The organism is Enterobacter cloacae complex sp. 309I3 (assembly GCF_050031595.1).
In the GTDB taxonomy this organism is placed as follows: domain Bacteria; phylum Pseudomonadota; class Gammaproteobacteria; order Enterobacterales; family Enterobacteriaceae; genus Enterobacter; species Enterobacter cloacae.
Window position 1 is genome coordinate 3315932 of the sequence record NZ_JBLGWI010000001.1, and the last position, 226356, is coordinate 3542287.

At 54.1% G+C, this 226356-nt stretch carries 232 protein-coding genes and 8 tRNA genes (2 of these 240 only partly in view); 95 read left to right on the forward strand and 145 right to left on the reverse strand.

Annotated elements, in window-relative coordinates:
* The 8 genes from ACQG22_RS15730 to yejF form a co-directional block, all read left to right on the forward strand.
* Positions 1–91: the final stretch of a CobW family GTP-binding protein gene (locus tag ACQG22_RS15730; protein ID WP_023619754.1), read on the forward strand. It extends 896 nt beyond the left edge of the window; 91 of the gene's 987 nt are visible here — the last part of the coding sequence; the start codon falls outside the window, past its left edge; it ends in the stop codon at positions 89–91.
* Positions 92–124: 33 nt separating this feature from the next.
* Entirely contained in the window at positions 125–838 is a 714-nt protein-coding gene (locus ACQG22_RS15735) for a phosphatase PAP2 family protein (protein WP_369706641.1), read from the forward strand.
* 415 nt (positions 839–1253) lie between these two features.
* Complete coding sequence (gene mepS / locus ACQG22_RS15740) at positions 1254–1823, forward strand: bifunctional murein DD-endopeptidase/murein LD-carboxypeptidase (RefSeq protein ID WP_023619753.1); 570 nt, start codon at positions 1254–1256, stop codon at positions 1821–1823.
* Positions 1824–1951: 128 nt separating this feature from the next.
* Positions 1952–3508: a cyclic di-GMP phosphodiesterase gene (locus tag ACQG22_RS15745; protein ID WP_013097983.1), complete on the forward strand. Its 1557-nt coding sequence runs from the start codon at positions 1952–1954 to the stop codon at positions 3506–3508.
* A 74-nt stretch (positions 3509–3582) separates the two neighbouring features.
* The gene (locus ACQG22_RS15750; RefSeq protein WP_013097984.1) at positions 3583–5388 is read left to right on the forward strand and encodes an extracellular solute-binding protein; all 1806 of its coding nucleotides are present in this window, start codon (positions 3583–3585) and stop codon (positions 5386–5388) included.
* 9 nt (positions 5389–5397) lie between these two features.
* Entirely contained in the window at positions 5398–6492 is a 1095-nt protein-coding gene (locus ACQG22_RS15755) for a microcin C ABC transporter permease YejB (RefSeq protein WP_038420221.1), read from the forward strand.
* Positions 6492–7517, forward strand: a complete 1026-nt coding sequence (locus ACQG22_RS15760; RefSeq protein WP_014832713.1) for an ABC transporter permease — start codon at positions 6492–6494, stop codon at positions 7515–7517. The genes ACQG22_RS15755 and ACQG22_RS15760 overlap by 1 nt, the downstream gene beginning before the upstream one ends.
* Position 7518: 1 nt before the next feature.
* A complete protein-coding gene (gene yejF / locus ACQG22_RS15765) occupies positions 7519–9108 on the forward strand; it encodes a microcin C ABC transporter ATP-binding protein YejF (RefSeq protein ID WP_045292126.1) in 1590 nt (529 codons plus the stop codon).
* A 3-nt stretch (positions 9109–9111) separates the two neighbouring features.
* Here the strand turns inward: yejF and ACQG22_RS15770 are convergent, their stop codons facing one another.
* The 3 genes from ACQG22_RS15770 to rsuA form a co-directional block, all read right to left on the reverse strand.
* Positions 9112–9456 carry a YejG family protein gene (locus tag ACQG22_RS15770; protein WP_013097988.1) on the reverse strand — a complete coding sequence of 115 codons (345 nt, stop codon included), beginning with the start codon at positions 9454–9456 and terminating at the stop codon, positions 9112–9114.
* Positions 9457–9734: 278 nt separating this feature from the next.
* The gene (locus ACQG22_RS15775; RefSeq protein ID WP_013097989.1) at positions 9735–10931 is read right to left on the reverse strand and encodes a Bcr/CflA family multidrug efflux MFS transporter; all 1197 of its coding nucleotides are present in this window, start codon (positions 10929–10931) and stop codon (positions 9735–9737) included.
* Between the two features lie 15 nt (positions 10932–10946).
* The gene (rsuA, locus tag ACQG22_RS15780; protein WP_013097990.1) at positions 10947–11654 is read right to left on the reverse strand and encodes a 16S rRNA pseudouridine(516) synthase RsuA; all 708 of its coding nucleotides are present in this window, start codon (positions 11652–11654) and stop codon (positions 10947–10949) included.
* Positions 11655–11805: 151 nt separating this feature from the next.
* Between rsuA and ACQG22_RS15785 the strand changes: the two genes are divergently transcribed.
* The 4 genes from ACQG22_RS15785 to rplY all read left to right on the forward strand — a co-directional run bounded on the left by ACQG22_RS15785 (position 11806) and on the right by rplY (position 15556).
* On the forward strand, positions 11806–13563 hold the full coding sequence (locus ACQG22_RS15785; RefSeq protein ID WP_350362936.1) for a DEAD/DEAH box helicase: 1758 nt from the start codon (positions 11806–11808) through the stop codon (positions 13561–13563).
* 71 nt (positions 13564–13634) lie between these two features.
* Positions 13635–14228 (forward strand): TetR/AcrR family transcriptional regulator, encoded by a 594-nt coding sequence (locus ACQG22_RS15790; RefSeq protein WP_058678176.1) that lies wholly within the window; start codon positions 13635–13637, stop codon positions 14226–14228.
* A gap of 52 nt (positions 14229–14280) precedes the next feature.
* Positions 14281–15153 carry an alpha/beta fold hydrolase gene (locus ACQG22_RS15795; protein ID WP_095427698.1) on the forward strand — a complete coding sequence of 291 codons (873 nt, stop codon included), beginning with the start codon at positions 14281–14283 and terminating at the stop codon, positions 15151–15153.
* A 118-nt stretch (positions 15154–15271) separates the two neighbouring features.
* A complete protein-coding gene (gene rplY / locus ACQG22_RS15800) occupies positions 15272–15556 on the forward strand; it encodes a 50S ribosomal protein L25 (RefSeq protein WP_013097994.1) in 285 nt (94 codons plus the stop codon).
* Between the two features lie 52 nt (positions 15557–15608).
* Here rplY and yejK read toward each other — a convergent pair whose 3' ends face one another.
* On the reverse strand, positions 15609–16616 hold the full coding sequence (gene yejK, locus ACQG22_RS15805) for a nucleoid-associated protein YejK (protein ID WP_014832722.1): 1008 nt from the start codon (positions 16614–16616) through the stop codon (positions 15609–15611).
* Positions 16617–16750: 134 nt separating this feature from the next.
* Between yejK and ACQG22_RS15810 the strand changes: the two genes are divergently transcribed.
* The 3 genes from ACQG22_RS15810 (at position 16751) to ACQG22_RS15820 (ending at position 18907) form a co-directional block, all read left to right on the forward strand.
* Positions 16751–16978 (forward strand): YejL family protein, encoded by a 228-nt coding sequence (locus ACQG22_RS15810; protein WP_001135586.1) that lies wholly within the window; start codon positions 16751–16753, stop codon positions 16976–16978.
* Positions 16979–16997: 19 nt separating this feature from the next.
* Positions 16998–18758: an LPS biosynthesis-modulating metalloenzyme YejM gene (yejM, locus tag ACQG22_RS15815; protein WP_020690103.1), complete on the forward strand. Its 1761-nt coding sequence runs from the start codon at positions 16998–17000 to the stop codon at positions 18756–18758.
* Positions 18759–18830: 72 nt separating this feature from the next.
* Positions 18831–18907: transfer RNA gene (locus ACQG22_RS15820), tRNA-Pro, on the forward strand.
* A gap of 90 nt (positions 18908–18997) precedes the next feature.
* Here the strand turns inward: ACQG22_RS15820 and ACQG22_RS15825 are convergent.
* Positions 18998–19258: a DUF2534 family protein gene (locus ACQG22_RS15825; RefSeq protein ID WP_013097997.1), complete on the reverse strand. Its 261-nt coding sequence runs from the start codon at positions 19256–19258 to the stop codon at positions 18998–19000.
* Between the two features lie 202 nt (positions 19259–19460).
* On the opposite strand from ACQG22_RS15825, the gene eco reads away from it, so the two are divergent.
* Entirely contained in the window at positions 19461–19970 is a 510-nt protein-coding gene (gene eco / locus ACQG22_RS15830; RefSeq protein ID WP_029883097.1) for a serine protease inhibitor ecotin, read from the forward strand.
* A 135-nt stretch (positions 19971–20105) separates the two neighbouring features.
* Here eco and mqo read toward each other — a convergent pair whose 3' ends face one another.
* A complete protein-coding gene (gene mqo, locus ACQG22_RS15835; protein WP_095427696.1) occupies positions 20106–21755 on the reverse strand; it encodes a malate dehydrogenase (quinone) in 1650 nt (549 codons plus the stop codon).
* Between the two features lie 188 nt (positions 21756–21943).
* Between mqo and ACQG22_RS15840 the strand changes: the two genes are divergently transcribed.
* Entirely contained in the window at positions 21944–23233 is a 1290-nt protein-coding gene (locus tag ACQG22_RS15840) for a SulP family inorganic anion transporter (protein WP_020690674.1), read from the forward strand.
* On the opposite strand, the gene mgtE is transcribed toward ACQG22_RS15840, so the two are convergent.
* The 6 genes from mgtE to ACQG22_RS15870 form a co-directional block, all read right to left on the reverse strand.
* On the reverse strand, positions 23196–24632 hold the full coding sequence (gene mgtE, locus ACQG22_RS15845) for a magnesium transporter (RefSeq protein ID WP_013098001.1): 1437 nt from the start codon (positions 24630–24632) through the stop codon (positions 23196–23198). The genes ACQG22_RS15840 and mgtE overlap by 38 nt on opposite strands.
* Before the next feature lie 148 nt (positions 24633–24780).
* Complete coding sequence (locus ACQG22_RS15850) at positions 24781–26424, reverse strand: multidrug ABC transporter permease/ATP-binding protein (protein ID WP_045903367.1); 1644 nt, start codon at positions 26422–26424, stop codon at positions 24781–24783.
* A gap of 69 nt (positions 26425–26493) precedes the next feature.
* The gene (alkB, locus tag ACQG22_RS15855; RefSeq protein ID WP_045903369.1) at positions 26494–27150 is read right to left on the reverse strand and encodes a DNA oxidative demethylase AlkB; all 657 of its coding nucleotides are present in this window, start codon (positions 27148–27150) and stop codon (positions 26494–26496) included.
* A complete protein-coding gene (gene ada, locus ACQG22_RS15860; RefSeq protein WP_284954092.1) occupies positions 27150–28208 on the reverse strand; it encodes a bifunctional DNA-binding transcriptional regulator/O6-methylguanine-DNA methyltransferase Ada in 1059 nt (352 codons plus the stop codon). Before ada ends, alkB begins: the two co-directional genes overlap by 1 nt.
* A 72-nt stretch (positions 28209–28280) precedes the next feature.
* Positions 28281–29336, reverse strand: a complete 1056-nt coding sequence (gene apbE, locus ACQG22_RS15865) for an FAD:protein FMN transferase ApbE (protein WP_013098005.1) — start codon at positions 29334–29336, stop codon at positions 28281–28283.
* A 115-nt stretch (positions 29337–29451) separates the two neighbouring features.
* Positions 29452–30567 carry a porin OmpC gene (locus ACQG22_RS15870; RefSeq protein ID WP_023619744.1) on the reverse strand — a complete coding sequence of 372 codons (1116 nt, stop codon included), beginning with the start codon at positions 30565–30567 and terminating at the stop codon, positions 29452–29454.
* A 742-nt stretch (positions 30568–31309) separates the two neighbouring features.
* Here ACQG22_RS15870 and rcsD point away from each other — a divergent pair.
* Both rcsD and rcsB read left to right on the forward strand, forming a co-directional pair.
* Positions 31310–33982, forward strand: coding sequence for a phosphotransferase RcsD (gene rcsD, locus ACQG22_RS15875; RefSeq protein WP_023619743.1), 2673 nt, complete (start codon positions 31310–31312; stop codon positions 33980–33982).
* Positions 33983–33998: 16 nt separating this feature from the next.
* Entirely contained in the window at positions 33999–34649 is a 651-nt protein-coding gene (gene rcsB, locus ACQG22_RS15880) for a response regulator transcription factor RcsB (RefSeq protein WP_003859405.1), read from the forward strand.
* Positions 34650–34737: 88 nt separating this feature from the next.
* Here the strand turns inward: rcsB and rcsC are convergent, their stop codons facing one another.
* Together rcsC and gyrA are read right to left on the reverse strand one after the other, a co-directional pair.
* Positions 34738–37584, reverse strand: a complete 2847-nt coding sequence (gene rcsC, locus ACQG22_RS15885) for a two-component system sensor histidine kinase RcsC (protein WP_020690666.1) — start codon at positions 37582–37584, stop codon at positions 34738–34740.
* A 135-nt stretch (positions 37585–37719) separates the two neighbouring features.
* Positions 37720–40356 (reverse strand): DNA topoisomerase (ATP-hydrolyzing) subunit A, encoded by a 2637-nt coding sequence (gene gyrA / locus ACQG22_RS15890; protein WP_369706640.1) that lies wholly within the window; start codon positions 40354–40356, stop codon positions 37720–37722.
* 146 nt (positions 40357–40502) lie between these two features.
* Here gyrA and ubiG point away from each other — a divergent pair, with 146 nt between their 5' ends.
* From ubiG to ACQG22_RS15925, 7 genes are all read left to right on the forward strand, one after another.
* Entirely contained in the window at positions 40503–41231 is a 729-nt protein-coding gene (gene ubiG / locus ACQG22_RS15895; protein WP_020690665.1) for a bifunctional 2-polyprenyl-6-hydroxyphenol methylase/3-demethylubiquinol 3-O-methyltransferase UbiG, read from the forward strand.
* Between the two features lie 348 nt (positions 41232–41579).
* Positions 41580–43865, forward strand: a complete 2286-nt coding sequence (nrdA, locus tag ACQG22_RS15900) for a class 1a ribonucleoside-diphosphate reductase subunit alpha (protein WP_020690664.1) — start codon at positions 41580–41582, stop codon at positions 43863–43865.
* A 107-nt stretch (positions 43866–43972) separates the two neighbouring features.
* A complete protein-coding gene (gene nrdB / locus ACQG22_RS15905; protein WP_114518880.1) occupies positions 43973–45103 on the forward strand; it encodes a class Ia ribonucleoside-diphosphate reductase subunit beta in 1131 nt (376 codons plus the stop codon).
* On the forward strand, positions 45103–45357 hold the full coding sequence (gene yfaE / locus ACQG22_RS15910) for a class I ribonucleotide reductase maintenance protein YfaE (RefSeq protein ID WP_013098013.1): 255 nt from the start codon (positions 45103–45105) through the stop codon (positions 45355–45357). The genes nrdB and yfaE overlap by 1 nt, the downstream gene beginning before the upstream one ends.
* Positions 45358–45476: 119 nt before the next feature.
* Positions 45477–47168: a GMC family oxidoreductase gene (locus tag ACQG22_RS15915; protein ID WP_369706639.1), complete on the forward strand. Its 1692-nt coding sequence runs from the start codon at positions 45477–45479 to the stop codon at positions 47166–47168.
* Positions 47062–48618, forward strand: a complete 1557-nt coding sequence (locus tag ACQG22_RS15920) for a GMC family oxidoreductase (protein WP_369706638.1) — start codon at positions 47062–47064, stop codon at positions 48616–48618. The genes ACQG22_RS15915 and ACQG22_RS15920 overlap by 107 nt, the downstream gene beginning before the upstream one ends.
* Positions 48619–48649: 31 nt before the next feature.
* Complete coding sequence (locus ACQG22_RS15925; RefSeq protein WP_369706637.1) at positions 48650–49579, forward strand: LysR family transcriptional regulator; 930 nt, start codon at positions 48650–48652, stop codon at positions 49577–49579.
* Positions 49580–49603: 24 nt separating this feature from the next.
* Here the strand turns inward: ACQG22_RS15925 and glpQ are convergent, their stop codons facing one another.
* Positions 49604–50662 carry a glycerophosphodiester phosphodiesterase gene (glpQ, locus tag ACQG22_RS15930; protein WP_369706636.1) on the reverse strand — a complete coding sequence of 353 codons (1059 nt, stop codon included), beginning with the start codon at positions 50660–50662 and terminating at the stop codon, positions 49604–49606.
* An 11-nt stretch (positions 50663–50673) separates the two neighbouring features.
* Positions 50674–52026 (reverse strand): glycerol-3-phosphate transporter, encoded by a 1353-nt coding sequence (gene glpT / locus ACQG22_RS15935; protein ID WP_013098018.1) that lies wholly within the window; start codon positions 52024–52026, stop codon positions 50674–50676.
* A gap of 255 nt (positions 52027–52281) precedes the next feature.
* Here glpT and glpA point away from each other — a divergent pair, with 255 nt between their 5' ends.
* The 3 genes from glpA to glpC are packed head-to-tail and all read left to right on the forward strand — an operon-like array spanning position 52282 to position 56304.
* A complete protein-coding gene (gene glpA / locus ACQG22_RS15940) occupies positions 52282–53910 on the forward strand; it encodes an anaerobic glycerol-3-phosphate dehydrogenase subunit A (protein ID WP_369706635.1) in 1629 nt (542 codons plus the stop codon).
* A complete protein-coding gene (glpB, locus tag ACQG22_RS15945) occupies positions 53900–55117 on the forward strand; it encodes a glycerol-3-phosphate dehydrogenase subunit GlpB (protein WP_040022395.1) in 1218 nt (405 codons plus the stop codon). Before glpA ends, glpB begins: the two co-directional genes overlap by 11 nt.
* Complete coding sequence (glpC, locus tag ACQG22_RS15950) at positions 55114–56304, forward strand: anaerobic glycerol-3-phosphate dehydrogenase subunit GlpC (protein WP_248725470.1); 1191 nt, start codon at positions 55114–55116, stop codon at positions 56302–56304. Before glpB ends, glpC begins: the two co-directional genes overlap by 4 nt.
* A gap of 32 nt (positions 56305–56336) precedes the next feature.
* On the opposite strand, the gene ACQG22_RS15955 is transcribed toward glpC, so the two are convergent.
* The 5 genes from ACQG22_RS15955 to ACQG22_RS15975 form a co-directional block, all read right to left on the reverse strand.
* Complete coding sequence (locus tag ACQG22_RS15955) at positions 56337–57536, reverse strand: nicotinamide mononucleotide deamidase-related protein YfaY (protein ID WP_020690657.1); 1200 nt, start codon at positions 57534–57536, stop codon at positions 56337–56339.
* A 93-nt stretch (positions 57537–57629) separates the two neighbouring features.
* Positions 57630–58169: a YfaZ family outer membrane protein gene (locus tag ACQG22_RS15960; RefSeq protein WP_013098023.1), complete on the reverse strand. Its 540-nt coding sequence runs from the start codon at positions 58167–58169 to the stop codon at positions 57630–57632.
* A gap of 131 nt (positions 58170–58300) precedes the next feature.
* Positions 58301–59710, reverse strand: coding sequence for a sensor histidine kinase (locus tag ACQG22_RS15965; RefSeq protein ID WP_023621534.1), 1410 nt, complete (start codon positions 59708–59710; stop codon positions 58301–58303).
* Entirely contained in the window at positions 59697–60371 is a 675-nt protein-coding gene (gene tctD / locus ACQG22_RS15970; RefSeq protein ID WP_013098025.1) for a transcriptional regulator TctD, read from the reverse strand. Before tctD ends, ACQG22_RS15965 begins: the two co-directional genes overlap by 14 nt.
* A gap of 174 nt (positions 60372–60545) precedes the next feature.
* Positions 60546–60935, reverse strand: a complete 390-nt coding sequence (locus ACQG22_RS15975; protein WP_369706634.1) for a S24 family peptidase — start codon at positions 60933–60935, stop codon at positions 60546–60548.
* A 113-nt stretch (positions 60936–61048) separates the two neighbouring features.
* Here ACQG22_RS15975 and ACQG22_RS15980 point away from each other — a divergent pair, with 113 nt between their 5' ends.
* Genes ACQG22_RS15980 through ACQG22_RS15990 form a run of 3 tightly spaced genes read left to right on the forward strand, consistent with a single transcriptional unit; the run spans position 61049 to position 63685 of the window.
* Positions 61049–61411 carry a GtrA family protein gene (locus ACQG22_RS15980; protein ID WP_246932195.1) on the forward strand — a complete coding sequence of 121 codons (363 nt, stop codon included), beginning with the start codon at positions 61049–61051 and terminating at the stop codon, positions 61409–61411.
* Positions 61408–62340, forward strand: a complete 933-nt coding sequence (locus ACQG22_RS15985) for a glycosyltransferase family 2 protein (protein WP_369706633.1) — start codon at positions 61408–61410, stop codon at positions 62338–62340. Before ACQG22_RS15980 ends, ACQG22_RS15985 begins: the two co-directional genes overlap by 4 nt.
* Positions 62327–63685, forward strand: coding sequence for a hypothetical protein (locus ACQG22_RS15990; RefSeq protein WP_426711573.1), 1359 nt, complete (start codon positions 62327–62329; stop codon positions 63683–63685). Before ACQG22_RS15985 ends, ACQG22_RS15990 begins: the two co-directional genes overlap by 14 nt.
* A gap of 32 nt (positions 63686–63717) precedes the next feature.
* On the opposite strand, the gene ACQG22_RS15995 is transcribed toward ACQG22_RS15990, so the two are convergent.
* The 38 genes from ACQG22_RS15995 to ACQG22_RS16180 all read right to left on the reverse strand — a co-directional run bounded on the left by ACQG22_RS15995 (position 63718) and on the right by ACQG22_RS16180 (position 90525).
* On the reverse strand, positions 63718–65856 hold the full coding sequence (locus ACQG22_RS15995) for a phage head-binding domain-containing protein (protein ID WP_369706852.1): 2139 nt from the start codon (positions 65854–65856) through the stop codon (positions 63718–63720).
* A 155-nt stretch (positions 65857–66011) separates the two neighbouring features.
* Positions 66012–67991 (reverse strand): lytic transglycosylase domain-containing protein, encoded by a 1980-nt coding sequence (locus ACQG22_RS16000; RefSeq protein ID WP_369706853.1) that lies wholly within the window; start codon positions 67989–67991, stop codon positions 66012–66014.
* Positions 67991–69403, reverse strand: a complete 1413-nt coding sequence (locus tag ACQG22_RS16005) for a phage DNA ejection protein (RefSeq protein WP_369706854.1) — start codon at positions 69401–69403, stop codon at positions 67991–67993. The genes ACQG22_RS16000 and ACQG22_RS16005 overlap by 1 nt, the downstream gene beginning before the upstream one ends.
* Before the next feature lie 9 nt (positions 69404–69412).
* Positions 69413–70075: a DNA transfer protein gene (locus ACQG22_RS16010; protein WP_369706855.1), complete on the reverse strand. Its 663-nt coding sequence runs from the start codon at positions 70073–70075 to the stop codon at positions 69413–69415.
* Entirely contained in the window at positions 70059–70529 is a 471-nt protein-coding gene (locus tag ACQG22_RS16015) for a DUF2824 family protein (RefSeq protein WP_369706856.1), read from the reverse strand. The genes ACQG22_RS16010 and ACQG22_RS16015 overlap by 17 nt, the downstream gene beginning before the upstream one ends.
* Positions 70529–71254 (reverse strand): phage tail protein, encoded by a 726-nt coding sequence (locus ACQG22_RS16020; protein WP_369706857.1) that lies wholly within the window; start codon positions 71252–71254, stop codon positions 70529–70531. Before ACQG22_RS16020 ends, ACQG22_RS16015 begins: the two co-directional genes overlap by 1 nt.
* The gene (locus ACQG22_RS16025) at positions 71254–72675 is read right to left on the reverse strand and encodes a packaged DNA stabilization protein (RefSeq protein WP_369706858.1); all 1422 of its coding nucleotides are present in this window, start codon (positions 72673–72675) and stop codon (positions 71254–71256) included. The genes ACQG22_RS16020 and ACQG22_RS16025 overlap by 1 nt, the downstream gene beginning before the upstream one ends.
* Positions 72676–72683: 8 nt before the next feature.
* On the reverse strand, positions 72684–73166 hold the full coding sequence (locus ACQG22_RS16030; protein WP_369706859.1) for a packaged DNA stabilization gp4 family protein: 483 nt from the start codon (positions 73164–73166) through the stop codon (positions 72684–72686).
* Positions 73141–73326 (reverse strand): hypothetical protein, encoded by a 186-nt coding sequence (locus ACQG22_RS16035; RefSeq protein WP_069720295.1) that lies wholly within the window; start codon positions 73324–73326, stop codon positions 73141–73143. Before ACQG22_RS16035 ends, ACQG22_RS16030 begins: the two co-directional genes overlap by 26 nt.
* Positions 73327–73597: 271 nt before the next feature.
* Entirely contained in the window at positions 73598–74869 is a 1272-nt protein-coding gene (locus tag ACQG22_RS16040; RefSeq protein WP_369706860.1) for a P22 phage major capsid protein family protein, read from the reverse strand.
* A 12-nt stretch (positions 74870–74881) separates the two neighbouring features.
* The gene (locus tag ACQG22_RS16045; protein ID WP_369706861.1) at positions 74882–75763 is read right to left on the reverse strand and encodes a phage capsid protein; all 882 of its coding nucleotides are present in this window, start codon (positions 75761–75763) and stop codon (positions 74882–74884) included.
* 13 nt (positions 75764–75776) lie between these two features.
* The gene (locus ACQG22_RS16050; protein WP_369706862.1) at positions 75777–77903 is read right to left on the reverse strand and encodes a portal protein; all 2127 of its coding nucleotides are present in this window, start codon (positions 77901–77903) and stop codon (positions 75777–75779) included.
* A 2-nt stretch (positions 77904–77905) separates the two neighbouring features.
* On the reverse strand, positions 77906–79366 hold the full coding sequence (locus ACQG22_RS16055; protein WP_369706863.1) for a terminase large subunit domain-containing protein: 1461 nt from the start codon (positions 79364–79366) through the stop codon (positions 77906–77908).
* Positions 79317–79856 (reverse strand): helix-turn-helix domain-containing protein, encoded by a 540-nt coding sequence (locus tag ACQG22_RS16060; RefSeq protein ID WP_369706864.1) that lies wholly within the window; start codon positions 79854–79856, stop codon positions 79317–79319. Before ACQG22_RS16060 ends, ACQG22_RS16055 begins: the two co-directional genes overlap by 50 nt.
* Positions 79857–79864: 8 nt before the next feature.
* The gene (locus tag ACQG22_RS16065; RefSeq protein WP_248173898.1) at positions 79865–80197 is read right to left on the reverse strand and encodes a DUF1737 domain-containing protein; all 333 of its coding nucleotides are present in this window, start codon (positions 80195–80197) and stop codon (positions 79865–79867) included.
* A 3-nt stretch (positions 80198–80200) separates the two neighbouring features.
* A complete protein-coding gene (locus ACQG22_RS16070) occupies positions 80201–80443 on the reverse strand; it encodes a DUF2560 family protein (RefSeq protein ID WP_369706865.1) in 243 nt (80 codons plus the stop codon).
* A gap of 238 nt (positions 80444–80681) precedes the next feature.
* Complete coding sequence (locus tag ACQG22_RS16075; RefSeq protein ID WP_369706866.1) at positions 80682–81140, reverse strand: lysis protein; 459 nt, start codon at positions 81138–81140, stop codon at positions 80682–80684.
* Positions 81137–81574: a lysozyme gene (locus tag ACQG22_RS16080; protein ID WP_369706898.1), complete on the reverse strand. Its 438-nt coding sequence runs from the start codon at positions 81572–81574 to the stop codon at positions 81137–81139. The genes ACQG22_RS16075 and ACQG22_RS16080 overlap by 4 nt, the downstream gene beginning before the upstream one ends.
* The gene (locus tag ACQG22_RS16085; RefSeq protein ID WP_105583291.1) at positions 81558–81881 is read right to left on the reverse strand and encodes a phage holin, lambda family; all 324 of its coding nucleotides are present in this window, start codon (positions 81879–81881) and stop codon (positions 81558–81560) included. Before ACQG22_RS16085 ends, ACQG22_RS16080 begins: the two co-directional genes overlap by 17 nt.
* A 449-nt stretch (positions 81882–82330) precedes the next feature.
* Complete coding sequence (locus tag ACQG22_RS16090; RefSeq protein ID WP_369706867.1) at positions 82331–83095, reverse strand: antitermination protein; 765 nt, start codon at positions 83093–83095, stop codon at positions 82331–82333.
* Positions 83096–83253: 158 nt separating this feature from the next.
* Positions 83254–83436: a hypothetical protein gene (locus ACQG22_RS16095; protein ID WP_369706868.1), complete on the reverse strand. Its 183-nt coding sequence runs from the start codon at positions 83434–83436 to the stop codon at positions 83254–83256.
* Complete coding sequence (locus ACQG22_RS16100) at positions 83424–83690, reverse strand: hypothetical protein (RefSeq protein WP_063448341.1); 267 nt, start codon at positions 83688–83690, stop codon at positions 83424–83426. Before ACQG22_RS16100 ends, ACQG22_RS16095 begins: the two co-directional genes overlap by 13 nt.
* Positions 83687–83911: a protein ninY gene (locus ACQG22_RS16105; RefSeq protein ID WP_369706869.1), complete on the reverse strand. Its 225-nt coding sequence runs from the start codon at positions 83909–83911 to the stop codon at positions 83687–83689. Before ACQG22_RS16105 ends, ACQG22_RS16100 begins: the two co-directional genes overlap by 4 nt.
* Complete coding sequence (locus ACQG22_RS16110) at positions 83908–84270, reverse strand: RusA family crossover junction endodeoxyribonuclease (RefSeq protein WP_369706870.1); 363 nt, start codon at positions 84268–84270, stop codon at positions 83908–83910. Before ACQG22_RS16110 ends, ACQG22_RS16105 begins: the two co-directional genes overlap by 4 nt.
* On the reverse strand, positions 84267–84557 hold the full coding sequence (locus ACQG22_RS16115) for a DUF1364 domain-containing protein (protein ID WP_021241265.1): 291 nt from the start codon (positions 84555–84557) through the stop codon (positions 84267–84269). The genes ACQG22_RS16110 and ACQG22_RS16115 overlap by 4 nt, the downstream gene beginning before the upstream one ends.
* Positions 84550–84855, reverse strand: coding sequence for a hypothetical protein (locus ACQG22_RS16120; RefSeq protein ID WP_369706871.1), 306 nt, complete (start codon positions 84853–84855; stop codon positions 84550–84552). Before ACQG22_RS16120 ends, ACQG22_RS16115 begins: the two co-directional genes overlap by 8 nt.
* Positions 84845–85021: a protein NinF gene (locus ACQG22_RS16125; protein WP_368526246.1), complete on the reverse strand. Its 177-nt coding sequence runs from the start codon at positions 85019–85021 to the stop codon at positions 84845–84847. Before ACQG22_RS16125 ends, ACQG22_RS16120 begins: the two co-directional genes overlap by 11 nt.
* On the reverse strand, positions 85014–85346 hold the full coding sequence (locus ACQG22_RS16130; protein ID WP_369706872.1) for a hypothetical protein: 333 nt from the start codon (positions 85344–85346) through the stop codon (positions 85014–85016). The genes ACQG22_RS16125 and ACQG22_RS16130 overlap by 8 nt, the downstream gene beginning before the upstream one ends.
* A gap of 204 nt (positions 85347–85550) precedes the next feature.
* The gene (locus tag ACQG22_RS16135; RefSeq protein ID WP_369706873.1) at positions 85551–85988 is read right to left on the reverse strand and encodes a recombination protein NinB; all 438 of its coding nucleotides are present in this window, start codon (positions 85986–85988) and stop codon (positions 85551–85553) included.
* On the reverse strand, positions 85969–86208 hold the full coding sequence (locus ACQG22_RS16140) for a hypothetical protein (protein WP_369706874.1): 240 nt from the start codon (positions 86206–86208) through the stop codon (positions 85969–85971). Before ACQG22_RS16140 ends, ACQG22_RS16135 begins: the two co-directional genes overlap by 20 nt.
* 2 nt (positions 86209–86210) lie before the next feature.
* Complete coding sequence (locus ACQG22_RS16145) at positions 86211–86399, reverse strand: hypothetical protein (protein WP_369706875.1); 189 nt, start codon at positions 86397–86399, stop codon at positions 86211–86213.
* A gap of 11 nt (positions 86400–86410) precedes the next feature.
* On the reverse strand, positions 86411–86608 hold the full coding sequence (locus ACQG22_RS16150; protein ID WP_254665207.1) for a hypothetical protein: 198 nt from the start codon (positions 86606–86608) through the stop codon (positions 86411–86413).
* Between the two features lie 432 nt (positions 86609–87040).
* The gene (locus ACQG22_RS16155) at positions 87041–87496 is read right to left on the reverse strand and encodes a transcriptional regulator (protein ID WP_369706876.1); all 456 of its coding nucleotides are present in this window, start codon (positions 87494–87496) and stop codon (positions 87041–87043) included.
* Entirely contained in the window at positions 87493–88866 is a 1374-nt protein-coding gene (locus ACQG22_RS16160; protein ID WP_369706877.1) for a replicative DNA helicase, read from the reverse strand. Before ACQG22_RS16160 ends, ACQG22_RS16155 begins: the two co-directional genes overlap by 4 nt.
* Complete coding sequence (locus tag ACQG22_RS16165; protein WP_369706878.1) at positions 88863–89675, reverse strand: replication protein; 813 nt, start codon at positions 89673–89675, stop codon at positions 88863–88865. Before ACQG22_RS16165 ends, ACQG22_RS16160 begins: the two co-directional genes overlap by 4 nt.
* Complete coding sequence (locus ACQG22_RS16170; protein ID WP_045408365.1) at positions 89662–89820, reverse strand: hypothetical protein; 159 nt, start codon at positions 89818–89820, stop codon at positions 89662–89664. The genes ACQG22_RS16165 and ACQG22_RS16170 overlap by 14 nt, the downstream gene beginning before the upstream one ends.
* Before the next feature lie 43 nt (positions 89821–89863).
* The gene (locus tag ACQG22_RS16175) at positions 89864–90145 is read right to left on the reverse strand and encodes a CII family transcriptional regulator (protein ID WP_161656696.1); all 282 of its coding nucleotides are present in this window, start codon (positions 90143–90145) and stop codon (positions 89864–89866) included.
* Positions 90146–90252: 107 nt separating this feature from the next.
* Positions 90253–90525: a transcriptional regulator gene (locus tag ACQG22_RS16180; protein ID WP_369706879.1), complete on the reverse strand. Its 273-nt coding sequence runs from the start codon at positions 90523–90525 to the stop codon at positions 90253–90255.
* Positions 90526–90600: 75 nt separating this feature from the next.
* Between ACQG22_RS16180 and ACQG22_RS16185 the strand changes: the two genes are divergently transcribed.
* The 21 genes from ACQG22_RS16185 (at position 90601) to ACQG22_RS16285 (ending at position 99669) form a co-directional block, all read left to right on the forward strand.
* Entirely contained in the window at positions 90601–91362 is a 762-nt protein-coding gene (locus ACQG22_RS16185) for a S24 family peptidase (protein ID WP_369706880.1), read from the forward strand.
* Between the two features lie 380 nt (positions 91363–91742).
* Positions 91743–92108, forward strand: coding sequence for an antitermination protein (locus ACQG22_RS16190; RefSeq protein WP_369706881.1), 366 nt, complete (start codon positions 91743–91745; stop codon positions 92106–92108).
* A 2-nt stretch (positions 92109–92110) separates the two neighbouring features.
* Positions 92111–92356 carry a hypothetical protein gene (locus ACQG22_RS16195; RefSeq protein WP_369706882.1) on the forward strand — a complete coding sequence of 82 codons (246 nt, stop codon included), beginning with the start codon at positions 92111–92113 and terminating at the stop codon, positions 92354–92356.
* A gap of 48 nt (positions 92357–92404) precedes the next feature.
* Positions 92405–92539, forward strand: a complete 135-nt coding sequence (locus tag ACQG22_RS16200) for a hypothetical protein (protein WP_256124487.1) — start codon at positions 92405–92407, stop codon at positions 92537–92539.
* On the forward strand, positions 92539–92748 hold the full coding sequence (locus tag ACQG22_RS16205; protein ID WP_369706883.1) for a DUF551 domain-containing protein: 210 nt from the start codon (positions 92539–92541) through the stop codon (positions 92746–92748). Before ACQG22_RS16200 ends, ACQG22_RS16205 begins: the two co-directional genes overlap by 1 nt.
* Positions 92749–92943: 195 nt before the next feature.
* Positions 92944–93078, forward strand: a complete 135-nt coding sequence (locus ACQG22_RS16210) for a hypothetical protein (protein WP_063855077.1) — start codon at positions 92944–92946, stop codon at positions 93076–93078.
* Entirely contained in the window at positions 93063–93209 is a 147-nt protein-coding gene (locus tag ACQG22_RS16215; protein ID WP_129741367.1) for a host cell division inhibitory peptide Kil, read from the forward strand. The genes ACQG22_RS16210 and ACQG22_RS16215 overlap by 16 nt, the downstream gene beginning before the upstream one ends.
* 81 nt (positions 93210–93290) lie before the next feature.
* Positions 93291–93599: a hypothetical protein gene (locus ACQG22_RS16220; protein WP_369706884.1), complete on the forward strand. Its 309-nt coding sequence runs from the start codon at positions 93291–93293 to the stop codon at positions 93597–93599.
* Complete coding sequence (locus ACQG22_RS16225; RefSeq protein ID WP_369706885.1) at positions 93596–94486, forward strand: recombinase RecT; 891 nt, start codon at positions 93596–93598, stop codon at positions 94484–94486. Before ACQG22_RS16220 ends, ACQG22_RS16225 begins: the two co-directional genes overlap by 4 nt.
* Positions 94486–94968: a siphovirus Gp157 family protein gene (locus tag ACQG22_RS16230; RefSeq protein ID WP_369706886.1), complete on the forward strand. Its 483-nt coding sequence runs from the start codon at positions 94486–94488 to the stop codon at positions 94966–94968. Before ACQG22_RS16225 ends, ACQG22_RS16230 begins: the two co-directional genes overlap by 1 nt.
* A 307-nt stretch (positions 94969–95275) precedes the next feature.
* Complete coding sequence (locus ACQG22_RS16235; RefSeq protein WP_288725786.1) at positions 95276–95560, forward strand: DUF5405 family protein; 285 nt, start codon at positions 95276–95278, stop codon at positions 95558–95560.
* Positions 95557–95730, forward strand: coding sequence for a DUF2737 family protein (locus ACQG22_RS16240; RefSeq protein WP_369706887.1), 174 nt, complete (start codon positions 95557–95559; stop codon positions 95728–95730). The genes ACQG22_RS16235 and ACQG22_RS16240 overlap by 4 nt, the downstream gene beginning before the upstream one ends.
* 2 nt (positions 95731–95732) lie before the next feature.
* Entirely contained in the window at positions 95733–96659 is a 927-nt protein-coding gene (locus ACQG22_RS16245) for a phosphoadenosine phosphosulfate reductase family protein (RefSeq protein WP_369706888.1), read from the forward strand.
* Positions 96660–96705: 46 nt separating this feature from the next.
* Positions 96706–97167, forward strand: a complete 462-nt coding sequence (locus tag ACQG22_RS16250) for a hypothetical protein (RefSeq protein ID WP_369706889.1) — start codon at positions 96706–96708, stop codon at positions 97165–97167.
* Positions 97164–97427 carry a hypothetical protein gene (locus ACQG22_RS16255; RefSeq protein ID WP_369706890.1) on the forward strand — a complete coding sequence of 88 codons (264 nt, stop codon included), beginning with the start codon at positions 97164–97166 and terminating at the stop codon, positions 97425–97427. The genes ACQG22_RS16250 and ACQG22_RS16255 overlap by 4 nt, the downstream gene beginning before the upstream one ends.
* Positions 97424–97957, forward strand: a complete 534-nt coding sequence (locus ACQG22_RS16260; protein WP_369706891.1) for a DUF551 domain-containing protein — start codon at positions 97424–97426, stop codon at positions 97955–97957. Before ACQG22_RS16255 ends, ACQG22_RS16260 begins: the two co-directional genes overlap by 4 nt.
* Before the next feature lie 175 nt (positions 97958–98132).
* Positions 98133–98375: a hypothetical protein gene (locus ACQG22_RS16265; protein ID WP_369706892.1), complete on the forward strand. Its 243-nt coding sequence runs from the start codon at positions 98133–98135 to the stop codon at positions 98373–98375.
* A 150-nt stretch (positions 98376–98525) separates the two neighbouring features.
* The gene (locus tag ACQG22_RS16270) at positions 98526–98726 is read left to right on the forward strand and encodes a hypothetical protein (RefSeq protein ID WP_369706893.1); all 201 of its coding nucleotides are present in this window, start codon (positions 98526–98528) and stop codon (positions 98724–98726) included.
* An 8-nt stretch (positions 98727–98734) separates the two neighbouring features.
* The gene (locus ACQG22_RS16275; protein ID WP_369706894.1) at positions 98735–99157 is read left to right on the forward strand and encodes a hypothetical protein; all 423 of its coding nucleotides are present in this window, start codon (positions 98735–98737) and stop codon (positions 99155–99157) included.
* A 35-nt stretch (positions 99158–99192) separates the two neighbouring features.
* Positions 99193–99402 (forward strand): hypothetical protein, encoded by a 210-nt coding sequence (locus ACQG22_RS16280; protein ID WP_369706895.1) that lies wholly within the window; start codon positions 99193–99195, stop codon positions 99400–99402.
* A gap of 84 nt (positions 99403–99486) precedes the next feature.
* Positions 99487–99669, forward strand: a complete 183-nt coding sequence (locus ACQG22_RS16285) for a helix-turn-helix transcriptional regulator (RefSeq protein ID WP_240530683.1) — start codon at positions 99487–99489, stop codon at positions 99667–99669.
* On the opposite strand, the gene ACQG22_RS16290 is transcribed toward ACQG22_RS16285, so the two are convergent.
* On the reverse strand, positions 99638–100825 hold the full coding sequence (locus ACQG22_RS16290) for a tyrosine-type recombinase/integrase (RefSeq protein ID WP_369706896.1): 1188 nt from the start codon (positions 100823–100825) through the stop codon (positions 99638–99640). The genes ACQG22_RS16285 and ACQG22_RS16290 overlap by 32 nt on opposite strands.
* Positions 100826–101154: 329 nt before the next feature.
* On the opposite strand from ACQG22_RS16290, the gene ACQG22_RS16295 reads away from it, so the two are divergent.
* Genes ACQG22_RS16295 through ACQG22_RS16305 form a run of 3 tightly spaced genes read left to right on the forward strand, consistent with a single transcriptional unit; the run spans position 101155 to position 104101 of the window.
* A complete protein-coding gene (locus tag ACQG22_RS16295) occupies positions 101155–102135 on the forward strand; it encodes a Bug family tripartite tricarboxylate transporter substrate binding protein (RefSeq protein ID WP_029881726.1) in 981 nt (326 codons plus the stop codon).
* Between the two features lie 11 nt (positions 102136–102146).
* On the forward strand, positions 102147–102578 hold the full coding sequence (locus ACQG22_RS16300; RefSeq protein WP_013098089.1) for a tripartite tricarboxylate transporter TctB family protein: 432 nt from the start codon (positions 102147–102149) through the stop codon (positions 102576–102578).
* A gap of 11 nt (positions 102579–102589) precedes the next feature.
* Positions 102590–104101 (forward strand): tripartite tricarboxylate transporter permease, encoded by a 1512-nt coding sequence (locus tag ACQG22_RS16305; RefSeq protein WP_013098090.1) that lies wholly within the window; start codon positions 102590–102592, stop codon positions 104099–104101.
* On the opposite strand, the gene menE is transcribed toward ACQG22_RS16305, so the two are convergent.
* From menE to ACQG22_RS16345, 8 genes are all read right to left on the reverse strand, one after another.
* Positions 104102–105463, reverse strand: coding sequence for an o-succinylbenzoate--CoA ligase (menE, locus tag ACQG22_RS16310; RefSeq protein WP_102752053.1), 1362 nt, complete (start codon positions 105461–105463; stop codon positions 104102–104104).
* Entirely contained in the window at positions 105460–106425 is a 966-nt protein-coding gene (menC, locus tag ACQG22_RS16315; RefSeq protein ID WP_040022386.1) for an o-succinylbenzoate synthase, read from the reverse strand. Before menC ends, menE begins: the two co-directional genes overlap by 4 nt.
* On the reverse strand, positions 106425–107282 hold the full coding sequence (gene menB / locus ACQG22_RS16320; RefSeq protein WP_013098093.1) for a 1,4-dihydroxy-2-naphthoyl-CoA synthase: 858 nt from the start codon (positions 107280–107282) through the stop codon (positions 106425–106427). Before menB ends, menC begins: the two co-directional genes overlap by 1 nt.
* A complete protein-coding gene (gene menH / locus ACQG22_RS16325; protein WP_040022383.1) occupies positions 107279–108055 on the reverse strand; it encodes a 2-succinyl-6-hydroxy-2,4-cyclohexadiene-1-carboxylate synthase in 777 nt (258 codons plus the stop codon). The genes menB and menH overlap by 4 nt, the downstream gene beginning before the upstream one ends.
* Complete coding sequence (menD, locus tag ACQG22_RS16330) at positions 108052–109722, reverse strand: 2-succinyl-5-enolpyruvyl-6-hydroxy-3-cyclohexene-1-carboxylic-acid synthase (protein WP_369706897.1); 1671 nt, start codon at positions 109720–109722, stop codon at positions 108052–108054. The genes menH and menD overlap by 4 nt, the downstream gene beginning before the upstream one ends.
* 88 nt (positions 109723–109810) lie before the next feature.
* Complete coding sequence (menF, locus tag ACQG22_RS16335) at positions 109811–111106, reverse strand: isochorismate synthase MenF (protein WP_013098096.1); 1296 nt, start codon at positions 111104–111106, stop codon at positions 109811–109813.
* A 95-nt stretch (positions 111107–111201) separates the two neighbouring features.
* Entirely contained in the window at positions 111202–111507 is a 306-nt protein-coding gene (gene elaB, locus ACQG22_RS16340) for a stress response protein ElaB (RefSeq protein WP_028028061.1), read from the reverse strand.
* 53 nt (positions 111508–111560) lie between these two features.
* Positions 111561–112022 (reverse strand): GNAT family N-acetyltransferase, encoded by a 462-nt coding sequence (locus ACQG22_RS16345; RefSeq protein WP_038983959.1) that lies wholly within the window; start codon positions 112020–112022, stop codon positions 111561–111563.
* A gap of 70 nt (positions 112023–112092) precedes the next feature.
* Between ACQG22_RS16345 and rbn the strand changes: the two genes are divergently transcribed.
* Entirely contained in the window at positions 112093–113010 is a 918-nt protein-coding gene (gene rbn, locus ACQG22_RS16350) for a ribonuclease BN (RefSeq protein ID WP_045292167.1), read from the forward strand.
* A gap of 64 nt (positions 113011–113074) precedes the next feature.
* Positions 113075–114079 (forward strand): chemotaxis protein, encoded by a 1005-nt coding sequence (locus tag ACQG22_RS16355; RefSeq protein WP_013098100.1) that lies wholly within the window; start codon positions 113075–113077, stop codon positions 114077–114079.
* A gap of 92 nt (positions 114080–114171) precedes the next feature.
* On the opposite strand, the gene nuoN is transcribed toward ACQG22_RS16355, so the two are convergent.
* The 14 genes from nuoN to lrhA all read right to left on the reverse strand — a co-directional run bounded on the left by nuoN (position 114172) and on the right by lrhA (position 130680).
* Positions 114172–115629 (reverse strand): NADH-quinone oxidoreductase subunit NuoN, encoded by a 1458-nt coding sequence (nuoN, locus tag ACQG22_RS16360; protein WP_014832756.1) that lies wholly within the window; start codon positions 115627–115629, stop codon positions 114172–114174.
* 6 nt (positions 115630–115635) lie between these two features.
* A complete protein-coding gene (nuoM, locus tag ACQG22_RS16365) occupies positions 115636–117165 on the reverse strand; it encodes an NADH-quinone oxidoreductase subunit M (protein WP_013098102.1) in 1530 nt (509 codons plus the stop codon).
* A gap of 76 nt (positions 117166–117241) precedes the next feature.
* Positions 117242–119083: an NADH-quinone oxidoreductase subunit L gene (gene nuoL, locus ACQG22_RS16370; RefSeq protein WP_014832758.1), complete on the reverse strand. Its 1842-nt coding sequence runs from the start codon at positions 119081–119083 to the stop codon at positions 117242–117244.
* Positions 119080–119382, reverse strand: coding sequence for an NADH-quinone oxidoreductase subunit NuoK (nuoK, locus tag ACQG22_RS16375; RefSeq protein WP_003861496.1), 303 nt, complete (start codon positions 119380–119382; stop codon positions 119080–119082). Before nuoK ends, nuoL begins: the two co-directional genes overlap by 4 nt.
* Positions 119379–119933, reverse strand: coding sequence for an NADH-quinone oxidoreductase subunit J (gene nuoJ, locus ACQG22_RS16380; protein WP_008500212.1), 555 nt, complete (start codon positions 119931–119933; stop codon positions 119379–119381). The genes nuoK and nuoJ overlap by 4 nt, the downstream gene beginning before the upstream one ends.
* Positions 119934–119943: 10 nt before the next feature.
* The gene (nuoI, locus tag ACQG22_RS16385; protein ID WP_003861491.1) at positions 119944–120486 is read right to left on the reverse strand and encodes an NADH-quinone oxidoreductase subunit NuoI; all 543 of its coding nucleotides are present in this window, start codon (positions 120484–120486) and stop codon (positions 119944–119946) included.
* 13 nt (positions 120487–120499) lie between these two features.
* On the reverse strand, positions 120500–121477 hold the full coding sequence (gene nuoH, locus ACQG22_RS16390) for an NADH-quinone oxidoreductase subunit NuoH (protein WP_013098104.1): 978 nt from the start codon (positions 121475–121477) through the stop codon (positions 120500–120502).
* Entirely contained in the window at positions 121474–124197 is a 2724-nt protein-coding gene (gene nuoG, locus ACQG22_RS16395; RefSeq protein WP_146257256.1) for an NADH-quinone oxidoreductase subunit NuoG, read from the reverse strand. The genes nuoH and nuoG overlap by 4 nt, the downstream gene beginning before the upstream one ends.
* A 54-nt stretch (positions 124198–124251) precedes the next feature.
* Positions 124252–125589: an NADH-quinone oxidoreductase subunit NuoF gene (nuoF, locus tag ACQG22_RS16400; protein WP_003861487.1), complete on the reverse strand. Its 1338-nt coding sequence runs from the start codon at positions 125587–125589 to the stop codon at positions 124252–124254.
* Positions 125586–126086: an NADH-quinone oxidoreductase subunit NuoE gene (gene nuoE / locus ACQG22_RS16405; protein ID WP_003861486.1), complete on the reverse strand. Its 501-nt coding sequence runs from the start codon at positions 126084–126086 to the stop codon at positions 125586–125588. Before nuoE ends, nuoF begins: the two co-directional genes overlap by 4 nt.
* A 2-nt stretch (positions 126087–126088) precedes the next feature.
* Entirely contained in the window at positions 126089–127891 is a 1803-nt protein-coding gene (gene nuoC, locus ACQG22_RS16410; RefSeq protein WP_013098106.1) for an NADH-quinone oxidoreductase subunit C/D, read from the reverse strand.
* 89 nt (positions 127892–127980) lie between these two features.
* A complete protein-coding gene (gene nuoB, locus ACQG22_RS16415) occupies positions 127981–128655 on the reverse strand; it encodes an NADH-quinone oxidoreductase subunit NuoB (RefSeq protein WP_003861482.1) in 675 nt (224 codons plus the stop codon).
* A 15-nt stretch (positions 128656–128670) separates the two neighbouring features.
* The gene (gene nuoA, locus ACQG22_RS16420; RefSeq protein WP_014171000.1) at positions 128671–129111 is read right to left on the reverse strand and encodes an NADH-quinone oxidoreductase subunit NuoA; all 441 of its coding nucleotides are present in this window, start codon (positions 129109–129111) and stop codon (positions 128671–128673) included.
* Positions 129112–129741: 630 nt separating this feature from the next.
* Positions 129742–130680: a transcriptional regulator LrhA gene (gene lrhA, locus ACQG22_RS16425; protein WP_029881734.1), complete on the reverse strand. Its 939-nt coding sequence runs from the start codon at positions 130678–130680 to the stop codon at positions 129742–129744.
* A 946-nt stretch (positions 130681–131626) separates the two neighbouring features.
* Here lrhA and alaA point away from each other — a divergent pair.
* Complete coding sequence (gene alaA, locus ACQG22_RS16430; protein WP_013098109.1) at positions 131627–132841, forward strand: alanine transaminase AlaA; 1215 nt, start codon at positions 131627–131629, stop codon at positions 132839–132841.
* 117 nt (positions 132842–132958) lie between these two features.
* Entirely contained in the window at positions 132959–133558 is a 600-nt protein-coding gene (gene yfbR / locus ACQG22_RS16435; protein ID WP_013098110.1) for a 5'-deoxynucleotidase, read from the forward strand.
* A 53-nt stretch (positions 133559–133611) separates the two neighbouring features.
* Here yfbR and ACQG22_RS16440 read toward each other — a convergent pair whose 3' ends face one another.
* From ACQG22_RS16440 to yfbV, 4 genes are all read right to left on the reverse strand, one after another.
* Positions 133612–135444, reverse strand: a complete 1833-nt coding sequence (locus tag ACQG22_RS16440) for an SLC13 family permease (RefSeq protein ID WP_020690639.1) — start codon at positions 135442–135444, stop codon at positions 133612–133614.
* Positions 135445–135519: 75 nt separating this feature from the next.
* The gene (locus ACQG22_RS16445; protein WP_369706722.1) at positions 135520–136179 is read right to left on the reverse strand and encodes a sugar phosphatase; all 660 of its coding nucleotides are present in this window, start codon (positions 136177–136179) and stop codon (positions 135520–135522) included.
* Between the two features lie 11 nt (positions 136180–136190).
* Positions 136191–136685, reverse strand: coding sequence for a YfbU family protein (locus ACQG22_RS16450; protein WP_013098113.1), 495 nt, complete (start codon positions 136683–136685; stop codon positions 136191–136193).
* Between the two features lie 92 nt (positions 136686–136777).
* A complete protein-coding gene (gene yfbV, locus ACQG22_RS16455) occupies positions 136778–137233 on the reverse strand; it encodes a terminus macrodomain insulation protein YfbV (RefSeq protein ID WP_020690637.1) in 456 nt (151 codons plus the stop codon).
* A gap of 336 nt (positions 137234–137569) precedes the next feature.
* Between yfbV and ackA the strand changes: the two genes are divergently transcribed.
* Both ackA and pta read left to right on the forward strand, forming a co-directional pair.
* On the forward strand, positions 137570–138772 hold the full coding sequence (gene ackA / locus ACQG22_RS16460; protein ID WP_013098115.1) for an acetate kinase: 1203 nt from the start codon (positions 137570–137572) through the stop codon (positions 138770–138772).
* Between the two features lie 76 nt (positions 138773–138848).
* On the forward strand, positions 138849–140990 hold the full coding sequence (gene pta, locus ACQG22_RS16465) for a phosphate acetyltransferase (protein WP_013098116.1): 2142 nt from the start codon (positions 138849–138851) through the stop codon (positions 140988–140990).
* Positions 140991–141060: 70 nt separating this feature from the next.
* Here the strand turns inward: pta and ACQG22_RS16470 are convergent, their stop codons facing one another.
* The 5 genes from ACQG22_RS16470 to ACQG22_RS16490 all read right to left on the reverse strand — a co-directional run bounded on the left by ACQG22_RS16470 (position 141061) and on the right by ACQG22_RS16490 (position 145043).
* On the reverse strand, positions 141061–142014 hold the full coding sequence (locus tag ACQG22_RS16470; RefSeq protein ID WP_047352176.1) for a transketolase family protein: 954 nt from the start codon (positions 142012–142014) through the stop codon (positions 141061–141063).
* Positions 142007–142837 carry a transketolase gene (locus ACQG22_RS16475; protein WP_369706723.1) on the reverse strand — a complete coding sequence of 277 codons (831 nt, stop codon included), beginning with the start codon at positions 142835–142837 and terminating at the stop codon, positions 142007–142009. The genes ACQG22_RS16470 and ACQG22_RS16475 overlap by 8 nt, the downstream gene beginning before the upstream one ends.
* Complete coding sequence (locus ACQG22_RS16480; RefSeq protein WP_023622509.1) at positions 142834–144225, reverse strand: PTS ascorbate transporter subunit IIC; 1392 nt, start codon at positions 144223–144225, stop codon at positions 142834–142836. The genes ACQG22_RS16475 and ACQG22_RS16480 overlap by 4 nt, the downstream gene beginning before the upstream one ends.
* Before the next feature lie 21 nt (positions 144226–144246).
* Positions 144247–144519 (reverse strand): PTS sugar transporter subunit IIB, encoded by a 273-nt coding sequence (locus tag ACQG22_RS16485; protein WP_013098120.1) that lies wholly within the window; start codon positions 144517–144519, stop codon positions 144247–144249.
* Between the two features lie 80 nt (positions 144520–144599).
* On the reverse strand, positions 144600–145043 hold the full coding sequence (locus ACQG22_RS16490; protein WP_013098121.1) for a PTS sugar transporter subunit IIA: 444 nt from the start codon (positions 145041–145043) through the stop codon (positions 144600–144602).
* 235 nt (positions 145044–145278) lie between these two features.
* On the opposite strand from ACQG22_RS16490, the gene ACQG22_RS16495 reads away from it, so the two are divergent.
* Positions 145279–146298, forward strand: a complete 1020-nt coding sequence (locus ACQG22_RS16495) for a LacI family DNA-binding transcriptional regulator (protein WP_013098122.1) — start codon at positions 145279–145281, stop codon at positions 146296–146298.
* Between the two features lie 3 nt (positions 146299–146301).
* On the opposite strand, the gene yfcD is transcribed toward ACQG22_RS16495, so the two are convergent.
* From yfcD to yfcF, 3 genes are read right to left on the reverse strand one after another with little or no spacing between them, the layout of a single operon-like run.
* Positions 146302–146856, reverse strand: a complete 555-nt coding sequence (yfcD, locus tag ACQG22_RS16500) for an NUDIX hydrolase YfcD (RefSeq protein WP_013098123.1) — start codon at positions 146854–146856, stop codon at positions 146302–146304.
* 55 nt (positions 146857–146911) lie between these two features.
* Positions 146912–147463, reverse strand: a complete 552-nt coding sequence (gene yfcE, locus ACQG22_RS16505; RefSeq protein ID WP_013098124.1) for a phosphodiesterase — start codon at positions 147461–147463, stop codon at positions 146912–146914.
* Positions 147464–147519: 56 nt separating this feature from the next.
* Positions 147520–148164 carry a glutathione transferase gene (yfcF, locus tag ACQG22_RS16510; RefSeq protein ID WP_045903394.1) on the reverse strand — a complete coding sequence of 215 codons (645 nt, stop codon included), beginning with the start codon at positions 148162–148164 and terminating at the stop codon, positions 147520–147522.
* Positions 148165–148304: 140 nt separating this feature from the next.
* Here yfcF and yfcG point away from each other — a divergent pair, with 140 nt between their 5' ends.
* From yfcG to ACQG22_RS16530, 4 genes are all read left to right on the forward strand, one after another.
* A complete protein-coding gene (gene yfcG / locus ACQG22_RS16515; RefSeq protein ID WP_013098126.1) occupies positions 148305–148934 on the forward strand; it encodes a GSH-dependent disulfide bond oxidoreductase in 630 nt (209 codons plus the stop codon).
* A gap of 75 nt (positions 148935–149009) precedes the next feature.
* Positions 149010–149378 (forward strand): dihydroneopterin triphosphate 2'-epimerase, encoded by a 369-nt coding sequence (gene folX, locus ACQG22_RS16520; protein ID WP_013098127.1) that lies wholly within the window; start codon positions 149010–149012, stop codon positions 149376–149378.
* Between the two features lie 13 nt (positions 149379–149391).
* A complete protein-coding gene (locus tag ACQG22_RS16525; protein WP_013098128.1) occupies positions 149392–150285 on the forward strand; it encodes a TIGR01777 family oxidoreductase in 894 nt (297 codons plus the stop codon).
* A 44-nt stretch (positions 150286–150329) separates the two neighbouring features.
* Complete coding sequence (locus ACQG22_RS16530; RefSeq protein ID WP_058662057.1) at positions 150330–150839, forward strand: GNAT family N-acetyltransferase; 510 nt, start codon at positions 150330–150332, stop codon at positions 150837–150839.
* A 130-nt stretch (positions 150840–150969) separates the two neighbouring features.
* On the opposite strand, the gene hisP is transcribed toward ACQG22_RS16530, so the two are convergent.
* The 15 genes from hisP to pdxB form a co-directional block, all read right to left on the reverse strand.
* A complete protein-coding gene (gene hisP / locus ACQG22_RS16535; protein ID WP_020690627.1) occupies positions 150970–151743 on the reverse strand; it encodes a histidine ABC transporter ATP-binding protein HisP in 774 nt (257 codons plus the stop codon).
* An 8-nt stretch (positions 151744–151751) separates the two neighbouring features.
* The gene (locus ACQG22_RS16540; RefSeq protein ID WP_008502590.1) at positions 151752–152468 is read right to left on the reverse strand and encodes an ABC transporter permease; all 717 of its coding nucleotides are present in this window, start codon (positions 152466–152468) and stop codon (positions 151752–151754) included.
* Positions 152465–153151 carry a histidine ABC transporter permease HisQ gene (locus ACQG22_RS16545; RefSeq protein WP_013098131.1) on the reverse strand — a complete coding sequence of 229 codons (687 nt, stop codon included), beginning with the start codon at positions 153149–153151 and terminating at the stop codon, positions 152465–152467. Before ACQG22_RS16545 ends, ACQG22_RS16540 begins: the two co-directional genes overlap by 4 nt.
* 87 nt (positions 153152–153238) lie before the next feature.
* Positions 153239–154021: a histidine ABC transporter substrate-binding protein HisJ gene (hisJ, locus tag ACQG22_RS16550; protein WP_008502592.1), complete on the reverse strand. Its 783-nt coding sequence runs from the start codon at positions 154019–154021 to the stop codon at positions 153239–153241.
* Between the two features lie 226 nt (positions 154022–154247).
* Complete coding sequence (gene argT / locus ACQG22_RS16555) at positions 154248–155030, reverse strand: lysine/arginine/ornithine ABC transporter substrate-binding protein ArgT (protein WP_013098132.1); 783 nt, start codon at positions 155028–155030, stop codon at positions 154248–154250.
* Between the two features lie 290 nt (positions 155031–155320).
* Positions 155321–155890 carry a UbiX family flavin prenyltransferase gene (locus ACQG22_RS16560; protein WP_020690624.1) on the reverse strand — a complete coding sequence of 190 codons (570 nt, stop codon included), beginning with the start codon at positions 155888–155890 and terminating at the stop codon, positions 155321–155323.
* A gap of 90 nt (positions 155891–155980) precedes the next feature.
* Positions 155981–157498 carry an amidophosphoribosyltransferase gene (purF, locus tag ACQG22_RS16565; RefSeq protein WP_014832786.1) on the reverse strand — a complete coding sequence of 506 codons (1518 nt, stop codon included), beginning with the start codon at positions 157496–157498 and terminating at the stop codon, positions 155981–155983.
* A 36-nt stretch (positions 157499–157534) separates the two neighbouring features.
* On the reverse strand, positions 157535–158023 hold the full coding sequence (cvpA, locus tag ACQG22_RS16570) for a colicin V production protein (protein WP_000262116.1): 489 nt from the start codon (positions 158021–158023) through the stop codon (positions 157535–157537).
* 213 nt (positions 158024–158236) lie between these two features.
* Entirely contained in the window at positions 158237–158932 is a 696-nt protein-coding gene (dedD, locus tag ACQG22_RS16575) for a cell division protein DedD (RefSeq protein ID WP_014832787.1), read from the reverse strand.
* On the reverse strand, positions 158922–160190 hold the full coding sequence (folC, locus tag ACQG22_RS16580) for a bifunctional tetrahydrofolate synthase/dihydrofolate synthase (RefSeq protein WP_114518873.1): 1269 nt from the start codon (positions 160188–160190) through the stop codon (positions 158922–158924). The genes dedD and folC overlap by 11 nt, the downstream gene beginning before the upstream one ends.
* A gap of 70 nt (positions 160191–160260) precedes the next feature.
* On the reverse strand, positions 160261–161166 hold the full coding sequence (accD, locus tag ACQG22_RS16585; RefSeq protein WP_013098138.1) for an acetyl-CoA carboxylase, carboxyltransferase subunit beta: 906 nt from the start codon (positions 161164–161166) through the stop codon (positions 160261–160263).
* A gap of 154 nt (positions 161167–161320) precedes the next feature.
* Positions 161321–161980 carry a DedA family protein gene (locus tag ACQG22_RS16590; protein ID WP_013098139.1) on the reverse strand — a complete coding sequence of 220 codons (660 nt, stop codon included), beginning with the start codon at positions 161978–161980 and terminating at the stop codon, positions 161321–161323.
* A gap of 28 nt (positions 161981–162008) precedes the next feature.
* Entirely contained in the window at positions 162009–162821 is an 813-nt protein-coding gene (truA, locus tag ACQG22_RS16595) for a tRNA pseudouridine(38-40) synthase TruA (protein WP_013098140.1), read from the reverse strand.
* Positions 162821–163834 (reverse strand): aspartate-semialdehyde dehydrogenase, encoded by a 1014-nt coding sequence (locus tag ACQG22_RS16600; RefSeq protein ID WP_013098141.1) that lies wholly within the window; start codon positions 163832–163834, stop codon positions 162821–162823. The genes truA and ACQG22_RS16600 overlap by 1 nt, the downstream gene beginning before the upstream one ends.
* A 67-nt stretch (positions 163835–163901) precedes the next feature.
* On the reverse strand, positions 163902–165038 hold the full coding sequence (pdxB, locus tag ACQG22_RS16605) for a 4-phosphoerythronate dehydrogenase PdxB (RefSeq protein ID WP_038984389.1): 1137 nt from the start codon (positions 165036–165038) through the stop codon (positions 163902–163904).
* A gap of 113 nt (positions 165039–165151) precedes the next feature.
* Here pdxB and flk point away from each other — a divergent pair, with 113 nt between their 5' ends.
* Positions 165152–166156 (forward strand): flagella biosynthesis regulator Flk, encoded by a 1005-nt coding sequence (flk, locus tag ACQG22_RS16610; RefSeq protein ID WP_020690619.1) that lies wholly within the window; start codon positions 165152–165154, stop codon positions 166154–166156.
* A 90-nt stretch (positions 166157–166246) separates the two neighbouring features.
* Here the strand turns inward: flk and ACQG22_RS16615 are convergent, their stop codons facing one another.
* Together ACQG22_RS16615 and fabB are read right to left on the reverse strand one after the other, a co-directional pair.
* Positions 166247–167425, reverse strand: coding sequence for an MFS transporter (locus ACQG22_RS16615; protein WP_336339959.1), 1179 nt, complete (start codon positions 167423–167425; stop codon positions 166247–166249).
* Positions 167426–167493: 68 nt separating this feature from the next.
* The gene (gene fabB / locus ACQG22_RS16620) at positions 167494–168711 is read right to left on the reverse strand and encodes a beta-ketoacyl-ACP synthase I (RefSeq protein ID WP_013098145.1); all 1218 of its coding nucleotides are present in this window, start codon (positions 168709–168711) and stop codon (positions 167494–167496) included.
* A gap of 158 nt (positions 168712–168869) precedes the next feature.
* Here fabB and mnmC point away from each other — a divergent pair, with 158 nt between their 5' ends.
* A complete protein-coding gene (gene mnmC / locus ACQG22_RS16625) occupies positions 168870–170867 on the forward strand; it encodes a bifunctional tRNA (5-methylaminomethyl-2-thiouridine)(34)-methyltransferase MnmD/FAD-dependent 5-carboxymethylaminomethyl-2-thiouridine(34) oxidoreductase MnmC (protein ID WP_369706724.1) in 1998 nt (665 codons plus the stop codon).
* A 36-nt stretch (positions 170868–170903) separates the two neighbouring features.
* Here the strand turns inward: mnmC and ACQG22_RS16630 are convergent, their stop codons facing one another.
* The 6 genes from ACQG22_RS16630 to prmB are packed head-to-tail and all read right to left on the reverse strand — an operon-like array spanning position 170904 to position 175455.
* Complete coding sequence (locus ACQG22_RS16630; protein WP_013098147.1) at positions 170904–171182, reverse strand: YfcL family protein; 279 nt, start codon at positions 171180–171182, stop codon at positions 170904–170906.
* 13 nt (positions 171183–171195) lie between these two features.
* Complete coding sequence (locus ACQG22_RS16635) at positions 171196–171741, reverse strand: elongation factor P hydroxylase (RefSeq protein WP_161657377.1); 546 nt, start codon at positions 171739–171741, stop codon at positions 171196–171198.
* Positions 171738–172550 carry a sulfite exporter TauE/SafE family protein gene (locus ACQG22_RS16640; RefSeq protein ID WP_013098149.1) on the reverse strand — a complete coding sequence of 271 codons (813 nt, stop codon included), beginning with the start codon at positions 172548–172550 and terminating at the stop codon, positions 171738–171740. Before ACQG22_RS16640 ends, ACQG22_RS16635 begins: the two co-directional genes overlap by 4 nt.
* A complete protein-coding gene (gene mepA / locus ACQG22_RS16645; protein WP_029881746.1) occupies positions 172550–173374 on the reverse strand; it encodes a penicillin-insensitive murein endopeptidase in 825 nt (274 codons plus the stop codon). The genes ACQG22_RS16640 and mepA overlap by 1 nt, the downstream gene beginning before the upstream one ends.
* A gap of 2 nt (positions 173375–173376) precedes the next feature.
* Positions 173377–174462, reverse strand: a complete 1086-nt coding sequence (gene aroC, locus ACQG22_RS16650) for a chorismate synthase (protein ID WP_023619788.1) — start codon at positions 174460–174462, stop codon at positions 173377–173379.
* A gap of 60 nt (positions 174463–174522) precedes the next feature.
* On the reverse strand, positions 174523–175455 hold the full coding sequence (prmB, locus tag ACQG22_RS16655; RefSeq protein ID WP_013098152.1) for a 50S ribosomal protein L3 N(5)-glutamine methyltransferase: 933 nt from the start codon (positions 175453–175455) through the stop codon (positions 174523–174525).
* A gap of 145 nt (positions 175456–175600) precedes the next feature.
* Between prmB and smrB the strand changes: the two genes are divergently transcribed.
* Positions 175601–176152, forward strand: a complete 552-nt coding sequence (gene smrB / locus ACQG22_RS16660) for an endonuclease SmrB (protein ID WP_013098153.1) — start codon at positions 175601–175603, stop codon at positions 176150–176152.
* A gap of 46 nt (positions 176153–176198) precedes the next feature.
* Here smrB and sixA read toward each other — a convergent pair whose 3' ends face one another.
* From sixA to ACQG22_RS16680, 4 genes are all read right to left on the reverse strand, one after another.
* A complete protein-coding gene (sixA, locus tag ACQG22_RS16665) occupies positions 176199–176684 on the reverse strand; it encodes a phosphohistidine phosphatase SixA (RefSeq protein WP_014832802.1) in 486 nt (161 codons plus the stop codon).
* Between the two features lie 208 nt (positions 176685–176892).
* Positions 176893–179040, reverse strand: a complete 2148-nt coding sequence (fadJ, locus tag ACQG22_RS16670) for a fatty acid oxidation complex subunit alpha FadJ (protein ID WP_058651770.1) — start codon at positions 179038–179040, stop codon at positions 176893–176895.
* A complete protein-coding gene (gene fadI / locus ACQG22_RS16675; protein ID WP_020690612.1) occupies positions 179040–180350 on the reverse strand; it encodes an acetyl-CoA C-acyltransferase FadI in 1311 nt (436 codons plus the stop codon). The genes fadJ and fadI overlap by 1 nt, the downstream gene beginning before the upstream one ends.
* A 226-nt stretch (positions 180351–180576) precedes the next feature.
* Positions 180577–180861: a YfcZ/YiiS family protein gene (locus tag ACQG22_RS16680; RefSeq protein WP_014832805.1), complete on the reverse strand. Its 285-nt coding sequence runs from the start codon at positions 180859–180861 to the stop codon at positions 180577–180579.
* 372 nt (positions 180862–181233) lie between these two features.
* Here ACQG22_RS16680 and fadL point away from each other — a divergent pair, with 372 nt between their 5' ends.
* A complete protein-coding gene (gene fadL / locus ACQG22_RS16685; RefSeq protein ID WP_038420287.1) occupies positions 181234–182556 on the forward strand; it encodes a long-chain fatty acid transporter FadL in 1323 nt (440 codons plus the stop codon).
* A 45-nt stretch (positions 182557–182601) separates the two neighbouring features.
* Here the strand turns inward: fadL and mlaA are convergent, their stop codons facing one another.
* A complete protein-coding gene (mlaA, locus tag ACQG22_RS16690) occupies positions 182602–183354 on the reverse strand; it encodes a phospholipid-binding lipoprotein MlaA (protein WP_013098159.1) in 753 nt (250 codons plus the stop codon).
* Between the two features lie 315 nt (positions 183355–183669).
* Between mlaA and ACQG22_RS16695 the strand changes: the two genes are divergently transcribed.
* Together ACQG22_RS16695 and ACQG22_RS16700 are read left to right on the forward strand one after the other, a co-directional pair.
* Positions 183670–184599, forward strand: coding sequence for a formate/nitrite transporter family protein (locus ACQG22_RS16695; protein ID WP_013098160.1), 930 nt, complete (start codon positions 183670–183672; stop codon positions 184597–184599).
* Positions 184600–184674: 75 nt separating this feature from the next.
* Positions 184675–184746: transfer RNA gene (locus ACQG22_RS16700), tRNA-Arg, on the forward strand.
* Between the two features lie 15 nt (positions 184747–184761).
* On the opposite strand, the gene ACQG22_RS16705 is transcribed toward ACQG22_RS16700, so the two are convergent.
* Complete coding sequence (locus ACQG22_RS16705) at positions 184762–186141, reverse strand: diguanylate cyclase (protein ID WP_013098174.1); 1380 nt, start codon at positions 186139–186141, stop codon at positions 184762–184764.
* A gap of 310 nt (positions 186142–186451) precedes the next feature.
* On the opposite strand from ACQG22_RS16705, the gene lpxP reads away from it, so the two are divergent.
* Positions 186452–187372: a kdo(2)-lipid IV(A) palmitoleoyltransferase gene (gene lpxP / locus ACQG22_RS16710; RefSeq protein WP_167816581.1), complete on the forward strand. Its 921-nt coding sequence runs from the start codon at positions 186452–186454 to the stop codon at positions 187370–187372.
* Between the two features lie 357 nt (positions 187373–187729).
* The gene (gene ypdK, locus ACQG22_RS16715) at positions 187730–187801 is read left to right on the forward strand and encodes a membrane protein YpdK (RefSeq protein WP_099458937.1); all 72 of its coding nucleotides are present in this window, start codon (positions 187730–187732) and stop codon (positions 187799–187801) included.
* 54 nt (positions 187802–187855) lie between these two features.
* Here the strand turns inward: ypdK and alaC are convergent, their stop codons facing one another.
* A complete protein-coding gene (alaC, locus tag ACQG22_RS16720) occupies positions 187856–189091 on the reverse strand; it encodes an alanine transaminase (RefSeq protein ID WP_222168727.1) in 1236 nt (411 codons plus the stop codon).
* Between the two features lie 386 nt (positions 189092–189477).
* Here alaC and ACQG22_RS16725 point away from each other — a divergent pair, with 386 nt between their 5' ends.
* Together ACQG22_RS16725 and ACQG22_RS16730 are read left to right on the forward strand one after the other, a co-directional pair.
* Complete coding sequence (locus ACQG22_RS16725; protein ID WP_032618314.1) at positions 189478–191175, forward strand: sensor histidine kinase; 1698 nt, start codon at positions 189478–189480, stop codon at positions 191173–191175.
* Positions 191176–191188: 13 nt separating this feature from the next.
* The gene (locus tag ACQG22_RS16730; RefSeq protein WP_045903404.1) at positions 191189–191920 is read left to right on the forward strand and encodes a LytR/AlgR family response regulator transcription factor; all 732 of its coding nucleotides are present in this window, start codon (positions 191189–191191) and stop codon (positions 191918–191920) included.
* Between the two features lie 31 nt (positions 191921–191951).
* Here the strand turns inward: ACQG22_RS16730 and glk are convergent, their stop codons facing one another.
* Positions 191952–192917: a glucokinase gene (gene glk / locus ACQG22_RS16735; RefSeq protein WP_149896192.1), complete on the reverse strand. Its 966-nt coding sequence runs from the start codon at positions 192915–192917 to the stop codon at positions 191952–191954.
* A gap of 205 nt (positions 192918–193122) precedes the next feature.
* Between glk and ACQG22_RS16740 the strand changes: the two genes are divergently transcribed.
* Positions 193123–194358, forward strand: a complete 1236-nt coding sequence (locus tag ACQG22_RS16740; RefSeq protein WP_369706725.1) for an ion channel protein — start codon at positions 193123–193125, stop codon at positions 194356–194358.
* On the opposite strand, the gene ipdC is transcribed toward ACQG22_RS16740, so the two are convergent.
* Complete coding sequence (gene ipdC / locus ACQG22_RS16745) at positions 194359–196017, reverse strand: indolepyruvate decarboxylase (RefSeq protein WP_102751985.1); 1659 nt, start codon at positions 196015–196017, stop codon at positions 194359–194361.
* A 184-nt stretch (positions 196018–196201) separates the two neighbouring features.
* Between ipdC and ACQG22_RS16750 the strand changes: the two genes are divergently transcribed.
* Entirely contained in the window at positions 196202–197200 is a 999-nt protein-coding gene (locus ACQG22_RS16750) for an aldo/keto reductase (RefSeq protein WP_102751986.1), read from the forward strand.
* Between the two features lie 125 nt (positions 197201–197325).
* Positions 197326–197682 (forward strand): DUF2502 domain-containing protein, encoded by a 357-nt coding sequence (locus ACQG22_RS16755; protein ID WP_013098185.1) that lies wholly within the window; start codon positions 197326–197328, stop codon positions 197680–197682.
* Positions 197683–197715: 33 nt separating this feature from the next.
* Here ACQG22_RS16755 and ACQG22_RS16760 read toward each other — a convergent pair whose 3' ends face one another.
* Positions 197716–198954 carry an Nramp family divalent metal transporter gene (locus tag ACQG22_RS16760; protein WP_038420300.1) on the reverse strand — a complete coding sequence of 413 codons (1239 nt, stop codon included), beginning with the start codon at positions 198952–198954 and terminating at the stop codon, positions 197716–197718.
* Between the two features lie 349 nt (positions 198955–199303).
* Between ACQG22_RS16760 and ACQG22_RS16765 the strand changes: the two genes are divergently transcribed.
* A complete protein-coding gene (locus tag ACQG22_RS16765) occupies positions 199304–200491 on the forward strand; it encodes a NupC/NupG family nucleoside CNT transporter (RefSeq protein ID WP_013098187.1) in 1188 nt (395 codons plus the stop codon).
* Between the two features lie 45 nt (positions 200492–200536).
* Here ACQG22_RS16765 and ACQG22_RS16770 read toward each other — a convergent pair whose 3' ends face one another.
* The 3 genes from ACQG22_RS16770 to ACQG22_RS16780 form a co-directional block, all read right to left on the reverse strand.
* Complete coding sequence (locus ACQG22_RS16770) at positions 200537–202726, reverse strand: EAL domain-containing protein (RefSeq protein WP_038984360.1); 2190 nt, start codon at positions 202724–202726, stop codon at positions 200537–200539.
* Positions 202727–202940: 214 nt separating this feature from the next.
* Positions 202941–203016 (reverse strand) — tRNA-Ala (locus tag ACQG22_RS16775).
* 41 nt (positions 203017–203057) lie between these two features.
* Positions 203058–203133, reverse strand: a tRNA-Ala gene (locus ACQG22_RS16780).
* Positions 203134–203350: 217 nt separating this feature from the next.
* On the opposite strand from ACQG22_RS16780, the gene ACQG22_RS16785 reads away from it, so the two are divergent.
* Together ACQG22_RS16785 and ACQG22_RS16790 are read left to right on the forward strand one after the other, a co-directional pair.
* Positions 203351–203713 carry a YfeC-like transcriptional regulator gene (locus ACQG22_RS16785; protein WP_020690601.1) on the forward strand — a complete coding sequence of 121 codons (363 nt, stop codon included), beginning with the start codon at positions 203351–203353 and terminating at the stop codon, positions 203711–203713.
* Between the two features lies 1 nt (position 203714).
* The gene (locus ACQG22_RS16790) at positions 203715–204110 is read left to right on the forward strand and encodes a YfeC-like transcriptional regulator (protein ID WP_013098190.1); all 396 of its coding nucleotides are present in this window, start codon (positions 203715–203717) and stop codon (positions 204108–204110) included.
* A gap of 43 nt (positions 204111–204153) precedes the next feature.
* On the opposite strand, the gene gltX is transcribed toward ACQG22_RS16790, so the two are convergent.
* Complete coding sequence (gltX, locus tag ACQG22_RS16795) at positions 204154–205569, reverse strand: glutamate--tRNA ligase (RefSeq protein WP_038420306.1); 1416 nt, start codon at positions 205567–205569, stop codon at positions 204154–204156.
* A gap of 258 nt (positions 205570–205827) precedes the next feature.
* Here gltX and ACQG22_RS16800 point away from each other — a divergent pair.
* The 5 genes from ACQG22_RS16800 (at position 205828) to ACQG22_RS16820 (ending at position 206728) form a co-directional block, all read left to right on the forward strand.
* Positions 205828–205903 (forward strand) — tRNA-Val (locus ACQG22_RS16800).
* Positions 205904–205945: 42 nt separating this feature from the next.
* Positions 205946–206021: transfer RNA gene (locus tag ACQG22_RS16805), tRNA-Val, on the forward strand.
* 29 nt (positions 206022–206050) lie between these two features.
* Positions 206051–206126: transfer RNA gene (locus ACQG22_RS16810), tRNA-Val, on the forward strand.
* Between the two features lie 4 nt (positions 206127–206130).
* Positions 206131–206206: transfer RNA gene (locus tag ACQG22_RS16815), tRNA-Lys, on the forward strand.
* Positions 206207–206386: 180 nt separating this feature from the next.
* Positions 206387–206728, forward strand: a complete 342-nt coding sequence (locus tag ACQG22_RS16820; protein ID WP_013098192.1) for a FlxA-like family protein — start codon at positions 206387–206389, stop codon at positions 206726–206728.
* On the opposite strand, the gene ACQG22_RS16825 is transcribed toward ACQG22_RS16820, so the two are convergent.
* Positions 206725–207660 carry a LysR family transcriptional regulator gene (locus ACQG22_RS16825; RefSeq protein WP_013098193.1) on the reverse strand — a complete coding sequence of 312 codons (936 nt, stop codon included), beginning with the start codon at positions 207658–207660 and terminating at the stop codon, positions 206725–206727. The genes ACQG22_RS16820 and ACQG22_RS16825 overlap by 4 nt on opposite strands.
* A gap of 89 nt (positions 207661–207749) precedes the next feature.
* Between ACQG22_RS16825 and ACQG22_RS16830 the strand changes: the two genes are divergently transcribed.
* Positions 207750–208745 carry a bile acid:sodium symporter family protein gene (locus ACQG22_RS16830; protein WP_029883927.1) on the forward strand — a complete coding sequence of 332 codons (996 nt, stop codon included), beginning with the start codon at positions 207750–207752 and terminating at the stop codon, positions 208743–208745.
* Here ACQG22_RS16830 and ACQG22_RS16835 read toward each other — a convergent pair.
* The 3 genes from ACQG22_RS16835 to zipA form a co-directional block, all read right to left on the reverse strand.
* Positions 208742–208957: a DUF3820 family protein gene (locus ACQG22_RS16835; protein WP_003861328.1), complete on the reverse strand. Its 216-nt coding sequence runs from the start codon at positions 208955–208957 to the stop codon at positions 208742–208744. The genes ACQG22_RS16830 and ACQG22_RS16835 overlap by 4 nt on opposite strands.
* Before the next feature lies 1 nt (position 208958).
* Complete coding sequence (gene ligA, locus ACQG22_RS16840; RefSeq protein ID WP_102752242.1) at positions 208959–210974, reverse strand: NAD-dependent DNA ligase LigA; 2016 nt, start codon at positions 210972–210974, stop codon at positions 208959–208961.
* Between the two features lie 69 nt (positions 210975–211043).
* Positions 211044–212030 carry a cell division protein ZipA gene (gene zipA, locus ACQG22_RS16845; RefSeq protein WP_023622070.1) on the reverse strand — a complete coding sequence of 329 codons (987 nt, stop codon included), beginning with the start codon at positions 212028–212030 and terminating at the stop codon, positions 211044–211046.
* A gap of 230 nt (positions 212031–212260) precedes the next feature.
* Between zipA and cysZ the strand changes: the two genes are divergently transcribed.
* From cysZ to crr, 5 genes are all read left to right on the forward strand, one after another.
* On the forward strand, positions 212261–213022 hold the full coding sequence (cysZ, locus tag ACQG22_RS16850) for a sulfate transporter CysZ (RefSeq protein ID WP_013098197.1): 762 nt from the start codon (positions 212261–212263) through the stop codon (positions 213020–213022).
* 163 nt (positions 213023–213185) lie between these two features.
* On the forward strand, positions 213186–214157 hold the full coding sequence (gene cysK, locus ACQG22_RS16855) for a cysteine synthase A (protein ID WP_013098198.1): 972 nt from the start codon (positions 213186–213188) through the stop codon (positions 214155–214157).
* Between the two features lie 317 nt (positions 214158–214474).
* On the forward strand, positions 214475–214732 hold the full coding sequence (gene ptsH, locus ACQG22_RS16860; protein WP_000487600.1) for a phosphocarrier protein Hpr: 258 nt from the start codon (positions 214475–214477) through the stop codon (positions 214730–214732).
* Between the two features lie 44 nt (positions 214733–214776).
* Positions 214777–216504: a phosphoenolpyruvate-protein phosphotransferase PtsI gene (gene ptsI, locus ACQG22_RS16865; RefSeq protein ID WP_013098199.1), complete on the forward strand. Its 1728-nt coding sequence runs from the start codon at positions 214777–214779 to the stop codon at positions 216502–216504.
* Between the two features lie 40 nt (positions 216505–216544).
* Complete coding sequence (gene crr / locus ACQG22_RS16870; RefSeq protein ID WP_003861316.1) at positions 216545–217054, forward strand: PTS glucose transporter subunit IIA; 510 nt, start codon at positions 216545–216547, stop codon at positions 217052–217054.
* Between the two features lie 44 nt (positions 217055–217098).
* On the opposite strand, the gene pdxK is transcribed toward crr, so the two are convergent.
* The 10 genes from pdxK to ACQG22_RS16920 form a co-directional block, all read right to left on the reverse strand.
* Positions 217099–217935 carry a pyridoxine/pyridoxal/pyridoxamine kinase gene (pdxK, locus tag ACQG22_RS16875; protein WP_048972563.1) on the reverse strand — a complete coding sequence of 279 codons (837 nt, stop codon included), beginning with the start codon at positions 217933–217935 and terminating at the stop codon, positions 217099–217101.
* A gap of 5 nt (positions 217936–217940) precedes the next feature.
* Complete coding sequence (cysM, locus tag ACQG22_RS16880) at positions 217941–218852, reverse strand: cysteine synthase CysM (protein WP_013098201.1); 912 nt, start codon at positions 218850–218852, stop codon at positions 217941–217943.
* Between the two features lie 118 nt (positions 218853–218970).
* Entirely contained in the window at positions 218971–220065 is a 1095-nt protein-coding gene (gene cysA, locus ACQG22_RS16885; RefSeq protein WP_013098202.1) for a sulfate/thiosulfate ABC transporter ATP-binding protein CysA, read from the reverse strand.
* Complete coding sequence (gene cysW, locus ACQG22_RS16890; RefSeq protein ID WP_369706726.1) at positions 220055–220930, reverse strand: sulfate/thiosulfate ABC transporter permease CysW; 876 nt, start codon at positions 220928–220930, stop codon at positions 220055–220057. Before cysW ends, cysA begins: the two co-directional genes overlap by 11 nt.
* Positions 220930–221763, reverse strand: a complete 834-nt coding sequence (gene cysT / locus ACQG22_RS16895; RefSeq protein WP_369706727.1) for a sulfate/thiosulfate ABC transporter permease CysT — start codon at positions 221761–221763, stop codon at positions 220930–220932. Before cysT ends, cysW begins: the two co-directional genes overlap by 1 nt.
* Entirely contained in the window at positions 221763–222776 is a 1014-nt protein-coding gene (locus tag ACQG22_RS16900; RefSeq protein ID WP_369706728.1) for a sulfate ABC transporter substrate-binding protein, read from the reverse strand. Before ACQG22_RS16900 ends, cysT begins: the two co-directional genes overlap by 1 nt.
* Before the next feature lie 172 nt (positions 222777–222948).
* Positions 222949–223848: a Dyp-type peroxidase gene (locus ACQG22_RS16905; RefSeq protein WP_013098206.1), complete on the reverse strand. Its 900-nt coding sequence runs from the start codon at positions 223846–223848 to the stop codon at positions 222949–222951.
* A 92-nt stretch (positions 223849–223940) separates the two neighbouring features.
* Positions 223941–224516: an RpoE-regulated lipoprotein gene (locus tag ACQG22_RS16910; RefSeq protein ID WP_013098207.1), complete on the reverse strand. Its 576-nt coding sequence runs from the start codon at positions 224514–224516 to the stop codon at positions 223941–223943.
* Between the two features lie 63 nt (positions 224517–224579).
* On the reverse strand, positions 224580–225029 hold the full coding sequence (locus tag ACQG22_RS16915) for a DUF2919 domain-containing protein (RefSeq protein ID WP_014832841.1): 450 nt from the start codon (positions 225027–225029) through the stop codon (positions 224580–224582).
* On the reverse strand, positions 225016–225441 hold the full coding sequence (locus ACQG22_RS16920) for a GNAT family acetyltransferase (protein WP_014832842.1): 426 nt from the start codon (positions 225439–225441) through the stop codon (positions 225016–225018). The genes ACQG22_RS16915 and ACQG22_RS16920 overlap by 14 nt, the downstream gene beginning before the upstream one ends.
* A 212-nt stretch (positions 225442–225653) precedes the next feature.
* Between ACQG22_RS16920 and amiA the strand changes: the two genes are divergently transcribed.
* Positions 225654–226356 carry the 5' portion of an N-acetylmuramoyl-L-alanine amidase AmiA gene (gene amiA / locus ACQG22_RS16925; protein WP_013098210.1) on the forward strand. It continues 173 nt past the right edge of the window, so 703 of the gene's 876 nt are visible here — the first part of the coding sequence; the start codon lies at positions 225654–225656; its stop codon lies beyond the right edge, outside the window.

Genomic DNA, 226356 nt, shown 5'->3' on the forward strand with positions numbered 1-226356 from the left:
TAGCAGAATAGAGTTAATTAGTGCGGTTAACGCCGACTGGAATGCCCTGCAGTCCAGCCTGTTGAAGCTTCGTTTAAGTTCGGGCGGCTAACGTTGCCCCTGATTTCCCTGTATGCTGAATGTTATGACAACTCGAATTCCCCTGATTTTGCTGCTCAATGTCGCCGGACTGTCGCTCTTTTTCTCCTGGTATATCCCGGTGGATCACGGTTTCTGGTTTCCGCTGGATTCTGCCATCTTCCATTTCTTTAACCAGGCTCTGGTGAAGAGTGATGCCTTCCTGTGGCTGGTGGCGATTACCAACAACCGCGCGTTTGACGGCTGTTCGCTGGTGGCGATGGGCTGCCTGATGCTCTCTTTCTGGCTGAAAGAGGACAAAACCGGGCGTCGCCGCATTATGATTATTGGTCTGATGATGCTGCTGCTGGCTGTCGCCATTAACCAGCTGGCTACGGCGATTATTCCGGTCAAGCGCTCAAGCCCAACGCTGTTCTTTACCAATATTTATCGCGTCAGCGAATTGCTGCATATTCCAACGAAAGATGCCTCGAAGGCCAGTTTCCCTGGCGATCACGGCATGATGCTGCTTATTTTTTGTGCAGTTATGCTGCGCTATTTCGGCAGGAAGGCGTTCGCCATAGCCCTGATTATTTTTGTGGTTTTCGCCTTCCCTCGCGTAATGATTGGCGCACACTGGTTCACCGATATTGCCGTGGGCTCGCTCTCTGTTGCGCTGGTCGCGTTACCGTGGTGCCTGATGACACCGCTGAGCGACCGGATAATAGCCCTGTTTGATCGCTATCTGCCGGGTAAAAAGCAACAAGCATTAAACAAATAATTAACCAAAATTAACGTCCGCTATCAGGGATCATTGCGATCCCTGATAGATCTCCCGCCACGATCGTTTCGCACTGTCATCTTCCCGTCATCTCTTTCATGATAAAAATGAATCAATTGCGTGATTAAGCGCCGGATCTGACTGCATTTTAAGCAATGCCGGATTTTTACTTTCTGTATCACAATTTCTTATAAAAAAAAGGCTTTTTTTACTCGCAATAGCCCTGGCAATCGGTTAATCTCGAACTCGTTTTGCCCCATAGAGATAATTATTTCCTTGGTGAATAAATTTGTGCGCTGCGCCACAAATGTGACCAGAAAGAATTGTCTCATTGTGAACAGATAATTAGTCTCGTCACGTTTGGCATTTTTATAACGATATTTGTCGTTAAGGACTTCAAGGGAAAATAAACAAAATGGTCAAATCTCAACCGATTTTGAGATATATCTTGCGGGGGATCCCGGCGATAGCAGTTGCGGTACTGTTGTCTGCATGTAGTACATCGAACACCGCAAAGAATATGCATCCTGAGACGCGTGTTGTGGGAATGGAAGATTCCTCGTCACTGCAAGCCTCTCAGGATGAATTTGAAAATATGGTACGTAATCTGGACGTGAAGTCCCGTATTATGGACCAGTATGCTGACTGGAAAGGCGTGCGTTATCGTCTGGGCGGCAGCACCAAAAAAGGTATCGATTGTTCCAGCTTTGTACAGCGTACCTTCCGTGAGCAGTTTGGGTTAGACCTGCCGCGTTCAACTTACGAACAGCAGGAAGTGGGCAAGTCGATTTCACGTACAAAACTGCGCACCGGTGATTTAGTACTGTTCCGTGCCGGTTCAACGGGTCGACATGTCGGCATCTATATTGGTAATGACCAGTTTGTGCATGCCTCCACCAGCAGCGGTGTGACCATTTCCAGCATGAACGAGCCATACTGGAAGAAGCGCTACAACGAAGCGCGTCGCGTACTGACCCGCAGTTAATATGATGATTGTATCGTTGGTTATCCCTTGGCTGGCGATATGATGAAAAAAAGACACTGCTTCGGCGGTGTTTTTTTTTGCCCGTTACACTGAATACATCCAGCGGCAATTCAGGAATCACGACGTCTATGTTCACCCGCTACTTTTCCAGTCATCGCAAGATACTGTTCCTCAGTATTATTACAGGTCTGGTCACTGCCCTGCTTTTGGGTTCATTGCAATTTTTCTGGAGTTACCACAAGCGGGAAGTCCGGTTCGACACCCTGATTACCGATGTGAGCCTCTACATGGAGAGCTATTTCGAAGAGTTGAAAACCTCTATCGATGTTCTTCAGCCCCTCACGCTGAACAGCTGCCATGACGTCAATGCCGAGCTGACGTCGCGCGCTGCCTTCAGCCTCAATGTGCGCGCATTCTTGCTGGTCAGGGACAAAATCGCCTTCTGCTCGTCGGCCACCGGGCCGATGGATACGCCGATGGAAGCCCTTATTCCTGAGCTGCACATCAACAAGAAGATTGATATGGCATTACTGCCGGGCACGCCTATGCTGCCGAATAAACCCGCCATTGCCATCTGGTACCGAAACCCTCTGGTTAAAGACGGCGGGGTGTTTACGTCAGTTAATCTCAATCTGACCCCGTACCTGCTTTATACCGCGCGCCAGGACGACTTCGCAGGGATTGCCATCATCATCGGTGATATGGCGCTGTCCACCATGTCCAGTACCCTGGTCAGGGCGCAAGATTTACATGCCGTGCCCGAGCGTACCGCCACGCTTAAGGCCGTGCCGCTGACCATTAAGCTGTACGCTGAAAAGTGGACAAGCGACGAAATCCTCTACGCCCTCTTCTTTGGGCTGGTGTGCGGTATTGCGGCAGGATCGCTGAATTTCTATATCCTCACCATCCGCGTAAATCCCGGCAAAGAGATCCTCAGCGCCATTAAGCGCGGCCAGTTTTATGTGGTCTATCAGCCCGTGGTGGATGCAAAAGATCTGCAAATGCGGGGGGTTGAGGTCCTGATGCGCTGGAAGCACCCCACCATGGGTGAGATCCCCCCTGATGCGTTTATCAATTTTGCTGAAGCGCAGCAGCTGATTGTTCCGCTCACGCTGCATCTGTTTGACCTTATCATTCACGATGCGCCGGTATTACAGACCCAGCTGCCGCCGGGCGCAAAACTCGGTATCAACATTGCGCCGGGGCATCTGCACGCCGACAGCTTTAAAGATGATATGCGCACGTTTAAAGAGCTACTGCCGCCGGATCACTTCCAGTTGGTGCTGGAAATTACCGAGCGCGACATGCTTAACCACCGTGAAGCCAACAACCTGTTCGAATGGCTGCACAACGAAGGGTTTGAGATAGCGATCGATGATTTTGGAACCGGCCACAGTGCGCTGATCTATCTTGAACATTTCACCATGGATTACATCAAAATCGACCGGGGTTTTGTTAACGCCATCGGGACAGAAACCGTCACCTCACCGGTGCTTGATGCCGTACTGATGCTGGCAAGACGGCTGAACATGTCCACCGTCGCAGAGGGCGTGGAAACGCCGGAACAGGCGGCCTGGCTGCGCGAACATGGCGTTAACTTCCTGCAGGGATACTGGATTAGCCGTCCGATGCCGCTGGAGCAGTTCCGTGAGTGGCGGCCCGACCTGACGCACGCTGGCGAATAATTTCACATTGCCCGTGACGTCACTTATTATTCAGCTTAACTGAGCCGGTCTGTTAAAGAGGGAGCTGTCGCGAGATGTTTATGCGCTTCATACTGTTGCTGTTGGCACTGACGGCCCTGTCCAGCCAGGCGCAAACCATCAAAGAAGACGTTGCGTTTGCGGTGATTGGTGAACCGAAATACGCGGTGAATTTCACCCATTATGATTACGTCAACCCTGCCGCGCCGAAAGGCGGGAATGTGACGCTCTCCGCCACCGGCACGTTCGATAACTTCAACCGCTTTGCCCTGCGCGGTGTGGCCGCGGCGCGCACAGAATCTCTCTACGATACCCTGTTTGTCACCTCTGATGATGAGCCCGGAAGCTACTATCCGCTGATCGCCGAAAACGTGCGGTATGCGGATAATTTTGCCTGGGCGGAAATTTCGCTTAACCCGCGGGCGCGTTTTCATGACGGTTCGCCGGTCAGGGCAAGCGATGTCGCCTTTACGTTTCATAAATTTATGACTGAAGGCGTTCCCCAGTTCCGTATTGTCTACAAAGGCGCGTCGGTCAGGGCCATCGCACCGCTCACCGTGCGCATTGAGCTGAGCGAGCCGAATAAAGAGAATATGCTGAGCCTGTTCTCCCTGCCCGTAATGCCTGAATCGTTCTGGAAAGCCCATAAGCTGAGCGACCCGCTCTCCACACCGCCGCTGGCAGGCGGCCCGTACCGCATCACCGACTGGCGCATGGGGCAGTATGTGGTCTATTCCCGTGTAAAAGACTACTGGGCCGCCAACCTGCCGGTAAACCGGGGGCGCTGGAATTTCGACACCCTTCGCTATGATTACTACCTGGACGATAACGTGGCTTTTGAGGCCTTTAAGGCCGGAGCCTTCGATTTACGCCTGGAGAGCAGCGCTAAAAACTGGGCTACGCGCTATATCGGTAAAAACTTTGCCAAAGGCTACATCGTCAAGGACGAGCAAAAAAATAGCTCTGCCCAGGACACGCGCTGGCTGGCGTTTAATATTCAGCGTCCGGTATTTAACGACCGCCGGGTACGTCAGGCCATTACCCTGGCCTTTGACTTTGAGTGGATGAACAAGGCGCTGTTTTATGGCGCCTACAGCCGCGCTAACAGCTATTTTCAGAATACCGAATACGCGGCGCGCGCTTACCCCAATGCCGACGAGTTGACGCTGCTGGCCCCCTTCAAAGCACAATTGCCGCCGGAAGTGTTTACCACCGTGTTTGATCCCCCCACCTCCGATGGCAACGGCTTTGATCGTGACAATTTGCTGAAAGCCAGCAAACTGCTGGATGAGGCCGGTTGGGTCCTGAAAAATCAAAAACGGGTCAATGCCCAAACGGGAAAACCGTTGAGCTTCGAGCTACTGATCGCGTCAGGGGCAAATGATCAGTGGGTTTTGCCGTTTAAGCACAACCTGGCCCGGCTGGGGATCACAATGAACATACGCCAGGTGGATATCGCCCAGCTGACCAACCGCAAGCGCAGCCGGGATTACGATATGATGCAGAGCCTGTGGCCCGCGCAGCCCTGGCCAAGCTCCGACCTGCAGATTTCCTGGGCGTCCAGTTACATCGACTCCTCGTACAATGCGCCGGGGGTAAAAAGCCCGGTCGTTGACGCGCTAATTGCAAAGATCGTGGCAGCACAGGGCGATAAACAGAAGCTCCTGCCATTAGGACGCGCACTCGACAGAGTGTTAACCTGGAACTACTACATGCTGCCCATGTGGTATATGGGTGAAGATCGTCTTGCCCGCTGGGACAAATTTTCGCTGCCTGCCGTGCGCCCGATCTATTCGCTGGGCTTCGATACCTGGTGGTATGACGTTAACAAAGCCGCCAGACTCCCAGCTGAGCGGCGATAAGGAATCATCATGGGTGCGTATCTAATCCGCCGTCTCCTGCTGATCATCCCAACCCTGTGGGCCATCATCACCATTAACTTCTTTATTGTGCAAATCGCCCCCGGTGGGCCGGTCGATCAGGCGATTGCGGCCATTGAATTTGGCACCAGCGGCGGGATGCCCGGCGGTGGCGGAGAAGGAATGGGCGCAAGCCATGCCAAAACGGGCGTGGGGAATATCAGCGAAAGCCATTATCGCGGCGGCCGCGGGCTGGATCCGGAGGTGATTGCCGAGATCACCCATCGCTATGGTTTTGATAAACCGATTCACGAGCGCTATTTCAAAATGCTGTGGGATTACGTCCGGTTTGATTTTGGCGATAGCCTGTTCCGCAGTGCCTCGGTCTTAACCCTGATCAAACAAAGCCTGCCGGTGTCGATCACCCTGGGACTGTGGGGAACGCTGATTATCTACCTGGTTTCCATTCCGCTTGGGATCCGCAAAGCGGTCTACAACGGCAGCCGTTTTGATATCTGGAGCAGCACGTTCATTATCATCGGCTATGCCATTCCGGCGTTTCTGTTCGCTGTGCTGTTGATTGTCTTTTTTGCCGGCGGCAGCTATTTCGATCTCTTCCCGCTGCGGGGGCTGGTATCCGCCGATTTCAGCACCCTGCCGTGGTATCAGAAAATCACCGACTATCTCTGGCATATCACGCTGCCGGTGCTGGCAACGGTGATTGGCGGATTTGCCGCCCTCACCATGCTGACCAAAAACGCCTTTCTTGATGAAATCCGCAAACAGTATGTCGTCACCGCCCGCGCGAAGGGCGTGGGTGAAAAACAGATCATGTGGAAGCACGTGTTCCGCAACGCCATGCTGCTGGTGATTGCCGGATTTCCTGCCACGTTCATCAGTATGTTTTTTACCGGCTCGCTGCTTATTGAGGTGATGTTCTCGCTTAACGGTCTGGGGCTGTTGGGTTATGAAGCCACCGTGTCGCGGGATTATCCGGTGATGTTTGGCACACTCTACATTTTTACCCTGATTGGCCTGCTGCTGAATATCGTCAGTGATATCAGCTATACGCTGGTCGATCCCCGAATCGATTTTGAGGGCCGATGATGCCGCGTTTAAGCCCCGTCAATCAGGCCCGCTGGGCCCGTTTTCGCCATAACCGTCGTGGCTACTGGTCGTTATGGATTTTTGCCGTCCTGTTTGTGTTAAGCCTGTGCTCAGAGCTGATTGCCAACGATAAACCCTTGCTGGTGCATTTCAACGACCGCTGGTATGTGCCCGTGCTTAATAACTACAGTGAAAGTGACTTTGGCGGCCCGTTTGCAACACCGGCGGAGTATCAGGATCCGTGGCTGCGCCAGCAGATTGATCAACACGGCTGGGCACTGTGGGCCCCGATCCGTTTTGGCGCCAACAGTATCAATTTCGCCACCACGACCCCCTTCCCTTCTCCCCCGTCCACGCAAAACTGGCTGGGAACGGATGCCAACGGTGGCGACGTGCTGGCGCGCATCCTCTACGGTACCCGAATCTCGATCCTCTTTGGGCTGATGCTGACGCTCTTCTCCAGCGTGATGGGCGTGGTGGCAGGTGCCGTCCAGGGCTACTATGGCGGTAAAATTGACCTCTGGGGTCAGCGCGTGATTGAGGTGTGGTCAGGTATGCCAACGCTGTTTCTGATCATCCTGCTGTCGAGCGTGGTGCAGCCAAACTTCTGGTGGCTGCTGGGGATCACCGTATTGTTTGGCTGGATGGCGCTGGTGGGCGTCGTGCGCGCAGAATTTCTGCGCACCCGTAATTTTGACTATATTCGTGCCGCGCAGGCACTGGGCGTGAGCGACCGTGGGATCATCTTCCGCCATATGCTGCCGAACGCCGTGGTGGCGACACTGACCTTTCTGCCGTTTATTTTGTGCAGCTCCATCACCACCCTCACCTCGCTCGATTTCCTGGGCTTCGGGCTACCGCTCGGTTCCCCCTCGCTCGGCGAGCTGTTGCTGCAGGGCAAAAACAACCTGCAGGCACCGTGGCTGGGCATTACAGCCTTTCTTTCCGTGGCGGTACTGCTTTCGCTGCTGATTTTTATTGGCGAAGCCGTGCGCGACGCCTTCGATCCCAACAAGGCGGTGTAACATGACGCAGCCCCTTCTCAGTATCGAGAATCTGTCGATTGCCTTTTCGAAACAGGGTGAGACGCGCACCGTGGTCAGCGATCTGTCGCTGCAGATCCAGCGTGGCGAAACGCTGGCGCTGGTGGGGGAATCCGGCTCCGGCAAGAGCGTCTCGGCACTCTCCATTCTGCGCCTGCTCCCGTCTCCGCCAGTGAGCTACCCGCAAGGAGATATTCTGTTTCACGGCAGCTCTCTGCTGCACGCCGACGAACAGACCCTGCGGGGCGTCCGCGGCAATAAAATTGCGATGATTTTCCAGGAGCCGATGGTCTCACTCAACCCGCTGCATACCCTGGAAAAACAGCTTTACGAGGTGCTCTCCCTGCACCGGGGCATGCGCAAAGAGGCCGCACGCGGGGAAATCCTCGACTGCCTCGACAGAACCGGCATCCGCAACGCGGCAAAACGGCTGAGCGATTTCCCGCATCAGCTTTCCGGCGGTGAACGTCAACGTGTGATGATTGCCATGGCGCTACTGACGCGCCCGGAACTGCTGATCGCCGATGAGCCCACCACCGCGCTGGACGTCACGGTGCAGGCGCAAATTTTGCAGCTGCTGCGGGAGCTACGTAGCGAGCTGAACATGAGTCTGCTGTTTATCACCCATAACCTGAGCATTGTGAAAAAGCTGGCCGACAGCGTCGCTGTAATGCAAAACGGACGCTGTGTAGAGCAGAACACCGCCGCCGCACTGCTGAACGCGCCTCAGCACCCCTATACGCAGCGGCTGCTCGACAGTGAACCCTCAGGCGATCCTGTGCCTCTTCAGGGGGACAGCGCGCCGTTGTTGAACGTCGAGGGGCTGTCTGTCTCCTTCCCCATCCGTAAAGGTATTCTGCGCCGCGTGGTCGACCAGAACGCCGTGCTGAAGAACATCCGTTTTTCACTGCGCCCGGGCGAGTCGCTGGGACTGGTGGGCGAGTCGGGTTCAGGCAAAAGCACCACCGGCCTGGCACTACTGCGTTTAATTGCCTCGCAGGGCGAGATCCTGTTTGACGGCATGCCGCTGCACCGCTGGAACCGTCGGCAGATGCTGCCGGTACGTCCCCGCATGCAGGTGGTGTTTCAGGATCCCAACTCCTCGCTCAATCCAAGGCTGAGTATTTTGCAGATCATCGAAGAAGGATTGCGCGTCCATCAGCCTACCCTGACGGCTCTGCAACGTGAAAATGAGGTCAGGCGTGTGATGGCAGAGGTAGGGTTAGATCCCGAGACGCGGCATCGCTACCCGGCTGAATTTTCTGGCGGACAGCGCCAGCGTATCGCCATTGCCCGCGCGCTGATCCTCAAACCTGAGCTGATCATCCTGGATGAACCGACCTCCTCGCTGGACAGAACCGTGCAGGCACAGATCCTGACCCTGTTAAAAGGGTTACAGGAAAAGCACCGGCTGGCCTATATCTTTATCAGCCACGATCTACAGGTAGTGCGGGCGTTATGCCATCAGGTGATTGTGCTACGGCAGGGAGAAGTGGTCGAGCAAGGTGAGTGCCAGCGCGTATTTACTGCACCGACGCAGAGCTACACGCGCCAGCTGTTATCGGCAGACTAGCACTCAGAAGGGATACTGGCCCGAGAAAGGCTCAGCAATGGCCACGCCGAAGTTTTTCAGGCGGCAGGTTGCGGCAAATTCATCCTGACTTTTAACAAACAGGCACGGCTCGCCTTCACACTCCAGTACGGAGCTGTCCACTTCGATATCCGACAGCGCCTGGCTTAAGCGTTCCATTACCGGCCATGCATCTTCGTCGCTCGGGCTAAGCAGTTTGAGCGCGACCAGACAATTCTCGCAACCTGCAACGTTTTGCGGAATCGGTTCAACTTTCGAACCTGCAAAACCCGCCGACCAGCGATAGCTCTGGGGCAAGCGATGGACTATGGAGAGTTGTAATGTATTCACGTTCGATCCCCGGAAGCAAATTTACTTCACAATTTATTTACATTTATAGTAACACATCATCGCCAACCTGCACTATTCAGCGCTTTTTTATAGGTATCCAGGCTCGCGTCGGCGCTATATGTACCCGTTTCTGCGATCTAACTCAACCTTTTTAAATACAATGATGTGACTTTTTACACAAATAGATTTTACATAAAAGAAACAAACACAGGGTAAACGAACGCAAGTTTGGTTGATATGGGTCAACAAAAAGGCCCGTATCGGGCCTGATGTGCAGATTAATGAGCGGCTTTTCGCGGTCGGCTGGCATAAAGACAGAAGAGAATGGAGCTGGTGGCACAGAACGCCATCGCCCACAGCATTGGCCAGGCCGTGTTAAAGGTCGCCATTGAGAGTAACGCCCCCACCACGGCACCAATCCCGAAGCGGAACGTCCCCGCCAGCGATGACGCGGTGCCAGCCATATGCGGGAACTCGTCGAGAATGACCGCCATCGCATTGGATGAGATCATCGAGACGCAGCCAACAAAAGCGGCAACCCCCACCACCAGCGCCCAGAAGCCCACGCCGAAAAACGCGCTGACCACCAGCCAGATAGCCATCACAAACTGGATCCACAGCCCGGCACGGAACATGTTCAGTGCTCCAATCCGGCGAACAAAGCGGCTGTTGATGATGGTCATGATGAACAGGAACACAATGTTCAGCGCAAAGTAATACCCAAAGTGCTGAGGGGAAACGTGGTTCAGCTCAATATAGACAAATGGCCCGGCGCTCAGGAAGGAGAACATGCCGGCAAAGCTGAAGCCGCTTGCCAGCATGTAGCTCAGCACGCGCTTGTGGCGGAACAGCGAGGCAAAATTCCCCATTGTGGTACGGATGTGGAATTTCTGGCGGCGCTCGACGGCTAACGTTTCATCAATAAAGAAGAAAATCATCGCCGAGGCCAGCAGTGCGGCAAGCGCCAGGATCCAGAAAATGGCATGCCAGCTGAACCATACCAGCACCGCGCCACCGGCCATCGGCGCCACCAGCGGCGCAATGGTGGTCACCAGCATGACAAATGACATCATGCGGGAGAACTCTTCTTTCGGGTAGATATCACGCATCAGGGCGTTAATCACCACGCTTGCCGCCGCCGCCGCGAGGCCGTGGAATAAACGCATCACGATCAGCTGATCGATACTCTGTGCCAGCGCACAGGCCACGGCTGCGGCTGCAAAGATCAGCGTTCCGCCCAGAATAACCGGCTTACGTCCGAGGCTGTCGGCCATCGGGCCATAAAACAGCTGGCCAAGGGCAAAACCGAGAATATAGGTACTGAGCGTCATCTGTGCGCTGCCAGCCGGTACGCCAAACTGCGCCGAAATCACCGGCAGCGCAGGCAGATACATATCAATCGACAGCGGCATCAACATGGCCAGCAGGCCAAGAATGAACACGATTTTGAAAGACGAGTGTGGCCTGGTGGTCACAGGGTTCTCCTGAAATTAATGCGAGGGCAGACCGACGCTGGCGATCTCTTCTTCTGTCAGCGGGCGATATTCGCCAGGCGCCAGATCGGGATCGAGTTCAATTGCCCCAATACGTTCACGATGCAGACCCACAACGTGGTTACCCACCGCGGCGAACATACGTTTCACCTGATGATAACGCCCTTCGCTGATGGTCAGACGGACTTCGGTCGGGGTAATGACTTCCAGCACCGCCGGTTTGGTGAGGTCTTTTTCATTATGCAGCTGAACGCCTTTGGCAAATTGTTCTGCCGTGTCATCAGCCACCGGCGATTCCAGCGTCACCAGATAGGTTTTTTCACAGTGATGACGCGGAGAGGTAATGCGGTGGGACCACTGACCGTCATCGGTCATCAGCACCAGCCCCGTGGTGTCGATATCGAGGCGGCCAGCCGCATGCAGCTTGTGCGCAACCGGTTCGTCGAGGAAATAGAGCACCGTCGGGTGATCCGGATCGTCCGTAGAACAGACGTAGCCTTCCGGCTTATTGAGCATGAAATAGCGCGGGCCGTGCTGCTGGGTGAGCGGGTTGCCGTCATACTCCACCTGATGGTCAGGTTGCAGTTTGAACGCGCTGTCTCTCACAATGTCGCCATCCACGGTAACGCGGCTGGCGCGGATCTCGCGCCCGGCAATAGCACGGCTTACGCCGAGTTGCTGAGCGATAAACTTATCAAGTCGCATGAAATCTTTTTAGCCTTAATGGTGCTGGAAGTCGGACAATGCGTCCGAAAAAGAAGCAGTCAGGAACGGTTCAGTATAATGGTCTGGTAGCGCCACTCAAGGGAAAAAGTTTCGTGGCATACTATATGCGGAATAACGATACAGAGACCCCATGACTTTTACACTTCGCCCCTATCAGCAGGAAGCCGTTGACGCCACCCTGGCCTGGTTTCGCAAACACCGTGAGCCCGCGGCCATTGTGCTCCCCACTGGCGCAGGCAAAAGCCTGGTGATCGCCGAACTTGCCCGCCTGGCGCGCGGCCGCGTGCTGGTGCTGGCGCACGTCAAAGAGCTGGTTGCGCAAAACCATGCCAAGTATTGCGCGCTTGGTCTGGAGGCCGATATCTTCGCCGCCGGGCTAAAGCGGAAAGAGAGCCACGGCAAAGTGGTGTTCGGCAGCGTTCAGTCTGTTGCCCGCAACCTTGACCTGTTTCGCAGCGAATTTTCGCTGCTGATTGTCGACGAGTGCCATCGCATCAGTGATGACGACGATAGCCAGTATCAGCAAATCCTCACTCACCTGAAAGAGGTGAACCCTCACTTACGCCTGCTGGGCCTGACGGCAACCCCGTTTCGCCTGGGTAAAGGCTGGATTTACCGCTTTCATTATCACGGTATGGTGCGAGGGGATGAGAAGGCGCTGTTCAGCGACTGTATCTATGAACTTCCGCTGCGCTATATGATTAAACACGGCTACCTGACCCCGCCTGAACGGCTGGATATGCCGGTCGTCCAGTACGATTTCAGCCGCTTACAGGCGCAGAGCAACGGTTTATTTAGCGAAGCGGATTTGAACCAGGAGCTGAAAAAGCAAAAGCGCATCACTCCGCACATTATCAGCCAGATTGAAGAGTTCGCTGAAACGCGCAAAGGGGTAATGATTTTTGCCGCCACCGTTGAGCATGCGCGCGAAATCACCGGCATACTGCCCTCTGGCGACGCGGCGCTGATCACCGGCGAGACGCCCGGCCCGGAGCGCGACAGCCTGATTGAGGCGTTTAAAGCACAGCAGTTTCGCTATCTGGTAAACGTCTCGGTACTCACCACCGGGTTTGATGCCCCCCACGTCGACCTGATTGCTATTCTGCGTCCGACCGAATCGGTCAGCCTGTATCAGCAAATCGTTGGCCGCGGTCTGCGTCTGGCCCCCGGTAAAACCGACTGCCTGATCCTGGATTACGCCGGTAACCCGCACGATCTCTACTCGCCTGAAGTGGGTACGCCGAAAGGAAAAAGTGACAACGTGCCGGTACAGGTCTTCTGTCCTGCCTGTGGCTTTGCCAACACCTTTTGGGGCAAGACGACGGCTGACGGTACGCTGATCGAACATTTTGGCCGCCGCTGTCAGGGCTGGTTTGAAGATGATGAAGGGCATCGCGAGCAGTGCGATTTCCGTTTCCGCTTTAAAAACTGCCCCCAGTGCAACGCTGAAAATGATATTGCCGCCCGCCGCTGCCGCGAATGTGACACGGTTCTGGTCGACCCTGATGACATGCTGAAGGCCGCGCTGAAGTTAAAGGATGCCCTGGTGCTGCGCTGCTCTGGCATGGCGCTGCAACCGGGAGCGGATGAAAAAGGCGAATGGCTGAAAATCACCTATTACGATGAGGACGGTGCCGACGTCAGCGAGCGCTTCCGGGTGCACACTCCGGCTCAGCGCACGGCTTTCGAACAGCTCTTTATCCGCCCGCATACCCGCACGCCGGGCGTACCGCTGCGCTGGATAACCGTAGCGGATATCGTGCATCAGCAGGTGCTGCTGCGCCATCCGGATTTTGTTGTCGCCCGCAAGAAAGGCCAGTACTGGCAAGTCCGTGAAAAGGTTTTTGACTATGAAGGCCGTTTTCGTCGGGCCAACGAACTGCGTTAATGGCAGGCAGGCCTTGAATAGGAAACGATTGTTTCCTATTATGTATTATCGCGTTACAACAGGACTCACTCATGTCACGTCTTCCCGGTCGCCCGCGTGAATTTGACACCGACGCTGCCATCGACAGCGCCCTGCTCGTTTTCCGCGAGCGCGGCTACCATGCTACCTCAATCAAAGAGCTGAGTGACGCGACGGGCCTTACGGCGGGAAGCCTGTATAAAGCCTTTGGCAGCAAGAATGGCCTGTTTCTCGCGGCGTTCGATCGTTACACCCGGACGCGCAGCGCCGCCCTGCGCCAGCGTACCGAGGCGGCACGCAGCGGGCGAGATAAAATCGCGGCGGTGTTACGTTTCTACGCCGAGAGCAGCCACGGTTCTGAGGGCATACGCGGCTGTCTGGTGGTCGCCAGCGCGACCGAGCTGGCGGTTTTTGATGAGGCAACCGCGCAGTACATCAAAGCCGCCATGCAGCGTACCGAGCAGCTGTTGCTCGAACTGGTTCAGGAGGGCCAGCGGGACGGTAGCCTTTCTCGCGCGCTGCCCACGGAGCAAACGGCACGTAATCTTTTCGCGCTGCTGCAGGGTTACCGCGTGATCGGCAAAAAAGGCCTGTCTGAGGACGAAATCAATAGCGCCGTTAACGCGGCACTCAGCCTGCTCGGCTGAGTTTTTTTAATCAATTAGGAAACGATTATTTCCTATTATTCCGGAGATCGTTATGACCATACCCGTCGCCCCGCAGCACCACTTCACGCTCATCAATGGTATCCGCACGCACTACGTCACCGCCGGAGAACAGCACGCGCACACGGTTGTCCTGCTGGCAGGTTTCCCCGAAAGCTGGTACGCCTGGCGCCATGTTATCCCTTTGCTGGCCGAGCGTTATCATGTGATCGCCCCGGACTTACCCGGACAGGGTGATACCGATTGTCCGTCAGAGGGGTATGACACCCACACCCTCGCCAGCCATGTTCATGAACTGCTGACCCAGCTTGGCGTGCATCGCTACTATCTGGCCGGTCACGACGTGGGAGCCTGGGTTGCCTGGCCTTATGCGGCGATGTACAGCGATGAGGTGATAAAGCTGGCGCTGCTGGACGCCGGCATTCCGGGTATTACCTTACCCGATGCCCTCCCCGTCACCGCGGACCGCGCCTGGCGCACCTGGCATTTTGCCTTTCACGTAATTGCAGACCTGCCTGAATTCCTCATCAGAGGCAAAGAACGTGGCTATCTGGAGTGGTTTCTGCGTCGCAAAGCGGCGAATCCCCTCACCTTCAGCGAGGCGGATCTTGACGAGTATCTGCGCATTTTTACGCGCGAAGGTGGCTTACGCGCAGGGCTGGCTTACTATCGCGCTGCCGCCCTCTCCGCTGCGCAAAACCGGGCGCTTAGCGAACGGGGTAAACTCTCTGTTCCTGTTCTGGCACTCAGTGCCGATCAGGGTTCGATTCCTGATATGGCCTCGCCGCTGAGGGCGTTTGCAGAACGCGTTGACGGGCGCGTGATCCCTCGTTGCGGCCATTTTCAGCCAGAAGAGCAGCCTCAGGCCGTCGCCGACGCCCTAAGCGGTTTCTTTAGTGGGGATTAATTCATTGCCCTGAGGTGGATTGGGGGCTATAATGCCGCCCGCTTTTGCATCCGCAAAGCAGAACACTCACCTGCTGCTGGGTCGCCTGTAGTAGGGTTTTAAATACAGAGAGAAATCAATGTTCACTATCGAAGCAGAAGTACGTAACGTGCAGGGTAAGGGTGCGAGCCGCCGCCTGCGTACCGCTAACAAGTTCCCGGCTATCGTTTACGGTGGCGAAGCTGCTCCAGTTTCTATCGAACTGGATCACGACAAAGTATGGAACATGCAGACCAAAGCTGAATTCTACAGCGAAGTTCTGACCATCGTTGTTGGCGGTAAAGAAGAAAAAGTGAAAGTTCAGGCTGTTCAGCGTCACGCGTTCAAGCCAAAACTGACTCACATCGACTTCGTTCGCGCGTAATCGCAAACATGTCGAAAAAAAGCCCCGCTTCGGCGGGGTTTTTTTATGGCGGTTATTTACCGCCAGTAGTACGACGCTGCAGCTGATCGCGCAGGTTGGGTGGCGTACCTTTAATGGTCAGCGTATCGGTGGCCGGATCCCAGAAGATACGTTCCCCCAGCAGCATGGCATCAAAGTTGATGGTTAACCCGCCGCCGCTTCCGGCAAATTTTGTTAACTGACGCAGCGTACTGCGATCCGCCGGGAAGCTCTCTTCCAGCTCATACCCTTTCTCAGCAGTAAATTCCTGGAAACTGACTTCACTGACGCCGGCCAGCTCTTTTGACAGCGACTCCAGCTCAATCTCTTCCCCCGCCTGCAGCTGTTCGTTGCAGTAGCTGTAAACCTGCTGACGCACGTTCTGGCGCTCAGATTTATCGAGCTGCGCTTCCGCCGTGAAGTCATCCACCGCCTGCAGCAGCCCTTTGTTCTGCGCTTTGGCGTTGAGACCTTCGCTGGCACCGAGGAAGTCCATAAAGAAATCGGCCACTTTACGGCCAACACGCCCTTTGAGGAAGGTCAGGTAGCGCGTCGACTCCGGATTGGTTTCCCACTCGGTCAAATCAATACGCGCAACGATATCCGCATGGTTGATATCCAGATAATGGGTGGAGCTGATATCCAGCTGCTCATTCACGCGCATACTGCTTAAATTGTTCAGCACGGTGACCAGCAGATACTCGACCGCCAGGTAGCGATAGTGGCAGAACAGAACGATACCGCCGTCGGCAAACGGGTATTTTGCCAGTTCGTCGCGCAGACGTCCGGTTGCTGCGCGGCTAAACGCCAGGAAATCTTCTTCACCCTGACGTTGCAGGCGCAGGCTATCAGCCAGTTCACTCTCGTCGCTGAACAGACCATAGGCTTTATTTTTTGCACTGTAGACGCGGTGCAGTTCCGCCATCATTTCCACAACGGTTGCCGTGGGTTCCAGTAACGAATCGCGCAGCACCACTTCAAGGGTTTGCTCATCACGCTTGATAAGCTGGTGCAAGGCAATCTGGTTGATTTCCAGACTCATGATAAACTCTCCTTTTAGACCGGGCGGTATTCAACCACCACCAGGACATGTGTGCAACAACTGATAAAAAAGGGGAAAAAAAGCTGTTGCTACGGTAATATGTTGCCCTTTCATCAACAAACTGATTTTGATTTATGCCACAACATTCCCGCTACAGTGATGAACACGTTGAACAATTGCTCAGTGAGCTGGTCAACGTACTGGAAAAACATAAAACACCGACCGATCTCTCCCTGATGGTTTTGGGAAATATGGTCACCAACCTTATCAATACCAGCGTTGCTCCGGCTCAGCGTCAGGCGATCGCCAAATCTTTCGCCCAGGCTTTACAGTCTTCCGTTAGCGACGACCAGGCCCATTAAGGGAAACGAACAACAGTTTATGGTGACGAATCGTCAGCGCTACCGTGAAAAAGTCTCCCAGATGGTCAGCTGGGGGCACTGGTTTGCCCTGTTCAACATTCTGCTGGCGACGCTTATCGGCTGTCGTTATCTGTTTGTCGCAGACTGGCCGACGACGCTAACCGGGCGTATTTACTCCTGGATAAGCGTTGTAGGGCACTTTAGCTTTTTGGTTTTCGCCACCTATCTGCTGATCCTCTTCCCACTGACGTTTATCGTCATGTCGCAGCGTCTGATGCGATTTTTATCCGCCATCCTTGCAACGGCAGGGATGACGCTGCTGCTTATCGACAGTGAAGTGTTCACCCGCTTCCACCTGCATCTCAATCCCATCGTCTGGGAGCTGGTGATTAACCCCGATCAGAACGAAACGGCCCGTGACTGGCAGCTGATGTTTATCAGCGTCCCGGTGATCCTTCTGATAGAGATGCTGTTTGCCACCTGGAGCTGGCAAAAACTGCGCAGCCTGACCCGCCGACGCCATTACGCGAAACCGGTGGCCGCGATCTTTTTCGTCTCCTTTATCAGTTCGCACATCATGTATATCTGGGCGGATGCGAACTTCTATCGCCCAATCACCATGCAGCGGGCGAACCTGCCGCTCTCTTATCCAATGACGGCGCGTCGTTTCCTTGAGAAGCACGGTCTGCTGGACGCGCAGGAGTACCAGCGTCGTCTGATTGAGCAAGGGAATCCGGAAGCGGTTAGCGTGCAGTATCCGCTGAGCGATCTGCGCTATCGCGATATGGGACGCGGGCAGAACGTCCTGCTGATCACCGTCGATGGTCTGAACTACTCCCGTTACGAGAAGCAGATGCCCGCGCTGGCCGAGTTCGCCAGCAAGAACGTGACGTTCACCCAGCATATGAGCTCCGGCAACACCGCCGATGCGGGCATTTTTGGCCTGTTCTATGGCATTTCTGCCGCCTACATGGACGGCGTGCTTTCTGCGCGCATTCCTGCAGCGCTGATCACCGGGCTCAATCAGCAGGGATATCAGTTAGGGTTGTTCTCCTCAGATGGCTTTAACAGCGCGCTGTACCGCCAGGCGCTGCTGTCTGATTTCTCCCTGCCAGCCGCGGAAAGCCAGTCGGACGAGCAGACCGCCAGTCAGTGGATTAACTGGCTGCAGCGTTATGCGCAGGAAGATAACCGCTGGTTCTCCTGGGTTGCCTTTAATGGCACCACGCTCGATGACAGCAATCAGAAAGGCTTTGCGCGCCGCTACAGCCGTGCAGCAGGCAATGTTGATGACCAGATTAGCCGCGTGCTTGATGCCTTACGCGAATCCGGCAAGCTCGAAAACACCGTGGTGATCGTGACGGCAGCCCACGGCGTACCGCTGGGCGACGAAGCGAAGAGTATGAGCTGGTCGCGGCCGAATCTGCATGTTCCGCTGGTGATCCACTGGCCGGGCACCCCCGCTCAGCGCATTAACATGCTCACCGAACATAAAGATGTGATGACCACGCTGATGCAACGACTGCTGCACGTCAGTACACCGGCAAATGAGTATTCACAGGGGCAGGATCTCTTCAGCGCCACGCGTCGCCACAACTGGGTCACGGCAGCGGGCAATGATACGCTGGCGGTCACCACGCCAATGCTGACGCTGGTATTGAACAATAACGGAAACTACCAGACGTATAATCTGCAGGGTGAACGGCTGAAAGACCAGAAACCGCAGTTGAATCTGCTGCTACAGGTTCTGACGGATGAGAAACGGTTTATCGCTAACTGATTAATTATAAACCAGTTAGCCGCAGATTCCCTTGCATTCAAAACGGAATCGAGTAGTATTCATTTCATGCGTCGGCACGTAGCGCAGCCTGGTAGCGCACCGTCATGGGGTGTCGGGGGTCGGAGGTTCAAATCCTCTCGTGCCGACCAAAACTATTTAAAAACCAGCCATATGGCTGGTTTTTTTGTGCACAAAAAAAGCCAACCCGCAGGCTGGCTTTTGAGATCGCAAGTGAACGCTTAGTGCTTGTCGCGCCCGCCAAGGAAGAAAATACCCAGCGGAATGGCAAGCAGGACGGTGAACACCAGGCTGTAAACGAAGATCATCGCCGACTGCAGGACATACATGCTGGTCGTCCACGCAGAGAGTGGAATGTTGTACTGTTCGATGACGCCGACAATGGTTGCCCGGCCCACGCACGCGGCCGCAATCATAAACACAACCAGCAGCGCCAGGAGGAACTTACGGCCTTCAGGTGTTTTCAGTTTTGCACGAATCATCTCTCTTCCCTTTACAGATGAATAACATTATGTATGCCTTAAAATAACACGATCTGCCGCCAGACTCCACCGAAGTACAAACCACCACAAAAATGGCACTGCATTAGCTCATTACACTGCTTTTATTGAAAATGTAAGTAAATCACGCTAATCATTCATGGGCATTATGCTAATCTCATCAGGATGGTTTTGACATAAAGGAATGACTGTGAAAAACGCACCTAAATTTGCCCTTGCCCTGATCGCCGCCGCGTGCGTCAGCACCAGCGCCTTCGCAACTGAAAGCCAGAAGGTACAACCTCTGGAAAAAATTGCGCCTTATCCGCAAGCGGAAAAAGGCATGAAGCGTCAGGTGATCCAGTTACCGGCTCAGCAAAATGAAGCGAATTTCAAAGTGGAACTGTTGATCGGCCAGACGCTGGAAGTGGATTGCAACCAGCATCGTCTCGGCGGACAGCTGGAAAGCAAAACGCTGGAAGGCTGGGGCTACGACTACTTTATCTTTGATAAAGTGACGTCACCGGTTTCCACCATGATGGCCTGCCCGGATGGCAAGAAAGAGAAGAAATTCGTGACCGCGTATCTGGGTGATAACAGCCTGTTACGCTACAACAGCAAGCTGCCAATCGTGGTGTATACGCCGGAAAACGTGGAAGTGAAATATCGCGTGTGGAAGGCGGATGAAAATATCGGACAAGCGGTAGTACGTTAAGAATAAGTCGGGTGGCGGCTTCGCCTTACCCGACCCGGAATGGGTGTGCTCTGGTGCCCTCATTCCAACCCTCTCCCACCGGGAGAGGGAGAAAACACTAAAAACGGTAACGGATGTTACCGTTTTGCTTTTACCTTACAGCGCGATATCCGCCACCGGTTTGTTTTCTGCCTGCGGCTTCAGCTCCGCTTTTGGTGCAGCATCAGCAGCCTGCGGCTTAACGTATTGCAGTTGCAGTACGCGGCTGGTGTATTCCAGCTCCTGCTCCGTCGCGTCCACGTTACCGTTCAGCTTCGTACCGTAGGATGGAATAATCGTTTTCAGCTTCGCCTGCCATTCCGGCGTGGCGACTTTACCTTTAAACACTTTTTCCATCAGGTGCAGCATGATAGGTGCAGCGGTAGAGGCACCAGGGGAAGCCCCCAGCAGCGCGGCAATAGTGCCGTCTTTATCGCTTACCACTTCGGTACCCAGACGCAGCACACCGCCCTCTTTCGGATCGCGTTTGATGATCTGTACGCGCTGACCCGCCTGCCACAGACGCCAGTCTTCTTTCTTCGCCTGCGGATAGTACTCTTTCAGCGCCTCGAAGCGTTCTTCATCAGAAAGCATCACCTGGCTAATCAGGTATTTCACCAGATCGAAGTTATCCAGACCGACATCCATCATTGGCTTCACGTTTGAGGTGGTGGTTGCGCTCAGCAGATCCCACAACGAGCCGTTTTTCAGGAACTTAGTGGAGAAGGTTGCAAACGGCCCGAACAGCACCACACGCTTACCATCAAGCATACGGGTATCGATGTGTGGAACGGACATTGGCGGCGCCCCCACGGAGGCCTGACCATACACTTTTGCCAGATGACGGTTCACCACTTCCGGGTTTTCCGACACCAGGAACTGACCGCCCACCGGGAAGCCCGCGTAGTCGTCCGCTTCCGGAATACCGGACTCCTGCAGCAGTTTCAGCGCCGCACCGCCCGCACCAATAAAGACAAACTTTGCCTTGATAACGTGCTCGGCTTCGTTGTTTTTCAGATCGGCAACGGTCACGCTCCAGCTGTTGTCAGCGTTGCGCTTAAAGCCACGCACTTCGGTGCTGAGCTGCAGATTGAAGTTCTCTTTTTTCTTCAGAGAGGCCACCAGCTGACGGGTGATTTCGCCATAGTTGACGTCAGTACCAATCTCAGTACGGGTTGCCGCCACCTTCTGGTTCGGGTCACGACCTTCCATCACCAGCGGTGCCCACTCTTTGATCTGCGCGTGATCTTCAGAATATTTCATGCCGCGGAACAGCGTGCTCTGCTGCAGCGCCGCGTAGCGCGCGCGCAGGAAGTTCACGTTCTGCTCGCCCCACACAAAGCTCATGTGCGGCACGGTGTTGATGAAGGAGTGCGGATCGTGCAACACGCCGCTGTTCACCTGGTGAGACCAGAACTGGCGAGAAATCTGGAATGCTTCGTTGATCTCTACCGCCTTCTCGATACTAATGGAACCGTCCTTTTTCTGCGGCGTATAGTTCAGTTCCATGAGTGCCGAATGTCCGGTACCGGCGTTATTCCAGCCGTTTGAGCTTTCCTGCGCCACGCCATCGAGGCGCTCGACCATGGTCATTGACCAGTCCGGCTGAAGCTCTTGCAGATAGGTTCCCAGCGTGGCGCTCATGATGCCGCCGCCAATTAAAAGGACGTCCGTTTCCTGCTCTTTTGGTGCGTCAGCTTTCGCCGCCATGGAGACGGTGTTCAGCCCCACGGCCAGAGAAAAGAGCATGGCAGTCATTTTTTTCATAATTTTGCCTTAGTTGAGTAGTGCTTGAAGCATGGAAATTGCAGGTGAAAAAAGCTGCGGGGGGAACGGTAGCAACTTTTAAATATTGTTTAAAGGTTACGAAATTATTGTAATTGTGAAATTTAATGATGGATTGTTTGTGTGGGATTGCCGGATGAAACTGGCAAGGCGCGTTATTTCTGGTTACTATGCTGCACTTTGTGATCGCGCGCACGGAAGCCCGCCCTAATCTGCGAATTGTTATGTCATTACCCCATGCTTCTCTTTCCCGTGAAGACCAGGTCGCCACGGTGCTGCGTTCCCCTCAACTGCTGCTACGCGAAACGCTGGCAGGCGTAATTACCGCTCTGGCCCTCATTCCTGAGGTGATCTCCTTTTCCGTGGTCGCAGGCGTTGACCCAAAGGTCAGCCTGATTGCCTCTGTGGTGCTGTGTCTGACCCTTTCAGCGTTCGGCGGTCGTCGTGCGATGGTCACAGCAGCTGCGGGCTCCGTCGCGCTGGTGATTGGCCCGATGGTGCATCAGCACGGGGTGCAGTACATCCTGCCGGCGGTCCTGATGGCGGGGATAATCCAGATTCTGTTCGGCGTGTTCGGAATGGCGCGCCTGATGCGCTTTATTCCCCAGTCGGTGATGACCGGTTTCGTAAATGCGCTGGGATTGTTAATTTTCTTCGCACAGGTTCCCCACTTCTGGAGCCGCAGCCCGCTGATTGTGGGCCTGTTCGTGCTGACGCTGCTGATTGTGCTGTGGGTGCCGCGCTTTGTTAAAAGCATCCCGTCACCGCTTATTGCGATTGTATTGCTCACCCTGTTCACCGTGACCAGCGGACAGGTTCTCCCGACGGTGGGGGATGAAGGTTCTATGAGCAGTGGTTTGCCAGGGCTGACACAGCTGCTCGTTCCGCTGAACATGGAAACGCTCAGCATCATCTGGCCATGCGCGCTGAGTATCGCTTTTGTCGGCCTGCTGGAATCACTGCTGACGGCAAAACTGGTGGATGAACTGACCGCGACGACGTCCAGCAAACGCCGTGAAAGTATTGGTCTGGGCGCAGGGAATATTCTTGCCGGGTTGTACGGCGGGATCGCGGGCTGTGCCATGATCGGACAAACCATCGTCAACGTGGAGATGGGCAAAGGTCGCAGTCGCGTCTCAACTTTTGCAGCGGGCATGGTGCTGCTGGTGCTGGTCACCGCCCTCAGTGAGGTGATGGCAAAAATCCCGATGGCCGTTCTGGCCGGGATCATGGCGATTGTTGCCATCAAAACGTTTAACTGGCACAGCCTTCAGCCTGCCACGTTAAAAAGCGCGCCCATTGCCGAAACGGTTGTGATGCTGATTACCGTTGCAGCAACGGTTTCAACCGGTAACCTGGCCATTGGCGTGCTGGGCGGGATTATTGTGATGGCATTGCTTCCCGCCCGGCTCAAGCGTCGGCTTAAAGAAGAAAAATCGTTGCAAGCCCAAGAAAAATAAAGAAACCGCCGGTATCGGTGATGGCGGTAATCATCACGCTCGACCCCACCGCGGGGTCGCGCCCCAGTTTGGTCATCGTCAGGGGGATAATGACCCCCATCATGGAGGCCACCAGCAGATTCAGCACCATCGCCAGCATCATCACCCCGCCTAACGCCATATCATCGTACAGCCACCAGGTAATGCCGCCCATAATGCCGCCCCACACCAGGCCGTTAATCAGCGCCACCCCCATCTCCCTGAAGATCAGGAAGGCGAAGTTACCCGGCTGAATGTTCTCCAGCGCCAGTGCACGGACGATCATGGTAATGGTCTGGTTGCCGGTGTTGCCGCCAATGCCGGCCACAATCGGCATCAGCGAGGCCAGCGCGACCAGTTGTGAAATGGTGTGTTCAAAGCCGTCGATCACCCGTGAGGCGATAAATGCCGTGCAGAGGTTAATGGCGAGCCATGCCCAGCGGGTTTTCACCGCCTTGCCGACGGAGGCGTGGACGTCATCTTCGGCGCTGATCCCGCCGAGCGCACGTAAATCGTTATCGGTCTCTTCGTAAACCACGTCAACGATCTCATCGATGGTCAGACGCCCCATCAGTTTACCCACAGAATCAACGACCGCCGCGCTCACAAGGTCGTCACGTTCGAAGGTACGGGCCGCTTTTTCCGCGTCGTCTTCCGGGGAGAAGACCATCGGCTCGGTTTCCATCACCTCACTCACCCGCCGCTGGGTGCTGTTGAGCAGGATCGTTTTAAGCTCCAGCTCGCCAAGCAGGGTTTTATCCCGGGAGGTGACGAACAGTTTATCGGTGTTGTCCGGCATGCTGCCCAGGCGACGCAGATAGCGCTGCACCGTACCGAGAGTTACATCCGGGCGCACCATGATGACGCCAAACTCCATAATGGCGCCCACGCTGTGTTTGTCATAGTGCATCACCTGACGCACGCGTGCCCGCTCTTCCGCAGGCAGCGAAGCCAGCAGTCGCCCGGTCAGGTTTCGCGGCAGGTGCTGAACGAGGTAAATCTGCTCGTCAATGTCCAGCGTCTGCAGGGCATCGAGGATATCCCGGTCGCTCATCTCATCAATGAGATCGTCCCAGACGTTTTCAGAGGCTTCCAGCAACACCTGCCCGCGCTCGTGATCCTGCACCAGACGCCACAGGGCGTGACGCTCTTCCGAGGGGAGGGCTTCCAGGGTATCCGCCAGATCCGGCGGAGGTAAATGAGCAACCAGCGCACCTACCTCAGCAATATCGTCGGCCAGCGTGCCGACATCATATTGCTCAGCCAGGGTCAGTTTGCCCAGTAACGCAGAGGTGACCGCTTTATCCGTCGTGAGGAGCCAGATGAGACGCGCACGTTCCTGGTCGCGCTGCCTGGCACTGTTTTTCTTTAAAACCGACATTAATCATAAATCCATGAAATAAGTTGGCTTTAAGCATAGCGCGGAGATATGTAAATAAGAATAAACAACGGGGCGGGATGGAGAAAAAATCAGCATAACATGCACGATTTATCCCCTCTCCCCGTGGGAGAGGGTTAGAGTGAAGGCTTCAGGCCGTGCGCGCCACCGCATCGCGAGACGCCGCATCGCGCTCCTCACCGGTCAGCTCGCTCAGCTTGCCGTCACGCATCTCCAGCAGCCGGTCGGCGTGAATGAAGTAGTGATCGTCATGGCTGATGGCAAAGATGGTTTTGCCCATCGCCTGCATCAGCGGCAGCAGCACCTGGTAGAACTCGCGGCGGAAATGCGGGTCCTGATCCGCCGCCCACTCGTCCAGCAGAATGATGTCGCGCTCTTCCGCCAGGGCCAGCAGCAGCGCCACGCGTTTTTTCTGGCCTTTCGAGAGCTTCAGGTTGAGGATCTTGCCGTCCTGCAGCTCAAGCTTGTGCGACATCTGCAGATGCGCCAGCCACTTCTCCACCAGCGCCGGGTTAGCCTGTTGCCCTTCCGGCCCCAGTAGCTGATCGAAGAGCCAGACATCGGTGAATACCGCCGAGAACAGCTTGCGATAATCCTCAGGCTTCTCTGCGCTGAGCGCGCGGCCATCCAGCAGAATGTCACCCGATTGCGGCTGATATAACCCCGTCAGCAACATCGCCAGCGTCGATTTCCCGCTGCCGTTACCGCCAATGAGAAACAGCAGTTCGCCGCGATGAATCGTCAGATTGACCGGCCCCACGGAAAAGGCGTTGTCCTGGTAGCGGAATGTGACGTTACGCAGTTCCAGCGTTTGCCAGTTCGGGAAGGCCTGAGGGCGCGGGAACTCGGCTTTGAACGGCGCAAGGTCGAACTTTTTGAGCTTATTAAACGCCACCTGCGCACTCAGCAAGGTGGGCAATGCACCGACGGCAGAGAGCAGCGGTGTGCGCAAAAACAGCAGCGTCAGGGAGTAAGTTGCCGCTACATTGGTATCGGCCCAGCCCAGGCTGTTGGCCATCCAGAAGACCAGGCCAATCGCGCCCAGCATCATAATGTTCGACCAGTTAACCGCGCTCAGGTGGAAGGTATCGGCACGGATAATATGGTGCCGGTATTCACGCGCGTCCGGGATGTAGAGGTTGTTGAAGATATGCTCGGCACGCTCGCGGTTAAGGGTCAGCTCTTTACGCCCTTCCAGTACCGTCTGGTAATCGTTATAGAGTTTGTCCTCGGTTTCACGCAGTACCGCCATGTGTTTGTAGACGCGGGAAACCAGCAGAAAACCACCCCAGATGGTGATAGTAATCCACAGTGCCGTAACGGCCAGCATCTTGCTGGAGAGCCAGGCGAGATAGGCCGCCGAGCCAACGGTCAGGATAATGCCCTGCACCAGTTCCGGCAGACGGACAAACGCAATGGTGATGGCGCGCACGTCGCTGGTCAGTCCCGCCAGCAAAGAGGCACTGCCGAGCTGCTCGACGCGCTCCACCTGGGTGTCCAGGATCCGCTTGATAAACTCGCTGCGCAGGCGGAAGACGAAATGATGTCCGAGGGCCGTCAGCGCCAGCTGGGAACCCAGCGTGATTGCCATCAGCAGCAATAATAACCCCAGAAATTCCGGCAGAACGGACAGCGAGGTGTCGACCATTTCGATCAAGCGCACGTTGATGAAGGCGATAAGACCAATACCTAATGCGGCGCTGGCAAGGCTTAGCGCCATTACCGCAATAAAGGGCCAGCGATACTGACGCCAGACAAGAAGAAGTAGTTGCATGCAGGCAATCCGGACAATAAAAATCATCCAGCAGTGTAAACTGCCCTGCGTTTACATCAAGAATAATTCTTATTTTTGTTTGCCTGGTGCGGTCTGGCGGAAGGTCAGATTAAAGCGGAACTCGCCCGTCTGCGGATGGACACCAGGCTTCAGTGGCTGAATGCCGTGGTAATAGAGCCGCGACTCCCTGCCCCACACCACCACATCCCCATGCTCCAGCATCAGACGCTGGAGAGGATCGTTGCGGCGTAATCCGCCGAACTGGAATATGGCGGGTAGACCCAGGGATACCGAGACGATCGGCGCACGCAGATCGGGTTCATCTTTATCCTGATGCAGCGAGAGTTTCGCCCCAACGCCATAGCGGTTGATAAGACAGGCATCCGGTTGAAAATCGGGATAGGTGGCCTCGACGGCGGCATCATGGCAGAGCGCCTGAAAAACCGCAGGCATGGGCGGCCAGGGCTTGCCGGTGACGGGATCGTCCGGGGCATAGAGATAGCCCCGTTCGTTGGTTGCCCATCCTGCCGTACCGCAGTTGGTCATCGCCACCGACATGGTGTAGCCGCCAGGCGTTACCATATGTCGGAATGGCGAAACGGCCGCGACGTCATGGATCCCGGCCAGCAGCGCCGAGGCCCGGGAGAGTGCAAACCGACGCAGGATCACCGCGCCAGGCGCTAGCGGCTCCTGCCAGGGTTCTGCATCCGCAAAGAGATCGAGCATTATCCCTCCTGATTCCTGGACTCACGTTTCAATAATAGCGCCTTTCGTTCCGTCCCCCAGCGATAGCCCGAAAGCGCTCCGTCCTGGCGTACGACACGATGACAAGGGATGACGATCGCCAGTTTATTTGCGGCACACGCTGCGGCCACCGCACGTACCGCGCCAGGTTTGCCAATCGCCTGCGCCACCTGCTGGTAGCTGGCTGTTTTACCGCAGGGAATATTGCGCAGGGCCTGCCAGACCTGCTGCTGGAAAGCGGTTCCGCGAATATCCAGCGGCAGAGCCAGCGGCACGCCACGGTTATCGATAGTATGAATAACCTGAGCAATACGTCGGGCAAATTCGCCTTCCAGCGGCGCGCGTTCAGCGTCCGGAAACAGCGACAAAATCTCCTGGGTGACTTTGGCATCATCATCGCCCAGCAATATTGCGCAGATCCCCCGCTCGCTTTCGCCCACCAGACAGCGGCCTAAGGCACACTCGCTGATGGCATAGCGCACTGCGACATCCCCTTTACGGTACTGCTTTGCCGTCATGCCCAGCGCGTCGTTGGCTTTACGATAGTAGCTGCTGCTGTCCGGGAACCCTGCCGCCAGCACGGCATCGGTTATTTTATCCCCGTGGGCGAGCGCATTGCGCAGGCGCTGTCCCCGCGCTGCCTGCTGCCAAGCTTTTGGCGTCATCCCGGTTACGGATTTAAACAGGCGGTGAAAATGGAAAGGACTCATGGCAATCTGCTGCGCCAGCATTTCCAGCGTTAACGCGGGATCCTGCTCCAGCAGGCGGCAGGCGCGCTCCACTTTTTCCAGCTTCTCTTCCTGCGGGTCGCGTTTGTCCGGTCGGCAGCGCTTGCACGGCCGAAACCCTGCCTGAACAGCATGGTGCACATCGGGGTAAAAGTGGACATTTTTACGCAGCGCGTGTCGGGCGCGACAGGACGGACGACATACGATCCCTGTCGTCTGGACGGCAAAGACAAATTGTTCGTCAGCACGCGGATCGCGGGCCAGCACAGCCTGCCAGCGATCCTCATCGGTCATATAAGTCGGTTTTTTCATCATCGGCTCCTCTTACAAGCATACCTACAGCTTGCCTGAGCGCCAGCAATCAAAAACCCGCAACCTTGCTTTTTAATTCTTTTCGCTCACCAGGAAGCTGTCGAACTGCGGTGAACTCCAGGTCTTAAAGCCGTCGGCCTCTTTGGTGATCATATACACCGCCAGCCCTTGCTGGCGAACCACCTCTTTGGCTTTCTCAGTACCGAGCACCATTAACCCGGTATCCCAGGCATCGGCTTCCAGCGCCGTCGGGGCAATCACCGTAACCGAGACCAGATTATGCGTAATAGGTCGCCCGGTCTGGGGGTCAATAACATGCGAGATCCGCTTCCCGTCGAGCTCGTAATAGTTACGGTAGCTGCCGGAGGTGCTGATGCCATGGCCGTTAATATCGACAATCGCCTGCACCGCATTTTGCTGGTCGGTTGGTTTTTGAATCGCCACACGCCACGGTTTGCCGCTGGCGTTCATCCCCCGGCTGACCAATGCGCCCCCCACGGAGACCAGATAACGCGGGATGCCTTCCTGAGCCATCAGTGCGGCCAGATGATCCGCCGCATAACCTTCCCCGACTGTCGACAGGTCAACAAACAGGTCGGGGATGTCTTTTTGCAGATACTGTTGCCCGTACTGGTTGATCACCGTCAGGTGCTGAAGCCCTGTCCGGGCACGGGCGTCGTCAATGGCCGCCTGATCGGGGGTGGTCACCGGCTGCTTATTTGGGCCGAATCCCCAGAGGTTAACTAACGGCCCCACGGTCACGTCCATCGCACCGTGGGTTTTATAGCCCACGCGCATCGATTCGGTCACGATATCGGCCATCTCCTCGCTCACCGGCCACAGGGACGTGCTGGTAGAGAGGTTAAAGCGCATCAGCGCCGAGTCGTTTTTGTAGGTGGATAGCAGCTGATCGTCGGCATCCAGCTGAGACTGAATTTTGCCGCGAAGTTCTTCTGCGCGTGCTTTATCAAGGTTCATTACGCTGACGCGCCAGAATGTCCCCATCGTTTTGCCTTCCAGCACCGTCGCCGCTGGCGCGTCGGTGTGTGCCACAGGCGTGGAAGAGTCACATGCGGTCAGGAAAAAAAAGGTTGCCAGGACGCTGGCGCGTAAAAAAGTCATGTCCATTCATTATTATCCTCATGCCAGGGCGGCAAGAGTACACCAAAACGCGGGAATTGAAAGGCCTTAAAAAAGGCAATAAAAAGGGGCCAGCCGGCCCCTTTGTTACACTGAAAAGCGATTAGAACTGGTAAACCAGACCCAGTGCTACGATATCGTCAGTGCTGATACCTGCGTTACGGGTGAACTCTTTGTCATCCAGCAGGTTGATTTTGTAGTCCACATAGGTAGACATGTTTTTGTTGAAGTAGTAAGTCGCACCCACATCAACATATTTCAGCAGATCCTGATCGCCGTAACCTTCAATGTCCTTACCTTTGGACTGCAGGTATGCCACGGAAGGACGCAGGCCGAAGTCGAACTGGTACTGAGCAACCACTTCGAAGTTCTGTGCTTTGTTAGCAAAGCCGTAAATATCGCTGCTGCTCTGAGAGTTGCCGAAACGGGTTGCGTTGTAGGTCTGGGAGTATTGCGCCGCCAGGTAGATGTTGTTGGCGTCGTATTTCAGACCACCAGAATAGACTTCAGCGCGATCGCCTTCGCCTTTCAGCGCAGGGTTAGCGGTGTTGTTCTGGTCAGCAGTACGTTTGGAAGAAGACATTGCACCACCGATGCTGAAGCCTTCACCCAGGTTATAGGTCAGGGACGCACCGTAACCGTCACCGTTCTGTTTCAGGGTGCTGCGGCCGGTGTCGTTTTCACCGCTTACGCTGCCGTTTTTACCCTGATACTGCAGAGCAAAGTTCAGGCCATCAACCAGACCGAAGAAGTCCTGGTTACGGTAAGTTGCTACACCGTTAGCACGGGATTGCAGGAAGTTATCTGAACCATAAGTGTCGCCGCCGAATTCTGGCAGAACGTCAGTCCAGGAGGTTACGTCGTAGATCACGCCATAGTTACGACCATAATCGAATGAACCCGCGTCAGCGAATTTCAGACCCGCGAACGCCACACGCGTCCAGGCCTGGTTGTCGCTTTCAGTCGTGTTACCCTGAATCTGGTATTCCCACTGGCCGTAACCGGTCAGTTGATCGTTAACCTGAGTTTCGCCTTTGAAGCCAAGACGCATGTAGGTCTGGTCGCCATCCTGACCGTCGTCATCAGAGAAATAGTGCAGACCATCGACTTTGCCGTACAGATCTAATTTGTTGCCGTCTTTGTTATAAATTTCAGCCGCATTTGCTGCGCCTGCTACCAGCAGTGCTGGTACCAGGAGGGACAGTACTTTAACTTTCATTTTATTAACCCTCTGTTATATGCCTTATTATTACCACTGCTTACCGGTTAACCCTCTTAACCAGTCGGCAATTTCATTCTCCTCAAAATTACAGAATAATCCAACAGGAATATGATACGAAAACTTTGAAAATGTTTCATTTCACTATCAAGATGTTTCAATTTGTAAACATCAAGGAACTTTTACAAAGCACAAAGCGCTTAGAAAATTAGCACTAATAATCAAGCGAAAATATAAGCCAATATAAATCAATCGCTTGCGATAAAGAAAATTACAGCACTGAATGACAAAACAAGATCGTGCGTAATCACTAAAATAACTCTCGCTATCATCATTAACTTTATTTATTACCGTCATTCAGCTTTGAATGTCTGTTTATCCCTAATTCAACCGAATGCTTCGCATTCGGTTTTTTTTTACCTTTCTTTACGTAATTATTCTTTTTTTTGTGCTACCGCACAGAAATCATAACGACTATTAACTAAATTCACCTGAAACCCCTCCCGCATAAAACGCAACGCAACAAATCATAATTTCTTGTTTATTCGTGCTATTCTCTGTCTGATATCGAGCGTAATCTGTACATTCACCTCGGGTATGTACACATTTAATACAGACCATTCAGTAGTACTCACAGAGGAAAAAGTCGCGTGTTCAAAGGCTATGAGGCTGGAAATTCAGTTATTACCCTTTATACTGCCCTATCGCCATAAAGCACGGCCATTACGGGTTAAACATATCAATGAGTCAGACTGAAACTACCGCCCCGAGCAAATTCTCCCTTCTCCCCGGGAGCATCACCCGTTTCTTTCTTCTTTTGATCGTTGTGCTGTTGGTCACGATGGGGGTTATGGTTCAGAGCGCGGTGAACGCCTGGCTGAAGGATAAGAGCTATCAGGTCGTTGATATCACGCATGCCGTGCACAAGCGCATTGACACCTGGCGCTACGCCACCTGGCAGATTTACGACAATATCGCGGCCGCCCCGGCGACGTCCTCAGGCGAAGGGCTGCAGGAAACGCGACTGAAGCAGGACGTTTACTACCTGGAAAAGCCGCAGCGCAAAACGGAAGCGCTTATTTTCGGCTCGCACGACAGCGCGACGCTTGAGATGACGCAGCGCATTTCAACCTATCTGGATACCCTCTGGGGTGCCGAGACGGTGCCATGGTCGATGTACTATCTGAACGGTCAGGATAACAGCATGATCCTGATTTCGACCCTGCCGCTTAAAGATCTCTCCTCGGGTTTTAAAGAGACGACCGTGGGCAGCATTGTCGATTCTCGCCGGGCAGAAATGCTGCAGCAGGCGAACGCCCTTGATGAACGCGAAAGTTTCTCTTCCCTGCGCCGTCTGGCCTGGCAAAATGGCCATTACTTTACCCTGCGCACCACCTTTAACCAGCCAGGACATCTGGCGACGGTTGTGGCGTTCGATCTGCCAATTAACGATCTGATCCCGCCGGATATGCCGCTCGACAGCTTCCGCCTGGAGCCGGACAGCAGTACCCAGAACATGCGTGCTGCCTCGGATAAAGAGGCCGCAGAAAGCGTTTCTATCTCCTTTAACGGCTCGAAGATTGAAATTGCCTCTTCGCTGAACTCAACCGGTATGCGCCTGGTGTGGCAGGTGCCGTTTGGCACGCTGCTGCTCGACACCCTGCAAAATATCCTGTTACCGCTGCTACTGAATATTGGGCTACTGGCGCTGGCGCTGTTTGGCTACAGTACGTTCCGTTTCCAGCCCGGGCGTCAGAGCGATGCCTCAACGGTCCCGGCCGGAACCAGTAATGAATTGCGCGTATTACGTGCCCTGAATGAAGAAATCATCTCAGTACTGCCGCTGGGTGTGCTGGTTCACGACCAGGAAGCCAACCGCACGGTGATGAGCAATAAAATTGCCGACCATCTGCTGCCGCATCTTAACCTGCAGAACATCACCACCATGGCGGATCAGCATCAGGGGGTGATTCAGGCCACCATCAATAATGAACTGTACGAGATCCGTCAGTTCCGCAGCCAGGTCGCCTCCCGCACGCAGATCTTCATTATTCGCGATCAGGATCGCGAAGTACTGGTGAACAAAAAACTGAAGCAGGCGCAAAGACTGTATGAGAAAAATCAGCAGGGTCGCGCCGCGTTTATGCAAAATATTGGTGATGCCTTCAAACAGCCATTAAGAACGCTGGCGACGCAGGCGGCGGCGTTGAGCACGCCTGAAAGTCAACAGCTGGCAAGCCAGGCGGATTCGCTGGTGCGGATGGTGGATGAGATCCAGCTCGCGAACATGCTCGAGAACGACTTCTGGAAAGGCACGCCGACCCTCTTCTCGATTCAGGATCTGATTGACGAAGTGGTGCCGGAAGTTCTGCCGGTGATTAAGCGCAAAGGTCTGCAACTGCTGATCAACAACCATCTGCCGGCCAACGACGAACGTCACGGCGATCGCGAGGCGCTGCGTCGAATTCTGCTGATGATTATTCAGTACGCCGTCACCACCACGCAAATTGGCAAAATCACGCTTGAGGTCAATACCGACGAGTCCGCGGAGGATCGTCTGACGTTCCGTATCCTCGATACCGGTGAAGGCGTTACAACCAGTGAGATTGATAATCTGCACTTCCCGTTCCTGAACGATACCCAAAGCGATCGCTACGGTAAGGCTAATGCTCTGACCTTCTGGCTGTGCGATCAGCTGGCGCGCAAGCTTGGCGGCCATCTGAACATTAAAGCCCGTGAATCGCTTGGCACCCGTTATTCGCTGCACGTAAAAATGGCCGCCAATCCTCAGGAAGAAGATGAAGAACGCCTGCTGGACGATGTGGTTGTGATGGTGGATGTGACTTCGAACGAGATCCGCAATATCGTGGTACGCCTGCTGGAAAACTGGGGTGCGGCCTGCATCACGCCGGATGAAAGACTCTCAAGTCAAGAATTTGATCTGTTTTTAACTGATAATCCGTCTAATCTTACTGCCTCCGGCTTGCTTTTAAGCGATGATGAGCCAGGCGTGCGAAAAATCGGCCCAGGCCAGCTGCGCGTCAACTTTAATATAAGCAATGCGATGCAGGAAGCTGTACTACAACTAATAGAAGAGCAACTGGCGCAGGAAGAGATAGCGGAATCCCCGTTAGGCGGCAATGAAAATGCCGAGCTTCACGCCAGCGGATATTATTCACTCTTTGTTGATACAGTACCAGATGATGTTAAGCGGTTGTATACTGAGTCCGCTGCGAATGATTTTGCAGCGCTGGCGCAGACAGCACACCGGCTTAAAGGGGTGTTTGCCATGCTTAATCTGGTTCCCGGCAAGCAGTTATGTGAAACGCTGGAACATCTAATTCGTGAGAAAGATGCCTCTGGCATTGAAAAATACATCAGCGACATTGACGCCTACGTCAAAAGCTTGCTGTAGCAAGGTAGCCTAATACATGAACAATATGAACGTAATTATTGCCGATGACCATCCGATTGTACTGTTCGGTATTCGCAAATCACTTGAACAGATCGAGTGGGTGAATGTAGTCGGTGAATTTGAAGACTCTACAGCACTGATCAATAACCTCCCAAAACTTGATGCACACGTGCTCATTACCGATCTCTCCATGCCTGGAGACAAATACGGTGATGGGATCACGCTCATCAAATATATTAAACGTCACTTCCCGGACATCTCGATCATTGTTCTGACCATGAATAACAACCCGGCGATTCTGAGCGCCGTGCTGGATCTGGATATCGAAGGGATTGTACTGAAACAGGGCGCACCAACTGACCTGCCTAAAGCGCTGGCTGCGCTGCAGAAAGGCAAAAAGTTCACCCCTGAGAGCGTCTCTCGTCTGCTGGAAAAAATCAGTGCAGGTGGCTACGGTGACAAACGCCTGTCGCCAAAAGAGAGCGAAGTTCTGCGTCTTTTCGCTGAAGGTTTCCTCGTGACCGAGATTGCCAAGAAGCTGAACCGCAGTATTAAAACCATCAGTAGCCAGAAGAAATCAGCCATGATGAAACTGGGCGTGGACAACGATATCGCGCTGCTGAACTATCTCTCCTCCGTGACGCTGAGCGCGACGGATAAGGATTGATCCAGGACGGGTGTGCGTTCTGATGCCCTCACCCCGTCCCTCTCCCACGGGGAGATGGTGAAAAGTAAAAGGCCCTTACGGGCCTTTTTTATGTCCGTGTTTTTCTCACCCGATCCGCGTAAATCGACAATGTCTGCTTTAATACGTCCAGCGTAACCGGTTTCGACAGACAGCTGTCCATTCCTGACTCCAGGCAGCGCTGTTTCTCTTCCGCCAGCGCATTCGCCGTGACGCCAACCACCGGCAACGTCAGACCAAGCTGGCGGATACGCTGCGTCAGACGATAGCCGTCCATATTAGGCATATTCACGTCGCTGAGAACGATATCAATATGGTTTTTACTGAGCACATTCAGCGCATCCACACCATCATTGGCGGTTTTACATTGATAACCCAGCGAGCCCAGCTGGTCAGCCAGCAGGCGACGGTTAATCGGATGATCGTCAACGACCAGAATCATCATATCGTCGTTCACCGACGCCAGCGATTCCGGTGACGGCAGGGTCGCCGCGCCATCGTTCTCTTCGAGCTGCACGCTGTAGATGCGCGCCAGCAGCCCCAACAGCTCATGTGGAGTCGCCACACTGTGAACCCACTCGCCCGGCGCACGCTCAACCGGAATACCGATGTGACGACGACAGAACATCACCACGCCCCTTCCCTGCCACGGTTGCGCCAGCGTGTCATCGGTGATCAATACATCGTCCACGTCCGGCGTCTGGCCTTCATAACGGGAAACCCGCACGCCGCTGTGGTTCAGCAGTGCCGTCAGATAATCATTCAGCGAGGCGTTGTGCACCGCCAGCCAGCAGCGCTTATCGCTCAGGCCGTCAACCGTCGTTTTCGCCGGATACTGCGCAGAATAGAGCGGAATACGGATGGTGAACTGGCTACCCATACCAGGTTCGGTATCCACCGAGATATCGCCGTCCATCATGCTGACGAGCTTCTCACAAATAGCCAGCCCCAGTCCGGTCCCCTGGAAGTTACGCTGCACGCCGGTACCGACCTGGAAGAACGGGTCAAACAGACGAACCACTTCCTTCGCCGGGATCCCAACGCCGGTATCACGCACACGAATGCTCAGGTAGTCCCCTGCCCGGCACACATGCAACACGATACAGCCGATGTCGGTGAACTTGATGGCGTTACTGAGCAGGTTCGAAATGACCTGCTGCAGACGCATAGGATCGCCATGCAGCGTCAGCGGTACGTCTGGCTCAATAAAGCAATAGAGACCCAGCTGTTTACGTACCACCAGCGGCAGATAGTTGGCGCTGATGTGGTTCATCACCTCGCGCGGAGAGAACTCGCGCGGTTCAATTTTCAGCTGCTCGGACTCAATTTTCGAGAAATCGAGAATGTCGCTGATGATTTTCAGCAGCAGGCTTGAGGAGTTGTTCATCGCCGTCACCAGGCGATCAACGCCTTTCGGCAGCTCTTTGGTTTGCAGCAGATCGAGGTTGCCGATAATCCCGTACAGCGGCGTACGCAGTTCGTGACTGACGGTGGCAAGGAACATGGATTTCGACTGGCTGGCCTGCTCTGCCGCCTGGGCCATCTCCTGCAAAGACTCTTCCATCTTCACACGTGCTGAGACATCCACCAGCACGCAAATCGCCACGTTTTCATTGCGATAGCGCGAATGCACGAAGCTAATTTGTAAGTTGGTGTGGGTGCTGGTCAGCACGTCGACAAAATTCACCTGCTGACCACAGATAATTTGCGTCAGCCTTTGCCGGTCCTCGTGCGTCAGCATGTTCAGGTAGTTATGCGCCAGTTCATTACTGAGGATATTGGTGCCGTCCTGGGTGCGCAGGATACAGATCCCCACCGGTGCGGAGGCAACAATCTTACGGTTAAACTGCTCGTGTTCCTCCAGACGCTGGGCATCGCTTTCAGCGGGGATAAAAATCTTCCGCTCATACATCCGCGCCAGGGTAAACAGCGCGCCACCGGCCAGCACGTTCAGCAGGATGGCATTCATGATAAGAATACGGATCCGCTCAAGCACCATATCCACAGGCAGGGAATAGACGATACTCAGCGACGATGGCGGTAAGCTTTTCTTCAGCACCAGCTCACGGAATCCTGAGGTATAGCCAAACCACGAACGCTCCTGCATCCAGTGCGGATCGACGTTCAGGCGATTATCCGGCCCGGTGAGTGAAATCAGGGGATGGCCGTTCTCATCCAGAATGGTCACTCCCATCGGCAGGCTGCCCGGCGTGAAGAAGTTTTCCATGCGGATGGTCTGTTCAATGCCCAGTAGCGCCTGCAGGCGATTGCCCAGATAAACTGGCGTCAGCGCATAGAAATAGCCCACGCCCATGCGCGGCCCCTGGCTTATCCAGAAGATGTTATTCCCGCGCTCGTCCTGCGGCGCATTGCGGTATTTCAAAATGCGTTCATGCAGGCTTTTCAGCGCATCATCACGTTCAACGGGCACATCGCGCAGGCCAAAGTCGGCCATGCAGAGGTTTTCGCTGCCAATCAGGAACACGCGGTTCAGGTCATAGGCGGCGGAGAAGTTGTCGCGCCAGTAGCGCATAAACCAGGAGAGCGATTCCAGGGAACCGCGCCAGGTGTTGCTCATGGCGGAGCAGTCGGAATCCGGGAACAGCGGCTCGAAATCCGGTACTTCGGTTTTGTCATTACGCCCGCGGATGGCAAGAATACCGTTTTCCGCCGTCAGGCGATTTTCGGCAATGTACTTCAGCTCCTTCATCACGTCGGAGGTGCGCTGAATATAGCGCTGGGCCTGATCGGAACTTAGGTTAAATTCCTGACGGATCTCCGCTTCTTTCTGGTGCAGCGCGTTGACGATGTAAAACACCGAGGACAAGGCCACCAGTAACCAAAGCAAGAGCGCCAGCGCCCGAAACAGATAGCGAGAGACTTTCAGCGTGGTTCGAAAGGAGACGAGGTATTTCAAAGGGGCGAGGCTCCGCCGTCGGGGTCAAAAAGAATGTGGTTAAGGTAGCGGTAAACGCTGCTTGTCGCAACGTTGACTTGTCTGCATCTGCAAAAGAAAAGGGCCGGAATCCGGCCCTTTATGCGTCAGGAGACATTACTCGTCAGAGTCATCCGCTGCATCATCGTCGGTGTCCACTTCCGGTGCAATGTCATCATCACCTTCCGCGACGCTACCGTCGATGGAGTCGAGCTCTTCGTCGTCCACCGGCTCAGCAACACGTTGCAGACCCACCACGTTTTCATCTTCCGCCGTACGGATGAGGATAACGCCCTGGGTATTACGACCCACCACGCTAATCTCCGACACGCGGGTACGCACCAGCGTACCGGCATCGGTGATCATCATGATCTGGTCGGCATCGTCTACCTGCACCGCGCCCACAACGGAACCGTTGCGCTCGGTCACCTTGATAGAGATAACGCCCTGCGTGCCACGCGACTTGGTTGGGTATTCCCCTTCCGCGGTACGTTTACCGTAACCATTCTGCGTCACGGTCAGGATAGCCCCTTCCCCGCGCGGAATAATCAGAGAAACGACGCTGTCTTCGCCCGCCAGTTTGATACCGCGAACGCCCGTTGCGGTACGACCCATTGCGCGGACGGCGTCTTCTTTGAAGCGCACCACTTTACCGGCTGCGGAGAAGAGCATGACTTCATCTTTGCCTGAAGTCAGATCGACGCCAATCAGCTCATCGCCTTCGTTCAGGTTCACCGCGATGATACCGGCAGAACGTGGACGGCTGAACTCGGTCAGCGCGGTTTTCTTCACGGTACCGCTGGCAGTCGCCATAAAGACGTTCACGCCCTCTTCGTACTCGCGTACCGGCAGAATGGCGGTGATACGTTCGTTCGCTTCCAGCGGTAGCAGGTTAACGATCGGACGACCACGTGCACCACGGCTCGCTTCCGGCAACTGGTAGACCTTCATCCAGTACAGACGACCCCGGCTGGAGAAGCAGAGGATGGTGTCATGGGTGTTCGCCACCAGCAGACGGTCAATAAAGTCTTCTTCTTTAATACGTGCCGCAGATTTGCCTTTACCACCACGACGCTGTGCTTCGTAGTCAGTTAACGGCTGATACTTCACGTAGCCCTGGTGAGACAGGGTCACAACAACGTCTTCCTGGTTGATCAGGTCTTCGATGTTGATATCTGCGGAGTTGGCGGTGATTTCGGTGCGACGCTCATCGCCGAACTGATCGCGGATCTGCTCCAGCTCTTCGCGGATCACTTCCATCAGGCGCTCTGCGCTGCCCAGGATGTGCAGCAGTTCAGCGATCTGCTCCAGCAGCTCTTTATATTCGTCGAGCAGTTTTTCATGCTCAAGGCCGGTCAGTTTCTGCAGACGCAGATCCAGAATCGCCTGGGCCTGCTGTTCAGTCAGGTAGTACTGACCATCACGCACGCCGAATTCAGGTTCCAGCCACTCAGGACGCGCGGCGTCATCACCGGCACGCTCCAGCATTGCCGCAACGTTGCCCAGATCCCACGGACGGGAAATCAGCGCGGTTTTCGCTTCCGCCGGGGTTGGCGCGCGACGGATCAGCTCGATGATCGGATCGATGTTGGCCAGCGCCACGGCCAGTGCCTCAAGGATGTGGGCACGGTCACGCGCTTTGCGCAGTTCGAAAATGGTACGACGGGTCACCACTTCGCGGCGGTGACGGACAAACGCGCTCAGGATCTCTTTCAGGTTCATGATCTTCGGCTGACCATGGTGCAGTGCAACCATGTTGATACCGAAGGAGACCTGCAGCTGGGTCTGAGAGTACAGGTTGTTCAGCACAACCTCGCCCACCGCGTCGCGTTTGATTTCAATCACGATGCGCATACCGTCTTTGTCAGACTCGTCACGCAGCGCGCTGATGCCTTCAACACGTTTTTCTTTTACCAGCTCGGCGATTTTTTCAATCAGTCGCGCTTTGTTCACCTGATACGGGATCTCGTGAACAATGATGGTTTCACGGCCGGTTTTGGCATCTGCTTCCACTTCGGCGCGGGCACGGATGTAAATCTTGCCGCGACCGGTGCGGTACGCTTCTTCAATACCACGACGACCGTTGATGATGGCCGCCGTCGGGAAGTCCGGGCCCGGGATGTGTTCCATCAGCCCTTCAATGCTGATGTCTTCATCGTCGATATAGGCCAGGCAGCCGTTGATCACTTCGGTGATGTTGTGCGGCGGAATGTTGGTCGCCATCCCTACGGCGATACCGGACGAACCGTTCACCAGCAGGTTAGGGATCTTCGTTGGCATGACGTCAGGAATTTTTTCCGTGCCATCGTAGTTATCAACGAAATCAACCGTCTCTTTTTCCAGGTCGGCCATCAGCTCATGGGCAATTTTCGCCAGACGGATTTCCGTATAACGCATTGCCGCGGCGGAGTCGCCGTCGATAGAACCAAAGTTACCCTGACCATCTACCAGCATGTAACGCAGCGAGAAAGGCTGCGCCATACGAACGATGGTGTCGTACACCGCGGAATCACCATGGGGATGGTATTTACCGATTACGTCACCAACGACACGGGCAGATTTTTTGTAGGCTTTATTCCAGTCATTGCCCAATACGTTCATGGCGTATAGTACGCGACGGTGTACCGGCTTCAGGCCATCGCGGACGTCCGGCAGCGCACGGCCAACAATGACCGACATCGCATAGTCCAGATAGGAGCTCTTCAGCTCTTCCTCGATGTTAACCGGTGTAATTTCTCTCGCAAGGTCGCTCATCTAACCGCTATCCCTCTACTGTATCCCGGATTCAAAGGTCGCAAATTATAACACAGCCGCGGTGATACAGGTAAACCTATACGCTTTATTCACAGGGATTGCCTGATATACTCATTCGTCTTGCTAAATAAGGAGTAAAAGCGCCCATGAATGCCGAAAAATCCCCGGTGGCTCACAACGTAGACCACGAAGAGATTGCCAAATTTGAAGCGGTGGCATCCCGCTGGTGGGATCTCGAAGGTGAGTTCAAACCTCTGCATCGCATCAACCCGCTGCGTCTGGGCTATATCGCGGAGCGTTCCGGCGGTCTGTTCGGTAAAAAAGTGCTCGATGTCGGCTGCGGCGGCGGCATCCTGGCAGAGAGCATGGCGCGCGAAGGGGCCACCGTCACCGGCCTGGATATGGGTTTTGAACCGTTGCAGGTTGCCCGTCTGCATGCCCTGGAGTCCGGGATTCAGGTGGAGTACGTACAGGAAACCGTTGAGGAACACGCGGCAAAACATGCGCACCAGTACGACGTGGTCACCTGCATGGAGATGCTGGAGCACGTTCCCGACCCGCAGTCCGTCGTCAACGCCTGCGCAAAACTGGTGAAACCGGGCGGCCAGGTCTTCTTCTCCACCATCAACCGTAACGGCAAAGCCTGGCTGATGGCCGTCGTCGGCGCAGAATATGTACTGCGCATGGTGCCCAAAGGTACACACGACGTGAAGAAATTCATCAAGCCTGCCGAGTTACTGGGCTGGGTTGACCAGACGTGGCTCAAGGAGCAGCACATCACCGGTCTGCACTACAATCCGCTGACCGATAAATTCAAACTCGCCCCGGGTGTGGATGTTAACTATATGTTGCACACCACCGCCAAAAACGACTAACGTCATCCATTATTCTTATAAAGATTGCGCGACATCATGTTGCGCAATTCTGACCTCCCGTTGAAGAAATCAGCACTCGATCAAATTTTGAATTTTTTTTCTTAATTATTGACATCTCTTCCAGGCCTTACAGCATGAGGACTTAGCCTTTTTTACCCTTTCACAACCTCAATTTAACGTCAAAATCAACCCTTGTACTGAAAAGAATCCTTACTAGAATACTCACCATATAGCGTTTCTCTTATCGCAAACCCCCTATATGTAGTATTTATCCACAGAGTTAGTCACAAGGCGGATCTGTGGATAAACGGGGGATATTTTTTTATTTCACGGACAGGTAAAACCCACATGAATCAGAGTCTGCTGGTGACAAAGCGCGACGGTACTACCGAGCGTATCAATCTGGACAAAATCCATCGAGTTCTCGACTGGGCAGCAGAAGGCCTGAACAACGTATCTATCTCCCAGGTTGAACTGCGTTCCCATATTCAGTTCTACGACGGCATCAAAACGTCTGATATCCACGAAACCATCATCAAAGCGGCGGCGGATCTGATCTCCCGCGAAGCGCCGGATTATCAGTACCTCGCTGCACGTCTGGCGATTTTCCACCTGCGTAAAAAAGCCTACGGCCAGTTCGAGCCGCCTGCGCTTTACGACCACGTGGTGAAAATGGTTGAGCTGGGTAAATACGACACGCATCTGCTGGAAGACTATACGGAAGAAGAGTTCGAGCAGATGAACGGGTTTATCGATCACTGGCGTGATATGAACTTCTCCTACGCAGCGGTGAAACAGCTCGAAGGCAAATACCTGGTCCAGAACCGTGTCACGGGCGAAATCTACGAGAGCGCCCAGTTCCTCTATATTCTGGTGGCCGCCTGCCTGTTCTCAAACTACCCGCGTGACACCCGTCTGGAATACGTTAAGCGTTTCTATGATGCGGTCTCTACGTTCAAGATTTCTCTGCCGACGCCGATTATGTCTGGCGTGCGTACCCCAACCCGTCAGTTCAGCTCCTGCGTACTGATCGAGTGCGGTGACAGCCTGGATTCCATCAACGCGACCTCCAGCGCGATTGTCAAATACGTCTCCCAGCGTGCCGGTATCGGTATCAACGCCGGTCGCATTCGTGCCCTGGGCAGCCCAATTCGCGGCGGTGAAGCGTTCCATACCGGTTGTATCCCGTTCTACAAGCACTTCCAGACCGCAGTAAAATCCTGCTCTCAGGGCGGCGTGCGCGGTGGTGCGGCAACCCTGTTCTACCCAATGTGGCACCTGGAAGTCGAAAGCCTGCTGGTACTGAAAAACAACCGTGGTGTTGAAGGTAACCGCGTGCGTCACATGGACTACGGTGTACAGATCAACAAACTGATGTACACCCGTCTGCTGAAAGGTGAAGACATTACCCTGTTCAGCCCGTCCGACGTCCCGGGTCTGTATGACGCGTTCTTCGCCGATCAGGACGAGTTCGAACGTCTGTACACCAAATACGAAAAAGACGACAGCATCCGTAAACAGCGCGTGAAGGCGGTCGATCTGTTCTCCCTGATGATGCAGGAACGTGCCTCTACCGGCCGTATCTACATCCAGAACGTTGACCACTGCAACACCCACAGCCCGTTTGATCCGGTTGTTGCGCCAGTGCGCCAGTCTAACCTGTGCCTGGAGATCGCCCTGCCGACCAAACCGCTGGAAGACGTGAACGACGAAAACGGCGAAATCGCGCTGTGTACGCTGTCTGCGTTCAACCTGGGCGCGATTAAGAGCCTGGACGAGCTGGAAGAGCTGGCAGTGCTGGCCGTCCGTGCGCTCGACGCCCTGCTGGACTACCAGGATTACCCAATCCCGGCGGCGAAACGCGGCGCAATGGGCCGTCGTACGCTGGGTATCGGCGTCATCAACTTCGCCTACTGGCTGGCGAAACACGGTAAGCGTTACTCCGACGGCAGCGCGAACAACCTGACCCACGAAACGTTCGAAGCGATCCAGTATTACCTGCTGAAAGCGTCTAACGAGCTGGCGAAAGAGCAAGGCGCATGCCCGTGGTTTAACGAAACCACCTATGCGAAAGGCATTCTGCCAATCGACACCTACAAGAAAGACCTGGATGCGATTGCAAACGCGCCGCTGCATCTGGACTGGGAAGCACTGCGCGAGTCCATTAAGACTCACGGCCTGCGCAACTCCACGCTCTCTGCCCTGATGCCGTCTGAGACCTCTTCGCAGATCTCTAACGCCACCAACGGTATCGAGCCGCCGCGCGGTCACGTCAGCATTAAAGCGTCGAAAGACGGCATCCTGCGCCAGGTGGTGCCGGATTACGAACTGCTGAAAGACAACTACGAGCTGCTGTGGGAAATGCCAAACAATGACGGCTATCTGCAGCTGGTGGGTATCATGCAGAAATTCATCGATCAGTCGATCTCTGCCAATACCAACTACGACCCGACGCGTTTCCCGTCTGGTAAAGTGCCAATGCAGCAACTGCTGAAAGACCTGCTCACCGCGTACAAATTTGGCGTGAAAACTCTGTATTATCACAACACCCGTGATGGTGCAGAAGACGCGCAGGACGATCTGGCACCGTCAATTCAGGATGATGGCTGCGAAAGCGGCGCATGTAAGATCTAATAAATCCCCTCATCCTAACCCTCTCCCACAGGGAGAGGGAACTCTTTCCCCCTCTCCCTGTGGGAGAGGGCCGGGATGAGGGGGAAATAACACCACAGGACACACTCATGGCATATACCACCTTTTCACAGACGAAAAACGACCAGCTCAAAGAGCCGATGTTCTTCGGCCAGCCGGTCAATGTGGCACGCTACGATCAGCAAAAATATGACATCTTCGAAAAGCTGATTGAAAAGCAACTCTCCTTCTTCTGGCGTCCGGAGGAAGTTGACGTTTCCCGCGATCGTATCGATTTCCAGGCGTTGCCGGAGCATGAAAAACACATTTTCATCAGCAACCTGAAGTACCAGACGCTGCTGGACTCCATTCAGGGCCGCAGCCCGAACGTTGCCCTGCTGCCGCTGATCTCCATTCCGGAACTGGAAACCTGGGTGGAAACCTGGGCGTTCTCGGAGACGATCCACTCCCGCTCTTACACCCACATTATCCGCAACATCGTTAACGATCCGGCGGTGGTGTTTGACGATATCGTCACCAACGAGCAGATTCAGAAACGCGCGGAAGGGATTGCCCACTACTACGACGAGCTGATCGAGATGACCAGCTACTGGCACCTGCTGGGCGAAGGGACCCACAACGTGAACGGCAAAACCGTCACCGTGAACCTGCGCGCGCTGAAAAAGCAGCTGTACCTGTGCCTGATGAGCGTTAACGCCCTGGAAGCCATCCGCTTCTACGTGAGCTTTGCCTGCTCCTTTGCGTTTGCCGAGCGCAAGCTGATGGAAGGTAACGCCAAAATCATCCGTCTGATCGCCCGTGACGAAGCCCTGCACCTGACTGGTACCCAGCACATGCTGAACCTGTTGCGCAGCGGCACAGACGACCCGGAGATGGCGGAAATCGCTGAAGAGTGCAAGCAGGAGTGCTACGACCTGTTCGTGCTGGCCGCACAGCAGGAGAAAGAGTGGGCAGACTACCTGTTCCGCGACGGCTCCATGATTGGCCTGAACAAAGACATTCTGTGCCAGTACGTTGAGTACATCACCAATATCCGTATGCAGGCGGTCGGTCTCGATCTGCCATTCCAGACGCGTTCCAACCCGATCCCGTGGATCAACACCTGGCTGGTGTCCGATAACGTGCAGGTGGCGCCACAGGAAGTGGAAGTGAGTTCTTACCTGGTCGGTCAGATTGATTCTGAAGTCAACACTGACGACCTGAGCAATTTCCAGCTCTGATGACGCGCGTAACGCTGAGTCTTTCGGGCACAGAAGTGCTGTGCCAGGAAGAGCACCCTTCCCTGCTGGCAGCCCTTGAGGCGAATCAGGTGACGGTAGAGTATCAGTGTCGTGAAGGCTATTGCGGCTCCTGCCGCTGCCGCCTGGTCACCGGCCAGGTGGACTGGCTGACCGAACCGCTGGCCTTTATCAATGAAGGGGAAATTTTGCCCTGCTGCTGCCGGGCAAAAGGTGATATTGAAATAGAAATATAGCGCCAACCCCTCCTTTCGGGTTCGTGATTTACGAACCCGTGATTCGCCTTTCCTCACCTGTTCACCCCTCCTCATGCCGCTTACTCTAACGGTATATCCACCTGAGGAGGCCATCAGCAATGTCCGTTTTATCCTTAGAACAGTTCATGACCACATCCCCTGAGCAGATGCCCTACGATATTATTATCGTTGGCGCGGGCTCTGCCGGGGCAGTGCTGGCAGCACGTCTTAGCGAAGATGAGCAGACACGTGTTCTGCTGCTGGAATATGGTCCGTCTTTTGATCCCGATGGCTATCCGGAACTGCTTTACAGCGGCAATATTATCGCGGCGAATGGCGATCAGCGATATGAATGGGGCTATTACGCCAGCCCGGTCAGCCAGCCCGATCCCGTCTATACTCCGCGCGGCAAAACCCTCGGCGGAAGTTCAGCCATTAACGCCGCCGTCGCCTGCCGGGCGCTCCCCTGGGATTTCGAACGCATCACGGCAAAAGGGCTTAAGGGCTGGAAATATGAGGATGTGCTGCCCTACTACAAAAAGATGGAAACCTACCCTTTGGGTGAGGATAAATATCATGGTCGTGAAGGTCCACTTCCGATCCATCAGATGACGTTAGAGGAGATCACCCCAGTTCAGCGGGCCACCCTGGAAGCGGCGTGGCAGTTGGGTTTTGCGCGGGTTGAAGACTTTAACCACCCAGAAGCCAACAACGGCGCCGGGCCCAATCCGATGAATATTATTAACGGCGTTCGGGTGAATACCGGAATGGCATGGCTTACCCGCAAGGTGCGCCAGCGCCCGAACCTGACCATCGTGTATGGGGCGCTCACGGACAAGCTGATCGTTGAGGAGAACCGGGTCAAAGGCGTGCAGCTTGCCGACGGGGAACAGTGCTTTGCCCGCCAGACAATCCTCAGCGCCGGCGCCTATGGTTCCGCCGCGATATTGCTGCGCTCAGGCATCGGCCCACGCCACCATCTGGAATCGCTGTCGATCCCCGTCGTGAAAGAGGCCCCGGTGGGTGAGCGTCTGCGGGATCACGCCTTCTACTGGATAAACTTCGCCGGAAAAGCCGAACTTAAGGGCCACGAGCATCCGGTTGTCGCCGCCCAGATCTGGACGAATTCAAGCTTTGCCAAATCAGCCCGCGAAATGGACATTGCCATTTCCCCTTCGCATCTGTTACCTACAGACCTCAGCCCAACCGGCGTCGCCTTCTCCCTCGGGCTGGAACTCATGCATTGCAGCTCCACAGGCTACATCCGCCTGAAGAGCCGTGACCCTCACGATGCACCGGAAATAGCGCTTAATCACCTGACGACAGAAGATGACATGCGCCGGATGGTCGAGTGTTTTCGTCTGGCACGCCTGCTGGCGGATATGCCGCCGCTGCGCCAGCTCATTGAGTACGAAATCAGCCCCGGAGCCTCGGTCGGGGATGATGAATCTGACATTCGCCAGGCTCTGGCGCAGGGGGTTAGCACCCTCCAGCACCCCTGCTCCACCGCACCGATGGGGCCCCCTGATGACCCCTATGCCGTGGTGGATGAAAACGGGTGCCTTTACGGTCTGCATGACTTAAGGGTCATCGACGCATCGATCCTGCCCGAAATCCCGCTCATCAACCTCAATCCGACCATCATCATGATGGCAGAAAAACTGGCTGATGCGCTGCGTAACGATATTCATGAGGAGAGGAAAAATGGTATCCATCAAGCCGGAAAACAGCGCCAGAATAATGAAACAATCGTACGACGTCATAGTCGCAGGCGGTGGTTCAGCGGGTGCGGTTCTCGCCGCACGTCTTAGCGAGAACCCTGACTGCCAGGTATTGCTGCTGGAAGGCGGCCCCGTCTTTGCCCCCGATGGCTGGCCGGATGAACTGACGCAAAGTCACTCTGTTGGCGGCGGTGATTACGTCTGGGAACACGGCGCGGCGACGGGAACCGATCACACCTCTGGTCATCTGCGGGCCAAAGTGCTCGGTGGCGGCTCCACGATCAACGCAGGCGCGTTTGTTCGCGCCCCTAAATCCGATTTTGACCGCTGGGTAAAGCGCGGCCTGAGCGACTGGTCGTTTGATAAGGTTTTACCGTGGTTCAAACGGCTTGAAAATGCCGACTATGGCGACGATCGCTGGCATGGCCGCCACGGTCCCGTTCCGGTGCGATTACCTGCGCTGGAGACACTCAGTCCGGCAAGTCAGGCGTTTTATCACGCCTGTCGCGCTCACGGCTTTGCCGCCATTGACGATATTAACGGCGCACAACAACACGGCGTCGCCATCTATCCACTGAATGTTGTCAACGGCATCCGGCAAAACACTGGCATGGTCTACCTGACGGCGGAGGTTCGGGCGCGCAAGAATCTGTCAATTGTCGGCATGACGGTTGTGGATAAAGCGCTGATAGACAATTCGCGGGTATACGGCATACAGCTTGCGGATGGGACACGGATCGCTGCCGACTGCGTGTTCCTTTGTGCCGGTGCGGCCGGTACGCCAGCCATTCTGTTACGCTCCGGCATTGGTCCTGCTGACGATTTACGCCGTCTGGAAATCCCGCTAAAACAGGATCTCCCCGTTGGCCGCAATTTGCATGAACAACCCGTGAACGGGATCATGCTGGCGACCTCTGCAGAACATGCCAGCTATCCCCCAATAGGTGCAACGCTCTGGACGCAATCTTCGCTGGCCGCAGCCGACGAACTGGATCTGTATATCAGCAATAACCACTTCGTCGATCCGGGACTGTTTCCACACGGGGCGGGTTTCCAGCTCTTTTTCACCGTGGCTCGCCCCTGTGCCCGTGGGCGTCTGACACTGACGAGCCGCAATCCACTGCTCGCCCCCAGTATCGATCTCAATCTGCTGGGCGACGAGCGCGACGTCATACGGATGGTCGAAGCGGTGAAGTTGTCCCGGGCACTGGTGCAGGAAGGTCCGTTGCAGGCACTGGTTACTGGCGAAGTCCCGGCAGTTAAAGGCGGTAAACTCGCCAAAACAGACCAGCAGATAGCAGAGGAGCAGCGTGCGACGGTGAAAAGTAATCTACACCTCAGCGCGACAGCACCGATGGGTAAAGAAAGCGATCCGGCAGCAGTCGTGGACGCGTGCGGCAACGTCTTCGGTATTAACGGGCTGTTTGTCGTCGATGCCTCGCTGTTCCCGGACGTTCCCTCTCAGGCGACTAATCCGGATGTGATCATGGCGGCAGAATATCTCGCCAGCCGTTTTTCCGGTTCCCTGAACGGCGCATAGTAAACCGAATAAGCCATAAAGGAGCGCCTGTGTGAACAAGTTCGTGGAGATGAGCACGTTTGTTTCGGTTGTTGAGTCGCAAAGCTTTGTTGGCGCGGCGGCAAAGCTGGGGACATCAAAATCGGTGGTCAGCCAGCGCGTCAAGATGCTGGAGAAACGGCTTGGCGCAAGCTTGCTGGAGCGTGGGCCCCGCCTTAGCCTGACGGAAGCGGGTCTGCTTTTTTATCAGGAGTGCGTGCATATCCTTGACGAAGTCACACAGGCGGAAGAAGCCGTGGCACCCTCACGCAGCGAGCTTCACGGCGAGCTGCGTATCGCCACCTCGCATACCTTTATGACCACCCATCTGTCGACGATCCTGGCCGGATTTATTGGCGCTCATCCGGGACTGTCTCTCGATATCTCGACAGAAGATCGGCAGATTAATATGCATCAGCCCGACTTTGATATCGCCATCCGCCTCGGTCTCGTCCCGGACTCTACGCTCATCGCCCGCACGCTGGCGCGCAATCTGACCTGGCTGTGCGCGAGCCCGGACTATCTGGCGCAACGGGGCACGCCTGTGCACCCCGTTGAGCTGGAGCAGCATGACGGACTGTTATATACCCACCGTGCGCCAGGCGGTTGCTGGCAGCTACTGCATAACGGGCAGCGCCAGAACTGGCGCGTCAGAAATCGTCTGCGCTCGGATAATGCTTTCAGCCTGCTGGAAGCCGCCAAAGCAGGGCTTGGGATTGTGGTCATGCCGTTATTTTTAGGTGCTGATGCGATATTGCGCGGAGAACTGAATATTATTTTACCCGGCTGGCAACCGGATGGTGGCAACATTGTGGCCCTGTATCGCCAGACGCGTCGCGCCTCGCCGGTGATCCAGGCGCTGGTCAACCTGGTCGCAGAACAGCTAGGGCCAGAGCCAGAATGGGAAAAAAAGCTAAGGCTGGCCGGCCTACTGCCCGAATAAAAAAGGGCCTTACGGCCCCTTGTATTACTTGTTATGCAGGAATGAAACTGCTTTATCCGGGAAATCCGTAAACAACCCGTCTACGTCCGCCTGCTTATACAACACCTCGTAAAGCTGATTCACGTCCGTGGCGTACGGCGGTAACTGGTCAGCACGCACCGTATACGGATGCACCTGCATCTTGCTGGCGTGTGCCTCTTTTACCATCGCCGTCAGCTTCACGTGGCCCGGGGTTGAACCTTCCGCCACCAGCATGTGGTAATCCGGCCCGATCCCATCGGCGTACTGCGCGATCTGCTTCATGGCACCCGGTTTGAACATCCAGTCGTAGTTGTAGTTTACCCACTTGCCGTCTGCCTGCTTCTCCTGGGTTTCGTTCCAGTCGGTATAGGCTATCAGCTGGACCAGATTGAGATCCATCCCCATCTTTGGCTCCAGCTCGCTTTTGATGCGCTTCAGTTCTGCGGCGTCAAAACACTGGAGATAAACTTTGTCCTTCTTGCTGGTGTAGCCGTATTGCTTCAGCATCTCCAGCGTCTTCGCGGCAATATCCTTCCCTTCCTGGTGATGGAACCACGGGGCTTTAATTTCCGGATAGATACCGATATTTTTGCCCGTTGAGTGGTTCAGCCCCTGAACAAACTCAATCTCTTCCTGGAAGGTATGGATACGGAAGTCAGATTTACCCATTGGGAAACGTCCCGGATAAACCTGCACCTTCTTGCCGTTTTCAATCTCGAAGCCTTCGGTAAACTTCAGAGAACGGATTTCATCCAGAGTAAAATCGATGGCGTAAAAACGGCCATCTTTACGGGCGCGGTCCGGGAAACGCTCAGCCACATCGGTCACGCGATCAAGATAGTGGTCATGCAGGACGACCAGCTGGTCGTCCTTTGTCATCACCAGATCCTGCTCAAGATAATCGGCCCCCTGCGCGTAGGCCATCGCTTTCGCCGGCAGCGTATGCTCCGGCAGATAGCCGCTTGCGCCGCGATGGGCAATAACGATTTTATCCGCCGCCAGCGCGGAGCCGGTCATCAGGCCCGCCAGCAGCAGACCGGTCGCTAATTGAGTTAATTTCATGGCAATGCTCCTTATTGACGACGCGCCAGCACGTCCGCGTGGTGACGTTTTTCACCGATCATCACAACAATCAGCAGCAGTACCGCCAGCACGCTGCCGCCGATCATCACCATAAAGCCGCCGTCCCAGCCGAAGAAGTCAACGGTATAGCCCACGATGGCGCTCGCCGCGACCGAACCGCCCAGGTAGCCGAACAGACCGGTAAAGCCTGCCGCCGTACCGGCTGCTTTTTTCGGTGCCAGTTCCAGCGCATGCAGACCGATCAACATAACAGGACCATAAATCAGGAAGCCGATGACGATCATACAGGTCATATCCACGCCCGGGTTACCCGGCGGGTTGAGCCAGTAGACGACGGTGGCAATGGTCACGAGCGTCATAAAGAAGACGCCCGTTGCGCCACGGTTGCCCTTAAATACTTTGTCCGACATCCAGCCGCAAATCAGCGTCCCCGGGATCCCCGCGTATTCGTACAGGAAGTAGGCCCAGGAGGATTTATCCAGCGCGAAATGCTTCACCTCTTTCAGGTAGGTCGGTGACCAGTCGAGGATGCCGTAACGCAGCAGGTAAACAAACACGTTCGCAACCGCGATGTACCACAGCAGTTTGTTCGGCAACACGTACTTCATGAAGATCTGCTTTGCCGTCAGCTCTTCTTCGTGCTTCTCGCTGTAATCATCCGGATAGTCGTTTTTGTACTCCTCAATCGGCGGCAGGCCGCAGGACTGCGGTGTATCACGCATCAGCGCAAAGGCGATAATCGCCACCAGAATGGCGCCAAAGGCAGGCATATAGAGCGCAGCGTGCCAGTCGTTGAACCAGGCCATCCCCAGCAGGAACAGCAGAGGCGGAATGCCGCCACCCACGTTATGCGCGCAGTTCCACACCGACACGATGCCGCCACGCTCCTTTTGCGACCACCAGTGCACCATGGTACGCCCGCATGGCGGCCATCCCATCCCCTGGAACCAGCCGCACAGGAACAACAGCACAAACATAATAGCGATGCTGGACGTTGCCCATGGCACAAAGCCCATAAACAGCATCACCGCCGCCGCCAGGATCAGACCGGCTGGCAGGAACACGCGCGGATTCGAGCGATCCGACACCGATCCCATGATGAATTTCGAAAAGCCGTAGGCGATGGAGATCCCCGACAGCGCGAACCCGAGATCGCCACGCGAAAAGCCCTGCTCAACCAGATAAGGCATGGCGAGGGCAAAGTTTTTACGCACAAGGTAATACGCCGCATACCCGAAGAAGATCCCCAGGAAGATTTGCCAGCGCAGGCGGCGGTAAAGCGGATCTATTTCTGCCTCAGGCAGACGCGCCCGGTGCGGCGCAGGTTTAAAGATACTGAGCATGACAGCCTCCGTGGCCATGTATTGAATTTACAGGGGTTTAACTGCCCCAAACTCCAGCAAGGCGGGGATGTTAAGAAATCACGGTGATTGTTACTGTGAATCAACGCACAAATTGTTACAGAAATATGACAACGTGCGCAAAAAAGCGCATGGAATCACGTTTCACTTTCGAATTTCGCTCGTTTGTGTTCGAAATCAAACAAACCACAGTTTTCATGTGGCTAAATGATAAAAAACGAACACAGAGGGATGACAATGACAATTCACGATCCACGCTACAGCGATGTGATTATCATTGGCGGGGGCGCGACCGGCGCTGGCATCGCACGCGACTGTGCGCTCAGAGGGCTGAGCGTCACGCTCCTGGAGCGCCATGATATTGCGACCGGCGCTACCGGACGCAATCATGGCCTGCTGCACAGCGGCGCCCGCTACGCCGTTACCGACGGCGAATCGGCACGCGAATGTATCGCCGAAAATCAGATCCTGCGACGTATCGCCCGCCACTGTATTGAACCGACCGACGGCCTGTTTATTACGCTTCCCGAAGACGATCTCGCCTTTCAGTCAACTTTCATTACCGCCTGCCAGGCCGCGGGAATTCAGGCGCAAGCCATTGACCCGGCCCTTGCACGCCGCATCGAACCTTCGGTTAATCCGGCACTGACGGGTGCAGTAAAAGTCCCGGACGGCACCGTGGATCCGTTTCGTCTGACGGCGGCCAACATGCTGGACGCCCGCGAGCACAGCGCGCGGATCCTGACCGGCCATCAGGTCACCGGGCTTATCCGTGAGGGGCATCGCATCGTGGGCGTGCGGGTCCTGGATACGCAGTACAACGAACACAGCGAGCTATATGCCGCCGTGGTGGTCAACGCGGCGGGGATCTGGGGGCAACGCATCGCAGAATACGCCGATTTATCTGTGCGCATGTTCCCGGCCAAAGGCTCGCTGCTGATCCTCGACCACCGCATTAATAACCATGTCATCAACCGCTGCCGTAAACCGTCTGACGCAGACATCCTTGTCCCCGGCGATACCATTTCGTTAATCGGGACCACCTCCACCCACGTTGACTACAGCGAGATTGACTACAATCGGGTCACCGCAGAAGAGGTCGACATCCTGCTGCGCGAAGGAGAAAAACTGGCGCCGGTGATGGCCAAGACCCGCATCCTGCGCGCCTACGCGGGTGTGCGTCCGCTTGTCGCCAGCGATAACGACCCGAGCGGACGCAATGTCAGCCGTGGCATTGTGCTGCTTGACCATGCCGAGCGCGACGGGCTGGACGGCTTCATCACCATCACCGGCGGTAAATTGATGACCTACCGCCTGATGGCCGAATGGGCGACGGATGCTGTCTGCCGCAAACTGGGCAATAGCGAACCGTGCGTGACCGCAGAACAGCCCCTGCCCGGCTCGCGCCAGTCCACCGAGAAAACGCTGCAAAAAATTATCTCCCTGCCTGCCCCCCTGCGTGGTTCGGCTATCTATCGCCATGGCGACAGAACACCGGTCTGGCTGGGTGAAGGACGGCTGAGCCGCAGTCTGGTATGCGAGTGCGAGGCCGTTACCGCCGGGGAAGTGCAATACGCGGTGGAGAATCTGACGGTGAATAGCCTGCTCGATCTCCGCCGCCGCACCCGTGTCGGGATGGGTACCTGTCAGGGGGAGCTGTGTGCCTGCCGTGCCGCCGGGCTGCTGCAGCGTTTTCATACCACCACCGCCACCCAGTCGCTGGATCAGCTCAGCGATTTTCTGAACGAGCGCTGGAAAGGCATTCAGCCTGTCGCCTGGGGCGATGCCCTGCGTGAAAGCGAATTTACCCGCTGGGTGTACCAGGGGCTTTGCGGTCTTGAGAAGGAGCAACGCGATGAAATTTGATACGGTGATCGTCGGCGGCGGGCTGGCGGGTCTGCTCTGTGGCATCAAACTCACGAAGCAGGGACTGCGCTGCGCCATTATCACCCGGGGCCAGAGCGCCCTGCACTTCTCGTCGGGCTCGCTGGATCTGGTGGACGAAACGTACCGCGAAAAACTGCCGGCAGAACATCCTTATCACCTGACTGGCGCGCAGCACATTGACCGCTTTGCCCTGGAGACCGAAGCGCTGCTGGCTGATTGCGGCGCACGTATGCAGGGGAGCGCCAGGCAAAATCACGCGCGCGTCACGCCGCTTGGCACCCTGCGTTCCGCCTGGCTCAGCCCGGAGGAGGTGCCCGTTGCCCCGTTCAAGGCCACGCGCGTGCGGGTGGTGGGCATTAGCGGTTTTCTGGATTTTCAGCCCCATCTGGCAGCGGCCTCGCTCAGTCGCCAGGGGGTCAACGCTGAAACGGCAGAGATTGACCTTCCTGAGCTGGATGTCCTGCGCGACAACCCCAGCGAGTTCCGCGCGGTGAATATTGCCCGTTTGCTTGATAACGAAGAGAAATGGCCGCTGCTGTATGAGGCGCTCAAACCGCTTGCAGAGGGATGCGATGCGCTGTTTATGCCCGCCTGCTTTGGCTTACAGGACAACCGGCTGTGGCGCTGGCTGTCCGACCGCCTGCCCTGCTCGCTCGGCCTGCTGCCAACGCTTCCTCCGTCCGTACCCGGCATTCGCCTGCATACCCAGCTTCAGCGCCAGTTTGTGGCCCAGGGAGGCGTGTGGATGGCGGGTGATGAAGTGAAAAAAATCACCCTGACTGACGGCTCGGTGAGCGAAATCTGGACCCGCAACCACGACGATATTCCGCTTCGTACGCGTTACGCGGTGCTGGCAAGCGGCAGTTTCTTCAGTAACGGTCTGCTGAGCAGCCGGGACGGCATTCGCGAGGCGATTATGGGGCTGGACGTCCGCCAGAGCGCCTCTCGCGCGGACTGGTATCAGAGCGATTTCTTTGCCCCGCAGCCGTGGCAGCAGTTCGGCGTAATCGTGGATAACCAGCTGCATCCGCAACTTTCAGGAAAGTCAGTACCGAATCTCTACGCCATCGGCTCGCTTTTGGGCGGATACGATCCTATCGCCCAGGGCTGCGGCGGCGGCGTCTGCGCCATAACGGCGCTCTATGTGGCAGAGCAGATTTGCCAGCGCACGGAGGCTGAACAATGAACGATACCCGCTTTGAAAGCTGCATCAAATGCACGGTCTGCACCACCGTCTGCCCGGTCAGCGGCGTCAACCCGCGCTATCCCGGGCCGAAACAGGCCGGGCCGGACGGCGAGCGCCTGCGTCTGAAGGACGGCGCGCTGTACGATGACGCGCTGAAATACTGCATCAACTGCAAACGTTGTGAAGTCGCCTGTCCGTCGGATGTGAAAATCGGCGACATTATTCAGCGCGCCCGGGCACGCTATAGCACGCAAAAACCGTCGCTGCGCGATGCCATTCTTAGCCATACCGATCTGATGGGCAGCGTCTCCACGCCGTTTGCCCCGCTGGTGAACGCCGCGACCTCGCTGAAACCGGTGCGCCAGCTGCTGGATGCCACGCTTAAGATCGACCATCACCGCAGTTTGCCCAAATATTCCCACGGCACCTTCCGCCGCTGGTACAAATCCGTAGCGGCAGACCAGACGCGGTATGCCGACCAGGTCGCGTTCTTCCATGGCTGCTACGTGAACTACAACCATCCGCAGCTGGGTAAAGATCTGCTGAAAGTGCTGAACGTCATGGGTACAGGCGTGCAGTTACTGAACAAGGAGAAATGCTGCGGCGTGCCGCTGATCGCCAACGGGTTTACCGATAAAGCGCGTAAACAGGCCAGAAGCAACGTCTCGTCGCTGCGCGAGGCCATCGTCGATAAAGGCATTCCGGTGCTGGCCACCTCCTCGACCTGCACCTTCACGCTACGCGATGAGTATCCGCACCTGCTGGACGTGGACAACACCGGCCTGCGCGAACATATCGAGCTGGCAACCCGTTTTCTGTGGCGCAAGCTGGACAGCGGGCAGACGCTACCGCTGAAAAATTTACCCCTGAAAGTGGTCTACCACACGCCGTGCCATATTGAAAAAATGGGCTGGTCGCTCTACACGCTGGAACTGTTGCGGTTAATTCCAGGGCTGGAGCTGACGGTGCTGGATTCGCGCTGCTGCGGCATTGCGGGGACGTACGGCTTTAAGCGTGAAAATTACGAAACATCACAGGCAATTGGCGCGCCGCTGTTCCACCAGATTGAAGAGAGCGGCGCGGATATCGTGGTGACCGACTGCGAAACCTGCAAGTGGCAGATAGAGATGTCCACCAGCAAGCGCTGCGAGCATCCGATCGCGTTGCTGGCGAAGGCCCTGGGTTAGGTATCGCCGGGGCCGCCGCCCCGGCAAACCGGTCACTCAACGAACAGCGATTCCACCACGTTGATCCAGCCGTGCTCGCTGGCCACCTCTTTACCTGCCAGCCAGCGACGCAGCATGTTCAGCGCCATCATGGCGCAGACGTCCTGACGCACCGCCAGGCTGTGGCGGGTGATACTCATTTTGACTCTTAAGGCATGCGTCCCTTCCGGCGTAGCCAGCGCAAAGTTGAGATATTCCTCATCCATCCCCCCGACAAACAGCGCCAGCCCGGCAAAATGGTTGACCCGGCGTTCTGACGCCCAGCGCGCTGTCTGCGCCAGCGTCTCCTGCTGGAACGGCACCACCTCGCTGGCCAGCAGCGGAGCATTAACGCGCGACAGTTGCAGCGCCAGCAGGCCGCCGGTGAACTGCTCGCTGAGAGTGACGCTCAGCTGGCGCGACTGCAGATGCTTCGCAATCTGCGCCGGTAGCCCTTCCGTACCCTCGAAAATCAGACTTTCGCCCGCCACGCGCTGCACTTCCGGCCAAAGCGCCAGCATCGCCGCTTTCTGCGTGGCAGGCCCGGTGAGCTTGAGTTCAATGATCGGCATGGAAGAGCGATAGCCCATGGATACCCCCGGCGGCAGCGGCAGGTGATCGAGGCTCTGCGCCAGATCGCTTTCCGAACGGCCAAAGGTGGTCAGGCGCAGGCAGACTGGCGGTTCAGGCAGGGTAAAACGTTGACGAAGGCGCGGCAGGATCTGCTGTTCGACCATCACTTTAAATTCAGACGGGACACCCGGCGTGAAGAACATCAGGCAGCGGTTCAGTTGAACGGCGAAACCGCAGGCGGTACCCACCGGGTTATCGACCAGTTCGGCGCTGGCCGGGATTTCAGCCTGTTTGCGGTTGCTGGGTGCCATCACGCGGCCACGTTCGGAGAAGAAACGCTCCATGTGGGCCAGCCACTCCTCGTGCAACACCAGCCCTTCGCCTTTGGCGGTCGCGGCAGCCAGCGCGCTGAGATCGTCGCTGGTAGGGCCGAGCCCACCGTTCACAATCAGCACGTCGCAGTGTTCGCTACGCTCGCGCAGAACGGTCACCAGCGACTCAAGACTGTCGCCTACGGTATTGCGGCGCGTTAACGGTAATCCTTGCTCAAAGAAAAGATCGGCAAGCCAGGCAGCATTGGTATCAATAATCTGTCCATGCAGCACTTCGTCGCCGGTGGATAACATCTCCACGTTAATCATTGTGTTCTCCCGCTTATATGGTGAAAACACTATAGCGCAATCACCGGCATGGAGAGGAGAGAAACTGGCGCGACGGACGCCGCGCCGGAGGGGTTAGAAGCCTGCGCTGACGCCCACGTACGGGCCGTCAGCCAGCGCGTTGTCGCGGTTACCGTCTTTGCCCGCCAGATTCAGATAACGATAACCCGCTTCAATGGTAATTGGGCGCATGATGGTCCAGCGCGCACCCGCGTTGGCTTCTTCATAGCTGTCGATACCGCTGGAGAGGGAGTCCGGCGAGTAGTAGTACTCACCAAACAGGCCGAAGCTGTCGCCAATTTTCCACTGCAGACCGCCGCCCACCGCTGCCGCATACCCTTCGTCGCCGTCGTTCGGGTTGGTGTAGATACCTTTACCGCCGACGGTGGCCAGGAACGGGCCAAGAGGAATATTCAGACCCAGGCCGAGGCTTGCCGCATCGCCATCGTCATCGTTATGCGTCCAGCCACCGGTCATCGCCAGACCTGCGGTCTCGGTACCCAGGCCAAAGCCCAGGTGGGTGTAATCCTGACCCGCTGAGCCGTTAAAGCTGATGGCGTTAGCCGCCGCCGAAACGAATATCAGGCCTAAGCCCATCAATGCCACTTTTTTCATTATCGTGTTCCCGCGCAATTTATAGAAAAGTCCCAAAAAAACCGCGAGATTTTAACCTGAGACGCCTGGCGATCAAGCACTCTGCGTGCGGCGGGCAAGTAGATTGTAACGATTTGATACGCGCGGTTTTTTTACGTCAGCAACAGAAAGCGCATTTTTACGCTCAGCCCTCCCAGTGCCTCACTGCGGGAAAGCTGCAGGTGGCTTCGGTGAAGCCGGGCGATATCACTCGCCAGCGCCAGCCCGATACCCGATCCGCTGGCGTCCCCGACGTTGTCCAGCCGATGGAAAGGCAGTACTGCCTGATGAATTTGGCTGTCTTCGATGCCGGGCCCGCTATCCTCCACGCTGAGCTCAACGCCGCCCGCGTCGGTGTGCAGGAACACGGTGACGATGCCTCCTGCCGGGGTGTACTTGATCGCGTTCTCAAGCAGGTTGGCGCACAGCTCCCCCAGCAGCACCTCATCACCGTCTATCAAGACGGGTTGCTGAATGCCGTCATAACCCAAATCGATCGCCTTGCTGCGCGCCTGCGTCAGTCTGGAGAAACAGCAGTTCTGCACCACCTGAACCAGGTCCACCGGCGCAAACTGGCGATCCCCCTGCTCTTTGCGCCTCACCGTGGAGAGTTGCAGCAGCCGTTCGGTGAGGACGATGGTGTTATCCAGCGTCACGTTCATGGCGCGTAAACTCTCCTGCCACAGGGCCGGATCGTTTCGCGTCAGGGCAACGGAAACCTGGGTTTTGAGCACCGCCAGCGGCGTTTTGAGCTGGTGAGACGCATCGGCGTTGAAGCGCTCCTGGCGAGAAAGTACGCCGCGTAACCTGTCGATATAACGGTTAAAGGCCACGATCAGCAGCCGCGTTTCCGACCAGGGCAGCAGCTCCGGCAGCGGGGCCAGCAGCCCTGGCTCACGGCGCACCATCAGCGAAGAGAGCTGACGCATCGGGCGCAGCACGCGGCGCAGCAGCCAGGCGGTTAAGACCAGCGTCAGCAGCACCAGCAGTCCCTGCGAAACGAGCGAAGAAAACAGAAGCTGAGTGGCGAGATAGCGCCGCGACTGCAAGGTTTCGGCGACGTAGATCTCCGCCATACCGGAAACATTGTCTTCGTTAATCGGCTGGAGTAGCTTCGCCACGCGGATCGCCTGGCCGCGATACTCGGTATGATAAAACCAGGCCAGCGCGGGATAGTGCGTGGTGCGCGACGTGGAGGGGGGCATGTTCGGCAGATCGTCATAGCCGGAGATCACCCGCCCCTCCGGGTCAACCACCTTGTAATAGAGACGATCGTTCATGTTCAGCTCAAAGCTGTCGAGCACTACCCAGGGAACATCAACCAGCAGCTTGCCGTTGTGCACCTCCAGCCGCTCAGAGACGGTACGCGCCGAAGATAACAGCGTGCGGTCGTACGCCTGGGTCGCCGCCTGCAGGGCGCTGACGTAACTGTTAAAAGCCGATAATCCCCACAGCAACAGCAGCGGCAGGCCGAGAAAAAGCAGCAGTTGCAGATAAAGCGACTGAGGCTTAACCCACTTCATCGCCGCACTCCAGCACATAGCCCAGTCCGCGCAGGGTGGTGATCCGCACGCCGCTGCCGCTCAGCTTTTTGCGCAGGCGATGAATGTAAAGATCGAGACTCTCCGGGCTGACGTCGTCGTTCAGGCTAAACACCTGATCGAACAACTGCTGCCGGGAAACGGGGCGGGTGCGACGATGCATCAGCACCTTCAGCAGCGACAGTTCGCGCGGGGTGAGCGAGAGCGGCTCGTCGCGCAGCAGGAAAAAACCGTCGTCGTCATACTCCAGCTCCCCAAGGCGCTGGCGTTCCTGGGTTCTCCCCTCGCTTCTGCGCAGCAGGGCGCGAAGCCTGGCGTCCAGCTCCTCCAGCTCAAACGGTTTTGGCAGATAATCATCCGCCCCGGCGTTCAGGCCTTTCACCCGATCCGCCACGTTGCTGCGTGCGGTGAGAAACAGCACCGGCAAGGTCTGGCCGCGTTTACGTAAACGGTGCACCACCTCCAGGCCGTCAAAACCGGGCATACCGATGTCCAGTATCGCCACCGCGTAATTTTCCCCCTGCAGCAGATGATCGGCCGCGCGCCCGTCAGAAACGCAGTCTACGGCAAAGCCTTCCTGCACCAGCGCTTTCTCCAGCCAGTGAGCCAGCTCACGATTATCTTCCGCCAGTAAGAGACGCATTCTGTAGTTAACTCCATGTTTTTACTGATTACGATTTGAGGATACTTCGTTTTATGTCCGGTATGTTGTCCGGTTTTATAAAAGCAACTCAATTCATCACATGGAAAGAATGCCGACATGCTACATGTTTGCAACATAGAGCGATGGGATATGCGGTCAGCTTAACACAAAACCTCACATCACCGGACAATCATCAAACTCACCTGACCGCGCATCGTTGATGATGTACGTGATGACTCCGAATATCGGTTTGTCGTCATCTGATATCTCACCTACCTTGCGCAGTCTCTCGCGTTTACCGTTCTCCAGATTCTCAAGATAAGGCTCAGGATGGGTACGATATCGCTTAACATGAAACTCACCATCTACGGCACACACAAGCAATGAGCCATCACATGGGTTTAGTGAAGCATCGACAACCAGCATTGCACCTTTGAGAATGCCTTCCCGGTAATGTGTCGCTCCCGCTCTCATGAAGTACGTAGCCGCTGGTCTCGATACGATGCGCTCATCGAGCGATATGCGCTGTTCTGCAAAGTCTGCTGCAGGGCTCGGGAATCCCATAACTCACCTCCGATAGATACTGTATATAGATACAGTATTACCGATCGGCGGTGTCGATCAATAGCGTTTGTGGTGCTACACTTCAGGCCTTTCCGAATTCACTGATTTCTATAATGTTAAAGTTATTCGCCAGGTACACATCGATAGGTGTTATCAACACGCTCATTCATTGGGTGGTGTTCGCCATATGCATTTACGCATTTCATACGGGCCAGGCGCTTGGCAATTTCGCCGGGTTCGTTGTGGCTGTGTCGTTCAGCTTCTTCGCCAATGCCAGATTCACCTTTAAGTCATCTACCACGACCATGCGTTACATGCTTTATGTAGGGTTTATGGGTACGCTAAGTGCTGCTGTTGGTTGGTGTGCTGACAGGTCTGGCCTTGTGCCTATCGTCACGTTAATTGTATTCTCCGCCATCAGTCTTGTGTGCGGATTCATCTATTCAAAGTTCATTGTCTTTAGGGATGCGAAATGAAAATTTCTCTGGTCGTTCCGGTATTTAATGAAGAGGAAGCAATCCCAATCTTCTATAAAACCGTTCGTGAGTTTGAAGGGCTTCAGCAGCATGAAGTAGAGATAGTCTTCATCAACGACGGCAGCAAAGATGCGACAGAATCGATTATAAATGCGCTGGCTGCTGCAGACTCGCTTGTGGTTCCGCTGTCATTCACCAGAAATTTCGGTAAAGAACCAGCGCTCTTTGCTGGGCTAGACCATGCCACCGGTGAAGCGGTTATCCCGATTGACGTTGACCTGCAGGACCCAATAGAGGTCATTCCGCATCTGATAGAGAAGTGGCAGGATGGTGCTGACGTGGTTCTGGCGAAGCGTTCTGATCGCTCCACAGATAGCCGACTGAAACGTAAATCTGCCGAGTGGTTCTACAAGCTGCACAACAAAATAAGCAACCCGAAGATTGAAGAGAATGTTGGTGATTTCCGCCTGATGTCTCGCGAAGTTGTGGACAATATCAAGCTTCTTCCAGAACGCAACCTGTTTATGAAAGGGGTTCTTAGTTGGGTTGGTGGAAGAATAGATGTTGTTGAATATGCGAGGGCTGAGCGCATAGCTGGAAGTACAAAGTTCAACGGATGGAAGTTATGGAACCTGGCGCTTGAGGGAATAACCAGCTTCTCGACATTCCCCCTACGCATGTGGACTTATATCGGCCTTATCGTGGCCGGAATGGCGTTTCTATATGGTGCATGGATGATTCTGGACACGCTTGCTTTTGGTAACCCTGTGCGTGGATATCCTTCGCTCCTGGTATCAATCCTGTTCCTTGGTGGCGTTCAACTGATTGGGATCGGGGTTCTTGGTGAATATATCGGAAGGATTTATACAGAGGTTAAGCAAAGACCTAAGTATATTTTAAAGGCAAGGAGAAGAAGTGAAAAGGCTTAACACGGCGGGATATGCATTTCTGCTTTACGCTATTCTTATACTGGCATTAATAATAGTTTCAGGAAGAGCATCTCATGTCTTTATAGAGCATGATGACTGGATATTTATGTCAAACCCACCATCATGGTACGGTACATACGGAAGCCCTTGGGCAAAAACACTATCTGAAGGTAGGTGGATTAACTTCTTGTACTCTTTTGTGCAGAAAGAACTTGATTATAGAGTAATATATTATATTCAGGTTTCATTGTACGCCATTTTGTGTTGGTTGTTCTCATACAAAACGATCGCCAACAACATTGTAAGGCTTGCATTTTCTATCTCATTATTCTTGTGCATGCCAATCATTGAAATAATGGGATGGCCTGCCACTCAGACACCTTTTATTCTTATAACGATAGCATTCATTTATTCGTTTGAAGTAAAAAACATATACCTTAGAACATTTTCAGGGTATATCCTTGGTATAATGGCAATACTGACATACCCTGTTGCTTTAGCCATTATGTGCATATATATGTCCATAAAGGCATCATGCGAGGTTAAATACAACACGTCAAAGACTATAAAATGGCTATTATTCATAGGACTGTTTTATTTCCTGTCATACCTGTCAGGTGTTGTAATAATATACGCATTAAATAGTAAATTTCATGGTGTATTTGGCGTTGTGATAGAAGCATGGCGAAATCCAAAGCCTGCACATGATTACGCCACGCTAATGGATAACATAAGTAGTACGTCACTGTATTTTTTAGATATTTTTGATTACTACGGTATTATTCTTGTTCTTTTCATTATCTCAGTCGTTGTAGCTTTTGCCAGTTCATTTAGGTCTGCACTGGTTGTTATGTGCCCTGTCGTTCTGTCAATGACAATCGACATATTAATACACGTTTATTCTGGTGTAGATGTTCCTGCAAGAAGCACTGCATGGCTATGGTTTGGGTTTGCTTCCATCCTGATTTTACTTTTAAACAGTAACACCTCTAGCATCATAAAGCTTCTTGTTGCCGCGTCTCTTGCATCATTAATATATATGGGAATGTCATACTGGTTCGATATATACAAACCAAGATATGCCACCGAGGTAACCGAGGATATTTTATACAATAAGATATCAACATATGGAGATACGTCTTTTTACTTATGCACAAAGTCAATGTCTATAGATGGCATGCCTAAGCGTGGCGTACATGCATTCATGCTATCAATGTACAAAAAACACAACATTACGACCAGGCTTCTACCATGGGATGTTTGCGTTAAGCAGGCAAATTATGGAGATGGGTTTATCAGAAAAGATTCACTCGGCAGACCGTATATATTCCTGACTAACCCATAAACATAGCCCTCCATAACGGAGGGCTTATTTTTTTACTGCATCCTTCTCCTCATGCCTTCCAGAAGGATATTCTGCCAGTCTACATAAGAAAGCCCATAGTATTGACCGAAGTTCTCTGAATCAGGGTCATCAGCATCACTATGACCTACCAGCATACCCATTAGGTCAAAGTCATCTTCTTCCTTAAGCCTGCTAATCCATTCTTCCGTAATGACAATGCCGTAATGCACCTTACCAGTGCCATTCAGTACATAGCGTTTTATTGGGGTTTCTATGGCAAGCTGAATCAGGCTTTCAGGTATATCCCTGATGTCTGATTTTAATCTTTCATCGGAGCTTACATTTGGGTTTGTGGTGAGATATGCGGTTATATATCTGAATCCGGCGTCGCCTAGATTTGACACTCCTGTTTGTGTGGGTCTTATTGTTGGAGCCTGAAGACCATCGCTTCCTGCATATACTTCAAACGGAGCTCCAGAGCCAACCGCTAACTGAAGGCTTCTGTTAGCATACGCCCTAAGGGTGTTTGTGTCTCTTTGCTGGATAAATCCAGTGTTTATTCCGTTACCCCAGAAATCTATTAATTTTGTAATAGACCCAAGCTCAGTGCTAACCCTTAACACATCTTGTCCGTCAACTCGGCTATAAAGTTGATTTGTTAAACGCTCCGCTCCTATGATTAATGTTGAGTTCTGAGATGCACTTGTATCATATTGAGGGTCACCAATCATGGTTCCTGAAGATTGTCTAAAACCTACAAATCTGTTGTTTCTAGCATTTGAAACAAGCCACGCCCTAATCTGATTAGTTAATCCTGCCCGTCCATCTGTACAAGCATTAAAAGAGGTGTCGCTAGCTACCAATATGCAGTTTACCATTGTGTTATTCCAGGCATTTGGCTGAATGAAGAACCCAACCCCACCATTTGGAATCCCATCAAATGTCGTTCCGTTGCTAGCCGTATAATCCTTTTTGCTAGGCGAGTCAGCCTGGCACATGTTTAAGTTATTGTTGGATGCATTGATAAGGAACGCAACCCGCATTTCTATACCAGCAGTTCCTGTGTCGTAACCGTTATTGTAGTAACCAGACCAGCAGTGAATCTTGTCAAAGAGATTTGAACCGCCACCGATATATACACCTACAGGGCACCACAATATAGCTCCATTAGAATAATGCCCATCACCTGCTGTTACGTTAAGTCCTGAGACAGCTGCCTGATACGTTTCTCCTGACTGCCTAGGAACTGCTGACAGTGTCAGCCTAAAATTGCTGAGGAAAAACTCATACCCTGGTGGAGCCACGCTAAAGCACTCCAGAGCAGTGTTTACAATTATAATACTATCCCATATTGCACCGTAAGCATTTGAGATATATACGCCTTTACACTTCTGGTTGTTTCCATCAAGTGTTATATTTTGTGCTCTTCCCCAGTACCTGTTTGAATCTGTTGAAATCATTGGCTTACTCGCCCAATCAACAGCGGTTGATGCTCTTAGCGTAATGTTTCTTAGGTTGACTCCACCTCTAATAGTGATGGTGTTTGATATCAGCGCAATACCTGGCCCACCATCCAAAACATACGTGCTGTATTCGCGGTTTGTTCTTGGAATTTGAGTGTCATTAATGAATGTATTGTACGGAATTGCATTGATGGCAGCCTGAATGGCTGCAGTGTCATCAGTCACACCATCGAGTTTCGCGCCGAAGTCCTTTAGGCTAACAATTTGAAGATTTACGTCATGCTGAGTACGTGCAACGCCATTCCATCTTGAATTCTTTACACCTACAAGCGCATCCCCGTAAGCTGGATCAGCAAGTCTCTGTTGGAGTTGGTCAGGGTCATAATCAAGTACATTTGGAAAGTAGAATTGCAGCGTATCATATGCATCAAACACCGCCATTGAGTGGCCTTTGACTGTGACAAATTTGGAGATGTTGCCGTTGTATACAGGGTAACCTCCTGCATTGATTGCTATTGGCTGCGATACAGGAACGTGAGTGCCATCTTCATTTTCAACGTAAACCTGAATCTGGTTAGATGGTATGGTTGGGTCGGTGTCGATTAGACCGATGTATATCTTTCCTTTAGATACTGCCTTGAATGATCGCGCCAGAGTGAATAACTGGCTAGGCATACTCACTACAACATTAGCGGTGATATCTGACATTTACTTTGCTCCGGGCGCAGCAAAGCCGCACAAGCTAAAACTTGCGCAGCGTTGCGTTAAGGTCGGTTATAATTGGTTAAAAGAGTGGGGGATTTATGGAACGTGACTGGCTGAACTTTGCTTTCTTAATCTTCGGTATCTGTGTAGGCGTAGCCCTATTTACTTAATGCCTCAGATTTGGCACCCTGAGCGAATGAATTAACAATGCGCTCAACATCAGATAACGCTTTCTCAAAGGCTGTAGAGCCTCTTGGAGTGTTAGCTAGGCGCAGCATTGCATTACGTGCTGGCTCGCTCTCATACATCCTTGCAAGCAATCCATAGCCGCCACCAACGCCAATCAACGCCGGGTTAGTTACAGTACCAATACCCATAATGAATGGGATGGTCTGTTGACCGGTTGGTGTTGTTACTCCAGCCTGCCCTGCTCGCTTTGTTGACTCAAGATAGTTCTTCAGCCCTTTCAGGTAAGCAGCATCGCGGCCTTTAAACGCGATACCTGTCTGGTTAGACATCAGATTAACCTGTCGCAGGAATTGGTCCGGAGAGCCGCCTGACTTTTCCATAGCCTTGCCGATGATGCCGTTACGCATCTGAGCTCGACCAGTTTGCCCAACTGAACGATAAAGGTTTTGAATTTCAGACTTTTTGTTACTGAAAAGCATGTTATTAACTACTTCAGGTGTAAGGTCACCCTTTTGCAGTACTGATTTCAGCCTTGTATTCTTGATCTTATCTGCTTCATTCGCCCAAATCGCATCGGCTTGTTTAAGCTTGGTGACAGTATCATTACCAAGAGTTTTACCAACAGCCTGGTGCATGTCTTGCGTGAGCGCTCCGTAAACCCTGTTTACTGCGGCCTCTGAACGATTAATGAAGTTAACCCGTTCACCTTTAACATCCTGTCTAAATTGAGTTCGTAGGTCTCTAAGCAGTTTGAAATCAACGTTTCCACTGGCAAGTTCATTACGGTATGCCTGTAACTTGGAGATTGTTTCGTTGTCGGATACCGTTCCAAGTCGCTGCATGTTCGCTAATTCGTCATCGATTTGCTGTATAGCCCTAACGGGTTGTACGTTCATGCTTCCGATTTGATTTTCTACCTGCTGAATTCTACTGCCTGCTGCCTGCCGAATTCCTGTTGCCTTGGCCTTGAGGCTTCCAACCACAATTGATGGGTCATATTCACCAAAGCGAGATGCGTACTCATTAACCAGTTGACTGCGTGCTTCCTGCTGGCCTGCACGAATTGAGCTAGTTCCGACGAACGGTATATTCTCGGCAGTAGTTTGCGCCATGCGTCCGACGCGAGAATTTGGAGGCAATACATCTGTTGTGTGCAGCGGAACATCAGCAGAATTAGCGAATCGGATCGCCTGCTGTGCTTCAGGTGAAATGGCACCTTTAACACCACGATATGCAGCGCCAGCAACGTGCCCAAGCTGATTAATAGCACCACCCAACACAACACCAGTGCCAAGGTCTGTTGCAAGTGCTGATGGGTCATCCTTCTCGCTATTGGCAGCCATAGAGCCTACTGCGTTCTCTGCCAGCAAACGTGATGCTCCCTGAGCTACACGCCCGGCAATAGTTGGGGCTTGAGTGGCGATTCGCTCCGCGCCTACCGGGGTCAGGTATGGAAGTGCCTCTGCGAAGATTTTCCCTTCCGTGGTTTGCGGTGTTAATGCACCCTGCTGAAGTCCCATTTCCTGCGCAAGGCCTTCCGTGGTTACACGCGGTGCTGGCTGGTATGTGCCATCTCCTAACCCAAGCTTATTACCAGCCCATGCTCCGGCACTTACTACAGCATCTGCCATTGATGCGGGGATATTTGCCAGGTTAACGCCTGCCTGAAGCAAGCCACGACCCGTTTCCGCTGCAGCATTGCCGAGATCAGAAAGGAATCCGCCTTGCTCTTGTGGCGGCGCTTCCTGCTGCGGCTGTTGCGCTTGCTGAGGACCTGCTGAAGGCACTGGATATGCAGCATAGAAAGCCTGTTTAGCCTGCTCTGCATTGCTTCCAGCCTGTGGAGCTACTACCTCATTGAAGTATTGCTCCTGCGCCTGTGCTTTTTGTTCTGGTGCCAATGCCTGATATTGCGGAGAGGCAATAACGTCTTTCCATGCCTTAGCCATTAGTCACCCCATAGTGAAGAGAAGCCTGTGCTTTGCTGTGGTTGCTGTGCTGGTTGAGATTGTTGTGCTGGTCGCGAAGGCTGAGGCTGAGCTCCTCGATTACCAACATTCACGCTGTACTGCTGATTGTACTGGTCGGTGTATTGCTGGATATCCCGAAGTGACTGTTGCATTGCTTCAGGGCTTGAGTAGTCGACCTGCGGCATTCCCTGGAAGTACATCTTCGCCTCTGCCACCGTGTTAATACCTGATGCTCCCATATCCCTTGCTGCTGCAATGCCCTGATTCTGCATCTTGCCCTGAATGCGTTTAGTGGCATTGAATAACTGGCGCTGCTCACCACCACCAAGACGACTGCGCACTTCTGCATCCCATGAAGGAGACCCGTTGCCACCAGTTACACCAGTCATGAAGTCAAGTTTCTCAGTTGGTGCGTTCAGGATTGCGTTCAGGTCTTTAGACATTGCGTAATTCTGTGCGCTAGCTGCAGATGTTGCAGGTGCTGCTATTGAGCTTGCTGGCACGCGAACAGTGTTTCCTGCATTGTCTACGCCCTCATAGAAAGCGTTCTGCCCTGCGCCGTGAAGCTTGCCAACGATTTGTACTGTGCGGCCATCTGACAACTGAACAGTGCGACCGCCTCCGCCTGCGTTTCCTGGTGCGTTTGCGCGCTGATTAGCCATATCCTGACCTCGGCGAGCAGTAGCGGCCGAAATGTCCTGACCTCGTGCAGTAATATCCTGGCCACGACGCTGCAGTGATTCACCCGCCTGATTGCTGCGAATGGTTTCGTTCAGCTTGTCGCGATCGAGGGCCTGTCCAACAATCTTATCCTGAGCATTGAAGTAATCAACCGGACCCAGCGCAGCCATGCCAAGATGGTCTACAAACTCGCCAAATTGCTGCGGGTTTTGCTGGTATGTTTGTGCTACTTCTGCGGGGTCTAATCCGACTCGCTGCAGTTCTGCCGCATTCTTTTGTAACCAGGCTCCCATTGCTTCCGGTGATGTTGCTGCAAGGCGAGCGGCAGCGGCAAGATTTCCAACAGTGTTGCGCTGGTCCTCATCTACAAACTTCATTCCGTTACGCACTGCATCAACCTGGTCGGGATACTGCGCGGCAAGCTGACGCATTGCATTGCGATCACCTGATGCGTAGGCCTGTCCGTAAGCCTGCTGGAATTCCGCTTTGCGCTGCTCACTTTCCTGTTGCTTATACATATCCATTACAGAGCCAATACCCTGTAATGCCTGTAGACCCACGTTGTTTCTTCCGGAACGAATGTCTTCATTGTTCTGACGGATGAATGCGAGTGCTGTATTTGCATCGCTGGCCTGAGGTGCGTTTGTGTTTACCCCACCAAGACCTGCAAGCAAACCACCCGGGTTACCTGACTGCTGCCATGTAGCCATGATTTCCCCTTAGAAAAGTGAACCCAGCGCACCAATACCAGCGCCAATTGCAGTACCCCAACCTGGCATAATTGCAGTACCTGCTGCTGCACCTGCTGCTGCACCGCCTAACGCGGTCTGGAATCCTGATGGACGGTTGGCATTTGCTGCTGCTGCGTTAGCCTGCTGCTGATATAGTTGGCTGGCGTTGTTTGCGTAGTTTTGACCTGCGGTAGCCTGACCGGTCAATGCGCCAAGGCCGATATTTGCAAGGTTCTGGTAGTTGTTCATCTGACCAGACAACCAGTTTTGCCCGAGCGTAGGGGCAATTGTTGCTAGCTGATTGCTGGTTGCTGTAGAGCCCAGGCCGCCAGTTGCTTCTGCAGCGTTAAGGCTCTGGTATCGCGCCTGATTAGCTAGGTCTTTATATTGCTGTGAGTTGTAATACTGATTAAGCGCAGCGCCCTGACCTTGCAGGGTCGAAAGGTTTTGCAACTGGGATACGTACTGCTGAGCAAGAGGGGTAAACGGTGCAAGGTTCTGCATGTTCGTTTGCCACATTTCTCTCTGCAGGTCTATGCCTTTTTGTGTTGCCTTGGCCTGCTCTTTAGCTCCGCCATCACTTGAGCCACCTTTCATGTAACCATTCATGGGAAGTAGCTTATTTTTGAAACTTTCAGTCAATGCAAACATTTGCTATTTCCTCATATTTCGAACGAGGTAATTGGTAGAGGGTGATCCCGACAGGTTTCCCGTTGCTCATATAGGCATCATCGAGATGCCCAATGCGTGTGGCACCAAGCAGCCTAATCAGTGCGCGGCCATATTTCGTGGTGTCTGGAACCATCGTGACGCTGTTCAGGAATGGAGAGTTATCGAGAAGCCATTTGCAGAATAAACGGTGACCATTGAGTGCATATTCACCGCGAAAACCAGGAGAATAGATGGCGTGACATTCAACTACGCTATGCCAGAAGTTTCGCACTTCATGAACGCCAGCCAGAAGAATGCCTTCATAGATGCCAAGATATAACGCGTCTGGCTTGATGAAGTATTTATCTCCGCTGTCTACGATGTTTCCTGTGTTTTCTGGATTATTGAGGAATTCTGCAAGCTTCACCGGATTATCGATGAGCTTTATGTGCATTATGCGTTTATCAACCCGTGTCCTGATGTTGCTCCTAATGCTGTCTGTAAGGCCACAGCAAGCTGTCTGACCTGCTGCAGGCCTGTAGCTATAGCCTGAACCTCTGACTGTGTGTACGTGGCACTGACGGCGTATGTCGTACTTCCGTTTATTCCCGCCTTTGAAGCGGTTCCTGTTGAGGCGGTCCACCCCGTATTACGAGCGCCTACGACCTTCGTACCACCAATCGAGTAGGATGTCGCAACACTAAGAGGCGAAGCCAGTGTTTGTGATGCTACTGCTGATTTTGAAACGTAGTCACCCTGCAGAGTGGTTATATTTCCTTCTGCTGTGGTTACACGAGAATCAAGTGAAGTAACACTTGTCTGAAGTGCTGATACGTTTGTCTGCAGGGTTGTAATATTTCCTTCTGCAGTAGTCAGCCGAATATCAATAGCTGAAATTGCATTCGCGTTGGCTGTAATCCTTACTTCGTGATCATCAACCTCAATACGTAGCGTTGATATCCTGCTTTCATGGTCTGCCAGAATAACATCCTGTTGCTCATTCCTTACGGTTGCATCATAAGCAAGCTCACCTGCATTGTTGGCAGCATTGGCAATGCTGAGCATGTCTGTGTTTTGCTGGATGATGTACAGCCTATATGGTTGGCTGAATGTGTTGGGAAGGATTGAAGAGTCAACACGCCTCGATTGCACGTTAACTTTTACCGGTTCATCTGCCATCACTCTATCCTTACCTGGCACCCACTAAGCGTCACAGGAGATGAGGTTATAATTCGTATCTTGAATCCGATGTTCTTGCGGATGCGACCCAGACGTCTCCAGATTGCTCGCTGGTCATACCTAAACGGAGCATTCCACGGAATCATCTGCTCACGACCGTAGTTAATCCCATCAGTAGTTGCAGAGATAAACATTTGCTCTGCGAACTGCGATACGCCTGTACTGGATTCAATCTCAAAGTCGAATACTCTGGCGTTGTCTGCCTTGAATAGCGGCGTGTAAAGCAAGTGCTCCTGCTGCTCGGTATACTGGCTGGAAATAGCCTTATCCATTACACCAAGTTGTCCGGTTAGCTTGTCACCGCAGGTGATTGTGTTGCCCTCGTAAACTAGGTCTACAGCACGATAAACATCATCGAAGAAGCCAGTCTTGAGGATTGCCCACTGCGCCCCGCCCTGATTCACTGAGCCGTCATAAACCATTACATGCCGGGGAAGATGAATCAGTAGAAGCTCATGCGCTTCGAAGCGCGTCGTCTCCATGTATGCGGAAGCAAGCTCATCAGCACTGTAACTCTGGAGAATCTTCTCTACTGTTGAGGTTGCAATTTGCTGAACAGCGCCAGAGTTAATCAGGTACACAGAGGGGGCGCCGGTTGCCGGATGACTAATGATTGCGTGCGTATCGGCGTATTTCGTCTTGCAGTACGTGCCAGCTATGCCCTTCTGAACCATCATCGATGGCTGAGACTGATAAACTGCAACTCCAAGCGCTGACGTGTTTCCAGTCAGGTTAAAGTATTCAATCGTGGAGGTTCCAAAGCAGACTACAAAGTCTCTCCAGTTGTCAATCCCTATAATCCCATCAGGCTGACTCTCGGCGCGATATTCTGCAGCATAACGGTCTGGTTTTGACTCATCCTCTAGGTCGCTGATGAAAAATGAATCTGTGCTGTCCTTGCTCCAGATATATCTTGAGCGATTTCTGCACATATCCCTGAGGCTTCCTAGTTCGTACTGAGCATATCCTGTTGTGCCATCCCAGTTTGAGAGGATTTTAACTGTGCCATCGTACCGGAACAGAGTCATGGTTCCGTTAGCGCCAACTGCCTGGCTGTTATAGCTACACGCCATACTTACCCGTGCGCTTCCTGCGACATCGCCAACTGATGTGCCAGACTTATACAGCTTTGTACCGCATACACGATATACAGCGTTCTCATGCGTGTTATACATACCGCCTCGGCTAATCCCGGAGACATCCTGAAGTTTTTTAATGCCGGGGAATGAGCGCATGTAACCGTTAGAGTTCAATACCTCTTTCGGCGTTGCCAGCATGTTCACCGGCAGAAAATCAACGTAATCGGCATTGGTGAAGTCTTTGCCGACTCCCTTCATTAACGGCAGTTGCTGAATCGGCATTTGCTCACCTATTGATTTGGGACATCACCGTCAATCGGTGGCAGGTCACCAGGGTAGTAACGGTCTGATGTAAACACGTCATACTTGTTTCCCTGCCCAACCGGGAAATCACCTCGACGTCGCATTGATGGAACGACAAGGGTATCTGTCAGAAGTGCGTCATATGAGCGCTGAGCGTTTGTTTCTGTGCGCGGAGTAGGCTCCAGTCCGTAGTCTGTTATCATCCGCAATAGAAGCTGATAGCCAACAGCATGCTTGTATTTACGCGGCAGTCCGGAGTCGTCGTCCGGCAACGGTTCCTCACCATCCGCCGCAAACAGATATCCGATATCACCAGGAACAATCATCCACTCGGACATCATATCTTCGAGGTCGTGAATGGCATCTTCTACAGATTGAGGCTCTACATCAGTTAGCGTCGCATTAGAAGCCAGTGCTGGCTTTCTTAAAGCAAAGTTAACAATCTCACCCTTTGTTAGAGTCGTCGCCATTATCTGCCGCCTTACGTCCGCGTTTGGTTGCTGGCTTCAGGTCATCAACAGATGCGACAAAGCCGAGCTTTTCGTAAATCGGGAAGTCTTTCTCTACGATAACGGCCTGAACATGGCCGGCTTCGTTATCAGCGGTAAGGAATACGCTCATGCGATCCATATTTAGCTCCACATATAGTCTCGGTTGATGACCTCTAGCACTTTTCCGTCGCCATTAACCAGCCATGCATTCTGGTACTTATAGATAGATACAACATCGTTGTTGAATCTAACCTGGGCTACTACATCGCTAGTATCGAAATCACCATCATCAATAGTGGTGATAGATACCACTCCGGAGATAGGCCAATACTCGGCGGTTACTGATTTTTTCTGTCCAATCTTTAAGTACATATTCCACCAAAAAAGAAAGGGGCCGAAGCCCCTTGTGTTTATGGGTTGCCGAAGAACTGTCCACCCATGTGTGGGTTGAAGCACACGTAGGCCGGTAGCAAGTCGAAACGCATCATCTGCTTGTTGGCGTCACCATCTGCATATTTGTGCACACGGATTGAGAAGCCTTCATATGTGGCTACAGCAGAATCAATGCTGTGCAGTTTTGGCAGCGGGATTGTTCCAAGGCCACAGAAGAATTTGTTGTAGAACAAGTTAGGCTTCATAGCCTGGTTAGCGGTACCGATTACTGTTACTGCATCACCTGCAGCAACCTGACGGTTTACAGCATTGTACTGCGCCGCTGTAGCATCGAAGATTGGAACCCCTGATAGGGTTACGGTGACCAGGCCGCCAGCGGTTGAGTTAGCATCCGCAAGCACAGTTGCAGTGAAGCTAATCGGGTTAGATCCGTTATAAAGTACCTGCTTGCTCTGCTGGTTCAGCCAGTAGGTAGAGGTAAATTTGAGTTGGTCGCCAGCTTTCAGGAACCCAGTAACAGATGCGGTGGCACCTGTCAGAGTGACTGTGAACTGATAGGTATCTTTTACGGATACATACGTTACTGTCGGTGCGGTCTGCACGGTGAGCGTGCCGCCGAATGCACCCTGAGTACGAGACGCCAGGCCGTTAGACATCAGAGCGCGGATGCCACCGAAATTACCTGAAATCTGCGCATTTTCCCAAGCTGAGCGGATAAGCTGATCGCTACCATGCAGGCCTGACTGTGCATCTGCAAGACGCTGTGCCGCCCATGGGTCCATTACCGCATAGTTTTCACCTTCATTAATACCAAGGTCTTTCATGAATGACGCTGTTTGTGCAACATCAGACCATTTATTAATTGGGGTGTTAGGGCTTCCCAGCGACAGGGCGCCGTTGTTCATCATGAACTGCGCAAGCTCCGTCTCAAGGTCGGTAACAATACGCTCCTGAACCGGCTTGAGGATCTCTTCCAGTTTGTTTAGCTTGATTGCTTCTTCCAACTGTGTCCACTCCACTGGAACGGTAATGTAGTTACCGACACGACCAGTGGCTTTGCCAGAGATAAGGCTGTTTTTTGTCTGTCCGGTGATATCACCGCCAGCTGTACGGATTGAGCGGAACTGATGAGGTCGTTTGAAGCTTACACTGTCGCCAGTATCAGCATTGATTTCGCCAGCCAGTAACTGGCGGTCTACGGTTTTAGCCAGAACCAGGTCTGACATGAAACCTTTGAGGAATTTTTTCAGAACGATCTGACTGACGTTGCTGTCGAGATTGTTAGGCATTTAGCGTGTCCTTTATTCGATGATTGCGCCGGGGCAGTATTTTTGGAAATCGTCTTGTTTCGCATCAGCACCGCCACCGCGAACTTCCGGCTCTGGTTTGATGACTTTCTTTGGCTTAGGTGCAAGGCTTACTTGCTTGCTAATCTGGCCTAAGAGGAATGCTGCGCGAATTGGGTCTGTCTCAGCGGCTACACGCTGGCGTAGTTGTGGATTCTTACCGAGCGCATAGGCGATCAGCTCTGAACCCTCGTCTGCTGCATGAATAATAATTTCCTGCTGAATTGGCTTGAGCTCACTAAGAACGATGCTTTCCATTTCCTGGTAATCTTTCACCGGGAGTTTGGCGGCACGTTGTTTATGGGCTTCTACTCGCTGCTGGAAACGCTGCTGATATTCCTGCTGCTGACGTTCTTTCTGCTGCTTCTGCTGTTCGGCACGGCTCTTTTTCTCATGCCAGTCAGTCATTGCCTGTTCAAACGCTGCCTCGTCGTATTCGCACGACTCAAGTGTCGGCTTAGGAGGGATAACGTCTGTTTGCTGCTGCGGTTGCTGCTCTGCTGGCCTGGATTGAAGCTGCTCAAGCTGGCGGCGCATTTCCCGTAACTCTTTATCTTTCTCTCGGTTTGCCTTACGTAAATCTTTAATCCATTGAGGCGCAGGCTGACCATCAACGTGATCGTCATCCTCTTCCGTCAGTGGGATTTCTTCATCACCGACGCGCAGGGAGTATTCTTCCGGCTGCTCTTCGGCCTGTTCACTCTCGGTCTCCTCTTTCGCTTCCGATTCCTGGACTTTCTCCTCAGTTTTCGGTTGCTCAGTGGTTACTTCTTCGGCTGATTCCTGTTTTTCAGACAGGTCAATAACCTGACCGTCGATGATCAGTTCGCTTTCCATTGATTACTCCTGCTTAGCTCGGCATTGAGTCTGCCGGTGACTGTGGTGATGTAGGGATTTGTGATTGTTGCGATTGAAGGACTTCATTCAGGAGCTTGATAGCATCCATGACGCCCTGTTTGTTGATGTGTTCTGCCTGAGAAAGCTTGTAAACAACGTTTGCCTGACTTTCCTGTGCATCCTGTTGAGCAGTGAAAGCTTTAATGAGCGTGTTGCGAGTCTCGTTGTCTGCTTTCTTCTCTTCAGCTTGCGCTGCAACCAAATTAGCCTGTGCAATGAGCATTTCAGGGTTAGGCTGATTAGCCGCAGCTTGCTGTGCCTGCATGACAATCTGCTGCTCTTTCTCGTTTCGTGGCTTAACAATGCCAGATGTGAGAAGCTGGTTTCGGTTGTACTCTTTGAAGTCATCAAGACCTTCTCCGTCGATGTTATCCAGGATGATTCCCTGAATAGCAGGGCGCATAGGGTCGTTCGGCAACATCGTGCTGAGTACATTCGTCAGGACTGATACCGTCGCATCACGCCGCGCTGTGTAGCTAGGACCGACATCGACAGTGACATCGTAACGACCAGTGGAAAGGTCATTTAGTGCAACTACGCGCCCGGTCTGACGGTCGACAACCTGCGCATTCATCAGTGCGATATCATCAGTGCCATCCTCGTTAACAACGCGAACCTCACGATCAGAGCCGTAAACCTCACGAGCCATCGATAGCCACACTTCACCTGCTCGTTTCAGGCTCTTTGCCATGTTGTCCAGGTAGATGAACGATGCCATGTCAGAGCGGTTCATCAGGTTGTTAACAGTTTCTTGAGCAACGTTGCTGGGCATCTGCTGCATTGCCTGGCTGCCACCAGTTACTTCCTGAATATCTGCGCTGGTTTGCTGCAGTAACGCGGCTAGCGCCTGATTCATTACTGCTGGTTGCGTGTAACCTGCTGGTGTTGCACCTGCAATGATGTTTCCGGCCTTATCCTTCACTTCACGCAATGGAAGGAATGCTGGTCGCTTCTTATTGCGAGCCTCCCAGTGCTTCTCAAGGCCTCTTATCTGCTCCATGCCGACGATAGGAATCTGCCCCGGGTCTTGCGCTGCTGTGTCAGCCAACATCGAAACCTGAAGATTGTAGAGGCGCTGCGGGTCCATCGCTTTTGCAATATGTCCCTCGACACGCTCGATGTCGTCAATGAACCAGCGCTTGCCATACACAGGGATAAGCGGGATATGCTCACCAGGAATGCGTCGTGGCTTCTCAAGGAAGTTCTGTCCGTCAACCACTGATACGTAGACACGGCGACGTTTAACAGAGCGACGCGCAACCTCCTGGAATCCAGCAATTGCCAGTTCGTCTTCGATATCTTCAACCTGATCGCTGTCGTATGTGGCAATTTCACCAGTTAGCGGCTGGCGATAACTGATTACGTCGACTGATTCCTTTCGCACCTCGTAGTATTTCGCGATGTACACAACTTCAGGCTCGAACCAGTCATATTCCCAACTGGTCATCGTCGTTACATCTAGCGATGCTGGAGGTGTCTTGCCATACTCAGCTTCGTACTTCTCTGGCGATAGCGAGTACATGCAGAACGCCCACATAGCGTCTGACTTGTCGTACTTCTTCGCGTCAGGGTCGAACCAGACAGAGCGTGACGGGTCGTAGATTGGCTCGATAGCGATGCGCTGACGCTCATCCATCGGGTCGTATTCATTGACCAGCATCGAGGTTAATCGGAAGCAACCAAATCCACCTGTTGCTGCGTCATCAAATGCGTTATCGCATGCTTCACCGCCATCCGTCTCTTCGTAATCAGCGCGGAACAGGCCATTCAGCTTGTTCGCTAACTCTTCGCTCGCCTCTTTGTCACCAGGGCGAAACTTAACGGTGATGCGGTTATTTCGATACTCGGCGATGATGCGGTTAAGCTCTGTCGCTACCTTGTTAATCTCAAACTTCGGGTACTTCTCAAACTGGTCATCAAGCTTGGTTCCCGCTGCTGTTGCTCCTTCCCATTGACCGCCAGGGACACGAGCGAATCGCGTAGCCTCAATGCACTTTTCGCGCACGTCTTGCTGCGGCGTATAGGCGCGGTCAAACCTGAGCATGATGCGCTCATGTTTTTTCTCTAATGTCTCTGCCATTTTCACCAACCGGAGGATGAGGGAACGTAGACATCCTCTTCAACTGGAGGATTCTTTATATCTGCAAAGCGGATTGCATAGCGACGCATCATGTAGGCGTAACGGACGGCATCGAGAATGTCGTCGCGCACCTTCACAATCTTTCCTTTTTCGTCGCGGTGATAGAAGTTGTACTCTTCAAAGAAGTCTCGTAGGCCTGAGAAGACTCTGAACTTACCTCTGCGCATCAGGTCGTATATCTCAAACAGGCCAGGCTCTACTGCCCTACTTCCATCTTCCCACTGAGCGTGCTCAGGAAGCATCTGGAAGCCAGCCTCTTCGTAATATGACTTCTGCTGTAGACCAGAGCCCTTCTCCGTCTGTAGGCCGTCAGGAGGCCATGCAGTAGGCACGTTGTTAGCCCATGCTTTAACGGCGCTGAATGCTTCCGCTGGGGACACCTGCCGCGCCTTGTATGCGCGAGTTAGATAAAAGGCTTCGTTCTCAATATCCCAGGCCAATTGCACATGCGCCTGCGGGTGATCCCAGCCAAAGTCCATGCCGTCAATGACAAGCCAATGGTCAGGGATTGGAAACGGATCGCACTTAATAAAATCCTCGCCAAGGTCATAGATGCGACCATGTCCGAGCATTGGTATGCCCTTGGTGCGCATATCCCTCTGGTGTGGAGGGTATGATTCAAGCAGGTCTTTCTTAACCTTCTCACTGAGGTGTGGTGCATCATCCCAGCCAACGTTCATGCAGTGCTGACCTGATGATGGGTTATCCATAAATGCGATTACGAGGTCTGTACGTCCATTCTCAGGAGTAAACGTCAGGATGCCTCGTCCGCCATTGCCTTTGTCGCCAGTTGCTGTACGAGTCAGCACCTGCGGATAAATCGTCGCATCCTTTGGTTCTTCATCGATATGGAACCAGTCTACGGCGTCACCCATAAGAGCATGCTGGCCTTGCGAGTACGACCAGAACTGAATCTTTGATAGCTGGCCTGACTTATGCCTGATGTATGCAGAGCGCACTGCGTTTGGCGTGCCCTGCATTGGCTCGGTATCAACAATCAACTCGCCAGGGATTAACCCGCCATCCCAACCGTTGTCTGTGCGTCGTCCAAGGATAGGCGTCTGCAAAAGGTCACGGCATTTCTCACCGGAATATCCAAGACACCAGATGAGTGGGGCGTGGTCAAACTTATGCCCATCCCAACCTTCTGGGTAGTCACCCATTGCGTGGATGGCGTCAATGCCTGTTCCAGTATCGGTCTTGCCAGTACGGTTGGCTGCGATCAATGCAACCTGAGTGAATTGAGATGTTGCTGCGATGAATTTCTTTTGCCATGGATAGCGTGATTTGTAGAAGCGCTTGTAGCGGTAGACGTTTTCACGCCGCTGCTTTTCTTCGAGAAGTTGAATTAGCTCAATCTTCTGCTCTCTGCTCAGATTGTGCCGAGGCGGAAGCTTGTCCATTTTCTAACTCCGTAAGTCTTCGATCAATTTCATCGTCACTTAGATTTTCGAAATGATGGGTATGAGCCACCTCTTGCTTGTCGCGCCATTGATCTTTCTGTCTATTCTTCAGCCAGAATATTGCAGCCGTGGTATCAGCTGGCGCATGGCGCTCAACATCTGCCACCTCGATTTCTTCTTTGTCTCTATCGACCTTTATCTTGAACGCCTGTTGCTCAACGTAGTTGTATCCAGTTGCCTTTTGGTACAGGCTTCTTACCACTCGCTCATCTGCAATACCCTTGGCGGCTTTTATGGAGTTGCAAAACTCTTCATGCTCAAGCTTCCAGCGATATATTGTTGAGCGATGCACATCAAAGAAATCAGCAAGCTCGTCATCTGTAGCGCCCAGCAAACAAAGCTTTTCTGCCTGCGCTGCATACTCAGGCTTGTACTGAGTAGGCTTGCCGCTGTTCCCTTCGGCATATTTGTTATCTTTGGGCGCTGCCATAAATCACCTTAAGCCTTAGTGAATGCTTGTGCGTACTCTACTGTGCGACCTGGCCCCATCTGAATGACACACAGGTCACCGATTGGCAGGAAACCTGCAGTAATCTTCGCGTTGCATTTGGTGGTGAAGTCAGCACGATCCCGGCTTGTCACGATGTCGTAATCAGTAACCGCCGTGCCGCCTGTTGCTACCTGTTGGAAGTATTCAACCTTGCTGGTAGTCGCGTGAACGCCCTTAATGCCACCATTGGGATATTGTGAAGCTGCGATGTGACCTTTAACCACCGTTACGAGGTTAGATACCGAGCCAGCAGTTGCTGCCTGAATAGCTGTAATTGCCATTTGTTATGCTCCTGTAGAAAACAGATCTAATACTTCTTTGGCTTCACGAATCGCCTTTTCAGTTTTAGCTAGCGCGGTCGTCTCATTGGCTGTCTTGGCATACGCATCTTTGAACAGCTCAAAGTTCAGCTCGTTACCGGCGATAAACTCAATGGCCTTTTCGGTGGCTGCCGAGTCATTCATCACCAGGCGGTAGACTTCGAGCTTCAGTTTCTGTGCATCTGTCATTTGGGTAATGTCTGCCATTGTTGGCTCCGTTGGTTGTTATCCCGTAGTGTGGATGAACGAGAGAATCAGGATGATTGATGAGGCCGCCAGTGTGATGACAGATGAGAATGCAAACGCGTAATGCACGAAGGTGATTAGTCTGTCTTTGACTGAATGCTTTGGTAGTGGGTGATTCAGAACGTCATCGCGTATGAGTGACATTCCGTAGAGCAGTGTTATTTCACGCTCTCGTTTTCTCATCCTTCGCCGAATCCGGTCATTTCAAACATTGTGACCTCACATATTCCTGCAGGTAATTAACCTGCGCGGTTATTTTGTCTATTCCACTTCTGAGACGGTAATAATTGAGTTCAGCATCTGCTGTAAGTCTTGGGCTTTCTCCATCGACCAAGCCGCTGGTTCCGGACGCTGACTTTGAACAGGTGGCGGAGACTTGCAGGCGCTTACGCCCAGCAGAAACATCAGCGCGGAGACTTTCGATAGTCGCATTAGCATCTGAAAGCTCCTTTGTGTATTTGGCATCGAGAGTTGCAACGTCTCGTTGTCGTGTTTGCATGTCGGTAATGGTCGCTTTTGCCAGAGCGGCTTCGTTAACCGCTGTGTCTCTTTGCTTCTTGTAGTCGATGGCGTTGTCACGGTAGTGATTAACAGCCCATCCAAGCGACACAATGATGCAGGAGATTACAGCAATGATGATTGCGGTTAGTCTGCTCATGATAAGAACAGCGTTCTTTCTCGCTGTCTCCGAGGGAGAAGGATATCGGGGTCATTACCGGCCTTCTTCCAGAGCAGGAATGCATCAGCAGCTGCCTGATAGTTCTTCAGATTGAGCTGGCGAAGCACTGTAGACCCTGCGAATGCTGTCTTGCCGATATTGAATATCAGGCTGCACAAAGCATCGTACTGGTTTTGATTAAGCGGAACGCGCACAAGGCTGCTGATTGCATCTTCAACCCATTGCAGATCACCTTTCAGAAGCTCAGATGATTTATCTGCTGTGATGGTCATGCCAAGAGCTACTGGCTTGCCGTCAACCTTCCCGGTATGACCAACACCGATTGTTGGTATGCCGCGACTGTCGAGATAGGCCTTGAGCTTCTCGCCTTCTTCATGTTTGAGTTTGGTGATTCCGTTACTGCTGATTTGCATCATCGACTCCGGCTTTTTTAGCAGCGAAGCGTTTGATTAGCGCACCGATCGAGTCAGTACCAATGTAACCGATGAACACACTTGCGATATAGGCAAGGTTGCTACTCAGTCCGGCGAAGTCGAGAAGGTCTCTCACGAACCAGGCTATAATGGCGCACATCGTTGCGTCGATTACCGTCTTAGTAAACGCACCGCCATTATATCTTCCGCGAAGGTACGCCATTGCAAACGCTAGGATGGCTCCGATGCCTTGTTCCTTCACCGCCATGAGAGCGGATAACAGGTCATGTTTTTCTGGCATCTTCATGTCTTACCTCACAGTAGTGAGGATTTGTTCAAAATTAAGAATCTAGGCAATTGTCTGCTGAACAAATCCGATCTATGGTCATGGCGTCTGATCAGACGATATGGGCCTCGGTCTTTGTTCGTGAGTCCTATCATGAGCAAGATGGCCGTGAGTTGTTCCACCAACTTACGGTCGCCCATTTTCACGAAGCCCGCCATTGAGCGGGTTTTCTTTTTTGGCAGCACTCTAAACCCGTAGCCACAGAGCGATACGGTGAGGTGTGTGAGGTCTGGTTGTTGGATATAGAGTGCTTTCAGAAAGGTCGTGCTTAAAACGCAAAAAGCCCCGAGCTATTAACTCAGGGCTATCGAATGACTGCACTACTCCATCATTGGTTTCAGATTAAACAAATATCGCCACTTTGTAAAGTGTGATTTTCTAGATTAATCCTATTTCGTAGAAAATAATTACTATCGAGTGACTTTGCTCAACATCTGATTTGCGTATTCCTCCTGCTTAATGCACTCACCAACCAGGCTTTCGAAGAAGTCCTTGTATGACCTGCGCCATGTGGTTTCAGGCACATCAATCACCGTTGCGCAGATATACTGGCGAACACTATCAGGCAGCAAACGAGCATAACCACGCCCATTGCAGCGGCCGCATGTTTTATATGCAGGAACGCCTCCCTGTAGAATTGTTTTCTCTTTGTCGACCACAATGCCTTTCCCGTTGCACTGGCAGGCATTGGTCAGCACACCCTTCCCTTTGCACTTATGGCAGAGCACCTTCACCGTTTCCTTGCGCTCTTCCAGGTATGGCTGACCTATGCTCTTCATCGTCATGACTTCAGCATCGACAAACTTCTTGCCATCACAACAATCACAGGTTCGTGTACTTGCAGCGCTGCGGGAGTAATCAGCAAATGCGAATGTTGCGAGCACTTGCATTACTTTTTTCTTAATATCATTTTCGAGCTTACGTAAGGCTGCAACCTTATCGCAGTGCTCAAGTGCATATTGGGTCAGCAGTTCAATAGCTTTCTCACGGTCATTGCTGCTGATTTCCATCTTCCCTAAAAAAGCGCTGTAACCCAACGTGGCGCGACTTTGTGTCATCCCCATGGCAGCCATCACATCAGTACCAGTTAACGTCTCTGAGGACGTTGCACGCGGCGTATCGTTTATCTGCGTAGACTTCGCGAAGTGAAACTTAACTGCATTTTCCAGATTCATCGTGAAATTCTCCAGATTGTGTATGGCCAGGCGATGCCAGCGAAAAGTGATATCCATTTGAGGTTGGTTTTATAGCCAAGCTCTTTCTGTCTGGTGTGCGTGTATTCAGTGGTCATTCCGGCCATGAACGCATAGGCGATCATAAATAGAGTAAACATCTAGGCAGCCTCCGGACCGTCTGGTTTATTCAACCCTAAGCGATTAACCAGCTCGCGACGACGCTCTACCAGTAAACATATTGCCCTTTCCGCATCTGCAATCTGCGCATCAATATCCTTGAGCTTCTCCATGTCTGCGTGACGCTGCCATTTGACCTGCTGGATGTTGGTTACTGAGCACATACTGGTTCTCCTACTAAGCTGTCTAACTGGCGACGCATCATCTTCAGTGCTCCATCAGGGAATGGCTGACGGGCTAAACCGGCGAAAATGGCGCGGATTTTCTTGTCTCGGATGCGCTTGAGTAACTCGGTTACTGTCGCGCGTATGGTGGCGTTAATCTTGCGGTCTTCGAGCTGTGCGAATCGAACGGATAACTCCACTGTAACCAGCGCATCCAGATACTCTTCACAGACCTCTCTGCTTATGTCTGTCATGATGCCTCCTGCATAACCTGCTCGTGATTCAGATACAGACCCCAGCAACTGACAAGCAAACGTGCTCTCACCACCGCTCTCTCTTCGTTGCACCACCGGCAGAACCAGTTAACCGCACCTTCAATTTCCTGCTTAACCTTGCCGACATTTTCGAAATGAAGCGGATAGACAACATCATCGAAAATTGCCGCTGTGGTCATTGGGTATTGGATTTTTCTCATGCTGCCTCCAGTTCAGTGATGATGATTTCAAGCATCCCGCCCTTCACAACTCCGCAGCGCACCATGCGAACGTCATCAATGAGGCTGTCGTCTGCGATAACGCCAGCTTTGGTGAGAGAATCGAGAGGTGCTTTGAAGAGGTTGTCCAGGTCACGCCGGGCGCGTGTAGGTGGATATGCGAGGATTTTTACTTTCAGCCTGCCGGCCAGTTGGTATTGCTGATTTGCTTTGATAATTTGCTGCGTTACTACTTCCGTGTACTCCCTTCCCTTTTTACTTTTTATCTTTCGCCCTCGGAACACAGAGAAGAGATGGTTGTTCCCGGGAGGCCAAGGCAGTTCTATTCGATATTCATTCATCGCTTCACCTTGCCCTCTTTCAATAAGGCGTCTTGTGTTCGAATAACGCCTTCCAGGTGCGCTATGCGAGCCTGAGTGACATCGCATCTCCTGGTGCGTCGGTCTATCTCATCGTGACAAGCTGAGCACGCCCATGCACCAAACAAATCATCTGGTTTCATTCCGGTTCCACAAATACCAACCATGCGGTAATGCGCGAGTACTACTGTTTCAGGATTGCCATTGCAAATTCCTGGCAGCCTGACCTGGCATTCCCTGCCCCGCGCTTCTTTTCGAAGGTTAGCCATTGGTAAGCTCCTTCTGTCGCTCATCTTCGTGAGAGAAGTCTTCTCCGTCGATTGGCATTAGGTTTACTGGTGATAACGCACCCCATCCATACTCACCATTAGGCTGTGTTACATCTCCGGTAACAATCCATGAATACCCTTCCATATCCTGTATCCATATGCGATCGTTAATTGGTGATTTGAATAGCTCGCCTTCATTAACCAACTGATCAAGCTGCACACATTTGCCGTTGTAATGCGCGTATTGTTTAAGTCCGATGATTATTGCTAACCCGCCAGCGCGTAACTCACTCATCATCTTCCTCCGTCATAAATCCGTTAGGGTCGCGATACGCTATTGCCAGTGAGGCGCATTCCTCACAGCAATGAACCTCGCCATCTGATAGCTCCTTCGTGCAGCCTGCGCACAACGTTCTGCGTATGCTCTGCTGCTCGTAGGATTGGGCTTCTGATTGGCTAAGCATGTTTGGCGTCCATCATGTTGAGGTAAATAATGGCGACAGCCCTCAGTGGGTTTCTGTGCTTAGCCACTTCACCAGGATCAATCCATGCAGCCCAAACTGTTTTTCCTGCTGGCACAAGAGCTATCTTGTGTTTTTTCATCACAGGAAAAAGATGTTCTGCATCTCTCAACGGGTAGTAACCTGTTGTCTGCCATACGTTCCATAAGTTCCAAGACAACTGCGCAGCTGATGCATCGAGTGGGTGTATCTCAGCTCTGTATTTTGGTTTGAGGTAGTGAGCCAGTTTTACGCTCAACTCACCATCTGATAACTGTGAATAGTCCATATTTAGCTCCACATACTGTGTTGATACTGACTCCTACCCTTTGGCTCGCTGGCGTACTCTGGAAGCAATGCGGAAACCACCCATAACCGAGGGTCTGCGCTTAGCGTTCGTTGAGTTTTTACATTGCGGGATTGGTAGGCGGTGATTAATTGAGTTGCTTCTTCGCTTGTAAGGTCGTGATGGTGAAACCATGTCATCTTCATATCATGCCGCATCTCCGAATCTGGCTTTCCACTCCAGCGCTAATCTGGCTTCGTCAGACCACTTCACATTCTTCTCTGCACCGAATGCCTGGATAAGCTCCAGAAGCTCTGCAAACTCACTTACGCGCATCTTGCTGGTTGACTGGCCTATCACTACGAATCCGTTACCAGCAAGGTTAGGTACAACGTCCTGCTGCTTTAATGCTGCGGTGAATATGCACTTCCAGCTTTCAGCATCCAGCCATCGACCATGCCATTCGACCTGATGCGAGACATCACCTAAGCAGGCCCAAAGCTTCCGATTTTGATCGATGCTGCGGTTGCGTTCCTGGATGATTACGATGATTGGCTTGGTTGGGTCGGGGAAGATTTGCTGTATGGCTTGAATGGCGTTCTGCTGATGAATGGGGCTTCTAAGTTCAAACGTTAGTTTCCTCATGGCGAATCCTCATGATGCCAATTTTCATTGTTACCCACATGATTGTCAGTACAAGCAATGTTGAAGTGCATTTCTTATCTGGAAGAACGTCAGGTACATATCCAAAGTGAATGAAATTAACTACCTTGCTGTCGTTCTTTCTGGTCGTATGCCAAAGCTCATTTGAGACGCCAAAACCAATTGTTAGTCGACCGATAAGCCAGTATTTGTCAAAGGTCATACTCACTCCTTCACTTTGATTCCAGCGGCATAACCCTCTTTCCAGATTTCCCATGCTGTAGATATACCGCGAGTGTTCAAATTCCCTTCATCCCAATATCCATCTCCGTATCTACAACTTTCTACAGCAGCAATGGGAATGCGTTTTATTTTTGCGAATGCTTGCTCAAACTGCTTTCTTGATTCGTCCATATTCCTCTCCATCAATGAACCTGCTCGCCAATTGTCATCTTCACGCGCATCGTTCCATCATCCCATTCGTGAAGCATCTCGGTTTTGCCAACGCTATCCAGATAGCCACGTACAAAGCTGAGGCAATAGTTGACGCGGTCTTCACCTGCTGCGTGCACTGCCATCATTGCTTCATGAAATAACTTGTCTGCTTTCTTCTTGTTCATCATTCCTCTCCATCAGCGTGCTGGGGTGTTAGGTTTGGGCTGGTAGTTGTTGCCTATCAGCCGGAAGCGATTGCGTTCGATAAACATGGTTTGGTAAGGCCACTTCTTTGTAGATAATGGTTTTGCCAGCGTATGTATTGGGCCTTGCTTCACGACAACGTAATAGTCACCGTACTTAATCGACTGGACTAACTGACCTGGCTTAAACACTTCTCACCTCTCTCAATCTCTGGTTGATAAGCTCCCGCGACTTTCTGCGAGTTAGCTCTGTCAAGTAATCGAACTTGGGGAGAATTTCTTTTGTGGAATTGATGTAAACGTATCGAGGTTTAATTGATGCCTTTCTGCAAAAATCGCACATCGGCTCATCAGGAATAGGTCCAAACCCTGGGTTATGAACTGGACGTCCGCACCCATAACATTGTCTCAGCACAGTTACGCACATCGTCTTACTTCCCTTAATCTCTGGTTGATAAATGCAGTAAGTGGGTTAGCTGCACCGAAATTAAATACCGGCTTCTTGCTGTATACCCATGCGTTCTTGTGGCACCAGTCGCGATGAAGCTCACCGTTTTCATGAAGGTGCTTAAGCATCTTCGTAACGAGGCGCTTGTCGATTCCTGTTGCGGTTGATATCTCAACTGCCATTCCTGTTTCATGCTCATCCAGATAGCGCATGAGAGCTTCTGTGCGCTCATGATGAAGCGATGCTAACCGGTAGTACTTAATGCTCTTACAGATGCGATCAACCTCAATCTGGCCGTCTGCGATAAGGTCACGCAGTAGCAGGTTGATATGTGATTTCTGGCATCCGAGGAGTTTTGCGAATTGTGGTGCTGAGGTGGGAATGCTTGTTTCAAGGTGATTGAGTATTTTGTCTCGTGTGTTCATACATCTGCTCCTGAATATCGCCGCCCTTTTTGTTGGGGCTGGCTTGCAACTGTGCATTTCGCTCTGGCTTCTTCCTGGTCGCATCCAACAAAGTGACCATTTCGGAATCCCTGATACACAGTTCCAAGGGAGCCAAAGCGGTTTTTCGTCACGATGATTTCTGCGTAAGGTGCGGCCTGGCTGTTTTCATCATACACAGCCTCGCGATACAGCATGATGATTGAGTCTGCATCCTGCTCAATACTGCCTGAGTCGCGCAGGTCTGCGTTGGTTGGCCGTTTGTTAGGGCGTTTCTCGACTTCACGGGATAACTGGCTGAGTGATACGACAGGGGTTTTAAGCTCCTTCGCCATAGCCTTTAGGCTTCCGGATATGTGGGCAATAGCCAGGTCGTTTCGTTCTGCTTTCGGCTTCTGAATTAGGCCAAGGTAGTCAGCCATGATGAGCGACAGGTGGGGATTTTCCTGCTTCAGGCGTTCTGCGATCGACCTGATTTCCTCAACGGAAAGACGACATGCGTCTACTACCCACACGTCTAGTCCTGCCAAACGCTTCATTCCTTCTGCTACCCTTCCCCACGCTTCGTCGTTCATGCGCGTTGGGTTTCTCAGTGAGCTAACCGACATCATCCCGGCTCCGGCAATGCTTCTCTCGGCAATCTGCAGCGCACTCATCTCCATCGAGAAAATCAGCACTCCGCGTTTTTGCTCTGAGTTAGGCAAAGTCCTGCTTGCTACGCTTTCTGCCAGCTTGAGAGAGAACTCCGTTTTACCCATACCAGGTCGTGCGGCAACGATAATCAGGTCTTCAGCGTTAATCCCGCCAAGGATTGCGTCCAGTTCGTCAATACCGGTCTTCAGATTGTCTGACTCTTCACCGTTACGCAGGCGCTTATCAAGAGTTTCTGTGTAGTCGGTGATGATATCGCCAAGGTGAACTGGTTTAATCTCGTCGCGCGGCTTCCTGATGGCTGACAGGCGCTTTACCAGTTCGTCCATTGCCTGACCTGAAGTATCGATGGTTCCGTTCTCGATAGGGTCACGCATTTCACTGATAAGCTGCAGTACCAGGCGGCGATGATAGTTATCAGCGACCATGCTGGCGTAGCCTTTCAGGTTTGCAGCACTTGGACATGAGCGAGCAGTCATCATCACGGCAGTGGCATGTTCATCACCGCATTCCTCAGCGACCATCAGAGCGTCAATCAGGTTACGGTTGCGAGCTTGCTTGCAGATGACCTCAAACGCTTTCCGATAGAGCGGTATGGAGAATGCTTCCGGCTCAAGCGTTGCAAGAACGTCTCCAGCTGCAGGCGTTAATCCACCAAGGAGAAGTCCGCCGATAACGCTGGCCTCGATATCCTGTCTCATAGTGTTCCCTCACGAATTTTTGTTAAAACTTTAGGGCGAAGCAGATAATCAAAATCAGCGGACCAGCCGCGATCGTTATCGCCAAAGTGGAAAGGTCTTGCCATGCGCATAAACGCATTAACGTATGCCTTGAAGCCATCAAGGTTTTTTGTAGCCAGAGAGCCGATAAGAGTTTTCAGCTTGCGCTTTCTCTCAGCGTTGGCCTCTACAGCGTGAGGAAGCCTATCACCAACGATTTCGTTATAGGCATCCAGATACTCTTCATAGTTGATGCGTACAGTCTTTCGTCTTGCAGGTTTAACCGGCGAGCGGTCATCGCAAGATGACTGTGTGTTTTCTTTTCTTTCTTTCTTTTGAATAGTTTCTTTTGTGGTTAGCAGATTCTGCAAAGGTGCGTTAGCAGATTCTGCTAATGTTTTCTTAGCAGGTTCCGCTAATGTTAAGCACTTTCCGTTATTCTTTGTTTGCCACTCAGAAATGGTTGTGTTGATGCCAATTTTCCGCCCTTCCTGAACAAGCACCTTCTTCCTGATAAGGTTGTTTTTAGCTGTTGAGCAATGCGTGTAATGCTTGAGAATCATCTCTCCTAATTGCTCGTTGCTAATCCAGTCCATCTTCTTGCTGAAGCCATATGTCTTTCGCCATACGGCCATCACGATGCAAAGCTCAGTCTCTGGCAGACCTGAGCTCATTGTTGCTTCAAGCAGTTCATTGGCTAACCGAGTAAAGCCTTCTTCAAGCTGCGCCACTTTTGGCTCCACGGCCTCCAGCGGTGGCCTGTAATCGGACATTTGTTTAACGACGCCCATTCTTCACTCCTGCTTTGGCTAGTCTGTAAACGCCAATAAGACGCTCTGCGAACGCCCGATTATTGGCAGCTGTATTCACTAATCCTTCAGGTGAATCAGGGTGTCGAATCTCTTCTTTTTCCTGGTACTTTTTACGCTTTCGCATTAAAATATCTCCTGTGAATAAGTGTTGACGTAACACAGTGTTCTCAGGCCTCGAATGAGTTACCGCTCATCGGGGCCTTTTCTTTGCTCAGATAACTAGCCAGCCGCTTTGTCAGCTCAGCCATTTCCTCGTCTTCGATTCCATATTCCAGAACCGCCAGCATCATGCTCACCTGAGAGAAGAAACCGTTTTTCCACCGGCTTACCTGGTATTCAGGAATGCCCATGGCTTTAGCGAATGTCTTCTGACCCATCAGAGCCAGCTTGTTAAGCAAGGTCGATTCGATTCTCGCCGCCTTCTTGCTTTGAGTTGCAATTCCATTCATAGATAATTTCCTTAGTTAAATAGTTGGTTACGCATCGGTTGATGCGATTTGAAGTTTGAGGTTCGCTTTTCAGCGACGTAGGACGAGAGTCCGTTGTGGGGTGCCTTTTAGGCTGCTTTACTGCTCGCTACTTTCCGCACTGGAGGAAAGGCAATTGCTTCTTTTGTTACAGGCTTAGGGAATCGGAAGTTCAAGGATGCGTTTGCAATGTCACTTGCCTTCTGTGCGGATGCCCCGCGATATCCATAAGCCAGCTGGTCCAGGTTCCCAGGAGTTGTATTGGCAAGCTTCGCCAGCTTTTCCCAATCTTCCTTGGAGGCCTGTTTTCTCCAGCGAAGCAGATCATTCATCTGTTCAAACTGCTTAACGTTGGTTTCCATAGGTGCTCCATCTGCTAATGCACAACACAAATATTAGCGCCATGCTAAATTTAAATCAAGAGAGAGTTTAGCTTTATGCATATTTATCGCCGTGCTAAAAGATGGGATGATTTGAGCATGGACATAAAAGACATCAGGCGGACCAACCTCCGCTACCAGCAGAACATTGCTATCCGCAGTGGAATCACGAAAGCTGACTTTGCAGAAAAGGTCGGCACGTCACCCTCTACCCTCAGTCAGATACTGGGTGAAAAAGCAGTACGAAATTTAGGTGATGACCTTGCTCGCAAAATTGAACTAAACCTAAACCTTCCACATGGCTGGTTAGATCAATTGCATCCAGAGTTAGAGGAAGCCGAGAATCGTGGTGAGGCTAAGATAATCGGCGGGATTGAACCTTGGGATAACCAGACGTCACTGGATGATGATGAAGTTGAGATCCCGTTCCTGAAGGAAGTGCAGTTAGCTGCAGGAGCCGGAAGCACCTTTCGTGAAGACCATAATGGATATAAGTTGAGATTCGCAAAATCTACACTTCGAAAACTGAACATACAGTTCACTAACGCTGTATGTGTTGAGGTTATCGGTAATAGTATGGAACCGGTGCTGCCTAACGGTTCTACGGTCGGAGTTGATACTGGCTGCAAGGAAGTTAAAGACGGCAAGATGTATGCTATCGACTACGGCGATTTACTACGTGTAAAACTGTTGTATGCCATGCCTGGTGGAATGATTCGAATCAGGAGTTACAACAGTGAAGAGCACCCTGAAGAAATAAGACCATCATCTGAAATTCGAGTGATTGGCCGCGTCTTCTGGTCATCCGTAACCTACTAATACCTCCACAGCAATACATCCAACCCGCCTAGTGCGGGTTTTTTGTTGCCCAATGTAAATACACATCAGCTTTACGCTAAATTATTTTTCCTTCAAAAACATCTCTTTAGCAATTAGCGCTAATTTTTTAGCACAAAGCACTTGCCATGAATTTAGCATGGTGCTAATTTTAAGCCATCAACACGGAGCACCACTCACCAGGACGGTGAACATACAACGATTCAGAGATGAATCTACGAGGCTGAAAAGCCTAGCAACCAAAGTGAACTTTGGGGTGAATGCAGAAGCCAACCTTCTCGGCGGAGGCGCTTTGCAATGAGTACGCGACCGGAGTTAGTCGCCCGGCTGTATTCACCACCAAAGTTCATCAGGAGGTCACTATGACACGCAGAACAGCTTTCAATGGATCAGCATCGGGTCGTCGTCGTGAGCGTCGTGCAGCGCTCCAGAATGCGGTAACGGCAAGCTCAGAAGTAATGCATCGCCCCACCCTTAGCCGTGCGCAGATTCAGGCTAAAGGTAAACACGAAACACCTAAGCGCATCGAAGACGCCAAGCCGATCAAATTTATGGTGCAGGACGCGTTCTGGCATCTGGAAGAGTACAAGCGCAACCTCGAGCGAGCAGCGATTGTGTATGCGAATGAGTTTGGTCATAAGCAGGATGTGAGCGGAGCAGTGTGTCTGCCAGATGTGGAGCTGTACGCAGCTGGTCATCGTACAAGTAAACAGGTTACAGCGAGGTAATTATGGGTAAGCAGGTGCAGTTATCAGGGAAATGCACATTGAAGATTGACACCATCGTTGGCAGCTCAACGATAAATATTCCTAAAGTCAATCTTGAAGGTGAAAACAACGCTGATGCGTTAATTCGAAACGTTATCCACTTCGGCGTGATGCGTCATGGCAAGGCAGCCTTGCGAAAGCTGATTGAAGAAAAGCTCGCTAATTATGGCGACGAATACGAAAACAAAGGCCTGAGTTACGACGATTAACAGGCCGCATAGTCGGCCTTCTTTTGGCAGCAAGCCACAGAGGTGAATATGAACGCAGTTGAATTTACAAAATGGATGGCAGAGCAGGATATCACCGGCGCTGATGAAAAGGCCGTGTACTACATGGCTCTGCTATGGATTCACAAAGCAAAAGAGGCTGCAAAGGCTCTGGGGGAGGAGTGATGGAGTGGATTAAGTGTAGTGAGCGGATGCCTGGGAAGGGCGAAAAAGTCCTCATTAGAATTTCATGCAACAACCATTTCAACATAGAAAGTGGAGAATATAAGGGTGATGGTCTGTGGCTAGGATGTTGGTGTGATACGTACGGAAAGAAAGGTAGCGCGTATCAGGTTGCCCACTGGATGCCCTTACCTGAACCACCAAGCGAATAGCAGCTGATAGCTAATTCTCTGAGTTAGCTATTGGGTGTAATACCGCACCGTACTATCGGAGACGATTCGATAGCGTCTGATTAAATCCCCTCGTTTCACCTTTGCCCTCCACTGTGAGGGCATTTTTTAACTGTATATCAGTGCGCTCTACGAACGCAGCGCTATGCAATCACACACAACATAAGGAATACCACCATGATGCATTTATCGCTATCGGGTGGCGGCATCATGTCCGCCTATTACCCATCCGAATCCGAATTATCCAAACGTGTTCGCCGTCTTATTCGTGCTGCCCGTAAGCACCTGGAGGGTTTATGTCACCAGTTATAAATCACAGCGCACTCAAAGCAGCGCAGAGCAAAGCAGTCATTGCTCGCTATCTCGGTGATGGTCGCATGTGGCAAGAGGCTCATGAAGCCATGAAGACTGCAATCAATCACCCGTGGTACCGCAAATCATGAGCATTGCAGATACCTGGTCAGAAGATGCCTTTGTGCGCCTTATGCAGGACATGTTGAAATAGCAGAATGAGGATGCAGAAGATGCGCCTGACGATGACAGACAAAACAGAGATTAAGCAAATCATCGCGAATCTTAGCGATGAGGACAAAGCGAAGATTGATAAGCAGGTTGAGATGCTGTGCGCGAACATGCGGCCGGTTCTCAACATGCTTTCAGAACACAAACCTGACGATTACACGAAGCATGCAGTCGAGTGGTTAGGCGAAGACGACTGCGACTATCAGGATATGGCTGGCACAGTCATGTGGGATTTATTCAGGCCGCGTGTAGAAGTTGAGTACGCACTCTCTATCTTTATGTGCCGCCATGTATTTGAGGATGCAGCATGAGCAATATCGTTGAGTTTGTTAAACAGCAGGAGCAGCTATTCTGCGGCGCGTTAACTGAGCAGACAGTCACATGGGCTAAGGAAAGCCAGTTTGCGATTCAGTACTTCCAGAAGAATGACTTCCTTGCCAAAACCGCCCTATCAAACCCTACCAGCGCACAGAACGCGATTATCAACGTAGCAGCCATTGGCATCACGCTGAACCCTGCCAGCAAGCTTGCTTATCTTGTTCCTCGCGACGGTATGGTATGCCTGGATATCAGCTACATGGGATTGTTGCACTTGGCGCAGTCTACAGGCTCCATTAAGTGGGGTCAGTGCAAACTGGTGTACTCAGCTGACACTTACGAATCAAACGGCCTTGATAGCGCTCCTACGCACAAATACAACGCATTCGGTGAGCGTGGCGAGGTTGTCGGTGGCTACTGCACCGTGAAGACTGCTGATGGTGATTATCTGACGGAAGAAATGAGCCTGTCAGAAATAAAGGCGGTGGAGGCTACCAGTAAGGCAAAGAATGGTCCATGGAAGACGTTCTGGGAAGAGATGGCACGTAAGACCATTGTCAAGCGTGCCAGCAAATACTGGCCTAAAGCACAGCGCCTCGATAACGCAATTCACCTGCTCAATGAAGATGAGGGTATGCATCAGGAACCGGTCATGCCTCATAAGTCAGAAGAAGATATCCGCGAGGATGAGCGCAAGCGTCAGCAGGAAGTCATCGAACGAGTACAGGTGCTGTGTGATGAGATGGCTAAAGCCGAAACGTTATTCGACCTGAAAATAAAGTTCCAGGAAGCATTTAAGCTAACCATGGGAATGAAATTGCAGCAGAACGTTCAGGCCATCTACCATGAATGCAAACCAAAATTCCCGGAGGCAGCATAATGACCGCCTTGTATCAGATTGCAAATGATTTCGCCAAGCTTTCAGACTCTGGTATGGAACCTGAGATGATTGCTGACACCCTGGATGGGATTGAATGGGAACTGGAAGCGAAGGTAGAGCAAATCCTCGCTGTCTGCAAAAACGAATCTGCTTATGCTGAGGCGCTGAAAGAAGAAAGTAAGCGTCTTGCTGAGCGTGCAAAGGCAGCAGAAAACCGCGTTGCTAGCATGAAGGATTATGTTGCTGCATCTCTCGAAACAGCAGGTAAGAAATCGCTCAAAGCTGGCATCCATCAGGTAACCGTTCGTGCCCCTGTCGAGTCAGTTGAAATCACAGATGAAGGCTCATTACCTCCTGAGTACGTAGAATACGTCACTACGGTAAAAGCCGAAAAACTAGCCATTAAGCATCAACTCAAGGCTGGCAATGCCATTCCAGGCGCTTCACTTAAGCTAGGTAAACCAACGCTTCTCATCAAGTAACCAATGCAAAAACTAAACATCACTCCTGAAGAAATGAAGGCGGTGTGCGGGCGCATGCCTGCATGCCGTGCGGCTGACAGTTTAGGACTCAATCTACCTCAACTCTACATGTTAGCGCGTCGCTACTCGATTACCACAGCGCACACCTACAGACACTGGTCTCCACAGGACGATGAGCGCCTTATTTCTCTCGTGCGTTCCGGCCTGATGCAGAAAGAAATATCAGAGATTCTCTGCAGGAGTGCTGGCTCGGTCAGAAGTCGGGTAACGCTTCTTCGCAGACGAAAAAGAATATGAGGAATTCATCATGAAACTCAACATTGAAGTCGGCAGCAAATACGTAATCACTGGCACTAAGTTTGACCTCGTTCTGAACGAAAAGCGAATCATCAAAGAAGGTAAGAATGCCGGACAGGAAACACTGGTTCGACTGAGCTACTACAGCAAGTTTGACCATCTGGTGAAAGCATTATGTGAGCGCGAAATCCTGCTGTCAGAGGCGCAATCACTCGCTGAACTCAAAACCCACATCGACGACCTGTCTATCGAACTGGCAGAAGGCGTTAACGATTTTCTGGAGCGTGCACAATGATAGTCATGAATTACGACCCATTCATCACGCCACAAGAGCTTATCGCCAACCACCGCATTAAACCCATCGACGATATCCCACGCGAAGAAATGCTGAAGCGGAATAGTTTTCCGCCAGTGAACGAGAACAAATTCCTGACAGCGTGGCTGAAGCAAGTCCAGAGGAGATAAACATGGTAATTCCACAGGTGGTTAGCTTCTCTGGTGGAAGAACGTCGGCGTTCATGACTCTTGAAGTCCTAAAGATACACCCGTCAGCAGAGGTAATATTCATGGACACCGGCGCTGAGCACCCAAAAACATATGAATTTATACGCAACTTCGCCAAGCATTTTGGCGTGAATATAACTTGTCTGCGTGTAATCCCAAATAGGCAGATGCGTAGGGCGAGCGGATATCAACAGCTTGGAATTTTGGAGATAGGTCCAGACCTTGAACCATGGAGAAGAATGCTACGCAAATATGGCAATCCTTACGTTGGTGGCGCGTTCTGCACGGACAGGATGAAGACCGTTCCTTTCACAAAGTACTGCGACGAGAAATATGGAAAGGGAAATTACGAGCGCTGGCTTGGTATTAGGATTGATGAGCCAAATCGTCTTGGTAATAGAGGTCCTGGATTTCATTACCTCGCTGACATTAGCGAATTCGAAAAGCAGGATGTTCTCGACTGGTGGGGGGAGCAGCCATTTGACCTTGGCATTCAGGAGCATTTAGGAAATTGCGTCTTCTGCATTAAGAAGAGTCTACCAAAAGTGGCATTGGCAATGAAGGATGAGCCTGAATTAGCCAATGACTTCTACAGCATGCTGTACGAATCCATGTGGGAATATAAGAGAACCAAGAAATTTTACCCTGAGAAGCGAGATAGGTATTACGGCGTAAACATCTCTCATGAATTCACCATTACCCATAAGCAGCCTGTTATGTTTCGAGGAAAAAACACAATGAGAAGCATTATTGCAATCTTCGATAGCACTGGGCGAGATGAACTCGCTTCACGAATGACATCCATGCGGCAATACGATACAGGCTCGTGTTCTGAGTCCTGCGAGGCCTTTTCCTGCCAGCTGGGATTTAACTTTGAGGATGCAGCATGAATGCAAATCGATACATGACAGCGTGGTTAAACCAGAGGGCGAAGAAATGAGCGTGAAACAGAAATTTATCGAGTGGTTTACCAGGAACAACAACGGCTGCTCGCCAGCGATGGAAGACGACAGAAGCTTTGTGAGCGAGAAGGCACAGCACATGTTCGAAGCATACTGGGCTGGCGTGGCAGAAGGTGAAGCCAGATGCGTAGAACTGGCTGCGGAGAATGCGGGGCTGAAGGCTGCGATTAATGAACACAGCCAGTGCTTCACTGTGTGCAAATGCTGCGGAACAGAAAACGATTGCAGCAACGATGATATATGCCGAGCGGTGAATGAGGTGCCTGAGACCGATGCTTTCCTGGCTGAAGTTCGGGCAAGTGTTGTTGAAGAGTTTGTAAGAATGGCTGATTACTCAGAATCGGTTGCTGATGGTGAAGTCATCGTAACTTCCAACTCTGTATTTGCTGCCGGGCACGAGTTCGCAGCCCAAATTCGCAAAGGAGTGCAGTCATGAGCAAATTAACTTGCAAGGTTGGTTACGTTAATCCGCGTTATGTGAGCTTTGCAGATTTTCTTCGCCAGGGCCGCGTTGACGTGCTGGCAAAGCAACTTGCTGAGCGTCTTGAGATTGAAGCTGGCAGCCATAGTGAAGCCGTTGATTTCGTTAAGCAGGTTCTAATCGATATCGCCGCTGACGACATAGGTGTGAAAAATATCGACGAGCCACGGGAAAGTTGGCGTTCACAATTCGACGTAAAAGGAGCCGCCCAATGAGCAACATCGACAAACAGGCGCTGATTGCAAAAATCAAAAAGCAGACAGAAAGCTATGACACTGTGGTGCTTCGTTTGGATGAAGCTAATTCGCTGCTGGATGAGCTGGAAGCCAAAGACGCGAAAATAACCAATCTTACCGCCGAACGCGATGCTCTTCGTGAAGGCGAGATGGGCAACGCCAAGCATAGTAATACACGGGCAGCGGCCGATATCTATTTCCAACTGGTCGAGGAGTGCGAAATCCCTGCTGGCGGATCACTGGTTGAGTATGTAAGCGAACTGCGTGAACGCGCCGCCATGCTTCAGGGTGCCGAACCTGTAAGTAATCGTGATGAGTTGCCAGATGGTTGGGTGGCTTGCAGTGAGCGGATGCCGAATAAGCTAATTCCGGTCATGGTGGCGTACGCAGACGGAGAGATGTGGTCTGCTATCTGGACCGGAACGAAATGGGACGATGGGACTGAATTCCCCGACCCACACGCAGTCACTCATTGGCAAGAGATGCCAGCAGCACCGCAGCAGGAGTAATTATGTCAGCAGAAACCTTGTCGTATCAATGCAGAGACTCCCATTCGCAGGAAGAGGTGCTAGCTACATACGAGTGGCAGGCATTGTACTTTGAAAGCATATTTCATCATGAAATGGCGGAAGCTTGCAGACAGGCAGCAATAATAGTTTCAGCATCACCGCAGCAGGAGGAGTGATGTACGACAAATATCACCTTAGCCGATGCGATGCCATGGAATGGCTTTCTGAGCACTATCCGGTGTTTCCTGCATCGATGCCTGATGTGCCGATGCGTGTCGAGTGGTGCAGCGAAAATCTGTTTAAAGGATGGGCATTCATAATTCTACTGGACGGCACGCTGGCATTCGCTGACTGCCTGTCGCCATGCATCCGCGCTGAAGATATGGATGGCTTCAGGATGCCGGAGATACAGATATGACCTCCCAATTCGACGCATAACAAACCCGCAGCCAGCGGGTTTTTCTTTATCCGGAGCGCTTATGCAACTTAACCAAGTGGCTGCCGTCATCATGGTTCTTATTGCATGGATGGCTATCTCTTCACTCATTCACATGTCAGAGGGCTTGTTATGGCTAAATTTGCTGTGGGAGCGTTAGTGCAGCTTAAGTCTGGAGGCGTCAGAGGGATGGTTGAGAGCCAGATTGAACCGGATAGCGACCATCCTAAAGCGTGGGTGAAATGGGATGATGGCAACTACTCGGTGCATCACGAACACGAACTTCGCGCGGCTACTGTTGATGAGCCTCGCGTGTATAAGAAATTAGCGTAAGGAGATGAATGATGAGACCTATTTTGTTGTATATGCAGGAGAATAAAGAACTGGAATTATCAAAGAATGCGGCGATTGCATCGGCCAGAAAGACAGAATGGGATGGCGAGGGATTGCCTCCGATTGGAGCAGACGTGCAATGCATCTGCAACCAATTCCCAAGTGAAGGGCAAGAGAAGTTGCTGGGTAAAATCCTGTATTCTGGTGAGTACACCATCCTTCATACCTACAAGACCAACGAGCAACATCATGTTCCCGTCGAGAGCGTACTCATGACAAAGCATTGGTCAATTACTCCTATCCGCTCAGAAGCAGATAAGAAGCGAGATGAGTCTATTGGTGCACTATCTGAATACACCCTTGCAGACGAGGCTAGAGATATTTACGACGCTATAGCAGCCGGAAAGATTCCACACATCCGCATCGACTAGACCGCCGCACAGGCGGTTTTTATTGGAGATAGATAATGTCAGTCAGTGAAGAAATAACAATTGAAGGTGGCTGCGTTTATGAGTCACAGAATATTGATGGTGACAATTCAAAGTTTATCGTTACGGCTATTGGGCTTGACCATGTGCTGTTTGCTGACTTTCCAATGATTAATTTTAACGGAAGTTATCTTGAGTATTGCGCAACAAGGAAAGAATTTCAGAAGCGATTCAAACTATCGGAGTAACCATGGAATCACACAGCCTCACACTCGATGAGGCCTGTGCATTTCTCAAGATATCAATTGGAGACAGCAATGAGCGACACACTCATGCCGATCACCGATGTGTGCGCGGCAACCGGCTACAAGAAGCCAACCATTTACGAATGGATGCGCGACGGAAAATTCCCGCGTCCGGTAAAAATAGGAAGAAGCGTCAGGTGGCCTTCCAGTGAAGTCGATGCATGGATAAGGGATAAAATCACTTCTTGTCCGCGATCAGGTCAGCAATAACACCACCCCACCACTCCATCATTTCCCTTCTCTCTTTCATATACTCCGCATGGTTATACGCGGCAGCTACTCTATTCTTTTGCTGATGCGCCAGTTGTGCCTCTATCACTTCTGGCCTGAAGCCTTGCTCATATAAAGCGGTGGATGCCGTGGCACGGAAGTCATGTCCGGTTATCTCACCGCTTGCAAATCCCTGATACTCGATAGCGCGGTTAATGGTGGTTTTTGCGATAGGCTGACCTGGCTTTGACGGACTTGGGAAGAGGTATTCTTTATCACCGGTCAAAGGTTTAAGTTCCTCAAGCAATGCGATAACATGCTCACACAACGGAACGCGATGTTCACGGCGTTTTTTCATAACTTCTTTCGGGATTATCCATTCTGTCTTTTCAAAGCTGATATCTTCCCACCTTGCAAACCTAAGCTCCTGTTGACGCACGAATGTCATAACCAGCATTTTTATGCAGATGACCATAACGGGGCTTTTGTAATTCCTGAGCGCAACGAATAGCTGACGAAGTTCTTCTGTGGTGGCTGGCCTTGCATGCGTTGTAGGCTTCTGCATCACTGCTCCCCTTAGCGCATAAGAAGGGTCAACTTCCGCTCTCAGCGTAGCTACCGCATAGCAAAATACAGCCGAACATATCTGCCTCACCTTTCCGGCAGAATAGGCGTTGCCAGCTTTCTCCAGTGAGCGCATTAAGGCGAGTATGTGCGCTGCCTTAACGTCCTTAACGGGTATCTTTCCAATGGACGGCAGGATGTGCTTGTCAAGGAACCCTCGGTTAACTATCTGCGTCTTCTCTGCCCACGTCTGACACTTGCGCTCATACCACTCTTCAGCGATGGATTTGAATGTGTTCTCTGCATCCCCCATCACCATAAGCTTTTCGGTGTCTTTGACAATGGTCGGATTTTTCCCCTGTTTCACCTGTTCTCGAGCCCACTCTCTTTCTCTTCTGGCATCAGCAAGGGAAACGCCTGGGTATTCTCCAATCGTGTATCGACCATCTTTTTTTGGTGTAAGCCAGAACCGGTAGCGCCATATTTTGGCACCGGTAGGTCTGATATCCAGATAGAGACCCTGCCCATCCTGAAGCGAGTAAGGCTTCTCCTGAGGTTTAGCATTTCTGATTTTTGTGTCGGTTAATGGCATGGCAACAGGACAAGGTGAGAAATTTGTCCGGTAGGTTATCCGGTTTTTATCCGTCTCTCAATGGACGTTGGCATAACTCGACATAAACGTGAGGGGTAAAGCATGTGGTGGGAATGGTGACGGGCATAATGTGACATAACTACACATTATTCAGTGAGGATAAGCCAGTAAGAGACGCATATCACATCCTGTAAAGTTGGTGTCGCGTTGAAAGGGAAATGAAAGGTTATTGTTTTAACAATCACGCAACGGAACCGCTACAAGGTGGTTCACATAATCAGAAAAAAACCAGTACCCGTACCCCCGGATCGCCGGCGTGAGGATAAACGATGAAAAAACAATTACTTTCAACGATTGCTGCAAGCGTTTTAATGTTGAGTGCCTCTGTTGTCCAGGCGCAGGACGCCCCGTCCCGCACCGAATGTATCGCTCCGGCCAAACCGGGCGGCGGTTTCGATCTCACCTGCAAGTTGATTCAGGTCAGCCTGCTGGAGACGAAGGCCATTGAAAAACCGATGCGCGTGACCTACATGCCAGGCGGCGTGGGCGCGGTGGCCTATAACGCGATTGTCGCGCAACGTCCGGCGGAAGCCGGCACGGTGGTGGCCTTCTCCGGCGGCTCGCTGCTTAACCTCTCCCAGGGCAAGTTTGGCCGCTACGGCGTGGATGACGTGCGCTGGCTGGCCACCGTCGGTACCGACTACGGCATGATTGCCGTGCGAGCAGATTCCCCGTGGAAATCCCTGAAGGATTTGCTCACCGCCATGGAAAAAGACCCCAACAGCGTGGTGATTGGCGCAGGCGCCTCCATCGGCAGCCAGGACTGGATGAAAGCCGCCCTGCTGGCGCAGCAGGCGAAAGTGGATCCGCACAAAATGCGTTACGTGGCGTTTGAGGGCGGCGGTGAACCGGTGACGGCGCTGATGGGCAACCACGTGCAGGCAGTTTCCGGTGATCTCAGTGAAATGGTGCCCTACCTGAACGGCGATAAAATCCGCGTGCTGGCGGTCTTCTCCGAAAACCGTCTGCCGGGACAGCTGGCAAACGTGCCGACTGCAAAAGAACAGGGTTATGACCTCGTCTGGCCGATTATCCGCGGCTTCTTTGTCGGGCCAAAAGTGACCGATGCCGAATACCAGTGGTGGGTCGACACCTTTAACAAATTGCAGCAGACAGACGAATTTAAAAAGCAACGCGATCTGCGCGGGCTGTTTGAGTTCAACCTGAACGGCAAGCAGCTGGACGAGTATGTCAAAAAACAGGTGAATGACTACCGCGAGAAAGCAAAAGCGTTTGGCCTGGCCAAATAACCGGAGGCGCTATGAGCGATCGCATTTTTGCCGGGATCTGGTTGTTGCTCTGCATTGGCGGGATGTTCGTCGCCTGGCAGATCCACAGCGAATACAGCTATGAACCCGTGGGGCCCCGCCCCTTTCCAATGGGCATTGTCGGCCTGATGCTGCTTTGCTCGGTGGCCATGCTGTTACGCCACCCGGATACCGTAGAGTGGCCGCCTAAGCGCATTTTGCAGCGGCTGCTGGTGATGGTCATTGTGCTGCTGATGTATGCCTGGGGCTTTGAATGGCTCGGCTTCCCGGTGGCGACAGCCATCCTGACGATGGTCATCGGCACGCTGTTTAACGCCAGCCTGCCTGCGGCGGGGATCTCGGGCGTGGTGATGGGCATTTTCCTGTGGTACGCCTTTGACCGCCTGCTGGATGTGACGTTGCCGCTTGGCGCCTGGCTTAATTAACGGAGCACGCTATGGATACCTGGATTTACCTCTCACAGGGGTTCGCTGTGGCGATGACCCCGGAAAACCTGGTGATCGCCCTGATCGGCTGCTTCGTCGGGACGATCGTCGGTCTGTTGCCTGGACTTGGGCCTATCAACGGGGTCGCTATTTTGCTCCCGCTGGCGTTTGCCCTGCATCTGCCTGCGGAATCAGCGCTGATCCTGCTGGCGACGGTCTACATCGGCTGTGAATATGGCGGCCGAATCTCGTCAATACTGCTCAACGTGCCCGGAGATGCGGCGGCCATTATGACCGCGCTGGATGGTTACCCGATGGCGCGGCAGGGGCGCGGCGGCGTGGCGCTGTCTATTTCCGCCGTCAGTTCGTTCTTTGGCTCGCTGATTGCCATTGGCGGCATCATTCTGTTTGCGCCTGCGCTGGCCCAGTGGTCGCTGGCGTTTGGCCCGGCAGAATATTTTGCCCTGATGGTCTTCGCCATTGCCTGTCTCGGCAGCATGATGGCACAAAACCCACTGAAGTCGTTTTTGTCTGCGCTGATTGGCTTAGGGTTAGCCACCGTCGGCGTGGATGCCAACACCGGGGTCTATCGCTTTACCTTCGACAGCGTTCACCTGTCCGACGGCGTGCAGTTTATCGTGGTCGTGATTGGTCTGTTCTCTGTCTCTGAGATCTTACTGATGCTGGAACATACCAGCAGCGGGCAGACGCTGGTGCGTAAAACTGGCCGGATGCTCTTTAACGCCAAAGAGGGGGTGCAGTGTATCGGTACCACGCTGCGTTCAGCGGTCATTGGCTTCTTTGTTGGCATTCTGCCAGGCGCCGGGGCGACCATCGCCAGCGCCATCACCTACATGACGGAGAAAAAACTCAGCGGCAACAGCGACAGCTTTGGTAAAGGCGATATTCGCGGCGTCGCCGCACCCGAGGCGGCCAACAATGCCTCGGCCTGTGGCTCGTTTATTCCCATGCTGACGCTCGGCGTGCCCGGCTCCGGTACCACGGCGGTGATGATGGGGGCGCTGACGCTCTATAACATCACGCCAGGACCGGCGATGTTCACCGAACAGCCGGATATCGTCTGGGGGCTGATTGCGGCACTGCTGATTGCCAACGTAATGTTGCTGGTCATGAACATCCCGCTGATTGGCCTGTTCACCCGTATGCTGACCATTCCGCTGTGGTTCCTGGTACCCGCAATCGCGGCCGTCTCGGCGGTGGGGGTGTATGCGGTACACAGCACCACCTTCGACCTGATTCTGATGGTGGTGCTGGGGGTGTTCGGCTACATCTTGCGTAAAATGCACTTCCCGATGTCGCCGTTGATTCTGGGCTTTGTGCTGGGTGAGATGCTGGAGCAGAACCTGCGCCGCGCCCTGTCCATCAGCAATGGCGATGTCGCCATTCTGTGGGACAGCAATGTGGCGAAGATCCTGCTGGTGCTGGCTATTGTGGTGGTGGTCGTGCCGCCGGTGCTGCGCCTGCTGCGTCGTCAGCGTAAGCCGCAGCCCGATGTCGGCTAATTAACCTGACAGCTGGGCATTCACCCACTGTTTTAACGCCTGGCGGGAGATCTTAATCCCGCCATTTTTTAACTCCGCAGGCAGTACCAGCCAGTGCACGGGCTGCTCAAATCGCGCCAGTTTGCCCTGTACCCATTCCGGCAAGCGGGTAATATCCGTTCCCGGTTCACACTCCACCACCGCTACCGGACGCTGACCAAATTCGGCATCATTCAGCGGAACAATGAAGACCTGGCTGATGTGCGGATGGGTCGCGATAATCCGCTCAAGACTCTCCGGCTGAATGCCCTCGCCTCCGCTGAAAAAGAGGTTATCCATCCGACCGAGGATCGTCAGGCGACCGTCATGCAGTTCGCCGCGATCGCGGGTGGCAAACCAGCCCTCTGAATTCGTGAGCGGCAGCAACGCGCCGTCGCGCCAGTAGCCTGAGGCCATGCTTTGCGCCTTGATCCACACTTCACCGTTAACGACCTGCACCTCCCTGCCCGGCAATGCGCTGCCCACGTCCGGCTCACCGTCAGCCTCTTTCGCGCAGACGGTAGAGGCAAACTCCGTCAGGCCATAGCCACAAAACGTAGAAATACCCTGCGCGCGCGCCTGTTGCGTCAACTCAACGGGGATGGCGGCCCCGCCCAGCAGTACCGCTTTCAGTGCGATCCGCTGGTGGGTATTGAGCAGACGCCAGAGCTGGGTTGGCACCAGCGAGGCATGCGTACACCCCTGCAAGGCCTGCTCCAGCGGCTGCTTCTCGCGTACGGTTAAGCGCGCGCCAGCCTGCAGCCAGCGCCATAAGATCCCCTGCCCGGAGACATGAAACAGCGGCAGCGAAAGCAGCCAGTCGTCATCCTCGCCGTAGGGCATCAGCGCGAGGACGCCCTCAGCGCTGGCAAGATGCGCCCCGCAGGTATGAACGGCCGCTTTCGGCAGCCCGGTGGAGCCGGAGGTGAGCGTCATCGAGGCCAGCCGCTCAGGCTGCCATGCCACGCGGTATTCGCCGGACGGAGCATGCATGCTAAGCGCGGCGAGCCCGTCATAGTGACCGTCCAGCACCAGCGCAAAACGCAGCGTCATCTGAGGAAGTAATACCTCCAGCAGGGGATGCGGGAGCTGGGGATTAACCGGAAGAATTCGCGCGCCGCACTGGAGCAGCGCCAGCCATGCCAGCAGGGTCTGCGGGTGATTATGGGCGAGCAACAGCACGCCGTCATCCGCCTCTACGCCCTGCTGATGAAACCCTGCGGCCAGATTGTCGATGCGGGTGCAGAGCTGTTGCCAGCTCAGCACCTCGTCGTTGAGACGCAGAGCCGGTTTATCAGCACGCTGCTCGCGCCAGTGCCGCCACGGCCAGTCGCTAAAACTCATTGCAACGGCTCCAGCGCCTCAACGCCCGCGCACGGCAGCGCGTTCCCCGGCCACGGGCGAATGAGCTGGGTTTGCATCAGGTTTAACGTATCCAGCCCCGGGATGGTGTCGGGCGTTAACCAGGCGGCAATGCGCGCCAGCTGTGTCAGCCCAAGGCTGGATTCGATGGAGGAGCTGATCACCGCCGTCAGCCCTGCCTCATGCGCTGCCGCCACCTGTTCGCGCACCTTCGCCAGACTGCCCGTTAGCGTCGGTTTTATGACCACGGCGCTGACGCCAGGCTCGGCGCTAAAGGCAAAGTCCGCCTCGCGCAGGCTTTCATCCCAGGCGATGGCAATGCCGGTTTCTCGGGCAAAAGCGCGTGAATCCTCACGGGTTTTGCACGGCTCTTCCAGAAAAGCGATGCGGCTGCGGTACGCCGGGTTGACGTACTTCGCGAACTGCTGCGCCTTAAGCGGCGTCCAGGCGCGGTTGGCATCCAGACGCAGGCGCAGATCGGGGATCGCCTCCAGCAAGAGGTTAGCGACCATGCCGTCGCGTACCGCTTCGTAAAGACCGACTTTGATTTTCGCCACTTTCTCGCCGGGCATTGCGCTGAGCAAGGCAAACAGCTCGTCCGGATCGCCCGTGCAGAGCGGCGCGGCACGGTAATCGGCCTCATCAGGGAGGCTGCCGTCGAGCTCCGCGAGCGCGCAGCTGATGCCAAACGCGGCGGAAGGGAGATCGGGCAGCGGCGGATTCAGGCCTGTACGCCATTCCTCTACCCATGCCATCAGCGCAGCCTGCGCCTCCTCCAGCGACTCCAGGCTAAAGCCCGGCAGAGGCGAAATCTCGCCCCAGCCCTGCCCTTCGCCCTGCTGCAGTTGCACGAAGAAGCCATCACGGGTTTTTAACCGCCGTTCACGCAGCACCACGCCCGCGTCCATCGGTATCTGCCAGCGGTATACCTGCGCGCGACGCATTACGGGTTCCGTTTGTATTTACTGAAGTCCGGCTGGCGTTTTTCGTTAAACGCGTTGCGCCCTTCCTGACCCTCTTCGGTCATGTAGAACAGCATGGTGGCGTTACCCGCCAGCTCCTGCAGCCCCGCCTGACCGTCACAGTCAGCGTTCAGGGCCGCTTTCAGGCAGCGCAGCGCCATTGGGCTGTTCTGCAGCATTTCGCGACACCAGCGAACGGTCTCTTTTTCGAGATCGGCAATCGGCACCACGGTGTTAACCAGGCCCATATCCAGCGCTTCCTGGGCGTTATACTGACGGCACAGGAACCAGATTTCGCGGGCTTTTTTCTGACCAACAATGCGCGCCATGTAAGAAGCCCCCCAGCCGCCGTCAAAGGAGCCGACTTTCGGGCCCGTCTGACCGAAGATGGCGTTCTCTGCGGCAATGGTCAGATCGCACATCATGTGCAGCACGTGACCGCCGCCGATGGAGTAGCCTGCCACCATGGCCACCACGGGTTTTGGGCAGGTACGGATTTGACGCTGGAAATCAAGCACGTTCAGGTGATGGGTACCCGCATCGTCCTGGTATCCGCCGTAGTCACCGCGTACTTTCTGATCGCCACCGGAGCAGAACGCTTTTTCGCCTTCCCCGGTCAGGACGATAACGCCGATGTTGTCGTCATAGCGCGCATCCGCCAGGGCCTGAATCATCTCTTTTACGGTCAGGGGACGAAAGGCGTTACGCACCTGCGGACGATTAATGGTGATTTTGGCGATACCGTCAGCCGATTTGTGGTAACGAATGTCGGTGTAACCTTCGGAGCAGTCTTGCCATTCAACCGGTGCATAGAGCATGTTTTCATCAGGATAGATCATAGAGTGTCCTTTATTCGACGACGCAGTATCTGAGCCAGACTCGCGCTAACCGCCCCGGGATTTTCCCGGTGGGCGTTGTGTCCGGCGTTTGGAATGACATGGCGAACAGCGTTCAGTTCAGCGGCCAGGGCCGCGAACTTCTCGTCACGTTCGCCATAGAGATAATCAAAAGGGAAATGTCGCGCGCTGAGGGCGGCACGCAGGTCTGGTTGCACGGCGAGCGAGGTTGCCTCGAGCATCATCGCCAGGTTTGTGCCCGCGTTGCGACAGCGCAGGGCGATGAGCGCCCTGCGCTGGCTGTCCGTCAGGGAGGCAAAGACAGGCTGTTGATACCAGTCGGCAAAGACGTTTGAGAGGGGCTGCGTGCGAAAACGCTGCGCCCACAGATGGTCGGATGCTGCTCTTGCCTCTCGTGCTGCGACCCCCTTCAGGCCCGGATGTCCACCTTCCACGATGATGCCGCAAAGCCCCGCAGGATCCTGACAGGCATGAAACATCGCAATACGGCCGCCAAGGGAGTACCCCACCAGCCAGTAGTTAAGTATGTTGTAACTAACAAGGGTTCGGGTAAGCACGTCACTCATTTCTTTGAACCCCGTGACGGCCATACTGGCGGACCGGCCATGCCCCGGCAGGTCGAGATAAAGCCGGGGATAATCGCTGAGCGCCTCGCCGACCGTCTGCCACTCGCGGCAATCGCCAGAAAATCCATGCAAAAAGACCAGCCAGGGGTAACCTGGCTTACCGGCCTGTTGCGCGCCTGCGAGGATCACAGGTGGCTCACCTGCGCCAGCAGACTTTGCAGCTTCTGCGCACCGTCAGCCTCGTTGACGACCAGTTCAATCAGCGTTGCACCGGGCTGTCGCCAGGCGCTGCTCAGGGCTGCATCCAGCGCTTCCCAGTTTTCCGGGCGGTGGTATTTCAGATTAAACATCGCTGCGGCATGTTCAAACTGCACGTTCTGCGGCATCAGGTAGAAGCGCTCGCGTTCGCTCTGCGGTGTCGGCAGCAAGGAGAAGATCTGCCCGCCGTTATTGTTGACCACAATCAGCACAAACGGCGCCGACACCTGCCGCAGCAGCGCCAGCGCATTGAGATCGTACAGCGCTGAAAGATCGCCCACGATCGCCAGCGTGGATTTCGCGCTGGCTCGCTGCACACCCGCCGCCGTGGAGATCAGCCCGTCAATGCCGCTGGCTCCCCGGTTACTGTAGACCGGATAGCCTGCAGGCAGTTTTGAGAACGCATCAATCAGACGCACCACCAGGCTGTTGCCGACAAACAGTTGCCCCTGCTCCGGCAGATACCGGTAAATACGGTGCGCCAGCTCCGCTTCACCAAATTCTTCGCATTGTGCACGGGTCAACTCCCACGCCTGACGCGACAGCGCCGGGATCTCAACGGCCCATGGGGCGCGCTTTTCCGCCGGGTGGAGCGCCAGCCAGGCGTCAATGTCGCTCACCAGACGACGGCCGCGATGGTGCGCCGGATCGAGCCGCCCTTCCAGCGGATCCACCAGCCAGTACTCTTCCGGGCTACAGGTTGCCTGCCACTGCAGTAACCGTTTGCCGGTCAGGCTTGCGCCCAGCTGAACCACAATCTGCGCCTGCGCCAGTTCAGTCACCGCTTTCGCATTCCCGAGCCAGAGATCGGCACACGGCAGCGGCTGCCCGGTCTGGGACAGCACGTCGCCAATCAGCGGCCAGCCAAGGGTGTGTGCCCATTCGGCCACCTGCCTGCCTTCGGCGGCGCTCATGCGCCCGGCAATAACCACGCCGCGTTTTTGTCGCCAGAAAAACCAGTCACGTTGCTTTGCGCTCTCAAGGTGTGTCTGCTCGCGCAGCCACGGCTTTTCGCTCTCCCACCAGTCGCCAAGCTGCTGCTGCCAGGCAAGACCGGTGTCGTCCATTTCGCCATACAACGGCTCGGCAAACGGACAGTTAATATGTAACGCCCCGCTGCGCAACGTCTCCATGGTGTGATCGACGGTCGAGACCAGCCAGCTTGCGGGAATGTCCTGCGTGGGTCGGGGTAACGAAACCGTCTGCGAAGGATGCGAGGCAAAGAGGCCCGGCTGACGAATAGCCTGGTTCGCTCCGCAGTCAATAAGCTCGGGCGGGCGATCGGCCGTCAGCAGAACCAGTTTCTCACCGGTCAGCCCGGCTTCGATAAGGGCCGGATAGAGGTTTGCCACGGCAGTACCGGAGGTGACGATCACCGCCACCGGTTCCTTGCTGACCTTTGCCAGCCCCAGAGCCAGGTGGCCCAGGCCGCGCTCGTCAAAATGGGTGTGGTGAATAAATGCCCGGTTCTCTGCTGCCGCCAGCGTCAGCGGTGTGGAGCGTGAGCCCGGCGCAATACACACATGCCTGACGCCATGGCGAGTCAGGGCTTCAAGGATCACCGTCGCCCAGCGTCGGTTAAAAGAACTTACTGACATGAGATTGTCCGGTATCAAGAATGCGACACAGTATAAATAATAGAAAAAAATAGAATTTTGATATGAATCGGGATTGCGCGAATCAGTACTAATCCTTCAGGAGCAGAGAGCGCAAGCCTGCGGCTTTATTTTCGATCTCCTGCCATTCCTGTTCCGGATCGGAACCGCTGACGATCCCCGCCCCGGCGTAAAGACGGACGGTGGCGTCATGGACGCGTGCCGAGCGCAGGGCCACGCAGAACTCGCTTTGTTCTGGCGACAGATATCCGGCGGATCCGGCATACCACTCCCGGTCGAAAGGTTCAACGCGGTGTATGAATTCGCGTGCTGGCTGGCGCGGTAACCCGGCAACCGCAGCCGTCGGCTGCAACACATGCAGACATTGCTCATCATCCGCATGCTTGAGCTCGGTCCAGATGCAGCGGCGAAGATGCTGCACTTTGCGCAACCGCATAACCTGTGCTGGCAGGACCTCCAGCGTCCGGGTATGGTGCTGCAGCCGCTGGCAGATATCCTCTACCACCAGCATGTTTTCACGCTGGTTTTTATCATCGTTCATCAGCCAGTCGCCCAGAAGGCGGGCCTGCTTGTCGTCGGGATGGCTGGCGACGGTACCGGCCAGCGCTTCGGTACGCAGCAGGTTGCCGCGCCGCCGCCACAGGCGTTCAGGTGTGGAGCCAAGAAACGCGTTGCTGGCATCGAAAACCATGCAGAAATGATAGCAGTTCAGATTCAGGGCACGGCTGGCCGCCATCAGCGCCACGGCATTCACCGGCTGACTGAACTGCAGATCGGTTGCCCGGGCGAGCACCACCTTTTCGACTTCGCCGCGCGCAATGGTCTCTGTCGCCTGACGGATAAGGCGCAGCCATTCCGGTTTTTGCGGCTGATGGGTCTCCTGCACTACCTGGGCGGAGAGCGGGCGGATTGGGCGGGCATCGCGAAGCTGCTGTAAGAACGCCAGCGCCGCGTCGGCATCCTCCTGAAGGGAGCGGTCACTCCACAGCTGCAGACGCAACGTGGCGGTCCCGGCAGAACGTCGCCACAGCAGGCGGGGTAAAAAGAGACTGCCCTGCTCCGGGGTGAAGGCATTCAGGCCGCAGATCCGCGTGTCGTTCGCTACAGGCTGTTGCTGTAAAAACTGCGAAGCCTGAGCCAGGGAGGAAAAATGGATGACGGCGCCCAGCGCAGCCAGCTCTTCATCACCGTTACGCTGCTGCCAGTAAAACTGGGGAAAGAGGCACTGAGCACCAAGCCAGGCGAGAGGGTCGAAAGCGTCGTTTAACGGGAAAGAGACGTCAACGTGACGTAAGCCGGGTGTAGCGGGTAACGCTTGCGCAAGCTGAGTACGCAGACGTTCCAGCGCGTTGGAAATCGAATGCACGCGAACCTCTCCCTGTAAAAACGCTTAGTATACGGGGTACCATCAGAAATATCAGTACCCACGTATAGGGAGGGGTTAAGCGTCCGATTCAGGGGTTAACGACGGGCCAGAAGCAGCCCCAGCACCAGACCCACCGCCGCACCGACACCAATGCCTTGCCACGGTTTTTCATGGACGTAATCATCGGCGCGATACACCGCTTTTTTTGCGCGGTAGTAGTAATTGTCGGACGCATGGCTGACGCGGGTTTTGACATCATGTAGCGCCTGTTCGGCACGTGCCTTGAGTTCGATATATTTCTGATCGGCAGGGTCGCCGGACGAACGTAACACCTCTTCCAGCGTTTCGCTCAGTAACGTCAGGTCGTCATCGACACGGGTATCCCAGGATTGAAATGACATATTTTTCTCCATGTTAGTACACCAGTCCGCTAACTATAGCCAACGACCTGCCATTACGCCTGTTTCACTTCCCGCGCCATACCGATATGAGGAATGCCGTCTTCGTCGTACACGTCCGTGACCGGCATAAAGCCAAAGTGGCCGTAGAAAGACTGAAGGTGCGCCTGTGCGCCAAGGTATAACGCCTTGTCTGGCCACTGTTTTTGGCATGCCTCCAGCGTTTTTTCCATCAACTGATAGCCCAGTTTTTCACCGCGCGCCTTGCCGCTAATAATGACGCGACCAATAACGACAGGCTCAAAATCGTCCTCGCTTTTCAGAATCCTCGCATACGCCACCAGCTCGTTATCCCTCCAGCCGAGAATATGGCGGTTCTCGCCCACCAGATCATCACCATCGATGTCCTGATACGGGCAGGTTTGTTCCACAACAAACACTTCGCAGCGCAGTTTGAGCAGGGCGTACAGTGTCTGAACGGTGAGTTCACTATGGTGTAAATCTTGCCACTGGATCATGTCGGTCTCCTTCCTGGGTTCATCACGTTATACTAAACCCTCCCCCATTCGGCAAAGGGCTGATTACGTTATGGAACTGATTTTTCTGGGTACGTCCGCTGGCGTGCCAACACGCACACGAAACGTGACCGCGATCCTGCTGGATCTGCAGCACCCAACCCGTGGCGGACTGTGGCTGTTTGACTGTGGCGAAGGAACGCAGCATCAACTGTTACACACCGCTTATCATCCCGGTAAGCTGGATAAGATCTTTATCACGCATCTGCATGGCGATCACCTGTTTGGCCTGCCGGGCCTGCTGTGCAGTCGTTCGATGGCGGGTAATGCCAACCCGCTGACGATTTACGGGCCGGCGGGTACTGGTGAGTTTGTTGAAACCACGCTGCGCCTGAGCGGGTCATGGACGGATTATCCGCTGGAGGTGATTGAGATAACCGAGGGGCTGGTTTTGGATGACGGGGACTATACCGTCACCGCCCGGCCGCTGAATCATCCGGTTGAGTGCTATGGCTACCGCATCGAAGCGCATGATAAGCCCGGCGCGCTCGACGCCGCTGCGCTGATTGCCGATGGTGTGAAGCCCGGACCGCTTTTCCAGCGACTGAAACAGGGCGATACCGTCACGCTTGAGGACGGTCGCACGATTAATGGCCAGGACTATCTCGCCCCACCGCAGCCAGGGAAAAAACTGGCGATTTTTGGCGATACCGCGCCCTGCCCTGCGGCCCTGCAACTGGCGCGAGAGGTGGATGTGATGGTGCACGAAGCCACGCTTGAAACGGCGATGGAAGAGAAAGCCAACAGCCGGGGTCACAGCTCAACACGTCAGGCGGCGGCGCTTGCCCGTGAAGCGAACGTTGGAAGATTGATTGTCACCCATGTCAGCTCGCGCTATGACGCCCACGGCTGTGAAAAACTGCTGGCAGAGTGCCGCGACGTGTTCCCGGCGTGTGAGCTGGCCAACGATTTCACTAAGGTCAGCGTTTAGTCCTTCATTTTTCTCTCAGGATGCCGATAACGATTAAAAGGGCAGCATTTCACTTGAGGGTAGAATGGATAATTTCCAGAAAGATATTGATGACAGGGCAAATCTCACCCTGTCGAATCGTTTTGAGCTGTTGCTGTTCCGTCTGGGCACGTCTCTGAATGAAAATAAATCCGAGCTGTTTGGCATTAACGTCTTTAAGCTGCGTGAAATTGTGCCGATGCCGGAGTTCACCAAACCCGCAGGGATGAAGTCCCCGCTGATGGGGATGGTGAATATCCGCGATCAGGTGATCCCGGTGATCGACCTGGCCGCGGTGGCGGGCTGTAAGCCGACGACGGGGCTCAACATCCTGCTGATCACCGAATATGCCCGCAGCGTGCAGGCGTTTGCGGTGGAATCGGTTGAGAACATCATGCGCCTCGACTGGAAGCAGGTCCACGCGGCGGAAACCGCCGTCAGCGGACGTTACATCACCAGTATCGCCTGTCTGGACGAAAAGACCGATACCAACGAGCTGGCGATGGTGCTGGACGTTGAGCAGATCCTGTATGACATCACGCCGGCCAACCACGATCTGCACGCCACGAATCTGCAGACCACTAAGTTCCACATCAAGCCTGGCGCTGTGGCGATTGTGGCGGAAGATTCCAAAGTTGCGCGCTCCATGCTGGAGAAGGGTCTGCAGGCTATGGAGATCCCGGCGCAGCTGCATATCACCGGTAAAGACGCATGGGAGAAAATTGGCGTGCTGGCCGCGCAGGCGCAGGCTGAAGGGGTGCCGATCACCGATAAAATTGCCCTGGTGCTGACCGACCTCGAAATGCCAGAGATGGACGGTTTCACGCTGACGCGCAAAATCAAAACCGATCCGCTGCTGAAAGATATTCCTGTTGTGATCCACTCTTCGCTTTCGGGCAACGCCAACGAAGATCATATTCGTAAAGTGAAGGCCGACGGCTACGTGGCGAAGTTTGAGCTGAACGAGCTGTCGTCGGTGATTGAAGAGGTGCTGGACCGTTCGATGAAGAAGATTGACGGGCCGTTGATTAGCAGGAAACAGCTGGCTTAAGTCTGGTGCGGGCTGGTGCCCTCACCCCGCCCCTCTCCCACAGGGAGAGGGCGAAAACCATAAAAAAACCCGCCGAGGCGGGTTTTTTGCTTTTACATCAGCGGCATTGCTCGCTGCACGATATCAATCAGCGGCTGCGGATAGATACCGAAGATCAGCACCAGCAGCGCGGAGATCAGCACCACAATACCACCGGCGCTGTACTGCCAGTTGCCTGGTGCGTCGCGGTTGAGTTGCTGAGGCGCGCTCAGATACAGGCTCACGGCCACACGCAGATAGTAGTACAGACCGATTGCCGAGCCGATAACCACGCCCGCAGTCAGCCACCACAGGTGCGCCTGCACACCGACAGCCAGCACGTAGAACTTACCGATGAAGCCCAGCGTCATTGGGATACCCGCCAGAGAGAGCATCATCACGGTCATCACCGCAGACAGGATCGGACGGTGCCAGAACAGGCCACGGTAGGAGAACAGTGAATCTGCATCCGGGCCACGGTACGGGCTGGACATCAGGCTCACCACGCCGAACGCGCCGAGGCTGCTGAACAGGTAACCGGCCAGGTAAACGCCTACGGTTTCCATCGACATCTCACCGCTCTGCAGCGCAATCAGTGCCACCAGCAGGTAGCCCAGATGAGAGATGGAGGAGTAACCCAGCAGACGTTTAATGTTGGTCTGGCTCAGCGCCATCAGGTTACCGAAGATGATGGAGACGAACGCGATAATCCCCAGCACCGTGCGAACTGCTTCGCTGTCACCTACCGGTGCGTACAGGAACAGGCGCATGACCACACCGAAGATAGCGATTTTGCTCGCCGTCGCCAGGAAGGTAGAAACCGGCGCCGGTGCGCCCTGGTAAACATCCGGGGTCCACAGGTGGAACGGAACCAGAGAGAGTTTAAAGCCGAGGCCAACAATCATCATGCCCAGACCCGCCAGCAGCAGCGGCTCGTGCAGCATGCCGTCGCCGAGGCTCTTACCAAGCGCCATAAACGAAAGGTTACCGGTCTGCGCGTACAGCAGCGCAATACCAAACAACAGGAAGGACGAGGCAGCAGCAGACAGGATGGTGTACTTGATGCTCGCTTCCAGAGAGCGCTTCTGACGGAAGGCGTAACCAATCAGGCCGAACAGCGGCAGAGAGATCAGCTCAATGCCGAGGAACAGCGCAGCCAGATGGTTTGCATTCGCCAGCAGAATGCCGCCGAGTGCGGCAATCAGTACCAGCAGGTAAAACTCTTCTTTGTTGTCGTTGTAGCCTTCGAGCCACGGATAGGCAAAGGTACAGGTCGCCAGGCTCGCCAGCAGAACCAGCCCCGTGTACAGCATGGCATAGCCGTCAACGCGCATCAGCGGGGTGACGTCCATCGCCCCGCCCTGGCCAACAAACCAGAGAGAGACTAACGCGGCGTTCAGTCCGATGACCGACAGCGTGGCATTCAGGAAGTGATTGCGTCGCCACGCAATGGAGAGCATCACAACCACCACCGTCAATCCGACGATCAGCAGCGGTAGCAGCGCGATCAGTTGTTGTGGAGTTATTGTCATGGCGAATTACGGCCTTGTAGTAGAAGCAGAATTAACAAACCACTGCTGGATATTACCCATCGCGGAGTGCGAGGTATCCAGAATCGGCTGCGGGAAGAAGCCCAGCAGCACCAGCAGTACGACCAGCAGCAGGATGATGAACAGCTCACGCAGCGACATCCCCGGCAGTTCTTGTGCAGCAATTTCGCTCTTCGCTTTACCGAAGTAAGCACGGTGCAGCATCGCCAGCGAGTAGACGGACGCGAACACCAGACCAAAGGTGGAGATGACGGTAATCATCGGTACCACTTTGAAGCTGCCGAACAGAATCATAAATTCGCCGACGAAGTTACCGGTACCTGGCATACCCAGGGTCGCCACCGCGAAGAACATGGACAGCGCCGGCAGCCACTTAATTTTGCTCCACAGACCGCCCATCATACGCATGTCACGGGTGTGCAGACGTTCGTACAGCTGACCACAGAGGATGAAGAGACCGGCTGCGGACAGACCGTGCGCAATCATCTGGATCACCGCGCCCTGGTACGCCAGCTGGCTGCCGGTGTAGATAGCAATCAGCACGAAGCCCATGTGGGAAACGGAGGTGTACGCAATCAGACGTTTGATGTCGTACTGCGTGAATGCCATCCAGGCACCGTAGAAGATACCAATCACACCCAGCCACATGGCAATCGGTGCGAACTCAGCGGACGCGTTCGGGAACAGTGGCAGCGCGAAACGCAGCAGACCGTAGGCTGCCGTTTTCAGCAAGATGCCCGCCAGGTCAACAGAACCTGCGGTTGGCGCCTGAGAGTGCGCGTCTGGCAGCCAGCCGTGCAGCGGTACTACCGGCATTTTCACCGCGAAGGCGATGAAGAAGCCGAGCATCAGCAGGTATTCCACACCGTGAGACATCGGGGTCTTCAGCAGGTCTTCGTAGTTGAAGGTCCAGACACCGGTCGCATTGTGGTGCACAAACACCAGCGCCAGAATGGCAATCAGCATCACCAGACCACTCGCCTGGGTATAGATGAAGAACTTAGTGGCCGCCGTGATACGCGTTTTACCGTCGGACGCCTTATGGCCCCACAGCGCGATCAGGAAGTACATCGGCACCAGCATCATCTCCCAGAAGAAGAAGAACAGGAACATGTCGATGGCAAGGAACACGCCGATTACGCCGCCCAGGATCCACATCAGGTTCAGGTGGAAGAAGCCCTGGTATTTTTCGATTTCTCGCCAGGAGCAAAGTACCGCCAGAACGCCGAGCAGACCGGTCAGCACCACCATCAGCAGCGACAGACCGTCTATCGCCAGGTGGATCGTAATGCCGAAACGTGGGATCCACGGCAGGATAAACTCAGACTGCCACTGCGGAATGCCCGCAGACTGGGTCAGGGAGTAGCCACCCTGCAACCAGAGTTGCAGACCAAGCGCGAGCGTCAATCCCATGGTGATCAGCGCGATCCAGCGCGGCATCTTCACGCCAAAGCGTTCAGTCTGCCAGCACAGGAAGCCGCCGATGAAGGGAATTAATATTAGCCAGGGTAGTAACATGGCGATTTACATTCCTTTTTAAGGCCCCCAGCAGGGGCCTGATTTTCAACGAATTCGAATAAAATTCACTTTACGATCAACGCAACACCATCAGTAGCGCCAGCACGACAACCGCACCGATGCTCATGGACGCCACATACCAGCGCAGGTAACCGTTCTCGCTGTACAGCAGGCCTTTACCTGCAAAGCGGGAGAGGATCGCCGGGATATTCATCAGGCTGTTCAGTGGGTCGCGCTTCAGCAGCCACGCAATGCCCAGGAACGGCTTAACGAAGATCATGTCGTACAGCCAGTCGAAGCCCCACGCGTTGTACCACCAGGTGCCCAGCAGGCGGCCTGGCGCACTGTTGGCAACGGCAGTCACCAGCGTGCGTTTGCCCAGCCACAGCCATGCAGCAATCAGGATACCCGCGATAGCGACCACACCAGAGGTGATTTCAAGCGTCAGAACGCGGCCGTGCTCAAGCTCGGTGGTGTCTGGCAGTACACCCTGCAGCGGCGGCACAATCATCGCGCCAACGAAGGTGGACAGGACCAGCAGCACAATCAGCGGCAGGTGGTGAGTAATCCCCTTCCCTGCGTGAGCGTGAATTTGTTCTTTACCGTGGAATACGATGAAAATCATACGGAAGGTATACAGGGAGGTCATGAACGCACCGACCAGACCCGCAACCATCAGATTGATATGACCATTCGCCATGGCACCGGCAAGGATTTCGTCCTTACTGAAGAAGCCCGCGGTAATTAGCGGCAGTGCCGCCAGCGCCGCGCCGCCCACCAGGAAGCAGACATACACCAGCGGGATGGACTTACGCAGTCCGCCCATCTTGAAGATGTTCTGCTCGTGATGGCAGGCCAGGATCACGGAACCGGATGAGAGGAACAGCAGCGCTTTAAAGAACGCGTGCGTCATCAGGTGGAAAATCGCCGCGTCCCACGCCTGAACGCCCAGCGCCAGGAACATGTAGCCAATCTGGCTCATGGTGGAATAAGCAAGAACGCGTTTGATGTCGGTCTGCACCAGCGCGGCAAAGCCTGCCAGCACCAGCGTGACCGCACCGACGATACCCACCAGATGCAGAATTTCCGGGGTCATCAGGAACAGGCCATGGGTACGCGCAATCAGATACACACCGGCGGTAACCATGGTCGCGGCGTGGATCAGCGCGGAGACAGGGGTTGGACCCGCCATCGCGTCGGCCAGCCATGTCTGCAACGGCAGCTGTGCAGATTTACCCACAGCACCACCCAGCAGCATCAGCGTTGCCCACCACAGCATGTTGTTGCCTGCGGCGAAGTGTGCCGGCGCCAGTTCCACCATTTCGCGGAAGTTCAGCGTGCCCAGTTCGTTGTAGAGAATGAACAGCGCGAACGCGAGGAAGACGTCACCCACACGGGTCACGACGAACGCTTTCATGGCCGCTGCGCCATTCTTCGGATCGGTGTAGTAGAACCCGATCAGCAGGTACGAACAGAGACCCACGCCTTCCCAGCCCAGATACATCAGCAGCAGGTTATCGGCCAGCACCAGAACCACCATGCTGGCGATAAACAGGTTGGTGTAGGCGAAGAAGCGGGAGTACCCCTCTTCACCGCGCATGTACCAGGAGGCGAACATGTGGATCAGGAAGCCCACGCCGGTCACCACGGAGAGCATGGTCAGCGAGAGACCATCCAGCACCAGGTTAAAACCGATGTTGAAATCACCGACCGACATCCAGGTCCACAGCGGCACGCTGAAGGCCTGACGCCCGTTGTTGAAGAAATCGATACCCGCATACGCTGTTACCAGCGCAGCCAGACCGACAGATCCCATGCCGACGGTCGCAGACAGATTCTCAGACCAGCGGCCGCGAGAAAACGCCAGCAGCACGAAGCCAATCAGCGGAAAAATAATGGTTAAGGCAAGCATGTTCATCCACGCAACTCACTTACTGAATCGATGTTCAGGTTCTGGCGGCGACGATGGAGCTGCAGCAACAGCGCCAGGCCAATACTCGCTTCGGCAGCCGCGAGGCTGATGGCGAGAATGTACATCACCTGACCATCGGTCTGGCCCCAGTAGCTTCCGGCGACCACGAAGGCCAGCGCGGAGGCGTTAATCATGATTTCCAGACCGATCAGCATAAACAGCAGATTGCGGCGGATAACCAGACCGGTTAAGCCCAGAACGAATAAAATCGCAGCGAGGATCAGTCCATGTGTTAAGGGGATCATGCGCGTTCCTCCGTTTTTCTTTTCGCGCGGTCGTCAGTGCGGTTGCTCAGCACCTCACCAGCACGCTCTTCGCGGCCAACGTGGAAGGCAACAACCAGACCCGCCAGCAGCAGCATAGAGGCCAGTTCAACCGCCAGAACGTATGGGCCAAACAGCGTGATACCCACTTCTTTCGCGCCGATTGGCGTACCGTCGATGCCCTGGTCGTTCACGCCGAGAATGGCATAAACAATCACCACCAGCATGATGGCCGACAAAATTGCCGGGCCAATCCACACCTGCGGTTTTAACCACTGACGTTCCTGCTCAATTTCAGAGCCGCCCAGGTTCAGCATCATCACCACGAAGACGAACAGCACCATGATGGCACCGGCGTAAACGATGATTTCCAGCGCACCGGCAAAGTGCGCGCCGAGCGCAAAGAACACCCCGGAAATAGCCAGCAGCGAAATGATTAAGTACAGCAGCGCATGCACCGGATTGGTGTGCGTAATCACTCGTAGCGTAGCCAGGATGGCGATAAGGCCACAGATATAAAAAGCGAATTCCATTGCCCTCTCCTTACGGTAACAGGCTCTTGACGTCGATAGGCTTGGCTTCGTTCTCTGCTTCGCCCTTATCTTTGCCGTCGATTGCCATACCCGCCATCCGGTAGAAGTTATATTCCGGGTATTTGCCCGGACCGGAAATCAGCAGATCCTCTTTCTCGTACACCAGGTCCTGACGCTTGTACTCACCCAGTTCGAAGTCCGGGGTGAGCTGAATCGCCGTGGTTGGGCACGCTTCTTCACACAGACCACAGAAGATGCAGCGTGAGAAGTTGATGCGGAAGAACTCAGGGTACCAGCGGCCGTCTACCGTCTCTGCTTTCTGCAGAGAGATACAGCCTACCGGACACGCTACCGCACACAGGTTACAGGCAACGCAGCGCTCGGAGCCGTCCGGGTCGCGCGTCAGCACGATACGGCCACGGTAGCGCGGCGGCAGATATACCGGCTCTTCCGGGTACATCCGGGTTTCGCGTTTGGCAAACGCGTGCAGGCCGATCATCCAGATACTGCGTACCTGGGTACCGAAGCCTACCAGTAATTCTTTTAAGGTCATGGTCTTTAGCCCCTTATGGCTGCTGCCAGAGAATGACAGCCGCCGTTACCAACAAGTTGACGAGCGTCAGCGGCAGGCACACTTTCCAGCCGAAGGACATTACCTGGTCATAACGCGGACGCGGTAACGCTGCGCGAATCAAAATGAACATCATCATGAAGAACGCGGTTTTCAGCGCGAACCAGATGAACGGCGGTAAGAACGGGCCATGCCAGCCACCAAAGAACAGCGTTACCATCAACGCGGAAATGGTGACGATACCGATGTACTCGCCCACGAAGAACAGACCGAATTTCATACCGGAATATTCAATGTGGTAACCGTCGGCCAGTTCCTGTTCGGCTTCTGGCTGGTCAAACGGGTGACGGTGACACACCGCCACGCCCGCGATAGCAAAGGTAACAAAACCAAAGAACTGCGGGATAACGTTCCAGATGTCGGCCTGGTTGTTAACGATGTCGGTCATGTTGAATGAACCGGCCTGCGCCACCACGCCCATCAGGGAGAGCCCCAGGAACACTTCGTAGCTCAGCGTCTGCGCGGAAGCACGCATCGCACCCAGCAGCGAGTATTTGTTGTTACTGGACCAGCCTGCGAACAGTACCGCGTAAACCGCGAGACCTGCCATCATCAGGAAGAACAGAATGCCGATGTTCAGGTCAGCCACCACCCAGGTCGGGCTGACAGGAACGATAGCAAACGCCAGCAGCAGCGAGGTGAAGGCGATCATCGGTGCCAGCGTAAAGATCACGCGATCCGAGAAGCGTGGGATCCAGTCCTCTTTGAAGAACATCTTGATCATGTCCGCGACCAGCTGGAGTGATCCCCCCCAGCCAACGCGGTTTGGTCCATAACGGTTCTGGAACAGACCAAGCAGACGACGTTCACCAAAGCTCATGAACGCACCACAGGTGACCACCACCAGCAGAATGACAATCGCTTTCAGAATGCTCAGCAGGATGTCGATAAGATCCGGCGTTAACCAACTCATGCTTTTGCCTCCTGCAGGTTATCAAGACGCGCACCCGCCAGTACCGGCGCGATGCCAGGCATACCCATCGGCAGACCGACCTGCCCTGCTGTCAGGCTTTCAGAGATAATCAGCGGCAAGCTGATGGTCTGGCCCTCGTAGCTAAAGGCAATGTTCGCACCCGCGTTCACGCCAAGCTTCGCGGCGTCTGCCGGGTTGAGCTTGATGTACGGCTGCGGCATACGCTGCTGGAATACCGGTGAACGCTGGGACAGCTCGTCGCTACCAAACAGATGGTAGTACGGCGCAATACGCCAGCAACCGTCCTGCGCCTGGAAGCTCGCCGGAACGGTGGTGAAGAAGTCCAGACCGGTTTCGGAGGCTTCAATCAGACGCACGCCCGGATCGCCGTGACGCAGTGAACCGCCCACTTCCGCCTGGAACTTGTTCCACGCCTGCGGGGAGTTCCAGCCCGGCGCCCATGCGAATGGGATCTGTGAACGCGGCGCAGACGGCTGGTTGTTCCCTTCCATGGAGAAGGCGAACATGGTGTCTTTATCCTGCGGCTGACGCGGTTCGTGCACGCTGATATTGGCACGCATCGCGGTACGGCCACTGTAACGGTGCGGTTCACGCGCCAGTTTCTGGCCGCGAATACGGAAGCTCGCTTCAGGCGCAGCATCTTTAATACCCGCCAGCTGAGGCAGTTTTTCGACTACCGCATCGATAACGTGGTCGAGCTGCGTCCAGTCCACTTCACGGCTCTGCACGGTGCTGTGCAGGGAGTGCAGCCAGCGCCAGCTTTCCAGCATCACGGTGTTGCTGTCGTAGTACGCCGGGTCATAAACCTGGAAGAAACGCTGTGCGCGGCCTTCGTTGTTGATAACCGTACCGTCGCTTTCTGCGAAGCTTGCCGCAGAGAGCACCAGGTGCGCTTTATCCATAATCGCGGTGCGCTGATGGTCGATTACCATCACCAGCGGTGCTTTAGAGAGCGCAGCGTCAACGCGCGCGGCAGAGGCATGGCGATGCAGGTCATTTTCCAGCACCACAACGGCGTCAGCAGCACCGGACTCCAGTTCGCTTAACGCTTCTTCCAGCGAGCCGCCGCCAATCATACCCAGACCGATGCTGTTCACCGCACGGGCAATCATGGTGACACCAACGTCCGCACCGCGGCCTTTCAGGGCTTTGGCGACGTTCGCTGCAGCCTGAATGATCTCGGCGCTACCGGCGTTAGTCCCGGAGATAATCAGTGGTTTCTTCGCCCCCACCAGCGCCTGAACAATCACGTCGACTTTGCTTTGCAGGTCACGATCCAGTTCAACGGCCGGAGAGTTATTGTCCAGCGCATGGGCAATGGCAAAGCCAAGACGCGCCTGATCTTCAACCGGCGCGCAGTAGGTCCACGCGGCGATATCGTCCAGACGGGTGTTGTCGACGTTCGTCACAAACAGAGGATGCTTCGCGCGCTGGCCGATGTTAAGGATTGCCGCAATCTGCCAGTCAGCCACTTTCTGTGCCGCTGCCATTTCACGTGCTTTACCCTTCACAGCCTGGCGAACCGCCAGAGCCGCGCGAGCGCCGGTCTGCGTCAGATCTTCGCCCAGCACCAGAACCGCATCATACGATTCGATTTCGCGCAGCGCAGGGGTATGAATACCGCCTTCGCGCAGCACTTTCAGTACCAGCTGCAGACGTTCCTGCTCGCCCTGAGCGATACCGGTGTAGAAGTTTTCCGCCCCCACCAGCTCACGCAGCGCGAAGTTGCTTTCGATGCTGGCACGCGGGGAGCCGATACCGATCACTTTCTTCGACTGGCGCAGAATATCTGCCGCACCCTGCATCGCCTGTTCAGCGTTCAGGGTGATAAAGTCGTCGCCACGGCGCTGAACCGGCTGACGCGGACGGTCTTTCAGGTTCACATAGCCATAGCCGAAACGACCGCGGTCGCACAGGAAGTAATGGTTTACGGTACCGTTGTAACGGTTTTCGATACGACGCAGTTCGCCGTAGCGCTCACCCGGGCTGGTGTTACAGCCCAGCGAACACTGCTGGCAGATGCTTGGTGCAAACTGCATGTCCCACTTACGGTTGTAACGCTCGGAGTGAGTTTTATCGGTGAATACGCCGGTCGGACAGATTTCTACCAGGTTACCGGAGAATTCGCTCTCAAGCGTACCGTCTTCCGGACGACCGAAGTAGACGTTGTCATGTGCGCCATACACACCCAGATCCTGACCGTCTGCGTAATCTTTGTAGTAACGCACGCAGCGGTAGCAGGCGATGCAGCGGTTCATTTCGTGAGAGATGAACGGCCCCAGGTCCTGGTTACGGTGCGTACGTTTAGTAAAGCGATAGCGACGGAAGCTGTGACCGGTCATTACGGTCATATCCTGAAGGTGGCAGTTGCCGCCCTCTTCACAGACCGGGCAGTCGTGCGGGTGGTTGGTCATCAACCATTCCACAACGCTTTCACGGAACTGTTTTGCTTCTTCGTCATCAATCGAAATAAAGGTGCCTTCGGTGGCTGGCGTCATACAGGACATCACCAGGCGACCACGCGTGTCTTCCGCGTTTTGATATTGCTTCACCGCACACTGGCGGCAAGCACCGACGCTGCCCAGCGCCGGATGCCAGCAAAAGTACGGAATATCGAGGCCAAGAGACAGACAAGCTTCCAGCAGGTTGTCCGCCCCGTTGACTTCGTATTCTTTGCCGTCTACATGAATCGTAGCCATTAGCATGCTTCCAGTTGTCTCGAATTGCTTCGAGCGTTAATCAAAATTCTGTTTTTACCAGCGTGCTTTCAGCAGGTTCGGCTGAATACCATTGATTGAATGGGTATTGCTGAACGGCTGCTTGATGCCTGCTTCGAATTCGTCGCGGAAATATTTAATCGCGCTCTGCAGCGGCTCGACGGCACCCGGTGCGTGGGCACAGAAGGTTTTGCCCGGCCCTAAGAATCGACACAGTTGCTCAAGTGTCTCGATATCACCAGGCTGGCCTTCGCCGCGTTCGATAGCACGCAGGATCTTCACGCTCCACGGCAGACCGTCACGGCACGGTGTACACCAGCCGCAGGACTCACGGGCGAAGAACTCTTCCAGGTTACGCACCAGCGAGACCATGCCGATCTCGTGGTCGACGGCCATCGCCAGCGCCGTACCCAGACGGCTGCCTGCTTTACCAATGCTTTCGAATTCCATCGGCAGGTCAAGGTGGGCTTCGGTCAGGAAGTCTGTCCCTGCCCCACCCGGCTGCCAGGCTTTGAATTTCAGGCCATCGCGCATGCCACCGGCGTAGTCTTCAAGAATTTCGCGGGCGGTGGTACCGAACGGCAGTTCCCAGACGCCAGGGTTTTTCACGCGGCCGGAGAAGCCCATCAGCTTGGTACCGGCATCTTTGCTTGAGGAGATGCCCTGATACCACTCCACGCCGTTGGCGAGGATAGCCGGAACGTTACACAGGGTTTCGACGTTGTTCACACAGGTCGGTTTACCCCACACACCGGAGCTTGCCGGGAACGGCGGCTTGGAACGCGGGTTCGCACGGCGGCCTTCCAGGGAGTTAATCAGCGCGGTCTCTTCACCGCAGATATAACGCCCTGCACCGGTGTGCACGAACAGCTCGAAGTCAAACCCGGTGCCGAGAATGTTTTTGCCAAGCAGGCCCGCTTCGGTCGCTTCGGCAATCGCGCGACGCAGGTTTTCCGCCGCTTCGATGTACTCACCGCGCAGGAAGATGTAACCACGGTACGCTTTCAGCGCGAACGCGGAGATCAACATGCCTTCCACCAGCAGGTGCGGCAGTTGCTCCATCAGCAGACGGTCTTTATAGGTACCCGGCTCCATTTCATCCGCGTTACACAGCAGGTAACGGATGTTCATGGATTCATCTTTTGGCATCAGGCTCCACTTCAGACCGGTGGAGAAGCCCGCGCCGCCGCGACCTTTCAGACCCGACTCTTTCACCGCGTTAACGATGTCGTCTGGCGCCATGCCGCCCAGGGCTTTACGCGCCCCGGCATAGCCGTTTTTGCTCTGGTATTCGTCGAGCCATACCGGCTGTTTGTCATCGCGCAGACGCCAGGTCAGCGGATGCGTCTCAGCAGTACGAATTACAGTTTTCATTTGTACTGCTCCAGCAGGTCAGGAATGGCTTCCGGCGTCAGATGGCTGTGAGTATCCTCATCAATCATCATGGTCGGCCCCTTGTCGCAGTTACCCAGGCAGCAGGTTGGCAGCAGAGTAAAGCGACCATCGAACGTGGTCTGGCCCGGCTTGATATTGAGTTTTTTCTCAATCGCAGCCTGAATGCCCTGATAACCGGTAATGTGGCAGACAACGCTGTCACAGTAGCGGATCACATGGCGGCCCACCGGCTGACGGAAGATCTGGCTGTAGAACGTGGCTACGCCTTCTACGTCACTGGCCGGGATACCCAGCACTTCTGCGATCGCATAGATCGCCCCATCCGGCACCCAACCACGCTGTTTCTGTACGATTTTCAGCGCTTCAATGGACGCCGCACGCGGGTCTTCGTAGTGGTGCATCTCGTGCTCAATGGCGGCACGCTCTGCTTCACTCAGCTCAAAAGCCTCGGTTTGTGGTTGTTGATTCTCGTGCATAATTAGCGGTCCACATCTGACATAACAAAATCGATACTACCCAGATACACAATCAGGTCGGAGACCAGACTGCCGCGGATGGCGGACGGGATCTGCTGCAGGTGCGCAAAGCTCGGCGTACGCACGCGGGTACGGTAGCTCATGGTGCTGCCGTCACTGGTCAGGTAGTAACTGTTAATACCCTTGGTCGCTTCGATCATCTGGAAGGATTCTTGTGCCGGCATGACCGGGCCCCAGGAAACCTGCAGGAAGTGGGTGATCAGGGTTTCGATATGTTGCAGCGTGCGCTCTTTCGGTGGCGGCGTCGTCAGCGGGTGATCCGCCTTGAACGGGCCTTCCGGCATGTTGTTGAGGCACTGCTCAAGGATGCGCAGACTCTGACGCAGCTCTTCTACTTTCAGCATCACGCGGGTATAGCAGTCGGAAACACCGCCGCCAACCGGGACTTCAAAGTCGAAGTTCTCATAGCCAGAGTAAGGACGCGCTTTACGCACGTCGAAATCAATACCGGTCGCACGCAGGCCAGCACCGGTGGTCCCCCACTCCAGCGCCTCTTTCGCGCCGTAGGCAGCAACGCCCTGGGAACGGCCTTTCAGGATGGAGTTACGCAGCGCGGCTTTCTCATACGAGGCCAGACGTTTCGGCATCCAGTCGAGGAATTCACGCAGCAGACGGTCCCAGCCGCGCGGCAGATCGTGTGCTACACCGCCGATACGGAACCAGGCCGGGTGCATACGGAAACCGGTAATCGCTTCCACCAGATCGTAAATTTTCTGACGGTCGGTAAAGGCGAAGAAGACCGGGGTCATCGCGCCAACGTCCTGAATGAACGTGGAGATGTACAGCAGATGGCTGTTAATACGGAACAGTTCTGACAGCATAACGCGAATCACGTTAACGCGATCCGGCACGGTGATGCCTGCCAGTTTCTCAACGGCCAGCACGTAAGGCATTTCGTTTACGCAGCCGCCGAGGTACTCGATACGGTCGGTATACGGAATGTAACTGTGCCAGGACTGACGCTCGCCCATTTTCTCAGCACCACGGTGGTGGTAACCGATATCCGGAACGCAGTCGACAATCTCTTCGCCATCAAGCTGAAGAATAATACGGAATGCACCGTGCGCAGACGGGTGGTTTGGACCGAGGTTGAGGAACATGAAGTCCTCGTTTTCGGTACCGCGCTTCATGCCCCAGTCTTCCGGCTTGAAGGTCAGCGCTTCCATCTCCAGATCCTGCTTGGCTTTGGTCAGCTCAAACGGATCGAATTCAGTCGCACGTGCCGGGTAGTCTTTACGCAGCGGGTGGCCGGTCCAGGTCTGCGGCATCATGATGCGCGTCAGATGCGGGTGGCCGTCGAAGGTCATACCGAACATTTCCCAGGTTTCACGCTCGTACCAGTTGGCGTTCGGGAAAAGTTTGGTGAGCGTCGGCAGATGCATGTCGTTTTCAGACAATGCCACCTTGAGCATGATATCCGTATTGCGGTCTATTGAGATCAGGTGGTAGAAAACGGAAAAATCCGCAGCAGGGAGACCCTGGCGGTGCGTGCGCAGACGTTCATCCATGCCGTGTAAATCAAACAGCATGACGTAAGGTTTTGGCAATTTCTTGAGGAAATCGACAACTTCCAGCAATTGTTCACGCTTCACCCAAACAACGGGTACCCCGGTGCGGGTCGCCTGAACAGTAAAGGCATCCGGCCCAAAACGGTTGCGCAGTTCGCCAATGACGGGGTCATCCAGATGATCCCGGGTCTGCCAGGCGGCTTCTTGCGCGGTTAAGTCGGTCATATTGTTCACCATTGCAAATGGTCCGTGGTGACTGTTAAGCCTGGCTTCGCGCTATTTGAGTAGTGATATGCGAAGGTGTTCTCCAGGCCCACAGGCGCAAATTAAATTTCGTCAGGCGTACGCAGGTTGGTGACGGCAATACGTTCACCACGTTTACGCTCGCGCTCAGACTGCATGTTCGCGCGATAGACACCCTGATCGCCAACAACCCACGACAGCGGGCGGCGTTCTTTACCGATAGACTCCTGCAGCAGCATCAGCGCTTGCATGTAAGCTTCCGGACGTGGCGGGCAACCGGGGATGTATACATCCACTGGAATAAACTTATCTACGCCCTGCACAACGGAATAAATGTCGTACATACCGCCAGAGTTTGCACATGCGCCCATGGAGATAACCCATTTTGGCTCCAGCATCTGGTCATAAAGACGCTGAATAACCGGTGCCATCTTGGTAAAGCACGTACCGGCCACCACCATCAGGTCAGCCTGACGTGGGGATGCACGCAGTACCTCTGCCCCAAAACGCGCAACGTCATGCACCGCAGTGAATGACGTCACCATTTCAACGTAGCAGCAGGAAAGGCCAAAGTTGTATGGCCAGATGGAGTTCTTACGACCCCAGTTGACCATATCGTGCATGGCATGTTCGAGCTTGCCCATGTACACGCTTTTATTGACTTCTTGCTCCAGGGGGTCGGTTACGATCTCCTGTTTTTGCAGGGGGTAACGGTCATTCTCACCGTTAGGATCTATGCGGGTGAGCGTATAATCCATCTTATTGCCTCGCTGTTACTGCTGACGATTAGAGATACTGTTTTCCGGGTTGATGTGTTCACGACGTGAACGCGCAGGCGTCCAGTCAAGCGCGCCAATACGCACCAGATAAACCAGACCGGCCAGTAGCACTAAAATGAAAATTGCGGCCTCGACAAAGCCTACCCAACCACTTTCGCGGATGGAGGTCGACCATGCGAAAAGGTAAAGCGCTTCCACGTCAAAGATGACGAAGAACATGGCTACCAGATAGAACTTGGCAGACAGGCGTAAGCGAGCGGAACCTACTGAATCAATACCTGATTCGAAAGGGGTGTTTTTGTGCCTTGCGCGGGCGCGACCGCCCAGGAACCAGCCGCCGACTAACATCAGGCAGCACAGGCCAATGGCTACAATAAGAAAGATTGCGAATGCCCAGTGATGAGCGATGACTTCTGTGGATGTTGACATACTCATTGCTTACTCATCAAAAGTGATACCAACGACACTGCTCTTGCTGGCAGATGGGCATCACATCGATTCATGGGGAGGAACAAATAACCTTACACTAACTGTCAGAAATGAGACGTAGACAGCAAAATGATGGGGTTTTTTACTCCTTTCTATAACCTATTGTCAACTTTAACAAAGGTTTCTTCACATTAAATTACATCGAGCGATTCTCATTAACATTTGGTGCCCTTTAACCCTGGTGGTTACCTGACTTTTCGTCAAATGCATGTTGTTGAATCGTGTCCGTTTTGGAAGTAAAAAAAATAACCCTCCTATTTTGACAGGATTTGCCAACGATTCCTCCCCCTAAATGGGAGTATTTTCTTGATCTGAGACACGCTTTTGTTAATTCAACCAGTAAAACGGCAACATCTTTCCTGTTTTATTAACATGCCTGGCGCGGGAAGGAAGTGAGAAAAGAATTTGTTCAGACTTTAATCAACTGTATTTTACTCATTGATAATTAAGAACTCTTTTCATTTAACTCGCTTTAGCGGAGAGAATTTGTGCAAAAAAAAAGCCACTCCATGCGAAAATCGCGCGAGTGGCATTTTTTTACACTTACATTTTGTTACCAGAATTTTGAGCTCTCGATCACTCAAAGTCACCTTCAACGATCAGGGAGTCATCCCCCCCTTCGTGGGTAACATGCTCGAACTGCCACGGGTTATGGTAGTTCTCCATTGCTTCGAACACCACTTTCGCCAACTCGTTGTTACTGGACGTGTTGTGGCACAGCAGATACTCCGTATCCGGCAGCGGAGGGAGTCCATCGGATTTTCCCAGCACCCGCAGATCCGGGCTCATCATCTCCACCGGACGCGCCGTTACGCCAAGGCCGGCTTTGACCGCTGCGCGAACGGCAGGCAATGTGGAGGCCACATACGCCAGTCGCCACGGAATGTTGGCCTCGTTGAGCGCCGCCAGCACCATATCGCGGAATGGGCTCGGATCGTCCAGTAAGACCAGAGGAACCGGCTCGCCTTGCTGAAGCACATATTCCGCCGCGCAATACCAATGCGTAGGAGACGTTCGCAGCGTCAGGCAATTAAATTGGCCGGGACGATGCGTGGTGACCACGAGGTCAACCTCGTTCTCTTTTAACATCTCAATCATAAAAGCATTACGCTTCACGCTAACATCCAGCGCAAGCTTCGGATAAACCGAACTGATTCGATTAAGAAGGAACGGCAATATAGTATCCGCTGACTCATCAGATGCACCTAACGTTAGCACACCCTGAAGGTTGCTAAACATTAATGACATACATGCTTCGTCATTAAAGCGAAGTATTTTCCTGGCATAACCCAGTAGCTGAATACCGTGTTCCGTTAAGAGCTTATTACGGCCATGACGGGCAAAAAGCTCTTTACCAACCAGTTGTTCCAGACGCTGCATTTGCTGACTGACGGCGGACTGGGTTCGGCAAACTGCGGCAGCAGCTGCTGCAAAAGTGTTGAGGTCTGCGACCGCAACAAACGTTCTCAGCAGATCGAGGTCGAGATTCATTATCGGACGATTTGCATTTATCATATCTATTCACTTTCAGGTTGCTCGTGCGGAGCTGCCCGGGTTGAAGCTGTGTGTAACAGTTAAGCAATTCCTTCTGGAGTTTTCCCTCGCATCCCGGCCCGGCAGACTGCCTGACAGATAGTTATTGTGCTGCTTTAGTGTATATATCAACAGTCAGAAAGCACGTTTCATGACGTTATTTTTATTCTCTTAAACGTTCAGGATATTTAGATGATCGCAGGTTAATGTAAATTACATTAAAGGTATGACACCTTTTCTGCCATCTTTATCGCAGCGCTGTCAACGTTGCAGGTTGTGCTTTGCACACGCCAGCCAGAGATAACTCCAACAATAACAATCAATTAATTCAGAAAATCAGGGCAAGATATACAAATCACATACGTCTTTCCTCTGCTTTCCTTAAAGACATCTTAACTCAAATCCACTTTATTTATAAGTCTTATCGCAATATTCAGGATTAAAGGTTGTTGTTAGGCTTCTAAACTAATTTTATTAAAATTAACTAAAGTTGCATTTTGTAGGTTAATAATAAATAAATTTTAATTTAGATTAAAGCCAATCATTAATAACACTTAACATTAATTTCACATGAGCAACTTTTAACCAAAGCCTGCTATTACAGCGTGATCTATTGAAGCACTCAGATTTTACGAAAAGTCACTCAGGTAAACTTCCGCCTTAACCCTGGCCGCTATTTTATTTTTAATAGCACAATATGCAACAAAGATTAAAATTAACAGCACAATTAACCTAATAAAACGCTTTCATGCATAACTTTAGACCAGAAAATTTCAACGCAGGCAGCGAAAGAGATTCAACAGAATTTTTTCTATTGCACAAAATCTTCTTCTGTTTACCCTTCAAAACGAAGCGAGGGGGGAGTACATTGTTCCGTGCTGACTTCCACGGCAGGGAGCGGCAATAATAGCGAAAAGGTTAAAGGTTCATGTCCCCTATCGAAAAATCCAGCAAGCTAGATAACGTCTGTTACGACATCCGTGGCCCGGTTCTCAAAGAGGCAAAACGCCTGGAAGAAGAAGGCAATAAGGTTCTGAAACTCAACATTGGTAACCCTGCGCCGTTTGGTTTTGAAGCGCCGGATGAAATCCTGGTTGATGTGATCCGCAACCTGCCTACTGCACAAGGCTATTGTGATTCAAAAGGACTCTACTCCGCACGCAAAGCCATTATGCAGCACTACCAGGCACGCGGTATGCGTGACGTTACCGTTGAGGATATTTATATCGGCAACGGCGTCTCTGAGCTGATCGTGCAGGCCATGCAGGCATTGCTGAACAGCGGCGACGAAATGCTGGTACCCGCCCCGGATTACCCGCTGTGGACGGCGGCCGTATCACTCTCCAGCGGTAAGGCGGTGCACTATCTCTGCGACGAATCCTCTGACTGGTTCCCGGACCTCGATGATATTCGTGCAAAAATCACCCCGCGTACGCGCGGCATCGTGATTATTAACCCGAACAACCCGACGGGTGCCGTCTACTCTAAAGCGCTGCTGATGGAGATCGTGGAGATCGCCCGTCAGCATAACCTGATCATCTTCGCTGATGAAATTTACGACAAGATCCTGTATGACGCCGCGCAGCACCACTCTATCGCCGCGCTGGCGCCAGACCTGCTGACCGTCACCTTTAACGGCCTGTCTAAAACTTACCGTGTGGCCGGTTTCCGCCAGGGCTGGATGGTCCTCAACGGTCCGAAAAAACATGCGAAAGGTTACATTGAAGGGCTGGAGATGCTGGCTTCCATGCGTTTGTGTGCCAACGTTCCGGCCCAGCACGCGATCCAGACGGCGCTGGGCGGTTATCAGAGCATCAGCGAGTTCATCGTGCCCGGCGGCCGCCTGTACGAACAGCGTAACCGCGCCTGGGAGCTGATCAACGACATCCCTGGCGTCTCATGCGTGAAGCCTAACGGTGCGCTTTACATGTTCCCGAAAATCGACGCGAAGCGCTTCAACATTCACGATGACCAAAAAATGGTGCTTGATTTCCTGCTGCAGGAAAAAGTGCTGCTGGTTCAGGGCACGGCCTTTAACTGGCCATGGCCGGATCACGTTCGTATCGTGACGTTGCCGCGCGAAGACGACCTCGAAATGGCCATCAGCCGCTTCGGGCGATTCCTCTCCGGCTACCACCAGTAACACAATCATTCTGCCGGGTGGCGCTACGCTAACCCGGCCTTCAAAATCCGCAAATTTGCATCTTCCCTCCCCTCCCCGCACAATGAAGTCTGTCGCAGTGAAGACAAAAGGTAACCTATGAGTCAGAGTCATTTTTTTGCCCACCTCTCCCGCCTGAAACTCATCAACCGCTGGCCTTTGATGCGCAATGTGCGCACCGAAAATGTCTCAGAACATAGTCTGCAGGTTGCAATGGTCGCGCATGCCCTTGCGGCCATTAAAAACCGCAAATTCAACGGTCAGGTCAATGCGGAACGTATCGCGCTGCTGGCGATGTATCACGATGCGTCCGAAGTGCTGACCGGGGATCTCCCCACGCCGGTGAAATACTTCAACTCGCAGATTGCACAGGAATATAAGGCCATTGAGAAGATTGCCCAGCAAAAGCTGATTGAGATGGTTCCGGAAGAGCTACGTGACGTCTTTGAGCCGCTGATTGACGAACATCAGTATACGGAAGAGGAAAAGTCACTGGTGAAGCAGGCGGACGCGCTGTGTGCCTATCTGAAATGTCTGGAAGAGTTGTCCGCGGGGAATAACGAATTTTTACTGGCCAAAACGCGTCTGGAGAAGACGCTGGAATCCCGCCGCAGCGAAGAGATGGATTATTTTATGCAGGTGTTTGTGCCGAGCTTCCATTTATCGCTGGATGAGATCAGCCAGGATTCTCCGTTGTAATTTTTCGCCGGGTGGCGGCTTCGCCTTACCCGGCCAACGTTTCTGCGCTCACGCTAAAACGGGAATAACACCGGAATCAGCACCACACATACCAGCATCACCAGTATGGTGAACGGTACGCCAATCTTCACGAAATCGCTAAAGCGGTAATTCCCCGGCCCCAGTACCAGCGTGTTAACCGGCGAAGAGACCGGCGTCATAAACGCCGCAGAGGCCGCCATCGCCACCATCATCGCAAAGGGGTACGGCGACACGCCCATCGATTTCGCCATCGCCAGTGCAATGGGCGCCATCAGCACCGCCGTGGCGGTATTGGAAATGAACAGCCCTATCGTGGCGCACATCACGAACAGGCACACCATCATCATATACGGACCGTATCCCCCGCCGATGTCCATGAGCCCTTTAACCACTAAATCCACCCCACCAGTTTTTTGCAGGGCAAGGGCGAATGGCATCATCCCGACAATCAAAATGATGCTTGGCCAGTGAATTGCTTTATAGGCACTCTCGGCATCAATACAGCGAAACTTGCCCATTAACAGGCAAGCAATAATCGCCGCCACCGGGTTCGGGATCTCGTCGGTGAGCATTAGTGCCACCATCAGCACCAGACAAAAAATGGCGTGAGGCGCCTGGCTGTGGGCCGGAGAGGCATCGCTCTCCTCAACGGGCATGTTGAGTACCACAAAATCGCGGCCTTTTTGGCCGAGCTGACTGATAAGCTTCCAGTTACCCACCACGAGAAAAATATCGCCCAGCAGGATAGGTTCATCCACCACGGCCCCTTCCATCGCCACACCATCACGCTTCAGGCCGACGACATTAAGACCGTAGCGGGTACGGAACCCCATTTCACGCACGGTTTTGCCCAACAATTCCGATTCCGGGATCAGCGACACTTCCGCCATACCCACATCCAGCGCCTGGTCGGAGAAATACTCTCCGCGTAGCACCATCGGCTCCAGCAGCTGCTCACTGCAAAACTCACGCAGATCGACCTCTGCGGTGGACATATCGATCAGCAGAACGTCACGCGCCCGGAATTCGGACACCCCGTTCACGTTGACGATGACCCGGCGAAAGCGACGCCAGCGCTCTACGCCGATCACGTTCGCGCCATACCGTTCGCGCAGCTTCAGGTCATCCAGGCGCTGGCCGACCATTGGCGAACCGGGACGAATGGCCAGACGGCGGGCGCGGCCGGCCAGACGGTACTCTTTGATCAGATCGCGGAAGGTGCGTCGTTTCCAGCCATCTTTAGTTTTGTCCTGCTTCTCGCCTTTCAGGGCGAAGCGAGTCAGCAGCATATACACCACACCCATCAACAAAATGACCAGCCCAAGCGGGGTGACGCTGAAGAAGCTAAAGCCCTCCAGCCCTTCACGTATCAGCTCGCTATTGACCACCAGGTTTGGCGGCGTGGCCACCAGGGTCATCATGCCGCTGATGAGCCCGGCAAAGCTCAGGGGCATCATCAGGCGCGACGGTGAGGTCTGCATGCGCATGGAGACGCTCAACACCACCGGGATAAAGATGGCAACGACGCCCGTCGAGCTCATAAAGGCTCCCAGCCCGGCGACCGTTAGCATGAGGTAGATCAGCATTTTGGTTTCGCTGTTGCCTGCCACCCTCACCAGCCATGCCCCCACAAGGGTTGCTACGCCGGTGCGCACCAGCCCGTCGCCGATAATAAACAGCGCGGCAATCAGAATGACGTTGGGATCGCTAAATCCCGAGAAGGCTTCCGGCAGCGTGAGCGTACCGCTCAGCGCAAACGCAACGATAACAAACAAAGCGACGGCATCCATGCGCACTTTGCCTGTAGCAAACAGAATGATGGCGATTAAAAGCAGGCTGAGCACCCAAATCAGTTCACCGTTCACAACATGTCCTTGTCAGAGAGAGATGCGAAATTGTGCCATAAAAAAGCCCCAGCAGCGTGGGGCTAAATCATGGGATTACACTTTTAGCGAGACGGTTACAATACCGTCTGGCGCCTTAGCGATATCAAGCGCGGTCAGCGTATTGAGCACAAAGTCCGCCTCGTCCAGACGGGGAGAATCGGCCGGAACGTTGACGGCAATAACGTGGCTGCCGGCGTTCAATCCGGCCAGCACGCCCGCTGCCGCATCTTCCACCACCACGCACTCCGCCGGGGGGATGCCCAGCAGTTCTGCACCCAGCAAAAAGGCATCAGGTTCCGGTTTGCCGCGTTTCACGCGCTCAGCGGTAATGAACACGTCCGGCGTGGGTAAACCCGCCGCCTTATGACGAGCGTGAGCCACGGGAACCGAGCCGGAGGTGACAATGGCCCACGGAATTTGCGCTTCATTCAAATGCTCAAGCAGTTCACGAGCACCGGGTAACGCGGTAATGCCGTCCGTATCGGTGGCTTCAATGTGTTCCAGATATTTAAACTCTGCCTGAATTTCGTCCTCAGAGCGTCCCGCCAGGAAATGCCGGAGCGAGGTTATGGCCTGTTTGCCGTGGATAAAATTCAGCACGTCCTGATGGTCGATGCCATGTCTGTCCGCCCAATCGCACCATGAACGCTCTACAACCGGTAGCGAATCCACCAGCGTACCGTCCAGATCAAACAGAAAACCTCTACACTGCACACGCACCTCCGTCAGGCATTAATGATTTGTTGAATTTCGTTGCTGCTTAAGTGGTACTGGCGCGGGCAGGCGTGCCATGCGCTCAGCATGCGCTGGTATTTTTCCCACATAGGGGTCTGCGCGTTAAAGCCGTGGGTGCCCGCATCAAAGTGCGTATAACGCCCTTCTGTATTCACCATAAAGCGGACATAGCTCAAATAGCGCGCTTCCGTTGCGGCATCAAAGCCTAAGAAAGTGACGCGGCGCTCGTCAATGGACTGCTGATCTTTCAGGTTGGTCCAGGACACGTGAAGCGCGTGGTACATCTCCATAATGTCGATCACGATGCGGCAGGTTTCTTCTTTCAGCTCGCCAAACTCGCGGTCCAGTTCACGCATCTGCAAACCAAAGCCGCGTTCGACGATGGTCTGCAGGCGGCTGTAGCGCTCAGCGTTATCGGGATCAAGCATAGTCATCATTTTGTACTGGTTGGACAAAATCAGACGTTGAGCATGGGTCATTTCCATCTTTCGACTCCTGTAGCGCATGGCACTTGAAAAAAAAGACACGGTAACGGTGTGTTACTGTGCCTTCTTTTATTAGTCGTTTCGATGATCAATCACAAATCATCGAGGAATGTTTTATCAAGTTGCTTAAAAGCTCGCTTAAGCGTGTCAGCCAGCGCCTGATAATCGGGCTTGCCTTCAACCGGAGCGAGCGCCTGACCGGCTTCTTCCAGTTTCCCGCGAACGTCATAAAACCAGTGTAAAATAGAAGGCGGCAGAGGTGTGATTGAACGCTTACCTAACCACCACAGCCCCTGCATCGGCAGGCTCAACGCAAAAAGCGCCGTCGCCACGGCAGGGCCGAGCTGTCCGCCCAGCGCAATTTGCCAGCAGAGGGTAAAAATAGCGACAGGAGGCATGAAGCGAATCGCGTAGCGCGTGGCGCGGATTGTGCGATTCTCAATGAACATGGGCGCAAGGCGTTTTTCCATCGGCCACGTCTTCGCGTAATGCTGTCCCCGACGAAACAGACTAAAAAAATTCACGGACGGGATCTCAGGTGTCGACATGGCATACCTCAACTTCACATATAAAAATTAAAATTTTCGTGCAAAACCACAACAAGCTATGACAACGTTCAAAATATTTTGTCATCACTACCCCGTATCGGGTATCCTGTGCCAGCCTGATAGGGCCGTAGACGAGAATCGTTAACTCGTCAAATTATCGCATATTATGCCATTGTCTGAAAAATGTTCAAAATGGCTTAAAATCATAGGTATTTCTTCCATCCTGCCAGAATGTTCGTTTGGCATGATGTTAATCATAAATGTCTGGGTCAGCATGCGTTACGCTTTTAGACTCTTTGACGTTTTTTTAGCCACGTATCAATTATAGGTACTTCCATGTCGAGTAAGTTAGTACTGGTTCTGAACTGCGGTAGCTCCTCACTGAAATTCGCCATCATCGATGCGCTCAACGGTGACGAGTACCTCTCTGGTTTGGCCGAATGTTTCCATCTGCCTGAAGCACGTATCAAGTGGAAGATGGACGGCAGCAAACAAGAAGCGGCTTTAGGTGCAGGCGCCGCTCACAGTGAAGCGCTGAACTTTATCGTTAACACTATTCTGGCACAAAAACCAGAACTGTCTGCTCAGCTGACTGCGATTGGTCACCGTATCGTCCATGGTGGCGAGAAATACACCAGTTCCGTCGTGATTGACGACTCTGTTATCCAGGGCATCAAAGACTCTGCATCTTTTGCACCGCTGCACAACCCGGCGCACCTGATCGGTATCGCTGAAGCGCTGAAATCCTTCCCGAATCTGAAAGACAAAAACGTGGCCGTGTTTGACACCGCGTTCCATCAGACCATGCCGGAAGAGTCTTACCTCTATGCCCTGCCATACAGCCTCTACAAAGAGCACGGTGTTCGTCGCTATGGCGCGCACGGCACCAGCCACTTCTATGTGACTCAGGAAGCGGCAAAAGTGCTGAACAAACCGGTTGAAGAAGTGAACATCATCACCTGCCACCTGGGCAACGGTGGTTCCGTTTCTGCAATCCGCAACGGTAAATGTGTTGATACCTCCATGGGTCTGACCCCGCTGGAAGGTCTGGTGATGGGTACGCGTTCCGGTGACATCGACCCGGCGATTATCTTCCACCTGCACGACACCCTGGGCATGAGCGTTGACCAGATCAACAAAATGCTGACCAAAGAGTCTGGCCTGCTGGGTCTGACCGAAGTCACCAGCGACTGCCGTTACGTTGAAGACAACTACGCAGAGAAAGAAGACGCTAAACGTGCAATGGACGTTTACTGCCACCGTCTGGCGAAATACATCGGCTCTTACACTGCGCTGATGGATGGCCGTCTGGACGCTGTTGTCTTCACCGGTGGTATCGGTGAAAACGCGGCAATGGTTCGCGAACTGTCCCTGGGCAAACTGGGCGTTCTGGGCTTTGAGGTTGATCACGAGCGTAACCTGGCTGCCCGCTTCGGCAAGTCTGGCTTCATCAACAAAGAAGGCACCCGCCCTGCTCTCGTTATCCCAACAAACGAAGAGCTGGTCATCGCGCAAGACGCGCACCGTCTGACTGCTTGATTCCACACCGCCAGCTCTGCTGGCGGTGCTGTTTTGTCACCCGCCACAATCAGGCGGTAACGAAAGAGGATAAACCGTGTCCCGTACTATTATGCTGATCCCTACCGGAACCAGCGTCGGCCTGACCAGCGTCAGCCTTGGCGTGATCCGTGCTATGGAACGCAAAGGCGTTCGTCTGAGCGTCTTTAAGCCAATCGCCCAGCCACGTGCCGGTGGCGATGCGCCAGACCAGACCACCACCATCGTTCGTAAGAACTCCAATCTGCCAGCGGCCGAACCGCTGAAGATGAACCACGTTGAATCTCTGCTCTCCAGCAACCAGAAAGACGTGCTGATGGAAGAGATCATCGCCAACTACCACGCCAATACAAAAGACGCGGAAGTGGTGCTGGTTGAAGGCCTGGTTCCGACCCGCAAACACCAGTTTGCCCAGTCGCTGAACTTCGAAATTGCGAAAACCCTGAACGCCGAGATCGTCTTTGTGATGTCTCAGGGCACAGATACCCCAGAGCAGCTGAAAGAGCGTATCGAACTGACCCGCAGCAGCTTCGGTGGTACTAAAAACACCAACATCACGGGCGTAATCGTCAACAAACTGAATGCGCCTGTGGATGAGCAGGGTCGTACGCGTCCTGACCTGTCCGAGATCTTCGACGACTCTTCCAAAGCGAAAGTCATTAAAGTTGACCCGGCTAAACTGCAGGAATCCAGCCCGCTGCCGGTTCTGGGCGCGGTGCCGTGGAGCTTCGATCTGATTGCCACCCGTGCCATCGATATGGCGCGTCACCTGAACGCCACCGTGATCAACGAAGGCGACATCAATACCCGCCGCGTGAAATCCGTGACCTTCTGCGCCCGCAGCATTCCGCATATGCTGGAGCACTTCCGTGCTGGTTCCCTGCTGGTGACCTCCGCAGACCGTCCAGACGTGCTGGTTGCTGCCTGCCTGGCCGCGATGAATGGCGTAGAAATCGGTGCTATCCTGCTGACCGGTGCTTACGAGATGGATCCACGCGTCAGCAAGCTGTGCGAACGCGCGTTCGCGACTGGCCTGCCGGTATTCATGGTTAATACCAACACCTGGCAGACCTCCCTGAGCCTGCAGAGCTTCAACCTGGAAGTGCCGGTTGATGACCACGAGCGTATCGAGAAAGTTCAGGAATACGTTGCAAGCTACATCAACGCAGACTGGATCGAATCCCTGACCGCGACCTCCGAGCGCAGCCGTCGTCTGTCTCCTCCGGCCTTCCGTTACCAGCTGACCGAGCTGGCGCGTAAAGCGGGCAAACGTGTTGTTCTGCCTGAAGGCGACGAACCACGTACCGTGAAAGCGGCAGCTATCTGTGCAGAGCGCGGCATCGCGACCTGTGTGCTGCTGGGTAACCCGGATGAGATTAACCGCGTTGCGGCATCCCAGGGCGTTGAGCTGGGTGCTGGCATCGAAATCGTTGATCCAGAAGTGGTTCGCGAAAGCTACGTTGCCCGTCTGGTCGAACTGCGTAAGAACAAAGGCATGACCGAAGCCGTTGCGCGTGAGCAGCTGGAAGACAACGTGGTGCTGGGTACGCTGATGCTGGAGCAGGACGAAGTTGACGGCCTGGTATCCGGTGCGGTTCACACTACCGCGAACACCATCCGTCCACCGCTGCAGCTTATCAAAACGGCTCCAGGCAGCTCTCTGGTTTCCTCCGTGTTCTTCATGCTGCTGCCTGAACAGGTTTACGTTTACGGCGACTGTGCGATCAACCCGGATCCAACCGCAGAGCAGCTGGCTGAAATCGCAATCCAGTCCGCGGACTCCGCGATTGCCTTCGGTATCGAACCACGCGTCGCGATGCTCTCCTACTCCACCGGTACCTCTGGTGCAGGTAGCGACGTAGAGAAAGTGCGTGAAGCGACCCGTATTGCACAGGAAAAACGCCCTGATCTGATGATCGACGGCCCGCTGCAGTACGATGCCGCAGTTATGGCTGACGTTGCGAAATCCAAAGCGCCAAACTCCCCGGTTGCAGGTCGCGCTACCGTGTTCATCTTCCCGGATCTGAACACCGGTAACACCACCTACAAAGCGGTACAGCGTTCAGCAGACCTGATCTCCATCGGGCCAATGCTGCAGGGTATGCGCAAACCTGTGAACGACCTGTCCCGTGGCGCGCTGGTAGACGATATCGTCTACACCATCGCGCTGACGGCGATCCAGTCTTCGCAGCAGCAGTAAATAAGGTCTTGCCGGATGGCGCTAGCGCCACCGGGCAACAAAAAGGCGACCCCACGGTCGCCTTTTTTATTTACAGCAACTCTCGCGCCGCTGAAACAATGTCATGCGCCGTCAGGCCATACTCCTTCTGCAGGAAGTCCTGCGTCCCTACCTGGCCGTAACGCTCCTTCACCCCCACGCGACGCATCGGCACCGGGCAGGTCTCCACCAGCACTTCCGCCACCGCCGAGCCCAGCCCGTTGTGAATGCTGTGGTTTTCGCAGGTCACGATCTTCCCGGTTTTCTCGGCGTAGTTTTTCACCAGCATCCGGTCGATGGGCTTCAGGGTAAACATGTCTATCACTGCCGCGCTAACGCCCTCCTGCTCAAGCTGACGGGCCGCTTCCAGCGCTTCGGCCACCATAATGCCGTTGGCAATCAGGGTAATGTCGCTTCCTTCGCGCAGGACATTGCCTTTGCCGATGGTAAACGTTGAACCCGGGGCATACACGCTCGGCGCCTGCTTACGGATAGTACGTACCCAGTAGAACCCGTCGAGGTCGATAAGCTGGCGCAGTATGTCTTCAAACATCACCGCGTCAGTCACCTCCAGCACTACCGAATGCGCCAGACCGCGCACAATGCCCATATCCTCGAACGACATATGCGTCCCGCCGTTATGGCAGGCCGTCACGCCCGCATCCGAGGCAATAACCTTCACGTTATTTCGCTGGTAGTCCAGGGACATAAACAGCTGGTCGAAGCAGCGACGGCTGGCAAAGGCGGTAAAGGTATGAACAAACGGCTTGCGGCCGGTGAGTGACAGCCCGGCCGCGGTACCGATCACGTTGGCCTCCATAATGCCGCAGTTGATCACATGTTGCGGATAATCGCGCGCCACGCCGTCCATCGCCATTGAGCTCATCAGATCCGCTTCCAGGGCGATGATCTCGCTCCCGGCTTCAATCTGTTTTGCCACAAAGCCCGCGTAGATCTTACGCATCTCTATGGCATCTTTCTGTCCTGCAGGTGCAACCTTAATCATGAGTTACCTCCAGCTGGCGGATCGCCTCGTCGAGGGCCGCTTTGCTCTCCGGGGTCAATCGCAGATGGTGCGAGTTACCCAGCTGTTCCAGATACGCCACTCCCTGTCCTTTGATGCTGTCGAGGATCACCACCCGCGGACGCGCATCCGCTGGCGGAACCGGTGCAGTGACCTTCAGCAGTGCCGGGATGTCATCTCCTTTCACCGTCACCACGTCAAAACCAAAGGCGCGGAATTTCCCTTCCAGATCGAACGCGCAGATGATCTCATCCAGCTCGCCATCAAGCTGTTGTTTGTTCCAGTCCACAAATATCGTCAGGTTGTTAAGACGATGGTGGGCAATAAACTGGAACGCTTCCCAGCACTGCCCTTCGTTCAGCTCGCCGTCACCGACGATGCAAAAGACCCGATTTGACCGCCCGGCCAGCTTGTGCGACAGCGCCATGCCGCCCGCGATGGAGATCCCCTGACCAAGCGAACCGGTCGTGGCATCCACACCGCGTGTTTTTAGCCGGTCCGGATGGCTTGGCAGGCGTGTGCCGTTCTGGTTAAGCGTGCTCAGCTCTTCCATCGGGAAATAGCCCTTAATCGCCAGCGTACTGTACAGGGCCGGTCCCGCATGGCCCTTCGACAGGACAAAGTAGTCTCGTTCTGGCCAGTCCGGGTCTGCCGGGTCAATTTTCATTACCGCACCGTACAGTACGGCCAGGGTTTCGACGACCGACATACTGCCGCCGTAGTGACCAAATCCCAGCAGCGTCAGCGATTTCAGGGTCTCGAGTCGAATTTGACGCGCGAGTTCGGTTATCTCATTCTCATTCATGATTTGGCTCCGGTGTTTTCCTGCGCATTACCACCCGCAGATTTGTTTTTCGCGAACACGTTGTACGCCACCAGCAGCGCGAACAACGCAACGACAAGCCCGGTGATGGCCAGTGGTGACAGGAAGCGCGCCAGGTTGCCAAGCACAATCCCGACGGCGCCGAAGTCAGCGTCCGAGAAAGTGGTATTGGCAAAGCCAATGGCTCCCAGTACAGGCAGCAGCAGCACCGGCAGGAAGGTGATTAAGAGCCCGTTGGCAAAGGCGCCAATCATTGCCCCGCGACGTCCACCGGTGGCGTTACCAAACACGCCCGCGGTTGCGCCGGTGAAGAAGTGCGGCACCACGCCCGGCAGGATCAGCACCCAGTTAAACTGGCCGCAGATAATTAACCCCACAATCCCCCCGAGGAAGCTGAACAGGAAGCCAATCAGCACCGCGTTGGGCGCATACGGATAGACCACCGGGCAGTCCAGGGCCGGACGCGCATTGGGCACCAGTTTTTCTGAGAAGCCGGTAAAGGCCGGGACGATTTCTGCCAGAATCAGGCGTACACCCTGCAGGATGATGAACACCCCTGCGGCGAAGGTGATTGCCATGATAATGGCGTAGACCAGGTAGTTCTGACCGCCGCTGAAGGTCGCCTCGACGTATTCACGCCCGGCGCTCACCGCCATGATCAGGTAGATAATCATCATGGTCAGAGAGATGGAGATCGAGCTGTCACGCAGGAAGCTCAGGTTCTTCGGCAGGTTCATCTCTTCGGTTGAACGTGAACCTTTGCCGACCTTGCTGCCAATCCAGCCGGACAGCACGTAGCCCAGGGTGCCGAAATGGCCGAAAGCAATATCATCGTTGCCGGTAATGCGCTTCATGTAACGCTGCGCAATCGCCGGGAAGAAGGCCATGACCAGCCCGAGGATCAGCGACCCCGTAAAGACCAGCCCTACCCCTTCAAAGCCCGCAACCGTGAGGATCACCCCAATCATGCACGCCATGTAGAACGTGTGGTGTCCGGTCAGGAAGATATACTTCAGACGGGTAAAGCGGGCGACGAGAATATTGGCCACCATCCCAAACGCCATAATCAGCGCAGTCGAGGCCCCATATTTCTCCAGCGCAATGGAAACAATCGCTTCATTATTGGGAATAATGCCCTGGATATTAAAGGCGTGTTCAAACATACCGCCTAATGGATTTAAAGACCCCACCAGCACGGTGGCGCCACCGCCCAGCACAATAAACCCGAGAATAGTTTTAATGGTCCCTTTTACAACGTCAGAAAAGGCTTTTTTCTGCGCAACGAGACCAATTAAGGCAATCAGGCCTACCAGCACGGAAGGGACTTTTAAAATATCGACAACGAAATTCAGCGTTTCAAGGATAAACATATCCACCTCGCCTTATCAGGGTTATTGTCTTTCGAACCAGGCACGCAGCTGCGCTTCAAGTTCGTTGATATCGATGATGTTGTTGATCACCACCAGCTGGTTTTCCGGCACGCTGGCGCTGGAGGCAATATCTTTCGCCATCACGAAAAGATCGGCCGCACCGGGCGTGGCTGAAGAGAGATCGGAGTGCTCAACCTCGGCGTCAATGTCCAGCTTCTTAAGCACTTTTTTAATATTCATTTCGACCATAAAACTACTGCCCAGGCCAGAACCGCATATAGCCATGATTTTCATTGTTGTCCCCTTTTTTGCGTAGAGTATGTCCCATCACGCTTGCGCGTAATGTGTATGACGAGTCGGATTAAATAATTAAATCAGAAGCGGTCGATTATCGTTTTTATTTCCTCCAGGGTATTCGCCTGATGTAATTCAGCCATATCCTCATCGCTTGAAAATAATTCAGCCAGCGCGGAGATCATTTCGATATGGCTGTGTTTATCCGGTGCTGCCAGCATAACGATCACATCGACGGGATCAAATTCGCCTGCACCGAATGAAACGCCCTTCCTGAGTTTTAATAATGAGAGGCCCAGTCCTTTTGCCCCCTCTTCCGGCCGCGCATGCGGCATGGCCAGCCCTGGTGCCAGCACATAATAGGGTCCTAAAGTGTGGTGCTGCTCAATGATGGCCGTTACGTATTCCGGCGCAATGACCTGCAGCTCCAGCAACGGTTTCGCGCATATCTCCAGCGCCTGCGGCCAACTCTCAACGCTATCCTGCAGCGTGATGGTTGTATCATATATCCACTTTTTGAGCATTTTCCCTCCCGACATCGCGCTAAAGATGAACAAACTTTATTCAACGCATAACGAATTGGCTGCGATCGGGATCACAAAGATAGCGCTACCAAGATCTAACATGCAGAAGTGTGATAGCGCTATCAAATTGACATCCTGGCGCGAAATCACAGCAAAAAAAGGGATTTAAGGCGTATACTGCCTGTCACGTGAAGCGAAGGATGAAATGAGTGGCGTCCTGTCAGCAGGAAGGTGTATGTCTCTAACCCGAAAACGGCGCAGTACCGGTAAAGTGACACTTGCCGATGTCGCACAGCTTGCCGGTGTGGGCACAATGACCGTGTCCCGTGCTCTCCGCACGCCTGAACAGGTTTCCGATAAACTGCGAGAAAAAATAGAAGCCGCGGTACAAGAGTTAGGCTATATGCCCAATCTTGCAGCCAGTGCGCTGGCTTCGGCCTCGTCATGGACGATTGCGATGGTCGTCCCCAATCTTTCCGAAGCCGGTTGTTCAGAAATGTTCGCCGGGCTCCAGCAGGTGTTACAGCCCGCCGGCTATCAGATCATGCTGGCCGAATCCCAGCATCGTCTTGAACAGGAAGAGAAATTGCTGGAAACGCTGCTGGCGTCAAATATCGCCGCAGCGATTTTGCTCAGCGTCGAACATACTGACACCGTGCGTCACTGGCTAAAAAACGCCTCGATTCCGGTGATGGAGATGGGCGCCATGCGCGCCGATCCCATCGATATGAATATCGGGATTGATAACGTCGCGGCCATGTATGAACTTACGGAAATGGTCATCAAACGCGGCTACCAGAACATCGGCCTGCTGTGTGCCAACCAGGAGCAGTGGATTTTCCAGCAGCATTTGCAGGGCTGGTACAAAGCGATGCTGCGCCACCATATGTCACCTAACCGGGTGATTAACGCCGCCATGCCGCCGAGCTTTTCGACGGGGGCCGCACAACTTCCTGAATTTCTGCTGGCGTGGCCGGAGCTGGATGCGCTGGTTTGCGTCTCAGATGAACTGGCCTGTGGCGCGCTGTACGAGTGCCAGCGCAGGCGTATCAAGGTGCCGGACGATTTGGCCGTGGTCGGGTTTGGCGACAGCGACGTCAGCCGTGTCTGTCAGCCGCCGCTTACGACGATGGCAGTACCCCATCGTAAGATTGGTATTGAAGCGGGACGTGCATTGCTGGAACGTCTGAATGACGGAGACTGGCGCGATCAGAAACCCATCGCATCCAGTCTGTGTCTGAGGGAGAGCTGCTAAAGCTTATTCGGCCTCTTCTTCTTTCTCAGATTTGGTCGATTCGTTTTTGGCGTTGCGGGTCATCCACAGCGCCAGTGCTTTTAACGAATCCGGCGTGAACTCGTCACAACGCGCGGTGATCTCTTCCGGCGTCATCCAGCTCACTTCGCTTACTTCTTCTTCCTGCAGGGCGAACGGCCCGTGGGAAACGCAGCTAAACAGCCCGCCCCAGACACGGCAATGTTCGTCTTCAAAATAGAACTGTCCATGCTCGGCAAACGGTACGCCCGCAATGCCTAGCTCTTCTTCCGCTTCACGGCGTGCGGAATCCAGCAGGACCTCATCCGCCTGAACGACACCGCCCGCAGTGGCATCCAGCATACCAGGGAGAAAATCTTTGGTGTCCGTGCGGCGTTGAACCAAAATTTTGCCCATGCCGTCATGAACAACAATATACGTCGCACGATGACGCAGGCGTTCAGCGCGCATTTGTTCGCGGCTGGCCTGCGCGATCACTTCATTCTCTTCGTTGACAATGTCAACCCACTCTGTACTTGCCAAATGACTCTGCTCCACCATCGGGAAACCTTCTCGTCTAAGCGCTCTTACGGCGCGTTTACAGTTGAGGTGTAACTTACGGATTAATCGCTACCTGTGCAATAACTTGCTGATCATTAAGTGCGATAACGCTTAACGTATGCTCATCAAGCATGCCATAGCTCGCCGGGTATCCGCCTTTCGGGATGCTGACCGAACCTGGGTTGAAGTGATAAATCTCCCCGCGTTTTTCTGCTACCGGAATATGAGTATGGCCGTAAACCAGGACATCGCCAGCGGCCAGCGCCGGGAGATTATCCGGGCTAAAAAGATGACCATGGGTGAGGAACAGACGGCATTTTTCCAGCAGCACCTGTTGCCACGGAGCGGTCATGGGGAAGTGCAGCAGCATCTGATCCACTTCGCTGTCGCAGTTACCGCGCACGGCGATAATGCGCGAGGCATACGGGTTGAGTTTTTCCGCCACCTGCGCAGGGGCATAGCCTTCCGGCAATGCGTTACGTGGGCCATGGTTCAACACGTCGCCCAAAATAACCAGCCACTGCGCCCCACTTTGTGCGAACAGGGAAAGAACGCGCTCGGTCGCGGGCAGCGATCCATGGATATCCGACGCAAACATCAGTTTCATCAGTCACTCCTCAGAAAAACAGACTGCCCTTATCATACCTTAAGCGCCAGGGCTTATCAGCCGACGCGCTTAGCGGAGAGTGCCACATAGCGCTGCACCGACGCACGTTGCCACTGGAAAGTGGCGTAATCCACCAGCAGCTGGGGGACGTCATCGCCGTTAAGGATCAAGCGGTTCAGCATCAGCGCCAGGTCGGTATCGGCAATACACCATTCGCCAAACAGGTTCGGGTTACCGTGGGCCAGCAGCGAGGTGGCGGTGTCAATCAGCTTTTGCGCGCTCTGCGCCCCCTCAGTACTTAGGGCGGGCTTTTTCACACCCGCAAATACCACATCCGTGGAGCGTTCAACGCGAATCGGCACCAAATCGCTGCGTAGCCACGCCTGGATTTGCCGTGCCCGGGCCCGCTTTTGCAGATCGTGAGGATAAATACGCTCCCACTCTGGTGGCGCGAACCGATCTTCCAGGTATTCATCGATCGCCGACGATTCACTCAGCGCGAAGCCATCAATGTCCAGTACCGGCACGCGCCGGGTCAGATCGTAACCCTGCCACTGCGGTTTCAGGTGTTCGCCGCCGTCCAGATCAATGGTTTTCAGGCTAAATGACAGCCCTTTTTCCGCCAGCGCCACGTACACGCTCATGACATAGGGTGAAAAGAATTGGGCATCGGACCACAACGTGATTACAGGCTGGTTCATAACATCCTCATCGGCTGATCGGTATTCCCTCAACATATAGTCTCTTTACGCCGCTGTCACTTGATGAAAACTCACGATTTTGCACAACCACCTATACTGATTGGTCATGGCATTACACTTCACACTGACAGGAGTTGAGAATGATCGACCTTTATTACGCCCCTACTCCAAACGGCCATAAGATCACCCTCTTTCTTGAAGAAGCCGAGCTGGAATACAGGATCATCCGCGTGGATATCAGCAAAGGCGATCAGTTCAGGCCTCTCTTTCTGGCCATCTCACCGAACAACAAAATCCCGGCCATCATCGATAACCTGCCAGCTGATGGCGGCAAACCGTTGAGCCTGTTTGAATCCGGGGAGATTTTGCTCTATCTGGCGGAGAAAACCGGCAAACTGCTGAGCGAGGAACTGCGCGAGCGTCACCACACGCTACAGTGGCTGTTCTGGCAGACAAGCGGCCTGGGCCCGATGCTGGGGCAGAACCACCACTTTACCGCTTACGCGCCACAACCCATCCCGTATGCGATAGAGCGCTATCAGGTGGAAACGCAGCGGCTGTACGGCGTACTGAACCGTCGTCTGGAAAAATCACCGTGGCTCGGGGGCGATCATTACAGTATCGCCGATATCGCCTGCTGGCCGTGGGTCAATACCCATGAACGTCACCGTATTGATTTAGCCTCTTACCCGGCGGTTAACAACTGGTTTGAACGTATCCGCACCCGCCCGGCGACCGAGCGTGCGATGAAAAAAATCCAGGAGATTTAGGCCTGCGCCCGGTTGGGCGCGTGTCAGGCTCTCATGTATTATGGGGAGGAAATACTGACACGGAGAAGACCTGCAATGTCGCAGCATGACGCTATTATTCGTATAAAAAATTTACGCTTACGTACTTTTATCGGTATCAAAGACGAGGAGATCGCCAACCGTCAGGATATCGTGATTAATGTGGTTATCCACTATCCGGCAGACAAAGCGAGAGGCAGTGAAGACATCAATGACGCGCTGAACTATCGCACGATTACGAAAAGCATCATTCAGTACGTGGAAAATAACCGCTTCTCTCTGCTGGAAAAATTAACTCAGGATGTGCTCGACATCGCACGCGAACATCACTGGGTCACTTATGCTGAAGTAGAGATCGATAAACTTCACGCCCTGCGTTATGCCGACTCCGTCTCCATGACGTTAAGCTGGCAGCGCCGGGCGTAAACCTGGAGGTTGTATGAAGATTCTGCTGACCGGCGGTACAGGCCTGATTGGCCGTCATCTCATTGCGCGCCTGCAGGCGTTACATCACGACATTACCGTGGTAACGCGCAGCCCTGAGAAAGCGCGCCAGGTGCTGGGTGCCGGTATCGACATCTGGAAAAATCTGGCTGACCGGCAGAATCTGGACGGCTTTGACGCTGTCATCAACCTGGCCGGTGAACCTATCGCCGACAAACGCTGGACAGAAGAGCAAAAACAGCTGTTATGCAGCAGCCGCTGGAACATCACCGAAAAGCTGGTCGAGCTGATCCGTAACAGCCATACCCCGCCATCGGTACTGATTTCCGGTTCTGCGGTAGGCTATTACGGCGATCTCGGTGAGGTGGTCGTGACCGAAGAAGAGCCGCCGCACAACGAGTTTACCCATAAGCTCTGCGCCCAGTGGGAACGTATTGCCTGTGCTGCCCAGAGCGATAATACCCGCGTGTGCCTGCTGCGTACCGGCGTCGTTCTCGCGCCGAAAGGCGGCATTCTGGCGAAGATGCTTCCTCCGTTCCGGCTCGGACTGGGCGGCCCCATCGGTAATGGCCGTCAGTATCTGCCGTGGATCCACATCGACGATATGGTCAACGGTATTCTCTGGCTGCTGGATAACGATCTGCGTGGGCCGTTCAATATGGTTGCGCCGTACCCGGTGCGTAACGAGCAGTTTGCCCACGCGCTGGGCCATGCTCTGCATCGCCCGGCGATTTTGCGCGTGCCCGCAACGGTGATTCGCCTGATGATGGGTGAAGCGTCCGTGCTGGTGCTGGGCGGGCAGCGCGCGCTGCCTAAACGGCTGGAAGCGGCCGGGTTTGCGTTTCGCTGGTATGACTTAGAAGAGGCGTTGAGGGATGTGGTGGGATGAATATGTTACATTTGTACGCCATGTCCCGATGAAATGGCGTAACAATGGCAACCATCACCACACCCCGGCTTCACCTCACCCCTTTCGAACCCACTGACTGGGCCTTCTTCCGCTCGTTGCGGGAAGATCGCAATATCATGCGTTACATGGCCGCCATCGCGCCGGAAAAAGAGACCCGGCGCGTATTTGCTGCGCGCTTAACGGCGGCGCACGTTTTTGTGATTCGTTTTCATGATGATGACACGCCGCTGGGCGATATCGGCCTGCAGATCAGCCCAGAGAATCGTGAAGAGGCTGATATTGGCTATACGGTTGTGCCTGCTGCACAGGGGCAAGGTATCGCCAGTGAGGCGTTGCGGGCGGTATGTGAGTATGCGTTTAACCAGACCGGCGTGAAAGCGATTAACGCCTACGTGCTGGCGGACAACGGCGGGTCGGTGCGGGTACTGGAGAAAGCGGGGTTTGTGCGTACGCAGGTGCTGGAGAAGGCGTACGAGATTGACGGCGTACGGTATGACGACTGGGTGTATCGGCTGGAGTGCGGTGCGGTTTGATGCCCTCACCCCGGCCCTCTCCCACAGGAGAGGGAGAAAACCCAGCCTGTAGGCCCGGTAAGCGAAGCGCCACCGGGCGATTGGGCTGCACTGCGGCCCTCTCCCAGGGGGAGAGGGAGAAAGGCAAAACCTACTTCAAAGAGCCCTTCAGGAACTGCTGCAAACGCGGGCTTTGCGGATTCGCCAGCACCTCATCCGGATGTCCCTGCTCTTCGATTTTCCCCTGATGCAGGAAGATCACGTGGTTCGAGACGTTGCGGGCAAAGCCCATCTCGTGCGTTACTACGACCATGGTTTTACCCTCTTCCGCCAGCTTTTGCATGATGCGCAGTACTTCGCCAACCAGTTCCGGGTCAAGTGCTGAGGTCGGTTCGTCGAACAGCAATACTTCAGGCTCCATCGCCAGCGCGCGGGCGATAGAGACACGCTGCTGCTGACCACCAGAGAGATGCACCGGGTACTTTATCTGCTGTCGCTCATCGATACCCACTTTTGCCAGGTATTTCACCGCGCGCTCACGGGCCTCCTGCTTGCTTAAACCCAGCACCTGAACCGGCGCTTCCATCACGTTCTCCAGCACCGTCATGTGGCTCCAGAGGTTGAAGTGCTGGAATACCATTGTCAGCCGCGTGCGCAGCAGGCGCAGCTGGTTCTTATCTGCCACTTTCAGCTGGCCGTCTTTATCCCGGGTCAGATTGATATTCTGCCCGCTCACCACAATTGAGCCTTCACTCGGCTTTTCGAGGAAGTTGATGCAGCGCAGGAAGGTACTTTTCCCCGAGCCAGATGATCCGATAATACTGATCACGTCGCCTGCATTTGCCTGCAGCGACACCCCTTTCAGCACTTCATGTTCGCCGTAGCGTTTGTGCAAATCAATTACGTTTAATTTGTTCTCAGCCATCATCATTCTCAGTGCGTCGAAGAGGGTTTTATATGCTGCAACCAGCGCTTTTCTGCCTTACGGAACAGGCTAATCAGGACGTATGAAATAATCAAATAGAGCACTGCCGCAATGCCAAACGCGGTAAACGGCTGATAGGTCGCAGAGTTAATATCGCGGGCGATTTTAAGCAGGTCGGGCACCGTGGCGGTAAAGGCCAGCGCGGTGGAGTGGAGCATTAAAATCACTTCGTTACTGTAGGCTGGCAATGCGATACGCAGCGCCGACGGCAGAATAATGCAGCGGTACAGTTTCACCGACGAGAAGCCGTACGCGCGCGCCGCTTCGATTTCTCCGTAAGGAACGGAGCGGATAGCCCCGGCGAAAATCTCGGTGGTGTAGGCGCAGGTGTTGAGCGTCAACGCCAGCACCGTACAGTTCAAGCCGCTGCGGAAGAAGGCGTTCAGCATCTCGGTGCCTTTCACAATCTCCAGCGTATACATGCCCGAATAGAACACCAGCAACTGTACGTACAGCGGTGTACCGCGGAATACGTAGGTAAACAGCCAGATCGGGAACTGAATAAATTTATTGTTCGACACGCGGCCAATGGCAAGAAACACCGCCAGAATGCCACCCATCACCACCGAAGAGATCAGCAGCCACAGCGTAATGGCCACGCCGGTAAAGCGATAGCCGTCCGTCCACAGCAGCGATTTCCAGTATTCCTGAATAATCTCAATCACAGGTCAGCCCTCTTCACACCCACGGAGTAGCGACGTTCGAGCAGAAGCAGCACACCATTGGAGACGGTCGTAAAGACCAGATAGATCACGCCACACACCACCGCAAAGTAGAACGGCTCCCAGGTACTTTTACCGGCAAGCTGCGTGGCCTTTACCACATCTTCCAGACCCAGCAGAGAGACCAGCGCCGTGGCCTTGAGGATAACCTGCCAGTTGTTGCCAATGCCCGGAAGCGCGTAGCGCATCATGGCCGGGAACATAATCCGGCGAAACGTCTGGGAGGAGGTAAAACCGTAGGCGGTCGCCGCTTCTATGTGTCCTTTCGGTACCGCCATATAAGCGCCGCGGAAAGTTTCGGTAAAGTACGCGCCGTAGATAAAACCGAGAGTGATAATACCGGCCACCATCGGGTCGATATCGATCTGCCCCATTCCCATGGCGTCCGTCACGCTGTTAAGCGCAATCTGCAGCCCGTAAAAGATAAGCAGCATCAGCACCAGATCGGGAACGCCGCGAATCAGCGTGGTATAACCTTCAAAAATCAGCGCCAGCGGTTTGTTTGCCGAAAGCTTCGCCCCTGCGCCTGCCAGACCTATCAGCACCGCCAGCACCACGGAGCTGATAGCCAGCTCAAGGGTGACAAGCGCGCCCTGTAAAATAACGCCAGAAAATCCGTACAGCATACCGCGAGCCCTGTCGTATCGTGAGTGATGGACCGTGTCTTATCCCCTCCCTGAGCGGGAGGGGCCGCACGTTATTTGACGGGGCGATTAGCCGCCGTAAACATTAAAATCGAAGTACTTTTTCGCCAGTTTGTCGTACGTGCCGTCAGCGCGCATTTCAGCAAACGCTTTGTTCAGCGCTTCGCGCAGCTCGTTGTCTTCTTTACGCAGACCCATACCGGTGCCGACACCAAACAACTTCACATCTTTAATGGATGGGCCGCCAAATTTGTAATCTTTACCTACCGGCGTCTTCAGGAAGCCTTCACTCGCGGCAACTTCATCCTGGAAAGCGGCGTCGATACGGCCTGCCGTCAGATCAGCGTAGATATTTTCCTGGCCCTGATAAGAGACGATTTCAATCCCCTTCGGTGCCCAGTGTTCATTACCGTAGGTTTCCTGGGTAGTGCCCTGCAGCACGCCCACGCGTTTGCCTTTCAGTGATTCGAGGGTTGGCTGGATGTCAGACGATTTAGCCACCACCAGACGAGAATCTGCCGCATAGAGTTTGTCGGTGAAGGCAATCTCCTGCTGACGTTTTTCAGTGATGGAAAGCGAGGACATGATAACGTCGATTTTTTTGGCTTTCAGTGATGGGATCAGTGCATCCAGCGGGTTCTCAACGTAGGTACACTGCGCTTTGATGCGTTTGCACAGCTCATTGGCCAGATCAATGTCAAAACCGACCAGTTCACCCTTCGAATTCTTAGATTCGAACGGGGCATAGGTAGGGTCGGTACCAATACGAATTTTCTGCGGAATTGCTGCGAACGCCGCGGTAGCGCTGGAAAAGGCCAGCACCAGAGATAACGACAACACGAGTTTTTTCATATCTGTCCTCAACAAACTGTCTTCTTACGTGATTTTTACGACGACGGGGTGGTGCTAATGTGCCATCAATCCACGCCATCAGGCAAAGATTAATGCCTTTCAGGCGAGATTTTTTGCATGATAAATGCGTAAGTATGCACACAGCGATCCAATACGGTGCACGAAACGCACCATATTGGATCAATCACACCCGCAATGCACCAGAACAGTGCAACATCATCGAGTATCAATCACCGTAGACGTTGAAGTCGAAGTATTTCTTCGCCAGTTTGTCGTAGGTACCGTCTTTGCGCAGTTCTGCAAACGCTTTGTCGAAGGCGGCTTTCAGCTCGGTATCATCTTTACGCAGGCCAATACCGGTGCCGTCACCAAAGTATTTTTTGTCTTTCACGGACGGGCCAGCAAAGGCGTAGTCTTTACCTGCCGGCTGTTTCAGGAAGCCTTCACTTGCGGCAACCTCATCCTGGAATGCCGCATCCAGACGACCGGCCGCCAGGTCAGAATAAATCAGATCCTGGTTCTGGTAAGCCACCACGTCAACGCCCTTCTCACGCCAGTTTGCATTGGCATAACCTTCCTGAGTCGACCCCTGCAGCACGCCGACATGCTTGCCTTTCAGGGAGTCAATGGTTGGCTGAATGGGGGAGCCTTTTGCCGCAATCAGACGGGAATCCGCGGCGTAGAGCTTGTCAGAGAAGGCAATCTCCTGCTGACGTTTTTCGGTGATGGAAAGAGAAGAGATAATGGCGTCGATTTTCTTGGCTTTCAGCGACGGAATTAACGCGTCAAAGTCGCTGCCCACCCATGTGCATTTCACCGCAATGCGTTTGCACATCTCATTACCCAGATCGATATCAAACCCTACGAAATCGCCTTTCGCATCCTTGGAAGAGAATGGCGCGTAGGTTGCGTCTGTACCGATACGCACTGTCTGTGGAAGCGCTGCGTAGCTACCTGCGGCTGCACTTAACCCCACCAGCAAAGACAGAGCCAGAACCGTCTTCTTCATACATTTACCCTCAAGTACCGTGATTTTATTATGTATTGTGTTGTGTGTTGTGTTGCAGGCTTCTCTTGCAGGTCTTATGCCACATTGCCGTCGGGTCAAAATTTTGACGTTAAATATGTTAATAAAACGTTGCGATATTGCCTTAATGGTGAAAGATAGCAGGTCTGCCGAACGAACCGGAAAGAGAAAAAGGGAAAAAACGAATTAAATGTCGAGGATATGATCGCCGTTGCAATTTTGCCCTGAAACAGGGCATCGTCTCTGTTCATGCACGCTGTTTGTGCACAGAATCAGGCGCCCTGCCAGCGGGTGAAGAGGTCTTCGGGCAGGTCGATATCAAACTGATCCAGCACGCGGTTCACTGTCTGATTAATCACGTCATCGAGCGAGGCCGGACGATGATAAAACGCCGGCACCGGCGGCATGATCACCGCGCCCAGTTCAGCGGCCTGGGTCATTAAACGCAGATGCCCCAGATGCAGCGGCGTTTCGCGCACGCAAAGCACCAGAGGACGACGCTCCTTCAGCACCACGTCCGCCGCACGCGTCACCAGCGTGTCGGTATAGCTGTTAACGATGCCGGAGAGGGTCTTAATTGAACAGGGCAATATCACCATGCCCGCGGTTTTAAACGAGCCGGAGGAGATGCTGGCAGCGATATCGCGGGCATCGTGTACCACATCCGCCAGCGCCTGGACATCGCGCAGGGAGAGATCGGTTTCGAGGGAGAGGGTCTGACGCGCCGCCTGGCTCATCACCAGATGGGTTTCAACTTCCGCCACGTCACGCAGCACCTGCAACAGACGCACGCCGTAGATCGCGCCACTGGCGCCGCTAAGCCCAACAATGAGTCGTTTCATGATTTTCGCCCTTACTGATTTCAGGGCAGACTGTGCAGGATTTTGCGGGGAGTTGCAAGTGAGGGCGAAGGCCCTCACTTGCCTGCACAATTAACCTTCGTTGTGCATCTCTAAGCTTTCGAGATCGTTTTGCAACTGGACGGCTTTCGCATCGTCGTTGCGCAGCGAATCGAGATAGTCCAGATACTGCTGATCAACATCTTTGGTGACGTAAACCCCGTTAAACACGGAACATTCAAATTGCTGAATATCCGGGTTCTCGGCGCGCACCGCGTCGATAAGATCGTTCAGATCCTGGAAAATCAGGCCATCGGCACCGATGATCTGGCGAATCTCGTCCACTTCACGGCCGTGGGCAATCAGCTCATTCGCGGTAGGCATATCAATGCCATACACGTTCGGGAAGCGAATCTCTGGCGCCGCAGAGGCCAGATACACTTTCTTCGCACCGGCTTCACGCGCCATCTCGATAATCTGCTCTGAGGTGGTGCCACGTACAATGGAGTCATCCACCAGCAGCACGTTCTTGTCGCGGAACTCAGCGCGGTTAGCGTTCAGTTTACGACGCACAGACTTACGGCGCAGCTGCTGACCCGGCATGATAAAGGTACGGCCAACGTAGCGGTTCTTCACGAAGCCCTGACGGTATGGCTTATCCAGAATGCGGGCGATTTCCAGCGCGATATCGCAGGACGTTTCCGGGATAGGAATGACCACGTCGATGTCCAGATCGTCCCACTCGCGGGCAATCTTCTCACCCAGCTTGGTTCCCATGTTCACGCGGGCGCTGTAGACGGAGATCTTATCGATAAACGAGTCCGGACGGGCGAAATATACGTATTCGAACAGGCACGGGTTGCTGACCGGGTTGTCTGCACACTGGCGGGTAAACAGCTGGCCCTTCTCAGTGATATAGACCGCTTCGCCAGGAGCTACATCACGCAGGAATTCGAAGCCCAGGGTGTCCAGCGCCACGCTTTCAGAGGCAACCATATATTCGGTACGGCCATCACCCAGGTCACGCTTGCCGAGCACCAGCGGGCGGATACCGTTTGGATCGCGGAAGGCGACCATTCCGTGACCGATAATCATCGCCACGCAGGCATAGGCACCGCGGATCTGGCGGTTTGTCGCAGCAACGGCGGCAAAGATATTGTCTGCTTCCAGCGGATAGTGGCGGAAATTATCCAGCTCGCTCGCGAACACGTTGAGCAGGATTTCTGAATCAGAGGTGGTGTTAATGTGGCGACGTTTCTCTTCAAACAGCTTTTTACGCAGCTCATGCGCGTTGGTCAGGTTGCCGTTGTGAGCAAGCGTGATGCCATACGGTGAGTTGACGTAGAAAGGCTGTGCCTCAGAGGCGCTGGAACTGCCAGCAGTAGGATAACGAACGTGACCGATCCCCATATTACCTTGCAGACGCTGCATATGGCGGGCTTCAAACACATCGTTTACCAGGCCATTCGCCTTACGTAAACGGAAGCAGTTGTTTGCATCAATGGTGATGATACCCGCAGCATCCTGCCCACGGTGCTGAAGCACCGTTAACGCGTCATAAATCGACTGGTTTACCGGCATGAAACCGGCGATACCGACAATACCGCACATTCGTCTTTTCCTCGTTAAGCCACATCTCAGAGCGGGTTACGCTCTGGGCAAGAAACTCGACGAGCTTTGCAGATAGTCAAAGAACCACCTGATGATGAAGCTGAACTCTGGAATGAGCTGCGATTTCTGCCAGTCTTCACTTTTGGAGAACCCGGTAAAGGTATCCAGGAAGAACAGTATCGCGGCCACAATCAGCACGCCTCGTAATGCCCCGAAACAGATCCCGAGCACCCTGTCCGTTCCTGACAGACCGGTTTTCTCGACCAGCTGACCTATCACGTAATTCACGATAGCGCCGACAATCAGCGTCGCGATAAACAGCACCGCGATGGCGATTCCATTTCGGACCAGTTCATCTTCAAAGCCCGTGAACCAGACAGACAGGTAAGTGTAGTAATGACTGGCAACAAAGAAAGCACAACCCCAAGTCACCAGCGATAACGCTTCACGAACAAAGCCACGGATCAGGCTAACCAGACAGGAAAAACCAATCACCGCAATGATGGCGTAATCAATCCAGACCATATGTGTCCCACGATGTAACGCCCTGTCATCCAGTTCGGGGCGAATTCTAACAGAAAAAGAAAACGTTTGCGTAGGGATTTCCTTCCCGCGCGTAAATAAAAAAGGCGCTGAAAAAATGTTCAACGCCGTTGGCTTATTACGTCTCTTTGGACGTCTGCCACTCCCCCTCACCCTCTCCCCTTTGGGAAGAGGGCCGGGGTGAGGGGAACCTTATCAGTTCGCGCTGTAGTTCATCACCACACCGCTCAGGCCAGAGATCTGCTTCAGCTCACCGAGCGAGCCTTTGAGCTTATCCTTAGACGCTTCTGGCCCCACAAGGATACGGGTGATTTTACCCTGCACCGGCGTGGAAGGTGAAGTGTAAACGCGATAACCCGCACTGCGCAGCTTACCCACTACCTCATTGACCTTATCGGCATTTTTCAGCGCACCCAACTGCACAACGTAGGCTTTACCCGTCGGTGCAGCCTCTTGCTGGGCCGGTTTTGCCGCAGGCGGCGTCTCTGAAGCCGCGGCCAGCTGTTCTGCTGCTTTATCCCGCTGCGGTTTCGGCTGTGTTTTTTCCACCGGCTTCGGTTTTTCAACCGGTTTCGGCTGCTCTACCGGCACCGGATCGATTTCGATGTTGTTATTCGCCGCCAGACGAGACGGATCGAGGGACGGCGCGGCCGCATCCCCGGCACGCACCTCTTCAGCCGCCCCTTCCGGCGGCTGAGCAGGCAGCGCCTGGGTCGCCGCAGGCAGCATATCCGGTTCGTCGCGATCGCCCGGCTTCGGCACCAGCGGAATGGCTGCAAATTCATCCTGGTAATGCTTTTTCTGCCCGTCGAGCAGACCCGGGAGGATAATCACCCCGAGCGCGACCAGCACAATGGTTCCTGTTAAACGGTTCTGAAACTTACTCGCCACCGGTTCTCCCCGCGTCCATCACTTCCATGACATGTGCCACCGTGTGGAACGAACCACACACCAGCACGGTATCTTCTGGTTTAGCATCCGCCATCGCGGCTTGCCAGGCCTGAGCCACGCTATTGTAGATTGCGCCTTTGCCGAGATGTTCCAGTAACTGCTCGGCCGTCGCACCGCGCGGCCCCTCCAGAGGAGCACAATACCAGCTATCGACCACACTCTCCATGCAGGCCAGCGTACCGCCGATATCTTTATCATGAAGCATACCGATAACCGCCAGCACGCGCCCGGTTTTTGGTAACGATTTGAGACGCGCGGCGAGATACGCCGCAGCATGCGGGTTATGTGCGACATCCAGTATCAGCCGCGGAGCGTCGCTGACAATCTGAAAACGCCCGGGCAGAATCGCATTCTGAATACCGTCGCGGATGGCCTGTTCGCTCACCGCCAGCCCGCTTGCGCGCAGTGCCGCCAGGGCGGTGGCGGCATTAGGTTGCGGTACCTGCGGCAGGGGCAGATTCTCCAGCGTTCCCTGCGCATCGCGATAGCGCCAGCCGTTGTTCTGAACCTCATACTGCCAGTCCACACCCCGGCGCAGCAGGTGAGCGCCCTTCTCTTTCGCCACGTCGGCAATGGTGTGCGGCATATCCGGCTCGCCAACCACCGCGGGCTTATTCGTGCGGAAAATACCGGCCTTCTCACGGCCAATACTTTCGCGATCGGGGCCGAGCCAGTCGGTATGATCCAGGGCAATGCTGGTGACCACCGCCACATCGGCATCCACCATATTGGTGGCATCCAGACGCCCGCCGAGGCCCACTTCCAGAATCACCACGTCCAGCTGCGCCTGTTTAAACAGCCACAGCGCCGACAGAGTGCCGTATTCGAAATAGGTTAATGAAATCTCACCGCGCGCCGCTTCAATTTCTGCGAACGACGCCGTATGCGCAGACTCTGGCAGTTCGCTGTTTTGCATGCGAACCCGCTCGGTATAACGTACCAGGTGCGGAGAGCTGTAGACACCAACCTTGTAACCGGCAGCCATCAGGACAGCTTCAAGCGTACGGCAGGTGGTGCCTTTACCGTTGGTTCCGGCGACGGTAAAAACAAACGGCGCAGGTTTCAGCACATCGAGACGCGCAGCAACCTGGCTTACGCGTTCAAGCCCCATATCAATGGTTTTACTGTGCAGGTTTTCCAGATAAGAAAGCCACGTGGCCAGGGGCGACGTGGCTTGGGGAATGCTTTTATTTTCCATGATGCCCGGTTGTCATTAACAGTTTATAAAGCAAAAGGGCAGCGCCAACCGGCCCTGCCCTTTTCAGTTATCAGGCCTCGGGTTCCTGATCCGGTACTACCACGCCTTCGCGCGGCTCATCCGGGTTCGGCGCCGGCAGATTCATCAGCTTCGCCAGGATGCTCGCCAGTTTCAGGCGCATTTCCGGGCGGCGGACGATCATGTCAATCGCGCCTTTCTCAATGAGGAACTCACTGCGCTGGAAGCCCGGCGGCAGTTTTTCACGTACGGTCTGCTCGATAACGCGAGGACCAGCAAAGCCGATCAGCGCTTTTGGCTCAGCGATGTTCAGATCGCCCAGCATCGCAAAGCTTGCAGAAACGCCACCCATGGTTGGGTCGGTCAGTACAGAGATGTACGGCAGACCGCGCTCCTGCATTTTAGCCAGCGCAGCAGAGGTTTTCGCCATCTGCATCAGGGACATCAGCGCTTCTTGCATACGTGCACCGCCAGAGGCGGAGAAGCAGATCAGCGGGCAGTTGTCTTCCAGTGCCTGCTCAACAGCACGCACAAAGCGCGCACCGACCACGGAACCCATTGAGCCACCCATGAAGGAGAACTCAAACGCGGCGGCCACTACCGGCATCTCGTGCAGGGTGCCTTTCATCACGACCAGCGCGTCTTTCTCGCCGGTCTCTTTCTGTGCAGAGGCCAGGCGATCTTTATATTTTTTGGAATCACGGAACTTGAGCACATCTTTTGGCTCAAGCTCGCTACCCAGTTCTACCAGAGAACCTTCGTCCAGCAGGCTGTGCAGGCGATTACGCGCCGTCATGCGCATGTGGTGGTCACACTTCGGACACACCTCAAGATTGCGTTCCAGTTCTGCGCGATACAGAACCTGACCACAGCTATCACACTTCGTCCATACCCCTTCAGGAATGCTCGCTTTACGCGTTGGGGTAATGTTGCTTTTAATTCGTTCAATCCAGCTCATTGATAACCTTTCTGCCTGAACCTGGTCGTATGCCAGTTTTGCTGTAAGAGGCGAATAATGCCATTTTTGCCTCCAACAGACCATGAATGTTGCACATTAAAACATAACAGCCCGAAACTTTGGATAAAAAAGTGGTCGAACCGCCTGCGTGCATTTACTTCGCTTGCTTTGCTGCCGCGCGCTTGTGACGAATGATTTCGATAACACCCGGTAAAACAGAAAGCACAATAATCGCTACAATCAGTAACTTAAGGTTTTCCTGAACTACAGGGAGATCGCCAAACAGGTAGCCTGCATAGGTAAAGAGCAGCACCCACAGCAGCGCGCCAATGACGTTGTATGCCGCAAAATGACGATAGGACATGTGCCCCATTCCCGCCACAAATGGCGCAAATGTACGCACAATAGGCACAAAACGCGCAAGGATAATGGTTTTTCCACCGTGGCGCTCATAAAACGCGTGGGTTTTATCTAAATAGCTACGACGGAAAATTTTTGAGTCCGGATTGCTGAATAAGCGCTCACCGAAGACCCGTCCAATGGTGTAGTTGACCGCGTCACCGACAATTGCGGCGATCACCATCAGCACCACCATTATGTGCACATTCAAATCGTTGCCAGGCAGCGCAGATAACGCCCCCGCGACGAACAGCAGCGAATCCCCCGGCAGAAATGGCGTGACTACCAGACCGGTTTCACAGAACAGAATGAGGAACAGAATGGCATACACCCAGACGCCATACTGCGCGACCAACTCCGCCAGGTGAACATCAATATGCAGAATGAAATCAATCAGAAAACGTATTACGTCCATATTGTCTAAGCCTTAATTGCACCTTTGTTTAGTCCGCCAGAAACAGCGGGCCCATTGGCGGTTTTGGCAGGTCAAACCGGTCCGGATAGTCCACCGAGACCAGATACAGCCCTTCCGCTTTCGCCGTTGCTGCGGCAAGCGTTCTGTCCTTCGCTGCCAGCAGTTCTGCAATCCAGCTCTCCGGCTGGTGTCCGGCACCCACTTCCATCAGGCTGCCCACAATATTCCGCACCATATGATGTACAAAGGCATTGGCTTTGATATCCACCACCACATACGCGCCAAAACGGCTGACGTTTATGTGCATGACGTTACGCCACGGCGTGCGGGACTGACACTGCACCGCACGGAACGAGGTAAAGTCATTTTCACCAATCAGACACTGCGCCGCACGATGCATACGTTCTGCATCCAGCGGTTCATAAAAATGCGTCACGCCCTGGCTTAACACCGCCGGACGAAGACGCTGATTGTAGATGACATAGCGATAACGGCGCGCAGTGGCGCTGAAACGCGCATGAAAATCATCCGGCACAGCTTTCACCCAGCGCACCGCAATGTCACCAGGTAAATTCGCATTTACACCCAACGTCCAGGCAGCGTCCTTGCGCACGGCGGTGGTTTCAAAGTGAACCACCTGCCCCGTTCCGTGGACACCGGCGTCAGTGCGTCCTGCACACAGGACGTTAATCGGTTCGTTCGCCACCTGAGAGAGCGCTTTCTCCAGTTTTTCCTGGACACTGCGCACCTCATTTTGACGCTGCCAGCCATAATATTTACTGCCGTCGTACTCGATACCGAGGGCGACTTTATGAACCGGCTTTTGTTCCACGTCTGACATCAGTACAGATACTCCTGCACCAGTTTTTCAGCGATTTTGACCGCCATCAGCGCGCCGCCGAAGCGCACGTTATCGGCTACGGACCAGAATTGAACCTGCTCCGGCATACCGTAATCATTCCGTACGCAGCCCACCGAGAGGTGTGCGCTGCCGGTGGCATCGCCAACCTGCGTCGGGAATTCACTCTCTTCGGAGAGCACAATGTCTTCACCGCGGCCGAACGCATCACGCGCTTCTTCAGCGGCCAGCGGACGCAGGGCTTCGAAACCTACCATCTGCGCATGACCGTAAAAGACCGGCGACTGCACGACGTTTGCGGAGATCATCAGCCCCTCGTCCTGCAGAATTTTGCGCGCTTCGTCGACGATACGGCGCTCTTCACGCACGGAGCCTTCACGATCCGGCAGCAGCGGCAGCATATTGAATGCCAGCTGACGGCCGAAGAAATCGTCTTCGTCAATCGGGATGCCGTTCAGGAGCTTCGCACTCTGTCCGGCCAGCGCGTCGACGGCCTTTTTGCCTTGCGCAGAAGCGGAAAGCAGGCTGGTCACGGTGATACGCGACAGACCGCCATCGTCGATTAAAGGTTTAAGAGCGGTCAGCAGCTGGCTGGTCAGGCTATTGGGAACCGCAATGATATTGCGGTTACGGTAGTCGGCCAGGACAAACGGGTTCACGTCCGGCACCACCAGCGGGACATCCGGCTCCATCGAGAACAGGCCGCTCAGATCGATCACCAGACAGCCAGAATTCGTCGCGTCTTCAATGTACGACGCGGTGGCTTCAGCACCTGCCGCAAAAAAGGCCAGCTGCGCCTGCGTCCAGTCGAATTCGGCGGCATCCTGAACCATGACGGATTTGCCGCCAAAACGCAGATGCTCACCGGCGCTGTCAGTGCGCGCCAGTGCATAGATATCACCCACCGGGAACTGACGCTCAGCAAGGGTTTCGAGCAGGGCTTCACCCACGGCACCCGTGGCACCTAAAATGGCAATGTTCCAGCCTTCAGACATGGTGGTTTACTCCAGAAATAAAAAAGCGTCCCTGTCGGAGTATCCAACAGGGAGCGTTAAGAAGACATTAATGCGCCGGGTGATGAACGGCGTTAAAACCCAGTTTATGCAGCAGCGCTGCCGCCGACGCGTCATCGCACATGACATACAGAGAAGACCATTCACGGCGCTCAACGTAATTCTTGCGCAGCTTGTCAAACTCCCCCGGGATCCCCGCCACTTTACGCAGCAGCGCATCATCGCGGCGCACATCATACACCAAATGAACCAGCCTTTTCAGCGTTGCCTGATCGAGCGGGCCATGCAGGGTAATGCGGCCAAATTCAGGTGCGGGGAGTAAAGTGTCCAGCGCCACCTGCTGCGGACGGCCAATAAAGGCGCTATAGGCCTCAAAGACCTGGGTTGTACCACGGGCCTTTCCTTCGAGCGTATAACCCGCAATATGCGCGGTTGCAACGTCGACCTTGTTCAGCAGCGCAACGTTGAGATCGGGCTCCGGCTCCCAGACGTCCAGCACCACGCTGAGATCCTGCCCCTCTTCCAGACATTTCAGCAACGCGGCGTTATCGACGACCGGGCCACGACAGGCATTTATCAGAATAGTGCCAGCCTTCAGACGACGGATCAGCGCCTCGTCAGCAAGATGGAGCGTCTTATAGGCCCCCTCTTTGAAGAGGGGCGTATGGAAGGTGATGACGTCACATGCTTCAACCAGCTCATCCAGGGGGCGGAAGTCGCCTTCATCACCGTTGTCTTTACGCGGCGGATCACACAGCAGGGTGCGAATGCCTAACGCCTCAAGGCGTTTTTGCAGGCGTCCTCCCACGTTGCCCACCCCGACAATGCCTACGGTGCGGTCTTTCAGCGCAAAACCGTCGCGCTCTGCCAGCATCAGCAGAGAAGAGAAAACGTATTCCACTACCGCAATGGCGTTACAGCCAGGCGCGGCGGAAAACCCGATCCCCGCCTGCTTAAGCCACTTGTCATCCACATGATCCGTCCCGGCCGTTGCGGTTCCGACGAATTTAATCGCTTTGCCGGAGAGCAACGCCTCATTTACTTTGGTCACCGAGCGCACCATCAGGGCATCGGCATCATCCAGCTCGTTTACCGGAATGGGTCGACCAGGGACAGCCTTAACATTACCAAGGCGGCTAAAGAGCTCGCGGGCGTAAGGCATATTTTCATCAACGAGGATTTTCACGTCTGAGTACCTGTTTGAGAGGAAGAAAACCTGCCAAGTGTGCCATAATCTGGCCGCCAGGCATATATGCATGCCGGGTTTACGCTGAGTTTTGACTTTAAGGATTTTTGACGATGCAGCCTATTTCAGGTACGCCACCACGCCCTCCGGGTGAAGGCCCTGTCACGCCAAACGTTGCAGGTGAACAACCGCTTTCCACGCAGCAGCGCACCGTGCTGGAGCGCCTGATCACGCGCCTGATCGCGCTCACTTCACAGCAAAATGCGGAAGTCTGGGCCGGGGTAAAGCATGATTTAGGCGTCCGGAACGATGCACCGTTGCAGTCGCGCCACTTCCCTGCGGCCGAGCAAAATCTGAATCAGCGTATTACCGCCGCACAACAAAATCACACCACTCGCCAGATAGTTGCACAACTGACCGAGCTGTTGAGCCAGGGCAACAACCGTCAGGCAGTCAGTGATTTCATTCGACAGCAGTTTGGCCAGACCGCCCTGAGCCAGCTAACGCCAGAGCAGTTGAAAACCGTGCTGACGCTGCTGCAAACCAATCAGCTGACCATCCCGCAACCGCAACAGCGTCCGTCAACCGAGCGTCCGCTGCTGCCTGCTGAACACAATACGTTGAATCAGATGGTGACCAGGCTGGCCGCCGCCACCGGCGAATCAACAAAGCTTATCTGGCAGTCGATGCTGGAGCTTTCCGGCGTGAAAGCGGGCGAGCTGATCCCGGCCAAACAGTTTACGCATCTGGTCACCTGGCTACAGGCTCGCCAGACGTTGAGCACCCAAAGTACCCCTACCCTGCATACGCTACAGGCGGCACTGAAGCAGCCGCTGGAGCCGCATGAATTTGAGGTGATTAGGGATTACGCCCAGCAGACCTGGCAGGCCACGCCGCAAACGGTACTGACCACCGCGCAGGTACAAGATTTGCTGAATCAGATCTTTATTCGCCGCGCCGAGCGCGAAGGCGGTGTGCCGGAAGTCAGGGATATTCAACCGATCTACAGCCCGCTGTTTGCGCCGGTGGTGGAGACCTTCAGAACCCTCTCTGCGCGTCCGGGATTGCTGTTTATTGCGTTACTGATTGCGCTGGCGATTTTCTGGCTGGTTGCCTGATGTTTTGCCCGGTGGCGCTGCGCTTACCGGGCCTACAACGACCCGAACCGTAGGCCGGGTAAGGCGAAGCCGCCACCCGGCAACAACGGCTCAAGACCTGCGAAACGCCACCAGCGTCACCACGATCCCAACAACGGCTGAAACCGCACCTGCCAGGAAGACGGACGGATAGCCAAACGACGTGGCCAGGAGCCCCGCCAGCGGTCCGGTGACACCGTATGAGATGTCCTGAAACGCCGCATAACCGCCCAACGCCGTACCGCGCACCTGTGGCGCGACGCGTTTTACCACCTCAACCCCCAGCGCCGGGAAGATCAGGGAACAGCCGCAGCCGGTCAGTGCCGCTCCGAGAAGGGCAACGGAGGCCACAGGGGCATACCACAGCAGCAGCAAACCGAGGGTCTCAATCACCAGCGACGCCACGGCCACCTTCACGCCACCAAAGCGATCCGGCATCCAGCCGAACAGCACGCGCATCAGGACAAACGCGCCACCAAAGGCGGTTAGCGTAAAGCCCGCCATCGCCCAGCCGCGGCTCATAAAGTACAGCGAAACGAATGTCCCAATCACCGCGAAGCCCACACCCTGTAGCGCCAGCCCCAGCCCCGGCTGCCAGATTTGACCTATTACGCTCCACAGGGAAGGACGCTCACCTTTATGGGCAGGTACTTTGCGCACCGAGCCGTTAAATGCCCATGCCAGCAGCGGTAACAGCATGGTGGTGGCCGCCAGCGCGGCAAAACCGAACTGGCTGTGGATCAACAGCCCCAGCGGCGCACCTGCCGCGAGTGCGCCATAGATAGCCATACCGTTCCAGGACATCACCTTGCCCGAGCGCGCAGAGCCTACCAGCCCCATTCCCCAGGTCAGGGTGCCGGTCAGCAACTGGCTTTCACCAAAGCCGAGAATTAAACGTCCCACCACCAGCAGGGCAAATTTATACGCTGCGTCGACCGGCAGAAGCGCGGCAAGCAGCCACGCTGCGCCCGCCAGCCCGCAGGCAAACATGCCCTGCAGCGCTGAGCGTTTGGCACCGTGCTGGTCCGCCAGACGCCCGGCGTAGCCGCGGGTTAATACGGTAGCTAAAAACTGAATACCCACGGCGATGCCAACCAGGGTATTACCGTAGCCCAGCTCCTGGTGAACAAACAGCGGGATAACAGGCAGCGGCAGGCCAACGGTCATGTAGGTCAGAAATACCGCAAAGGCGATACGGAAAAGGGAAAGGTTCCCGGAAGGGGTACTCTTCTCAGGGATAACGGCCTTCATGCGTAACTCCGTGTTCAGGCATAAAAAAAGGGAGCCTCGCGGCTCCCTTCTACTATACCTTCAAACGCTTACGCTTTCAGCTTGCGCATGACCAGCGTGGCGTTGGTGCCGCCAAAACCAAAGCTGTTGGACATCACGGTCGTCAGCTCACGTTCAGTGGTTTCGGTCACGATGTTCAGGCCCGCTGCCTGCTCGTCCATCTCTTCGATGTTGATGCTTGGCGCGATAAAGCCATTTTCCAGCATCAGCAGAGAGTAGATTGCTTCCTGCACGCCAGCTGCACCCAGAGAGTGACCGGTCATGGCTTTGGTCGCGGAGATTGCCGGGCTGTTGTCGCCGAAGACTTCACGGATCGCACCCAGTTCTTTCACATCGCCTACCGGCGTAGAAGTCCCGTGGGAGTTCAGGTAGTCGATTGGGGTATCAACACCGTGCATCGCCATCTTCATGCAGCGCACCGCACCTTCGCCGGATGGAGCAACCATGTCAGCGCCGTCAGACGTTGCACCGTAGCCCACGATCTCAGCGTAGATGTGCGCGCCACGTGCCAGAGCGTGTTCCAGCTCTTCAACCACAACCATACCGCCGCCGCCTGCGATAACAAAACCGTCACGGTGCGCATCATAGGTACGGGATGCTTTAGCCGGGGTTTCATTGTATTTGGTAGACAGGGCACCCATTGCGTCGAATTCACAAGCCATTTCCCAGCCCAGCTCTTCGCCGCCGCCAGCAAATACGATGTCCTGTTTACCCAGTTGGATCTGCTCAACAGCATTACCGATGCAGTGTGCGGACGTCGCACATGCAGAGCTGATGGAGTAGTTCACACCGTGAATTTTGAATGGGGTTGCCAGGCACGCGGAAACCGCAGAACCCATGGCTTTGGTTACCACGTACGGACCTACTGCTTTCAGACCACGCGGGCTACGCATGGCGTCAGCACCGAATACCTGCGCTTTGGATGAACCACCGGAACCGGCAATCAGACCCACGCGCGGGTTGTTCTGGTAAACCTCTTCGCTCAGGCCCGAATCTTTGATCGCTTCCTGCATGGAGAGATAAGCATAAATAGAGGCATCGTTCATGAAACGAACCACTTTACGGTCAATCAAACCGGTGGTGTCCAGTTTGACGTTACCCCATACGTGGCTACGCATACCTGAATCTTTAAACTCTTCAGAGAAAGTGATCCCGGAGCGTCCTTCACGCAGAGATGCCAGGACTTCCTGCTGGTTATTACCGATGCTGGAAACAATGCCCAGGCCAGTAATCACTGCACGTTTCATTCAATACCTCTGTAAGTCGCACTATAGTAAGTTTCGAGTCGCACAATAGCGTACACTTGTACGCCGAACAAGTCCGATCAGACATTTTCTGCGGAAATTTGCACCGATGGACTCACATCGTTAAGATCGTGCCACTGCCTGTCAGACGAGTAACTTACGTGAAACAAAACGCTATACAACCCGCCAACCTCGAATTCAACGCTGAGGGTACACCTGTTTCCCGAGATTTTGATGACGTCTATTTTTCTAATGATAACGGACTGGAAGAAACCCGCTATGTTTTCCTCGACGGAAATCAGCTCAGCGCACGCTTTCCCGCCCATCCGCGCAGTCTGTTTGTCGTCGCAGAGAGCGGGTTCGGTACCGGGCTGAATTTTTTGACCCTCTGGCAGGCTTTCGACCAGTTTCACGCTGCCCATCCTGAGGCTACGCTACAAAGATTACATTTCATCAGTTTCGAAAAATTTCCACTCACCGCGCACGACCTGCACCTGGCGCACCAGCGCTGGCCGGAGCTTGCCCCTTGGGCTGAACAGCTTCAGGCGCAGTGGCCGCCCGCCATCGGCGGTTGCCATCGTCTGCTGCTGGACGGTGGACGCGTCACGCTGGACTTATGGCTCGGCGATATCAACGAACTGACCGATAAGCTTGATGATTCGATGAACCAGAAGGTGGACGCGTGGTTCCTTGACGGGTTTGCGCCAGCCAAAAACCCGGAGATGTGGAGTCAGCATCTGTTTAGCGCCATGGGGCGTCTGGCGCGGCCTGGCGCAACGCTCGCGACCTTTACCTCGGCGGGGTTTGTCCGCCGCGGCTTACAGGAAGCAGGCTTTACGATGCGAAAAACCAAAGGGTTTGGCCGCAAGCGCGACATGCTGGTCGGGACGATGGAGCAGACGCTGGCGATCCCCGCCCGGGCGCCCTGGTTTGCACGCCGCGCCAGCGCCTCCCGTGAGGTGGCGATAATCGGCGGAGGGATTGCCAGCGCTCTGCTTTCGCTCGCGCTTTTACACCGCGGCTGGCAGGTGACGCTCTACTGTGCTGACCCGGCTCCGGCAAACGGCGCCTCCGGCAACCGTCAGGGAGCCCTTTATCCGCTTTTAAGCGCGCACGACCCGGCGCTGTTCCAGTTTTTCCCCGCGGCCTTTACCTTTGCCCGTCGCGTATACGACACCCTTCCGGTGGCGTTCGATCATGACTGGTGCGGCGTGACGCAGCTCGGCTGGGATGAAAAGAGCCAGCAAAAAATCGCGCAGATGCTGTCGCTGGGGCTGCCGGAAGAGATTGCCCGCGCGGTAAGTGCGCAAACGGTGACAGACACCACCGGCGTTGAGACGGGCTGCGGCGGTATTCAGTATCCGCTCGGCGGCTGGCTGTGCCCTGCCGAACTGACCACTGCGGCGATTACCCTGGCACAGTCACGTGGGCTGACGGTGCATTATGCTCATAAGGTTGCATCGCTTAGCCGGACAGCCCACTGGACCCTGCGCTTTGCCGATGGCAAAGAGGTCACGCATGCCAGCGTTGTGCTGGCAAACGGACATCACATCAATCAGTTTGTCCAGACAGAGACATTGCCCGTTTATCCGGTTGGCGGCCAGGTGAGCCATATTCCGACCGCGCCTGCACTGAGCCAACTACGCCAGGTGCTGTGCTATGACGGCTACCTGACGCCGCAAAATCCGTCTAACGCTCATCACTGCATTGGTGCCAGTTACCATCGCGGTGAAACAGACACGCATTACCGCGAGGAGGATCAGCAGCAGAACCGTCAGCGCCTGATTGACTGCTTCCCGGACGCGGCGTGGGCAAGAGAGGTTGACGTCAGCGAGGGCGAAGCGCGCTGCGGCGTACGCTGCGCCACCCGCGATCATCTGCCCATGGCGGGAAATGTACCGGACTATGAGGCAACGCTTGAGGCGTATCAGGATCTGGCTGAACACAAGGAGACGGCAGTGGTCTCACCGGTCTATCCGGAGCTGTTTATGCTGGGCGGACTGGGATCGCGCGGGTTATGTTCTGCACCGCTGCTGGCGGAAGCGTTAGCCGCGCAAATGAGCGATGAGCCCATTCCGCTGGACAGCACCACGCTCGCGGGGCTGAATCCGAATCGTTTGTGGGTGCGGAAATTGCTGAAGGGGAAGCAGGTTAAGTAGGGTACCCTCTCCCACCGGGAGAGGGAGGTGAAACGCTTACTTCGCTTTCGCCTGCTGGAACAGGTTGTCCCACATACCCAGCACCAGAGACTGGTCGCGGGGAGAAAGCTCGCCCGCCTGGATGGCTTTTTCCAGACTGCGGCTCACTTCATCATGAATGGCCTCGGCAGAGTGATCGTCCCCGGCTTCCAGCTCGGCAACGGCCAGCGTCAGGTGACCACGCAGATAACCGCTGGCGAACAGCTCATCATCACTGGCGTGTTCCACCATGTCATCAATTAACGCCAGAATGCGTGATTCAAATTCTGCGATCATCTTCTTTCCTCTGTTAAAGATCTTCCGGCCACGGGAAGCATTCCGCCGTGATCTCCGGCGTATGGTAATAATTCTGTAAAGCCTTGATCAGGCGTGCCGGGCGTTCCGGGATGCCTTTCTTAAGATACTCCATCACCTGCGCATGTACGCGGCGCTGGAAGAGAATACGGTCTGGCTCGAAATCCCCTTCGAGATTGTCACAGCTGACGTTGAACGGGAAACCCGCCGCCACGCAGAACAGCCACTCCAGCGCCTGCGGTTTGACTTCCACATCTTCAAACTGACCCTGCGTGGCCGCGTCACGTCCGTCCGGACAGTACCAGTAACCAAAGTCCACCAGCTCGCGACGCGCTTTTCCCGCAATGCACCAGTGTGAAATCTCATGCAGGCCACTGGCATAGAAACCGTGCGCAAACACGATGCGGTTATAGGGCACCTCTGCATCAGCAGGAAGATAGATCGGTTCGTCGTCGCCTTTAATCAGACGGGTATTAAAATCATCAGCAAAACAGCCGTCAAAAATCTCAATCAGCTGTTCATAGTTATGCGTACTGTTCATGCATTCATCCCCAGCCAGGTGAGGATCTCCTGTCCATGGCTGTCATAAAGAAGCTTGGCGCTCATCACCGCCGAGACGATGACGATCATCGGGCGAATCAGCTTCTGTCCTTTGCTTAATACCAGACGCGAGCCCGCGCGCGCGCCTAAAAACTGCCCCGCCATCATCACAAACCCGGTTGCCCAGATAACCTTGCCGCCGATGATAAACAGCAGCAGGCCGCCGACGTTCGAGGTGGCATTCAGCACTTTAGCGTGGGCGGTAGATTTGGCGAGGTTAAATCCGGCCAGCGTGACAAACGCCAGGGCATAGAACGACCCGGCGCCTGGGCCAAAGAAGCCATCGTAAAACCCGACGCAGCCGCCTGCGATAAGCGCGAACGGCAGACCATGCAGCCGACGCTGCCTGTCCTCTTCACCAAGCTTAGGCATCAGCAGAAAGTAGAGGCCAATACAGATGACCAGCACCGGCAGGATCTGACGCAAAATGTCAGACTGTACGTGCTGAACCAACAGCGCACCGGAGGTTGAGCCGATGAAGGTCATCAGAATATTGAGCTTCTGGTCGGCAAGATTAACCACCTTACGGCGAATAAAATAGAGCGACGCGGAAAGGGACCCGCCGCAGGCCTGAAGCTTGTTGGTGGCAAGCGCCTGAGCCGGGCTCATGCCCGCCGCCAGCAGCGCCGGAACGGTAAGCAATCCGCCACCGCCCGCGAGGGCATCGATAAAACCGGCCAGCATTGCCACAAAGAACAGCACCACCAGCAGCAGCGGTGACACCATAAACAGGTCGACGAAATTATCCATTAAAGTACATGCTCATCCAGTAGCGCCTGGCAGGAAGGCGGCAACGGAGGCGGTGTCTTCTTCTCAGGCTTAGAGGTTCCAGGTTTTGCCGGTTCAAACCAGCTTTGCAGTTCCGCACCGCAGCCATCGCCTGGCGGTGGTAGCGGCTGATCTTCACATTCCAGACTGTTTGCCGGGCAGCGCAGACGTACGTGCATATGCGCACGATGCTGGAACCACGGACGCACTTTGCGCAGCCAGTCGCGATCGGTTCCCTCATCCAGGCAGAGCTGCTGCTTGATGGCCGGGTTAACGAAGATCCGCGTGACCTCGTTGTCCTTCGCTGCCAGCTTAATCAGGCTGAAAACATCCGGTGTCCACAGCGATGGCACAACGCTTTTGCCGTCGCGCGCCACCAGATCCAGCGCCTGCGGCTTCAGCAGTTGGGCCGAGGTCCAGCGCGTTTTAGGCAACTGCAGGAAAATATCCACATCCAGCCCGGTCTGGTGACTGGCGTGCCCACCGTTGAAACGACCGCCAGCAGGCATACCCATATCGCCAATCAGCATCGTACCCAGCCCCAGGTTATGCACCTGGTTACCCAGACGCTGGATAAACAGCACCAGATCCGGGTGGCCGAAGTAACGACGCTGGTCGGTACGCATCACCTGATAAGTATCCGACTGCAGAGGAAGCTCCTGCGCACCAACGATACAGCCATTGGAGAACGCACCAATCGACTGCGCGCTTCCCGCCACCGGGTGAGTGATTTTTTGCCATGGCGTGGCGGCCAGACTGGCCCCACTGGCGAGTAACGCCAGCAGAACAATTGCGGTTTTTTTCATAGTTACCAGCGTGGAATGGTGGTCGTCACATCCGCATTCTGCGCACGCTGGCGCAGGAAGTGATCCATCAACACGATTGCCAGCATGGCTTCTGCGATCGGCACCGCGCGGATCCCGACACACGGATCGTGACGTCCTTTGGTGATCATCTCAACTTCTTCACCAGAGCGGTTAATCGTGTGGCCCGGCACGGTAATGCTGGACGTTGGCTTCAGCGCGATATTGGCAATAATTTGCTGCCCGCTGCTGATGCCGCCGAGAATGCCACCCGCATGATTGCTCTGGAAGCCCTCTTTTGTAATTTCGTCACGGTTCTGGCTGCCGCGAAGCTGAACCACGTCAAAACCGTCGCCAATTTCAACGCCCTTCACCGCGTTGATGCTCATCAGCGCGTGGGCAATGTCCGCGTCCAGACGGTCAAATACAGGCTCACCCCAGCCTGGCGGTACGCCGTCAGCCACCACGGTCACTTTTGCACCGATAGAGTCGCCCTCTTTTTTCAGGCCACGCATCAGCTCGTCCAGCGCCTCCAGCTTCTCAACATCAGCACAGAAGAACGGGTTTTGTTCAACCTGCTCCCAGTCTTTAATGGCCAGCGGAATGTCACCCATCTGGGTCAGGCACCCGCGGATCACGATGCCAAATTTCTGCTGCAGGTATTTCTTGGCAATTGCCCCTGCGGCGACGCGCATCGCAGTTTCACGCGCGGAGGAGCGCCCACCGCCGCGATAGTCGCGAAAACCGTACTTTTGTTCGTAGGTGTAGTCAGCATGGCCCGGACGGAACACATCTTTGATGGCACCGTAGTCCTGAGAACGCTGGTCGGTGTTTTCAATCAGCAGACCAATACTGGTCCCGGTGGTGCGGCCTTCAAAAACGCCTGAGAGTATTTTGACCTGGTCCGGCTCGCGACGCTGCGTGGTGTAGCGAGAGGTGCCCGGACGACGACGGTCAAGGTCGTGCTGTAAATCGGCTTCGGTGAGTTCGATGCCTGGCGGTACGCCGTCAACGATACAGCCCAGTGCCAGCCCGTGCGACTCACCAAAGGTGGTCACGCGGAATATTTGTCCAATACTGTTTCCTGCCATCACGGCTCCGATGTCGTTATTTGTGTGTGAGCGTTGTGAAACGGGCCGAAGCCCGCTGGATTAATCTTTGTAGATGCTGAAATGTTCGCGCGCGTCGAGCAGCTGCGCTTTGGTCAGCATAAAGACGCCGTCACCGCCGTTGTCGAACTCAAGCCAGGTGAACGGCACATCCGGGTACTGCTCTATCAGATGTACCATGCTGTTGCCCACTTCACAAATCAGAACGCCGTCGTCGGTCAGATAATCCGGTGCGCAGGCCAGAATGCGACGGGTCAGCTTCAGGCCGTCAGAACCCGATGCCAGACCCAATTCTGGCTCGTGACGGTATTCGTTTGGCAGATCGGACATATCTTCCGCATCCACGTACGGCGGGTTGGTTACGATCAGATCGTACTGCAGCGTCGGCAGGTCACGGAACAGATCGGAGCGGATAGGCGTAACATGGTGGATCAGCCCGTGTTCTTCGATATTGTGTTCGGTTACCGCCAGTGCGTCGGTGGAGATGTCCACCGCGTCCACTTCCGCTTCCGGGAAGGCATAAGCGCAGGCAATGGCAATGCAGCCGCTGCCGGTACACATATCCAGAATGTGCTGCGGTTGACGGTTAATCAGCCCTTCGAAGTGGTTGTTGATCAGCTCACCAATCGGCGAGCGCGGCACCAGCACGCGTTCATCAACATAGAATTCGTGACCGCAGAACCAGGCTTTGTTGGTCAGATAGGCTACCGGAATACGCTCGTTCACGCGGCGGATCACACGCTCAACGATGCGGTGTTTTTCGCTGGAGGTCAGACGCGCGGTGCGCATGTCTTCCGGAATATCGAGCGGCAGGTAGAGAGAAGGCAGCACCAGTTGAACAGCTTCATCCCACGGGTTATCCGTACCGTGTCCGTACCAGATATTGGCGGCGCTGAAGCGGCTAACCGACCAGCGCAACATGTCCTGTATGGTATGCAGCTCGTTTACTGCTTCATCGACAAAAATTTTATCCACTCTTTCCTCCAGGGCATGCTCGCATAATTTTCGGCGGCTAGTTTGCCATGAAGACGGCGATAAATCAGCAATGACGCGTACCGCTTGAGGTTAAAAAATGCGTTTAGTCGGGTACACTATCGGAAATACGAGATGAGAACGACGAATGAAAAAGAAAACATCGCTCAGCGAGGAGGATCAGGCGCTCTTCCGTCAGCTCATGACTGGTACGCGTCAAATCAAGCAGGACACCATTGTCCACCGGCCGATGCGCAAAAAAGTCAGCGAAGTGCCGGTCAAAAGGCTATTGCAGGAGCAGGCGGATAATAGCCACTATTTTTCCGATGAGTTTCAGCCGCTGCTTAACACGCAGGGTGCGGTCAAGTACGTTCGCGAAGATGTCAGCCACTTTGAGCTAAAAAAATTACGCCGGGGAGATTATTCACCCGAGCTGTTTCTCGATTTGCATGGTTTGACGCAGATGCAGGCGAAACAGGAGCTGGGGGCGTTGATTGCCGCCTGTCGCCGCGAACATGTGTTTTGTGCCTGCGTGATGCACGGCCACGGTAAACATGTTCTTAAGCAACAAACGCCGCTGTGGCTGGCTCAGCATCCACACGTGATGGCGTTTCATCAGGCGCCCAAAGAGTACGGCGGAGATGCCGCCTTGCTGGTGTTGATTGAAGTTGAAGAGTGGCAACCGCCAGAACTGCCCTGAAAACATGGCGGGAGGCATAGTTGCTCCCGCCTTATCGCACGTCACCTCAGATTGCTTTCGCCATCCGGAGATTGCATGGACTCATTTGCCAGTTGAAGACCCCTTTGCCGGTTTCGTCGAGGGTGACGTTGGCAATGGCGGAGGTTGTAAACATCGGTGGCGTCTCGCCCGGGCACAGTTCAGATACCAGATAGCCAACCAGTGGCAGGTGGGAAATGACCAGTGCAGAAGCGACACCTTCATTGCACAGCGCCTGCAGGTAGGCACTGACAAGGCCGACATCACCACACGGCGTGAGTTCAGGGAGAACATCCACGCTGGTCGGCAGGTTCATACACTCCCCTACCACATCCAGCGTCTGTTCAGCACGCAGGAACGGACTCACCAGAACGCGTTCAATGTCCACTTTTTGACCTTTAAGCCAGTTCGCCATCTGACGAGATTCGTCGCAGCCGCAGACGGTTAAAGGACGTACTGAGTCACTGGCGGCATCGAGTGCCGCGTCGCCGTGACGCATGATAAAAACTTGCATATTGCACCGCTTTTGTTAACCAGAATCACCGGCGTTAACTACCCGCGATTAATGCTTGAGGTAGAAAACCCGATGGCCGGGCATTGTGCCTGATCCATTCGGTGAATGAAACGCTGTTTTTTACCTCAATGGCGTAAGTATAGTCAATCTCTGTTTACAAAATCGCCAAATCAGATTCATTCACCGCCGGATTTACCCTTCTTTGACCTCAACTTACGAGGACAGTTTCCCTTGCTGGCCAAAATGTCTGGCCCCGTTCCGCCATTTGCAATAATTCGTCACAGGGTGTAAACCGGGGACCATACTGCGTGGCAAGACGTTGCAGAATCGCAACCACTTCACCCGCTCCGAGGGTGTCCATGTAACGGAACGGGCCGCCAAGGAACGGCGGGAAACCAATACCAAATACGGCGCCAATATCGCCATCGCGTGCGCTTTTAATCACCTGCTCGCCAAAACAGCGTGCGGCTTCATTAAGCATCATCATCACACAGCGTTCAGCACACTGAACGGCAGACAGTTTCGCCTGTCCGGTTGTTGGGATAAGCCCATAGACCGAAGGGTCGACCTGTTTCTTGCTTTTACGCCCTTTTGCACCGTAAAGATAGAAACCGCGTTCATTTTTTCTGCCTTTGCGATCGTCCTTCAAAATTGCAGAAACAATGTTTGCAGGCGGGCTAAAACGCTCGCCATATGCGGCCTCCAGCACAGGTATAATTTTAGTGCCAGTGTCTATTCCTACCTCATCCAAAAGTTGGATTGGGCCAACGGGGAAACCAAACTTGACCAGCGCCTCGTCGACGTGTTCGATCTTCTCCCCTTCCACCAGCAGGCGCATCGCTTCGTTGATATACGGCGCCAGAATTCGGTTGACGTAGAAACCCGCTTTATCTGCCACGACGATCGGGGTTTTGCCCTGCTTTTTCGCCAGTTTCACTACCGTAGCGACAGTCTGCGGGCTGGTTGACGCGTGTGGAATAACTTCAACCAGCGGCATTTTTTCAACCGGACTAAAAAAGTGCAGGCCAATCACCTGCTCAGGACGCGCGGCTTTCGCTGCGATATCACCGATCGGTAATGAAGAGGTGTTCGAGGCGAAAATCGTGTGCGGCGCACAATGTTGCTCAACGTCCGCAACCATCTGCTGCTTAAGCGCCAGGTCTTCAAACACCGCTTCAATGACCAGATCGCGATGGGCAAAACCACGGTAGTCCGTAGTGCCGCTGATCATGGCCACGGTTTTATCCCGCTCGCTTGCCTTGATATGGCGGCGTTTAACCTTCCGATCAAGGTTCTGCCAGCTGTACTGCAGTGCGTGGTTGATCCCTTTCGGGTTGATGTCTTTGATACGTACGGGCAATTTGGCTTTGCTGGCTGTGACAAACGCAATGCCGCCGCCCATCAGTCCGCCCCCGAGAACGCCAACGGCGTTGAGCGGCGCAGGTTCAGCGTCACTACCCGGATCTTTTTTAACGTCAGTGCTGGCAAAGAAGATGCTGCGCAACGCCTGCGATTGCGGCGTCATCGCCAGTTCACCAAAGGCTTTTGCCTCCGCGGCATAACCGCTGCTGCTGCCCTGCGACAACCCGGTTTCAATCACCTCAAGAATGCGCTTCGCCGCCGGATAGTTGCCTTTGGTCTTTTGTTCGGTTTTCTTGCCCACCATGCTAAACAGCAGCGCCCGCCCCAGCGGCCCGGCCAGGACGCGCTCACGTACCGGCAGAACACGTCTTGCCTGACGTCCCTTCAGCGCCAGCTCTACGGCGGCTTCCAGCAAAATGGAATGCGGAACGACGTCATCAACCAGCCCCGCTTTCAGCGCCTGACGGGCGCGCAGCTGTTTGCCGGTTAAGATCATCTCCAGCGCTGTACTAACGCCAACCAGCCGCGGCAGACGCTGCGTTCCACCGGAGCCGGGAAGCAGCCCAAGCTGTACTTCCGGCAACCCAAGAACGGTTTTCGCGTCGTCAGTACAAATACGACTGTGACAGGCCAGCGCCAGCTCCAGCCCACCGCCCAGGCATGCGCCGTGGATCGCGGCGATCGCCGGGATCGGCAGCGAGTGGATCTCCGCCATCACCTGCTGCCCCTGACGCGCCAGATCTTCCGCCTCCTGCGCGCTTTGCGCCCGGGCGATCATGTTGATATCGGCTCCGGCAATAAAGTTGTCTGGCTTGGCCGAGATAAACACCAGGCCGCGAATCGCTTTGTTCTCGCGGATCTGCTTTAACATCTCGCGCACCTGAACGCCAAATTCCGCCTTCAGGGTATTCATCTTTTCGTCGGGGACATCAATGGTAATCACAGCCACGTTATCGAGGCGAACCGTCAGATTAAATGCAGATGCCATTGCCATTATTCAGCCTCCAGAACCATTGCTGCCCCAAGACCGCCCGCCGCGCAGGCAGTGACGAGGCCAAAACCGCCGCCACGGCGACGTAACTCATGTAATGTTTGGGTGATCATCCTTGCGCCCGTTGCCGCAAACGGATGACCGTAGGCGATAGAGCCGCCCAGTACGTTAAATTTGCTTTGATCCACTTCTCCGGTGGCATGGGCGCGGCCAAGCACATCGCGAGCAAAACGTTCGCTGGCCAGTAGCTGGACGTTGGCCAGGGTTTGTGCGGCAAAGGCCTCGTGCATATCAATCAGCGTTAAATCAGCGAGGGTCAACCCTGCGCGATCCAGCGCCAGCGGCGTGGACCAGGCCGGGCCTAACAGCATGTCCTGCCAGACGTCGATCGCCGTGAACGCGTAGCTGCGCAGATAACCGAGCGGGGTAAGGCCCAGCTCTTTGGCTCGCGATTCGGTCATCAGGATCACCGCGGCAGCACCATCCGTCAGCGGAGTACTGTTGGCGGCCGTAACGGTGCCGTGTTTGCGGTCGAATGCCGGACGCAGTCTGGCATAGTCCGCCAGCGTCGAGGTGCCACGAATGTTGTTATCTTCCACCAGCGGTTCGCGGTAAGGCGGGATATACGCGGTCATCACCTCGTCGTTAAGTTTGCCTTCCGACCAGGCTTTCGCCGCCAGCTGATGGGAACGGTGAGCCAGCGCATCCTGCTGCTCCCGGGTAATGCCGTAGGTTTTGGCCATCTGCTCGGCGGTGTCGCCCATGCGCAGGCCGGTGGAGTATTCAGCCACCGCAGGTGGAACAGGCATCAGGTCACGAAGGCGTAAACGCGAGAAGAGCTTAAGTTTTTGCCCGGCGGTGCGCGCTTTGTTTGCATCCACCAGAATGCGGGCCAGCTTTTTACTGACCCCTATCGGCAGCACGGAGGACGAGTCTGCCCCGCCGGCGATCCCCGCGCGAATGGTGCCCGCCATCAGGCTTTCGGCCACGTTTGCCACCGCCTGAAAGCTGGTTGCACACGCACGGCTGACGCTGTAAGCATCCGTATGCACGTTCATTCCGGTGCCGAGGACAATTTCTCGTGCAATGTTGGGAGCTTCTGGCATCTGAACAACCTGGCCAAAAACCAGCTGCTCAATGACGTCAGGCGGTATTTCGCTGCGAGCCAGCATCTCCCCCACCACCATTTTCCCCAGGTCAACGGCCGGTATGCCGTGAAATGCTGTCGCCTGACGCGCAAACGGCGTACGCAATCCACTGACAATGGCAATGCGGTCACCTTGTCGGGTGATAAGCGGTAATGCCTGACTCATAACATTCCCCTGTAAAAATTTTTTGCAAACATAAAGTGGTCTGACCTGATAAATAGTCTTAACCATTTTTTTACATTCAGCCAATTGGGGAAACGAAAAAATGCGAACTAAAACACAGAGAAGAAAAAAGAAAATGCTCCGAGGTAAAAACAAAACGGTAACCCAGAGGTTACCGTTTTGAGTGTTTGCCCCCTCACCTGTGGGAGAGGGCATCAGGCCGCAGAGATTAACGCAGACCGAGTTGGAAAATCAGCGTTTCAGCTTCGCAGGCGAAGACAAAGTCGATATCCAGCTTCACGCCGCCGTCCACTTCCGTGAAGGTGGACTTGATTTCACACGGATCGGATTCTACGTCGCGCGCGCGCTTGCTCAGCGCCGCCAGGGTTTCTTCCGCTTCGGCACGATTGGTGAACACGCGGCTGTAAGAGGCGGTGCAATCGGAGTTGTCCATGATGGTACCAACATCCATACAGCAGCAAACCGGGGTTTCATCAGCACTGCATTTACTCATATCTCAATTTCCTCTGTATTCGCGCAGGACGCGAGACAAACACGATGCTGATATTTTACGCCCCGATGCAGACGCTCTCCAGCCGTTAATGGCGCAAAACGGGATAAGTGACCAATATCACACTAAAAAATGATCTAAAACAAAATTCGCCCTTTTGGGTGAGTCGTGATGGTCACATTTTTGCCAACCAGATCTCGTTTCAAGAAACATGTTTGAAAATATTAATAAACAAACTTGCAACATTCTAGCTGGTCAGACCTATACTCTGGCCACTGGTCTGATTTGTAAGTCATACCTCAGACCCTACACTTCGCGCTCCTGTTACGGTATGTAACAATTATTGAATAAAAATAACTCAATGAGGTTATGGTCATGAGCCAGAAAACCCTGTTCAACAAGACTGCGCTGGCAGTCGCAGTGGCAATCGTCTCTACGTCCGCCTGGTCAGCGGGCTTCCAGTTAAACGAATTTTCTTCCTCTGGCCTTGGCCGTGCGTATTCCGGGGAAGGTGCAATTGCTGATGATGCAGGAAACGCCAGTCGTAACCCTGCGCTAATCATGATGTTTGATCGCCCAACGTTCTCAGCGGGCGCCATCTTTGTTGATCCGGGTGTGGATATTACGGGCCGTTCCCCGAGCGGAGCCAGCCTGAATTCCGATAACATCGCACCAACGGCATGGGTGCCAAACCTGCACTTCGTCGCGCCAATCAACGACCAGTTTGGCTGGGGTGCATCCGTAACCTCTAACTATGGTTTAGCGACCGAGTTTAATAACGACTACGCAGCAGGAGCCTATGGCGGTAAAACCGACCTTGAGACTCTGAACCTGAACCTGAGCGGTGCTTACCGTCTGAACAGTAACTGGAGCTTCGGCGTTGGCTTTGATGCCGTTTACGCTAAAGCGAAAATCGAACGTTACGCGGGCGATCTCGGCAAAATCGTTGCGGGCTCCGGCGCACTGCCGCCGCCTCTGGCACAACAGGTTGCAGGGATCCCGGCAGACACCCAGATCGCGTATCTGAAGGGTGACGAGTGGGGCTTTGGCTGGAACGCCGGTATCCTTTATGAACTCGATAAAAACAACCGTTACGGTTTCACCTACCGTTCCGAAGTGAAAATCGACTTTGACGGCGACTACAAGAGCAGCCTGCCTTCTGCTTATAACCAGATCCTCGGCACCTTCGGCCTGCCAATGGGCACCGATGGCCGTACCACTGGCGGTTCTCTGAGTCTGCACTTACCGGAAATGTGGGAATTGTCCGGTTATAACCGCGTGGCACCACAGTGGGCGATTCACTATAGTCTGACCTACACCAGCTGGAGCCAGTTCCAGGAGCTGAAAGCGACCAACAGCAAAGGCGACACGCTGTTCTATAAAGATGAAAGCTTCCGTGATGCCTACCGCATCGCACTGGGTACCACCTACTATATGGATGACAACTGGACGTTCCGTACCGGTATTGCCTTCGATGATAGCCCGGTTCCGGCTGACAAACGTTCTATCTCCATTCCGGATCAGGACCGCTTCTGGCTGAGCGCCGGTGCGACCTATGCATTCAACAAAGATGCCTCTGTCGATGCGGGTATTTCGTATATGCACGGTCAAAAAGTCAGCTTCAAGGAAGGTCCGTATGAGTTCTCTTCCGAAGGTAAAGCCTGGCTGTACGGCCTGAACTTCAACTACGCGTTCTAATTCGCGCAGGGATCAAAAAAGGTGAGCATCGCTCACCTTTTTTATTTATTCCGAATCGATATCTTTTAATTCGTTCTCGATTGCCTTCGCGTTTGGATTCTCTTCCGGCTTCAGCTTGCCACCATTGGCAATAAAGTCATGATTCTGGAAGTAAGCTTCACGCACCATGATATATGGATCGGAAGACTGACGCAGCAGACCGTCGGAATCGAGCAGTTGCGCACGTGTTTCAATTCCTTCTACCGTCCATTTACCAATCGACAGCGGCCAGGTCAGCCACGAAAGAACCGGATACAGCGTATCCACCATATCACCGCCATCATCACGTACGGTAAAGCTGCCATAGAACGGCAGATGAACGTAAGGGCCGTAACCGACGCCATAATGACCCAGCGTACTCCCGAAGCGGTGCGGCTGTTCACGCTGCAGTTTCGGGTTCGCCATGCCGGCGACATCGATAAAGCCCCCCATCCCCAGCAGGGAGTTCAGGAAGAAGCGAGTAAAGTGCACCATCCCCTGATACGGATCGCCTTGCAGGAAGTAGTTGACCATCACCGCTGGCTCTTCAAGGTTACTGGTGAAATTGCTCAACCCGTTACGCGCAGGCTGGGGAACATAATCACGCCATGCAACCGCCACCGGGCGAACCACATACGGATCCAGCACGTTATAGTTGAAGCTATACATTGAGCGGTTAAATCCTTCGAGAGGATCGGAGCGTCCCGTTTGCTCCCCGGAGCTGGCGCAGCCCACAAGCATCGTCGCGCCCAGCGCAAGCGCCGACAGCCGAAGTTTCATAAAATTCTCCCTGTTCAGTATGGCTATCGTTGATTGCCATCCGTAACGGAGCATTTGATGCTCCGTCTGTAAACGTGCAAGTGATTGTATCAGCACGTTTACCGATGTCTATGAGCACAATTACGGGCAGTAACCACCGTCACTCTGATCTCAGCATAGCCTGTCTTTTAGAATTCGTTTCGCTGGCAATTTTATAATGGCTTTGAATGAGATGTCTCACCTTTGTTGCCATTACCCTCACTTTAAGAGCATCCCCACGGGCATTTTGTTAAAAGCCGCTACGCTTAAAAGAAAGAACACCCAACTGGAGCGGTTATGAAAGACGTGGGCGAAGAGAAAATTGGCGAGAGCAATGAAGAACTTGAAATTGAGAGCGAGGAAAAAGAGCGCGGTGAAAAGATAGAGATTGATGAAGATCGCCTTCCCTCCCGCGCGATGGCGATCCATGAACATATCCGTCAGGATGGAGAAAAGGAGATGGAGCGCGATGCCATGGCCCTGCTGTGGTCCGCTATCGCGGCAGGCCTCTCCATGGGGGCATCGTTACTTGCGAAGGGTATTTTCCATGTGCAGCTTGAAGGTGTACCCGGTGGCTTTTTGCTGGAGAACCTGGGCTACACCTTCGGCTTTATCATCGTCATTATGGCCCGCCAGCAGCTTTTTACTGAAAACACGGTCACCGCCGTTCTGCCGGTCATGCAAAACCCGACCCTGGGTAACTTTGGCTTACTGATGCGTCTGTGGAGCGTGGTCCTGCTGGGCAACCTCATCGGCACGGGTATCGCCGCCTGGGCGTTTGAATATATGCCGATATTTGATGAACCCACCCGGGATGCGTTTGTGAAAATCGGTATGGATGTGATGAAAAACACGCCCGTGGAGATGTTCTCTAACGCCATTATCTCTGGCTGGATTATCGCGACAATGGTCTGGATGTTCCCGTCTGCAGGCAGCGCCAAAATTGTGGTAATCATATTAATGACGTGGCTGATTGCGCTGGCCGACACCACCCATATCGTGGTGGGTACTGTAGAAATCCTCTATCTGGTGTTTAACGGCACGCTTCACTGGACCGATTTCTTCTGGCCATTTGCACTGCCCACGCTTGCGGGCAACATCTGCGGCGGAACCTTTATTTTTGCGCTGTTGAGTCATGCCCAGATCCGTAACGACATGTCTAATAAGCGTAAAGCCGAGCTGAAAGCGCAGGAAAATGATGAAAAGTCGGCAAATAAATCGGCCTGAATGGTGACTCTTTGAGCAGTCGGGCGGCAATGCGCTTAACGCAAAGTGTAAATAACGGTATACTCGTGCCGCCTCGTCCCCTTAGTTAAATGGATATAACGAGCCCCTCCTAAGGGCTAGTTGCAGGTTCGATTCCTGCAGGGGACACTTTGATAGTAAACGTCACTGCGCTTTCCATAACTCCACGCAGTTTCGCCCCCGTCGTTTTGCCCCATACAACGCCTCATCCGCAGCCTGAATCAGACGTTCGTAGTCAGGATGACCATTAAACATGGCCGCCCCAATCGAAAGCGACAACGGTATTGGCTCGCCTGTCGGGGAATGAACCTTAATTTTTTCCACGCGTCGGCGGATCCGCTCGGCAATGCGCAGGGTATCGGCTTCGGTGATTTCCGTTAGCACAATCAAAAACTCATCTCCGCCATAGCGGAAGACATAGTCACAGGTGCGAACGTTGTCATAAAACGCCCCGGCAACCTTTCTTAATATTTCATCTCCCGTGTTGTGCCCCCAAGTATCGTTGATTTGCTTGAACTTATCGACATCAATAAGCAACACCGACAGCGGCGTACCAGAACGACTTGCCTGGGTAATTTCACGTTTAAAAATGGTTGGCAGGAAGCGACGGTTAAGCAGACGCGTGAGCACATCCACGCCCACCTCGTGCCGGGCTACCTCATCAAACAGCTCATGCAGCAGGGTCACGATTTGCGAGAAGGTCGTTCGCGTCAGCCGCAAAAATTGCACCTGCCGCAGTCTGTCGTGAAGGGCATCGTCTGTCTGACGAACGTCATGAAAAGCCGCGTCGAACTCCTGGATAAGACGAGAGATATGCCCTGCTTCGGCAATACCACTGAAGTAGTGACGTCCCTTATGACTGAACCACAGCCCAAAGTCGGACTGCCCGAGCGGCCGGCTATTGTCGATGCTGGAGTCCAGCATCACTTTATAAAGCAGCGACAGTTCCCACGTCAGCAATGCGGCGGTCTGCCGCTCCTTCTCAACTTCCGCATTTTCCATCAGCGAGAAGATTCGATAGTTCTCGTCCTCTTTTGCCGCATTGTTCTCGCTGAAGACATAGGCGCGCGACATCACCTCCATTGCCAGATCAATACTGTTAATGGCGTAGTGATAGATGCTTAACTTGGTCTCAGAAGGGTGTGGTGTGGCATTAATAAGAGGTAACAACAGCTTTTTCAGGATCCGGAAACCCATCTCAACCAGGTCTACCGATATACCTATTCGGGCGTGAACATCGGCGGCGCGCTGCTGAGCCCGCATCTGTTCATCAACCTGTTCAACCCGGCAGGAGAGAACATCAACAAGCCAACGACGCAGCGCTTCCTGCAACTGCCTTTCAACCTGCTCAGTGGTCAGAAACTCCGCTGCATGAGGGTCGGCCAGGACCACACGATAAAACTCCGTAATCAGACCAGAAGCATGATCGCTGGCCAGTTGCGCAGTAAGTTGATGAACGAGGGGATCCGTTTCATTGATTAACTGAATCCACTCATCCCTTACGGTTTGTAAATAGGTTTCCATTTACACCCTCCAGGGGAGATCGTTAGCTTGTCCGACGGGAATGAGCGCACGGATTCACCGTCTGGCATGCGTGATAATCAACAACAGCAACAAAATCAACACCCTTTCCAGGTGCCGCTTTTTTAATCAAAAACGAGTAATAGCACATATCGTATAACGGTGCTACATTACGCCGCCCACCCAACGTCAGCAGTGGTCAGGCAACGCCGTAAAGATCGGTAAAGCCTGCAACCATGACCTTGTCCAACGGTCTAATTGGCACGTGGTATCGCTTTATGCGTTACTTTCAAAGGCTTTACATAGGTTCACTATTTTGTCTCAATCCCACTTCAAACGTGCGTTTTTACACCCGCGTTACTGGTTTACATGGTTTGGTCTTGGCGTACTCTGGCTTCTGGTTCAACTTCCTTATCCTGTGATCCGCGTACTGGGCTCCAGGCTCGGCAGCGCGTCCCGCCACTTCCTCAAACGTCGTGAATCTATTGCCCGTAAAAATCTCGAACTGTGCTTTCCCCAGTATAATGCGCAGCAGCGCGAAACACTGATTGCCGAGAACTTTAAATCTATCGGCATGGCGTTGCTTGAAACCGGCATGGCCTGGTTCTGGCCTGATGAGCGCGTCCGCAAATGGTTTGACGTGGAAGGTCTCGAAAACCTGAAACGCGCGCAAATGCAAAACCGTGGCGTGATGGTAGTTGGTGTCCACTTTATGTCGCTGGAGCTGGGCGGCCGAGTAATGGGGCTTTGTCAGCCGATGATGGCCACCTACCGCCCGCACAACAGTCCGCTGATGGAGTGGGTACAAACCCGTGGTCGCATGCGTTCCAATAAGGCGATGATCAGCCGTAACAATCTGCGCGGTATGGTCGGCGCCCTGAAGAAAGGCGAAGCCGTCTGGTTTGCACCCGATCAGGACTACGGACGTAAAGGCAGCAGTTTTGCGCCCTTCTTTGCGGTTAAAAATGTCGCCACCACCAACGGCACGTTCGTGATTTCGCGTCTGTCAGGCGCCGCAATGCTGACCGTAACAATGGTGAGAAAGGTTGATAAATCTGGCTATCGTCTGCACATCTCACCGGAGATGGCAAACTATCCGGAAAATGAATGCGAAGCTGCAGCGTTCATCAATAAAGTTATCGAGACCGAAATTATGCGCGCGCCGGAGCAGTATCTGTGGATGCATCGCCGTTTCAAAACGCGGCCGCATGGCGAAGCGTCTCTCTATATTTAATGTGGAGAAAGGTTAGTTTCGCTAAGAAACTAACCTTTTCAATTACCTGTAATCACCCTGAGTAATTGTCTTTTCTTGCCGTCGCTCAACGTGGATTTATTGCGCTCTGAAATCAAACTGTCGCCGTTCCACGACACCCGTAAGTTACGGAAAGTATTTAAAAAAATGCCTCTTGTCACCCCTCATTTTTAGGCGTACATTAGCGCCGTCTGGCAACAGGAAAGCACAGAATTCTGAGCTGGAGTTTGCATCGTAACGGGATAATTCTCATTTCCGTCTCAGGCAAATGTCAGTTCTCTATAATCAGGTGGACTCTGTTTTTAAGTGCGTACCAGAAGATACGCGGAGCGATGAAACGTGAAATATTTCTTTATGGGCATTTCGGTGATTGTTTTAGTGTGGGCCGGAACCTTCGCCCTGATGATCTAGCGAAAACATGCAGTCAAAAAAACAGGAGCCGTTGGCTCCTGTTTTTTTATGTCATTAAGATTCGTGCTGTTCAGCGGCACTCTTTGATGCGAGAAGCCCGTCGGCGCGGAACATACTCTTAATGCCCCTCACCGCCTGGCGAATACGGTCGCTGTTTTCAATCAGCGCGAACCGTACATGGGTATCGCCATAATCACCGAAGCCAATGCCCGGCGAGACGCAGACCTTCGCGTCCTGCAACAGCTTTTTGGCAAACTCCAGTGACCCCATCGCCGCGTAAGGCTCAGGGATTTTTGCCCAGACATACATTGACGCTTTCGGCATTTCCACCAGCCAGCCAGCCTCATGCAGCCCTTTCACCAGCACATCGCGACGGCGTTTATACTGGGCGGCAATATCATGAACACACTGCTGATCGCCTTCCAGCGCGGCGATAGCGGCCACCTGCAATGGGGTAAAAGTGCCGTAATCGTGGTAACTCTTAATACGCGCCAGTGCACTCACCAGCGTTTTGTTACCCACCATAAAGCCAATACGCCACCCCGCCATGTTGTAGCTTTTCGACAGGGTAAAGAACTCCACCGCCACATCACGTGCGCCCGGAACCTGCATAATGGAAGGCGCTTTCCAGCCGTCGTACACAATATCGGCGTAGGCTAAGTCGTGTACCACCAGCACATCGTAACGCTTCGCCAGTGCGACGACTTTCTCAAAGAAGTCGAGTTCTACACACTGCGCCGTAGGGTTAGACGGGAAGCCGAGGATCATCATCTTCGGTTTCGGATAGCTTTCACGAATCGCACGTTCCAGCTCGTTAAAGAAATCGACCCCTTCCACCAGCGGCACAGAGCGAACCTGCGCCCCGGCAATCACCGCGCCGTAAATATGGATGGGGTAGCTTGGATTAGGCACCAGCACCGTATCACCATGATCCAGCGTAGCCAGCATCAGATGCGCCAGCCCCTCTTTCGAGCCAATGGTGACAATGGCTTCACTTTCCGGATCGATATCAACCTGATAGCGATCCTGGTACCAGCGAGAGATCGCACGACGTAATCGAGGAATGCCGCGAGAAGTGGAGTAACCGTGCGTATCCGGGCGCTGGGCGACCGTGCAGAGCTTCTCAACAATATGCGCAGGCGTTGGGCCGTCAGGGTTACCCATGCTGAAATCGATAATATCTTCGCCGCGACGACGCGCAGCCATCTTCAGTTCAGCAGTGATATTGAAAACATAAGGGGGGAGACGATCGATACGCGTAAAACGGCGTTCAGGACTGAATTCAGCCATAGATTCCTCAGATTAACGTTAGCGCCCGGACCGTCCGAGCGACGCTGCCACCGATGTGGCGTGTTTAGAAAATAACCTGAAAAAAAACATGCTGTCGAGGGGTTAAGCAAAAAAAAGATGTCGCGTTAAAAACGGGAACCTTCAGATACCGAAAGCGGAAGCGTCCCTGCTTATTGTGCAATTTTAACACCCAGTCTTTAACATGATGATATCAAAACTGTTACCTTGTCGTTCTCCAGGAGTAAAAAAACTGGCATCTTCAGGAAGCCACTCTCAATCCCCTTTGAAGATTATGGTTTTTCCTCATTTGATAAACACGACGGATAGCTGGTCAACAGGCGTCAGGTTTTTTATCATTGGGCTTTCCTCTTTTCGCTGGTCGACTCGTGCACGAAATATTCGATATGCTGCTGGCGGTTTTTGACCGTGCGGCATTAATGCTGATTTGCCTGTTTTTCCTCATTCGTATTCGCCTGTTCCGCGAGCTTTTGCACAAGTCCGCCCACTCGGCAAAAGAGCTGCTGGCCGTTACCGCCATCTTTTCACTGTTCGCCCTGTTCAGCACCTGGTCCGGGGTACCGGTAGAAGGGTCGCTGGTCAACGTGCGTGTTATCGCCGTGATGTCCGGTGGGATCTTGTTTGGCCCCTGGGTGGGCATTATTACGGGTCTCATTGCCGGGACACATCGTTACCTGATAGATATCGGCGGCGTGACGGCGGTGCCGTGTTTTATCACCAGCATCATCGCCGGCGTCCTTTCCGGCTGGATTAACCGCAAAATCCCGAAAAAGCAGCACTGGCGCGCCGGGATCATCGCGGGCATGCTGTGCGAAACGCTGACCATGGTTCTGGTGGTCGTCTGGGCTCCCACCATTGCGCTGGGGCTGGATATTGTCTCTAAAATCGGCATTCCGATGATCCTCGGCAGCGTCTGTATCGGTTTTATTGTGCTGCTGGTGCAAAGCGTTGAAGGGGAAAAAGAGGCCAGCGCCGCACGTCAGGCCAAGCTGGCGCTGGATATCGCCAACAAAACGCTGCCGCTCTTCCGCCATGTTAACGCTGAATCCTTACGTCAGGTCTGCGATATCATCCGTCGCGATATTCATGCCGATGCCGTGGCCATTACCAATATCGACCACGTCCTGGCCTATGTTGGCGTGGGTGAGCATAACTATCAGGACAGCGATGACACCATCAGCCCCACCACCAGGCAGGCGATCAATTACGGTAAAATCATCATTAAAAACAATGATGAAGCCCACAGAACCCCAGAAATTCACTCCATGCTGGTGATCCCGCTGTGGGAGAAAGGCGTGGTGACGGGAACCCTGAAAATTTACTACTGCCACGCGCACCAGATCACCTCCTCCCTGCAGGAGATGGCCATCGGGCTGTCGCAGATTATTTCTACCCAGCTGGAGGTCTCCCGCGCGGAACAGCTGCGCGAGATGGCAAATAAGGCAGAGCTGCGCGCGCTGCAGAGTAAAATTAATCCTCATTTTCTGTTTAACGCGCTGAATGCGATCTCCTCGTCCATTCGACTTAATCCGGATACCGCACGTCAGCTGATTTTCAATTTGTCACGCTACCTGCGCTACAACATTGAGCTAAAAGATGACGAGCAGATCGACATTAAAAAAGAGCTTTATCAGATCAAGGATTACATTGCGATTGAGCAGGCGCGCTTTGGTGACAAACTCACGGTCATTTACGATATTGATGAAGAGGTCAACTGTGTGATCCCAAGCCTGCTGATCCAGCCGCTGGTTGAGAACGCTATCGTCCACGGGATTCAGCCGTGTAAAGGGAAAGGGGTGGTGACCATCAGCGTGACCGAAAGCGGCAACCGCGTGCGGATTGCCGTGCGTGATACCGGCCACGGAATTGATCCTAAAGTCATTGAGCGCGTTGAGGCCAATGAGATGCCGGGGAATAAGATTGGGCTGCTGAATGTACACCACCGGGTCAAACTGCTGTACGGCGACGGGCTGCATATTCAGCGCCTTGAACCGGGCACCGAGATCGCCTTTTATATCCCGAATGAACGCTCTCCCGTTCATGCGTCTACATCCCTGTTGCCTTAGGCCGGAGTAACCCGTGAAAGTGATCATTGTAGAAGATGAGTTTCTGGCTCAACAGGAGCTGAGCTGGCTCATCAAAACGCACAGTCAGATGGAGATCGTGGGCACGTTTGACGATGGTCTGGACGTGCTGAAGTTTTTGCAGCATAACCGCGTTGATGCCATTTTTCTTGATATCAACATTCCGTCGCTGGATGGCGTATTACTGGCGCAAAACATCAATCAGTTTGCCCATAAGCCGTTTATTGTCTTCGTCACCGCCTGGAAGGAGCACGCGGTTGAAGCCTTCGAGCTGGAGGCGTTTGACTATATCCTTAAGCCTTACCAGGAGTCGCGCATCGTCACCATGCTGCAAAAGCTGGAGGCGGCGTGGCAACAGCAGAACACCCCTGTCACCGCAAGCCCCGCAGTACGTGAGAATGACACGATTAACCTGGTGAAGGATGAACGTATCATCGTGACGCCGGTTAACGATATCTACTATGCCGAAGCCCATGAAAAGATGACGTTTGTTTATACGCGGCGGGAATCGTACGTGATGGCGATGAACATTACCGAGTTTTGCAGCAAGCTGCCGACAGCGCATTTCTTCCGCTGTCACCGCTCGTTTTGTGTGAATTTAAACAAGATCCGCGAGATCGAGCCGTGGTTTAACAATACCTACATTTTGCGCCTGAAGGATCTTGATTTTCAGGTGCCAGTGAGCCGCAGCAAGGTCAAAGAGTTCCGCCAGTTAATGCACCTGTAAATCCCCTCTCCCGCAAGAGAGGGGCTGGGTTTTAGAGGATCTGGCCGAGCACCTGACGCAGGTGGGCGCCCGAGCCAAGTAAACCCGGGTTGTCGTGCACAATCAGATAAACAGGAATGTCCTGCACGTAGCTTTTAAAACGTCCTTTGTCTTCGAACCCGCCGCGGAAGCCTGACGCTTTGAAGAACTCCAGGAAGCGCGGCACAATGCCACCGGCAATGTAAACGCCACCAAAGGTGCCGAGCGTAAGCGCCAGGTTGCCACCAAAACGCCCCATTATCACGCAGAACAGCGACAGTGCGCGACGGCAGTCGATGCAGCTATCTGCCAGTGCGCGCTCGGTCACGTCTTTCGGCTGCAGATTTTCCGGCAGACGGCCGTCAGACTTCACAATGGCACGATACAGGTTTACCAGCCCCGGGCCGGAAAGCACGCGCTCAGCCGACACGTGGCCGATCTCAGCGCGTAGCTCTTCCAGAATAATGCCCTCTTCTTCGCTGTTCGGTGCAAAGTCCACGTGGCCACCTTCACCCGGCAGACTCACCCAGCGCTTATCAACATGAACCAGATGCGAAACGCCCAGCCCTGTACCAGCACCGTATACGGCAATCGGCTTGCCTTCTACCGGGGCAGTACCGCCAAACTGAGTCAGGTGCTCTGGCTTCAGCATCGGGATGGCCATCGACACCGCAGTAAAGTCGTTGATGATTTCCAGATGTGCAAAGCCGAGGTTCTTTTTCATCTCGGCAATGGAAAATGCCCAGGTATGGTTGGTCATCGCGACCCAGTCGCCGGTAATCGGGCAGGCAATCGCGATACAGCCATCTTCAACGCTGACCTTGTGCTCTTCCAGATAGACGCGTACAACGGCCTCAAGGCTGGGGTAATCCAGCCCTGAATAGGTTTTCGCCAGGGAAATTTCACCGCTACTTACATCGCATAATGCCAGGCGCGCGTTAGTGCCGCCCACATCTCCTACCAAAGCATACTTTGTCATTCTTCTACTGCTCCGCTAAAGTCAGAATAAATCTTTGGAACACTGTAAATTCAAGGCGTGATAACAACAACGACCGGAAGGTGAATGCCCCGGGATTATCGATCTTCGTCACAGAATAACTTTACCGTTTCAGCACCTTTTGCACTATTGCCACAATGCTGATTGTGCAAAGTAACGTAATACCTTTTTGTACAAGGAAATTATCATGCTCCACCCGCGAGCCAGAACCATGCTGTTGCTGGCAATCCCGGCCTTAATTATTGGTATTGTCTCAAGCCTGGTGCTTATCGTCGTGATGAAAGTCGCCTCGGTGCTGCAAACGATGTTATGGACTGCGCTTCCGGCTCAGGTGGGTATCAGCGTTGATTCGCCGGCATGGATCATTATGATGCTGACCCTGACGGGGGTTGCGGTGGGTCTGGTGATCCGCTTTAGCCCAGGGCACGCCGGGCCTGATCCGGCGCTGGAACCGCTGATTGGTGCTCCGGTCGCACCTGCAGCGCTGCCAGGACTTATTATCGCGTTGATTATCGGTCTGGCGGGCGGCGTTAGTCTGGGGCCGGAACACCCGATCATGGCGGTCAACATCGGTCTGGCGGTGTATCTCGGCTCACGCATTTTACCCCGCGTCGGGGCCCTGGACTGGACGATTCTGGCATCGGCTGGCACCATTGGCGCGCTCTTCGGCACGCCGGTCGCGGCCGCGCTGATTTTCTCGCAGACGCTTTCCAACAATAACGACGTGCCACTCTGGGATAAACTCTTTGCGCCACTGATGGCCGCCGCGGCCGGTGCGCTCACCACCAGTCTGTTTTTCAATCCACACTTCTCGCTCTCCCTTCCCCACTACGGCCAGATGCAGATAGCCGATATCTTCAGCGGTGCGGTTGTGGTCGCTATTGCCATTGCGCTGGGGATGATCGCCGTATGGTGTCTGCCGCGTCTGCACCGGCTGGTGCATAAGCTCAAACATCCGGTGCTTATCCTCGGGGTTGGCGGATTGATCCTCGGCATTTTAGGGGCCATCGGCGGTAAGGTAACGCTGTTTAAAGGTCTGGATGAGATGCAACAGCTGGCCTTCAGTCAGGTATTTAGCGTGTCCGATTATTTGCTGTTTGCGCTCATAAAGCTGGCTGCGCTGGTGGTGGCGGCAGCGTGCGGTTTCCGTGGCGGACGGATCTTCCCGGCGGTCTTTGTTGGCGTCGCGTTGGGGCTGATGCTGCATGAACATGTGGATGCCGTTCCGGCGGCGATAACCGTCTCTTGCTCTATTCTGGGGCTGGTATTGGTGGTGACGCGTGATGCCTGGCTGAGCCTGTTTATGGCCGCGGTGGTGGTTCCGGATACTACTCTCATCCCGTTACTTTGCATCGTGATGTTGCCCGCCTGGCTCCTGCTGGCGGGCAAACCGATGATGATGGCCTGGCGTAACGACAAGTGATCAGGCGTTGTTACGCGCTTCCAGCGCTTTGGTAATCGCCCCTAACAGCGGCGGGATATCCGCTTTGGGTAGCATCACTTCAATCAATGATAGTCGCTCGTGGTGTGCCACTTTTTCGAGCACCTCCGCCAGCTGTTCCGCTTCACTGACCCGCCAGCACTGTGCCTGAGGATCCAGGCTCAGTGCCTGCGGAATTTGCGTCCAGTTCCATAAGGCAATGTCGTTATAGCGCTGTTCCGGTCCATGAATGGCCCTTTCTACGGTGTACCCTTCATTGTTGAGCACCAGGATAATGGGGTGCTGTTTATCACGCAGCATCGAGCCCAGTTCCTGAATGGTCAACTGCGCGGCGCCATCCCCCGTGAGCACAATGACGCGCCGGTCTGGACAGGCGGTTTGGGCACCATACGCCGCGGCCAGGGTGTAGCCAATGGAGCCCCACAGCGGCTGGACGATAAAATTCACATCTGCCGGCAGACGCAAATCGATCGCACCAAAGGCTGACGTCCCCTGGTCGGCAAGAATAATGTCACCCGGGCGAATAAAGGTTTGCAGGGTGCTCCAGAAATTCTCCTGAGTGAGCGAGCCCTCGGATTGCGGGAAGGCGATACCGCTGTGAGAGACTGGCACCAGGGTATCGTGGACATACTGTTTGCAGAGAGCCACCAGCGTCTCGATCGCGTCAGACATAGGGATACCGGTAAACCAGACATCCCCCACCCGTGCGGCATGGGGCTGCACTTCTATCGTTTGCGCCTGCGTCAGCTGATGGGTAAACCCCGCCGTCAGGGTATCAGTAAAACGCGTGCCAATGCACAGTACCGTATCCGCCCCTTCGATGGCCTCTTTTACCGCCCCGACGCTTGCAGAACCACTGTACGTGCCATAAAAACCGGGCTGGCGTTCGTCAAAAATGCCCTTGCCCATCAGCATGGTGGCGTGGGCAATGGGCACCTCTTTCACCCATTTCTGCAGGGCATGTTTCATGCCGTGGCGCAGGACCAGGAAATCGGCCAACAGCGCGGTACGCTTGCTTGTTTTCAGCCTGCTCTCGGCGGCGTCTCGGAACGCTTTCAGGCAGGCGTTATCGGCATGCGCTGTCTTTAACGTGAGAGCGTTTACAGGCGGCGTGGCTGATTTTTTAGCCACATCAGCAGGCAGCATCAGGTAGCCTGGACGTCGCTCCCGCAGCATGGTTGTTAACACTCTGTCGATTTCGTAGCAGGCATTTTGTTCGGTCAGGATCGCCTGCGCGACCGTGATCGGTTCACTCATATGATAGAAGTGGCGGAACTCACCATCACCCAGCGTGTGGTGCAGCAGCTCACCTTTTTGCTGTGAGGCCATGCCCGGTGCCCCCACAATGTGTAACACCGGAACATGCTCGGCAAAGCTGCCGGCCATGCCGTTCATGGCACTTAATTCCCCTACGCCAAATGTTGTCAGCAGCGCGGCAAAGCCCTTACATCGGGCATATCCGTCAGCGGCATAAGATGCGTTTAGCTCATTGGCACAGCCCACCCAACAGATATCCGGGCTGTCGATGACATGATCGAGAAACTGCAGGTTATAGTCGCCCGGCACGCCAAACAGATGATCGGCACCACAATCTGTAAGACGGTCCAGCAGGTAATCGGCGACGCAGTATGGGGTTCGCATAACAGGTGTCCTTCTGACGTTGACCTCACTTTGAGTATTAAATAAGCGTGATGGCTGTCCAGAAATGGCAGAAAGAAGAGTATGGAAAGAATGCTTTACAAAAAAGGCTGCGCTATGCTCTGTTTTTTCGCATCAGTGTAAACGCATACACTGTTCTTACTTTTTAGCGCCAGAGGTCATGAGAATGCACTATCAGCCAGATAAAAACCATTATCAGACAATGCTGTATCGTCGCTGTGGGCAAAGTGGCGTTAAATTACCCGCCGTCTCTCTTGGGCTCTGGCACAACTTCGGTGACGCCACGCTTATCGAAAACAGCCGTCAACTTTTACAGCGCGCGTTTGATCTTGGTATTACACACTTCGACCTTGCCAATAACTATGGTCCGCCTCCCGGTTCTGCCGAACGCAATTTCGGCCGCATTTTGCAGGAAGATTTTCTGCCGTGGCGCGATGAGCTGATCATCTCGACGAAAGCGGGCTATACCATGTGGGACGGCCCTTACGGTGACTGGGGATCGCGCAAATATCTCATCGCAAGCCTGAATCAAAGTCTGAAACGTATGGGGCTGGAGTATGTTGATATCTTCTATCACCACCGTCCTGACCCGGAAACGCCGCTGCAGGAGACAATGAAAGCGCTTGACCATCTGGTGCGTCAGGGAAAAGCCCTGTATGTCGGTTTGTCCAATTACCCGGCCGAGCTTGCACGGCAGGCTATCGACATACTCCATGACCTCGGCACGCCGTGTCTGATCCATCAGCCGAAATATTCAATGTTTGAACGTGCGCCGGAAGCGGGCTTGCTGGACGTTTTGCAGGAAAAAGGTGTCGGCTGCATTCCATTCTCGCCGCTGGCGGGTGGTCAACTGACCGATCGTTATCTGAACGGCATTCCGGCGGACTCCCGCGCCGCGAGCGGGAGTAAGTTCCTGAACCCGGATCAGATAACCCAGGAGAAACTGGAAAAAGTCAAAAAGTTGAACGCGCTGGCAGAAAGCCGGGGACAGAAGCTGTCTCAGATGGCGCTGGCCTGGATTTTGCGCCACGAGGCGGTAACTTCCGTACTGATTGGCGCCAGTAAAACCGGGCAAATAGACGATGCAGTGGGCATGCTGGAGAACCGCCATTTCACGGCGGAAGAGCTTGCCACCATTGACGGGATCCTGAATAGCTCAAAATAAATCCTGTTTTAGCAAAAAGTGCTATCACGTCTGAATTCGGAGTTGAGGCGATGAAACGAGGCTTTCCCAACTCGTAAAATTGCGTTAACAGGCCCCCTAAGGCCCCGATCGTGAAGGAGAAGAGTATGTTCAGGTCACTGATTCTTGCAGCGGTATTACTGGCTTCGGCCCCGCTGGTCGCCACTGCTGGCGAAATCACCCTGTTGCCATCAGTAAAATTACAAATTGGCGATCGTGACGACTACGGCAGATACTGGGACGGTGGCTACTGGCGCGACCGTGACTACTGGCACCGTCACTATGAGTGGCGCGGCGACCGCTGGTGGAAACATGATAATGGTTTGCACCGCGGCTGGTACAAAAACAACGCCTACGAGCGTGGTTATCGCGAAGGCTGGAACGACCGTGATGACCGCCGTGGCGGCTGGGATCGCGGCGGTAAAGGTCGCGGTGGACATGGTCACGGCCACGGTCGTCACTAATCTAAAAAAGGAGCCTCCCGGCTCCTTTTTCTTTTATAACCCCAATGCCGTGCCTATCAGTAACCACAGGTTCAGCGCCACTACCACAACCACGATGACCCATCCGGTCCGTTTCACCAGCGTGGTGTTAACCAGTTCGCCCATCAGATGTTTGTTGCTGGTAAAGATCAGCAGCGGCACCAGCGCAAGTGCGATCCCGAAGCTCAGCAGCACCTGGCTCATGACCAGAATGCGTGTTGGGTCCAGCCCCATCAGGATCACCACAAATGACGGCAACATTGTGACGGTGCGACGTACCCACAGCGGTATATGGAAGCGGACGAACCCCTGCATGACCACCTGCCCGGCCAGTGTTCCCACCACCGTAGAGGAGAGACCTGCCGCCACCAGGCTTAAGCCAAATATGGTCGCAGCCGCATGGCTCAGTAACGGCTCCAGCGTCAGATAGGCCTGATCGAGATCGGCAATGCCGGTGTGACCGTTAAAGTGGAACGCTGCGGCAGCGGTTGCCATCATCGCCAGATTCACAAAACCGGCAATCGTCATGGCGATAGCCACATCCCATTTGGTTGCCGAATAGCGTTCTTTGCGCGTCCCCCCGTGCAGGTGCTGGGTTAACGAGGAGTGAAGGTAAATCACATGTGGCATGATGGTCGCCCCCAGCACCCCGGCGGCGAGGAACACCGCTTCAGAGGTAGGCAGGCTTGGGATTACCATCCCTTTACCGAGCTGCGCCAGGTTAGGCTGCGAGAAAATCAGTTCGACAATATAGGCCGCAGCGACAAACAGCAACAGGCCGCCGATGACTTTTTCCAGCGGTTTTTGCCCCCGACGCTGCAGCATCAGAATAAGGAAGGTGGCAATGCCGGTAAGCACCGCCCCCTGCAGCAGTGATACGCCGAGGATCAGCTTGAAACCAATTGCCGCACCAATGAATTCGGCAAGATCGGTTGCCATCGCAATGATTTCCGCCTGGACCCAGTACAACCATACCGCCGGGCGCGGGTAATGATCGCGGATCTGTTCCGCCAGGTTTTTACCGGTGGCAATACCCAGTTTCGCGGAAAGCATCTGAATCAGCATAGCCATCAGGTTAGCCCAGACAACCACCCACAGAAGCTTATAGCCAAAGCTGGCCCCGGCCTGAATATTGGTCGCAAAATTGCCTGGATCGATATAGCCAATGGCAGCGATGAACGCAGGTCCCATTAATGCGAACCGCAACTTGCGCGCTGCTCTGCCACTGCTACCCTCTACGCGACTGTTTGTCATTTCTGCCTCTGAAATATAGCCTTTGCTATGTTTAATGCTATCAAAATGAGAATGATTATCAAGATCATTTGTAACGGTTGCAGTGATTTCTCTGATAGCTTTGAACGATAGACAGGCGGGTAAGCGGGGGCGCTCTAACAGAAACCGAAATCGCGCGCTCTTTTGAGAAGACTAGCACACAAACTTAACTTTTCACTCATTTACCTAACATAACAAAAATGTATTGTGGATCACTATTTTTGAGACTCGTCACAGGATGTAACTATAGTGTGTCCTTGATCTCGTTTTCTTTTCGGTTGTTACATAGAATGTGCACGAAAATTAAACCTGCCTCATATTTGGAGCAAATATGGACCGCGTCCTTCACTTTGTCCTGGCACTCGTTGTCGTTACTGCGCTTGCGTTGCTGGTCAGCCATGACCGTAAAAAAATCCGCATTCGCTTTGTTGTTCAGCTTCTCGTTATTGAAGTTTTGCTCGCGTGGTTCTTCCTGAACTCCAACGTGGGGCTTGGCTTCGTAAAAGGCTTCTCCGAAATGTTCGAAAAACTGCTCGGATTCGCCAACGAAGGGACGAACTTTGTCTTCGGTAAAATGAACGACGAAGGGCTGGCATTCTTCTTCCTGAAAGTACTTTGCCCAATCGTCTTCATCTCTGCGCTGATTGGTATTCTGCAACACATCCGTGTTCTGCCGATTGTGATCCGTGCCATTGGTACCGTACTGTCCAAAGTTAACGGTATGGGTAAGCTGGAATCATTCAACGCCGTCAGCTCCCTGATTCTGGGCCAGTCAGAGAACTTTATCGCGTATAAAGATATTCTCGGCAAGATGTCCCGTAACCGTATGTACACCATGGCCGCAACAGCAATGTCCACCGTTTCCATGTCTATCGTGGGCGCGTATATGACCATGCTGGAACCAAAATATGTGGTTGCTGCTCTGGTGCTGAATATGTTCAGTACCTTTATCGTGCTGTCACTGATCAACCCATACCGTGTTGAGGAAGGCGAAGAGAACCTGCAGATGGCAAATCTGCACGAAGGTCAGAGCTTCTTCGAAATGCTGGGTGAATATATTCTGGCGGGCTTTAAAGTGGCGATTATCGTTGCCGCGATGCTGATCGGCTTCATCGCCCTGATCTCTGCCCTGAACGCCCTGTTCGCCGCGGTTCTGGGCATCTCCTTCCAGGGCATCCTGGGCTACATCTTCTATCCTGTTGCCTGGGTGATGGGTGTCCCTGCTCACGAAGCGCTGCAGGTTGGTAGTATCATGGCGACCAAACTGGTTTCTAACGAATTCGTTGCAATGATGGATCTGCAGAAAATCGCCAGCACGCTCTCTCCACGTGCGGAAGGCATCCTGTCCGTGTTCCTGGTTTCCTTCGCGAACTTCTCGTCCATCGGTATCATCGCCGGTGCGATTAAAGGTCTGAACGAAGAACAGGGTAACGTTGTTTCTCGCTTCGGTCTGAAACTGGTTTACGGCTCAACGCTGGTGAGCGTACTGTCAGCGTCTATCGCAGCACTGGTACTGTAACCCGTCACGTTATATGAGAACCGGGAGCCTTGCTCCCGGTTTTTTTTATGCCTGCAGTGCGTCAAGCGGCGTCGGTTTGCCTATCAGGTATCCCTGCAGGTAATCCACACCAAAGCGCAGCAGCATGTCACGTTGCGCCGGTGTCTCCACATATTCAGCCACCACACACAGTGATTTGGTTTTTGCCAGATTACAAATCGACTGCACAATCATCGCGTCCATGTCGTCGGTACAGATATCTTTAACAAAGCAGCCATCTATTTTAATGATATCCGCCTGAAGGCGTCTGAGTCGTTCGTAGTTGGCATAGCCGGTACCAAAATCATCAATCGCGATACGGAACCCACGATCCCGCAGCTGCTGAAGGTTTTTGATACTGCTGCCAGAGTTCGAGAAGGCCTGCTCTTCCGTGATCTCAAGGACAACGTCCTGCGGCGCGATACCATAGTGTTCGAACAACGCGCTAATCTCGGTAGCCACCTCTTTTTGCATCAGCGTCAGAGGCATCAGATTGACAGAAAAGCGAGTGCCACCCTGCGACGCAGGATGATCGCGCAACCACAACAGCAGTTTTTCCAGCACGCACATATCAAAGCGGTGGCTCAGGTTAAACTGGGCAATCAGCGGGATGAAGCGGTCAGGCGTGATAATCTCACCCTCGCTTTCCATGCGCGCCAGTATTTCGTAATAACCGCTGCCGTCCGCTTTCTGGATTGGTTGGGCATATAAATGAAATTGACCGGCATCCAGGGCATGTTTGATACGCGCTAACATCAGCACCCGTTCTGTGGTTTGCCCCGACGCGGCCTCCAGGCTATTGGTGAGCGCGAGTACGTTATGCGCTCCGCATGACTGCTCGGCCAGCCAGCTCAGTTGGCCCAGCGTATGGTGCAAGTTCTCGCCGTTTTCGACCATTCCCCAGGAAGCGCCAAACTCGATATCCAGCCCCGTGTTATTCCAGTAAATTTTTCGGCTGTTTAATTGATCGACCATATGCTGCAGCCGTTCAGCGGTTTCAGGCCCCAGCAATACAATGACCAGCTCGCTGCCTGGCAACTGGAAGAGCTTCTCATCTTTCTGCAACAGCGGCTGCAGGGAGGTGGTTACCCTACGTTTGCAATGCACCCGCATGAGAATGCCGTAGTGGCGACTTAAAAATTCCAGGTTGTCCATCCGCAGGCAGCAGATTTTTGCATCCGGGTGAACCTGAAGAAACTCTTCCAGCGCCCGAATATTCGGTAAACCGGTCAGCGGGTCGGTCAGCGCCCTGTCCTGCCAGTCCTGCTTCAACCAGTTGCTTCGCTGGTAGAGCCGCGACATGTAAAGCAGACAGATAGCGAAAGAGATCAGCACAGACAGGATAAAGGAGAGTGAATGCCCAGATTCGACGCCATTAAGGAAGTTGTAGTTATAGGTCAACAGCAGCAGAGCGGATGCCGCCCACAGTAAAGAGATGAGCGCATAGCTGAGGCGACTGATGCCTAGCGTAAAGAGAATAAAAATGACTGGCATTAAATAGCCAGCAATAACCGGTGACTCAAATGGCGCACATAACACGGCAAGGGTGAAAATTAAAAAAGCCAGCCAGATGAATACATACAAAGATTTTTTATGAAAAAACACTGGCTTCACGCTCCGCAGCCAGAAGGTTCTGACATAGCGGGGATTAATTATCATTCTTAATGGATAATAGAACATCATGGTGAAAATCAACGCTGCGCATATCAAGCTTTGAATATCAACGATGTTATAAATTACGGTGCCTTCGCCAAAGAATGTTGAGATAGTCACGGGAAAATCAAATAAAAAGCCAGCCAGATACATCAACCCTTTAATGCCTATCGGCACCATAAAGCCCAGCCAGAATATACGTTGCCCAATGTGTTTGTTCGGCACGCAGTGACGCCAGCGCTTGCCCAGCACAAGGCGCAGGACGCCACAGGCAGCAAAAACAGAAAACGTCTGACAGATCAATAATACTAAATATTGTAGTGGTGCTAAATTAATATTGTAGATGTTAGCAATAGTGAAACTTAAAAGAATGGGAATGATTGCCCGACGCCCAAATAACAAAATCACGGCCAGCATAACGCTTAACGGCAGCCATGCCAGATAAACATCATGACCATTTACTATAGCGCGTGGAGAGATATAACGGGAAAAGGGCACCGTAATCAAACACAGCGCCAGAGCAATCATAAATATCTTTACATTATTGTAAGTTTTTCTATTCATTAAGTTGGATAATCTGTTTTACCATGCAAATTATTGGCCGGACGGATAATAGGTTTATTAATTGCTCGAATCAAGTTGAAGTCCATTTATAGACTCGTTTATTGATTTGGATTGAGGCGAGGTATAGGAACGCTGCTAATTTGGCAACAAAAGAGGGTGAAGGTCGTTACAAAGACATAAAAAAACCCCCGTCTTTCGACGAGGGTTCAAATTTTGGTGGAGCTAAGCGGGATCGAACCGCTGACCTCTTGCATGCCATGCAAGCGCTCTCCCAGCTGAGCTATAGCCCCACATGTTACTTTACTTACCCTACTCTGTTGGGTTCAGAGTTTGGTGGAGCTAAGCGGGATCGAACCGCTGACCTCTTGCATGCCATGCAAGCGCTCTCCCAGCTGAGCTATAGCCCCATCGTAAAGCTGTCATGTTGACGGGCGGCATAATATGAATTCCGCTGCGGAGTGTCAACGGCAAAATCATTCACTGCCGTTCAATCGCCGAAAAATCATGCAAATGAACCACTTTGCGAGCCGCCTCGCAGTCAGGAGTTAAGCCTGTCACGTTTTCACCTAAAACGGTGCTATAAAATGAACCGTTAATTGACCCCACAAATATTCAGGAAATTGTATGATCAAGGAACGAATGACGCCAGAAGAGTTAGCCCTCCTCACTGGCTATAGCCGCCAGACCATCAATAAATGGGTACGCAAAGAGGGTTGGATTACATCGCCAAAACCGGGAGTTCAGGGCGGGAAAGCGCGCCTGGTACATGTGAACGAGAAAGTGCGTGACTTTATCCGCAGCGCGCGCCGGGCAACGGAAACCGCAGATATGCCGGAAAATGCGTTGCAAAACGGTTCTCTGCACACATTACTTCTGACGCTGGCGAATGAAATGACGCCGGAAGAGCAAAAGCAGATGACATCGCTGTTACTGCGGGAAGGGATTACCGGATTGTTGCAACGTTTAGGGATTCGCGACCATAACTGATATGAAAAGATTACGCAGCAAAATGACCACGGAAGAGCTGGCGAACAGCCTGGGTGTTGCCCGGCAAACCGTTAACCGCTGGATTCGTCAGCAGGGCTGGAAAACCGAAGGGATCAATGGCGTGAAAGGGGGACGAGCGCGGCTGATCCATATTGATGCTCGGGTGAAGGAGCATATCATGAACCTCCCGGCCATTCGCAACCGTCAGGCGGTTTACCACCTGGCAGAAGCAACGATGCCCTATGGCGATCCTGCGTCGTCGAATCTGCTCGTGCAGATTGTCGACACGCTTGAAAACATGACGCAGCTGGAACAGGAACGACTGCACGTGTTGCTAAAACGCGAAGGCATCAGCGGTTTTCTTACGCGCCTGGGTATTGCTGAATTACACGCATAAAAAAACGGCAGGTTACCCTGCCGTTTTTGCTTCTCAGGCTGTTTTACTGCTGGTTTTCACGTTCAGCAATAAATCCCAGAGCCTTGTTAATGCGCGCCACGCTGCGAGACTTACCGATCGCGTGAACGGTAACATCCAGCGCCGGAGACTGACCCGCACCGGTCACCGCTACGCGCAGTGGCATACCTACTTTACCCATACCGACTTCCAGTTCGTCAGCGGTAGCCTGAATCGCATGATGCACATTCTCTGCGGTCCACTCAGTGAGGGCCGCCAGTTTGTCACGTACCACTTCCAGCGGCTGACGCGCAACAGGACGCAGATGTTTCTTCGCGGCATCCGCATCGAACTCATCAAACTCTTCATAGAAATAGCGGCAGCTTTCGGCGATCTCTTTCAGCGTCTTGCAACGCTCGCCGAGCAGTTTCACCAGGTCCGCCAGCTCAGGGCCAGTACGGGTATCAATATTGGCCTGCTCAATGTGCCACTGCAGGTAAGTCGCCACATATTCCGGCGGCATGGTATTGATGTAGTGGTGGTTCAGCCACAGCAGCTTGTCAGTGTTGAACGCACTGGCGGATTTGCTCACAGAGTTCAGAGAGAACAGATCGATCATCTCTTCGCGGCTGAAAATTTCCTGATCGCCATGAGCCCAGCCCAGACGCACCAGGTAGTTCAGCAGCGCTTCCGGCAGATAGCCGTCGTCGCGATACTGCATAACGCTGACCGCACCGTGACGTTTAGACAGCTTTTTACCGTCGTCACCGTTGATCATTGAAACGTGCGCATAGACCGGAACAGGGGCATTTAACGCTTTCAGGATGTTGATCTGGCGCGGGGTGTTATTGATATGGTCTTCGCCACGGATAACGTGGGTGATTTCCATGTCCCAGTCGTCAACCACCACGCAGAAGTTATAGGTTGGAGAACCGTCGGTACGGCGGATGATCAGATCGTCCAGCTCCTGGTTGCTGAATTCGATTGGGCCACGGATCTGGTCGTCAAAAATAACAGAGCCGTCCTGTGGGTTAGCAAAACGCACCACGCAAGGTTCATCAGCGGCATGCTCGCTGTGGTCATGGCGGCAGCGGCCGTCGTAACGCGGCTTTTCGCCGTTCGCCATCTGCTCTTCACGTAGCGCATCCAGGCGCTCTTTAGAGCAATAGCATTTGTATGCCGTACCCGCGACCAGCATCTCGTCAATTACCGCGTTATAACGGTCAAAACGTTTGGTCTGGAAGTAAGGACCTTCATCCCACTGCAGATTCAGCCAGTTCATCCCATCCATAATGGCTTCAATTGCTTCCGGCGTGGAGCGCTCGAGATCGGTGTCTTCAATACGCAGCACGAACTCACCTTTGTTGTGGCGTGCAAAAAGCCAGGAATAGAGAGCAGTACGTGCACCACCGACGTGCAGGTAGCCTGTCGGGCTGGGCGCGAAGCGAGTTTTGATTTTCATGAAATGGCCTTACGTTATAAAGATGCCGGCAATCGGCAAATCCTGGGGAAAAAACGATGGGCAATATTCTATCACTGTGCGGCGATTCCTCAATGTCGATCCCTTTATCGTGACCGAGTTTGCTGTTTTTGTTTAGAAATCATGCGCCACAGCCCATTTCACGATCGTTTTGTTTAATTTTACGACGAACGAATAAAAACTTTAGAAAATGCGTTGACTCATTTTCAACTCTCCCTATAATGCGACTCCACACAGCGGGGGTGATTAGCTCAGTTGGTAGAGCATCTCCTTTACACGGAGGGGGTCGGCGGTTCGAGCCCGTCATCACCCACCATCTACTTCACGTAGACTCGCAGTGTAGATAAGAATTGAGATTGGGCGATTAGCTCAGTTGGTAGAGCATCTCCTTTACACGGAGGGGGTCGGCGGTTCGAGCCCGTCATCGCCCACCATTCTCACCTTATCGCAGCAGTTCCGAAATGGGCGATTAGCTCAGTTGGTAGAGCATCTCCTTTACACGGAGGGGGTCGGCGGTTCGAGCCCGTCATCGCCCACCATTTCGGGTCGTTAGCTCAGTTGGTAGAGCAGTTGACTTTTAATCAATTGGTCGCAGGTTCGAATCCTGCACGACCCACCAATGTAAAAAAGCGCCCTAAAGGCGCTTTTTTGCTATCTGCGATATGGACGGTTCGAATCTTTTGCACAGAAACTTCCTGTAGCCGCTCCAGCCAGCCTAACGCCCTGCCAGATATAGCAGTTTTCCTCAAGCTCCCACCATCGGTGCCGATATCTCTGTTTTATGGTAAGAGGAAAGACTATGACGACCATTCAGACATCAACCCACCCTATTCAAACCAGTAACAGTGGTGGGAGTGCTTCCAGTGGCAACGATATTGCTGCCCAAATCAGCCGCATTACGGAGCAAATCACCAAACTGACTCAACAGCTAAAAGAGCTGCCAGAGAGTGCCGGCAGCCCGGAAGAGAAGAAAAAACAGCAGGAGCTCATTCAGGCACAGCTTAAAGTGCTGCAGACACAGCTTGCACAACTATTGCGCCAGCAGGCGGAAGAGGCCCAGAAGAAACAAGACCAGAAGCAGGGCAAAGTGGAAGGGGTAAACAACCCATCAGATGTCAATCAGATCGATATTTACATCTAATCATCTGCAGCATTAAACAGTGGGTCGCGTATGCGGGCTTCGGTTAACCGTTGCGCCTGGATACGCACCACTTCCCAGATAGCCTGTGCCGCCCCCGAAAGAGAACGATTTTTTCGTCGAACCAGCATCAGCTTTCTGTCAACCACCGGGGTCAACCGTCTTACAGCCAGCCGGCTCCCCTGTGGCAACGGCAGCGCCAGGGCAGGCAATACGCTGATCCCAATGCCTGCCTCAACCATAGGAAACAGCGTAGCCGGGTGACCAATCTCCTGCACGATGGTTGCTTTTACCCCCTGAGCATTCAGCGCGGAGTCAATCAATGGACGGCTGCCCGATGCATAATCCTGTAATACCAGTTTCGCGCCCTGCAGCGTCTGCCAGCTGACATGAGGCAGCATTGCCAGCGGATCGTCGTCCCGACAGAGCAGCAAAAAAGGCTCAGAAAGCACAATCTCACACTCCAGGTCACTCACCTGGCCGGGATCGATGACGATGCCAAAATCCACATCGCCCTGGCGGATGCTCTCCAGCACCCACTGTTGCGGCCTGTCGTGCAGCACAAAATCGATATCCGGATAGCGCTGGTTACCCTCAGCAATACACTGCGGAATAAGATGCGCCGAAATCGTCTGGCTTGCTGCCACCCGTACGGTGCCAGAAAGCTGCTGCCCCAGTCTCCCGACATCCCTGAGCGTGCTGTTCAGTTCATCCAGTAACCGCTCCAGTCGCAGTGCCAGCTGCTGTCCGGCTTCGGTTAATACCACTTCACGCGTGGTGCGGTCGAGTAGACGCACACCTGTCTGGAGTTCTAGTTCTTTCACACTGTGGCTGACGGCCGACTGGCTCAGGCCAATGATCTCCCCTGCCCGGCTGAAGCTGCGGGCATGGGCCACGGTGACAAAAACGCGAAGCTGACGTAAGGAATAATTCATCTGTTTAATTCATGAATAGATGCAATAAATCAATTTTATTTCTCAAAGGGAACAAAGCACAATAGCGACATCTGTTTTCAGGAGTCATTATGAAACTATTTCGTATTCTTGATCCGTTTACACTTACCCTGGTCGTCACCGTTTTACTGGCCTCCTTCTTCCCCGCACGCGGCGGTTTTGTGCCATTCTTTGAAGGACTCACTACCGCGGCCATCGCGCTGCTGTTCTTTATGCACGGCGCCAAACTCTCCCGCGAAGCCATTATCGCAGGGGGAAGCCACTGGCGACTGCACCTGTGGGTCATGTGCAGCACCTTTATTCTTTTCCCAATACTCGGCGTGCTGTTTGCGTGGTGGGCTCCGGTCAATGTTGACCCGGCGCTCTATACCGGTTTCCTCTACCTCTGTATTTTGCCAGCCACCGTCCAGTCCGCGATTGCCTTTACTTCGCTGGCAGGCGGCAACGTCGCGGCCGCTGTCTGCTCGGCATCGGCATCAAGCCTGTTAGGGATTTTCGTCTCGCCGCTGCTGGTTGGCCTGCTGATGAATATGCACGGTGCAGGCGGTAATCTGGAGCAGGTCGGGAAAATCTGTCTGCAGCTGCTTCTGCCATTTGTCCTTGGTCATCTTTCTCGTCCGTGGACGGGGGCGTTTGTGGCGAAGCACAAGAAATGGATCTCAAAAACCGATCAGACGTCGATCCTGCTGGTGGTTTACTCCGCCTTCAGCGAAGCCGTGGTGAATGGTATCTGGCATAAGGTGGGCGCAGGCTCGCTGCTGTTTATCGTAGTGGTCAGTATCGTCCTGCTGGCGATTGTCATTGCGGTAAACGTCTTTGTGGCACGCAAGTGCGGCTTCAACAAAGCAGACGAAATCACCATTGTGTTCTGCGGCTCGAAGAAGAGCCTGGCAAACGGCATCCCGATGGCCAACATTCTGTTCCCGACCTCAGTGATTGGGATGATGGTACTGCCGCTGATGATTTTCCATCAGATCCAGCTGATGGTCTGTGCAGTACTGGCGCGTCGTTACAAGCGTCAGACGGAAAAACTGGCGCAGGAAGAGACCCGCGCCGCGAAGGCTTAAGGACGTTTCAGGGGCTGAACCAGCTGGGTCAGCCCCTCGGTTTTAATCAGTAGCGTGATGGCCATCAGCTCACCCAGTCGTCCCGCCGGGAATTCATCCTTTCGGGCAAACCACAGAAGGTACTCTTCCGGCAAATCAATCAGCCTGCGGCCCTTATATTTACCGAACGGCATCTCTGTATTGGCGATCTCGACGAGCTGCTCTTTTTCCACGTTACTCTCCCAGCAGACGCATCATTTCTGCTTCATCGATTACCTCAATCCCGAGCTCCTGCGCTTTTGCAAGCTTGGAACCGGCGGCTTCCCCGGCGATCACCAGATCCGTTTTCTTCGACACGCTGCCCGCCACTTTTGCCCCCAGCGCCACCAGACGCGCCTTCACATCATCCCGTGAAAGCTGGCTGAGACTGCCGGTCAGTACTACCGTTTTACCGGCAAACGGGCTGTCGATCTCTTCGGCATTGACGACGACCGGCGCAGGCCATTTAATGCCCTGCTCCAGCAGTTTGCCGATGACGTCGCGGTTGCTCTCTTCGGCAAAGAAGTTAAAGACGTGCGTGGCCACCACAATGCCGACATCAGGCACTTTTTGCAGCTCCTCGATGCTCGCTTTCTCCAGCGCGTCCAGCGTGCCAAAGTACGCCGCCAGACCTGCAGCGGTGGCTTCACCCACCTCACGAATACCAAGCGCATAGAGGAAACGGGCAAACGTGGTCTCTTTGGCGGCTTCCAGCGCATTCACCACATTCTGAGCCGACTTCGGCCCCATGCGGTCAAGACCGGTCAGCTTACCCGCCGTCAGTTTGAAAAGATCCGCAGGCGTATGGACATACTCTTTCTCAACCAGTTGGTCGATAATTTTGTCGCCCATGCCGTCAACGTCCATTGCCCGTCGGGAAACGAAATGCTTGAGTGACTCTTTACGCTGCGCGCCACAGATTAATCCCCCGGTACAGCGAGCCACCGCTTCGCCTTCCACACGCTCTACGTCTGAGCCACATACCGGGCAATGCGTCGGAAACACGATGGCGCGCGTATCATCAGGGCGCTCTGACTGCACCACGTTGACGACCTGCGGGATCACATCTCCCGCCCGGCGAATCACCACTTTGTCACCAATACGCAGGCCAAGACGATCGATTTCATCCGCGTTATGCAGCGTGGCGTTGCTCACCAGCACACCGGCCACGTGAACCGGCTCCAGACGTGCAACCGGCGTGATGGCTCCGGTACGGCCCACCTGGAACTCCACATCGCGAACAAAGGTCATCTGCTCCTGGGCCGGGAATTTAAACGCCACAGCCCAGCGCGGTGCTCGCGCCACAAAGCCTAGCTGCTCCTGAAGCGCAAGCGAGTTAACCTTGATCACCACACCATCGATATCAAAACCGAGCGTCGGGCGGTCTTCTTCAACCTTGCGATAAAACGCAAGAACCGCCTCCGGTGAGTCGCAAAGCTGCACGCGGTTGCTGACCGGCAAGCCCCACGCTTTAAACTGCAGCAAACGCCCGAGGTGGGTGTCCGGCAGCTCCCCTCCTTCCAGAATACCGACGCCATAGCAGAAGAAAGTAAGCGGTCGCTTCGCGGTAATGCGCGGGTCCAGCTGGCGTAAAGAGCCTGCCGCCGCGTTGCGCGGGTTCGCAAACACCTTCCCACCGGTGCGACGCGCCTCTTCGTTGATTTTCTCGAAACCCGCCTGCGGCAGGAAAACTTCACCGCGCACTTCCAGACGAGCAGGAATATTGTCGCCGTGCAACTTCAGCGGGATCGCGCGGATGGTACGCACGTTGGTGGTGATGTCTTCCCCGGTAGTGCCATCACCGCGCGTTGCGGCACGGACCAGCACGCCGTTTTCGTAGAGGATACTGACGGCCAGGCCATCCAGCTTCAGCTCACAGCACCAGGTCAGGGCGTCGCTGCTTTTGAGTCGATCCTGCACACGCTTATTAAAGGCGAGGAAGCTTTCTTCATCGAAGACGTTATCCAGAGAGAGCATCGGCACTTCATGACGTACCTGGCTGAACGCACCTAGCGGTTCAGCGCCGACACGTTGGGTTGGCGAGTCCGGGGTGATCAACTCCGGGTGCTGCGCCTCTAAATCGCGCAGTTCACGCATCAGGCGATCGTACTCCGCATCCGGCACTTCCGGTGCGTCCATCACATGATAAAGATATTCATGATGGCGAAGCGTGGTTCGCAGTTCAGTGATTTGTTGTTCGATTGAGTCCATATCGCACCATCAATGAGAAAAAACCCCCGACAGGCGGGGGTTGAGGAGGAGTTGAAGAAAACGCGTCGATTACGCGTTGGCTTCCTTAACTTCGCGGATGCGGTCCTGATACTCGCGCAGTTTCTGCGGCGTCATCATGCGACGCTGGTCGTCGAGTACCACACCACCCACTTCGTCAGCGATGTGCTGAGCGGACTGCAGCATCAGCTTAAAGTTTTGCAGTTCGTCACCGTAAGATGGAACCTGCATAAAGATCGTCACGCCCGGCGTTACGAAATCGCCCGTCATTTCAGGGTCGAAGGTGCCAGGGTTAACCATGTTGGCCAGGCTAAACAACGCCGGGCCGCTACCGTCCGGGCTCAGGTGGCGATGGAAAATATTCATGTCGCCAAACTTGAAGCCAGCCTGTTGAATACTGTTAAGCAGCACGTCACCGTTCAGATGGCTGCCGTGATGGGCGGCCACGTTCATGATGATCACCGCTTCTTTACGCTGCGGTTTTTCAACAACCGGTTCTGGCTCTACAACGGGCTCTGGCTCAACCTGCGGTGCCGGGGCTGGCTGTGGTGCAGGCTGCGCCTGAACAGGCTGTTGCGGCGGTTGCTGTACCGGCTGAGCAGGCTGCGGTTGTACAGGCTGCTGCACGGGTTGCTGTGGAACCGGCTGCGGCGCAGCTGGCTGCTGTTGAACAGGCTGCTGCGGCGGCTGACGCACCGGCTCTTCCACAGGCTGCGGCGCAGGCTGGCGCGGCTGTGCAGAAGCATACGGCGGTTGATACTGGTGCTGCGCAGTACGGGGGGCTTCATGCTCCCCATGAGCCGCGCCGGGCGCAGTATTGACCCGATGAACACGAACTTCACCCACGCCATCGTCATCGCGATCGTCGATGTCATATTCACTGTCATCGTCGTCACGACTGGACTTCATGCGCTTCAGTGGGCGATCGCGAAACATAGAAGAACGCTCTTTACGGCTGGTCCAGAAACCATGTACCAGTAAAGCGATTATGGCGATCGCGCCAACAATGATTAATATCAGACGCAAATCCTGCATCATTATATTCTCTGTTGTTCTAACACCTTGCCACCACGGCAAACATTTACTCACTAAGAGTATTTGCCGTTTACGTCAAGTGCAAGTGTGTGCAGAGCATTCACAGCATAAAGATGAACTAAATCGTGCTTTTTGCTGTTTTTTCGAACATTTCCGAACTGGTCATTGGTCCGTAACTGGATAATATAGGCGGGCAATTCTACTGGTTGTGAAAAAAGGAGTACAGCCTGGTTATGGTTTCAACATCTTCTTCTCCCCCACGCAGCGGCGTCTGGTATTTTTCTCAGGGCTGGAAACTGGTCTCCCTGCCGGGTATTCGACGTTTCGTCATTCTGCCCTTGCTGATCAACATTATTCTTATGGGCGGCGCCTTCTGGTGGCTTTTCACGAAGCTTGAAAGCTGGGTCCCGGCCATGATGAGTTATGTACCTGACTGGCTGCAGTGGCTGAGCTATCTGCTGTGGCCACTCGCGGTGATTTCTGTGCTGTTGGTGTTCGGCTATTTCTTCTCAACGATTGCCAACTGGATTGCGGCGCCGTTTAACGGCCTGCTAGCGGAACAGCTCGAAGCCCGTCTGACAGGTGCCACGCCACCGGACACGGGCGTACTGGGGATCATGAAAGATATTCCGCGCATCATGAAGCGCGAATGGCAAAAATTCGCCTGGTATCTCCCCCGTGCAATTGTACTGCTTCTCCTTTATCTGGTGCCCGGTATCGGCCAGACGGTGGCCCCGGTGCTGTGGTTCCTGTTCAGCGCCTGGATGCTGGCTATTCAGTACTGCGACTACCCGTTTGATAACCACAAGGTGCCCTTTAAAGAGATGCGTACCGCGCTGCGCACGCAGAAAGTGGCCAATATGCAGTTTGGCGCGCTTACCAGCCTGTTCACCTTGATCCCCTTCCTTAATCTTTTCATCATGCCCGTTGCGGTGTGCGGCGCAACGGCAATGTGGGTCGACTGCTACCGTGCTAAGCACGCGTTATGGAAGTAATGCAAAAATGTGTAAACAAGGGATGGCTTATGCTATCCCTTATTCCATACTGATCCCCATTATTTCCTTGCAGTATATAGATATGCGAATTCCTTACTTCCCCCTACCTGCTTAGCAGGTATGCTGGGTCGGTATCCCAATTTCATACAGTTAAGGACAGGCCATGAGTAAGATTTATGAAGACAACTCGCTGACTATCGGTCATACGCCCCTGGTTCGACTGAACCGTATCGGTAATGGACGCATTCTGGCGAAGGTCGAATCCCGCAACCCGAGCTTCAGCGTAAAATGCCGTATCGGTGCAAATATGATTTGGGATGCCGAAAAACGTGGCGTGCTCAAGCCAGGCGTTGAGCTGGTGGAGCCTACCAGCGGCAACACCGGTATTGCGCTGGCCTATGTGGCTGCGGCGCGTGGCTATAAGCTGACGCTGACCATGCCTGAAACCATGAGCATCGAACGCCGCAAGCTGCTCAAAGCGCTGGGCGCAAACCTGGTGTTGACCGAAGGCGCGAAAGGCATGAAAGGTGCCATTCAGAAAGCCGAAGAGATTGTTGCCAGCGATCCGGCGAAATACCTGCTGCTTCAGCAGTTCAGCAACCCGGCAAACCCGGAAATCCACGAGAAAACCACTGGGCCTGAAATCTGGGAAGATACCGATGGCCAGGTTGATGTGTTTATCTCCGGCGTGGGTACCGGCGGTACGCTGACCGGTGTGTCACGCTATATTAAAGGCACGAAAGGTAAAAAAGACCTGATCACCGTGGCCGTTGAGCCGACCGACTCGCCGGTTATCACCCAGGCGCTGGCGGGTGAAGAGCTCAAGCCGGGCCCGCACAAGATTCAGGGTATCGGCGCAGGCTTTATTCCGGGTAACCTGGATCTGAAGCTTATCGATAAAGTCGTCACGATCACGAACGAAGAAGCCATCTCGACGGCACGCCGCCTGATGGATGAAGAAGGTATTCTGGCCGGTATCTCTTCCGGCGCGGCCGTTGCGGCGGCGCTCAAACTTCAGGAAGATGAGTCCTTTACCAACAAGAATATTGTGGTTATCCTACCTTCGTCAGGTGAGCGTTACTTAAGCACTGCACTGTTTGCCGATCTGTTTACCGAGAAAGAACTGCAACAGTAATGCCAGCATGTTAATAACGCGTAAAAAAGCACCTTTTTAGGTGCTTTTTTGTGGCCTGCTTCAAAGTTTTACCCCTCCTGGCATTGATTCACCCCGTTGGGTCTGGTATTTAAACCAGCAATTATTTTGATGCGTGAAATTAATCAGCGAACGAAATACCCTTGCTGAATCGATTTTATGATTTGGTTCAAGTCTTGCTTTCGCTGCATAATGTTTAATGACGATCGAAACGTCAGCGCTAACAATACAGGCTAAAGTTCAGTCGCCAGGCTAGACTTTAGTTCCACAACACTAAACCTATAAGTTGGGGAAATACAATGTTCCAGCAAGAAGTTACCATTACCGCTCCGAACGGTCTGCACACCCGCCCTGCTGCTCAGTTTGTTAAAGAAGCGAAAGGCTTCACTTCTGAAATCACTGTGACTTCCAACGGCAAAAGCGCTAGCGCAAAAAGCCTGTTCAAACTGCAGACTCTGGGCCTGACTCAGGGCACCGTTGTCACTATCTCTGCTGAAGGTGAAGACGAGCAGAAAGCAGTTGAGCATCTGGTAAAACTGATGGCTGAGCTCGAGTAAGTTTCCGGGTTCTTTTAAATATCAGTCACAAGTAAGGTAGGGTTATGATTTCAGGCATTTTAGCATCCCCGGGTATCGCTTTCGGCAAAGCATTGCTGCTGAAAGAAGACGAGATCGTCATCGACCGGAAAAAAATTTCTGCCGACAAGGTTGATCAGGAAGTTGAACGTTTTCTGAGCGGTCGTGCCAAGGCATCTGCGCAACTGGAAGCAATCAAAACTAAAGCTGGCGAAACTTTCGGTGAAGAAAAAGAAGCTATCTTCGAAGGGCACATCATGCTGCTCGAAGATGAGGAGCTGGAGCAGGAAATCATAGCCCTGATTAAAGATAAAGGCATGACGGCCGACGCGGCTGCGCATGAAGTTATCGAAGGTCAGGCATCTGCCCTGGAAGAGCTGGACGATGAATACCTGAAAGAGCGTGCGGCTGACGTACGTGACATCGGTAAACGCTTGCTGCGCAACATTCTGGGTCTGGCCATCATCGATCTGAGCGCGATTCAGGACGAAGTGATCCTGGTTGCCGCTGACCTGACCCCGTCAGAAACCGCACAGCTGAACCTGAACAAGGTGCTGGGTTTCATCACCGACGCCGGTGGCCGTACCTCCCACACCTCAATCATGGCGCGTTCTCTGGAACTGCCTGCCATCGTGGGTACCGGTAACGTCACCACTCAGGTGAAAAACGACGACTATCTGATTCTGGATGCCGTAAACAACGTGGTTTACGTCAACCCAACTAACGATGTGATCGAGCAACTGCGTACCGTTCAGGAGCAGGTTGCCACCGAGAAAGCGGAACTCGCTAAACTGAAAGACCTGCCAGCCATCACGCTGGACGGCCATCAGGTAGAAGTGTGCGCTAACATCGGTACCGTACGCGACGTCGATGGCGCTGAGCGCAATGGCGCGGAAGGTGTGGGTCTGTATCGTACTGAATTCCTGTTCATGGACCGTGACGCCCTGCCAACTGAAGAAGAGCAGTTTGCGGCGTACAAAGCGGTGGCTGAAGCCTGTGGCTCTCAGGCCGTTATCGTCCGTACCATGGACATCGGTGGCGACAAAGAGCTGCCGTACATGAACTTCCCGAAAGAAGAGAACCCATTCCTGGGCTGGCGTGCAGTGCGTATCGCCATGGATCGTAAAGAGATCCTGCGTGACCAGGTGCGTGCGATTCTGCGTGCCTCTGCTTTCGGTAAGCTGCGCATTATGTTCCCGATGATCATCTCTGTTGAAGAAGTGCGTGCACTGAAGAAAGAGATCGAGATCTACAAACAGGAACTGCGTGACGAAGGTAAAGCATTTGACGAGTCAATTGAGATCGGCGTAATGGTGGAAACACCAGCAGCCGCGACCATTGCGCGTCATTTAGCCAAAGAAGTTGATTTCTTTAGTATCGGCACCAATGATTTAACGCAGTACACCCTGGCAGTTGACCGTGGTAATGATATGATTTCACATCTCTACCAGCCAATGTCACCGTCCGTACTGAACTTGATCAAGCAAGTTATTGATGCTTCTCATGCAGAAGGTAAATGGACTGGCATGTGTGGTGAGCTTGCAGGCGACGAACGTGCTACACTTCTGTTGCTGGGTATGGGTCTGGACGAATTCTCTATGAGCGCCATTTCCATCCCGCGCATTAAGAAGATTATCCGTAACACGAACTTCGAAGATGCGAAGGTGTTAGCAGAGCAGGCTCTTGCTCAACCGACAACGGACGAGTTAATGACGCTGGTTAACAAGTTCATTGAAGAAAAAACAATCTGCTAATCCACGAGATGCGGCCCAAATTACTGCTTAGGAGAAGATCATGGGTTTGTTCGATAAACTGAAATCTCTGGTTTCTGATGATAAGAAAGACTCCGGAACTATTGAGATTGTTGCTCCGCTCTCCGGCGAGATCGTCAACATCGAAGACGTGCCGGATGTAGTGTTTGCTGAGAAAATCGTTGGTGATGGCATTGCTATCAAACCAACTGGCAACAAAATGGTTGCTCCAGTTGACGGCACCATCGGTAAAATTTTTGAAACCAACCATGCGTTCTCTATCGAATCTGATAGCGGTATCGAACTGTTCGTTCACTTCGGTATCGACACCGTTGAACTGAAAGGCGAAGGCTTCAAACGTATCGCAGAAGAAGGCCAGCGTGTTAAAGTTGGCGACCCGGTGATTGAATTCGATCTGCCACTGCTGGAAGAAAAAGCCAAGTCTACCCTGACGCCGGTTGTTATCTCCAACATGGACGAAATCAAAGAGCTGATCAAACTGTCTGGCAGCGTCACCGTGGGTGAAACCCCGGTTATCCGCATCAAGAAGTAATTCTTGCCGCACAGAAAAATGGCGCCTTCGGGCGCCATTTTTGTTTATGCGGGGAGGATAAGCTCGTCGTAACCTTTCGACTGCGTATAGATCATGACGTCAGTCACCCGATCGCCTGCCATGCGTATGGCGTCAGCAACGGTTTTCCCCCCCACGATACCGCTGACCAGTTCTGAACAGAACAGATCGCCCGTTCCTTTCAGATCGGTCTCGACGCGCGGGTGGGCGCTTACGGTAACGCCCTCTTTACTCACCAGCACGACGTGAATATTCTGCGGGTCGTCGGCCACTGGCGCACTGGTTATCGCCACCCATTTCAGCGTATCGGAAAGCAGCCCCTGCGCGGCGGCGATGGCGCTCTCTGGCGTGCGGCACGGTTTACCGCTTAACACTTCCAGTTCGAATACGTTGGGCGTAATGCCCTGCGCCAGCGGCAGCAGATGCTCACGATACGCCTCAGGAATATCAGGTTTAACGTACATACCGCTGTCGATATCCCCGATCACCGGGTCAACCAGCACCAGCAGCTCCGGGTGTTGCACTTTGATCGTCTTCAGCCACTGCGCCAGCAGAACAATCTGGCTGGCGCTGCCCATGTAGCCCGTGGTGACCGCCTTAAGCTCGCGCAGGATCTCGCGCTCTTCCAGCGCCTTCAGGTAGCCGCTGAACCACTCATCGGGGATCACCCCGCCGTAAAAGGTGTCATAGTGCGGCGTGTTGCTGAACAGCACCGTCGGCACGGCGGTCACGTTAAGCCGGTGGGTACGAATATTGGGTACCGCAATGCTGTTCCCCACGCTGCCGTACACCACCTGCGACTGCACCGCGACAATATCGGTTTGCTGCGCCCGGGTCTTATCCCGGAATAAAATCATCTCCATGACGCTTAAATCCCCGCCCCCTGCGAATAACTCTCTTCGCCAAAGACGCCGGTAGACAGATAACGATCGCCGCGGTCGCAGATAATCGCCACCACCACTGCACCAGGGTTCTCCTGCGCCACACGCATCGCGCCTGCTACCGCGCCACCCGAACTGACCCCGCAGAAGATGCCTTCGCGTACCGCCAGCTCGCGCATGGTATTTTCCGCCTCGCGCTGATGAATATCCAGCACCTGATCCACCAGCTGAGCATTAAAAATGCCCGGCATGTATTCCGCAGGCCAGCGACGAATACCCGGAATGCTGCTCCCCTCTTCCGGCTGCAGGCCGACAATGGCGACCGGTTTTTCCTGCTCGCGCAGAAAACGCGACACGCCGGTGATGGTGCCGGTGGTGCCCATGCTGGAGACAAAATGGGTGATACGCCCGTCGGTTTGCTGCCAGATTTCCGGGCCAGTGGTTGTGTAGTGGGCGTAGGGATTATCCGGATTATTGAATTGATCCAGCAGTTTGCCTTCACCGCGCTCAGCCATCGCCAGCGCCAGGTCGCGCGCCCCTTCCATCCCCTGCTCTTTGGTCACCAGTATCAGTTCAGCACCGTAAGCCCGCATCGCGGCGCGGCGCTCCTGACTCATGTTGTCCGGCATCAGCAGCTTCATGCGGTAGCCTTTCAGCGCGGCAATCATCGCCAGCGCAATGCCGGTATTCCCGCTGGTGGCCTCAATGAGCACGTCGCCTGGCTTAATTTCACCGCGCTTCTCAGCCTGGACAATCATCGACAGCGCCGCGCGGTCTTTGACTGACCCCGCCGGGTTATTGCCTTCGAGTTTGACCCAGATTTCGCTGCCGTTGTCAGGCCCCATGCGCTGAAGCTTGACCAGTGGAGTGTTGCCGATGGTGTGTTCGAGTGTATTCACGATTTTTACTCAATAAAAAAGCCGGGTGGCGCTTCGCTTACCCGGCCTACAAGACGCAGTTTTAGCTGTAGGCCCGGTCAGCGCAGCGCCACCGGGCGATAAACATCCTAATAACCTATCAGGCTGACTCCGCCAGAGCAATATCCTCGCGCGTCTCGATGCGCTGGTTACCGTGATAAATACGGGCATGCTGCAGCCCCACAAACAGGCGTTCACCCCGGTGTGGCGCCTCTTCATCGCGCATTACCACCGTCAGCGGCTCGGTATACCAGCCCAGCGGTTGTACCACCATTTGTGTGTAGTGACCTTTAGGGCTAGCTTCCAGTACCTGCACCGGAAGCGGTGAATCCAGGCTGGTACGACGGCTGACATCCACTTCCCACGGGCGCAGGAACAGATCCACCGGCCCCTGATGGGCAGGCGTGTATCCCAGCGGCCAGCGGTGTGCCCCGACGTGGAATTGTCCGCCGCGTACGGTGCCCTGCAGACGGTTAACTTCGCCCATAAATTCCAGGACAAAACGGGTGGCAGGTTCACGCCAGAGCTGCTCTGGCTCGTCCACCTGTTCGATGTTCCCCTGGCTCATGACCACCACGCGGTCCGCGACTTCCATCGCCTCTTCCTGGTCGTGGGTGACGAAGACGCTGGTGAACTTCAGCTCTTCATGCAGCTGACGCAGCCAGCGGCGCAGCTCTTTACGCACCTGCGCATCCAGCGCCCCAAACGGCTCATCAAGCAGCAGTATTTGTGGCTCCACGGCCAGCGCGCGCGCCAGTGCGACACGCTGTTTCTGGCCGCCCGAAAGCTGCGCCGGGAAACGGTCAGCCAGGTGGGCCAGCTGCACCATTTCCAGCAGTTTGGTCACTTTCGCTTTGATGGTAGCCGCATCCGGGCGTTCGCGACGCGGCAGCACGGTCAGGCCAAACGCAATGTTGTCGAACACCGTCATGTGGCGAAACAGCGCGTAATGCTGGAACACGAAGCCGACTTTACGATCGCGGGCATGCAGGCGGCTCACGTCGGTGCCGTGAAAACGGATATGTCCGCTGGTCTGATGTTCAAGACCGGCGATGATACGCAGCAGCGTGGTTTTACCCGAGCCAGACGGCCCCAGCAGCGCCACCATTTGTCCGGAAGGGATATCCAGCGAGATATCATTCAGCACCTGGGTGCGACCAAAAGACTTCTTAATATTGGCAATCTCAATGCTCATGATTTCCCTCCTGATGCTGACGTTTTTCCTGATTTTCTAAACGCCACTGCACCACACTCTTCAAAAACAGGGTCAAAATAGCCATCAGCGTCAGCAACGCTGCGGCGGTAAAGGAGCCGATGGTGTTGTAGTCCTGCTGCAGCAGTTCAATCTGTAACGGCAGCGACAGGGTTTCACCTCGAATGGAACCGGATACAACCGACACCGCCCCAAACTCGCCAATTGCGCGGGCGTTGGTCAGCACCACCCCATAGAGCAGTGCCCAGCGAATATTCGGCAGCGTGACGCGGCGGAACATCTGCCAGCCTGACGCGCCCAGCAGCACAGCCGCTTCGTCTTCGTTGTTCCCCTGGCTTAACATCACCGGTACCAGTTCGCGTACCACAAACGGACAGGTTACAAAGATAGTCACCAGCACCATACCCGGCCAGGCAAACATCACCTGCAGGTTGTGCTCATCCAGCCAGCCACCGAGCGGGCCGTTAGAGCCGTAAAAGAGCAGGTAAACCAGACCCGCCACCACCGGTGAGACGGCGAACGGGATATCCAGCAGCGTCAGCAGCATCTGACGCCCCGGGAAGGTAAAGCGCGTCACCAGCCAGGCCAGCAGCGTACCGAATACCAGGTTGACCGGCACGGTGATCAGCGCAATCAGCACCGTCAGCCAAATGGCGTGCAGCATATCCGGGTCCGCCAGGTTTTCCAGCGCGGGCATAATCCCTTTGCTGAACGCCTGCACGAAAATATAGATTGTCGGTACCACGAGGATGAGAGCAGAAACCAGCACGCCCGTACCAATCAAAAACCATTTACCCCAGTTGATGCGGGGCGCATCGTATCGCTTCAATTGAGTAACTTCCGCCATCAGTGACCTACCACACGTCGACCAAAGCGACTTTGCAGAGTGTTGATTGTGTAGAGCAGCAGCAACGATGCGGCAAGAATGACCGAGGCAATGGCGCTCGCTGCCGGGTAATCAAACTCCTGCAAACGGATAAAAATCATCAGCGACGTCACTTCCGTTTTCCACGCAATATTACCGGCGATAAAAATGACCGCACCGAACTCGCCGAGGCTACGGGTAAACGACAGCGCCACTCCCGCCATCAGCGCAGGCGAAAGCTCAGGCAGGACAACTTTACGGAAGCTCTGCCAGCGTGTAGCCCCCAGCGTTTCTGCCGCCTCTTCATATTCCGGGCCTAACTCTTCCAGCACCGGCTGTACGGTACGCACCACGAACGGAATGCTGGTAAAGGCCATCGCCACCGCGATACCGAGCCAGGTATAGGTCACTTTGATGTCAAACTTCGCCAGCCACTCGCCGTACAGACCGTTTACAGAGAAAAGTGACGCCAGCGTTAAACCGGCAACGGCCGTCGGCAGTGCGAACGGTAAATCCATCAACGCGTCGAGCAGCGTGCGGCCCGGAAAACGATAGCGGGTTAAAATCCACGCCATCAGCAGGCCAAACACGCCGTTAAAAAGCGAGGCCAGAAACGCCGACAGCAGCGTCACTTTATAGGCCGCAACGACCTGTGGGTTGGTGACCACTTCCCAGTACTGGGACCAGCTCATCTGCGCAAGCTGCATCACCAGCGCGCTGAGCGGCAACAACAAAATCAGGCAGACGAACAGCAGGCTGGTTCCGAGGCTTAAGGTAAACCCCGGCAGCACGCGTTTAGTCGAGAGGGCAAACATTACTTACGCCCCGCCGCCAGCAATTTGTCTAATTCACCGCCGCTGGCAAAATGCGTTTTCATCACCTCAGGCCAGGAGCCGAAATGATCCTCCACGCGGAACAGCGCGGTCTGGGGGAATTTATCTTTCAGTTTGTTCATCACGTCAGGGTTGTTCACGCGATAGTAGTAATCGGTAATGATGGTCTGCGCCTGTGGGCTGTACAGGTAGTTGAGATAGGCTTTTGCCGCTTTCTCAGTGCCGTTTGCCTGCACGTTTTTATCCACCCGCGCCACCGGGAACTCGGCCAGGATGTTGGTTTTCGGGATAACGACTTCAAAGCCCTGCGCTTCATACTGTTTGCGGATGTTATTCACTTCCGATTCAAAGCTAATCAGCACATCGCCCAGACCGCGTTCTGCGAAAGTCGTGGTTGCTCCGCGACCGCCGGTATCAAACACTTCGACGTTTTTCAGGAACTGGGTCATGAACTGCTCGGTTTTGGCTTTATCGTTACCGTCTGCTTTGTCCGCTGCACCCCACGCCGCCAGCCAGGTATAACGCGCATTACCGGAAGTTTTAGGGTTCGGGAAAATCAGCTTTACGTCAGAACGAACCAGATCGCTCCAGTCGTGGATATTCTTCGGATTGCCTTTACGCACCAGGAAGCCCATGGTGGAGTAGAACGGCGAGCTGTTGTTTGGTAAACGGCTCTGCCAGTCGGCCGGGATGAGCTTGCCTTTGTCATGCAGGATCTGCACATCGGTCACCTGGTTATAGGTCACCACGTCCGCTTTCAGCCCCTGGAGGATCGCCAGCGCCTGTTTGGACGAACCGGCGTGAGACTGTTTAATGGTCAGCTTGTCGCCGTTATTGTCTTTCGCCCACTGCTGCTCAAACGGCGGGTTAAGGGCGGCAAACAGCTCGCGGGAGACGTCATATGAACTGTTCAGCAGCTCAGTCGCCTGCGCCTGTGCCACCAGCAGTAAACCTGCCAGTGCCAGGGATCCTTTTTTCAGTACAGTAACGGCCATTGCGCACCCTTATAAATGTGATGACTATCTTATTGTCATAATATTTATAACGAGGTCGAAAGGAGTAACGGTTTTATATACCGTTTGGTGATTTACAAGCAGAAAAGGGAATAAGGGTGTGGCCTGTTGCTCTCACCCCAACCCTCTCCCAAAGGGAGAGGGAGGAAGGGAATTACAGCGCCAGCAGACGCTCAATGGACGGTGCGAAGTAGTAGCCGCCGGTGACCGGTTTGGTGAAGCGCAGCATGGCGTCACGCTTGCCGTCGGTATCGCCGAACATGCTCAGCAGCTGTTGCTCAATATTGTACAGACGCGCGCAGTAGGCGCAGAAATAAAGGCCATGGGTTCCGCTTGCGGTGCCATACGGCAGGCTCTGGCGAACAATCTTCAGCCCTTTACCGTCTTCCTTGAGGTCAACGCGGCTCAGGTGAGAGGTCACCGGGCGTACATCGCCGTCGATCTCTTCGTTGGCCTCTTTGGTACGGCCAATCATCATCTCCTGGTCCTGCACACTCATGCGGTTAAGTTGCTTAAGGTTATGCTCCCAGCGCTGAACAAATACGTAGCTGCCGCCGGCATCCACGCCATCCTTGATCACCGCCACTTCACGGCGCGTCTCTTCACCTGCCGGGTTTTCCGTCCCGTCGACAAAGCCGCTCAGGTCGCGCTCTTCCACCCAGCGGAAACCGTGGACTTCTTCCTGAACGTCAATGCTGTCACCAAACGCCGCTACCGCCGCCTGAGCAACGGAGAAGTTCACGTCGTGGCGCAGAGAGAGAATATGGATCAACACGTCGTACTGGGTTGCCGGTGCCAGACCTTTGCCGTAAGGGATAAAGTCTTTGAGCTCTTCCGCCCCTTCGCCACCGCTCAGCTGACGCCAGACGTTATTGCCAAAGGCCACCACGGCGCCCAGATGGGCATCCGGGAATTTGGCCTGGAAGGTGGCCAGTTTATCCACAAAGACTTTGCTGGCCGCACGCAGGGCATCCACATCCCCTTTCACATTGGCTTCAATCCAAATCGCCGCGCGGCAATGTTCTGGCAAAATGCCACTCTGAACCTGAGACATCGCTCCTCCTGAAATAAAGATGCCACGACAACGTGGCATTGATGGCGGGTATTATACCCGGATTTCAGCGAGACGGATTGTTCAGGCGCAAATTACTGCTGCCAGATAATTTTGCTCACTTTCCAGTTTTTCAGCGTATCGTCAGACGGCATTAAGCCTTCAGGACCGCTCCAGGTTCCGGTAAAGAGATAGCTGATGTGCTGGCTGTCCGGTGCTTTACATTGCACCGCCACGCCATCGTCTGAAGGCGCGCTGGCGCAATTGCCGAAAGCCTGTTTATAGAGATCGCTAAACGGCGTACCAACCTTCACGCCGCTCGCCGTCGGGATAGCATCGTCCAGCACGGCAATACGGTTTACCGTGCCTTTATCGCCGTTAATCACCAGCGCCAGTTTGTCTCCTTTCAGCGCTTCGAAGTAACGCACGATAGTGCCGTTTTCAGTTTTCATGCCGCTGCGCAGACGATAGTCGCTGCTCAGGGCCGCCTGAAGCGCGTCCTGATCCAGCGCCGTCGCGGCGGTAATGTTGCCCACGCCCTGCTCGGTCACTTCCAGCGAAGAGCCAAACCAGTTCCACGGATAAGCGGCCGACCAGTTAATGGAGGAGAGCGTTGAACAGCCGGTTAACGCCAGCGGGAGAGCGCATAAAAGTAAACGCAGCGATTTCATTGAAACGTCCTTACGTGTTAAATCAACGCTTGTTGGAGTGCAGCATCGGCAAAAAGTGCCGCGTTAATCTGACTCATGCGTAAAACAGGCGCGTAAGCGGGGGTTAGTCAGCAGCCACAGCAGCGCCACGATATCGGCCACCACCAGCGCAATGCCGATGCCCGTAAGCGGTTCACCGTACCACCAGAGCACAGGCTGCCAGCAGAGCAGCGCAATCTGGGCCAGGATCAGCAGCCAGCGAAGCGCACGCCAAAGCCGTGGGATCGCCTGTCGTCGGCCGCTGCACAAAAACGTCACCACCGCCGGTACGCCCGGTAACAGGCCGAGCCAAAAGGCGTCGTGATCGGGATAAAAGAGCGTCAGTAATGTATCGCCCTGCCCGCGGGACGCGGCGGCCATGACAAACAGAACCCAGGTGCGGGCCTGCAGCAGCAGTACGCACCAGAATAAGAAAGGCAGCCTGACACGCCCCTGCGCGTCGTAATCTGCCGGGTGGATCTCAATACTCTTCATCTTCGATCAGACGCTTACCTAAGCTCAGCACGTCAGCGTGTTCATAGCCCAGACGTTCATACATGCCCAGCACCACATCGTTATCTTCGCGCACCATGATCTGAATTTTCGGGCAACCGCGAGCGATCAGTTTTTTCTCAAGACGATTGAGCAGCGCATTGGCAATGCCGCGCCCCCGGTATTCCGGGTGAACGCCCAGATAATAAGCAGAGCCGCGATGGCCGTCGTAACCGCCCATCACCGTGCCCACCACTTCGCCGTTCACTTCCGCCACCAGAAACAGACTGACGTCGTGATTCAGCTTACGCTCAATGTCCATCTCTGGATCGTTCCACGGACGCAGCAAATCGCAGCGCTCCCAAAGGGTGATCACCTCTTCGAAATCTTCCTGGCGAAAAACGCGTATCTCCATGGTATTAACCGCCTTTTCGGGTTTAAAAACAGTGATTATGGCGCGAACAGGGCATTTAGCCAATAACCGGGGAAAATCTCGCCAAAATTTGGCATAATGTCACTTTGTCACGTATTGAAATGAAAAGTAAAACAATTCTCAATAAGGACTGTCGTAACGCTAAACGCGATACGATATAACACCAGGACCGCAATTTTTACTATTCAGGCCGCATGAGCACATTCAAACCATTAAAAGCACTCACATCGCGTCGTCAGGTTCTCAAAGCGGGGCTGGCGGCCTTAACGTTAACGGGCATCGCACAGCAGGCTCAGGCAAAAGAAGAGAGCACGCTTAAAACCAGTAACGGACACAGCAAACCCAAAGCCAAAAAACCAGGCGCGAAGCGTCTGGTCATGCTCGACCCGGGTCACGGCGGCATTGATACCGGCGCCATTGGCAAAAACGGGTCAAAAGAAAAACACGTCGTGCTGGCAATTGCAAAAAATGTGCGATCGATTTTACGCAGCAACGGCATTGACGCCCGCCTGACGCGCACGGGCGATACCTTTATTCCGCTGTATGACCGCGTGGAAATTGCCCATAAGCATGGTGCCGATCTCTTTATGTCCATTCACGCGGATGGCTTTACAAACCCTTCCGCCGCGGGCGCGTCGGTGTTTGCCCTCTCCAATCGCGGCGCCAGTAGCGCCATGGCGAAATACCTCTCCGACCGTGAAAACCGTGCGGATGAAGTCGCCGGGAAGAAGGCCACCGATAAAGATCACCTGTTACAGCAGGTGCTGTTCGACCTCGTGCAGACCGATACCATCAAAAACAGTCTGACGTTGGGCTCGCATATCCTCAAACGGATTAAGCCGGTGCACCGTCTGCACAGCAAGAGCACGGAGCAGGCCGCGTTCGTGGTGCTGAAAT

What these genes read in the sequence shown, in the direction of transcription:
- ACQG22_RS16630 (WP_013098147.1), bottom strand. Translation starts at nt 171,182, where the DNA reads ATGATCGCAGAATTTGAATCACGCATTCTGGCGTTAATTGATGACATG.
- ACQG22_RS16020 (WP_369706857.1), bottom strand. Translation starts at nt 71,254, where the DNA reads ATGGCAGATGAACCGGTAAAAGTTAACGTGCAATCGAGGCGTGTTGAC.
- ACQG22_RS15920 (WP_369706638.1), top strand. Translation starts at nt 47,062, where the DNA reads ATGGTATCCATCAAGCCGGAAAACAGCGCCAGAATAATGAAACAATCG.
- folC (WP_114518873.1), bottom strand. Translation starts at nt 160,190, where the DNA reads ATGGAAAATAAAAGCATTCCCCAAGCCACGTCGCCCCTGGCCACGTGG.
- glk (WP_149896192.1), bottom strand. Translation starts at nt 192,917, where the DNA reads ATGACAAAGTATGCTTTGGTAGGAGATGTGGGCGGCACTAACGCGCGC.
- ACQG22_RS15985 (WP_369706633.1), top strand. Translation starts at nt 61,408, where the DNA reads ATGAAAATTTCTCTGGTCGTTCCGGTATTTAATGAAGAGGAAGCAATC.
- glpB (WP_040022395.1), top strand. Translation starts at nt 53,900, where the DNA reads ATGAAATTTGATACGGTGATCGTCGGCGGCGGGCTGGCGGGTCTGCTC.
- ACQG22_RS16760 (WP_038420300.1), bottom strand. Translation starts at nt 198,954, where the DNA reads ATGACAAACAGTCGCGTAGAGGGTAGCAGTGGCAGAGCAGCGCGCAAG.
- ACQG22_RS16615 (WP_336339959.1), bottom strand. Translation starts at nt 167,425, where the DNA reads ATGAAGGCCGTTATCCCTGAGAAGAGTACCCCTTCCGGGAACCTTTCC.
- nuoB (WP_003861482.1), bottom strand. Translation starts at nt 128,655, where the DNA reads ATGGATTATACGCTCACCCGCATAGATCCTAACGGTGAGAATGACCGT.
- ACQG22_RS16265 (WP_369706892.1), top strand. Translation starts at nt 98,133, where the DNA reads ATGTACGACAAATATCACCTTAGCCGATGCGATGCCATGGAATGGCTT.
- hisJ (WP_008502592.1), bottom strand. Translation starts at nt 154,021, where the DNA reads ATGAAAAAACTCGTGTTGTCGTTATCTCTGGTGCTGGCCTTTTCCAGC.
- yejM (WP_020690103.1), top strand. Translation starts at nt 16,998, where the DNA reads ATGGTGACGAATCGTCAGCGCTACCGTGAAAAAGTCTCCCAGATGGTC.
- ACQG22_RS16920 (WP_014832842.1), bottom strand. Translation starts at nt 225,441, where the DNA reads ATGGAGATACGCGTTTTTCGCCAGGAAGATTTCGAAGAGGTGATCACC.
- ACQG22_RS16000 (WP_369706853.1), bottom strand. Translation starts at nt 67,991, where the DNA reads ATGGCTAAGGCATGGAAAGACGTTATTGCCTCTCCGCAATATCAGGCA.
- menD (WP_369706897.1), bottom strand. Translation starts at nt 109,722, where the DNA reads ATGTCAGTAAGTTCTTTTAACCGACGCTGGGCGACGGTGATCCTTGAA.
- ACQG22_RS16485 (WP_013098120.1), bottom strand. Translation starts at nt 144,519, where the DNA reads ATGAAAATCATGGCTATATGCGGTTCTGGCCTGGGCAGTAGTTTTATG.
- ACQG22_RS16160 (WP_369706877.1), bottom strand. Translation starts at nt 88,866, where the DNA reads ATGAGACAGGATATCGAGGCCAGCGTTATCGGCGGACTTCTCCTTGGT.
- ACQG22_RS16750 (WP_102751986.1), top strand. Translation starts at nt 196,202, where the DNA reads ATGCACTATCAGCCAGATAAAAACCATTATCAGACAATGCTGTATCGT.
- ACQG22_RS15790 (WP_058678176.1), top strand. Translation starts at nt 13,635, where the DNA reads ATGTCACGTCTTCCCGGTCGCCCGCGTGAATTTGACACCGACGCTGCC.
- ACQG22_RS16285 (WP_240530683.1), top strand. Translation starts at nt 99,487, where the DNA reads ATGCCGATCACCGATGTGTGCGCGGCAACCGGCTACAAGAAGCCAACC.
- ACQG22_RS16125 (WP_368526246.1), bottom strand. Translation starts at nt 85,021, where the DNA reads ATGCTTAGCCAATCAGAAGCCCAATCCTACGAGCAGCAGAGCATACGC.
- ACQG22_RS16120 (WP_369706871.1), bottom strand. Translation starts at nt 84,855, where the DNA reads ATGATGAGTGAGTTACGCGCTGGCGGGTTAGCAATAATCATCGGACTT.
- ACQG22_RS16355 (WP_013098100.1), top strand. Translation starts at nt 113,075, where the DNA reads ATGGATAATTTCCAGAAAGATATTGATGACAGGGCAAATCTCACCCTG.
- ACQG22_RS15735 (WP_369706641.1), top strand. Translation starts at nt 125, where the DNA reads ATGACAACTCGAATTCCCCTGATTTTGCTGCTCAATGTCGCCGGACTG.
- nuoM (WP_013098102.1), bottom strand. Translation starts at nt 117,165, where the DNA reads ATGTTACTACCCTGGCTAATATTAATTCCCTTCATCGGCGGCTTCCTG.
- mlaA (WP_013098159.1), bottom strand. Translation starts at nt 183,354, where the DNA reads ATGAAACTTCGGCTGTCGGCGCTTGCGCTGGGCGCGACGATGCTTGTG.
- ACQG22_RS16220 (WP_369706884.1), top strand. Translation starts at nt 93,291, where the DNA reads ATGCGCCTGACGATGACAGACAAAACAGAGATTAAGCAAATCATCGCG.
- yfcG (WP_013098126.1), top strand. Translation starts at nt 148,305, where the DNA reads ATGATCGACCTTTATTACGCCCCTACTCCAAACGGCCATAAGATCACC.
- ACQG22_RS16190 (WP_369706881.1), top strand. Translation starts at nt 91,743, where the DNA reads ATGACACGCAGAACAGCTTTCAATGGATCAGCATCGGGTCGTCGTCGT.
- ACQG22_RS16280 (WP_369706895.1), top strand. Translation starts at nt 99,193, where the DNA reads ATGTCAGTCAGTGAAGAAATAACAATTGAAGGTGGCTGCGTTTATGAG.
- ACQG22_RS16830 (WP_029883927.1), top strand. Translation starts at nt 207,750, where the DNA reads ATGAAACTATTTCGTATTCTTGATCCGTTTACACTTACCCTGGTCGTC.
- ACQG22_RS16180 (WP_369706879.1), bottom strand. Translation starts at nt 90,525, where the DNA reads ATGGAAACCAACGTTAAGCAGTTTGAACAGATGAATGATCTGCTTCGC.
- ACQG22_RS15745 (WP_013097983.1), top strand. Translation starts at nt 1,952, where the DNA reads ATGTTCACCCGCTACTTTTCCAGTCATCGCAAGATACTGTTCCTCAGT.
- ubiG (WP_020690665.1), top strand. Translation starts at nt 40,503, where the DNA reads ATGAATGCCGAAAAATCCCCGGTGGCTCACAACGTAGACCACGAAGAG.
- ACQG22_RS15915 (WP_369706639.1), top strand. Translation starts at nt 45,477, where the DNA reads ATGTCCGTTTTATCCTTAGAACAGTTCATGACCACATCCCCTGAGCAG.
- ptsI (WP_013098199.1), top strand. Translation starts at nt 214,777, where the DNA reads ATGATTTCAGGCATTTTAGCATCCCCGGGTATCGCTTTCGGCAAAGCA.
- yfcE (WP_013098124.1), bottom strand. Translation starts at nt 147,463, where the DNA reads ATGAAACTGATGTTTGCGTCGGATATCCATGGATCGCTGCCCGCGACC.
- apbE (WP_013098005.1), bottom strand. Translation starts at nt 29,336, where the DNA reads ATGGACATGACTTTTTTACGCGCCAGCGTCCTGGCAACCTTTTTTTTC.
- ACQG22_RS16195 (WP_369706882.1), top strand. Translation starts at nt 92,111, where the DNA reads ATGGGTAAGCAGGTGCAGTTATCAGGGAAATGCACATTGAAGATTGAC.
- ACQG22_RS16210 (WP_063855077.1), top strand. Translation starts at nt 92,944, where the DNA reads ATGATGCATTTATCGCTATCGGGTGGCGGCATCATGTCCGCCTATTAC.
- ACQG22_RS16495 (WP_013098122.1), top strand. Translation starts at nt 145,279, where the DNA reads ATGTCTCTAACCCGAAAACGGCGCAGTACCGGTAAAGTGACACTTGCC.
- ACQG22_RS16905 (WP_013098206.1), bottom strand. Translation starts at nt 223,848, where the DNA reads ATGTCTCAGGTTCAGAGTGGCATTTTGCCAGAACATTGCCGCGCGGCG.
- ACQG22_RS16030 (WP_369706859.1), bottom strand. Translation starts at nt 73,166, where the DNA reads ATGGCGACGACTCTAACAAAGGGTGAGATTGTTAACTTTGCTTTAAGA.
- yfcF (WP_045903394.1), bottom strand. Translation starts at nt 148,164, where the DNA reads ATGAACCAGCCTGTAATCACGTTGTGGTCCGATGCCCAATTCTTTTCA.
- ACQG22_RS16135 (WP_369706873.1), bottom strand. Translation starts at nt 85,988, where the DNA reads ATGAGGAAACTAACGTTTGAACTTAGAAGCCCCATTCATCAGCAGAAC.
- ACQG22_RS16475 (WP_369706723.1), bottom strand. Translation starts at nt 142,837, where the DNA reads ATGAATGAGAATGAGATAACCGAACTCGCGCGTCAAATTCGACTCGAG.
- ACQG22_RS16545 (WP_013098131.1), bottom strand. Translation starts at nt 153,151, where the DNA reads ATGCTGTACGGATTTTCTGGCGTTATTTTACAGGGCGCGCTTGTCACC.
- ACQG22_RS15965 (WP_023621534.1), bottom strand. Translation starts at nt 59,710, where the DNA reads ATGAAGTGGGTTAAGCCTCAGTCGCTTTATCTGCAACTGCTGCTTTTT.
- ACQG22_RS16005 (WP_369706854.1), bottom strand. Translation starts at nt 69,403, where the DNA reads ATGGCTACATGGCAGCAGTCAGGTAACCCGGGTGGTTTGCTTGCAGGT.
- nuoL (WP_014832758.1), bottom strand. Translation starts at nt 119,083, where the DNA reads ATGAACATGCTTGCCTTAACCATTATTTTTCCGCTGATTGGCTTCGTG.
- pdxK (WP_048972563.1), bottom strand. Translation starts at nt 217,935, where the DNA reads ATGGAGATGATTTTATTCCGGGATAAGACCCGGGCGCAGCAAACCGAT.
- zipA (WP_023622070.1), bottom strand. Translation starts at nt 212,030, where the DNA reads ATGATGCAGGATTTGCGTCTGATATTAATCATTGTTGGCGCGATCGCC.
- ACQG22_RS16770 (WP_038984360.1), bottom strand. Translation starts at nt 202,726, where the DNA reads ATGAATAGAAAAACTTACAATAATGTAAAGATATTTATGATTGCTCTG.
- aroC (WP_023619788.1), bottom strand. Translation starts at nt 174,462, where the DNA reads ATGGCAGGAAACAGTATTGGACAAATATTCCGCGTGACCACCTTTGGT.
- ACQG22_RS16080 (WP_369706898.1), bottom strand. Translation starts at nt 81,574, where the DNA reads ATGCAAATCAGCAGTAACGGAATCACCAAACTCAAACATGAAGAAGGC.
- truA (WP_013098140.1), bottom strand. Translation starts at nt 162,821, where the DNA reads ATGTCAGACGTGGAACAAAAGCCGGTTCATAAAGTCGCCCTCGGTATC.
- ackA (WP_013098115.1), top strand. Translation starts at nt 137,570, where the DNA reads ATGTCGAGTAAGTTAGTACTGGTTCTGAACTGCGGTAGCTCCTCACTG.
- ACQG22_RS16085 (WP_105583291.1), bottom strand. Translation starts at nt 81,881, where the DNA reads ATGAAGATGCCAGAAAAACATGACCTGTTATCCGCTCTCATGGCGGTG.
- ACQG22_RS16695 (WP_013098160.1), top strand. Translation starts at nt 183,670, where the DNA reads ATGAAAGACGTGGGCGAAGAGAAAATTGGCGAGAGCAATGAAGAACTT.
- cysT (WP_369706727.1), bottom strand. Translation starts at nt 221,763, where the DNA reads ATGTTTGCCCTCTCGACTAAACGCGTGCTGCCGGGGTTTACCTTAAGC.
- ACQG22_RS16040 (WP_369706860.1), bottom strand. Translation starts at nt 74,869, where the DNA reads ATGCCTAACAATCTCGACAGCAACGTCAGTCAGATCGTTCTGAAAAAA.
- ACQG22_RS16175 (WP_161656696.1), bottom strand. Translation starts at nt 90,145, where the DNA reads ATGAATGGAATTGCAACTCAAAGCAAGAAGGCGGCGAGAATCGAATCG.
- yejK (WP_014832722.1), bottom strand. Translation starts at nt 16,616, where the DNA reads ATGAGTCTGGAAATCAACCAGATTGCCTTGCACCAGCTTATCAAGCGT.
- ACQG22_RS16600 (WP_013098141.1), bottom strand. Translation starts at nt 163,834, where the DNA reads ATGTCTGAAGGCTGGAACATTGCCATTTTAGGTGCCACGGGTGCCGTG.
- ACQG22_RS16095 (WP_369706868.1), bottom strand. Translation starts at nt 83,436, where the DNA reads ATGTGCTCAGTAACCAACATCCAGCAGGTCAAATGGCAGCGTCACGCA.
- ACQG22_RS15825 (WP_013097997.1), bottom strand. Translation starts at nt 19,258, where the DNA reads ATGATTCGTGCAAAACTGAAAACACCTGAAGGCCGTAAGTTCCTCCTG.
- ACQG22_RS15955 (WP_020690657.1), bottom strand. Translation starts at nt 57,536, where the DNA reads ATGATTAACGTGGAGATGTTATCCACCGGCGACGAAGTGCTGCATGGA.
- ACQG22_RS16825 (WP_013098193.1), bottom strand. Translation starts at nt 207,660, where the DNA reads ATGAATTATTCCTTACGTCAGCTTCGCGTTTTTGTCACCGTGGCCCAT.
- ACQG22_RS16290 (WP_369706896.1), bottom strand. Translation starts at nt 100,825, where the DNA reads ATGCCATTAACCGACACAAAAATCAGAAATGCTAAACCTCAGGAGAAG.
- ACQG22_RS16450 (WP_013098113.1), bottom strand. Translation starts at nt 136,685, where the DNA reads ATGGAAATGACCCATGCTCAACGTCTGATTTTGTCCAACCAGTACAAA.
- ACQG22_RS15755 (WP_038420221.1), top strand. Translation starts at nt 5,398, where the DNA reads ATGGGTGCGTATCTAATCCGCCGTCTCCTGCTGATCATCCCAACCCTG.
- ACQG22_RS16035 (WP_069720295.1), bottom strand. Translation starts at nt 73,326, where the DNA reads ATGGATCGCATGAGCGTATTCCTTACCGCTGATAACGAAGCCGGCCAT.
- nrdB (WP_114518880.1), top strand. Translation starts at nt 43,973, where the DNA reads ATGGCATATACCACCTTTTCACAGACGAAAAACGACCAGCTCAAAGAG.
- glpT (WP_013098018.1), bottom strand. Translation starts at nt 52,026, where the DNA reads ATGCTCAGTATCTTTAAACCTGCGCCGCACCGGGCGCGTCTGCCTGAG.
- ACQG22_RS16305 (WP_013098090.1), top strand. Translation starts at nt 102,590, where the DNA reads ATGGATACCTGGATTTACCTCTCACAGGGGTTCGCTGTGGCGATGACC.
- nuoF (WP_003861487.1), bottom strand. Translation starts at nt 125,589, where the DNA reads ATGAAAACTGTAATTCGTACTGCTGAGACGCATCCGCTGACCTGGCGT.
- yfcD (WP_013098123.1), bottom strand. Translation starts at nt 146,856, where the DNA reads ATGGTGGAGCAGAGTCATTTGGCAAGTACAGAGTGGGTTGACATTGTC.
- mqo (WP_095427696.1), bottom strand. Translation starts at nt 21,755, where the DNA reads ATGAAAAAAATGACTGCCATGCTCTTTTCTCTGGCCGTGGGGCTGAAC.
- ACQG22_RS16010 (WP_369706855.1), bottom strand. Translation starts at nt 70,075, where the DNA reads ATGTTTGCATTGACTGAAAGTTTCAAAAATAAGCTACTTCCCATGAAT.
- ACQG22_RS16250 (WP_369706889.1), top strand. Translation starts at nt 96,706, where the DNA reads ATGAGCGTGAAACAGAAATTTATCGAGTGGTTTACCAGGAACAACAAC.
- ACQG22_RS16345 (WP_038983959.1), bottom strand. Translation starts at nt 112,022, where the DNA reads ATGATCCAGTGGCAAGATTTACACCATAGTGAACTCACCGTTCAGACA.
- lrhA (WP_029881734.1), bottom strand. Translation starts at nt 130,680, where the DNA reads ATGATAAATGCAAATCGTCCGATAATGAATCTCGACCTCGATCTGCTG.
- cysK (WP_013098198.1), top strand. Translation starts at nt 213,186, where the DNA reads ATGAGTAAGATTTATGAAGACAACTCGCTGACTATCGGTCATACGCCC.
- yfbR (WP_013098110.1), top strand. Translation starts at nt 132,959, where the DNA reads ATGAGTCAGAGTCATTTTTTTGCCCACCTCTCCCGCCTGAAACTCATC.
- ACQG22_RS16525 (WP_013098128.1), top strand. Translation starts at nt 149,392, where the DNA reads ATGAAGATTCTGCTGACCGGCGGTACAGGCCTGATTGGCCGTCATCTC.
- ACQG22_RS16590 (WP_013098139.1), bottom strand. Translation starts at nt 161,980, where the DNA reads ATGGACGTAATACGTTTTCTGATTGATTTCATTCTGCATATTGATGTT.
- ACQG22_RS15785 (WP_350362936.1), top strand. Translation starts at nt 11,806, where the DNA reads ATGACTTTTACACTTCGCCCCTATCAGCAGGAAGCCGTTGACGCCACC.
- ACQG22_RS15810 (WP_001135586.1), top strand. Translation starts at nt 16,751, where the DNA reads ATGCCACAACATTCCCGCTACAGTGATGAACACGTTGAACAATTGCTC.
- ACQG22_RS16075 (WP_369706866.1), bottom strand. Translation starts at nt 81,140, where the DNA reads ATGAGCAGACTAACCGCAATCATCATTGCTGTAATCTCCTGCATCATT.
- ACQG22_RS16100 (WP_063448341.1), bottom strand. Translation starts at nt 83,690, where the DNA reads ATGACAGACATAAGCAGAGAGGTCTGTGAAGAGTATCTGGATGCGCTG.
- rplY (WP_013097994.1), top strand. Translation starts at nt 15,272, where the DNA reads ATGTTCACTATCGAAGCAGAAGTACGTAACGTGCAGGGTAAGGGTGCG.
- ACQG22_RS16635 (WP_161657377.1), bottom strand. Translation starts at nt 171,741, where the DNA reads ATGAACAGTACGCATAACTATGAACAGCTGATTGAGATTTTTGACGGC.
- ACQG22_RS16910 (WP_013098207.1), bottom strand. Translation starts at nt 224,516, where the DNA reads ATGAAATCGCTGCGTTTACTTTTATGCGCTCTCCCGCTGGCGTTAACC.
- ACQG22_RS15760 (WP_014832713.1), top strand. Translation starts at nt 6,492, where the DNA reads ATGCCGCGTTTAAGCCCCGTCAATCAGGCCCGCTGGGCCCGTTTTCGC.
- ACQG22_RS16070 (WP_369706865.1), bottom strand. Translation starts at nt 80,443, where the DNA reads ATGGCAGACATTACCCAAATGACAGATGCACAGAAACTGAAGCTCGAA.
- ACQG22_RS16090 (WP_369706867.1), bottom strand. Translation starts at nt 83,095, where the DNA reads ATGAATCTGGAAAATGCAGTTAAGTTTCACTTCGCGAAGTCTACGCAG.
- nuoJ (WP_008500212.1), bottom strand. Translation starts at nt 119,933, where the DNA reads ATGGAATTCGCTTTTTATATCTGTGGCCTTATCGCCATCCTGGCTACG.
- nuoN (WP_014832756.1), bottom strand. Translation starts at nt 115,629, where the DNA reads ATGACAATAACTCCACAACAACTGATCGCGCTGCTACCGCTGCTGATC.
- fadL (WP_038420287.1), top strand. Translation starts at nt 181,234, where the DNA reads ATGAGCCAGAAAACCCTGTTCAACAAGACTGCGCTGGCAGTCGCAGTG.
- ada (WP_284954092.1), bottom strand. Translation starts at nt 28,208, where the DNA reads ATGAAAAAACCGACTTATATGACCGATGAGGATCGCTGGCAGGCTGTG.
- fabB (WP_013098145.1), bottom strand. Translation starts at nt 168,711, where the DNA reads ATGAAACGTGCAGTGATTACTGGCCTGGGCATTGTTTCCAGCATCGGT.
- ACQG22_RS16170 (WP_045408365.1), bottom strand. Translation starts at nt 89,820, where the DNA reads ATGCGAAAGCGTAAAAAGTACCAGGAAAAAGAAGAGATTCGACACCCT.
- ACQG22_RS16480 (WP_023622509.1), bottom strand. Translation starts at nt 144,225, where the DNA reads ATGTTTATCCTTGAAACGCTGAATTTCGTTGTCGATATTTTAAAAGTC.
- ACQG22_RS16115 (WP_021241265.1), bottom strand. Translation starts at nt 84,557, where the DNA reads ATGGCTAACCTTCGAAAAGAAGCGCGGGGCAGGGAATGCCAGGTCAGG.
- ACQG22_RS16300 (WP_013098089.1), top strand. Translation starts at nt 102,147, where the DNA reads ATGAGCGATCGCATTTTTGCCGGGATCTGGTTGTTGCTCTGCATTGGC.
- ACQG22_RS16680 (WP_014832805.1), bottom strand. Translation starts at nt 180,861, where the DNA reads ATGAGTAAATGCAGTGCTGATGAAACCCCGGTTTGCTGCTGTATGGAT.
- yejF (WP_045292126.1), top strand. Translation starts at nt 7,519, where the DNA reads ATGACGCAGCCCCTTCTCAGTATCGAGAATCTGTCGATTGCCTTTTCG.
- nuoA (WP_014171000.1), bottom strand. Translation starts at nt 129,111, where the DNA reads ATGAGTATGTCAACATCCACAGAAGTCATCGCTCATCACTGGGCATTC.
- ACQG22_RS16235 (WP_288725786.1), top strand. Translation starts at nt 95,276, where the DNA reads ATGAAACTCAACATTGAAGTCGGCAGCAAATACGTAATCACTGGCACT.
- ACQG22_RS16045 (WP_369706861.1), bottom strand. Translation starts at nt 75,763, where the DNA reads ATGGAAAGCGAACTGATCATCGACGGTCAGGTTATTGACCTGTCTGAA.
- fadI (WP_020690612.1), bottom strand. Translation starts at nt 180,350, where the DNA reads ATGAGTCAGGCATTACCGCTTATCACCCGACAAGGTGACCGCATTGCC.
- argT (WP_013098132.1), bottom strand. Translation starts at nt 155,030, where the DNA reads ATGAAGAAGACGGTTCTGGCTCTGTCTTTGCTGGTGGGGTTAAGTGCA.
- ACQG22_RS16060 (WP_369706864.1), bottom strand. Translation starts at nt 79,856, where the DNA reads ATGGCAGCGCCCAAAGATAACAAATATGCCGAAGGGAACAGCGGCAAG.
- rcsB (WP_003859405.1), top strand. Translation starts at nt 33,999, where the DNA reads ATGAACAATATGAACGTAATTATTGCCGATGACCATCCGATTGTACTG.
- purF (WP_014832786.1), bottom strand. Translation starts at nt 157,498, where the DNA reads ATGTGCGGTATTGTCGGTATCGCCGGTTTCATGCCGGTAAACCAGTCG.
- ACQG22_RS16785 (WP_020690601.1), top strand. Translation starts at nt 203,351, where the DNA reads ATGATCAAGGAACGAATGACGCCAGAAGAGTTAGCCCTCCTCACTGGC.
- nuoH (WP_013098104.1), bottom strand. Translation starts at nt 121,477, where the DNA reads ATGAGTTGGTTAACGCCGGATCTTATCGACATCCTGCTGAGCATTCTG.
- flk (WP_020690619.1), top strand. Translation starts at nt 165,152, where the DNA reads ATGCAGCCTATTTCAGGTACGCCACCACGCCCTCCGGGTGAAGGCCCT.
- ACQG22_RS16255 (WP_369706890.1), top strand. Translation starts at nt 97,164, where the DNA reads ATGAGCAAATTAACTTGCAAGGTTGGTTACGTTAATCCGCGTTATGTG.
- ACQG22_RS16470 (WP_047352176.1), bottom strand. Translation starts at nt 142,014, where the DNA reads ATGATTAAGGTTGCACCTGCAGGACAGAAAGATGCCATAGAGATGCGT.
- cysW (WP_369706726.1), bottom strand. Translation starts at nt 220,930, where the DNA reads ATGGCGGAAGTTACTCAATTGAAGCGATACGATGCGCCCCGCATCAAC.
- yfbV (WP_020690637.1), bottom strand. Translation starts at nt 137,233, where the DNA reads ATGTCGACACCTGAGATCCCGTCCGTGAATTTTTTTAGTCTGTTTCGT.
- accD (WP_013098138.1), bottom strand. Translation starts at nt 161,166, where the DNA reads ATGAGCTGGATTGAACGAATTAAAAGCAACATTACCCCAACGCGTAAA.
- ACQG22_RS15975 (WP_369706634.1), bottom strand. Translation starts at nt 60,935, where the DNA reads ATGGGATTCCCGAGCCCTGCAGCAGACTTTGCAGAACAGCGCATATCG.
- folX (WP_013098127.1), top strand. Translation starts at nt 149,010, where the DNA reads ATGTCGCAGCATGACGCTATTATTCGTATAAAAAATTTACGCTTACGT.
- glpA (WP_369706635.1), top strand. Translation starts at nt 52,282, where the DNA reads ATGACAATTCACGATCCACGCTACAGCGATGTGATTATCATTGGCGGG.
- mgtE (WP_013098001.1), bottom strand. Translation starts at nt 24,632, where the DNA reads ATGTCGGTTTTAAAGAAAAACAGTGCCAGGCAGCGCGACCAGGAACGT.
- cysZ (WP_013098197.1), top strand. Translation starts at nt 212,261, where the DNA reads ATGGTTTCAACATCTTCTTCTCCCCCACGCAGCGGCGTCTGGTATTTT.
- glpC (WP_248725470.1), top strand. Translation starts at nt 55,114, where the DNA reads ATGAACGATACCCGCTTTGAAAGCTGCATCAAATGCACGGTCTGCACC.
- smrB (WP_013098153.1), top strand. Translation starts at nt 175,601, where the DNA reads ATGAAAAAGAAAACATCGCTCAGCGAGGAGGATCAGGCGCTCTTCCGT.
- crr (WP_003861316.1), top strand. Translation starts at nt 216,545, where the DNA reads ATGGGTTTGTTCGATAAACTGAAATCTCTGGTTTCTGATGATAAGAAA.
- yfaE (WP_013098013.1), top strand. Translation starts at nt 45,103, where the DNA reads ATGACGCGCGTAACGCTGAGTCTTTCGGGCACAGAAGTGCTGTGCCAG.
- ACQG22_RS16755 (WP_013098185.1), top strand. Translation starts at nt 197,326, where the DNA reads ATGTTCAGGTCACTGATTCTTGCAGCGGTATTACTGGCTTCGGCCCCG.
- alaC (WP_222168727.1), bottom strand. Translation starts at nt 189,091, where the DNA reads ATGGCTGAATTCAGTCCTGAACGCCGTTTTACGCGTATCGATCGTCTC.
- ACQG22_RS16140 (WP_369706874.1), bottom strand. Translation starts at nt 86,208, where the DNA reads ATGACCTTTGACAAATACTGGCTTATCGGTCGACTAACAATTGGTTTT.
- ACQG22_RS15750 (WP_013097984.1), top strand. Translation starts at nt 3,583, where the DNA reads ATGTTTATGCGCTTCATACTGTTGCTGTTGGCACTGACGGCCCTGTCC.
- ACQG22_RS16530 (WP_058662057.1), top strand. Translation starts at nt 150,330, where the DNA reads ATGGCAACCATCACCACACCCCGGCTTCACCTCACCCCTTTCGAACCC.
- ACQG22_RS15850 (WP_045903367.1), bottom strand. Translation starts at nt 26,424, where the DNA reads ATGCAACTACTTCTTCTTGTCTGGCGTCAGTATCGCTGGCCCTTTATT.
- ACQG22_RS16025 (WP_369706858.1), bottom strand. Translation starts at nt 72,675, where the DNA reads ATGCCGATTCAGCAACTGCCGTTAATGAAGGGAGTCGGCAAAGACTTC.
- ACQG22_RS15995 (WP_369706852.1), bottom strand. Translation starts at nt 65,856, where the DNA reads ATGTCAGATATCACCGCTAATGTTGTAGTGAGTATGCCTAGCCAGTTA.
- nuoK (WP_003861496.1), bottom strand. Translation starts at nt 119,382, where the DNA reads ATGATCCCCTTAACACATGGACTGATCCTCGCTGCGATTTTATTCGTT.
- ACQG22_RS16105 (WP_369706869.1), bottom strand. Translation starts at nt 83,911, where the DNA reads ATGAGAAAAATCCAATACCCAATGACCACAGCGGCAATTTTCGATGAT.
- ACQG22_RS16065 (WP_248173898.1), bottom strand. Translation starts at nt 80,197, where the DNA reads ATGGCAATTACAGCTATTCAGGCAGCAACTGCTGGCTCGGTATCTAAC.
- ACQG22_RS15960 (WP_013098023.1), bottom strand. Translation starts at nt 58,169, where the DNA reads ATGAAAAAAGTGGCATTGATGGGCTTAGGCCTGATATTCGTTTCGGCG.
- elaB (WP_028028061.1), bottom strand. Translation starts at nt 111,507, where the DNA reads ATGTCATTTCAATCCTGGGATACCCGTGTCGATGACGACCTGACGTTA.
- ACQG22_RS16130 (WP_369706872.1), bottom strand. Translation starts at nt 85,346, where the DNA reads ATGGACTATTCACAGTTATCAGATGGTGAGTTGAGCGTAAAACTGGCT.
- nuoC (WP_013098106.1), bottom strand. Translation starts at nt 127,891, where the DNA reads ATGGTGAACAATATGACCGACTTAACCGCGCAAGAAGCCGCCTGGCAG.
- ACQG22_RS16200 (WP_256124487.1), top strand. Translation starts at nt 92,405, where the DNA reads ATGAACGCAGTTGAATTTACAAAATGGATGGCAGAGCAGGATATCACC.
- mepS (WP_023619753.1), top strand. Translation starts at nt 1,254, where the DNA reads ATGGTCAAATCTCAACCGATTTTGAGATATATCTTGCGGGGGATCCCG.
- ACQG22_RS16155 (WP_369706876.1), bottom strand. Translation starts at nt 87,496, where the DNA reads ATGAACACACGAGACAAAATACTCAATCACCTTGAAACAAGCATTCCC.
- ACQG22_RS16900 (WP_369706728.1), bottom strand. Translation starts at nt 222,776, where the DNA reads ATGGCCGTTACTGTACTGAAAAAAGGATCCCTGGCACTGGCAGGTTTA.
- menC (WP_040022386.1), bottom strand. Translation starts at nt 106,425, where the DNA reads ATGCGTCGCGCGCAGGTATACCGCTGGCAGATACCGATGGACGCGGGC.
- ACQG22_RS16275 (WP_369706894.1), top strand. Translation starts at nt 98,735, where the DNA reads ATGATGAGACCTATTTTGTTGTATATGCAGGAGAATAAAGAACTGGAA.
- menE (WP_102752053.1), bottom strand. Translation starts at nt 105,463, where the DNA reads ATGAGTTTTAGCGACTGGCCGTGGCGGCACTGGCGCGAGCAGCGTGCT.
- ligA (WP_102752242.1), bottom strand. Translation starts at nt 210,974, where the DNA reads ATGGACTCAATCGAACAACAAATCACTGAACTGCGAACCACGCTTCGC.
- ACQG22_RS15840 (WP_020690674.1), top strand. Translation starts at nt 21,944, where the DNA reads ATGCTGCACTTTGTGATCGCGCGCACGGAAGCCCGCCCTAATCTGCGA.
- glpQ (WP_369706636.1), bottom strand. Translation starts at nt 50,662, where the DNA reads ATGAAATTAACTCAATTAGCGACCGGTCTGCTGCTGGCGGGCCTGATG.
- ipdC (WP_102751985.1), bottom strand. Translation starts at nt 196,017, where the DNA reads ATGCGAACCCCATACTGCGTCGCCGATTACCTGCTGGACCGTCTTACA.
- ACQG22_RS16055 (WP_369706863.1), bottom strand. Translation starts at nt 79,366, where the DNA reads ATGGACAAGCTTCCGCCTCGGCACAATCTGAGCAGAGAGCAGAAGATT.
- ACQG22_RS16295 (WP_029881726.1), top strand. Translation starts at nt 101,155, where the DNA reads ATGAAAAAACAATTACTTTCAACGATTGCTGCAAGCGTTTTAATGTTG.
- ACQG22_RS16110 (WP_369706870.1), bottom strand. Translation starts at nt 84,270, where the DNA reads ATGAATGAATATCGAATAGAACTGCCTTGGCCTCCCGGGAACAACCAT.
- gltX (WP_038420306.1), bottom strand. Translation starts at nt 205,569, where the DNA reads ATGAAAATCAAAACTCGCTTCGCGCCCAGCCCGACAGGCTACCTGCAC.
- ACQG22_RS16490 (WP_013098121.1), bottom strand. Translation starts at nt 145,043, where the DNA reads ATGCTCAAAAAGTGGATATATGATACAACCATCACGCTGCAGGATAGC.
- ACQG22_RS16260 (WP_369706891.1), top strand. Translation starts at nt 97,424, where the DNA reads ATGAGCAACATCGACAAACAGGCGCTGATTGCAAAAATCAAAAAGCAG.
- fadJ (WP_058651770.1), bottom strand. Translation starts at nt 179,040, where the DNA reads ATGGCAATGGCATCTGCATTTAATCTGACGGTTCGCCTCGATAACGTG.
- tctD (WP_013098025.1), bottom strand. Translation starts at nt 60,371, where the DNA reads ATGCGTCTCTTACTGGCGGAAGATAATCGTGAGCTGGCTCACTGGCTG.
- ACQG22_RS16015 (WP_369706856.1), bottom strand. Translation starts at nt 70,529, where the DNA reads ATGCACATAAAGCTCATCGATAATCCGGTGAAGCTTGCAGAATTCCTC.
- ACQG22_RS16215 (WP_129741367.1), top strand. Translation starts at nt 93,063, where the DNA reads ATGTCACCAGTTATAAATCACAGCGCACTCAAAGCAGCGCAGAGCAAA.
- alkB (WP_045903369.1), bottom strand. Translation starts at nt 27,150, where the DNA reads ATGCTCGATCTCTTTGCGGATGCAGAACCCTGGCAGGAGCCGCTAGCG.
- nrdA (WP_020690664.1), top strand. Translation starts at nt 41,580, where the DNA reads ATGAATCAGAGTCTGCTGGTGACAAAGCGCGACGGTACTACCGAGCGT.
- ptsH (WP_000487600.1), top strand. Translation starts at nt 214,475, where the DNA reads ATGTTCCAGCAAGAAGTTACCATTACCGCTCCGAACGGTCTGCACACC.
- rbn (WP_045292167.1), top strand. Translation starts at nt 112,093, where the DNA reads ATGGAACTGATTTTTCTGGGTACGTCCGCTGGCGTGCCAACACGCACA.
- alaA (WP_013098109.1), top strand. Translation starts at nt 131,627, where the DNA reads ATGTCCCCTATCGAAAAATCCAGCAAGCTAGATAACGTCTGTTACGAC.
- nuoE (WP_003861486.1), bottom strand. Translation starts at nt 126,086, where the DNA reads ATGCACGAGAATCAACAACCACAAACCGAGGCTTTTGAGCTGAGTGAA.
- rcsD (WP_023619743.1), top strand. Translation starts at nt 31,310, where the DNA reads ATGAGTCAGACTGAAACTACCGCCCCGAGCAAATTCTCCCTTCTCCCC.
- ACQG22_RS16150 (WP_254665207.1), bottom strand. Translation starts at nt 86,608, where the DNA reads ATGATGAACAAGAAGAAAGCAGACAAGTTATTTCATGAAGCAATGATG.
- ACQG22_RS16145 (WP_369706875.1), bottom strand. Translation starts at nt 86,399, where the DNA reads ATGGACGAATCAAGAAAGCAGTTTGAGCAAGCATTCGCAAAAATAAAA.
- cysA (WP_013098202.1), bottom strand. Translation starts at nt 220,065, where the DNA reads ATGAGCATTGAGATTGCCAATATTAAGAAGTCTTTTGGTCGCACCCAG.
- ACQG22_RS16765 (WP_013098187.1), top strand. Translation starts at nt 199,304, where the DNA reads ATGGACCGCGTCCTTCACTTTGTCCTGGCACTCGTTGTCGTTACTGCG.
- ACQG22_RS16560 (WP_020690624.1), bottom strand. Translation starts at nt 155,890, where the DNA reads ATGAAACGACTCATTGTTGGGCTTAGCGGCGCCAGTGGCGCGATCTAC.
- ACQG22_RS16705 (WP_013098174.1), bottom strand. Translation starts at nt 186,141, where the DNA reads ATGGAAACCTATTTACAAACCGTAAGGGATGAGTGGATTCAGTTAATC.
- ACQG22_RS16270 (WP_369706893.1), top strand. Translation starts at nt 98,526, where the DNA reads ATGGCTAAATTTGCTGTGGGAGCGTTAGTGCAGCTTAAGTCTGGAGGC.
- cvpA (WP_000262116.1), bottom strand. Translation starts at nt 158,023, where the DNA reads ATGGTCTGGATTGATTACGCCATCATTGCGGTGATTGGTTTTTCCTGT.
- ACQG22_RS16740 (WP_369706725.1), top strand. Translation starts at nt 193,123, where the DNA reads ATGCTCCACCCGCGAGCCAGAACCATGCTGTTGCTGGCAATCCCGGCC.
- ACQG22_RS16790 (WP_013098190.1), top strand. Translation starts at nt 203,715, where the DNA reads ATGAAAAGATTACGCAGCAAAATGACCACGGAAGAGCTGGCGAACAGC.
- ACQG22_RS16205 (WP_369706883.1), top strand. Translation starts at nt 92,539, where the DNA reads ATGGAGTGGATTAAGTGTAGTGAGCGGATGCCTGGGAAGGGCGAAAAA.
- menB (WP_013098093.1), bottom strand. Translation starts at nt 107,282, where the DNA reads ATGATCTATCCTGATGAAAACATGCTCTATGCACCGGTTGAATGGCAA.
- ACQG22_RS16245 (WP_369706888.1), top strand. Translation starts at nt 95,733, where the DNA reads ATGGTAATTCCACAGGTGGTTAGCTTCTCTGGTGGAAGAACGTCGGCG.
- rsuA (WP_013097990.1), bottom strand. Translation starts at nt 11,654, where the DNA reads ATGCGACTTGATAAGTTTATCGCTCAGCAACTCGGCGTAAGCCGTGCT.
- ACQG22_RS16225 (WP_369706885.1), top strand. Translation starts at nt 93,596, where the DNA reads ATGAGCAATATCGTTGAGTTTGTTAAACAGCAGGAGCAGCTATTCTGC.
- ACQG22_RS16165 (WP_369706878.1), bottom strand. Translation starts at nt 89,675, where the DNA reads ATGGGCGTCGTTAAACAAATGTCCGATTACAGGCCACCGCTGGAGGCC.
- ACQG22_RS16185 (WP_369706880.1), top strand. Translation starts at nt 90,601, where the DNA reads ATGCATATTTATCGCCGTGCTAAAAGATGGGATGATTTGAGCATGGAC.
- hisP (WP_020690627.1), bottom strand. Translation starts at nt 151,743, where the DNA reads ATGGCTGAGAACAAATTAAACGTAATTGATTTGCACAAACGCTACGGC.
- eco (WP_029883097.1), top strand. Translation starts at nt 19,461, where the DNA reads ATGACTGTGAAAAACGCACCTAAATTTGCCCTTGCCCTGATCGCCGCC.
- mepA (WP_029881746.1), bottom strand. Translation starts at nt 173,374, where the DNA reads ATGAAAAAAACCGCAATTGTTCTGCTGGCGTTACTCGCCAGTGGGGCC.
- ACQG22_RS15980 (WP_246932195.1), top strand. Translation starts at nt 61,049, where the DNA reads ATGTTAAAGTTATTCGCCAGGTACACATCGATAGGTGTTATCAACACG.
- ACQG22_RS15870 (WP_023619744.1), bottom strand. Translation starts at nt 30,567, where the DNA reads ATGAAAGTTAAAGTACTGTCCCTCCTGGTACCAGCACTGCTGGTAGCA.
- ACQG22_RS16050 (WP_369706862.1), bottom strand. Translation starts at nt 77,903, where the DNA reads ATGGCAGAGACATTAGAGAAAAAACATGAGCGCATCATGCTCAGGTTT.
- ACQG22_RS16640 (WP_013098149.1), bottom strand. Translation starts at nt 172,550, where the DNA reads ATGGATAATTTCGTCGACCTGTTTATGGTGTCACCGCTGCTGCTGGTG.
- ACQG22_RS16230 (WP_369706886.1), top strand. Translation starts at nt 94,486, where the DNA reads ATGACCGCCTTGTATCAGATTGCAAATGATTTCGCCAAGCTTTCAGAC.
- gyrA (WP_369706640.1), bottom strand. Translation starts at nt 40,356, where the DNA reads ATGAGCGACCTTGCGAGAGAAATTACACCGGTTAACATCGAGGAAGAG.
- ACQG22_RS16820 (WP_013098192.1), top strand. Translation starts at nt 206,387, where the DNA reads ATGACGACCATTCAGACATCAACCCACCCTATTCAAACCAGTAACAGT.
- ACQG22_RS16240 (WP_369706887.1), top strand. Translation starts at nt 95,557, where the DNA reads ATGATAGTCATGAATTACGACCCATTCATCACGCCACAAGAGCTTATC.
- nuoG (WP_146257256.1), bottom strand. Translation starts at nt 124,197, where the DNA reads ATGGCTACGATTCATGTAGACGGCAAAGAATACGAAGTCAACGGGGCG.
- ACQG22_RS16915 (WP_014832841.1), bottom strand. Translation starts at nt 225,029, where the DNA reads ATGAAGAGTATTGAGATCCACCCGGCAGATTACGACGCGCAGGGGCGT.
- nuoI (WP_003861491.1), bottom strand. Translation starts at nt 120,486, where the DNA reads ATGACCTTAAAAGAATTACTGGTAGGCTTCGGTACCCAGGTACGCAGT.
- ACQG22_RS15795 (WP_095427698.1), top strand. Translation starts at nt 14,281, where the DNA reads ATGACCATACCCGTCGCCCCGCAGCACCACTTCACGCTCATCAATGGT.
- sixA (WP_014832802.1), bottom strand. Translation starts at nt 176,684, where the DNA reads ATGCAAGTTTTTATCATGCGTCACGGCGACGCGGCACTCGATGCCGCC.